The sequence below is a fragment of the Pseudomonas sp. SP16.1 genome, from assembly GCF_052682975.1.
Window position 1 is genome coordinate 1,109,178 of the sequence record NZ_JBQYFZ010000001.1, and the last position, 226,935, is coordinate 1,336,112.

Below are 226,935 nucleotides of genomic sequence, written 5' to 3' on the forward strand. Positions count from 1 at the left end.
GCGGCTGGACCGAGCCGGTGTCGCTGTACCGCCAGCATGCCAACCGCCTGAAGAACAAGGGCGTCTGATCCCCCGAGCGGCGGGCCGCACGGCCCGTCGCAGCGAGTCGTCCATGTCCCGATCCCTGATCCTTTGCCTGGCCGCGGCGTCGTTCGCCGGCGGCCTGACCCTGTTCTGGCGCTGGCCGGCGGCCGCACCCGCGCCGGCAGCACCTGTCGTCTCTGTTGCCGCTACCGTGCAGGCATCGGCGCCGCTCGCCCCTGTGCCGCCGCCGGTGCTGGCCGCAAAATCGCCCATGCCAGCCGCGCTGCGGCTGCCGAGCCTGGCCGGCACCGAGGTCGACGGCCGCCTGCAGACCGATGCCGCCGGCAATCTGGTGCTGGAGCTGGCGCTGCGCGATTACTTCGACTACTTCCTCAGCGCCGTCGACCACTCCGGTCTCGACGCCTCCATCGCGGCGTTGCTGGCCGACGCCGGCGCACGTCTGCAGGAGCCGGCGCTGGGTCAGATGACCAGCCTGCTCGGCGACTACCTCGACTACAAGCGCGCCAGCCTGGCGCTGCTGCAGCAGCCGCTAGACGCGCGCCAGCAGGTCGAGCCGCAGGCCCAGCTGCAAGTGCTGCAGCAGGCCTTCGAGCGTCTCGACGCGCTGCGCCGCACGCATTTCTCGGCGGCGGCGCAGGAGGCGCTGTTCGGCGCCGAGCAGGCCTACGCCCGCTACACGCTGGACCGCCTGGCGCTGCAGCAGCGCGAGGACTTGGGCGAGGCGCAGCGCGCGCAGTTGCACGAGCAGCTGCGCCAGCAGTTGCCGCAGGCACTGCGCGCCAGCGAGCTGCGCCAGCTGCAAGCGCAGGAGCAGCTGGCGCGCAGCGAGCAGCTGTGGCGCGAGGGGGCTGACGAGCAGCAGGTGCGCGAGTTCCTGGCGATGACCTATGATCCGCCCACCGTGCAGCGCCTGTTGCTCGAACAGCGTCGCGAGCGCGACTGGCAGCAGCGCTACCAGGCCTACCGCACCGAGCTGGCGGGGCTGCAGGGCCAGGGGCTGAGCGCGGCGGACGCGGCGCAGGTGCAGCAGCGCCTGCGCGAGCGGTTGTTCGCCGCGGATGATCGACACCGGGTGGAGACCTATGACGCCATTGCCGCCAAACAACCCGAGGCGTCGCCGCAGCCCTGAGCGGCGCCCGTCATGAATTTCGAGGCGCAGGAGCGCCTGCTGCTGGCCCAGCAGCGTCGCGGCTACGCACGCCTGCGTTTCGTCCCGGCGCTGGAGGGCGAGTTCGCCGCGCACCGGTTGCAGCGCATCCGTCGCCGCCTGCCGCTGATCGTTGCGACCGCGGTGCTGTTCCAGCTGGTCTACGCGCTGCTGGATTTCCTCGCCATGCCCCTGGCCGTCAGCCTGTCGGTGCTGCCGCTGCGTCTGCTGGCGCTGGGCGCGGTGCTGCTGGCCTTCGTCTACTGTCGGCGGCCGAGCGCGTCGCCGCAGCGCTCGTTGGTCGCCTACGCCGGCGCCTACCTGTGCACCGGCGCCTGCGTCGCGGCGATCATTCATCTGGCTTGGCGGCAGGGGCTAGCACTGCCTTACGACGGCCTGTTCCTGATCCTGCTGTTCGGTTATCTGCTGCTGGGCCTGCCTTTGCGGGCGATCAGCTTGTGCAGCTGGAGCTTCTGCCTGCTGTTCGTCGGGCTTTGCCTGGGTTTCGGCGAGACAGGCAGCGAGCTGGCCTATCAGGGGTTGTTCCTGCTCTGCGCCAACCTGATCGGCACGGTCGGCGCCTATATGCAGGAGCACGGCCAACGCAGCGCCTGGCTCAACCTGCGTCTGCTCAATCTGGCGCGCCTGCGCGCCGAGGCCGACGATGCGCGCAAGTTGCGCCTGTTGGCGGCGGCCAGCCACGACCTGCGCCAGCCGCTGAACGCCATGGGCCTGTTCGCCCAGCACCTGGTCGAGCAGGGCGACGCCAAGACCCGCCGTATCAGCTCGCGCCTGGCCGCCTCGGTGGAGCAGCTTGGCCGCCTGCTGCAGTCGCTGCTGGACTACAGCCGCCTGACCCTGCCCGGCGGTATCCAGGCCAGCCCCCAGCCATTCGCCCTGCGCCCCTTGCTCGAGCGTCTGCTCGGCGAGATGGCGCCGCAGGCGCGCCAGCAGGGCCTGCAGCTGGTACTGGACTGCGCGGACCTCGGCGTACGCAGCGACCCGCTGCTGCTCGAACGGCTGCTGCGCAATCTGCTGCACAACGCCCTGCGTCATGCCCGGGCGCGGCGCCTGAGCCTGAGTGCGCGGCCCGCGGGCGAGCAGCTGGTGCTGGAGGTGGCCGACGACGGCCGCGGCCTGAGCGAGGCGGAGCAGGCGCTGGTGTTCGAGGAGTTCCGTCAGCTGGACAACCCCGGGCGCAACGCCGAGCGCGGGCTGGGCCTCGGCCTGGCCATCGTGCGGCAGCTCGCCGAGGTGCTCGAGCACCCGCTGCAACTGCACTCGCAGCCCGGCGTCGGGGCGCGTTTCGTCCTGCTCTTGCCGCTGGCCGAGGTGCCGCTGCAGCCGCCATCGCCTGAAGGTGCGCCAGCGCTGCGCGGGCGCATCCTGCTGCTGGAGGACGATGCCACCGGCCGCGAGGCGCTGGCCGGGCTGTTGCGTCGCTGGGGTTGCGAGGTGCAGGCCTGCGCCGATCTGGCCGAGGCGCTGGCGGCGCTGCAGTGCGCGCCGCCGCAACTGCTGATCAGCGATTACCGCCTGGCCGAGCAGGGCGACGGTCTGCAGGCCATCGAGCGGCTGCGCGAGGCCGCCGGGCAGATGCTGCCGGCGCTATTGATCAGCGCGGACCTGAGTCCGGAACTGCAGGAGCGCTGCCTGCCGGCTCACGTCATCCCGCTGGGCAAGCCGCTGTTGCCGGCGCGTTTGCGCCAGGTGCTGGTCGCCCAGCTGCAGCCGCGTCAGCGGCTCAGTCGAGTCGACGAGGCGCCGGCGGACGCCTGATCACAGCCAGCCGCGCTGGCGCGCGGCACTGACACAGGCGGTGCGGGTGTGCACGGCGAAGGTCTCGAACAGGGTCTTGAGGTGGGTCTTCACCGTGTCCTCGGCCAGCCCCAGTTGGCGGCTGATGGCCTTGTTCGGCAGGCCTTCGGCGAGCAGCTGGAGGATCTCCAGCTGGCGGGGCGTCAGCGGCGAGGCGCTGGCCGGCGCCGGCAGGGTCTCGCCCAGCAGCACGCGGGCGACCGCCTGGCGCAGGGCAGCGCCGTCGGCACTCTTGGGGATGAAGCCGAGAGCGCCGGCGGCCAGCACAGCCTGGGCATCGAGTGCCGAGTCGCTGGCGCTGAGCACCGCCACCGGCGTGCTCTCGCCGCGTTCCAGCCAGCGCCGCAGCAGCTCCAGCCCCGGTTTGTCGGGCAGGCGCAGGTCGAGCAGGATCAGGTCATAGGCATGCTGGCGCAGGCACTGTTCGGCTTGCGCGGCGCTGTGTGCGGTATGGATCTGCAGGTTCTCGGCGAGCGGGGCGAGGGCCAGACTCAGGCCGTCGAGGAAGATGCGGTGGTCGTCCACCAGGAGCAGGCGCAGGTCGTCGGGCAGGTTGGTGCGCAGGGTGGTCATGGCGATGCGATCTCACGCGGCTTTTCTTGTTGTTCTGCCGCGCGAGTGTAGCCAATGCCGAGCGCCGATTAGAAGCGGTAGCTGAGCGAGGCGGCCAGGCCGTGGGCGCTGTTGTCGTAGCGGGCCCGGTAGTCGCCGCGCGTGGCGCTCGGATGATTCACCGCCACCGACTCTTCGTGCAGATAGGAGTAGGCCAGGTCGATGGTCATGTCGCGGTTCGGGCTCCAGCCGGCGCCGACGCTGAAGATGGTGCGGTCGCCCGAGGGGATGCGCGGCGAGCGGTCGCCGTTGTTGGTCGGCGTCTGGTCGACGGCAATGCCGCTGCGCAGGGTCCACTGCGGGTTGAGCCGGTAGGACAGGCCGAAGGCATGGGCCCAGGTGTCGTGCCAGTTCTGCTCCTCGACTATGGTGGCGAGGTTGGCTGGCAGGGTGGCGGCGTCGTTCTCCACGCGGATCTCCTGGAAGCGGCTCCAGCGCGTCCAGGTGCTGCCCAGGTACAGCGTCCAGGCGTCGTCCAGCTCATGGGTGATGGACAGGTCCACCGATTCCGGGGTGGTCAGCTCCAGGTTGGCGTCGTACTTGCCGGAGAGCCCCGCCAGCACGCCGCTGGCGGAGACCCGGGTATCGCCTTCGAGCTGGTGTTTGACCCGCGAATGGTAGGTGATGCCGGCGCGGGTGCGCGGGCTGAACTCGTAGAGTACGCCGGCGTTGAAACCGACGGAGTTGTCGTCGCCCTTGACCTTCACCTTGCCATCGTTGCTGCCCGGGCTGAACGGATTGAGCAGGGACGAACTGAGTTCGCCCTCGATATGGTTGAAGGTCGGGCCGAAACCGACCGACAACCGGTCGTTGAAGCGGTAGCTGAGGGTCGGCTGGACGGTGATCACCCGTACGTAGCTCTTGTCGGCGTGATAGCGGCCCTGGAAGCCGCGCTCGTAATCGGTCATCAGGCCGAAGGGCACATAGACCCCGAGGCCGAAGGCGACCTTGTCGTCCAGCGGCTTGACGTAATAGCCCATGGGCACGCCGGTGGCCGGCACCATGTCGCCATCGTTGCTACCGGCCAGCGGCAGCGGGCCGGCATTGGCGCCGGCGTTGTCGATGTCGCTCCTGGCGTGGATGGCCGCGGCACCGACATAGACTTCGGCGCGCTGCAGGCGCGCCATGCCGGCGGGGTTGCCGAACAGGGTGGAAGCGTCCTCGGCGGCCGAAGAGCGGCCGGCGAAGGAGGTGCCCATGGCGCTGACGCTCTGTTCGTTGATGGCGAAGCCGCTGGCCAGGCCGTGGCTCGAAGTGGCGGCGACGGCCAGGGCCAGGCCGGTCTTGAGGAGGCGTTTGCTCACGGGGGAACTCCTGTGGGTGAGGCGGGGGGGCGCACACTACAGTCTTTCCTGACTCCGGCCAAGCCACATAAGTTCAGAGAAAAGGAGGATATTGTCGGACAAATATCGATGATTGTCGGACATTTAGACGATTATGCCTTGGGTGCGATGGGCGCCGGTCGGCCTTTCCCCCGCTTGCCCGGTCCGCGCACCCCTGCAATCAGGCCACCCGACTGAACTGGCCGACCCAGCGCTGCCAGGCGTCGAGGAAATCGCAGAGCTGGCCCTGCGGCTGGAACACCTGGCGCCAGATGCGCGCCAGACCGAGCAGATCGTCGGCGGCCGGCAGTTCGATCCGTTCGGCTTCGATCAGCAGCCAGGCAATCGCCGTGGCGTAGCGCAGGTTCACCGTCAGCTCCAGGTGTGGCGCGGCGAGGAAGGCGTGCTGGCTGGCCAGGCCGCGCACCCGGCTGGCGAGCTCCGGGTCGCGCGCCAGATACCTGTCCCAGAGCTGCAGGTGGCGCTGTTCGGGGATGCGGTACAGGCCCTGGCCGCGGCGGTCGTCCAGCGCGCTGCCGAGTGCCGACTGGCTGGCCGCGGTGCCGAGCAGCAGCGCCTCGGCGACGGCGCAATGGCACCCCAGGTAGAGGAGGGTAGGGCGGATGACGTGTTGGCTGAGGTCGCAGGCGGCTATTCCCATGGCATCCTCGCGAAAGGTGCCGGTGGGGCCGGGCGCTTGGCAGCCTTTGTTCGTCGTTCTGATAAAGGCCCCACCGGGAGCGGAGTTAGCCGCTCATTCTCAAGTCTAGTGCGACCTTTATCTTGTAAAAGGCTGTTTTTAAATTGTTTTAGGCTTTCGGTTATTGCCCATATTCCCTCGGGGCCTATTGACCGCTCTCGTCACCGCTGGCCACCGGTCGCTGCGGGTCGGTGATCCATTCGCTCCAGGAGCCGGCGTAGAGCGGCGCCAGCGGATAGCCGGCGAGGCTCAGGGCGAACAGGTTGTGGCAGGCGGTGACCCCCGAGCCGCAGTAGGCCACCAGGCTCTGCGGCGGACGCTCGCCGCGCAGGGCGTCGAAGCGCGCGCGTAACTGTTCGGCGGGGAGGAAATAGCCGTCGGCGTCGAGGTTGTCGGTGAACGCCGCGCATTGCGCGCCGGGGATATGTCCGGCGACCGGGTCGAGCGGTTCCACCTCGCCGCGAAAGCGCGGCAGGGCGCGGGCGTCGAGCAGGCACAGTTCTGGCGAGCCGAGGCGCTGGGTCAGTTGCTCGGCATCCAGCACCAGTGCGTCGTCGGCCTGGCCGACGAAGTCGCCGGCGGCAGGCGTCGGCACCTCCGTCTCCAGCTCCAGGCCGGCCTCGCGCCAGGCCTTGAGGCCGCCGTCGAGCAGGTACAGGTCGTCGCGCTTGCCCAGCCACAGCAGCAGCCACCAGGCGTGCGCGGCGAACGCGCCGGAGCCGTCGTCGTAGAGCACCACCTGGCTGCCTGCGCGCATGCCCCAGTCGCGCAGGCGCTGGCTCAGTCGCGCCGGGTCGGGCAGCGGATGGCGACCGGTGACGCCTGGCACGATCGGCCCGGACAGGTCCCCGTCGAGGTCGGCGAAGCAGGCGCCGGGGATATGCCCTTGCAGGTAGCTGCGCCGACCGTAGGCCGGATCCTCCAGGGCGAAGCGGCAATCCAGCAGGACCAGGCCGGGTTGCTGCAAGCGTTGCTGGAGCTGGGCGGGGGTGAGCAGTTGGGCGAGCGGCATGCTGGCTCCTGTGTCGTGGACGCGGTGGCGGGCATCATAGCGCCAAGATGCAAGCCCTGGTGTCCTGCGGGTCGCTTTTCGCGACGCGCCGGCGGTCGTCCGGCAGCGTCCGCTGCGATTCGCCGGGGTTTGAAGAGAATCGACGATCTCCCGTGAAGAAGGAGCGCTGCATGCAGAGCCTGCACCCCATCGCCCATGGCACGACCCTGGCCCGCCGTCTCGGCGTAGTGCTCGGCTCGCTGGCTGTGACCCTGTATTTCTGCCTGCTGGTGATCGGCAGCGCCGCCCTCGGCCGGCTCGATCGCGGCCGTGTGGACCGCTACACCTGCAGCTGGTCGCAGCTGCTGCTGCGCCTGGTGCGCATGCGCCTGGCGGTGCACGGCGCCTGCCCGGACTTCGGCGACGGCCGCCGCTACCTGATCCTGTGCAGCCACGCCAGCCACTACGACATCCCGGCCAGCTTCGTCGCCCTGCCCGGCTCGATCCGCATGCTGGCCAAGCGCGAGCTGTTCCGCATGCCCTTTCTCGGCCGCGCCATGCGCGCCGCCGAGTTTCCCTCCATCGCCCGCCAGCAGCATGCGCAGGCGCTGCGCGACCTGGCGCGGGCGCGGCAGATGATGGAGAGCGGCATCGTCCTGTGGGCCGCGCCGGAAGGCACGCGCTCGCCGGATGGCCGCCTGCAGCCGTTCAAGAAGGGCTGCTTCCACCTGGCCCTGGATACCGACGCGATCATCGTGCCGGTGGCCATTCGCGGCATCCAGCACGTGCTGCCGGCGCGCACCTGGCGCTTCAACCTGGACCAGCCGGTGCAGCTGCTGATCGGCGCGCCGATCGACGCCGGCCGCTACGGCCGTGACGAGCTGCCGCGGCTGATGCTCGATACCCGTGCCGGCATGGAGCGCCTGCTCTACGGCGTCGAATCGCAGGCGCCGGCGCCGCGCCCGGATGTCGCGCCGGCCTGCGTGCTCGAAAACTGAGCGCAATGTGAGTCGATCTGGTGCGATGTTCTGCCGTGCGCTCTGGGTTCGGTGTTTTAGATGGATTTTTCCGATAGGTTTGTGTGCACCAAATAGTTTCATAAAGGCGATATATTGATCTGTTTTGGTGCCTTGGCACTCTGATAGAGTGCCGCGCATTCTGTCTGCCTGGCGTCGAGGTGCCGCATGTCGTTGTCCGTTGAAAGCTTCCTGTCGCGCCTGAAGCAGCGCGATCCCGATCAGCCGGAGTTCCACCAGGCGGTGGAGGAAGTGGTGCGCAGCCTGTGGCCTTTCCTGGAGGCCAATCCGCGTTATCGCGAGGCGGGCATCCTCGAGCGCATGGTCGAGCCGGAGCGCGCCATCCTGTTCCGCGTACCCTGGGTCGACGACCGCGGCCAGGTGCAGGTCAACCGCGGCTACCGCATCCAGATGAGCAGTGCCATCGGCCCGTACAAGGGCGGCCTGCGCTTTCATCCCTCGGTGAACCTGGGCGTGCTCAAGTTCCTCGCCTTCGAGCAGGTGTTCAAGAACTCGCTGACCTCGTTGCCCATGGGCGGCGGCAAGGGCGGCGCCGACTTCGATCCCAAGGGCAAGAGCGAGGGCGAAGTGATGCGCTTCTGCCAGTCGTTCATGAACGAGCTGTATCGCCACATCGGCGCGGATCTGGACGTGCCGGCCGGTGATATCGGCGTCGGCGCCCGCGAGATCGGCTACCTGTTCGGCCAGTACAAGCGCCTGTCCAACCAGTTCACCTCGGTGCTGACCGGCAAGGGCCTGAGCTACGGCGGCAGCCTGATCCGCCCCGAGGCCACCGGCTACGGCTGCGTGTACTTCGCCCAGGAGATGCTCAAGCGCATCGGTGAGGGCTTCGAAGACAAGCGCGTGGCCATTTCCGGCTCCGGCAACGTCGCCCAGTACGCGGCGCAGAAGGTCATGGAGCTGGGCGGTCGGGTGATCTCGCTGTCCGACTCCGAAGGTACGCTGTACGCCGAGGGCGGCCTGAGTGACGAGCAGTGGCAGTACCTGATGGAACTGAAGAACCAGCGCCGCGGTCGCCTGCGCGAGATGGCCGAGCATTACGGCCTGCAGTTCCTCGCCGGCCAGCGGCCGTGGCACCTGCCTTGCGATATCGCGCTGCCCTGCGCGACGCAGAACGAGCTGGACGGTGAGGATGCCCGCACCCTGCTGAACAATGGCTGCATCTGCGTGGCCGAAGGCGCCAACATGCCCTCGACCCTGGAAGCGGTGGACCTGTTCGTCGAGGCCGGCATCTGCTACGCGCCGGGCAAGGCCTCCAACGCCGGTGGCGTGGCCACCAGCGGCCTGGAAATGAGCCAGAATGCCATGCGCCTGCACTGGAGTGCCGGCGAGGTGGACGAGCGTCTGCATGGCATCATGCAGAACATCCACCATGCCTGCGTGCACCACGGCGAAGAGAACGGCCGCATCAACTACGTCAAGGGCGCCAATATCGCCGGCTTCGTCAAGGTGGCCGATGCGATGCTGGCGCAGGGCGTGGTCTGAGAACCTGCTCAAAGGCTGACTTTGAAAAGGCTCTGAAAGCGGCGTCGCTGTAGTCACGAGGCCTCGCGTGTCAACGCGGGGCCTCGTCGTTTCTGGCGGGGCTGTGCTGCTCGGCCGATTCAGGCATGCTGCCTGCCCCCACGCTCGCTACACAGGTCTTCGTTCTGCATGAAACGTTTTGTCTTGCTCGACACCGCTCCGATCCCGGGCACCAATGGTGCGCTGAACCTGTTCGAGTACGGGGACGACTTCGTCATCAAGATTGCCGGTGGTGATGGCGGGCAGCTCATGAATACACGCATGCACGGCTCGGAAGATGCCCTGGCGGCAATTCCCTGCAAACAGATCGCTGGCCGTCCACAGGTGCGGGTACTGATCGGAGGTCTGGGCATGGGCTTTACCCTGGCCTCGGCGCTACAGCACCTGGGGGCTGACGCCGAGGTGGCGGTGGCCGAGCTGGTGCCTGGCGTGGTCGAGTGGAACCGTGGCCCGCTCGGGGCGAAGTCCGGTTATCCGTTGAATGACCCGCGTGCAGTGATCATTCAGGAGGACGTCGCCAAGGTGCTGCAGGCCGCCGAGCAGTGCTACGACGCGATCATGCTGGACGTCGACAACGGTCCCGAAGGACTGACTCAGAAGGGCAATGACTGGCTGTACAGCATGGACGGCCTGCGTCAGTGCGCCAAGGCGCTGAGGCCCAGGGGCATGCTGGCAGTGTGGTCGTCCAGCGCCGACCGGGCATTTTCGGAGAAGGTGCGCAAGGCGGGCTTCAAGGGCGAGGCGGTGCAGGTGTATGCCCATGGCAACAGGGGCACGCGGCATACCATCTGGATTGCCCAGAGGGTCTGAGCTGGCTGCCCAGGTCGTGAGTGACCTGGGCAGCTGCATTGCTCAGTGAATCTGCAGTTTGCCGATACGGTCGTTGTCCAGGCTGCCGAAATACAGCTGGTCGCCCACCGGTTTTACCGAGGTGACCATACGCAGGTGCGTGCCGCTGGTGTCGTGCAGGCTGCGCACGATCTCGCCCTGTTCATTGAGGGCGATGGCGAAACCGTAGGGGATCGCCTTCGGCCACAGCGCGCGCGGCAGCTTGGCCAGTTGCGCCTTGAGCCAGGGGTGGCGGTGGAGGAAGTCGGCGTCGGCCTTGCGCGGGGTGGGCAGGGCGACCCAGAAGGTGCCCTGGCGGTCGCCCTGCAGGTTATCCGGCAGGCCTGGCAGGTTGTCGATGAACACCTCGTGCTGGCCGGCCTTGTCGCCCTTGAGCCAGTAGCGGGTGATGCGATAGCGGTAGGTCTCGTTGACCAGCACGAAGTCCTCGTTCGCCGACAGCGCCACACCGTTGGCGAAGTACAGGCCATCAAGCAGTACGCGGGTCTCGCCGCTGGCCGGGTCATAGGCCAGCAGGCGGCCGTGCGGGCGGGCTTCGAGCAGGTCGAGCAGGTAGTCCGGTTGCTGGAAGCGCGAGGAGGCGTCGCTGAAGTAGATGGTGCCGTCGCTGGCGATATCCAGGTCGTCGGTGAAGGCGAAGGGCAGGCCATCGGCCTCGGTAGTCAGTACCTTGATCGCGCCTTGCGGGTCGATGCTCAGCAGGCCCTTGTAGGCGTCGGCGACGATCAGCTGGCCGGCGGCGTCGAAGTCCATGCCCAGCGGACGGCCGCCGGTGTCGGCGAAGGTCTCCACGCTGTCGTCTTCCTGCACGCGGACGATGCGCCCGTCGTGCAGGCCGGCATAGACCCGGCCCTGGCTATCGACTGCGGTATCTTCCGGGCCATGCAGCTGGCCCTGGGCGAGCAGCTCGGCCTTCATCAGGGTGTCGTTGGCCTCCAGCACGCCGGTCATGGCCGGCGCGGCGGGCGCGTCCCAGCCCAGCGGGTCGATGGGACTGGGGGTGATGGCCAGGTAGCCGGCCGCGGCGGCCAGCAGCACGACGAGCAGGGCAAGCAGTTTCTTCATTGTTGTTCTTCCGTGTCGGGGGCAAGCGATGCGCGGCACAGGTTACACAGTTCGCCGGCGCAGTGGCAGGGCGCTGCCCCACCCGGGAGCCGGGGCATATATACTGCGCGGCATTCTTCACGGGAGAGCCGCGTGGCTAACGATATTCACTGGATTCGCGACGACGCCAGCCTGGCCGAGCATTGCGCCGCCTGGCAGGCGTTGCCCTTCGTCGCGCTGGACACCGAGTTCATGCGCGTCGACACCTTCTACCCCATCGCCGGCCTGCTGCAGGTCAGCGAGGGTGCGCGGGCCTATCTGATCGACCCGCTGTGCATCGGCGACTGGGCGCCCTTCGCCGCGCTGTTGCAGGCGCCGCAGGTGGTCAAGGTGCTGCATTCGTGCAGCGAGGACCTGGAGGTCTTCCTGCGCCTGACCGGCAGCCTGCCGGCGCCGCTGTTCGACACCCAACTGGCCGCCGGCTACCTCAACCTGGGCTTCTCCATGGGCTACTCGCGTCTGGTGCAGGCGCTGCTGGACATCGAGCTGCCCAAGGGCGAGACCCGCTCCGACTGGCTGCAGCGGCCGCTGTCGCAGACCCAGGTGAGCTACGCCGCCGAGGACGTGCTGCACCTGGCGGAGGTGTACCTAGCGCTGACCGCGCGCCTGTCGCCGGAGAAGAATGCCTGGGTGCTGGAGGATGGCGCCGAACTGGTCGCCGGCTTCGGCCGCGAGGTCGACCCGGAGCAGGCCTGGCGCGAGGCCAAGCTGGCCTGGAAGCTGTCGCGCCAGCAACTCGCCGTGCTGCGCGCGCTGTGCGCCTGGCGCGAGCGCGAGGCGCGGGCGCGCAACCAGCCGCGCAACCGCATCCTGCGCGAGCATTCGCTGTGGCCGCTGGCGCGCACCCAGCCGGACAACCTGGTGGCCCTGGCGCGCATCGAGGACATGCACCCGAAGACCGTGCGCCAGGACGGCGAGACCCTGCTGGCGCTGATCCGCGAGGCCGCCGCGTTGCCGCCGGGCGAGTGGCCCGAGGCGCTGCCCGAGCCGCTGCCGGTGGAGGCCGCGGCGCTGCTGAAGAAACTGCGCGCCATCGGCCAGCGCGAGGGCGAACGCCTGGAGATCGTGCCCGAGCTGATGCTGCGCAAGAAGACCCTGGAAGCCCTGCTCAAGAGCGGCTACCCCAGCGGTCCCTACCAATTGCCCGAGTCCCTGCGCGGCTGGCGCCGGGAGCTGATGGGCCAGGCGCTGCTCGACTGCCTGGCCGCCGAAGGAGAATCCGCGTGAAACGCATCTGTTCGATCTACAAGAGCCCGCGCAAGAACGAGATGTACCTCTACGTGCTCAAGGCCGACGCCCTGAGCCGGGTACCGGAAGGCCTGCTCGGCGTGTTCGGCCCGCCCGCGCACGCCTTCGACCTGGTGCTGACCCCCGAGCGCCAGCTGGCCCGCGAGGACATCGCCCAGGTGCTGGAGAACCTCGAGAAGCAGGGCTACCACCTGCAGATGCCGCCGCCGGAGGAGGAGTACATCGAGCACCTGCCGGACGAACTGCTGCGCCGCAACGACCCGGTCTGAGCCATGCGCCTGCTGATTGCCGAACAGGATCACGCGCTCTACGCCGAGCTGATTCGCGCTGCGCGGCCCGAGTTGGTGCTGCTGACCGGCGCCGACCCCGTCGAGCTGGCCGCGGCGGCGGGCGACTGCCCGTTGTGGCTAGGCCAGCCCGATCTGCTCGCACCGCTGCTGCGCCAGGGCCTGCGTCCGCAGTGGCTGCAGTCGACCTGGGCGGGGATCACGCCGCTGCTGGCGGCCGACTTGCCACGCGACTATCGCCTCAGCCGCGCCGTCGGAATCTTCGGCCAGGTAATGGCCGAGTACGTGCTCGGCCATCTGCTGGCGCATGAAAGGCGTCTGTTCGCCCGCCTGGCGGCGCAGGTCGAACAGCGCTGGGATCACGGCCTGCCGCGCAGCCTGGCCGGGCGGCGCGCGTTGATCGTCGGCTGCGGCGATATCGGCGAAAGCGTGGCGCGTTTTCTCGTCCCCTTCGGCCTGCAGGTGCGCGGCGTGGCCAGCGCGCCGCGCGAGCAGGCGCCTTTCGCCGAGGTCGCCGGTCTGGACGCGTTGCCGCGCCTGGTCGGCTGGGCTGATTACGTGATCAACCTGTTGCCCGATACCCCGGCCACCCGCGATCTGTACGACGCCAGCCTGCTGGCCCGTTTCCGCGCCGAGGCGCTGCTGATCAATGCCGGGCGCGGCGCCGCGGTGGTCGATGCCGATCTGGTGGCGGCGCTGGAGCAGGGCCGACTGGCCGGCGCGGTGATCGACGTCTGCCGCGAGGAGCCGCTGCCGCCCGGCCATCCATTCTGGACGGCGCCGCGCCTGCTGCTCACCGGGCACAGCGCCGCACCCACCGAGCCGGCGCTGATGGCCGAGCTGTTTCTCGACAACCTGGCGCGCTGGCGGGCCGGCCAGGCGCTGCGCGGCGAGGTGGCGTTCGCCCGGGGTTATTGAGCGGCGAGCTGGTGCGCGCGGCGCACCCTACGAGAAGCGGCTCTGCCGTTCGGCATCCGCCGCTTGGCCGTGACCGGCGCTCGGGCTAGACTGCCGCGCTTTTCTCCTTCGAGCTTCTGCCTGTCGCCATGGCCGCCAAAGTCGAACCCTTCTGGAAACGCAAGACCCTCGCCCAGCTCGATCAGGACGAGTGGGAGTCGCTGTGCGACGGTTGCGGCCTGTGCTGCCTGCAGAAGCTCGAGGACGAGGACGACGGCGCCGTCTACTACACGCGCATCGCCTGCAAGCTGCTGGATCTCAAGACCTGCCGCTGCAGCGACTACGCCAACCGCGCCAAGCACGTGCCGGACTGCATCCAGCTCACCCCGGCGCAGGCCGACCAGTTCCAGTGGCTGCCGCCGACTTGCGCCTACCGCCTGGTCAGCGAGGGCAAGGACCTGCCGCTGTGGCACCACTTGGTGTGCGGCGATCCCGAGGCGGTGCACGTCGAGCGTATCTCGCAGTCCGGGCGCATGCTCAGCGAGAACAGCGTGGCCGAGGACGACTGGGAAGAGCATCTGATCTTCCGCGCGGGTTGATTGCATTCGGGCTTCGTGGCAAATCTGTGCGCCCTGCCATGGAATTGCCCGAAGGCGTCGCGGTCATATCGGATCGCCGCGTCCCCACCGTACCAGGAGCCTTGTGCGATGCCCGCTCGTTACCCCTTGTTGTCCCTGCTGTTGCTGAGCCTGAGCCTGCCGACCTGGGCAGCCACGTACAAGGTCGATCTCGACTACCGGGTGCGCTTTCTGCCCGAAAGCAACCAGGCCGAAGTCAGTCTGACCCTGGAGCAGGGCGAGCGCGTGCTCGGCCTGGATTTCGATCTGGGCGAGGAGGGCCGCTACGGTGACTTCGAGACCGACGGCCAGTGGTCGCAGGAGACGCCCGGACGCGGCGTCTGGCAGCCCGCCAGCGGCAAGAGCCGCCTGAGCTACAAGGTGCGCATCGATCACGAGCGTGAGCCGGGGCGCTTCGATGCGCGGATGACCGAGGACTGGGCGTTGCTGCGCGGCGACGATCTGGTGCCCAGCGCCGTGCTGCGCCAGGAAGACAGGACCGAGCTGGTGGCGCGCCTGCAATTCGACCTGCCCAAGGGCTGGAAGAGCGTGGAAACCGGCTGGCCGCGGATCGGCACGAACCGTTTTCGCATCGACAACCCGCAGCGCAAGTTCGACCGCCCGACCGGCTGGATGATCGCCGGCAAGCTCGGCACCCGCCGAACCCGCCTCGGTGAAACCGATGTCGCCGTAGCCGCGCCGGTGGGCGAGGGCATGCGGCGCATGGACGTGATGACCCTGCTGACCTTCGTCTGGCCGGAGCTGCAGGCGGTGTTCCCGCGCGACCCGGACAAGCTGCTGATCGTCGGCGCCGACGACCCGATGTGGCGCGGCGGCCTGTCGGCGGCCAATTCCTACTACATGCATGCAGAGCGCCCGCTAGTCAGCGAGAACGGCACCAGCTCCCTGGTGCATGAGCTGGTGCACGTGTTCAGCCGCATCCAGTCGCGCGAGCGCAGCGACTGGATCACCGAGGGCCTGGCCGAGTACTACGCCATCGAGCTGGTGCGCCGCGCCGGCGGCCTCGGCGAGGATCGCTACCAGAAGATCCGCGAGCAGCTGCAGCGTTGGAGCAAGCCGGTCGACAGCCTGCGCACCGACCGCGCCAGTGGCCCGGTCACGGCGCGGGCGGTGCTGTTGTTGCAGGAGTTGGACCGGGAAATCCGCCAGAAGACCAGGGATCGCGGCGCGCGCTCGCTGGACGACGTGACCCGCGGCCTGATGCGCCTGGACAAGGCCAGCACCAAGGATTTCATCGAGATCAGCGAGAACGTCATCGGCGGGCCGTCGCGGGTGCTGGATACGCGGTTGCTGCGCTGAGGCGCCTCTGGTCTCGGCGCCGCGTAGGGTGGATCGCGCTTTATTGATCCACCGTTTCGCTGGTTAGGAAAGCGACGCGCTACTTTGCGAGCGCTGTGGTGCGCGCGGCGCACCCTAGGGTATGCGCTCGTGGGTTCACCCAGGCCGCGCGCCGGGTGCTCTAACGCTTGAGCAGCGCCTCCAGCCCGGCCAGTGCCTTGTGTGTCACCTTGCTGCCGGAGCCGGCGCTGGCGGCTTCTTCCTTCTGGTAGTGCAGGTCGACCTGACGCTGGTGCTCGTTGTCGTGACAGTACAGGCACAGCAGCTCCCAGTTGGAGCCGTCCTCCGGGTTGTTGTCGTGGTTGTGGTCGCGGTGATGCACGGTCAGCTCGCTCAGGCGTTTGCCGCTGAACTCGCGGCCGCAGCGGCCACAGATATGCGGATACATCTTCAGCGCTTTTTCGCGGTAGCTGGTTTCGCGGCGGCGCTGGGCTTCGGCGAGGATCTGGTCCAGTTTGCTGGTGCTGCTCATGGCGTGGCTCGTGCTCGGGTGGCGAACGTTGGCGTTCAAGTGCTGCCAGAATAGAACGAAAGTTCGCCGATCAGGAGCCCCGTCATGCGTCTATCTATCCTCGCTGCAGTGATCCTGGCGTACGCCGCTGCTGCGCTGGCCCAGCCCCAGCAGCCGCCACGCATGCCGGCAGTGCCTGCCGCGGGCGCGCCCGGCACTGCCACCCCGCAACCCTACGGCCAGCCGCAGAATGCGCCGATCCAGCGTCAGGGACCGGGAACGGCGCCCTTGTTGCCGCCGCCGCAGGGGCAGCGCGTGCCGGGCATGGCGCCGCTGCAGCCGAAGGACCAGCCGCTACCGCAGCTGGAGCAGCAACTGCAGCGCAATCGCCAGCCGACCGAGCAGGGGAAGACGCAGAACTAGGGAGCGCTGTCTCGGCAGTGCGTGCGCCCTGGAGCCGCTGCGCACCTCGGTGCGCACGGCGCACCCTACAGATCCGCGACGCGGCCTGGATATGGCTTAGATCTGGTTGACCAGTTGCCCGTCGGCCATCCGCAGACGCTTCGACATGCCCACGGCGATGGCGCGGATCAGCTGGGCCGCGGCCTTGGGCGCTTCCACGAGCATCCGCTCCAGGGCGTCTGTGCCCAGGGTCAGCAGCACGCTGTCGCTGGCCGCCACGCAGGTCGCCGAGCGCCGCTCGCCGTCGAGCACCGCCATTTCACCGAAGGCGCGGCCCTTGCGCAGGCAGGTGATCTCCACTTCCTCGCCGCTGACGTTGGTCTTGCGCACCGAGACCGCGCCTTGCTGGAGGATGCACATGAAGGTCCCGGCGTCGCCCTCGCGGAAGATCAGCGTGCCTTCCTCGATCTGGCTCAGGTTGAAGTAGCCGGCCACGGTGAATACGTCGCCGGCAGGCAGTTGGTCGAACAGGCCGCAATCCAGCAGCATGTCGCGGATGGCGTCGATCAGGTGGGAAGTGTCGGGCATGGTTGTGCGCAATGGCGATAGCGGGTAGGCGACCTTAGCCGCTGCGGCAGGCGTTGCCAATCGCTGTTGGTCGCCTGCCGGCAACGTCAGGCGAGCCCCAGCACCTTGAACAGGAAGGCGTACTCCAGGGCCACGTCGCGGATGCCCTGGTAACGGCCGCTCATGCCGCCATGGCCGGCGTCCAGGTCGGTCTTGAGCAGCAGCAGGTTGGCGTCGGTCTTGCGCTCGCGCAGGCGCGCCACCCATTTGGCCGCCTCCCAGTACTGCACGCGGCTGTCGTTGTAGCCGGCCACCGCGAGAATCGCCGGGTAGGCCTGCTCGCGCACGTTCTCGTAGGGCGCGTAGGCCTTGATCCGCGCGAACACCTCCGGCTGGTTGGGGTCGCCCCATTCGTCGTATTCGGTGACGGTCAGCGGCAGCTCGGGATTGAGCATGGTGTTGAGCACGTCGACGAAGGGCACCTCGGCGATGGCCGCAGCGAACAGCTCCGGGCGCTGGTTGAGCACCGTGCCGATCAGCAGGCCGCCGGCGCTGCCGCCGCTGATGGCGAGCCGCTCCGGGCTGGTCAGGCCGGCGCCGATCAGGTGTTCGGCGCAGGCGATGAAGTCGCCGAAGGTGTTGGGCTTGTGTTCCAGCTTGCCGGATCGATACCAGGCCTCGCCCATCTCGCCGCCGCCGCGCACGTGGGCGATGGCGAAGACGAAACCGCGATCGAGCAGCGACAGGCGGGCGTGCGAGAACCAGGGATCCAGACTCGCCCCGTAGGCGCCGTAGCCATAGAGATAGAGCGGTGCCGGCGTGCCAGCAGCGAGCACCTCGCGGCGCGCCACCAGGCTGATCGGTATCTGCGTGCCGTCGGCCGCGGTGGCCCACAAGCGCCGACTTTCGTAGGCCTCGGCATCGAAGGGGCCTTCCACCGGGGTCTGCTTGAGTACCTGCTGCGCGCCGCTGGCCAGCTCCAGCTGGCGGATCTGCGCCGGACGGCCGAGGGCCTCGTAGCGCAGGCGGATCACCGGGCTGTGGAACTCCAGGCCGTCCTGTACGTGCAGGCTGTAGGCGGCGTCCGGCAGCTGCACCCGGTAGGCCGCGGCGCCCCGCGGCTGCACCTCCAGCACCGGCAGGCCACCCTGGCGCAGGCTCAGCACCAGGGCGTCGCGGTTGAGGGTGAGGTCTTCGAGCATCACCGCCGGGTCGTGGGCGCGCAGCTCGCGCCAGTGCGGGCGCTGCGGCGCGGCTTCGTCGGCGGCGTAGAGGGCGAAGTTGATGCCGCTCTGGTTGCTGCGGATCAGCCAGCTCCAGGCGCCACCCTGCATACCGTGGTCGACGTCGTACTCGTGGCCGTCCTCGCGTGGCGCCAGACAGGTGAAGGCATCCTGCGGCCGCTCGGCGTCCAGCACCCAGACTTCGCTGGTGGTCTTGCTGCCCAGTTGCAGGATCAGCTGGCGCTCGGAGCTGGAGCGGTAGCAGTGCAGGAAGAAGCGCCCGTCGCACTCCTCGAACACCAGCTCGGCGCCGGGCGTGCCCAGGCGATGGCGGTAGAGCTTGTGCGGCCGGTGGGTGTCGTCCAGCTCGGTGAAGAACAGGGTCTGGCTGTCATTGGCCCAGGTCATGCTGCCGTCGCAGTCGTCGAAGGGCAGCTCGCTGATCTGCCCGCTGTCGAGCTCCTTGACGAACAGGCGGTAGACCTCGTCGCCGCTGCTGTCCAGGCTGTAGGCCAGGCGGCGCTGGTCCGGGCTGACGCTGAACGCGCCGACGGCCAGATAGCCGCCGTCGGCCAGAGCGTTGGGGTCGAGCAGCAGCTGTTCGCTGGCGGCATCCAGGTTCAGCGAGCCGTCCAGCGGGCGGCGGCAGCGGTAATGGCGCGGGTACTCGTCGCCGGCGGTGGTGCGCTGGAAGTACAGGTAGTCACCCCAAGGCACCGGCAGCGACAGGTCGGTCTCGCGGATGCGCCCCTTGATCTCCTCGAACAATTGCTCGCGCAGCGCCTTCTGCGGCGCCAGTTCGGCCTCCAGGTAAGCATTCTCGGCGCGCAGGTGGGCGAACACCTCGTCGCTGTCTCTATTCTCCAACCAGCGATAGGGATCGGCGCCGGGCTCTTGGCGGGCGAGGGGGGCTGCGCTCATGCATAACTCCAGGTGACGCGGCCAATGGCGGGGGCGCCGGGCCGGGGAAAAGCCGCTATCATAAGCGCCCTTTCGTCAGCCCCGCCAACCTCAGGGCCAGGATCGCCGCCTTATGATGAACGAGAACGACTATCTGCTCGCCTGGGCCGCCTACGGCCTCGCCGCCCTGGGCTGCCTGCTGGTGTGGCTGCGCCTGACCGGCTGGATGTGGCGCTACGTGCGCGAGCCGCTGCGGGTGCTGGTCGCCGTGCTGCTGTTCAGCCCGACCATAGTCGATGCGGAGCGCGAACTGTTCGCCCCGGCCATCGCGATAACCGCCATGGACCTGTTGCTCAAGGTGGGCAACAACGCCTGGCGGGCGGTGGCCGACCTGGCCCTGTACGGCCTGATCGCCTTTGCCCTGTATTTGCTGTTCGTCGCCATCCGCTGGCCCATCGAGCGCTGGTGGCAGGGGCGCCAGACGGATACCGCAGTCGAGGACGAAGACCCGCGTACCCTGCGCGAGCTGATGGAGCAGGACGATGAACGCCTCGACCATCGCTTTGAGCGCGGTGGCCGGCTGGAACCCCGGCTCTGACCCTTGACCCCTGAGCGGTCCGCGACTCGGGCCGCCGGCCAGGAGACACCATGGACTGCGTGTTCTGCGCCATCGCCGCCGGCCGCCTGCCGGCGCATCTGCTGCACCAGGACGAGGACTTCATCGTCCTGCTGGATATCTTTCCCATGCGCCCGGCCCATGTGCTGATCGTCAGCCGCGCCCACGCACCGCTGCTGGCGGACCTGTCGGCGGCGGTGCGTGACCGCCTGCTGGCCTTGGCCGAGCGGATGGCGGCGGCACTGCGTTCGGCGGGTTATGGTCGCGAAGGCATCAACCTGGTGATCAACGATGGTCCCGATTCCAACCAGCACGTGCCGCACCTGCATCTGCACCTGATCCCTCGCCGCCCCGGCGATCTGCCGGCGCTGCTCTGGCGCCTGCTGGTGCGCTTCCTGCCGCTGGGGCGCAGGCGCCTGCAGGTGCGCCTGCAAGCCGAGGCCGAACGACTGCGCCGCGCGCTCGGCGAGGAGAACTGACAGCATGTGCGAACTGCTCGGCATGAGCGCCAACGTGCCCACCGATATCGTTTTCAGCTTCACCGGGCTGATGCAGCGCGGCGGGCGTACCGGTCCGCACCGCGACGGCTGGGGCATCGGTTTCTACGAGGGGCGCGGCCTGCGCCTGTTCCAGGACCCGCAGGCGAGCAGCGAATCGGAAGTGGCGCAGCTGGTGCAGCGCTACCCGATCAAGAGCGAGGTGGTGATCGGCCATATCCGCCAGGCCAACGTCGGCCGGGTCTGCCTGGCCAATACCCATCCCTTCGTCCGCGAGCTGTGGGGGCGCAACTGGTGCTTCGCCCACAACGGCCAGCTGGCGGGCCTCGCGGGCGCCACCAGCTTCTACCGACCAGTGGGCGACACCGACAGCGAGGCGGCCTTCTGCGACCTGCTCAATCGGGTGCGTCGCGCCTTTCCCGAGCCGGTATCGGTGGAGGTGCTGCTGCCGGTGCTGGTGGCGGCCTGCGCCAGTTATCGCCGGCTCGGCGTGTTCAACTGCCTGCTCAGTGACGGCGACTGGCTGTTCAGCTTCTGCTCGAGCAAGTTGGCGCACATCACCCGGCGCGCGCCCTTCGGCCCGGCGCAGCTCAGGGACGCCGACCTGAAGGTGGACTTCCAGGCGGAAACCACGCCCAATGACGTGGTCACGGTAATCGCCACCGAGCCCTTGACCGACAATGAGCACTGGTCGCTGTACCGGCCGGGCGAATGGCGGTTGTGGCGCCGCGGCGAGTGCGTCGCCAATGGTAGAGCCTGAGCGAGGGGGAAGGATGTTGCGAAGCTACTTGCGTCTGGCGCTGTTCGCCGTCGGCCTGCTGCTCGGCGTGCAGGTGCCGGGGTTCGTCGACGACTACGCCAAGCGCGTCGAGGCGCACCGCCTGGAGTCGCAGCAGAGCCTCAAGGGCTTCGCCGAGACCGCGCGGCGCTTTTTCGATGGCGATCTGGACGCACTGGTGGCGCACTACCGGGCCAGCGACGATCCGGTGATGCGCAGCGACGCGCAGAGCGTGGCGCATCTGGTGCAGCGCTCCGCACTGCTCGAGCGCGAATGGCAGGCCATGCAGGGGCCCTGGTACGCCCAGGCCTGGCATCTGGCGACCGCGGCCGATGCCCAACTATTCCAGGAAACCCTGCACGCCTACCGCTACCAGGTGCTGCTAACCCCCGAGGCGATCGTCTGGGGTGTCGCCTGCGCCTTGCTGCTGGCCTGGCTGGCGGAGTCGCTCGTGCTGGCGCTCGGCTGGATGGTCGGCATGGGGCGGACGCGGCGGACCCAGCAACGCCACTGGCGCTGAACGGGAAAGTTGCGGCAGTTCGCTCGCCGTTACGGCGCGGCGTGCTACTGTAATACCGCGTTACATTTCCCAACCCGAGTTAAATGGAGTTTCCATGTCGATCAAGGATTCGATCCTGGCGGCCGCGCTGGCGGCCGTCCTGCCGTTCATTCCTCCCGCCTATGCCAACCCCGCAGCCGAGCCAGAGAGCGCCAGCCTCAGCGAGGAAGTCGAGTTGGCCGATGACGAGGCGCAAGGGGTCAGCCCGGAAGAGTTCGTCGCCAGCCTGGCGTTCCAGCACGGCAAGATCGTGCTGGGCGACGACCTGGCCACCCTCAACCTGCCCGAGTCGCTGGTGTTTCTCGACAGCGACGACGCCCAGCGTCTGCTGGTCGAGGGCTGGGGCAATCCGCCGGACGAGGTGCCGCCGCTGGGCATGATCCTGCCGGCGGACGTCTCGCCGCTGGCCGAGGCTTCCTGGGGCGTCACCGTCGAGTTCGAGCCGAGCGGCTACGTATCCGACGAGGACGCCGCCGATCTCGACTACGCCGACATGCTCGAAGACATGCAGGCCGACATGCGCGAGGCCAACGCCTGGCGCGAAGAAAACGGCTACGAGCCGGTGCAGCTGATCGGCTGGGCCGCGGCGCCGCACTACGACGCGCAGGGCAAGAAGCTGCACTGGGCCAAGGAGCTGAAGTTCGGCGACAGCCAGACCCACACCCTCAACTACAACATCCGCGTGCTCGGTCGTAAGGGCGTGTTGGTGCTGAACTTCATCGCCAACATGGACCAACTGGCCGAGATCGAGCGGAACGTGCCGGCGGTGCTCGCAATGACCGAGTTCAACGCCGGCCAGCGCTACGCCGAGTTCGATCCGGATCTGGACACCGTGGCGGCCTACGGCATCGGCGCGCTGGTCGCCGGCAAGGTGGCGGCCAAGACCGGTCTGCTGGCTGTGTTGCTGGTGCTGCTGAAGAAGTTCTGGTTCATTCCGGTGGTGCTGGGCGGCTGGCTGATCAAGCGTCTGGGGTTTCGCAAGAAGGAGGTCGTGAGCGAGCCGGTGAGTGCGCCGCAGGCCGCGCCCACCGAGGTCAGGCCGCAGCAACCGGCGCAGACGGTGATGGATCTGAACCAGGCGGATGACGGCGACAAGCGCTGAGTTAGATGCCTATGAAAAAGGGCCCCGCGGGGCCCTTTTTGCTGCCTGTCACTTGGACAGGTATTTCATGCCGTCTTCCAGCCCCTGCAGGGTCAGTGGGTACATGCGGTCCTCGATCAGCTCGCGGACGATATTGGTCGAGGCGGTGTAGTTCCAGCTGTCCTTGGGGTAGGGGTTGATCCAGATGAGCTTCTTGAACTTCTCGCTGAAGCGCTTCATCCACACGTAGCCGGCTTCCTCGTTCCAGTGCTCGACGCTGCCGCCGGCCTGGGTGATCTCGTAGGGCGCCATGGCCGCGTCGCCGACGAACACCACCTTGTAGTCGGCGCCGTACTTGTGCAGCAGGTCGAGGGTGGAGGTGCGCTCGCTGGTGCGGCGCAGGTTGTTCTTCCACACGCTCTCGTAGATGAAGTTGTGGAAGTAGAAGTATTCGAGGTGCTTGAACTCGGTCTTGCAGGCCGAGAACAGCTCCTCGCAGACCTTGACGTGGGCGTCCATCGAGCCGCCGATGTCCAGCAGCAGCAACAGCTTGACCGTATTGCGCCGCTCCGGGCGCATCTGGATATTGAGCAGGCCGCCGTCCTTGGCGGTGTGGTCGATGGTGCCGTCGAGGTCGAGTTCCTCGGCGGCGCCCTGGCGGGCGAACTTGCGCAGGCGGCGCAGCGCCACCTTGATGTTGCGCGTGCCCAGTTCGACCTGGTCGTCGAGGTTCTTGTACTCGCGCTGGTCCCATACCTTGGCGGCCTTGCCCTGGCGTTTGCCGGCGTCGCCGACGCGAATGCCCTCGGGGTTGAAACCACCCGAGCCGAAGGGGCTGGTGCCGCCGGTGCCGATCCACTTGTTGCCGCCGGCGTGCCTTTCCTTCTGCTCCTCGAGACGCTTCTTGAACTCCTCGATCAGCTTGTCCAGGCCGCCTAGGCTCTGGATCTGGGCGCGTTCCTCGTCAGTCAACAGGCGCTCGAACTCCTTGCGCAGCCATTCGTCGGGGATCATCGCCTCGATATGCTGGTTAAGGTTTTCCAGGCCCTTGAAGTAGGCGGAAAAGGCGCGGTCGAACTTGTCGAAGTGGCGTTCGTCCTTGACCAGGATGGCGCGCGACAGGTAGTAGAACTCGTCCATGTCGGCGAACACCACGTTGTGCTTGAGCGCGTTGATCAGGTCGAGCAGCTCGCGCACCGACACCGGCACCTTGGCCGCACGCATTTCGTTGAACAGGTTGAGCAGCATGCTGGCGATCTCCCGATTACCCGTAGGGTGGATGACGCTCTTTTCATCCACCATGCCCTTAGGGTGGTGGAAAACGCTTCGCGGTTTTCCACCCTACTGGCTGGCTTATCGCGACGCGCGGCGCGCCATGAAGGCCAGGCGCTCGAGCAACTGCACGTCCTGCTCGTTCTTCACCAGGGCACCGGCCAGCGGCGGGATGGCCTTGGTCGGGTCGCGCTCGCGCAGCACGGCCTCGCCGATACTGTCGGCCATCAAGAGCTTGAGCCAGTCCACCAGTTCGCTGGTCGAGGGCTTCTTCTTCAGGCCCGGGACCTTGCGCACGTCGAAGAACACGTCGAGCGCCTCGGCCACCAGCTCACCGCTGATGTTGGGGTAGTGCACGTCGACGATCTTCTTCAGCGTGTCGCGGTCGGGGAAGGCGATGTAGTGGAAGAAGCAGCGGCGCAGGAAGGCGTCCGGCAGTTCCTTCTCGTTGTTGGAGGTGATGATGATGATCGGGCGCTGCTTGGCCTTGATCGTCTCGTTGGTCTCGTAGACGTAGAACTCCATCTTGTCGAGTTCCTGCAGCAGGTCGTTGGGGAACTCGATATCGGCCTTGTCGATCTCGTCGATCAGGAGGATCACCCGCTCGTCGGCCTCGAAGGCCTCCCACAGCTTGCCCTTCTTGATGTAGTTGCGAACGTCGTGAACCTTGTCGGAATCGAGCTGCGAATCGCGCAGGCGGCTGACTGCGTCGTACTCGTAGAGGCCCTGGTGCGCCTTGGTGGTGGACTTGATGTGCCAGGTTATCAGCTTGGCGCCGAAGGCCTCGGCCAGCTGCTCGGCGAGCATGGTCTTGCCGGTGCCCGGCTCGCCCTTGACCAGCAGCGGACGCTGCAGGGTGATGGCGGCGTTGACCGCGAGCTTGAGGTCGTCGGTGGCGACGTAGGACTGGGTGCCTTCGAACTTCATCGGAAAATCCTCGAACGGTGACGGCCGGCGCTGCCGGGCGTTCGCAATCTGGTGGAGACGCCGACTATAACGTGAGGGCCGGCAAACTGTGAACGCAGACGGGGCATTCAGTCACTGAATGGGCGGTCACGGGATCTTCAGCCAGGCGCCTGCGGCGCACAGCTAGGTGTCGCCCTCTTGCGGCGGCGGACGCTCGAAGCGTGGCGTGAACGCCTCGATGAAACCATTGCGCAGGATCGCCAGTAAGGCCTGGAAGGTGCTGGTCTGCTGGTTGTGTACGCTGCCGCCGAGCTCTACCCGGGTGGCGAACTGGTCGCGGGGCTGGTTCTTCAGCAGCGTTTCCCCGGCGCCGACCAGCGACTCCCAGAGCGAGCGCAGCACGCCCTTGTCTTCGTCCTCGACGTCCTGCTGCCAGTCGAATACCTCCACGTCGTGCAGCAGCGGCTTGATATAGCCGCTGAGCCGGGCATCGTCGGCTCGCGCCTCGATCACCAGGTCGCCGCTGCCGTCCTTGAAGTCGAAACGGCCGTACGCGCGGGAGAAGTCGTTGAGGCGCGGCAACTCGATACCGCGAGCGCGCAGGCGCAGCTCGAAGTCCTCGAAGTTCCCGAACGGATCGAAGCGCGCCTGGGTTTCCAGCGGCGCGTGGTCCAGCAGCAGCGCCTCGCCTTCGAAGCGCGCGACCCGCTTCCCACTTTCATCGGCGACGTTGGTCAGGTTGTAGAAGCTGGCGTCGACCTCGCTCGCGGTCAGGTTCACCTCGGGGCTGGTGGTGAAATTGTGGAAGGCGATGCTGCCGTCGACGATGCGCAATTCGTTCAGGGTGATCGGCAGCAGCTTGTTCAACTGGTCGCGCCAGTCGGTGCCGGCACCACTCTGGCTCGCCCGGCGATCGCCGCCGCCGTCGACGAAGTTCAGCTCGGGCCGTTCGAAGAACACCTCGGCTACCACCTTGTGCTCGTACCAGAGCGCGCGCCAGCTCACCGCGAGGTCGATCAGCGGGGCGTCGAGCAGGGGCACCGGCACGTCGCCGTCGGTCTTGACGATGGTCAGGCCATCGATGCGGTAGGCGCCGCGCCACCAGGCCAGGTCGACATCGACGATATGCCCGCGATAATCGCCCATCTCGGCCAGTCGGTCGTTGAGATGGGCGCGGATCAACCCGGGCAGCATCAGGTGCGCCGCCAGCAAGAGCAGCAGGAGCATGAGCAGGGCGCGAAGCGGCCAACCGTAGCGTCGTTGCATGGAGAGTGCCTGACGAATCACTGGTCTTCGATGGACTGTGCCGGCGGCATTCTGTTCGGCTGGACTGCTGCTGCGGCTGGGCATAGGCTGATGTCTTTCTCAGTCGTCCATCTGCTTAGGAAGGAATCATGAGCCGCATCTTCGCTGACAACGCCCAGGCCATCGGTAACACGCCGCTGGTGATGATCAACCGCCTGGGGCCCAAAGGGGTGACCATCCTGGCCAAGATCGAAGGTCGCAACCCGGCTTACTCGGTCAAGTGCCGCATCGGCGCCAGCATGATCTGGGACGCCGAGGAACGCGGCGTGCTCAAGAAGGGCATGACCATAGTCGAGCCGACCTCGGGCAATACCGGCATCGGCCTGGCCTTCGTCGCCGCCGCGCGCGGCTACAAGCTGCTGCTGACCATGCCGGCGTCGATGAGCCTGGAGCGGCGCAAGGTGCTCAAGGCCCTCGGCGCCGAGCTGGTGCTGACCGAGCCGGCCAAGGGCATGAAGGGCGCCATCGAGAAGGCGGCCGAGATCGCCGCTTCCGATCCTTCCACCTATTACATGCCACAGCAGTTCGACAACCCGGCCAACCCGGCGATCCACGAGAAGACCACCGGCCCGGAAATCTGGCGCGATACCGATGGCGCCATCGACGTGCTGGTCGCCGGGGTCGGCACCGGCGGCACCATCACCGGGGTCTCGCGCTATATCAAGCAGACCCAGGGCAAGCCGATCCTCTCGGTGGCGGTGGAGCCGGTCGGCTCGCCGGTGATCAGCCAGACCCTGGCCGGCGCCGAGGTCAAGCCGGCGCCGCACAAGATCCAGGGCATCGGTGCCGGCTTCGTGCCGAAGAACCTCGACCTGGCCATGGTCGATCAGGTCGAGCAGGTGGCCGATGACGAGGCCAAGGCCATGGCCCTGCGCCTGATGCGCGAGGAGGGCATCCTCTGCGGCATCTCCTGCGGCGCGGCGATGGTGGCTGCGGTGCGCCTGGCGGAGAAACCGGAGATGCAGGGCAAGACCATCGTGGTGATCCTGCCGGATTCCGGCGAGCGCTACCTGTCGTCCATGCTGTTCGACGGGCTGTTCACCGAGCAGGAGCTGCAGCAATAAGCCTAGCGACCAAGCCGCCTTCGGGCGGCTTTTTGTAGGGTGCGCCGTGTGCACCAGCCTCGACAGTTCTGTGGTGCGCGCGGCCTGGGCGGCCCCGCGACACCCTACGCTTTGGCGGCGCTCGGCCTGACTACCAGCCATAGCGCCAGCCCGATCAGCGCGCAGCCCGGCAGGTAGTCCCAACTCAGCGGCTCGCCCAGCAGCAGGGCGCCCCAGAGCACGCCGAACGGCGGAATCAGAAAGGTGGTGGTACTGGCCTTGATCGGCCCGATATCGGCCAGCAGGCGGAAATACAGCACGTAGGCGAACGCCGTGCAAAGCAGGCCGAGGCCGGCCAGCGACAGCCACACCTCTATCCCGCCCCAGCTCGGCGGCGCCTGCAGCGCCAGGCTGCCGGCGAACAACGGGGTGAGGAACAGGCTGGCGCCGAGCAGGCTGGCGAAGGCGGTCAGGCGGTTATCCAGGCCGCCCTGCTGGCCGATCCAGCGGCGGGTCAGGAAGCCGGCGAAGCCGTAGCAGGTGGTGGCCACCAGGCAGGCGGCGGCGCCCAGCAGCAATTCCAGATCGAAGGCCACCGGGCCGGTGCGGGTCAGCACCGCCACGCCGAGCAGGCCGAGAAACACCCCGGCGGCCTTGCTCGTGGTGATGCCCTCGTGGAAGAACAGCGCGCCGATCAATACCCCCATCAAAGGCGTCGTCGCATTGAAGATCGCCGAGTAACCGGCCGGCAGGATCAGCGCGGCCAGGCAGTACATGGCCGAAGGCAGGCCGGCGTTGATCACCCCGAGCATCAGGCAGGCCTTGAGCTTGCCGCGAAAGTCCCAGCTCACCCGCATCAGCAGGAGGAAGGCGAGCAGGCCGAGGGCGCCGAAACTGGCGCGGAAGAAGGCCGTGGGCATGCTGCCCAGCACCGGCGCGGCGACGCGCATGAACAGGAAGCTGGCGCCCCAGATGGCGGCGAGCAGCAGCAGGCGGAGCAGGTCGGCAGTACGCAAGGCGGGGCATCCGGCAGGTCGGGAGCGAGAGTGTTGCCGGCCGCCGCCGTTCTGGCAATCCGCATCGCGCTTTCGAACGTGGCCCGTGCCGGCCCGTGGCCCGGATGAAATCCGGGAATACTTGGGCGATAGTCCCCGGATTGCATCCGGGCTACGTTTGGCCGGCTTTGCGGTTAAGCTCGCCTCACTCATTTCCTTGCGAGGCACTTCCATGGCGCAGCAATGGCCGGCCGGCGAGATAGCCCGGCTGATCCTCGACGGCTTCGACGACTACCGCGAGCATTTTCGCCAGATCACCGACGGCGCCCGTGTGCGTTTCGAACTGGCGCAGTGGCAGGAGGCGCAGCGCGCCTCGGCGGCGCGCATCAACCTGTACGAGGACAAGGTCGGCGAGACCAGCGACCGGCTGTTGCGCCGTATCGGCGAGACGTTGCTCGAGGCGAGCCAGTGGCCGCTGGTCAAAAGCGCCTATATCGCCCTGATCGACCTGCGCTTCGACGACGAGCTGGCGGAAACCTGGTTCAACTCGGTGTTCTGCAGCCTGTTCAGCCATGACCTGATCAGCGACGGCTGCATGTTCATCCATACCACCCGTCCGTCGCTGCGCAGTCATCCCGGCGCCGCGCAGACGCGCAGCTACCGGCCAGCGGGCGAGCTGACCGACATGCTGCGGGCGATCTTCGAGGATTACCGCTTCGACGTGGTCTACGAGGACCTGCCGCGCGATCTGCAGCGGCTGGAAGGGCAGCTGCGCGCCAGCCTGCCGGACTGGGTATGCAAGGATCCCGAGCTGTGCATCGAGCTGTTCTCCTCGGTGCTCTATCGCAACAAGGGCGCCTATCTGGTCGGGCGCATCTACACCCGCGACGAGCAGTGGCCGCTGGCGATCCCGCTGCTGCACCGCGAAGGCCACGGCATCCAGGTCGACGCCCTGATCACCGACGAGGCCGAGGTGTCGATCATCTTCTCCTTCACCCGCAGCTATTTCATGGTCGACGTGGCCATTCCCGCGGAGTTCGTCGCCTTCCTCAAGCGCATCCTGCCGGGCAAGCACATTGCCGAGCTGTACACCTCGATCGGCTTCTACAAGCACGGCAAGTCGGAGTTCTATCGCGCGCTGATCGGCCACCTGGCCAGCACCGACGACCGTTTCGTCATGGCCCCCGGGGTGCGCGGCATGGTGATGAGCGTGTTCACCCTGCCGGGCTTCAATACCGTGTTCAAGATCATCAAGGACCGCTTCGCCCACGCCAAGACGGTGGACCGCAATACGGTGATCGAGAAGTACCGCCTGGTGAAGAGCGTCGATCGCGTGGGGCGCTTGGCCGATACCCAGGAGTTCGCCGATTTTCGCTTCCCCAAGGCCAAGTTCGAGCCCGAATGCCTGGCCGAGCTGCTGGAGGTGGCGCCGTCCACCGTGGTGGTGGAGGGCGACACCGTGCTGATCCGCCACTGCTGGACCGAGCGGCGCATGACGCCGCTCAACCTCTACCTGGAGAACGCCAGCGAGGCACAGGTGCGCGAGGCGCTGGAAGACTACGGCCTGGCCATCAAGCAACTGGCGGCGGCGAATATCTTCCCCGGCGACATGCTGCTGAAGAACTTCGGCGTCACCCGTCACGGCCGCGTGGTGTTCTACGACTACGACGAGATCTGCTTTCTCACCGAGGTGAACTTCCGCCGCATTCCGCCGCCGCGCTTCCCCGAGGACGAGATGAGTTCCGAACCCTGGTATTCGGTGGGGCCGATGGACGTGTTCCCCGAGGAGTTCCCGCCGTTTCTGTTCGCCGATATCAAGCAGCGCCGGCTTTTCAGCCAGCTGCACGGCAACCTGTACGACGCCGACTACTGGAAGGGCCTGCAGGATGCCATTCGCCAGGGCAAGGTGATCGACGTGTTCCCCTACCGGCGCAGGCCCGACCCCGCTTGATCTGGATCAGTTGAAATCATTCGGGGCGGGACTAGGCTTGAATTCAAGAGCCTGCAGTCGCTCTTGTCTTGGAACTCGCGCAGGAGGAGCTTCCATGAACACCAAGTTGCTGAATCTCTTGGAGGATTTGCTGGCAGCCCTGGGCTTACGCGAGCGGCCGCAGGCACAACCGGTCCCCGTGCGCAGCAATCCTCCCCGCGACCCGCGCACACCGGGTCGGCAGCGTTGAACCCGGGTCAGGGGCTGAACTGCCGGTGATGGACAAACCACTGCCCGATCAGCTCGCGCATGCGCTCGCCGGAGAAACTGGGGAAATGCCCGCCATGCACGCTGCGCACTGGCAGCTCGCACAGGCGCGCCAGGCTGCGCGCGTAGTCCTCCAGGTTGGAGTGATAGGCGTCCTCGATCAGCGGACCGTCGTAGAGGATGTCGCCGGAGAACAGCGTCTGCGTCTTCGCTTCCCACAGGCTGATGCCGCCGGGTGAATGGCCCGGGGTGTGCAGCACCTGCAGAATCCGATCGCCCAGATCCAGCACGTCGCCATCCTCGATCAGGCGGGTGGCCGGTGCCGCCCTGACCCGGTATTCGGCGTAGCACAGCGGGCAATCCGGGTGCGCCTCGAACATCTCGTCGCCGACGAAGTCCGCGGCCAGGGTATTGGCACCGTCCGGTTCGGCGAGGATATCGGCCTCGGCCGGGTGCACCAGGCGTTCGCTGAATTCGTGATGGCCGGCGATATGGTCGAAGTGGGTATGGCTGGCCACCGCCAGCAGCGGCTTGTCGGTCAGCCAGGGCAACTGCTCGCGCAGGCTGACCAGGCCTGAGCCGGAGTCGATCAGCGCGTCGCGCTCGCGGCCCTGGATATGCCACATGTTGCAGCGGTAGAAGGGGCGCACATAGGGCTCGTGGATCAGGCAGATGCCGTCGTGGCGATGCTCCACCTCGAACCATTGGTCACGGCTGACGATTTTCATGCTGGGCCTCGCTGCTGCCGTTTGCGTCATTGTAGGAGCCCCGTACCGTTGGGAAAGAGGGCCTGCACGGAGCGGCAGACCTTTCGCCGCGGGGCGCGGCTCCTACAGCTGTTGGCGCCCAGCGGCGCAGCCCGGATGCAATCCGGGCTCAGGCCTGGTTCAGGGGTGGAAGGGCGCCTGCTCCAGCACTTCGATAATCAGCGGGCGGTCGCTCGGCGCAGTGCGCAGCAGCTCGGCCAGGTGCGCGTGGTCGCGCGCGCGCTCGGCGGCGCAGCCGAAGCCGCGGGCGATGGCCAGCAGGTCCGGGGTGTAGATATCCACGCCAAGCGGTTCGATATCGCGGCGCTGCATATAGCGCTTGATCTCGCCGTAGCCCGAGTTGTTCCACAGCAGCACGATGATGCCGATCCTGGCCTCCACCGCGCTGGCCAGCTCCGGCAGGGTGAACTGCAGGCCGCCGTCGCCCATCAGGCTGATCACCGGGCGGCCCGGCTCGGCCAGCTTGGCGCCGATGGCCGCCGGCAGGCCGTAGCCCAGGGTGCCGTAGCCGGTGGAGGCGTTGAACCAGCGCCGCGCGCCGTCCAGCTCCACCAGGTGGTTGCCGCTGTACACCGTCTGCGTCGAGTCGCCGACGAAGCGCGCCTCGGGCAACACCTCCAGCACTGTGTCGAACAGCTGACGGTAATGCCCCCAGCCGGCGAAATCCTCGGCCAGCTGCGCCTGTACGGCGGCCGTGCGGCGGGCGCCGGGGCTGTCGGCGCGGGGCTCGCAGGGGTTGAGCTCGGCCAGCAGCATGCGCATGGCCAGGCGCGCGTCGCCCTGGATCGCCAGCTGCGGGGCGAAGTTGCGTTGCAGCTGCTGGGCGTCGATATCCACGCGGATCAGCGCGCCGCCCAGTTTGAAGTTGCCGTCGAACACCACGTCGTAGTCGGTCTCGCCCAGTTCGGTGCCGATGGCCAGCACCACGTCAGCCTCCAGCGCCAGCTGGCGCACCGGCAGCAGCGACTGGTTGCTGCCCAGCAGCAGCGGATGATTCGGCGGCAGCAGGCCCTTGGCGTTGATGGTCAGTGCGGTCGGCGCGTCCAGGCTGGCGGCCAGGGCGCGGGCCTCGGCCTGCGCGGCCACGCAGCCGCCGCCGAGCAGCAGCAGCGGGCGCTGGGCGTTCTTCAGCAGGGCGGCGGCGTCGCGGATCAGCGTACGATTCGGTGCCGGGCGCTCGACCCGCGGCCTGGCCGCCAGGCGCATATGGCTGGCGTCGGCGGTGATGATGTCCAGTGGCAGCTCGATATGCACCGGCCGCGGACGCTCGCCCTCGAACACGGCGAAGGCGCGGGCCAGCACGCCAGGCAGCTCCTCGACGCTCATCAGGGTATGGCTAAAGGCACTCACGCCCGAAACCATGGCGCGCTGGTTGGGCAGCTCGTGCAGGTAGCCCTTGCCCAGGCCGAGACGCGCGCGCTCGTTGACGCTGGAGATCACCAGCATGGGGATCGAATCGGCATAGGCCTGGCCCATGGCAGTGAGGATATTGGTCATCCCCGGGCCGGTGATGATGAAGCACACCCCCGGCTTGCCGGACACCCGCGCATAGCCGTCGGCCATAAAGCCGGCGCCCTGTTCGTGGCGCGGGGTGATATGGCGAATACCGCTGTGCGGCAGGCCGCGGTACAGCTCCACGGTGTGCACGCCGGGGATGCCGAACACGGTGTCGACGCCCCAGGCTTCCAGTTGCTTGACGAGAAATTCGCCGCAGGTGGTCATGTTGAGAATCCTTCAATGGCGCTGATCGCGCTGTGCAGGGTGGACAGGGCGCGGCCAGGTCCACCGTCACTTGCCCGGAGGCGGACAAGCCTTTGGCATGTCCGCCCTGCGGGACTGTTAACCGACGATCCAGTGCGCCATCAGCGCGATGATCGGCAGGGTGATCAGGGTACGGATGATGAAGATCATGAACAGCTCGAGGATGTTCAGCGGCAGCTTGGCCTTGATGATCAGCACGCCGACTTCGGACATGTAGATCAGCTGGGTCAGCGACACGCAGGCCACCACGAAGCGGGTCAGTTCGCTCTCGATGCCCTTGCCCAGTACCGCCGGCAGGAACATGTCGGCAAAACCCACCAGCATGGCCGGCGCGGCCTTGGCGGCTTCCGGCAGTTGCAGCAGCTCGAGCAGCGGCACTATGGGAGCGGACAGCCAGTTGAAGATCGGGGTGAACTCGGCAATCGCCAGCGACAGCGTGCCGATGGCCATCGCCAGCGGCAGCAGGCCGAGCCAGATGTCCACCACGTTGTGCACGCCGACCTTGACCATCTGCCCCGGCGAGGGGTTGGCATTGGCGCGCTTGACCGCCTGAACCAGGCCCCAGCGCAGCAGCGAGGTGCCGGCCGGTACGTCTTCCTTGATCTGCTTGCCGACGCCGGCGACGTACTCGTCCTTCTTCCACGACAGCGGCGGGATGCGCGGGGTGATGATGGCGGCGGCCAGGCCGGCGACCACCACGGTGAGGTAGAAGGGCACGAACAGGTGGTCGAGCTTCATGAAGCTGGTGATCAGCAGGCTGAAGGCGATCGAGGCGATGGAGAAGTTGGTGGCGATCACTGCCGCTTCCCGCGCGCTGTAGAAGCCCTTCTGGTACTGCTGGGCGGTGATCAGCACGCCGACCGTGCCGGAGCCGAGCCAACTGGCGATGGCGTCGATGGCCGAGCGCCCGGGCAGGCCGAAGATCTTGCGGAACACATTGCGCACCAGGGTGCCGCAGAACTCCATCAGGCCGTAGTCGGTGAGCAGCGGCAGGATCAGCCCGGCCACCAGGAAGAAGGTGATCAGTACCGGGGCCAGGTCCTTGAGCACCACGCCGCCGGTGTTGGCGTTCCAGATCCATTCCGGGCCGAACTGCCAGAAGGTCATGGCCGCGAACAGCGCGCCGAGCACGCGCAGGCCGAGCCATAGCGGGCTGAGGTTGAACATCTCGTTGAGGGCGTGGCGCTCGGTGAGCCACTTGGGTTTGAGCAGGCTGGCGATCAGGCCGCAGGCGGCGGAAAACAGCAGCAGGCCGGTGGCGATGGCCGGCAGCCAGGCGCTCAGGCCGGCCTTCAGCGCATCGGCCATCACGCCCAGGCCGATGGTGACCTTTTCCTCGTAAACGATGGGCGTGAGGAACAGCAGCACGCCGAGCAGCGAGGGGATCAGGAAGATCAGCAGCTGGCGCAGGTTGTAGGCGTGTGCAACGGAGGTATCGGCCGGTGGCTGGTCGTCCAGCAGTGGCATGGCTTCTTCACGATTCATCTGGGCACCCTAGTTGTTGTTGTATGGATGTACCGGGCGCCTCGCGGGGCACCCGGGCGGAGCAATAAAAGCCGGCGGTCAGCGACGCTGAACCCCCGGAAGCACACACAGCATTTCGTAGAGCAGGTTGGCGCCGAGCAGCGAGGTGTTGCCGGTGGTGTCGTAGGGTGGGGAGACCTCCACCAGATCGCCGCCGACCAGGTCCAGACCCTGGCAGCCGCGGATGATCTCCATCGCCTGGATGGTGGTCAGCCCGCCGATTTCCGGGGTGCCGGTGCCGGGCGCCCAGGCCGGGTCGATGCCGTCGATGTCGAAACTCAGGTACACCGGGCCGCCGCCAACCTTCTCGCGCACCTCGGCCATCAAGGGCTCCAGCGACTTGTGCCAGCACTCCTCGGCCTGCACCACGCGAAAGCCCTGCTTGCGGCTCCAGTTGAAGTCCTCGGCGGTGTAGCCCTGGGCGCGCAGGCCGATCTGCACCACGCGGTCGCAGTCCAGCAGGCCTTCCTCGACGGCGCGGCGGAAGGTGGTGCCGTGGGCGATCTTCTCGCCGAACATCTCGTCGTTCACATCCGCGTGGGCGTCGATATGCACCAGGCCGACCTTGCCGTGCTTCTTGTGGATGGCGCGCAGGATCGGCAGGGTGATGGTGTGGTCGCCGCCCAGGGTCAGCGGCTTGATGCCGTACTCGAGGATCTCGTCGTAGGACTCCTCGATGATGCGCACGGCCTCGGCCATGTTGAAGGTGTTGATCGCCACATCGCCGATATCGGCCACGTTCAGCGAATCGAAGGGGGCGGCACCGGTGGCCATGTTGTAGGGGCGGATCATCACCGACTGGGCGCGAATCTCGCGCGGGCCGAAGCGGGTGCCGGAGCGCAGCGAGGTGCCGATATCCAGCGGCACGCCGACGAAGGCGACGTCGAGCTCGCGTTTCTCTTCGATCTTCTGGATATGCGGCAGGCGCATCATGGTGGCGATGCCGCCGAAACGGGGCATTTCGTTGCCGCCCAGGGGCTGATGAAAAACCTTGTCCATGGGAAGGCCTCAGGGTTGTTGTGGTTTTAGGAATCGTTGGGCGGATTCTTGGTCAGCTGCGCTCCGGGAAAAATCGGCAGGGGCAAAAACTTAGTTCAGAGATTTCTAAACTAAGAGGCGACGGGATACAGTGGTGCGCGCGCACCACTGCTCCACCGCCGACGAGAACACCATGACCAGCCAACTGCCCGATCTCAAGCTGCTGCGCATCTTCGCCTGCGTGGTGCGCCACCAGGGCTTTGCTGCCGCGCAGCAGGAGCTGAACCTGTCGACCTCGGCCATCAGCACCTATATGAGTCAGCTGGAGACGCAGCTCGGCCTGGTGCTCTGCCACCGCGGCCGTGGCGGTTTCAGCCTGACCAGCAAGGGCGAGCTGTTCCACCAGGAGACCCTGCGCCTGCTCGGCGAGCTGGAGGGTTTCGAGCGCTATTCGGCGGCGCTCAAGGGCGAGCTGCGCGGCACCCTCAACCTCGGCGTGCTGGATTCCACGGTGAGCGACCCGGCGCTGCCGCTGGCCGAGGTGATCGGCGCCCACAGCCAGGAGCACCCCGGCGTGCACCTGCACCTGTCGGTGATGAGCCCCTACGAGCTGCAGCTGGCGGTGCTCGACAACCGCCTGGACCTGGCCATCGGTGCCTTCTCCACGCGGATGAACGGCCTGGTCTACCAGCCGCTGTACCGCGAGCAACACTGGCTGTACTGCAGCGAGCGGCATTCGCTGTACGAGCAGCGGCGCATCCCGGCCGAGGTGATCACCCAGCAGCGCATGGTCGGCCGCGGTTACTGGAGCCAGGCAGAGCTGGCGCGGCATGGCTTCAAGCACAGCGCGGCGACGGTGGAGTCGATGGAGGCGCAGCTGATCCTGGTGCTGTCCGGCGCCTATATCGGCTACCTGCCGGAGCACTACGCCCAGCATTGGGTCGAGCAGCAGCGGCTCAAGGTGCTGCTGCCCACCACCTTCGGCTACCAGGCGCCGTTCTCGCTGATCCTGCGCCGCGGCCGCTCGCGCGAGCCGCTGATCCAGACCTTCCGCGACCTGCTGAAAACCCAGCTCAATCAGCTGTGACCCGGGTTCGCCATGCGGCTTCCGACTGCGTTACGTACGGCACCTGGCGTCATGATTGCCCTGTGCTAGTACTTAATCAGGTTCGCTCCACCCCCACGACTCGAACAGGGATGCCTCGATGCGCCAGAATCTGCCGGTCACCCAGCGGGAAAGGACCTTTCCCGCCGACGAACGCCTGATCTCCACCACCGATCTCAACAGCAAGATCACCTACTGCAACGATGCCTTCGTCGAGATCAGCGGCTTTACCCGTGAGGAGCTGATCGGCCAGCCGCACAACCTGGTGCGTCACCCGGACATGCCGCCGGCCGTGTTCGGCCATATGTGGGACACCATCAAGCAGGGCAAGCCCTGGATGGGCATCGTCAAGAACCGCTCGAAGAACGGCGATTTCTACTGGGTCAGCGCCTACGTCACGCCGATCTACGAGAACGGCCGCATGGCCGGCTACGAGTCGGTGCGCTCGCTGCCGAGCGAGGCGCAGAAGCGCCGCGCCGAGGCTCTCTACGCGCGGCTGCGCGCCGGCAAGTCACCGGTGCCCAAGCTGGAATCCTGGACTTACGACCTGCTGCGCTCCTGGCCGCTGATCCTCGCCGGCCTGGTGATTCTCGGCGCGCACTGGCTGCTCAGCGGGCCCTGGCTGCTGGGCTTTATCCTCGCCACTCTGTTCGCCCTGGGTTCCTACCAGCTGTACCGCTCCCGGCAGCTGATCCGCCGCACCTTGGACGAGCACCCCAAGGCCTTCACCAGCGCCCTGGTGGCGCTGACCTACAGCGACAACCGCGGCGCCCAGGCCCTGCTGGACATGGCCATGATCAGCGAGGAGGCGCGCCTGCAGACCGCGCTGACGCGCCTGGAGGATGCCGGGGTCAACGTCAAGCAACGCGCCGCGCAGTCCGCCGAGCTGTCGCGCTCCGGCGCCGCGCTGCTCGACCAGCAGCGCGCCGAGACGGACCAGTCGGCCACCGCCATCAATCAGATGGCGGCGACCATCCAGGAGGTGACGCACAACGTGCAGAGCACCTCGCACGCCGCCGAGGAGGCCGAGCGATTGGCCAGGGAAGGACGCGATCTGGCGGTCGGCAGCCTGGACTCCATGCGCCATATGGCCCAGGCGGTGACCGATATCGGCCAGGCGGTCAACGAGCTGGCCAACTCCACCCAGTCCATCGGCAGCGTCGCCGACGTGATCACCTCGATCGCCGAGCAGACCAACCTGCTGGCGCTCAACGCCGCCATCGAGGCCGCGCGTGCCGGCGAGCAGGGCAGGGGCTTCGCCGTGGTCGCCGACGAGGTGCGCTCGCTGGCCTCGCGCACCCGCCAGTCCACCGAGCAGATCCATCAGATCATCGCCGACCTGCGCGCCGGTGCCGAACGCGCGGTGGCCACCGCCGGCAAGGGCGAGGACATCTCCCGCGACAGCATGCAGAGCGTGGAGTCGGTGCGCGATGCGCTGGAGGGCATCAGTTCGGCGGTGACGCGCATCACCGGCATGAGCCAGCAGATGGCGGCGGCCTCCGAGCAGCAGAGTCACGTGGCCGAGGACATCAGCCGGCAGATCACCCGCATTGCCCAGCTCTCCGATCACAGCGCCGGGCAGGCGCACCAGGGCGCGGCGATCAGTCGCGAGCTGGAGCAGATGGCCGACTATCTGCACAGCCTGGCGGAGCGCTTCAACCGCTGAAGCGGGATTGGGCGATGCCCTTGGGTGGAAAACCGCGAAGCGCTGTCCACCCCGGGCCCGCTTGCCGGAGTCGGTGTCTGGTAGTCCGGGTGCAACCCGCCGACTTTTCCCCGAATTGCATCCGGGCTACGCGTCTGTGCTGCCTAGCGCCGCGCTTCATGGCACACTGCGCGGCATGCCTCGTCCGACCTGCCCCCGCTGCCTGCGCCCGCTCGGCCATTGCCTGTGCGCGCTGATCCCCGCACTCGATAGCCGCACCCGCCTGCTGATCCTGCAGCACCCGAGCGAAACGGCGCACGCGCTGAATACCGCACGGCTGGCTGCCCTGGGCCTGCGCAACGCCGAGCTGCGGGTGGGCGAGACCTTCGCCGAGCTGCCACAGCTCTTGGCGCAACCGGGCTATCGCGCCTGCCTGCTGTTTCCCGGCGAGGAAGCCGTCGAGCTGGCCGCGCAAGCGCGAGGCGAGCCGCCGCTGCTGCTGGTGGTGCCCGACGGCACCTGGCGCAAGGCGCGCAAGCTGCTACACCTGAACCCGGTGCTGGCGGCCTTGCCGCGGGTCGCTTTGCCGGCCGGGGCGCCATCGCGTTACCGCCTGCGCAAGGCGCCGGCCGCGGGGGCGCTGTCGACCATCGAGGCGATCACCACGGCGCTGGACGTACTGGAGGCCCCGCGTAGTTTCGCGGCGCTGCTGCGACCCTTCGATGCGCTGATTGAGGGACAGATCGCGGCGATGGGGGTAGAGGTTTTCTCCCGCAATCACCAGCGCTAGGGCGGTGCGCACGGCGCACCCTACGCTTGCGAGCCGGCCGCGTAGCCCGGATGAAATCCGGGACTGATCGTCAGGACGCAGAACCTCCGGGATTGCATCCGGGCTACCAAGTGCAGGCAATTGATTGCCGGGTTCGGCCTGGTCTCACCGCTCGCGCATGGCCTCGGAGCGGGCCTTGAGCACCGGTTTGAGCAGATAGGCCAGCACGCTCTTCTCGCCGGTGATGATGTCCACCGTGGCGACCATGCCGGGGATGATCAGCAGTGGATTGTCCTCGCTGCCCAGGTGGCTTTTCTCCGTGCGCACCTGGATCAGGTAGAAGCTGTTGCCTTCCTCGTCGGTGATGGTGTCGGCGCTGATCAGCTCCAGATCGGCCTTCAGGCCGCCGTAGATGGTGTAGTCGTAGGCGGTGAACTTGACCATGGCCTTTTGCCCTGGATGGAGAAAGGCCACGTCCTGAGGCCTGATCTTGGCCTCGATCAGCAGGCTGTCGTCCAGTGGCACTATTTCCAGCATGTCGCTACCGGGCTGCACCACGCCGCCGATGGTGTTGACCTTGAGTTGCTTGATCACCCCGCGTACCGGGGAGGCCACGGTGGTGCGGCTGACCCTGTCCTGGATGGCGACGCTGGTGGCGGTGATCTTCTTCAGCTCGGTGCGCACCTCGTTGAGCTCTTTGAAGGCCTCGGCGCGAAAGCTCAGCTCGGACTCCTCCATCTTGCTCTTGATCTCGCTCATCGCCGCCTCGGCTCGGGGGATGGCCAGGTTGGTCGCTTCCAGCGAACCGCGTACCTCGACCACGCTGCGGCGCAGGCGCAGCACTTCCACCTCGGAGATGGCCCCGGAGGCCACCAGCGGCTGCGACATGTTCAGTTCCTGCTGCAGCAAGCCGAGGCTGGAGCGGTACTGCTGCGCCTTGGAGCGAAATTCGGCGAGTTCCTGCTCTTTCTGGCGCAACTGCTCGCCGAAGGTGCGCTGCTCGCTTTGCAGACGCTGCTGACGCGAGCGGTACAGGGCCAGTTCATCCTCTGCCAGCTGTGGCGCGACGCGGGCGACCTCCTCGGGCAGCACGGGCTCGCGCCCCTCGGCCTCGGCGCCCAGGCGCGCCAGGCGGGCTACCAGCGCCAGGCGGTCGGCCTCGGTTTCGCCGCGATTGGAGAGGAAACGGGTATCGTCCAGGCGCAGCAGCACGTCGCCCTTGTCCACCACCTGGCCTTCGCGCACGAAGATCTCGCTGACGATGCCACCCTCGAGGTTCTGGATCACCTGCACCTTGCTCGAGGGGATGGCCTTGCCTTCGCCCGTGGTGACCTCTTCAAGCACCGCGAAGTGCGCCCAGACCACTGCCGCGAGCAGGCAGGCGCTGACCGCCCAGACGGTGCTGCGGGTCAGCCAGGGCGAGTCCTCGAGGATGGCGCCCTCCACCTCGGGCATGAACTCGGTGTCCTGGCGCCGCTGGCGCAGGCTGCCGAAATAGTCGCGCAGGCTGTGTTCCATGCTCGCCTCCTAGCTCGGCGAGGGGCCGACGCGGCCCTTGCGCAGTGCTTCGATCACCGCGTCCTTAGGCCCGTCGGCGACCACGTGACCGTTGTCCAGCACGGCCAGACGGTCGACCAGGCTGAGCATGGAGGCGCGGTGGGTGACCAGGATCAGCGTCTTGCCGGCAATCCACTTGTGCAGGCGCTGGCGCAGCAGGTCTTCGCTGGTGTTGTCCATCGCGCTGGTGGGCTCGTCGAAGATCAGGATTGGCGGGTCGAGCAGCATGGCGCGCGCCAGCAGTACGGCCTGACGCTGGCCACTGGAGAGCAGCTGGCCGCGTTCGCCGACGGGGCGATCGAAGCCCTGCGGGTGCTGCCGGGCCAGGTCGATCACGCCGGTCAGCTCGGCCACTTCGAGCATGCGCGCATCGCTGACGTAGCGCGCGCCGAGGGTCAGGTTGTCGCGCAGGCTGCCGGACAGCAGCGGCAGATCGTGGGCCACATAGCCGATCTGGTGACGCAGGTCGGCGACGTCCAGTTGGCGCAGGTCGAGGTTGTCGAGCAGGATCTGTCCCTCGTCGGGGCTGTAGAAGGCCATGAGCAGGCGCGCCAGGGTGCTCTTGCCCGAGCCGCTGCGCCCGATGATGCCGACATGTTCGCCGGGGGCCAGGCGCAGACTGACGTTGTTCAGCGCCGGGGCGCTTTGCCCGGGATAGCGGAAGGTGACCTGGCGGATGTCCAGCGCGCCCTGTAGCTCGGTGCGCTCCAGCGCTCGCCGTTTGTCCTCGCGCTCCTGCGGCAGCGCCATCAGCGCGTCGGTACTGACCATGGTCAGGCGCGCCTGCTGGTAGCGGGTGATCAGCCCGGCGATCTGGCCCAGCGGGGCGAGGATGCGGCTGCCGAGCATGTAGCAGGCGACCAGTGCGCCGACGCTCATGTTGCCGGCGATGATCGAATAGACCCCGGCAATGATCGTGGCCATGCCCGCGAACTGCTGGAGAAACAGCGTGCCGTTGGTGGCCAGCGCCGAGAGGAAGCGCGCGTGGCTGTCGAGGCGGGTGAGGGCGCCATGAGTCTTTTCCCACTGGTGCTGGCGTTCGCTTTCGGCGCCGCAGGCCTTGAGCGTTTCCAGGCCGCCAAGCGTCTCGATCAGCAGCGCCTGGCGCTGCGAACCGAGCTGCAGGCTCTTGTGCACGGTGTCGCGCAGTCGGGTCTGGATGACGAAGGCGAACAGCGCCGTGAGCGGGAACGCCAGCAGCGGGATCAGCACCAGCCAGTCGCCGATCAGCCAGATCACCAGGATCATCAGCAGCGAGAAGGGCAGGTCGATCAGGCTGGTCAGGGTCACCGCGGTGAGGAAATCGCGCAGGCCCTGGAAGTCATGAATGCTCTGGGCGAAGCCGCCGACGCTGGCCGGTCTGGCCTTGAGCGCCATGCCGGTGATGCGCTCGAACAGGGTGGCGGAAAGCACAACGTCGGTTTTCTTGCCGGCGGTATCGAGCAGGTGGGCGCGCAACACCTTGAGCAGGAGCTCGAAAGCGGTGCCGATCAACAGGCCGATCGCCAGTACCCAGAGCGTGGCAGTGGCCTGGTTGGGCACCACCCGGTCGTAGGTCTGCATGACGAACAGCGGCACCATCAGGCCCAGCAGGTTGATCAGCAGGCTGGCCAGCAGGGCATCGGCGTAGAGCCAGCGCGACAGTTTCAGGGTGTCGCGGAACCAGGCCTCGATGCGCGGTACCAGTGGCGTGCGCGCCTCTTCCAGTTCGTGGCGGGGGCGGGCGAAGAAGGCCTGACCGCTGTACTCGGCGGCCAGCTGCTCGCGGTCGACCCACTGGTCGCCGCCATCGGCCTCGCAGGGCAGTATCTGCGCCTGGTCGTTCGCTCCCCACTGGCGCAGCACGGCGCTGCGGCCGTCCTTGAGCAGCAGCAATACCGGCAGGTTGAGAGCCGAGATGCTGCCCAGCTCGCGGCGCAGCAGGCGGCCCTGCAGTCCGGCGCGTGCTGCGGCACGGGGCAGCAGGGCGGCGCTGAGACGTTGCTCGGGCAGTGGCAGGCCGGCGCTCAGGCTGCCGCGGCTGGCGCGGCAGCCGTGCAGCCTGCAGAGAATCAGCAGGCCATCGAGCAGCGGATCGTCATGACTTTGCCGCGGGTCGCTGGCGACAGCCCCTGGCCGCTCCATGGTGGTCAAGTTCTACTGCTCCCAAGCCGGTACTACTTCATTTCCGGCAAGCGTGCCTCGCTCTTCACCTCGGTGAGGGCTACAGCTTCTGCCGGGACTACGATCTGTTGCTGGCGCAGCAGATCACCCATGGCGGCAACCACGCGGTACATCGAGAACTCCTCGTCATAGCGAACCTCGGTGTAGCGGCGGTTGGCGGTGAACAGTTCGTTTTCGCTGTCGAGCAGATCGAGCAGGGTGCGCTGACCCAAGCTGAACTGCTGCTGATAGGCCTCGCGCACGCGCGCCGTGTAGTCCGCGTAGTCACGCGCCTTGGGCGTTTGCAGGCGGGCGTTCTCCATCGCGTTCCAGGCCAGCGACAGGTTCTCGTTGAGCACCCGCAGGGCGTTGTTGCGAATGTCCATCGACTCGTTGATCTGGTGCGCGGCGCCCTGCAGGCGGGCCTTGTCGCGCATGCCGTTGAACAGGTTGTAGTTCATCACCACGGCGGCACGCCAGGAGTTGTAGTGCCCCTCGTCGCCCTGGATGTTGTCGTCGGCACTGGTGGCCAGCTCGAGATCGAAGCGCGGATAGAAGGGCGACTTCGCCACCTCGTACTGCTTCTCCGCAGCCTGTACGTCGGCCTGGGCCGATTTCAGGAAGGGGTTGTTGTCCATCACCGTCTGCCGGGCGCTCATCAGGTCGGCCGGCATGTTGCCCTTGATCGAGGCCGGTGATTCGAGCTGATCGGGCAGGCGGCCGATGGCGCTGAAGAAGTTGGCCTCGGCATCGGCCAGGTTGACTTCTTCGGTATAGAGATTGTTCTGCGCCAGGGCCAGACGGGCTTCGGACTGGTCGAGATCGGCGGTGCTGCCTACGCCCTGGCGGCTGCGCATGCCGATCTGATCGTTGATGCGCTGGTGGGCCTGGAGATTGTTGCGGGCCAGTTCGACCATCTCGCGGCGCATCAGCACATCCAGGTAGACCTCTACCGAACGCAGCGCCAGGCTTTCGGAGGTGCCCAGCAGGCGATAGGCGCGCGAGTTCACCACCGCCTCGGTGCGCGCGACCTCGTTCGGCGTGTTGAAGCCATCGAACAGCATCTGCCGCAGACGCAGTTCTGCGTCCCGGTAGTTCAGGGTTTCCTTGTTGTGGTCGCCCAGGGCGCGGGTGGTCGGGCTGTCGGTCTGCTCACGCCCGTATCCGACCAGCAAATCGACGGTGGGGAGATAGCCTCCTTTGGCGAACTTCACATCCTCATCCGACGAAAGGCGGCTGTTGGCTGCGGCATGTATTTCCGGGTGGTTGTCCAGCGTGCTCTGGATGGCCTCCGAAAGAGTCATGGCTTGCACCTGACTACAGGCTGCCGCCAATAACATGGCGCTAAAAAGTGGATTGTATGTGCGCATCGCCCAATCTCCTTATGCGTGTTCTTATCCTGCCGCCATAAAATTGACTCTGATACGGTGAAAATCGTTTCATGCTTGTAACATCTCAGCTAAGAACAACTTTTCGAGGAGCTAAGAAGATTTTTTCACAAGCCTTATGCGGAAAAAATCTTATGTACTCTGTGAAAAGCAGCACATTGTTTGGCGTTAGAAGCTTCGTGCTCCGTGTTTTTTCCATGGGGTGTGGGGTGAACAGGCGGTCAAGCACAAAAAAGGGCGGGGATGCATCTGATGGAGTAGTTCGACGCATGCTGTAGTGACATTTTTTTGTCGCTGGCGTTTTTGGACTGTTGCGCCGTTCCATTTCAGTCAGCTGTTTTCAGCTTTCCTCACGCTCGAAAGGAGTCTTGACCCTTTTGGCAATACGTGTCGGCGGTGGCCGGCAGCTGTAGTGAGGATGGAATCATGGCTACTCTCATTGGTGTCGTCAGTCAGGTTGTCGGCGAGGTTTTCGCGGTAGCGAGCGACGGATCGCGTCGGCCACTCAGTGAAGGTGATCGGCTCTACGCCGGAGAGCAACTCGTAACCGGAGCCGCTGGCGCCGTCGCGGTCACCATGAGCAACGGTCAGCAACTGACCCTCGGGCGTGACAGCACCCTGATGCTCAGCGAGCAGATGCTCACTTCTGATCCCGACGCCCAGCCTGCAGAGAGCGGCACGGCGGCTGTCTCGCCGAGCGAGCGCGATCTCACCGATGTCGAACAGTTGCAGGCGGCCATCGAGGCCGGCGTCGACCCGACCCTCGAAGGCGAAGCCACCGCGGCTGGCCCGGGTGCCGGTGGCGCAGCGGGCGGCGCCGGTGGTGGGAACTCGTTCGTACTGCTCGGCGAGGTGGGGGGCGCGCTCGATCCCGTGATCGGTTACCCGACGGAGGGACTCTCGTTCGCTCCCGAGTTCCCCGACCCGGAGGTTGAGGTGCCCGCGGATGACGAGCCGGCCTCCAACTCCATCCCCGGTATCGATATCGAGTATCGGAACTTCGCCGGCCAGGTGATCAGCGGGCCGGCACAGGTCGACGAAGCCGCACTGGCTGACGGCAGCAACCCGTCCAGCCCGGCCGAGCAGGCCTCGGGACGTCTGATCATCAGCTCCCCGGACGGCATCTCATCGATGCAGATTCAGGATGTTAACGGCAACTGGATCGACGTCACCAATGGCAATGAGGTGCAGGGTAAGTACGGCATCCTGAGCGTCGATGCTGCGGGCAACTGGGTCTACACCCTGACCGCCAACACCCTGGATCATGACCCCAACGGCACCGGTAGCCCCGACCAGGTCGGCGAGAGCTTCCTGGTGCGGATGTTCGACCTCGACGGCGATGTTTCACCCACGGTGTCGCTGAATGTCCTCGTCATCGACGATGCACCTGGCGTTAGCCTGGGTGATCGCGAGTTGAATGCACTGGTGGTCGACGAGAGCGATTTGTCGCTGAATGATCAAGGCAGTTTTGCCTCGGCCTTCGAGTTCAATCTCGGCGCGGACGGCGGGACGGTGTCCTTCAGCTTGAAGATCCTGAGTCCGGACAGCGGGTTGATCGATACGCTGACCGGGCAGGCAATCGAACTGCACCTGAACGGTAATGTCGTGGAAGGCTGGGTGGGCGGCGATGCCGGTTTGGTCGCTTTCCGCATCTCGGTTGCTGATGACGGTGATGTGGCGTGGGATCAAATTCGGGCTCTGCATCACGACGACCCGAATGACGCGAATGAAGCGGTCGCCTTGGCAGGCGGATTGATTCAGCTGGTCGCCACTGCGACAGATGGTGATGGTGATTCAGCCTCTGCCGCTCTCAATCTGGGTGGGCTTCTGCTTTCACGCGATGACGGTCCGGATGCGCAGGATGACACCGACAGCATCGCGGCCGGCGGTTTCGGCCCGGCGACGGGCAACGTGATCACTGATGCCGCGCCCGGCGATACCGGCGACAGCGACGCGGGTGCCGATACCCGGGGTGCCGACGGTGCGGTGGTGTCGTCGGTGACGGCGACGACGGCGGGCGGCTCTGCGATGGCGGTGGCCGGCGCGACCGTGGTGCAGGGTGCCTATGGCGTGCTGACGTTGAGTCCGGATGGCTCCTACAGCTACGCGCGCGACGAGGGCACGCCGGGTGGTGTGTCGGATGTATTCACCTACACGCTGCAAGACGGTGATGGCGACACGGACACGGCAACCCTGACCATCGCGATCGGCAACACGCCGCCAGAGATCAGCAACCTGACTCCGGCTGCCAGTGGCGGCGACGTGACAGTTGACGAAGACGACTTGCCCGCTGGCTCGGACAGCACGAAGGAGAGCCTGACCCAGTCCGGCGATTTCACTATCTCCTCGCCCGACGGCATCGCTTCGCTGACGATTGGCGGGGTGACCTTCATCAGCAACGGGGTGTTCACTGCGGGCTCATTTACCACGGCGCTGGGCAACACGCTGAGCGTGACCGGCTATAACGCGGTGACCGGCGTGGTGAGCTACAGCTACACGCTGGTCGACAACGAGACCCATGCTGCGGGTAACGGCGAGAACAGCCTGTTCGAAGACTTCGCGGTGGTACTGACCGACCAGGATGGGCAGTTTGCCAGCGACACGCTGTCGGTGAACATCATCGACGACGTGCCGGATGCACAGAACGACACCGACAGCATCGCGGCCGGCGGTTTCGACCCGGCGACGGGCAACGTGATCACCGATGCCGCGCCCGGCGATACCGGCGACAGCGACGCGGGTGCCGATACCCGGGGTGCCGACGGTGCGGTGGTGTCGTCGGTGACGGCGACGACGGCGGGCGGCTCTGCGATGGCGGTGGCCGGCGCGACCGTGGTGCAGGGTGCCTATGGCGTGCTGACGTTGAGTCCGGACGGCTCCTACAGCTACGCGCGCGACGAGGGCACGCCGGGTGGTGTGTCGGATGTATTCACCTACACGCTGCAAGACGGTGATGGCGACACGGACACGGCAACCCTGACCATCGCGATCGGCAACACGCCGCCAGAGATCAGCAACCTGACTCCGGCTGCCAGTGGCGGCGACGTGACGGTTGACGAAGACGACTTGCCCGCTGGCTCGGACAGCACGAAGGAGAGCCTGACCCAGTCCGGCGATTTCACTATCTCCTCGCCCGACGGCATCGCTTCGCTGACGATTGGCGGGGTGACCTTCATCAGCAACGGGGTGTTCACTGCGGGCTCATTTACCACGGCGCTGGGCAACACGCTGAGCGTGACCGGCTATAACGCGGTGACCGGCGTGGTGAGCTACAGCTACACGCTGGTCGACAACGAGACCCATGCTGCGGGTAACGGCGAGAACAGCCTGTTCGAAGACTTCGCGGTGGTACTGACCGACCAGGATGGCCAGTTTGCCAGCGACACGCTGTCGGTGAACATCATCGACGACGTGCCGATGAACTTCTGCCCGGATGGTGCCCACGTTGTTCTCGGGGTCGAATCCCCCCTACCTCAACCTGTGGTCATCGAGCGGTCTATCAACTTCGAAGCCGCAGCGGGTGCGGACGGAGTCGGTGACGTCGCCTTTAATTTGAGCCTGAATGTCGATCTCGACGACGATGGTGTGATGGATGCGCAGTCCTTCATGGATATCGAGGGGGGGCAGCTGTATATGCGCAACGAGGAGCTTTTCCTCACCTATGACGGCGATGGGCAACATATCACGGCAGTGACAGCGGATGGCGACGTGGCTTTCACCGCGGTGATCAACCCCGGCGGCGATGTGTCCATCACCATGTTCAGCGGCTCCTTCATCAGCAACACCGTGATTACCACGGTCACGGATCTGGCGGGTATCGGCGGGGGTGATGTGCCGTTCAAGGGCTTGAATATCGGCACTAAAGTCAACCCGGATCTGGATGGTACTAACGATGTCCTGGTGTCTTCGGAGATTCGTCCATTCGATGATCTGAATACGGGCAGTGTCAACAGCAATGCCAATGTGCTGGGCGTGGGCACCGGCAACGAGGTGTCGAACGGCGAAGTTATCCGCTACGACCTGGTGACCGGGCTCAGTGTCAATGATCAGCAGAACAACGAGAGCTACAGTTTCACGGGTTATCAGCAGACCTTTGCCTTCAGGCAGAAGATCCATATCGAAGGAGGCAGCAAGGATGCCGACTTCAAGCTGAGAGTCTTCAGTGAATCCGGAGCGGGATCGGGCAACACCTCGCTAGTCGGAACCAGTGCCGCGGCAATACAGTTGGCGCTGACCATTGCCGAGATCACTATCTACGATGCCAATGGCAATGCCCTCAGCGACGCCGACAAGTTAAACCATGTGGCATTGGACCCGAGCGATAGCAAAGGCCTGATTCTGTACAACCTGGGCGATGGCTGGACTTTCGAGATCAACAGCGTGGATGGTCTGAATCCGGAGGCCTTCAACGCCATCGAGATCGAGGCGATCGAGTCCACCAACGGTATTGTCAACACCGATGGAACCGTCACGAGCTTCAAACTGGGCGAGTTTTCCTTTGGTCAGTCCACAGATCTCGATCCGGTTTCTTTCGAGCTGCCTGTCATAGGCACGGACGGCGACGGCGACTCAGTGACCAGCTCGATGGGCGTTACCGTCTACCCCGACACCAAGAGCATGGTCGGCACCGCTAACGGTGACCTTATCGTGGGCGATGGCGGCGAGAATTACCTGTTCGGGCTGGCCGGCAACGACACGCTGGTGGGTAATGGCGGTGACGATATCCTGCTCGGTGGCTTGGGCAGCGATAGCCTCGATGGAGGTGCAGGAAAGGATGTCTTTGTCTGGCAGGCTGGTGAGGGTGTTGGAGGTGGTGTCACCGATACGGTGCTGAACTTCGTCAAGGGCTACAACACTGGAGGGGACCAACTCGATTTGTCGGATCTGCTTACCTGCGAGGATGGTTTGGCCAATGATCTTGGAAGCCTGCTGCAGTACATCGACATCTCCACTTCCGGAGCGAGCACAGTGATCAACGTCAGTGCCAGTGGGGCCTTCGATCCGAACGCCGCGACCGGGGTGGCGCCTGACAACGCGCTCGTCGACCACACCATAGTGCTGCAGGACGTCAACCTGTTCACTGCCGGTTCTGGTTACAACACCGGTACTGAAGGCGGCGTGATCCTGGGTATGTTGGGAGACGGCACGCTGAAAGTCGACACCGTCTGAACCAGGCTAATATGGTCAGCCCGCCACCCCTCTCGGGCGGCGGGCTTTTTCATGGGCGTTTGCGGGAGGCACCGATGGTCTATGTACAGCGCGACGCCGCGGGGCGGTTGCTGCGGGTCGAGTACCAGCGCTTCGAGGGAATGACGGAAACCCTGGCGGTCGAGAGCGAGGAGCTGCAGGCCTGGTTGGCGGCAAGGGAAGAGGTCAAGGCACGGCTGGACAGCCTCAAGCAATCCGACCTGGAGCTGGTGCGCGTGCTGGAGGACGTGGTCAGCGTGCTGGTCGAGCGTGGCGTGATCCGCTACACCGACTTGCCCGAAGCGGCGCGGCAGAAGCTTGACCAGCGTGCCAGTACCCGCGCCGAGATCGAGGGCCTGAGCGGCCTGCTCGGCGACGACGAACAGGATCTGCTGTGAGCGTAGTGATCGCCCGCCCAGATTTGTAGACGCCGCGCTCCGCGGCGAATGGTGTCGGGGCGACCACCTCGAGTTCCCAGAAATTCGCCCCGGGGCGGGGCTACTGCGCTCATCCGTCGCCCCAGGGCGCCGGTGCACCGATCAGGCGGCCCATGGCGCCATGCACGCCGAGCTCCTCGAGCACGCGCAATTCCCCCTCGGTTTCCACCATCTCGGCGATCAGCGGCAGATCGATGCTGTTGGTGGCGCGGAAGATCGCCTCGATGAACAGGCGTTTGTCGCTTTCCTGATCGATGGCGCGGATATAGGTGCCGTCGATCTTCAGGTAGGCCAGGCCGAGGTGGGTGAGGTTGCCGATCAGGCTGAAACGCCCGCCGAAATGCTGCAGGCCGAGGCTGAAGCCGGCCTCGCGCACGCTCCGGCTCAAGGTTTCGAGCTCCGCCGGCGGTGGCAGGTGGCGTTCATCCACCTCCAGGGTCAGCAGATGGCCTACCTCGGAGTGGCCGTCGAGCATGGCCAGCAGTCTGGCCAGGCTCGGCCCGTCGCGCAGGGTCGCGGCCGACAGGCTCAGTGCCAACGGTTGCGGGTGCTGGGCCAGGTGGGCGAGGCTGTGTTCGAGCATCGCCAGGTCCAGGCGCGTGGTCCAGCCGAGGCGTTCGATCCAGGGTAGGAAGCGCCCGGCGGCCACGGCTTCGCCCTGCGGATCGAGCAGGCGTGCCAGCACCTTGCGCTGCAGCAGGTGCTCGCGGTTGGCGCATTCGCTCACCGGCTGGAAGTACAGCTGCAGCTTGCCCTGGTTCAGCGCCTCGTCGATCCAGGTGCGCCAGTCATGCAGCCCCTGGCTGGTCGGTGCGGTGAAGTCGTCGAGGCGTTCCCAACATTTATCGGCGTTGCTCTGCGCCTGCGCCAGCGCTTGGTCGGCGCGGCCGATCACCGCGCCGGGTGCCTCGCCCGGGCGGAAGGCGGCAACGCCGATATGGGCCACGGGGTCGCGGTCGCTGGCGCCGGTCTGGCGCAGGCTGTCGAGACCGTCGCTGAGGCTGATGGCCAGCTGCTCGGCATCCTCTGCGCTCAGGCCGGGCACCAGCAGGGTGAACTCACCGCCGCGGCTGCGCGCGGCCAGCCATTCGCTGCGGCGCGGGTCGTCGAGCAGGCGCTTGAGCAGCTCGCCGATGGCGCAGATCAGGGCGTCGGTGCGCTGGCCGCCGATACGCTGGTTGAGGCCGCCGAGGTCGTTGACCCGCAGCAGTAGCAGATAGCCGTCGGTGTGCTGTTCGTTGAGCACCAGCTGGTTGCTCAGGCGGATGTCGAACTGGCGACGATTGGCCAGGCCGGTGAGGCTGTCCTGATAGGCCTCCTCGCGCAGCTTCTCGCTGCGCGCGGCCTCTTCGGCGAACAGGGCCTTGAGCTTGTCGACCATCTGGTTCATCGCCAGCACCACGCGCTTGAGTTCCGGTGTGCGCGGTACGCGCGGCAGGGTGAGGAACTCGCGGCGACTGATGGCTTGCGCCTGCTGCACCATCTTGTCCAGCGGGCGCAGCTGTGTACGCAGCAGCCAGCCACCGAGTATCGCGCTGACCAGGCCGCACAGCAGCAGCCAGAGCAGGCTGCCGATGGCGCTTTCCCAGAGCTTGGCCAGGGCGAACTGCGGATGACTGAGCACCTCCACCCTTGCGGCCTGCTCCCAGCCGCGCATGATCAGCGCATCGCCGCCCTGGGGCTGCAGGTCGACCAGCTCCATGAACCACGCCGGTACGTTCTCCGGCTTGATCTCGGCACGGCGCTCGACTATCGGGCTGTCGTCGGGAATGCGTACCACACGGATGCTGGCGAAGTAGCCGCTGTCGAAGATCGAGCTGACCATCAGCTCGAGCATCGCCGGGTCGTCCACATGCGGCGCCATCGACAGGCCCAGCGCCGTGGCCGCATCCTGGGCGTGCGAGCGCAGCTGGCCGAGCAACTGTTCGCGCGAGTTCTCCACCCCGGCGATGAAGCTGCCGGTGAAGGCCACCACCAGAAACAGGCAAATGGCGAGAAACAACTGCTTTAGTAGGGACATGGATGCTTCCTCCTAGCCTTCGCCGATGGCGAAGCCCTCCGCACGCATTTTTTTCAGGATGTCCTGCCAGCGCGAAAGCTTCTTCGAATCGCTCTTGCGGGTGCTGGACCCCGGCAGGTAGAGACCTTCGGCGTTGAACGCGTAGACCGGCAGCAGGTCCCGGCGCTGCGAGGCGGGACGAATGTCGTTGATCAGGTTGTCCAGCACCAGGGGCTCGGAGACGGGGCTGGAGTAGTAGGTGAGCACCATATGGGCCTGGTTGTAATTGAGGGCCTTGACGTAGGTGATGCGCAGCTTCTCGCTGGGAATGCCGAGGCGGCGCAAGGTGAAGTACTTGGCGATGGAGTAGTCCTCGCAGTCGCCGGCGCCCTTGACCAGCGTTTCCACGGGCGTCGCCCAGTAATCGTTCTGCTGCCACAGGCGGATATCGTCGGTGAAGCGGACGGTGCGGTTGAAGAAGCGATTGACCTCGTTGAGCTTGTCCGCCTCCGTCAGGTCGGCGCTGCCCCTGATCAGGTCATCCCAGGCGAGGATGCGTTGCTTGGCGGCGCCGAGGTTGCCGTAGCGTTTCTCTGCGTTGCCCACGATCAGGGCGAAGTCCCAGCTGGCCAGCGCCAGGCCGGCCAGCAGCCCGCTGCCGACCCACAGGATCAGCAGGCACCGTTGCCATCCCTGAATGCGTTGCCTCGGCCGCATGGGGCTGCATCTCCGCTTTGATCGGCTGAAGTCTAGGCGACGCGGTGGCGATTTGCCCTTTTAGCCCGGATGAAATCCGGGGGCGGTTTCAGCCGCCGATTGCAGCCGGGTTAAATTCCCGGCGCGCAGCGGCACTGCTTCAGGGGTTGGGCAGGGTCTTCTGCTTGAGGATGTACAGGCTGACCAACGCCGCGCTGGTGAGCATGAAGGCGCGGGCCCAGGGCAGGGGCACCAGGTAACAGGACAGGGCGATGCTCGCCCACATCAGCGACAGCGCGTAGACCTTGCCCTTGAGCGGAATGCCCTGGCCGTCCAGGTAATCGCGGATCCAGGGCCCCAGGCGCGGATGGGTGACCAGCCAGATGTAGAAACGCTTCGAGCTGCGCACGAAACAGGCGGCCGCCAGCAGCAGGAAGGGGGTGGTCGGTAGCACCGGCACGAAGATGCCGATCACGCCCAGCACCACGCTCAGCCAGCCGAGTGCCAGCAGCAGGTAGCGGATGCCGCGGTGACGGCTTTCCTGGATCTCGCGCGGCATCGTCGGGCCTGGGCGGACGGCAGCCGGGGCGCCCGGCCCCGGCCCGCTGGATCAGTGCTGGCGGGGCTTGAGCAGCGCCGGCTTCTCTTCCGGCGCCTGGCACAGCAGGAACAGCGCGGTGAGCAGTTCGGGAATCTGGTCGATCATGCTGTCCACCAGGTCGCGGTCGCGGGCGATCTCGGCGAACTCGGGCTGCTCGTCGAACAGGCCGGAGCCGACCATGATCGGCAGCAGCAGCTCGCTGACTTCGTCCTCAGCGTCCTCGAACCACACCGCCTCGCGCAGGAACACGCCTTCCATGAAGCCGATGCACCAGCCACGCAGGTCGGAATCGTCCGGATCCTCGCCCAGGTCCAGCTCGCAGGGCAGTTCGGGCTCTTCCTCACCGGCCAGCTGGCGGGCGATATGCGCCTTGAGGTGGACCAGGGTGTTCTCGATCTCCTCGCGCTCGGCCTCGCTGCGGTAGTGCGGTGGCTCGGCGAACAGGGCATCGATCCATTCGCGCTCGGGCACCTGGTCGGGGCAGATCGACAGGGCGGTCAGGTAGCCATGGGCGGCCACGTAGTCCAGGGCCTCTTCATGCAGCTCATCGGCATCGAGGAAGGCTTGCAGGCGGGACAGTTGCTCGGCGAAGGACATCGTGGGGCTACCTTGAAGGAGTAAACGAGGCTGGATTCTAGTCCACAGCCGCCGCAGCGGCCATAGCGACTGGGCAGGGCGGCGCCAAAACGGCGGCTTCGGACGGGCAGGCGCCCTGTTGCCTGCCATCCTGCGGCATAATGCGCGGCTCGATTCGGAGGCCTTCATGCTCGACCACGCCCAGCGCATTCTCAAAGACGTTTTCGGCTACGACGCCTTCCGCGGCAACCAGGCCGCGATCATCGAGCGCGTGGCCGGCGGCGGCGATGCCCTGGTGCTGATGCCCACCGGCGGCGGCAAGTCGCTGTGCTACCAGGTGCCCGGGCTGTTGCGCGGTGGCCTGGCGGTGATCGTCTCGCCGCTGATCGCGCTGATGGAAGACCAGGTCGCCACCCTCGACGAGCTGGGGGTGGCCGCGGTGGCGCTGAACTCCACCCTGAGTACTGAGGAACAGCGCGAGATCGCCGAGCGCATCCGCCGCGGCGAGATCAAGTTCCTCTATCTGGCCCCCGAGCGTCTGGTGCAGCCGCGCATGCTGAGCTTCCTGCAGGGCCTCGACATCGCCCTGTTCGCCATCGACGAGGCGCACTGCGTCTCGCAGTGGGGCCACGATTTCCGCCCCGAGTATCTGCAGCTCGGCCAGCTCGCCGAGCTGTTCCCGCAGGTGCCGCGCATCGCCCTGACCGCGACGGCGGACAAGCGCACCCGCGAGGAAATCGTCCAGCGCCTGCACCTGGGCGACGCCGAGCGCTTCCTGTCGAGTTTCGACCGGCCCAACATCTTCTACCGCATCCAGCCCAAGGACCAGCCGCGCAAGCAACTGCTGGGCTTTCTCGCCGCCCGCAAGGGCGATGCCGGCATCGTCTACTGCCTGTCGCGCAAGAAGGTCGAGGAGGTCGCCGACTTCCTCAGCAGTCAGGGCTTTCCCGCGCTGCCCTATCATGCCGGGCTGTCCAACGAGCTGCGCGCCTACCACCAGAGGCGCTTTCTCAACGAGGAAGGGCTGATCATGGTGGCAACCATCGCCTTCGGCATGGGCATCGACAAGCCCAACGTGCGCTTCGTCTGCCACCTCGACCTGCCCAAGTCGCTGGAGGCCTACTACCAGGAAACCGGCCGCGCCGGCCGCGACGGTCTGCCCGCCGACGCCTGGATGGCCTACGGCCTGCAGGACGTGATCTTCCTCAAGCAGATGCTCAACAACTCCGAGGGCGACGAGCGGCACAAGCGCATCGAGCAGCACAAGCTCGACGCCATGCTCGCCCTGTGCGAGGAAACCCGCTGCCGCCGTCAGGCCCTGCTGGCCTATTTCGACGAGGAGCTGGCCCAGCCCTGCGGCCATTGCGACAACTGCATCGACGGCGTCGAGACCTGGGACGCCACCGAGCCGGCGCGCCAGGCGCTGTCGGCCATCTACCGCAGCGGCCAGCGCTACGGCGTCGGTCATCTGGTGGACATCCTGCTCGGCCGCGACAACGACAAGATTCGTGCCTCCGGCCACCAGCACCTGGCCGTGTTCGGTATCGGCAAGGCGTTTTCCGAAGGCGAGTGGCGCACCCTGTTCCGCCAGTTGGTGGCGCGTGGCCTGGCCGACGTCGACCTGGACGGCTTCGGTGGTTTGCGCCTGAGCGAAACCTGCCGCCCGCTGCTGCGTGGCGAGATCGGCCTGCAACTGCGTCGCGAGCCGAAACCGGCGCAGGCGGCCAAGGCCTCCAGCAGCGCCGCGAGCCAGCTGGTGCGCGGCCATGAACGGGAAATGTGGGAGGCGCTGCGCAGCCTGCGGCGTAAGCTGGCCGAGGAGCACAGCGTGCCGCCTTACGTGATCTTCCCCGATGCCACCCTGCTGGAAATGCTGCGCAGCCAGCCCGGTTCGCTGAGCGAGATGGCCCAGGTCAGCGGCGTCGGTGCGCGCAAGCTGGAGCGCTATGGCCAGGCGTTTTTGGAAGTGCTCAATGGCAGCGCCGCGGACGAGGCGCCGGCACCGGTGGCCGATCTGCGTCACGAATTGGTCAGCCTGGCCCGCGCCGGCATGACCCCGGCGCAGATCGCCAGCCAGCTCGGCTGCAGCGAGAAGAACGTCTACAGCCTGCTGGCCGAGGCCATTTCTCAGCAGCAACTGACCCTGGAGCAGGCCCTGGATCTGCCGGAGGAGTTGCTGGGCGAGATTCAGGAAAGCTTCCTCGACGGCGAGGGTGAGCTACCGGCGGTGGGCGAGATCGCGCCACTGTTCGCCGGGCGGGTCGACGAGGCGGTGCTGTATTGCGTGCGGGCGGCACTGCAGGTCGAGTTCGAGCTGTGAGTCGCTGGCGGCCGAGCGAGACGTCGAGCTCTCGTGGCGAACGGCCTGCCGCCGCTGCGCCGAACACGACGTACCGACGGCGCACGGTTTCGCCAGTACGCCTTGTCCGGACGTTCGCCGCAGCCTGAATCTGGCGGCGATTCGCTGGCGAGGCTAAGGTGTGGGCAGGCCGCCAACAGACGAGGTAATGGTGCCCAGCTATCACGCCTGGCTCGACGACGTTCGCCCCAGTCCCTACGCCGACCAGCTCAGCCTGGGCTTTCGTGGCTTGCGCTTTTCCCGCCTGCTGGAGCGTGAATATCGCGCTCATTTGTTGGACGACAGCTTCGAGCTCAAGCGCATCGCGCTCAGCGTGGCCGTGGTCATCTGGCTGGCCTTCGCCCTGCTCGACCTGGTGGTGGTGGAGGCGCCGCATCTGTGGTGGATTCTCGCCGTGCGCCTGCTGGTGCTGGCGATCCTGCTGGTCTGCGCCGCACTCATCCTGCATCGCCGCCATACCCACCTGCTGCTGCCCCTGAGCCTGCTGTGCATCCTCGCCCTCGGCGTGGGCGCAGCGAGCATCGTCGGTATCGCCCATGACGCCGATCCCGGCTATCCCTACGAAGGCCTTTTGCTGGTGAGCATGGCTGCGTACTTTCTCGTCGGCCTGCGCCTGAGCGAGGCACTGGCCTGCGCCCTGGCGGTGCTGCTGGTGTACATCTGCGCCGAGTGGTTGGCCGGGTTGCCCGTGCCGCGACTGATCAACAACGTGCTGTTCCTGTCGTTCGGCAACCTGATGGGGGCGGTGGGCTGCTATCTGCTGGAGTACAAGTCGCGGGAGAACTTCCTGGTCAGCCGGCTGATGCGCCTGTTGGCCGATCGCGACAGCCTTACCGGATTGCACAATCGGCGCAGCTTCAACCGCCAGTTCGAGCGGCTGTGGCGCCAGGCGCAGCGTGACGACCAGTCGCTGGCGTTGCTGCTGTGCGATGTCGATCACTTCAAGGCCTACAACGACTGTTACGGCCATCAGGCTGGCGACACCGCGCTGCACCAGGTCGGCGTGCTGATCGAGCAGGCGGCGCGGCGTCCGCTGGACATGGGGGTGCGCCTGGGCGGCGAGGAGTTCGCCCTGCTGCTGTTCGACATCGGCGTCGAGGAGGCCAGGCGCCGGGGCGAAGCGCTACGTCAGGCACTGCAGGACCTGAACATCCCGCACCAGCGTTCCGACAGCGCCAGCGTGCTGACCATGTCCATCGGCGTCGCCTGTCTGAGCCCTGCCATGCAGAGTGAGCCGAGCCAGCTCTACGAGCATGCCGACCGGGCTCTATACGAGGCCAAGGCGCTCGGCCGCAACCAGGTGGTGGCCTGATCAGCGACGCATCCGGCATGTTCGTCGCATTCTGAAACGCTGGGGGCGCAATCCGGGGTTGCTCTATGGACGGGTTATGGCTAGCTTACTAATAATTAGTTTTTGACCTTTGTAAGAGCCCGCTGTCCATGTCCTACCCTGATCAACACCGTTTTGCCATGCAGGTCGCCCAGCTGTCGCGCGCCTGGCGCTCCGAACTCGATCGCCGCCTGGTGGGCCTGGGGCTGTCCCAGGCTCGTTGGCTGGTGCTGCTGCACCTGGCACGCTTCACGGAAATGCCGACCCAGCGCGAGCTGGCGCAAAGTGTCGGCGTGGAGGGCCCCACCCTGGCGCGCCTGCTCGATAGCCTGGAGGCCCAGGAACTGGTGACCCGCATCGCCGTGCCCGAAGACCGCCGCGCCAAGAAGATCGCCCTGCAGCCCAAGGCACAGCCACTGATCGAGAAGATCGAGGCGATCTCCACCCAGCTGCGTCAGGAAGTCTTCGCCGGCATCGACGAGGAAGATTTGCGCCGCTGCCAACAGGTCCATGCACGAGTGCTCGGCAACCTGCTGAAGTGATGCGGATCGATGCCTGCGTCTGTCAATTTCCCGCCCTTTGATCCGGTCTGGATGAATCGATGACTGGTTTTTGACTGAAACCACTTGATGGCGATATGCCTTCGTCGGCAAACTGGCGCCCAGCCGCTACTTTGTGAATTAGTAGCCATACTGCTTACGAGCCAGGACCGACAGGGATGATGTCGGCCTGTCGTTGAGGGCGCCAGCCTCCCGGCCAGGGGATGCTCATACAGGAAGTGGAGGAGGCGGCGTTCGAGCCTGCATAACCTTGGAGGTCACATGGCTCGGGTACGTCAGTTGATGTTGGGTTTGGCCTCGGGTTCGGCCCTCTATTCGGGGATGGCGCCGGCGCTGGGTTTGGGCGAGATCACCCTGCATTCGGCTTTGAATCAGCCGCTGGAGGCGGAAATCGAGCTGCTCGAGGTCGGCGACCTCGGCGCCGAGGACATGCGCATTGCCCTGGCTCCCGCCGAGGTGTTCAGCCGCTCGGGTGTCGAGCGTTTGTATTTTCTCAACGACCTGCGCTTCACTCCGCTGCTGCGCGGCTCGCGCAGCGTGATCAGGGTGGTGTCGAACCGGCCTGTGCGCGAGCCGTACCTGAATTTCATCGTCGAGCTGGCCCGTCCGGGCAGCCAGCTGCTGCGCGAATACACCGTCCTGCTCGACCCGCCGGGCTCCTCCGCCTTCACCCCGGTGGCTGCACCGAGCTATGCGGTGGATGGGGCTGTGCCCCGCGTGGCGCCTGCTCCGGCATCCCCCGCGCGAAGCGTGACGCCGCCGAGCGCCGGGCTGGGCCATCGACAGCAGGTGGCGCGTGGGGACAGCCTGTGGTCGATCGCGGCCGACCTGCGCAGGCAGGGCAGCACGCTGTCGCAGCAGGCGCTGATGGAGGGTATCCACGCCCTCAATCCGGCGGCTTTCGTCGGCGGTGATGCCAACCGGCTGATGGCCGGCGTCGAGCTGCTGCTGCCCGATGCGGCGCGTGCTGCCGAGGCTGCTACCACCGTTGCCAGCGCTCCGGCCGAGGCGTCCGCGACGGCAGATATCGAGGCTTCATCGGAGGAGCTGCTGACGGCGCCGGGACCGGTGCTGGCAGCGTCCAGCGAGCTCCAGCAGCTGGCGGAGAAACAACGCCAGGTCGACCTCGAACTGGCCAGCCAGGCCGCGGAGAACCTGCAGCTGCAGCAGGGCCTGGCGCAACTGCAGTTGCAAGTTCAGCAGTTGCAGGAGCAGCTGGCGCAGAAGGACGCGCAGCTGGCCGGGCTGGCAGAGCAGCGCACGACCGCGCCGGCCGAGCAGACGGCTCCGGCCGACGCCCCGGCAACCCGGGCATCACAGGCGGTCGGCCAGCGCGACTGGTCGCTCTACCTGCTCTCGGCCGGCGTGGTGCTGCTGTTGCTGCTCGGCGCCCTGTTGGCGGCCGCGCGGCGCCGACGTAAAGCCGAGCCGCAGGTGGTACAGGTCGAGCCGCAAGCGCAACGACCGGCTGTGGTGGAGCCTGTGCCGCCGGCCGCGGTGGCCATTCCGGCCGTGCGTCCGGCGCCCGCTCCTGCGCCGATTCCACAGCAGCGCCCGCTGGTGCCGGTCGACCCGCTGGAAGCGGCCAACGTGTATATCGCCTATGGCCGCTTCAGCGAGGCGCGTGGCGAGCTGAGCAAGGCTCTCTCGCAGCATCCGCAGCGTAGCGACCTGCGCTTGCGTCTGCTGGAAGTGCTGGCCGAGCTGGGTGACGCCAGCGCCTTCGCCCGTGAAGAGGCGGTGCTGCTTGCCGAGGGCTTCGAGGCGTCGCGGCTGGAGGCGCTCAAGGCCCGCTACCCGGCGCTGCAGCAACCCGCGCAGGCGATTGCCGACGAGCTGGCGCCGCAGCGAGCGGCCGAACCCGTGGCCGAGCCCGATTTTCAACTCAACCTGGACGACCTCTCGCTGGACGCCGACTGGGAACTGGTCAGCCCCTTCGAGGTTGGCTCGCCGAGCAAGAGCAAGGCGAAGGAGGAGCCTTCCGCCGAGTCCGATGCGGCCTTCTCCAGCAACCTGCGGGAGTTGCCGGAAGTCTTCGAGCTGCACGAGGAGGGCGACGACCTCGGCGCCTTCGGCGAGATGGAAATGACGTTGCCCGATGACGGGCTGCTCGACGAGCATTTCCTCGATGCCTTCGCCGGCGAGGCCGATGCCACCGCCGCGTTGCAGGGCGAGATCGAGCAACTGGCAGGCGATCCGCAGAGCCTGTCCAAGCTCAATCAGGCACTGGCCTATATCGAACAGGGCAACCTGGTCGCCGCCTGCGACATCCTTAACGAGGTGATCGACCATGGCGACGCCCAGCAGAAGCAGGCCGCGCGCCAACTGCTGGCGGAGATCGCCTGAATCGTCTCACGGCCCTGGGCGGCCCGGACTCGTATGCCGATGCCATGCCGGGGGCGCAGGTCGTTAGCGAGGGTGCCTCTGCCGGACGCCGAACCTGAAACGACTGGAGCGCTAGCACAATCTGCCCGGCCTGTGGCCGGCCGGGGCCAGCCCACGCACGGCGAAGGCGGCTATCATAGGCGGCAACTCCCCGTCCCAGAGCCATCGCCATGTCCGAGCAGAAACCGCAGATCGTCATCACCTATTGCACCCAGTGCCAATGGCTGCTGCGCGCCGCCTGGCTGGCCCAGGAGCTGCTCAGCACCTTCGCCGACGAACTTGGCAGGGTCAGCCTTGAGCCGGGCACAGGCGGGGTTTTCCGCATCCTCTGCGACGGCGTGCAGATCTGGGAGCGCAAGGCCGACGGCGGTTTCCCCGAGGCCAAGGTGCTCAAGCAGCGGGTGCGCGACCTGATCGACCCGGCCCGCGACCTGGGCCACAACGACCGCTAATTGTCGGGTGCGCCATGTGCACCATGGCTACGGGTTCAGCGCGCCATCCGCGCCGAGACGAAGATGGCACTGACGATCAGCGTGCCACCGGCCAGCATGCGCAGGGTCGGCTGTTCGCTGAACAGCCACCAGGCGAAGAGGATGCCGTAGACCGGCTCCAGGGCGAAGATCACCGCGGTGGTGCGCGCCTTGAGTACGCGCAGGCTGGCGACGAACAGGCTGTGCGCCAGGCCGGTGCAGAAGATGCCGAGCATCGCCAGCCACAGCCAGTCCATCGGTCGCACGCTGGGCAGCAGCGGCCAGGCCAGCGGCATGAAGCAGACGAACACCGTGATGTTCTGGTACAGCGCCGCCTGCACCGGGTCGAGGCCGCGGGTGCTGGCGCGGTTGAGCAGCGACAGCAGGGCGAACAGCAAGCCGGACAGCACCGCCCACAGCAGGCCGCCGGTCGCGCTGCTGGCGAGGCTGAATTCCGGGGTTACCAGGATCAGCCCGAGGCAGACCACACCGACCATGGCGAACTCCATGGGCCGGGTGCGTTCGCGAAACAGCAGCCCCTCCAGCAACACGGTGAAGGCCGGGAAACTGGCGAAGCCGAGCGTGGCGATGGCCACCCCGGCGACCTTGACCGCCTCGAAGAAGGTCACCCAGTGCGCACCGAGTAGCAGCCCGCCGAGGGCCAGCAGGGCGCTCTGGCGCAGGCTCGGTCGCAGTGCGTCATGGCGACGCCAGAGCAGGGCGGCCAGACCCAGGGCGAGGATGGCGAACAGCGCCCGGCCGCCGGCGATCATGTTCGGCGTGGTCGCCGCCAATTTGCCGAAGATGCCCGACAGGCCGAACAGCAGGGCGCCGAGGTGAATCGCCAGCAAGGCGCTGCGTTGCTTCATGCCAGGCGCGCGCCGTTGGGCAGCGGCTTGTCGAAGCCGGCCAGGACCACGCGGTTGGCGCTGTCGTAGACCCCGGTCACCAACACCTCGGAGCGCATCCCGGCGATGCGCTTGGGGGCGAAATTGCATACGCACAGTACCTGACGGCCGAGCAGTTCGTCGCAGCCATAGTGCGCGGTGATCTGGGCGCTGGAGGTCTTGATACCGAGTTCGCCGAGGTCCACCTCGAGCACGTAGGCGGGTTTGACGGCCTTGTCGTTGGGTCGCGCGGAGCGGATGGTGCCGACGCGCAGCTCCACTTTCTCGAAGTCCTGCCATTCGATCTGTTGCATGGGCTACTCCTGGTTACTGCCGCGCAGTCTAGGTGTCTCGTACATGGCTGTCTGTCGCAGGAGTGGCGAGTTTTGTCGTCGGACTCTCGCGGGCGCCTAACAAGTGTGCGCCGTGCGCACCATGGCTCCCAGCAGGGGTGGATCGAGCGGCGCCTATGGTGGGTTACGCCGCACCGGTCTTGGTGGCTTAGCCAGCCAGCGCGGCAGGGGGCTAACCCACCCTACGAGAGCGCTGTGCCGCTGAGGTTGCTAGCGGCCGCGGCGCAATTGCCGCGGGGTGACGCCCAGATACCGGGAGAGGGCGGCGGTAAAGGCACTCTGCGAGGCGTAGCCGACCCGCGCCGCCACTTCGCCGACGGCCAGGTCGCTGCCGAGCAGCAGGCGCTCGCCCAGGCGCAGGCGCTGGTTGCGCAGGTGCTCCATCGGCGTCAATCCGGTCTCGGCGAGGAAACGGGCATGGAAGCGCGCCACCGACAGCCCGGCCAGGCGCGCCAGGTCGGCGACCTGCAGCGGATGCGCGGCGTGTCGCTCGATGTAGCGATCCAGCGCCGCCAGCGGCAGGCCGTCGCGCCGGGCCCGCTGTTCGCCGCAGGCCAGGCTGCCGAGCAGCAGGGCGGCGCCCTGATTGGCGATCACCGCGTCGTTGATCGGGCTGCTGGCGAGCCAGCCGAGCAGTTGGCCCTGAACCGGATCGAGCTGCAGCGCTCGCGGACTGTCCAGCAGGCGCTGAATGTCGCTCGCATGGTGGCCGAGCTGGCGTTCGAGCCAGTCGTTGGCCGGCAGATCCAGCACCAGGCACTGGCTGCCCTGCGGGCTGCCGCAGGTATGGCGGGCCGTGGCCGGCACCACCGCGAGCTGGTGGCGCCGCACCCGGCTGCCCTGGCCGTCGACTTCGAATTGCAACTCGCCGGCCAGGCCGAACACCAACTGGGCATGCTCGTGGCTGTGACTGAGTGTTTCATGGCTGTAGTGACGCAGGGACAGGATCGGCGACATGGCGGCTTCCTCGGCAACGCCCGGAGTGTACCGCCTGTCCCTGCTTTGCGCTGCGTCATCGAACGGTCTTTTGCCTGTCACACGGCCTTCACTGCCAGGTTCCAAGCTCGTCGAAACCCAGCCGGAGCCCGCCTGTGACCCACGCCCAGCTCGCCAAGCCCAGCCGCAAGCAACGTGTCCGCACCCTGTGGATCTCCGACGTGCACCTCGGCACCCGCGACTGCCAGGCCGAGCACCTGGCGGCCTTCCTCAAGCGCTATCACGCCGACCGCATCTACCTGGTCGGCGATATCATCGACGGCTGGAAGCTGCGCGGCGGCATCTACTGGCCGCAGGCGCACAGCAACGTGATCCGCCGCCTGCTGACCATGAGCAAGCGCGGCACCGAGGTGATCTACGTCACCGGCAACCACGACGAGTTCCTGCGCCGCTACTCCAGCCTGATGCTGGGCAACATCCAGCTGGTCGACGAGGCCGAGCACGTCACCGTCGACGGCCGCCGCCTGCTGGTGATCCATGGCGACCAGTTCGACGTGATCACCCGCTACCACCGCTGGCTGGCCTTTCTCGGCGACTCCGCCTACGAATTCACCCTGACCCTCAACCGCTGGCTCAACCACTGGCGCAGCCGCTGGGGCTACGGCTACTGGTCGCTGTCGGCGTACCTCAAGCACAAGGTCAAGACCGCGGTGAACTTCATCAGCGACTTCGAGGAGGCCATCGCCCACGAATGCGTCAAGCGTGGCCTGCAGGGCGTGGTCTGCGGGCACATTCACCACGCCGAGATCCGCCAGGTCGGTGGCGTGGAGTACATGAACTGCGGCGACTGGGTGGAATCCTGCACCGCGCTGATCGAGCACTGGGACGGGCAGATCGAGCTGTATCGCCTGGCGGAGGCGCAGGCGCGCCTGGTCGGCGAGGAGCAGGCCGCGACCGTGCTCGAGAGCGGGGCATGAGGATACTGATCGTCAGCGACGCCTGGGCGCCACAGGTCAACGGCGTGGTCACCAGCCTGGCGGCCCTGGTGGGCGAGCTGCGTGGCTTGGGCCATCAGGTCAGGCTGCTGTCGCCGGCCGACTTTCGCGCCGTACCCTGTCCGACCTATCCGGAAATTCCGCTGGTGTGGAACCTGTGGCGGGTCGGCGCGGCGATCCGCGACTTTCGTCCCGACTGCGTTCATCTGGCCACCGAAGGCCCGCTGGGCTGGGCGGCGCGGCGCTGGCTGAGCAAACGCGGCCTGGCCTTTTCCACGGCCATCCACACCCGTTTTCCCGAGTACGTCAGCACCCGCTGGCCGTGGATCGCGCCGCGCTGGGGCTATGCCTTCCTGCGCGCCTTCCATCGGCCCAGCCAGGCGGTGCTGGTGAGCACCGAGCGCCTGCGCGAGGAGTTCGCCGGCTGGAACCTGCAGCGGCTACGCCTGTGGCGCAAGGGTGTCGACACCGAGCTGTTTCGCGTCGACGGCGAGCGCCCGCGGTCGCCGCGCCCGGTGTTTCTCTACGTCGGGCGTATCGCCCCGGAAAAGAACCTCGAGGCCTTCCTCGACCTGCAGCTGCCCGGCGAGAAGCGCGTGGTCGGCGACGGCCCGCAGCGCGAGGCATTGCAGGTGCGTTATCCGCAGGTGCGCTTTCTCGGTTACCGCCATGGCCAGGCGCTGGCCAAGGCTTATCAGGACGCATCGGTGCTGGTGTTCCCCTCGCGCACCGACACCTTCGGGCTGGTGATGCTGGAGGCGCTGGCCTGCGGCACGCCGGTGGCCGCCTATCCGGTGGCCGGGCCGCTGGACGTGTTGCAGCAGGGCATCAGCGGGGCGATGGACGAGGACCTCGGCGTCGCCTGCCTGGCGGCGCTGGAGCTGGACCGCGCGCGTTGCGCCACGCTTGCGGCGGCGCAGTCCTGGCGCGCCTCGGCGCTGGAATTTCTGGCCTTGCAACCCTTGGTCGACGGCGAGCCGGCAATGCTGGGCGAGGCGTTGGTGGAAAGTCGCTAGCGGTTTTCCTCGGTGCGCACGGCGCACCCTACATGAGCGTGCGCCACGCACCCACCTAGAGAATGACCTTGTCGCGCAGCTTCTCGGCGGCCTGGCTGAGCGCCTGGATCACCCGCTCCTTGTCGAAGTTCTGGATGCCGTTGGTGTCCAGGTACATGGAGAAGCCTGGCAGCTCGTGCTCGACGTAGCTGGAAGTGGCGCCCAGGTCGCGGCGGAAATCCACCACCTGGTAGATCTGCACCGGACGGGTGAAGCCCTTGACGGCGATCTGGCCCTTGTCGCGGCACATGATCACGTCCTTGACCAGCGAGTAGGTCTCGTGGGAGATGAGGATCTCGCCCGATTCGGCGGCGCTTTCCAGGCGGCTGGCGAGGTTCACGTCGCGGCCGATGATGGTGTAGTCCATGCGTGTGTCGGCGCCGAAGTTGCCCACCGTGCAGTAGCCGGTATTGAGGCCCATGCGGATCTCCAGCGGCTTGGTGATGCCCTGGGCGCGCCACTGCTGGCGCAGCACCTTCATGTGCTTACGCATGGCGATGGCCATGGAAACCGCCGCCACCGCATCCTTCTTCGCGCCCTGGCTGCTGGGGTCGCCGAAGAAGATCATCACCGCATCGCCGATGAACTTGTCGATGGTGCCGCCGTATTTCAGGCAGATCTTCGACATCTCGTTGAGGTAGGTGTTGAGCAGGTCGGTCAGCGCCTCGGCTTCCAGTTCCTCGGACAGCTCAGTAAAGCCCTTGATGTCGGAGAAGAACACCGTGAGCTTCTTGCGCTGGGTTTCCAGGCGCACGCTCTTCTTGCCGGTGAAGATCGACTCCCACACTTGCGGCGACAGGTACTTGGCCAGGTTGCGCGCCAGCCGCGCGGCCTTTTCCTGCTCGCGCTTGATCTCGCTGCGCACCTGGGCCAGGCGCAGGCCCTGCTGGTTGACGAAGTAGGCGGTAATGCAGATGTACAGCGTGGCGAACAGGATGCTGACCAGCGCCACCGGCGTCGGTGTGTCGGTGTTGATGCGGACGTCGAGCAGGGTGGCGCACAGCAGCAGGCTGCTGATCGCCACCAGCACGGCCAGGCCTAGGTAGCGCAAACCGCCGATGACCAGCGCGCTGAAACTCAGGGTCAGCAGGAACATCAGCCCGGGCACGCTGGAAAAACCCAGCAGCACCGAGGCGGCGCCGGCATGCAGGGCGTCGATGAACAGCAGGGCCAGATCGGTCTGCTGCGGATGGTCGCGCTTGAAGCGCCGGCTGAGGTTGTGCGCCAGGTGCGGGTAGAGCAGGGCGTAGGGCACCATCCACAGGATGTCGTAGGCGAAGTGGCCGACCAGGGTGCCGGCGGCGATGCTGGCCGCCGTGGCGATGTAGGCCAGGACGCGCGAATAGTACTCGCGCAGCGGCGGCGTCGGCAGACCATTGGCGCGGCTGGGGGTGACTGACTTCATCTGCTGAAACTGTCCCTGCTGATTATTTGGCGCCTCTTGCTGGACGCCTGGGCTGGTCTGCAAGACCTGAGCCAGGGGCTCGATGGGCGGGGATCATAACCAAGGGGGGGCAGCCCGCCAAGCACGACTGCCGAGTGGCGTCAAAGCAGTGGCAGGCGGTCGCTAGGGTGCGCCGCGTGCACCGCTGGCATTCAATTGCCGGAGCGCGCCGCTGAAAAGGACCGCTGGTGCGCGCGGCGCACCCTGCGAGGACGGCCTGAGGCCGTGCGTCTAGAAGCGAATCCGTCCGGTAAAGGCATCCTTGAGCATCACCCAGTCGCCCATCAAGCTGTACAGCGGGTACTGGAAGGTGGCCGGGCGGTTCTTCTCGAAGACGAAGTGACCGACCCAGGCGAAGCCGTAGCCGACCAGCGGTATGGCCAGCAGCCACAGCCACTGCTGGCTGAGCAGCGCGTAGGCGAGGATCGCCAGCACCAGCAGGCTGCCGACGTAATGCAGGCGGCGGCAGGTCGGGTTGCTGTGTTCCTGCAGGTAGTAGGGATAGAACTCGGCGAAGCTCTGGTAGCGTTCGGTGGTCCGGGCCGTCATGGCGCACCTCCTGTTGGGGTCGGCTCAGGGTAATGCGACCGTCTCCCCGGGCCAGTGACTTAAGGTGCCAGTCTAGTATCCTTGCGCCGCCAAGTCGGTCCCCGTGCGAACCAACAAGAACAAGACAATGAGCGAGAGAACCACATCCTCCAACTGGGCCCTGGCGATCGTCCAGGCGCTGGAAACGGGCGGCGTCGACTGCCGCGCGTTGTTCCTCGAACTGGGCCTGGATTACGCCGCCTTGAGCGATCCCGACGCGCGCTTTGCCCAGGACGCCATGACCCGTCTGTGGCTGCGCGCGGTGGAACGCTCCGGCAATCCGGCGATCGGCCTGAACATGGCCCAGGTGGTGCGTCCGGCCTCCTTCCATGTGGTGGGCTACGCGCTGATGTCCAGCCGCAACCTACGCGATGGCTTTACTCGCCTGGTGCGCTATCAGCGCATCATCGGCGAGGGGGCCGATCTGAGTTTCCTTACCCGGCCCGACGGTTACGCGCTGATCGTGGCGATCCACGGCGATCGCCTGCCATCGGCGCGGCAGAGTGCCGAGGCGTCGCTGGCCTATTGCCTGGCGTTCTGCCGCTGGATGACCGGCAAGCCGCTGCGGCCGCGCGAGATCCGCTTCCAGGGCCCGCCGCCCGCCGACCTGGCGCCCTACCAGGAGGTATTCCAGGCGCCGCTGCGTTTCAACGCCGAGCACTATGGACTGTTCTTCGAGCGCGACGACATCGAGGCGCCGCTGCCCAGCGCCAATGAGGCGCTGGCGCAACTGCACGACCGTTTCGCCGGCGACTACCTGGCGCGTTTCTGCGGCAGCCGGGTGACCCATCAGGCGCGTCAGGTGCTCTGTCGCCTGCTGCCGCAGGGCGAGCCGCGCCGAGAGGCGGTGGCGCAGGCGCTGCACCTGTCGCAGCGCACGCTGCAACGGCGCCTGCAAGAGGAGGGGGTCAGCTACCAGCAGTTGCTCGACGATACCCGGCGCGAGCTCGCCGAACAGTATCTCGGCCAGGTCAACCTGACCCTGCTGGAGGTCTCCTATCTGCTGGGCTTCGCCGATCCGAGCAACTTCTTCCGCGCCTTCCGTCGCTGGTTCGGCGAGACTCCGGGGGAATACCGCGCCCGTCGCGGTTTCGTCCACTAGGGCGCGGCGACGGCCTCAGTGCCGCCAGAAGCTGGCGGTGAACAGCACCAGCACGGTGATGATCTCCAGGCGGCCGAGCAGCATGCCGGCCGCCAGCACCCACTTGGCCGCATCCGGCAGGCTGGCGAAGTTGCCGGCCGGGCCGATGATCGGGCCGAGCCCCGGGCCGACGTTGCACACCGCGGTGGCCGCGCCGGTCAGCGCGGTCATCGGGTCGAGACCGAGCAGCGCCAGGAACAGGGCGATGGCGCCGATGGTCATGGTGATGAAGAAGGAGAAGGTGAGGATCGAACGGACGATCTCCTCGTCCAGATTGTGGCCGTTGTACTGCTGCTTGATCACCGCGCGCGGGTGCACCAGTTGCTTGAGGTTGGCGTGCAGCAGGGTCACCGCGACCTGGAAGCGGAACATCTTCAGTCCCCCGGAGGTCGAGCCCGAGCAGCCGCCGACGAAGGTCAGGTAGAAGAACGCCATCACCGCGAAGCCGCCCCAGGTGCTGTAGTCGCCCAGCGCGTAGCCCGTGGTGGTGACCACCGAGACCACGTTGACGCTGACGATGCGCAGGGCATCCAGGAAGCTGTGGTCCGAGTTGAACCAGAGCCAGACACTGAACGCCAGGCAGGTGATCAGCAGCATGCCGAGGAAGCCGCGGACCTGCTCGTCCTGGATCAACGCCTTGCGATTGCCGCGCAGGCTGGCGACATAGAGGGTGAAGGGCAGGCTGCCGAGCAGCATCAGGACGATCGCCACCCAGTGGCTGGCCGGATCGAACTTGCCCAACGATGCATCCGAGGTGGAATAGCCGCCGGTGGCCACCGAGGTCATCGAATGGTTGATCGCATCGAACCAGCTCATCCCGCTCAGCCAGTAGGCGATGACCCCGAGGAGGGTGAACGCCAGGTACACGGCGACGATGTACTTGGCCGCCATATGCGAGCGCGGCATGACCTTCTCGCCCCAGTCCGAGGACTCGGTCTGGAACAGGCGCATGCCGCCGATGCGCAGCAGCGGCAGGATCGCCACGGCCATGGCGATGAAGCCGATGCCGCCGAGCCACTGCAGCATCGAGCGCCAGATCAGCAGCGCCGGCGAGGCCTCGTCCAGCCCGGTGAGCACGGTGGAACCGGTGGTGGTGACGCCGCTCATGGTCTCGAAAAAGGCGTCGGTGAAGCTGATGTGATGCAGCAGCATCATCGGCATTGCGGCGAACAGGCAGACCCCCAGCCAGCTGGCGGTGGTCAGCAGGTACATGTCGCGCGGGCGCAGATGGACGTGTTCGGGGCGTCCGGGCACCACCAGGGCCAGGCCGGCAACCAGGGTGATCAGGCTCGACCAGAGGAAGGCGTTGAGGTCTTCGGGGTGCTCGAAGATCAGCAGGGTGAGCATGGGAATGGCCATGCTGACCGCCAGGGTGATGAGGAAGATGCCGATGATGAAACCGAGAGTGCGCAGGGTCGGCAAGGCCATGGAGTGGGCTCTGGCGGGTGGGAAAGGGCGCCATTCTACCTGTGCATGGGCGCCTGTAAACCGCCGCGGGCGGGGGCTTTACAAGGTTATGGCGAAGCATAGAATAGCCGCCAGTTGCCGGCGTCCGCCGGTTTCCGAGTCCTCGCAAATGTCCGAAGCTAATCCCTGCCTCACGTGCGGCGCCTGCTGCGCGTTTTTTCGCGTGTCCTTCTTCTGGGGCGAGTGCCAATCCGCAGGCGGTAGCGTGCCGGACGAGCAGGTCGTGCAGGTCAGTCCGCACTACGTCGCCATGCGCGGCACCGAGAGTAAGCCGGCGCGCTGCACCCAACTGCTCGGCGATGTCGGCTGCGGCGTGCGTTGCACCATGTACGAACAGCGTTCGAGCAGTTGCCGTGAGTTCCAGGCGTCCTGGGAGAACGGCGTGCGCAACCCGCGCTGCGACGACGCGCGCCGAGCCCATGGCCTGCCGCCGCTGACCCCGCCGATCCAGCCGGTGGTCACGCCCGATCGGGTGGCCTGAACCGGCGCCCGGCCGCGTGCGCCTGCTAGAATGCCGCCTCTCTATTTTTCGGAGGTGGCCGATGGAGGCTCTCGACGCTCTGCTCAACCGTGTTTCCGTTCCGCGCCTGGTCGACCCGGCGCCGGATGCGGCGCAGCGCCAGGCGCTGTTTCGCGCCGCCCTGCGCGCGCCGGACCATGGCCAGCTGCGTCCCTGGCGTTTCCTCACGGTGGAGGGTGCGGCGCGCGAGCGCATGGGCGAGCTGTTCGCCGAGGCGCTGCAGCATGCCAATCCCGCCGCTGCCAGCGAGGCGCTGGACAAGGCGCGGGCCATGCCCCTGCGCGCTCCGCTGCTGGTGGTGGTGATCGCCCGCGTCCAGGCTCATCCCAAGGTGCCGCAGCAGGAGCAGGTGATCGCCGCCGGCTGCGCCGCCCACGGCATTCTGCTCGCCGCCCATGCCCAGGGCATCGGCGCGGTCTGGCGCACCGGCGATATGGCCTACGACGCGCACGTGGCGCGGGGGCTGGGGCTGGCCGCTGACGAGCAGATCGTCGCTTACCTCTATCTCGGCACCCCGGAGCGCGAGCTGCGCCGTCCGCCGGAGCTGGCGGTCGAGGAGTTCGTCAGCGCCTGGAACGGCTGAGGGCGCCTCGTCCGGGGCGCAAGGCGCCGCTATCTCCCGGGTTGCACTGGGCTAGCTAGGGGCGATCCTGGGGCTGCAGCGGCAGGCTGAGCGTGGCGACGAAGCCCCCCTCGGGATGGTTGGCCAGCAGCAGTTCGCCGCCATGACGCTGCGCGGCGCGGCGGGCGATGGCCAGGCCCAGGCCATGGCCGGCGCCGTTCTGTCCCGGCGCGCGGAAGAAGGGTTCGCCCAGTCGCGCCAGGTGCGCGGCGGCCACTCCCGGGCCATGGTCGCGCACGCCGAGCAGCAGGCGCTCGCCCTGGCGCTGGACGTCGATCTCGATAGGTTGCCCGCTCGGGTTGAAGCGCAGCGCATTGCGCAGCAGGTTGTCCAGCGCCCGTTCCAGCAGGTCCGGCCAACCCTGCAGCCGCACGTCGTCGCCCAGGCGAATCTGCAGGCGCTGCTCGGGAGCGGTGAGGCGTGCGTCTTCCTGCAGCTTGGCCAGCAGCGCGCCGAGGTCGATGGGTTGCGCGGCGCCGAGGTCGGCATCCAGGCGGGCGAGGGCGAGAATCTCGCTGATCAGCGCCTCCAGGCGGTCGCATTCCTGGCTCAGGCGTGGCCACAACCTGTCGCGTTCGCTCGCCTCGGCGCGCTCGGCCAGCGCCAGGGCGATGCGCAGGCGTGCCAGCGGCGAGCGCAGCTCGTGGGAGACGTCGCGCAGCAGCTGGCGCTGGCTGCCGATCAGCCCCTGCAGGCGTTCGCCCATGCGGTTGAAGTCCTTGGCCAGCAGGCCAAGTTCGTCGCGGCGAGTGGCCAGGCGGGCCAGGCTGTTCTGTTGATAGGCGGTCTGCCCGAGATCGTGCACGGCGCCGCGCAGGCGACCCAGTGGGCGGGTGATGGAGAGGGTCAGCAACAGGCTGAACAGGGTCAGCACCACCAGGGCGATGGCCAGCGCGCTGAGCGGCCAGAACAGGCTGCCGCGGTGCCAGGCGGCCAGTTCCGGATGCGGGATGCGGTAGATGAACAGATAGCTGTCGCCGCTTTCCGGGCTGGTGTACTCGGCGGTCAGGCGACGCCAGGGCAGGCGGCGATCATTGCCGTGACGAGCCTCGAAGGCGGCCGCGCGCGAGGGGAAGGTGCCCTCGACCAAGGGCTGGCCGTTATCGCCCAGCACCTGCACGTCGATACGGTAGCGGCGCTTGCGCTGCTCCAGAAAGCGTTGGGCGGCCTGTTCGCCCTCCTGCTCGTAGCGTTGTGCCCATTTGCGGCCCAGATCGTCCAGGCCGGGATGCAGGCTGAGGATCCAGGCGTCCTGGTTCAGCGCGCGGCCGAGCAGCATGGACAGCCCGGCGACCAGGGCGATGGCAAGCCAGAAGCTGGCCAGGATGCGCCAGAACAGTGAACGCACGGCGGTTCCTCATGCAAAAGCCGCCGGGCCCGGAAAGGCGCGGCGGCGGGTGGTTGGGAAAGGCTCAGTTGGCCTGCTTGTCCTTCTCGGCCTTCCAGGCCTTGAACTCGGCCATTTCGGCGCGGCGCGCTTCCATCTTCTTCTGGTGCTCGTCGAACGCCTTCTGCTGCTCCGGGTTGAGCAGCTCGCGCAGGGCCTTGTGCTGCTCGGCGCGGGCCTTCTCGATCTCCTCGTGCATGGCTTGTTTTTCCGCTTCCGGCAGCTTGTCCAGATAGCGCCGGGTGATCTCGTGGCGGCTCTTCATCTGCTCGCCCATCAGCTTGCGAAACTCCTGGCGCTGTTCCTTGCTCAGGTTCAGCTCCTTGAACATGCCGTGGTCGCGCTCATGGCCGCGTGGGCCACCTTCGTGCATGGGCATGGCGATGGCCAGGGTCGGCAGGGCAGCGGCGAGCAGCAGGGCGGTGAGGGTCTTGCGCATGGTGGTTCTCCTTGTCTCGAAACCGGTCGTTACCGGATGGGCTCAGTATGAGGCGGTCAAGGTCAAGGGCCGTCAGGCGTGGGTAAAGCTTGGGTAAAGGCGGCGCCATGCGGGCTTTACCAACCCCGTATCAGGGCGCGTAGTAGTAGCCGCGGCTGCGCAGGGCGAGGATACGCGGGCGGCCGTCGGGGTGCGGGCCGAGCTTCTTGCGCAAGTTGCTGACGTGCATGTCCAGGCTGCGGTCGTACAGGGTCAGCTTGCGGCCCAGGGCCAGCTGCGCCAGTGCCTGCTTGTCCACGGGCTCGCCGGGCTGGCGCAGCAGCGCTTCGAGCAGGCGGCTCTCGGAGAGGGTCAGCGGCACGTCGTGGCTGCCGACGCTGGCCACGCCACGGTTGGGGCTGAAGTTCAGGTCGCCCAGCTCCAGCTGGCTGGCGCCGGGCGCCGGCGTGGTGCGGCGAAGCACGGCGCGCAGGCGCGCGGTCAGCTCGCGCGGATCGCAGGGCTTGGCCAGGTAATCGTCGGCACCCAGTTCCAGGCCGAGAATGCGGTCCAGTGGTTCGCCGCGCGCCGAAAGCATCAGCACCGGCAGTTCGGGGTGTTCGCCACGCAGCTGCTTGAGCAGTTCCAGGCCGCTGCCGTCGGGCAGCATCACGTCGAGCACTACGGCATCCGGCGCCTGCTCGGCGAGCGCCCGCCGGGCGCCGCCGGCTTCATGGCAGGCGGTGACCTGAAAGCCTTCCTGGGTCAGCCAGCTGGCCAGCAGCTCGCACAGCTCCTGGTCGTCGTCGATCAGCAATAAGCGGCTCATGGCGCTCAGTTGATCCATTCGCGGCGGGTTCTGCGCCGCCCGCGCAGCAGGGCGCCGACCAGCACGGAAACCAGGCTGAGCCCGGCGCCGAGGGCGAACCAGGTCTGTTCCTCGCTAAGCAGGCCGCGCCGGGCCTGGCTCTGACTTTCCTTGAGTTGCTGGCGCAGGCGCTGGTTGTCCTGGCGCAGGCGCTGCAGCTGGGCGGCGCCGTTGGCCTGCAGTTCCTCGCGCAACCGCTCGCTCTGCGCCAGCCGCTGCTCCAGGGTATCGACCTGGGTTTCGGCAGAAGTAGCCGCGGCCAGCGGCTGCGGCGGGTCCTGCTCGGCCCGGACCGGGGCGCTGCTCAGCAGCAGGGCGGTCAACAACGTTAGCGGGATCGGTCGCATCGCGACTCCTTGGCTTGAGAGCTAGGGCAGCACTTTCTTGAACGGCTTGACCAGCACGCTGGCATAGACGCCGGCGGCGCGATAAGGATCGGCATCGGCCCAGCTCTGCGCGGTGGCGAGGGAGTCGAACTCGGCGACGATCAGGCTGCCGCTGAAGCCGGCCGGGCCCGGATCGTTGCTGTCGATGGCCGGGTGCGGGCCGGCCAGCACCAGGCGGCCTTGCTGCTTGAGCTCCTCGAGTCGGGCGAGGTGGGCGGGACGGGCGGCGAGGCGGTGGTCCAGGGAATTGTCGACGTCGGTGGCGATGATGGCGTAGAGCATCTCAGTCCTTAGATGGGGGCGAGGGAACCGGGGAGGGGGCTTTTAGCCGATGGTGCAAGCCAGAAACTGCATGTGTCGGCATAATAACAAACATCAATCGCAACGAAAGCGCCGCCATGACTGTCGATCTGCACTGCCACAGCACCGCCTCCGATGGCGTTCTGGCGCCCGCCGCGCTGGTGGCGCGTGCCCGCGAACGCGGCGTGCGGCTGCTGGCGCTGACCGACCACGACACCCTGGAAGGGCTGGAGGAGGCGCACCGTGCGGCGCAAACCCAGGGCGTGCAGCTGGTCAACGGCATTGAGCTGTCCTGTACCTGGGGCGGCGCCACCATCCATGTGCTCGGTTATGCCTTCGCCAGCGACGCCCCGGCCCTGCGCGAGGCGATCGAGGCGCTGCACCACGGACGCTGGCAGCGCGCCGAGGAGATCGGCCGGCGCCTGGCTGCCAAGGGCATGCCCGGCGCGCTCGACGGTGCCCGAGCGGTGCAGCAGGAACTGGGCGACAGCGGCAACGCGCCGGCGCGACCGCATTTCGCCGAGTTTCTGGTGCGCGCAGGGCATGTTCGCGACCGTGCCGAGGCGTTCCGTAAATGGCTGGGCTCGGGCAAGCTGGGCGACGTCAAGCAGCACTGGCCCGCGTTGGATGCGGCGGTTGCCACCCTGCAGGCCGCCAATGCCTGGATCAGCCTGGCGCATCCGTGGCAGTACGACTTTACTCGCAGTAAGCGTCGGCGTCTGGTGGCCGACTTCGCGGCGGCGGGCGGGCATGCCCTGGAAGTGGTCAACGGCATGCAGCCGGCCGAGCAGGTCGGCGGTCTGGCGATCCTGGCGCGTGAATTCGGCTTGATGGCCAGCGTCGGCAGCGACTTCCATGCACCGGGCGACTGGTCCGAACTGGGCCTCTATCGCCCGCTGCCCGACGACCTGACCGCGCTCTGGGAGCGCTTCGAACATGCACAGCCAGCCGCTGCTACTCAATGAACAGGGAGTCAGTGTGAGTCAATTCTTCCAGGTTCATCCGGAGAACCCCCAGGCGCGCCTGATCAAGCAGGCGGTGGAGATCATTCGCGGCGGTGGCGTGGTGGTCTATCCGACCGATTCGTCCTACGCCCTGGGCTGCGCCATCGGCGACAAGAATGCGGTCGAACGCATCCGCCGCCTGCGCCAGCTCGACGACAAGCACAACTTCACCCTGGTCTGCCGCGACCTGTCGCAGATCGGCTTGTTCGCCAAGGTCGACACCACCGCCTTTCGCCTGCTGAAGAACCACACGCCGGGGCCTTACACCTTCATTCTCAACGCCACCCGCGAAGTGCCGCGCATGCTGCTGCATCCCAAGCGCCGCACCATCGGCCTGCGCGTGCCCAGCCATCCTATTGCCCTGGCGTTGCTGGAGCAGCTCGGCGAACCGCTGATGAGTGTCAGCCTGATCCTGCCGGGCGACGAGCTGCCGTTATCCGACCCTTACGAGATGCGCCAGATCCTCGAGCACCAGGTCGAGCTGATCATCGACGGCGGCTTCGGTGGTCTGGAGGCGTCCACGGTGATCAACCTGGCCGACGACACGCCGGAAGTGGTGCGGGTCGGCTGTGGCGATCCCTCGCCCTTCGTCGATCTGTAGCGGCCGGTCCCGCCGGGTAAGGGCGGGAACGGCCTTTGCCGGTCTCAGAGGATCAGCACCACCAGGATCGCCACCAGCAGGATGATGACGAAGTCGGTGCCGCTCAGCGCGCCGGCTGCCGGCAGGCTGTCGATGCGCTGCGACAGCGTGGCGATCTCCGCCGGCGTCATCGCGTCGACCCGCTCGCGCGCCAGGTCCGGCGCCACGTCCATGCTCTGCAGGGCTTGCTGCACGTTGTCGCGGGCGAGGAAGGCGTCGACCTTGGCGCGTTCGGCCGAGACGCTCTGTTCGGCGAGGATTTCCTGAGTACCGATCATTCCGGCCTGGGCGGGCAGGGTAGCCGCTAACAGGCAGGCGAACAGCAGGCCGGTGAACAGGGAGAAGAGGTTCTTGTTCATGGTGTGCTCCCGAGCGATGGTGGTTGCACCGGCACCACGACCCGCGGGGACGTTCGCCGGCATCAATGATTCGACTCGATGGCCGACTCGCCGGTTCCGTCGGCAGTTTTCCGTTCGGTGCCCGGCTGCCCTATACTTCGCGGCCTTGTCTGTTGCTTTAGGTAGAACGGTTTGAGCCTTATCGACTCCGAGCGGCGCGTACTGTCGGGCATGCGCCCCAGCGGTCGTCTGCACCTCGGGCATTACCACGGCGTGCTGAAGAGCTGGGTCAAGCTGCAGCACGAGTACGACTGCTTCTTCTGTATCGTCGACTGGCATGCGCTGACCACCGATTACGCCGATGTCGGCCAACTGCCGCAGCACGTCATGGACATGGCGGTGGACTGGCTGGCGGCGGGCATCAGCCCCAGTTCGGCCACCCTGTTCATCCAGTCGCAGGTGCCCGAGCACGCCGAACTGCACCTGCTGCTGTCGATGATCTGCCCGCTGAGCTGGCTGGAGCGCGTGCCTTCCTACAAGGAGCAACTGGAGCGCCAGGCCGGCAAGGACCTGTCGACCTACGGCTTTCTCGGCTATCCGCTGCTGCAGGCGGCGGACATCCTGCTGTACCGCGCAGGCGTGGTGCCGGTGGGGGCGGACCAGCTGCCGCATATCGAGTTCGCCCGCGAAGTGGCGCGGCGCTTCAACCACCTGTACGGCAGCGAGCCGGATTTCGAGCTCAAGGCCCTGGCCGCCATCGGCAAGCTCGGCAAGAAGGCCGGCAAGCTCTACACCAGCCTGCGCAAGGCCTACCAGGAGCAGGGCGACGCCGAGGCGCTGGAAACCGCGCGGGCGCTGCTCAAGGAACAGAGCAACATCACCCTGGGCGATCAGGAGCGGCTATTCGGTTATCTGGAAGGTGGCGGCAAGATGATCCTCGTCGAGCCGCAGCCGCTGCTGGCCGAGTCGTCGCGCATCCCGGGGCTGGACGGGCAGAAGATGGCCAAGTCCAGCGGCAACGCGATCTTTCTGCGCGACAGCGATGCCGAGCTGGAGGAAAAGCTGCGGCGCATGCCCACCGATCCGGCGCGGGTGCACCGCGACGACCCGGGCGAGCCGCAGCGCTGCCCGGTGTGGTCGCTGCACCAGCTGTATTCCAGCGACGAGCAACTGCACTGGGTGATGGGGGGTTGCCGCAGCGCCTCGATCGGCTGCCTGGATTGCAAGGGCGCGCTGTGCGCGGCGCTGCAGAACGAGCTGACGCCGTTGCAGCAGCGTGCCATCGACTACGAGGACAGCCCCGACCTGGTGCGCAGCATTCTCGCCGAGGGTGCCGAGCGCGCCCGCGACGAGGCCCGTGACACCCTGGCCGAGGTGCGCCTGGCCATGGGCCTGAACTACCGGTGAAGGAGCCGCAGCCGATGAGCGAACCCGCCGCGGATGGCCAGGCCGGCGCCCAGCAGGAGCTGCCCTTCGCCCTGGTCTACGGCGAGGCGGTCACCGAGCTGCCGCTGGACCTGTATATCCCGCCGGACGCCCTGGAGGTGTTTCTCGAAGCCTTCGAGGGCCCGCTGGACCTGCTGCTGTACCTGATCCGCAAGCAGAACATCGACATCCTCGATATTCCCGTGGCGGAAATCACCCGCCAGTACATGGGCTACGTCGAGCTGATGAAGTCGGTGCGTCTGGAGCTGGCCGCCGAATACCTGGTGATGGCCGCGATGCTCGCCGAGATCAAGTCGCGCATGCTGCTGCCCCGTTCGAGCGAGGCCGAGGAGGAAGAGGACGACCCGCGCGCCGAGCTGATCCGTCGGCTGCAGGAGTACGAGCGCTTCAAGGCGGCGGCCGAGGGGCTGGACGAGCTGCCGCGGGTCGGTCGCGACGTCACGGTGCCGCGCCTGGACGCCCCCGAGGCGCGTGCGCGCAAGCTGCTGCCGGAGGTCGGTCTGGAAGAGCTGTTGCTGTCGATGGCCGAGGTGCTGCGCCGCGCCGACATGTTCGAGAGCCATCAGGTCACCCGCGAGGCGCTGTCGACCCGCGAGCGCATGAGCGAGGTACTCGAACGCCTCAAGGGCGGCGCCTTCGTGCCCTTCGTCGAGCTGTTCGCCGCAGAGGAAGGGCGTCTGGGGGTGGTGGTGACCTTCATGGCGGTGCTCGAATTGATCAAGGAATCCCTGGTCGAGCTGGTGCAGAATGAGCCCTTCGCCGCCATCCACGTCCGAGCCCGAGCCGAATGAACCTCTCCGACCCCCGCGAACTGGCCCAGTTGCTCGAGGCCTTTCTTCTGGCTTCCGGCAAGCCGCAGTCGCTGGAGCGCCTATACGAGCTGTTCGAGGAGGGCGAGCGGCCCGAGCCGGCGCAGTTCAGGGAGGCCCTGGAGGTGCTGCGCCATTCCTGCGAGGGGCGCGCGTTCGAACTCCGGGAGGTGGCCTCCGGTTACCGTCTGCAGGTGCGCGAGCGCTTCGCGCCTTGGGTCGGTCGGCTGTGGGAGGAGCGTCCGCAGCGCTACTCACGCGCGCTGCTGGAAACCCTGGCGCTGATCGCCTACCGCCAGCCCATCACCCGCGGTGAGATCGAGGACGTGCGCGGCGTGGCGGTGGGCAGCAACATCACCAAGACCCTGCTCGAACGCGAGTGGATTCGCGTGGTCGGCTACCGCGACGTGCCCGGGCGCCCGGCGATGTTCGCCACCACCAAGGGCTTTCTCGACCACTTCAACCTCAGAAGCCTCGACGAGCTGCCGCCGCTGGCCGCGCTGCGCGAGCTGGAAGCCGAGCCCGAGCTGGCGCTGGACGACGAGGCCGAGGTGCCGCCGGGGCTGCAGGCGCGCGCCGATCTGGCCTTGCAGGACGAGGCCCAGCCCGCCGAGCCGCGCGAGGAAACCAGCTTCCGCAGCCTGCTGGCCGAGCTGGACACCATGGAGCAGGGGCTCAAGACCGATTTCGACGACCTGCGCCTGGCCGAGGAACAGGGCGACGAATCGCTGGCGGACGCCGACGACGAGCAAGCCTCGCGCTGAGACGGTAACGCTCCCGAGGTGCATGGCGCTTGCGTAGGAGCTGCACCCGCGGCGAATCGTGGCCGTGCGGATCCAGGAGCTTCGCCCCGAGGCGGGGCTCCTACAATGTCCCCAGCCATTGTCTGTCCGTGCGATTGCGCCAGCCTCGTCTACCCTAAGAGCTTCGCAGCGCGTATGATTCGCGCCCCTTCGATCATCACCACTACACCGGGAGGTGCCCACGATGACTGAGCACGAACAACCGCGCCCTGCAGGCGAGAAACTGCAGAAAGTTCTGGCCCGCATGGGCCTGGCCTCGCGTCGCGAGATCGAAACCTGGATCGGCGAGGGCCGGGTCAAGGTCAACGGTGCCGCCGCGACCCTCGGTCAGCGCGTCGACAGTCATGACGCCATCGCCCTCGACGGCCGCCTGCTCAAGCGCGAGGAAATCGCCGGCTCGGTGCGCCGCGTGCTGATCTACAACAAGCCGGACGGCGAGATCTGCACCCGCGACGACCCGGAAGGTCGCCCCACCGTGTTCGACCGCCTGCCGCGGCCGAAAGAGGGGCGCTGGATCAATATCGGCCGTCTCGACATCAACACCACCGGCCTGTTGCTGTTCACCACCGACGGCGAGCTGGCCAACCGTCTGATGCACCCCTCCTACCAGATGGACCGCGAGTACGCCGTGCGCGTGCGTGGCGAAGTCACCGAGGAGATGCTCGAGAACCTCAAGACCGGAGTGATGCTCGAGGACGGCCCGGCCAAGTTCACCGACATCAAGGAAGCGCCCGGCGGCGAGGGCTTCAACCACTGGTACCACTGCGTGGTGATGGAGGGTCGCAACCGCGAGGTGCGTCGTTTGTGGGAGTCCCAGGGGCTGGTGGTCAGCCGTCTGAAGCGCGTGCGCTTCGGTCCGGTGTTTCTTACCTCCGAGCTGACCATGGGCCGCTGGCGCGAGATGGATCAGCGTGAGGTGGATATCCTCAGCGCCGAGGTGGGCCTGGCTCCGCAGGCGTTGCCGGCAATGAAGGAGAAGGTGCGCGACAAGCTCGATCGCCTGCAGCGCAAGTCGGCCAAGCCGGTGGAAGTGCGGGCCAAGCGCGTGCTGCGCCCGGCCAGGGACGAGGCGGCTGGCGAGACGGCGCGCCCGGCTCGTGCGCCGCGTTCGCAGGGAGGGGAGCAACGCCCGCAGCGCGCGCCGCGCAAGGACAGCGGCGAGCGTCGCGAGGGTGGTCGCGGCACGCCGGTGGCCGAGCGCCCGAGTGATGTGAAGAAACGTCAGCCGCGTCCGGCGGTGGAGCTGGCTGATCGGCCAGCGCGCAAGCCGCGCCCGGCCACGCCGAACAAGCGCCCGCCGGCCGGCGACGGCCAGCGCCCAGGGTTCGGCCGCAAGCGCTGATCACCAGCCGCGAAAAAGGGGCCTCCGTATGGGGCCCCTTTTTTGTGTCCCGCCATCTGTGGCGACCGCCCTTCGGGTCGGCGCTGGCGGCGTTGGACATCGCTCCTGGCGAGTGATCAATCCGCGGCATCCGCAGATTGCATCCGGGTTACGAAGCAGCGCGCATTAGCTGCACTTGCAGTTTGAGGTGCGCGGCTGCGCTTATCCCGCCATGGTCAGGCGGTTGCGCCCCTCGCGTTTGGCCACGTAGAGGGCGTTGTCGGCGCGATGTAGCAGGCTTTCGCAGGACTCGCCCGGCAGCAGGCTGGCACAGCCGAGGCTGATGGAAACCTCGACGGGTCGCCCGACGATGAGGCATTGCATCTCCATTACCGCATGACGCAGACGCTCGCCGACCAGTGCCGCGGCTTCGCGGCAGGTATTGGACAACAGCACGAGGAACTCCTCGCCGCCGTAGCGAAACACCATGTCGACGTTGCGCAGCTGATTCTTCAGGGTCAGCGCCACGGCCTTGAGCACTTCGTCGCCCTGGACGTGACCGTGGCTGTCGTTGATCTGCTTGAAATGATCGATATCCAGCATCAGCACCGATAGTGGCTGCAGGCTGCGGCGGGCCAGCTCCACCTCGCGCTGCAGCACCTGGTCCATGGCGATGCGATTGCCGGTATCGGTCAACGGATCGCGCAGCGCACTCTGCAGCGCGTTGCGGTAGAGCAGGGCGTTGCGCAGGGGAAACAGCAGGCAGGCCAGCAGCGATTCCAGCTGCACCAGCTCCTCGTCGGCGAAGCGCTGCTGGCGGCGGAACGTCAGCTCGCCCAGGTATTCCCCCTTGTGGCTCAGGCGATAGCCGGCCGAATGCGGCGCGCGCTCCCCCAGCTCCAGGCGCAGGTCATGCGCGCAATGGAGGTAGGTCAGGGCATTGAGCGGCACCAGTCGCTGCACCTCGCGAAAGAACAGGCTGAGGATGCGTTCCGCGTCCAGGCTGGTCTGCAGTTGCAGGTTCAACTGCTGACGCAGCTCGGCCAGGCTGGCAGGCCTGAGCGGCAAACTGCGGCTGCCGGTGAAGCCCAGGCGCCGGAGTTTGGCGGCGTCGAAATCGATGGTGTTGGTCTGGCTGGGGGGAACCATGGAGCTGAACCTCTGGCGCTATGGTGCGACAAGAGGCTTAGAGCGAAATCCATGCCAGAGGGTTCAAATAAGAAGAAAATCTCGTGAAGTCAGTCACTTAGATGCAGTGGCAAACGGCCATCTTGCGCCTTTTGCCGGTTGTCTGGTGCCGAGGGTGGCAATGTGATGCCGTTCACGTCTTGGGGCGGCAAATTTCTGTCGTGGCAGGACCCGGCAATTCGAGGCCGGGTCGCACGCACGCTACTGGGCGTCGAACGCCTGGCCGTTGACGCCCTGGCTGTCCGGCCCCAGCAGGTAGAGGTAGACCGGCATGATCTCTTCCGGCGTCGGGCGGGTGGCGGGGTTCTCGCCCGGGTAGGCCTGGGCACGCATGGCGGTGCGGGTGGCGCCCGGGTTGACGCTGTTGGCGCGTACGTTGCTAATACCGTCCAGTTCGTCGGCCATCACCTGCATCAGGCCCTCGGTGGCGAACTTGGAGACCGCGTAGGCCCCCCAGTAGGCCCGGCCCTTGCGTCCGACGCTGCTGGAGGTGAATACCACCGAGGCGTCCTGGGACAGCTTGAGCAGCGGCAGCAGGGTGCTGCTGAGCATGAACATGGCGTTGACGTTGACCTGCATCACGCGCATGAAGTTGTCGCCGGACAGCTGTTCCAGCGGCGTGCGCGGGCCGAGGATCGAGGCATTGTGCAGCAGGCCGTCGAGGCGGCCGAACTCGTTCTCGATCATCGCCGCCAGCTCGTCGTACTGATGTGGCAGCGCGGTTTCCAGGTTGAAGGGAATCACCGCCGGCTGCGCATGGCCGGCGGCCTCGATCTCGTCGTAGACCTGGTTGAGGTTGGCTTCGGTCTTGCCCAGCAGCAGCACGGTGGCGCCATGGGCGGCGAAGCTCTTGGCGGCGGCCGCGCCGATGCCGCGGCCGGCGCCGGTGACCAGGATCACCCGATCCTTGAGCAGGTCGGGGCGGGCTTGATAGTCGAACATGGATCGCTCTCTTTCTTGGGTAGGGTGGATGCCGCTCTCTGCATCCACCGGCTCTCGGTGGAAAACCCTTCGCGGTGCTCCACCCTACGACGGCTTCAGCAGCTGCACAGGGCGCGGTCGAGGACGGTGCGCAGCTCCAGCGGGTGGTCCACCACCACGTCGGCGCCCCAGTTGCGCGGGTTGTCCTGCGGGTGGATATAGCCGTAGGTGACCGCTGCGGTCCTGCAGCCGGCGGCACGACCGGACTCGATGTCGCGCTCGTCGTCGCCGATGAACAGCACCTCGCCCGGCGCCACGCCGAGGCGCTCGCAGGCCAGCAGCAGCATGTCCGGCGCCGGCTTGCTCAGCGCCACGTGGTCCGGGCAGACCAGCACCGCCGAGCGCTCGGCCAGGCCCAGGCGCTGCATGATCGGCTCGGCGTAGCGCAGCGGCTTGTTGGTCGCCACGCCCCACTGCAGGCGCGCCTGCTCGATGTCGCCGAGCAACGCCTCGATGCCGTCGAACGGACGGGTCAGTACCGCGCAATGCTCCTGGTAGCGCTCGAGGAACTCCTGGCGCAGGGCTTCGAAGGCGGCCGAGTCGGGCGCTTCGTCGAAGGCGCAGGCGACCATGGCGCGGGCGCCGCCGGAGACCTGGTCGCGGATGCTCTTGTCCGCCAGCGGCGGCAGCCCGCGCACGGCGCGCATGGCCTGGGTGATGGCGATGAAATCCGGCGCCGAGTCGAGCAGGGTGCCGTCCATGTCGAAGAGAACCGCGCGCAGGCGCATCAGTCGTCCCTCAGCGTCTGGATCATGTAGTTGACGTCGACATCGGCCGCCAGTTTGTAGTGCTTGGTCAGCGGGTTGTAGGTCAGGCCGATGATGTCCTTGACCTCCAGGCCGGCTGCGCGGCTCCAGGCGCCGAGTTCGGAGGGTCGGATGAACTTCTTGAAATCGTGGGTGCCGCGTGGCAGCAGGCGCAGCAGGTATTCGGCGCCGATCACGGCGAACAGGTAGGCCTTGGGGTTGCGGTTGATGGTGGAGAAGAACACCTGGCCGCCGGGCTTGACCAGTTTGTGGCAGGCGCGGATCACCGATGACGGATCGGGCACGTGTTCGAGCATCTCCAGGCAGGTGACCACGTCGAACTGCTCGGGCATTTCCTCGGCCAGGGCTTCGGCGGTGATCTGCCGGTAGTCGACCTCGACGCCGGATTCGAGCTGATGCAGCTGGGCGACCGACAGCGGCGCCTCGCCCATGTCGATGCCCGTCACCGTCGCGCCGCGCTGGGCCATGGCCTCGCTGAGAATGCCGCCGCCGCAGCCGACGTCCAGCACGCGCTTGCCGGCCAGGCCGACGCGCTCGTCGATCCAGTTCACCCGCAGCGGGTTGATGTCGTGCAGGGGTTTGAATTCGCTCTCGCGGTCCCACCAGCGGTGGGCCAGGGCCTCGAATTTGGCGATTTCTGCGCGGTCGACGTTGCTCATAGGGTTCTCTGCAAAAGCCTTGAATTCGGTGTGCCGCCCATGTTGCCAGTTTCGGCGGCGGCGTTGGGCGGCGCGGGGACTCTCAATGTATGTCAGTTTGTCGCAGTGATCGTGCCCTTGCAGCCCGGATGCAACCCGGGCGGGCTGGTATCGTCGCGGATTTCATCCGGGCTACTTCTTGGCGATCTTCGCGCCCCAGGCCCTGGCCCGCGCGATCAACTCGTCTTCGTCCATGCGCGTCAGGCGGCGCTCGTCGAGCAGTTGCTTGCCGCCGACCCACAGGTGCTTCACGCAATCGCGGCCGCTGGCATAGATCAGTTGCGACACCGGGTCGTACACCGGCTGCTGGGCGAGGCCGGAAAGATCGAAGGCCACCAGGTCGGCCAGCTTGCCGACCTCCAGCGAGCCGATCTGACCCTCCAGACCGAGCGCGCGGGCGCCGTTGAGGGTTGCCATGCGCAGCGCTCCGTGGGCATTCAGGGCGGTGGCCGAGCCCGCCACGGCCTTGGCCAGCAGGGCGGCGGTACGGGTTTCGCCGAGCAGGTCGAGGTCGTTGTTGCTCGCCGCGCCGTCGGTGCCGACGGCGACGTTGACGCCGGCCTGCCACAGGCGTTCGACCGGGCAGAAACCGCTGGCCAGCTTGAGATTGGATTCCGGGCAGTGGATCACGCTGCTGTTGCTCTCCACCAGCAGCTCGAGGTCGCTCTCGTCGATCTGGGTCATGTGCACGGCCTGGAAGCGCGGGCCGAGCAGGCCGAGACGGGCTAGGCGCGCCAGCGGCCGCTCGCCGTGCTTGGCGAGGGCGTCGGCCACTTCCTGAGCGGTCTCGTGCACGTGCACATGGATGCCGGCGTCCAGCTCGTCGGCCAGCACGCGGATCTGCTCGAACTTGTCGTCGCTCACTGTGTAGGGCGCGTGCGGGCCGAAGGCGATGCGGATGCGTGGGTGCTGCTTGAGGTCGTCGAACAGCTGCAGGCCCCGGCGCAGTGCCTCGGCGGCGTCGCGGGCGCCGGGAACGGCGAAATCCAGCACCGGAATGCTGATCTGCGCGCGGATGCCGGCCCGGTGGACGCAGTCGGCGGCGGTCTGCGGATAGAAGTACATGTCGGAGAAGCAGCTGACGCCGCCCTTGAGCTGTTCGGCGATGGCCAGGTCGGTGCCGTCGCGGACGAACGCCTCGTCGACCCATTTGCCCTCGGCTGGCCAGATGTGCTCGTGCAGCCAGGTCATCAGCGGCAGGTCGTCGGCGATGCCGCGCAGCAGGGTCATGGCCGCATGGCAATGGGTGTTGACCAGGCCGGGAGCGAGCAGGCAATCGGCCAGTTCGCGCACTTCCAGGGCAGCGTGGCGCAGGGCCTCGGCGCGCGGGGCGAGCAGGGCGATGCGGCCGTCGCGGATACCCAGGGCATGATCGCGCAGCACCACGCCAGCCGGTTCGACGGGCACCAGCCAGGTGGGCAGGAGCAGGAGGTCGAGAGGGGCTTCGGGCATGGTGGGCTGTCCGTCTGGCGTGAAGGCTGCAAGAAAGTTCGCCAGTGTATAGAGGAACGCCTGCTGCTTGAAGCCGGTCGGGCGCGCGGCACCTGTATCCAGGGCTCGTGCGAAGCTGAAAGACCGATATGCATTGCGATGAGGCTCGCTGCGCAGGGGTGAATGGCGCCTGGCGCTTGTTCGCGAATCGCTCGCTCCAGCAGGGTTCAGGCGCTTGCGCTGGATTCTTCGGCCGGCGCCTGCTTGTCTGCGTATAATCCGCGACTTTTTTGATTGCGAAGGGCGAGGTGTGCGATGCGCGAGCAACTGCTGGCGGCGGAGAAGGTTCAGGCGATCGACTGGCGCGATGGGGCCCTGTACCTGCTCGATCAGCGCCTGTTGCCGCAGCGCCAGAACTGGCTGCGCTTCGAGTCGGCGGCGGCGGTGGCCGCGGCGATTCGCGACATGGTAGTGCGCGGCGCGCCAGCCATCGGTATTGCCGCGGCCTACGGCCTGGTGCTGGCCGCCGGGGCCCGGCTGCAGGCCGGCGGCGACTGGCGTGAGGCGCTGGAGGCCGACTTTGCCCGCCTGGCCGAGTCACGGCCGACCGCGGTCAATCTGTTCTGGGCGTTGCAGCGCATGCGCGAGCGCCTGCAACGGATTCGCAACGACGAGGACGCGCTGGGGCAGCTGGAGGCCGAAGCCGTCGCCATCCATGTCAGCGATCGCGAGGCCAACCTGACCATGGCCCAGCTGGGCATGGAGCTGATCCGCAAGCATCAGGGCAACCCGCAGGTGCTGCTGACCCACTGCAACGCGGGCGCTCTGGCCACTGGGGGTTTCGGTACGGCGCTGGGGGTGATCCGCGCGGCTCATCTGGAGGGTCTGGTCGAGCAGGTGCAGGTCGGCGAGACCCGGCCCTGGCTGCAAGGTGCGCGCCTGACCGCCTGGGAGCTGGCCGGCGATGGCGTGCCGGTGAGCCTGAATGCCGACGCGGCGGCGGCGCACCTGATGAAGACCAAGGGCATTACCTGGGTCATAGTCGGTGCCGACCGCATCGCCGCCAATGGCGATGTGGCCAACAAGATCGGCACCTACCAGCTGGCGGTCAACGCCATGCACCACGGCGTGCGCTTCATGGTGGTGGCGCCCAGTTCGACCATCGACATGGCGCTGGAAAGCGGCGAGGACATCCATCTGGAAGAGCGCGGCGGTGCCGAGCTGCTGGAGCTCGCCGGGCAGCGGGTGGCGGCGGATGTGCCAGTGGTCAATCCGGTGTTCGATGTGACGCCGGCCGATCTTATCGACTACATCGTGACCGAGAAGGGTGTGGTCGAGCGCCCGGATAGCGCCAAGATGGCCCGGTTGATGTGTCGCAAGCGACTGCACTGATCGCCGGGAGCCTGTGTCCGCCTGTCGCGGGGCGGGGCGATGAGTGTGGGGACCTGCCCCGGGCGAAGTTGTGCTGGTCGTCCGTTGTTGTGAGGGCGCGATTCGCCGCGGGGGCGCGGCTCTTTCGGGCGGTCCGGCCCCGGCGAGGCTCCTGCGTGCGCCTGCCCTGCTGGGGTGGCGACGCCGGTTGCGGGGTAGGTGCACGGCACGCTTTGTGGTAATCTCCGGCAGTTTTCAAAGGGGCTGCTCGCGGCCACCTCCACTGCATCGAATCGTGGCATAAATCGTTGATTTATCGTGAGTCGCCGATGGCCTGAGGCCATGGCGGCGTACTCCATGGCGTTCAGGAAGAATGGCGCGGAGTTTCACCAGAAAAAGGAACCAGGCTTCTCATGGGCGAACTGGCCAAAGAAATCCTCCCGGTCAATATCGAAGACGAGCTGAAACAGTCCTACCTCGACTACGCGATGAGCGTGATCGTCGGGCGGGCGCTGCCGGACGCGCGTGATGGCTTGAAGCCGGTGCACCGTCGCGTGCTGTTCGCCATGAGCGAACTGGGCAACGACTGGAACAAGCCCTACAAGAAGTCCGCCCGTGTGGTCGGTGACGTGATCGGTAAGTACCACCCGCACGGCGACACCGCGGTGTACGACACCATCGTGCGCATGGCCCAGGATTTCTCTCTGCGCTACATGCTGGTGGACGGCCAGGGCAACTTCGGCTCGGTGGACGGCGACAACGCCGCGGCCATGCGTTACACCGAGGTGCGCATGGCCAAGCTGGCGCACGAGCTGCTGGCCGACCTGGACAAGGAAACCGTCGACTGGGTGCCCAACTACGACGGCACCGAACAGATCCCGGCGGTCATGCCGACCAAGGTGCCCAACCTGCTGGTCAACGGCTCGTCCGGTATCGCCGTGGGCATGGCCACCAACATCCCGCCGCATAACCTCGGTGAAGTGATCGACGGCTGCCTGGCGCTGATCGACAACGCCGACCTCACCGTCGACGACCTGATGCAGTACATCCCCGGTCCGGATTTCCCCACCGCCGGCATCATCAACGGTCGCGCCGGCATCATCGAGGCCTATCGCACCGGCCGCGGGCGCATCTATATCCGCGCCCGCGTCGAGGTCGAGGACATCGACAAGGTCGGCGGTCGCCAGCAGCTGGTGATCACCGAGCTGCCGTACCAGCTGAACAAGGCGCGGCTGATCGAGAAGATCGCCGAGCTGGTCAAGGAAAAGAAGATCGAGGGCATCACCGAGCTGCGCGACGAGTCCGACAAGGATGGCATGCGCGTGGTGATCGAGCTGCGTCGTGGCGAAGTGCCGGACGTGGTACTCAACAACCTCTACGCCCAGACCCAGATGCAGAGCGTGTTCGGCATCAACGTCGTGGCGCTGGTCGATGGCCAGCCGAAGACCCTGAACCTCAAGGACATGCTCGAGGTGTTCGTCCGTCACCGCCGCGAAGTGGTGACCCGGCGTACCGTCTACGAGCTGCGCAAGGCGCGCGAGCGCGGCCATATCCTCGAAGGCCAGGCGGTCGCGCTGTCCAACATCGATCCGGTGATCGAGCTGATCAAGGCCTCGCCGACCCCGGCCGAAGCCAAGGAGCGCCTGATCGCCACCGCCTGGGAGTCCTCCGCCGTGGAGGCCATGGTCGAGCGCGCCGGCGCCGACTCCTGCCGCCCGGAAGGCCTGGATGCGCAATACGGCCTGCGCGACGGCAAGTACTACCTGTCGCCCGAGCAGGCCCAGGCCATCCTCGAGCTGCGCCTGCACCGCCTGACCGGTCTGGAGCACGAGAAGCTGCTGGCCGAGTACCAGGAAATCCTCCAGCTGATCGGCGAGCTGATCCATATCCTGACCAGCCCCGAGCGGCTGATGGAAGTGATCCGCGAGGAGCTGGAGAAGGTCAAGGCCGAGTTCGGCGACGCCCGCCGTACCGAAATCGTCGCCTCGCGCATGGACCTGACCATCGCCGACCTGATCACTGAGGAAGAGCGCGTGGTCACCATCTCCCACGGCGGCTACGCCAAGAGCCAGCCGCTGGCCGCCTACGAGGCGCAGCGCCGCGGTGGCAAAGGCAAGTCGGCCACCGGGGTGAAGGACGAGGACTACGTCGAGCACCTGCTGGTGGCCAACAGCCATGCGACCCTGCTGCTGTTCTCCAGCAAGGGCAAGGTCTACTGGCTGCGCACCTTCGAGATTCCCGAGGCGTCGCGCACCGCGCGCGGCCGTCCGCTGGTCAACCTGTTGCCGCTGGACGAGGGCGAGCGCATCACCGCGATGCTGCAGATCGACCTCGAAGCCCTGCAGCAGAGCGCCGGCGCCGACGAAGAACTGGACGACGAAGGCGTGGTGATCGAAGGCGAAACCGTCGAAGTGGTGGAGGCCGAGGAAGTCGAAGAAGTCGAGGGCGAAACCCCTGAGCTGATCGCCGAACCGACCGGCGCCTTCATCTTCATGGCCACCGCCTTCGGTACCGTGAAGAAGACCCCGCTGGTGCAGTTCAGCCGTCCGCGCAGCGCCGGTCTGATCGCCCTGAAGCTGGAGGAGGGCGACACCCTGATCGCCGCCGCGATCACCGACGGTGCCAAGGAGGTCATGCTGTTCTCCGATGCTGGCAAGGTACTGCGCTTCGCCGAAAGCAAGGTGCGCACCATGGGCCGTACCGCCCGCGGTGTGCGCGGCATGCGCCTGGGCAAGGAGCAGCGCCTGATCTCCATGCTGATTCCCGAGTCCGGCGCGCAGATTCTGACCGCCTCCGAGCGCGGCTTCGGCAAGCGCACGGGGTTGGGCAAGTTCCCGCGTCGCGGTCGTGGCGGCCAGGGCGTGATCGCCATGGTCACCAGCGAACGCAACGGCAAGCTGGTCGGCGCCATTCAGGTGCAGGACGGCGAGGAGATCATGCTGATCTCCGACCAGGGCACGCTGGTGCGTACCCGCGTCGACGAGGTGTCCAGCTCCGGCCGCAACACCCAGGGCGTGACCCTGATCAAGCTGGCCAAGGACGAGATACTGGTTGGCCTGGAGCGTGTGCAGGAGCCGACTCCGGTCGAAGAGGACGAGCTGGTCGAAGGCGAGGAGGGCGTTGCCGAGAGCGCCGAAGCGCCGCTCGCCGACGCCGAGGAAGGCAGCGAGGAGTAACGGCCTCGAGGAGTAGGAGCCCGCTTGCGGACGATCATCGGAAATCGCCGGCAAGCCGGCTCCTACGTAACGTTGCAGTGGCCGACAAGGGTCGTGCCGTCATCAGGTAACGAGAGAGACAGACGTGAGCAAGCGAGCTTTTAACTTCTGCGCCGGCCCGGCCGCGCTGCCGACCGCCGTACTGGAACGCGCCCAGGCCGAGATGCTCGACTGGCAAGGCAAGGGCCTGTCGGTGATGGAGATGAGCCATCGCAGCGACGAGTACGTGGCCATCGCGTCCCAGGCCGAGCAGGACCTGCGCGATCTGCTCGCCGTGCCCAACGACTACAAGGTGCTGTTTCTCCAAGGCGGCGCCAGCCAGCAGTTCGCCGAGATTCCCCTCAACCTGCTGCCGGAAGACGGCGTGGCCGATTACGTCGAAACCGGCATCTGGTCGAAGAAGGCCATCGAAGAGGCGCGTCGCTACGGTGCCATCAACGTCGCCGCCAGCGCCAAGGCGCACGACTACTTCGCCATTCCCGGGCAGAACGACTGGCAGCTGTCGAAGAACGCCGCCTATGTGCACTACTGCAGCAACGAGACCATCGGCGGTCTGCAGTTCGACTGGGTGCCGCAGGTCGGCGATACCCCGTTGGTGGCGGATATGTCCTCGGACATTCTCTCGCGTCCGCTCGACGTCTCGCAGTTCGGCCTGATCTACGCCGGCGCACAGAAGAACATCGGCCCCAGCGGCCTGGTGGTGGTGATAGTGCGCGAGGACCTGCTCGGCCGCGCCCGCTCCAGCTGCCCGACCATGCTCGACTACAAGGTCTCGGCCGACAACGGCTCGATGTACAACACCCCGGCGACCTATTCCTGGTACCTGTCCGGCCTGGTATTCCAGTGGCTCAAGGAGCAGGGTGGCGTCGAGGCCATGGAGCGCATCAATCGCGCCAAGAAGGACCTGCTGTACAAGGCCATCGACGGCAGCGATTTCTACAGCAACCCCATCGCCCACAACGCCCGCTCCTGGATGAACGTACCGTTCCGCCTGGCCGACGAGAAGCTGGACAAGGCCTTCCTCGCCGGCGCCGATGCGCGCGGCCTGCTCAACCTGAAAGGGCACCGTTCGGTGGGTGGCATGCGCGCCTCCATCTACAATGCGGTCGGCCTGGACGCCGTCGAGGCGCTGGTGGCCTACATGGCCGAGTTCGAGAAGGAGCATGGCTGATATGTCGGAACAAGAGCTGCAGGCGCTGCGTCTGCGCATCGACAGTCTCGACGAACGCATCCTCGAGCTGATCAGCGACCGCGCGCGCTGCGCCGAGGAAGTGGCGCGGGTGAAGATGAAGGAGCTCAAGGAGGGCGAGTCGCCGGTGTTCTACCGGCCCGAGCGCGAGGCCCAGGTGCTCAAGCGCATCATGGAGCGCAACCAGGGCCCGCTGGGCAACGAGGAGATGGCGCGGCTGTTCCGCGAGATCATGTCCTCCTGCCTGGCCCTGGAGAACCCGCTCAAGGTCGCCTACCTCGGCCCGGAAGGCACCTTCAGCCAGGCCGCGGCGATGAAGCATTTCGGTCATGCGGTGATCAGCGTGCCGATGGCGGCCATCGACGAGGTATTCCGCGAAGTGGCCGCCGGCGCGGTGAACTTCGGCGTGGTGCCGGTGGAGAACTCCACCGAGGGCGCGATCAACCACACCCTGGACAGCTTCCTCGAGCACGACATGGTGATCTGCGGCGAGGTGGAGTTGCGCATCCACCATCACCTGCTGGTCGGCGAGACCACCAAGACCGACAAGATCACCCGCATCTACTCCCACGCCCAGTCCCTGGCGCAGTGCCGCAAGTGGCTCGACGCGCACTACCCGAACGTCGAGCGCGTGGCGGTCTCCAGCAACGCCGACGCCGCCAAGCGGGTCAAGAGCGAGTGGAACAGCGCGGCCATCGCCGGCGACATGGCCGCCAGCCTCTACGGCCTGACCAAGCTGGCGGAGAAGATCGAGGATCGCCCGGACAACTCCACGCGCTTTCTCATCATCGGCAGCCAGGAAGTACCGCCGACCGGCGACGACAAGACCTCGATCATCGTCTCCATGCGCAACAAACCGGGCGCGCTGCACGAACTGCTGGTGCCGTTCCACAACAACGGTATCGACCTGACCCGCATCGAAACCCGCCCGTCGCGCAGCGGCAAGTGGACCTACGTGTTCTTCATCGATTTCGTCGGCCACCACCGCGACCCGCTGATCAAGGACGTGTTGGAGAAGATCGGCCAGGAGGCCGTGGCGCTCAAGGTGCTGGGTTCCTATCCGAAGGCGGTGCTCTGAGTGGAGCCCGATCATCGGCTGCCGCCCGGTCGCCGGCGCGTGGATTGCGCCGGGCGATCCCTTGCCAAGCGGCAGGAGCCATGCGTGGTCTGGTTCACCGGCCTCAGCGGTGCGGGTAAGTCGACCCTGGCCGAGGCGCTCGATCGCCGGCTGCATGCGGCCGGCCATCATACCTACCTGCTCGATGGCGACATCCTGCGACGCGGGCTCAACCGGGATCTCGGTTTCTCCGCGTCGGACCGTCGGGAAAACATCCGTCGCGCCGGCGAGGTGGCGGCGCTGATGGTCGACGCCGGTCTAATCGTCATGGCTGCCTTCATCTCGCCATTTCGAGTGGATCGCGATGCCATTCGCCAACTCTTGCCTGGTCGGTTCATCGAGGTGTTCGTCGATACGCCGCTGCAGGTGTGCGAGCGACGTGATCCAAAGGGGCTTTATCGCCAGGCGCGTGCGGGGCTGATCAGGGATTTCACCGGCCTGGACTCACCCTTCGAGGCGCCGCTGGCGGCCGAGTTGCGTATCGACACCAGCGAGCTGGAGGTCGAGGAGGCCGTTGAGCGGATTCATGACTATCTGCGGAATCGAGGTGCACTGCGGCGTGGTGCCGATGCCGACGGTTTCGCCAACAGTGTCGCATTAGAGAAGAGCATCGGTTCATGACTTGCGATTTCCTTGCCCTGGCCCAGCCAGGCGTGCAGAAGCTGTCCCCCTACGTGCCGGGCAAGCCGGTCGACGAACTGGCCCGCGAGCTGGGGCTCGATCCGGCTGGCATCGTCAAGCTGGCCAGCAACGAGAACCCGCTCGGCCCCAGCGCCAAGGTGCTGGAAGCGGTCCGCGCGGCACTGGACGAGCTGACCCGCTACCCCGACGGCAACGGTTTCGCCCTCAAGACCGCTCTGGCCGCGCGTTATGGCGTGAACGTGGCGCAGGTCACCCTGGGCAACGGCTCCAACGACATCCTCGAACTGGTTGCCCGCGCCTACCTGGCGCCCGGTCTCAACGCGGTGTTCAGCGACTACGCCTTCGCCGTCTACCCCATCGCCACCCAGGCGGTCGGCGCGCAGGGCAAGGTGGTACCGGCCAGGGACTACGGCCACGACCTGGACGCCATGCTCGCGGCCATCGACGCCAATACCCGCGTGGTGTTCATTGCCAACCCCAACAACCCCACCGGCACCTGGTTCGGCCCGGCGGCGCTGGAGGCCTTCCTGGCCAGGGTGCCGGAGTCGGTGCTGGTGGTGCTGGACGAGGCCTATATCGAATACGCCGAGGGCGATGAGCTGCCGGATGGCCTCGACTACCTGGCCCGCTACCCCAACCTGCTGGTTTCGCGCACCTTCTCCAAGGCCTATGGCCTGGCCGCGCTGCGCGTGGGTTACGCGATCAGCTCGTCGGCCATCGCCGATGTGCTCAACCGCGTGCGCCAGCCGTTCAACGTCAACAGCCTGGCCCTGGCCGCCGCTTGCGCCGCGCTGGCCGACGCCGAATACCTGGCCGAGAGCCGTCGGCTCAACGATGCCGGCATGCAGCAGTTGCAGGACGGCCTGCGTGCGCTGGGCCTGAGCTGGATTGCCTCCAAGGGCAACTTTATCGCCGTCGACTTCGGCCGCGACACCGCGGCCATCAACCAGGCGCTGCTGCGTGAGGGCGTGATAGTGCGGCCAATGGCCGGCTACCGCATGCCCAACTTCCTGCGCGTGTCCATCGGTCTGCCGCAGGAGAACGCGCGCTTCCTCGAGGCCCTGGCCAAGGTGTTGTCCGCGTGACTGTCACCGCAGTGCAATCGAACGTCCCTAGGATCGGCCGCCTGGTGGTGGTCGGTCTCGGCCTGATCGGCGGTTCCTTCGCCAAGGGCCTGCGCGAACGCGGCCTGTGCCGCGAGGTGGTGGGCGTCGACCTGGATGCCGAGTCGCGCCGCCTGGCGGTGCAGCTCGGCGTGGTCGATCGCTGCGAGACCGACCTGGCCGCCGCCTGTCAGGGCGCCGAGGTGATCCAGCTGGCGGTGCCTATCCTGGCCATGGAGAAACTGCTGGCCGAGCTGGCCAAGCTCGATCTGGGCGGCGCGGTGCTGACCGACGTCGGCAGCGCCAAGGGCAACGTGGTGCGCGCCGCGCGGCTGGCCTTCGCCGGCAAGAATGTGCGGCTGGTGCCGGGCCATCCCATCGCCGGCTCCGAGCAGAGCGGGGTGGAGGCGGCCAAGGCGACGCTGTTCCGTCGCCACAAGGTGATTCTCACGCCCTGCGAGCACAGCGACGAGGCGGCCCTGGCGCTGGTGCAGGGTTTGTGGCGCGAGCTGGGCGCGGATGTCGAGCTGATGGAGGTGGAGCACCACGACCAGGTGCTCGCTGCCACCAGCCACCTGCCGCACCTGCTGGCCTTCACCCTGGTCGACTCGCTGGCCAAGCGCAGCGAGAACCTGGAGATTTTCCGCTATGCCGCCGGCGGCTTCCGCGATTTCACGCGGATCGCCGGCAGCGATCCGGTGATGTGGCACGATATCTTCCTCGCCAACCGCGAGGCCGTGCTGCGCACCCTGGATACCTTTCGCGACGACCTCGACGCCCTGCGCGACGCGGTCGACGCCGGGGATGGGCATCAACTGCTGGGCGTGTTCACCCGCGCCCGCGTGGCCCGCGAACATTTCAGCAAAATTCTGGCCCGCAGGGCCTATGTGGACGCTATGCACTCGACCGATCTGATTTTCCTGGCAAAACCCGGTAGCAGCCTGTCCGGACGCATTCGCGTCCCCGGCGACAAGTCCATCTCGCACCGCTCGATCATGCTCGGCTCGCTGGCCGAGGGCACGACCGAGGTCGAGGGCTTCCTCGAGGGCGAGGACGCCCTGGCCACCCTGCAGGCCTTCCGCGACATGGGTGTGGTGATCGAAGGTCCGCACCACGGCCGGGTGACCATTCATGGTGTCGGCCTCAAGGGCCTGAAGGCGCCGGCCGGCCCGCTGTACATGGGCAACTCCGGCACCTCCATGCGCCTGCTGTCCGGCCTGCTCGCCGCGCAGCCGTTCGACACCACGCTGACCGGTGATCCCTCGCTGTCCAAGCGCCCGATGAACCGCGTGGCCAAGCCCCTGCGCGAGATGGGCGCGGTGATCGAGACCGGCCCGGAAGGGCGTCCACCGCTGACCATCAAGGGCGGCCAGCGCCTGACCGGCATGGAGTACGAGATGCCGATGGCCAGCGCCCAGGTCAAGTCCTGCCTGCTGCTGGCCGGCCTGTATGCTGCAGGCCGCACCTCGGTGACCGAGCCGGCGCCGACCCGCGACCATACCGAGCGCATGTTGCGCGGCTTCGGCTACCCGGTGAGCGTGGAGGGCAGCACCGCCAGCGTCGAATCCGGGCACAAGCTCACGGCTACCCGCATCGAGGTGCCGGCCGACATTTCCTCGGCAGCCTTCTTCCTGGTCGCAGCGAGCATTGCCGAAGGCTCCGAGCTGGTGCTCGAGCACGTCGGCATCAACCCGACCCGCACCGGGGTGATCGACATCCTCAAGCTGATGGGCGGCGATATCAGCCTGGAGAACCAGCGCGAGGTGGGCGGCGAGCCGGTGGCCGATATTCGCGTGCGTAGCGCCAAGCTGAAAGGCATCGATATTCCCGAGGACCTGGTGCCGCTGGCCATCGACGAATTCCCGGTGCTGTTCGTCGCCGCCGCCTGTGCCGAGGGCCGCACCGTGCTGCGTGGCGCCGAGGAGTTGCGGGTCAAGGAGTCCGACCGTATCCAGGTGATGGCCGATGGGCTGGTCGCCCTCGGCGTGAAGGCCGAGCCGACCCCGGACGGCATCGTCATCGAAGGCGGCCCTATCGGCGGTGGCGAGGTATGGGCCCATGGCGACCACCGTATCGCCATGTCCTTCAGCGTCGCCTCGCTGCGTGCCAGCGCGCCGATCCGTATCCACGACTGCGCCAACGTCGCCACTTCCTTCCCCAACTTCCTCGCCCTGGCGGCTGAAGTGGGCATCCAGGTCGCCGAAGAGGGCAAGGCATGAACGCTCCGGTCATTACGGTCGACGGGCCGAGCGGCTCCGGCAAGGGCACCCTCTGTGCCCTGCTGGCCAAGCAGCTGGGCTGGAACCTGCTCGACTCCGGCGCGCTGTATCGCCTGCTGGCCTTCGCTGCCGGCAACCACGGCATCGACCTGACCAACGAGGAGGCGCTGAAGCAACTGGCAGCGCACCTCGATGTGCAGTTCATCGACAAGCGCATCGTGCTCGAAGGCGAGGAGGTGACCGACGCCATCCGCAACGAGCAGATCGGTGCCGGCGCGTCCATGGTCGCTTCGTTGCCGGCGGTGCGCGATGCGCTGCTGCAGCGCCAGCGCGCCTTTCAGGAGGCGCCGGGTCTGGTCGCCGATGGCCGCGACATGGGTACCGTGGTGTTTCCCGAGGCGCCGCTGAAGGTATTCCTCACCGCCAGCGCCGAGGAACGCGCGCGTCGCCGTTACCTGCAGTTGAAGGCCAAGGGCGATGATGTTAATCTCGCGAGTCTTCTCGACGAGATTCGGGCGCGCGACGAGCGCGATACCCAGCGCGCGGTGGCGCCGCTCAAGCCGGCAGCCGACGCAATCCTGCTGGATTCCACCGAGCTGTCCATCGAGCAAGTGTTAGAGCGCATTCTGCGCGAGGTCGCCGATCGCGATCTCGCCGGGTAAAGAGTCGCAGCTGCTATAAGCTGATGGACTCGCAAGGAGGCATGCGGGAGACCAGTCCTAGTCCCGCAGGCCTCTTTTTACATGAACGAACCCACATTGTCTGGAGTGTGGTTTGGGCGAATCCCCGCCCTTGATCAACAGGAATCAACATGAGCGAAAGCTTTGCAGAACTTTTTGAAGAAAGCCTGAAATCCCTCGACATGCAGCCGGGCGCCATCATCACCGGCATCGTGGTCGACATCGACGGTGACTGGGTTACCGTCCACGCCGGCCTGAAGTCCGAGGGCGTCATCCCGCTCGACCAGTTCTTCAACGAACAAGGCGAGCTGACCATCAAGGTCGGTGACGAAGTCCACGTCGCGCTGGACGCGGTTGAAGATGGCTTCGGTGAAACCAAGCTGTCCCGCGAGAAAGCCAAGCGCGCTGAATCCTGGCTGGTTCTGGAAGCTGCGTTCAACGCTGAAGAAGTGGTCAAGGGCGTTATCAACGGCAAGGTCAAGGGCGGCTTCACCGTCGACGTCAACGGCATCCGCGCGTTCCTGCCGGGTTCCCTGGTCGACGTCCGTCCGGTGCGTGACACTACCCACTTGGAAGGCAAAGAGCTCGAGTTCAAGGTCATCAAGCTGGACCAGAAGCGCAACAACGTTGTCGTTTCCCGCCGCAGCGTGCTGGAAGCCGAGAACAGCGCCGAGCGCGAAGCCCTGCTGGAATCCCTGCAGGAAGGCCAGCAGGTCAAGGGTATCGTCAAGAACCTCACCGACTACGGCGCCTTCGTGGACCTGGGCGGCGTAGACGGCCTGCTGCACATCACCGACATGGCCTGGAAGCGCATCAAGCATCCGTCCGAGATCGTCAACGTTGGCGACGAGATCGACGTCAAGGTCCTGAAGTACGACCGCGAGCGCAACCGCGTCTCCCTGGGTCTGAAGCAGCTGGGCGAAGATCCGTGGGTTGCCATCAAGGCCCGTTACCCGGAAAACACCCGCGTTGTTGCCCGCGTCACCAACCTCACCGACTACGGCTGCTTCGCCGAGCTGGAAGAGGGCGTGGAAGGCCTGGTACACGTTTCCGAAATGGACTGGACCAACAAGAACATCCACCCGTCGAAGGTCGTCAACGTCGGCGACGAAGTGGAAGTCATGGTTCTGGACATCGACGAAGAGCGTCGTCGTATCTCCCTGGGTATCAAGCAGTGCAAGACCAACCCGTGGGAAGACTTCTCCGGCCAGTTCAACAAGGGTGACAAGATCTCCGGCACCATCAAGTCGATCACCGATTTCGGTATCTTCATTGGTCTGGACGGCGGCATCGACGGCCTGGTTCACCTGTCCGACATCTCCTGGAACGAAGCCGGCGAAGAAGCCGTGCGTCGCTTCAAGAAGGGCGACGAGCTGGAAACCGTCATCCTGTCGGTCGACCCGGAGCGCGAGCGCATCTCCCTGGGCATCAAGCAGCTGGAAGACGATCCGTTCAGCAACTACGTTTCCCTCAACGACAAGGGCACCATCGTCCGTGGCGTCGTGAAGGAAGTGGATGCCAAGGGCGCCATCATCGACCTGGGCAACGAGATCGAAGCTACCCTGAAAGCCTCCGAAATCAGCCGTGACCGCGTCGAAGACGCGCGTAACGTCCTGAAGGAAGGCGACGAAGTAGAAGCCAAGATCATCAGCGTCGACCGCAAGTCCCGCGTTATCAGCCTGTCCATCAAGTCGAAAGACGTCGAGGACGAGAAGGACGCGATGAAGGAACTGCGTAACAAGCAAGACGTTGAAAGCACCGGCCCGACCACCATCGGTGATCTGATCCGTGCTCAGATGGAAAACCAGAACTAAGTTCGGGTAATTCATCGAAGAAAAAAGGGCGGCCCTCGGGCCGCCCTTTTTCGTTTCTGTATCCACCAAATACCCTTGTAGGAGCCGCGCCCCGCGGCGAATCGCGGCCGGCCAGCAATATCAGCTCCTGCCCAAAAAGCCTCGCCCCGAGTCGGGGCTCCTACACCAAGCCGCAAACAACGCCTCCCTGTAGGAGCCGCGCCCCGCGGCGAATCGCGGCCAGCCAGCAATACCAGGCTCATGACCAAAAGCTTCGCCTCGAGGCATACCTCCTACACAAAGCTCCCGTTACCACAGCTAACCCCATAACTCGCTAACACCTTGTTTTTTAGGCTGTTCAAAAGCTGACCAGCATGCTAAAACCATTCTATCGAGTGATCTAGCCGCTTGAAAAAGAAGGGAAAACCATGACCAAGTCGGAGTTGATCGAAAGGATTGTCACCCATCAAGGTCAGCTGTCCTCCAAGGATGTCGAGCTGGCCATCAAGACCATGCTGGAACAAATGTCCCAGGCATTGGCCACTGGCGACCGCATCGAAATCCGCGGCTTCGGCAGTTTCTCCCTGCACTACCGCGCCCCGCGCGTGGGTCGCAATCCGAAAACCGGTCAGTCGGTGCGCCTGGACGGCAAGTTCGTGCCGCATTTCAAGCCAGGCAAGGAGCTGCGCGATCGGGTGAACGAAGAGGAATAGCGCCGCTCGGCGGCCTGATTGCGAAGGTCGTTCGTTGCCTGGCTGGTCTCGTGGCGTCAAACCTTTGTCTTGCTTGCGCAAAAATAAAAAGCATGCAAAATGTGCGGGCTATCACATTGCCAGTTGACTGGTCTCATTCCTGATTCGTCGGCGTCTTTCGTCTGCCGAACCTAGTGATCCGCACCTGGGGCTGAGTCCCCGTAGTTTTCGTCTGCGTTAAGGGATTGACTCGTGCGGTACCCCTCCATTGTTCATCACGGCGCCGTTTCCGGCGTGACCGGCTCCTGCCATCAGCTACGGATGGACGCCGAACACTCGCTGCTTGTCGACTGCGGATTATTCCAGGGAACCGAGACCTCGCCAGGGGGCGGGGCGGGGGCGAACCGCCTCGAGATCGAGTTTTCCCTTGCCGGTATCCTCGCATTGGTCGCCACTCACGTGCATATCGATCACGTCGGGCGCATTCCTTACCTGCTGGCCGCAGGTTTCAAGGGCCCAATCCTCTGCAGCGAGCCATCCGCCAAGCTGCTGCCCATCGTGCTGGAGGATGCCTTCAAGCTCGGCTTCAGTCGCGATCAGGACAAGGTTGCGCGCTACCTCAAGTTGATCGAACAACGCATCGTCGCCTTGCCCTACAAGACCTGGTTCAGCCTGGTCGACAGCGCGCAGCTGCAGGCGCGCATCCGCCTGCAGCGCGCCGGCCATATCCTCGGCTCGGCCTACGTGGAGGTGGATCTGCACTACCCGGCAACGGGCGTGCGCAAGCGCGTGGTGTTCTCCGGCGATCTCGGCGCGCCCCATGCGCCGATCCTGCCTGCGCCCAAGGCACTGCATCGCGCCGATATCCTGGTGATCGAGAGCACCTACGGCGATCGCCTGCACGAAGATCGGCGCAATCGCCGCAAGCGCCTCGAGGCGGTGCTGGAGCAAGCCCTGGCCGACCAGGGTACGGTATTGATCCCGGCCTTCAGCATCGGCCGCACCCAGGAGTTGCTCTACGAGCTGGAAGATATCCTGCATCGCCGAGCACGGCGTAACCAGCTCCCTCTCCCCGCTGGGGAGAGGGTTGGGGTGAGGGGTAGTGCCTCGGCCATCGACTGGCACAACCTGCCGATCATCCTGGATTCACCGCTCGCCAGTCGTTTTACTCGTGTCTACCGGGAACTTGAGCCGTTTTGGGATGTCGAAGCACTCGCCCGAGTCAGAGGTGGGCGCAAGCCGCTGACCTTCGACAACCTGCTGACGGTGGACAGCCACCAGGCGCACCTGGCCATGGTCAACCGCCTGGCCCAAACCGGCCAGCCGGCTATCGTGATCGCCGGCAACGGTATGTGTTCCAGTGGCCGGATTGTCAACTACCTCAAGGCCATGCTCGGGGATGTCCGGCATAACGTGTTGTTCGTTGGCTACCAGGCCGAAGGCACGATCGGCAGGCAGATCAAGCGCTTCGGGCCGAAGGGCGGATTCGTGGAAATGGACGGGCAGCGCTATGACATACGCGCGCAAGTCCATACCATGGGCGGTTATTCCGCACATGCCGACCAGAAGGGATTGCTCGGATTCGTTACCCGGATGCGCCATTGGCCGTCAGAGGTGCGGATTGTGCATGGGGAGCGAACGGTCAAGGAGCGTTTCGCTCGGACATTAGTTCAGTGCCTAGCGAAGAAGGGGCATGTCGTGGAGGTCGTGATAGCGGAGTGAATGGAGTGCGACTGTGTGCAACTCATCTAGCTGACCCTTACACCCTCCTTTCGGTGTGCGGAAGGGCATCGTAACTACCCAGGAAGAAGTTTTTAATCGTGACCAGCCTGACCTGCTTCAAAGCCTATGACATCCGTGGCCAACTCGGCGCCGAACTCAACGAAGACATCGCCTACCGCGTCGGCCGCGCCTACGCCCAGTTCCTCGATGCCAAGAAAGTGGTTATCGGTGGCGACATGCGCCTGTCCAGCGAGCCGCTCAAGCAGGCCCTGGCCAACGGCCTGATGGACGCCGGCTGCGATGTCATCGATCTGGGCATGACCGGCACCGAAGAAGTCTACTTCGCCGCCTTCCACCTGGATGTCGACGGTGGCATCGAAGTCACCGCCAGCCACAACCCCATCGACTTCAACGGCATGAAGCTAGTGCGCCGCGGCGCCCAGCCGATCAGCGGTGACACCGGCCTCAAGGACATCCAGGGCTTCGCCGAAGCCAACGCCTTCCCAGCGGTTGCCCAGCGCGGCCAGCTCACCCGCCAGACCTGCCTAGATGCCTATATTGAGCACCTGCTCGGCTACCTCGATGCCGCACAGCTCAAGCCGCTGAAACTGGTGGTCAACGCCGGTAACGGCGCCGCCGGCCACGTCATCGACGCCCTGGAGCAACGCTTCCAGGCCATGGGTGCCAAGGTCGAATTCATCAAGGTGCACCACCAGCCGGACGGCAGCTTCCCCAACGGCATTCCCAACCCGCTGCTGCCGGAAAACCGCGCCGCCACCGCCGATGCCGTCAAGGCCCATAACGCCGACATGGGCATCGCCTGGGATGGCGATTTCGACCGCTGCTTCCTGTTCGACGAAAACGGCCGCTTCATCGAGGGCTACTACATCGTCGGCCTGCTCGCCGAAGCCTTCCTCAAGAAGGAGCCAGGCGCCAAGATCATCCACGACCCACGCCTGACCTGGAACACCATCGACATCGTGGCAAGGGCAGGGGGCCAGGCCATCCAGAGCAAGACCGGCCACGCCTTCATCAAGGAACGCATGCGCAAGGAAAACGCCATCTATGGCGGCGAAATGAGCGCCCACCACTACTTCCGCGACTTCGCCTACTGCGACAGCGGCATGATCCCCTGGCTGCTGGTGGCCGAACTGATCAGCACCCGGGGCCAATCGCTCGCGCAACTGCTCGACGAACGTATGGCCGCCTACCCCTGCAGCGGCGAGATCAACTACCGCGTCAACGACGCCAAGGCCGTGATCCAGGCTGTGCTGGACCACTATGCCGAGCAGAGCCCGACGCTGGACACCACCGATGGCATCAGCCTGGAGTTTGCCGGCTGGCGCATGAGCCTGCGTTCGTCGAATACCGAGCCGTTGTTGCGGTTGAACATTGAGGCTCGGGCTGATTCGGTGTTGGTTGCCGAGCAGGTTCGCACGATAGAGGCCGTTATTCGGGATGTGAGCGAGGCGGCTCAGGTTCGAGCGATGTGACGATGAAAAAGCAGGAGATCATTCAGCCGGCTAAGTGTGAATTAGAAGTCGCTTCAAGCTCACATCCCGTAGCGGCAACCGCCAAGGTGGCCATTCTTCTCTGCACCTATAACGGTGCAGACTTCCTTGCCCCGCAGCTGGATTCTTTTGTTCAGCAGACCCATAAAGATTGGGTGATTTATGCATCGGATGATGGTTCAAACGATGCAACGCTGAGCATCCTGCAGCGCTACCAGAAAATGCTCGGCGCGGAGCGACTGATCATCCAGCAGGGGCCGCGTCAGGGGTTCGCCAAGAACTTCATGTCACTGGTCAAGAACCCCACGATCAGCGCCGATTATTACGCCTTCAGCGATCAGGACGATCTCTGGTTCGTGGATAAGCTGGAAAGGGGGCTGGCCAAGTTGTCGGGCACCCCGCCGACGCTACCGGCTTTATTCTGCTCCCGAACACGTCTGATCGATGCTTCAGGGCAGGTGATTGGCTATTCGCCCCTGTTCGCTAAAGCGCCCAGCTTCTGCAACGCTCTGGTGCAAAGCCTGGCGGGGGCCAACACCATGCTGCTGAATGCAGCGGCAAGAGATCTCCTGGCCAAAACGCCAGGCGATGCCTATATCGTTTCCCATGACTGGCTAACGTACTTACTGGTCAGCGGTTGTGGTGGAAAAGTCATTTATGATCCAGCGCCAACTCTCGACTACCGCCAGCATGGATCCAATCTGATCGGTGCGAATTCAGGCTTTACGGATCGCCTGGTGCGCATCCGCAAAATGTTTGCCGGTACTTTTCGCGAATGGAATCGCCACAATCTTTATCTGCTCAGCAGTTGCACCAAGCACCTGACCAGCGAGAGTCGCGCAACCCTCGAACGTTTTGAGCGGGCGCGAGCAAGCAGCCTTGTAAAGCGCATGTATTTGTTGAAACAAGCCGGCCTATACCGGCAGACATCTTTAGGCAATATCGGCCTTGTGTTGGCCGCTAGTATCGGGAGAGTTTGAAGGACATGACCATTTTGGTAACGGGTAGTGCCGGTTTTATCGGGGCGAATTTTGTCCTCGACTGGTTGGCGCATCATGACGAAGCGGTTGTCAGCCTCGATAAGCTGACCTATGCCGGTAACCTGGCAAATCTGCAAAGCCTGGAGGCTGATGCGCGGCACACCTTCGTGCAAGGGGACATCGGTGATCAGGCTTTGGTAGCAGAGTTGCTGGAAAAATATCAGCCGCGCGCCGTGGTCAATTTCGCGGCCGAGTCGCATGTGGATCGCTCGATTCATGGCCCGGAAGACTTCATCCAGACCAACATCGTCGGCACCTTCCGCATGCTGGAAGCGGTGCGCGCCTACTGGAAGGGCCTGAGCGGCGAAGCAGCAGGAACATTCCGTTTTCTGCATGTATCCACCGATGAGGTATACGGCTCCTTAAGCCCGACTGATCCAGCCTTCACGGAAACCAACCAGTACGAGCCGAATAGCCCCTATTCGGCTTCGAAGGCGGCCTCCGACCATCTGGTGCGCGCCTACCATCACACTTACGGCTTGCCGGTTCTCACCACCAACTGCTCCAACAATTACGGCCCTTACCACTTCCCCGAGAAGCTGATCCCGCTGGTGATCCACAACGCCCTGGCGGGCAAAGACCTGCCCATCTACGGCGATGGCCAGCAGATCCGTGACTGGCTGTACGTGAAGGATCACTGCAGCGCCATCCGCCGCGTGCTGGAGGGGGGCAAGCTGGGCGAGACCTACAACGTCGGTGGCTGGAACGAAAAGGCCAACCTCGATGTCGTCCACACCCTCTGCGATATCCTCGACCAGGAGCAGCCGCGCGCCGACGGGCTCAGCTACCGTGAGCAACTCACCTTCGTCAAAGACCGTCCCGGCCATGACCGGCGTTACGCCATCGATGCCAGCAAGCTCGAGCGCGAACTGGGCTGGAAACCGGCGGAAACCTTTGAAACCGGTATTCGCAAGACCGTGCGCTGGTACCTGGACAACCAGGAGTGGGTCAACAACATCACCAGCGGCAACTATCGGGATTGGGTGAGCAAGCAATACCAATGAAAATTCTACTGCTGGGCGCCAACGGACAGGTTGGCTGGGAACTGCAAAGGTCGCTTGCACCGCTAGGCCAGTTGGTGATTTGCGACCGCCACTCGGCCGACCTGGAAAATCCCCAGGCCTTGAGCGAGCTGGTTGACCGCGAGCAGCCAGCCGTCATCGTCAATGCCGCCGCCTATACCGCGGTAGACAAGGCCGAGTCGGATGTCGAACGCGCAAGAAAGGTCAATGCCGAATCCGTAGCCGCACTTGCGGTTGCCGCGCACAAGCTGGATGCCTGGCTGGTGCATTACTCGACCGACTATGTGTTCGCGGGTAACAAGCCCGGCGCCTATGTCGAGGATGACCCGACGGCGCCGCTGAGCGTTTACGGGCAAACCAAGCTGGAGGGGGAACAAGCCATCCGGGCAAGTGGTTGCCGGCACCTGATTCTGCGTACCAGCTGGGTGTATGCCGCGCGGGGCGGTAACTTCGCCAAAACCATGCTGCGCCTCGCGGCAGAGAGGGAACAGCTGCGTGTTGTCGCCGACCAGATTGGCGCGCCCACCAGCGCCGAACTGATTGCCGACGTAACGGCGCTGCTGCTGCAGCGCATAGCCACCGATGTGGCGTTGGGCAAAACCGCCAGCGGCACCTACCACCTAGTCTCCAGTGGTGCAACCAGTTGGCATGGCTATGCGCAGTTCGTCATTGCCGAGGCGGCTCGCCTGGGCATGCCCCTGCGCGCCACGGCGGAAAATATTCACCCGATCACCACCGCGGAATACCCCGTACCCGCCCAGCGCCCGGCCAACTCCAGGCTGGATAATCAGAAATTGCAACAGACGTTTGGCCTGCAACTCCCCGCGTGGGAGTTCCACGTCAAACGCATGCTGATTGAACTGAACAATTAAGGACCGATATGAAACGCAAAGGCATTATTCTCGCGGGCGGTTCCGGCACCCGTCTGCACCCGGCCACCCTGGCTATTTCCAAGCAACTGCTGCCGGTGTTCGACAAACCGATGATCTACTACCCGCTCAGTACCCTGATGCTGGCCGGTATTTGCGACATCCTGATCATTTCGACGCCGCAAGACACGCCGCGTTTCGAGCAACTGCTGGGTGACGGCAGCCAGTGGGGGCTCAATCTGTCCTACGCCGTGCAGGCTTCCCCGGATGGGCTGGCGCAGGCCTTCCTGATTGGCGAAGATTTTATCGGCAACGATTTGTCCGCCCTGGTGCTGGGCGACAACATTTACCATGGTCACCACTTTCAGGAACTGCTGCACAGCGCCATGGCGCGTGAGCAGGGTGCCAGCGTATTCGCCTACCACGTGCATGACCCCGAGCGTTACGGCGTGGTCGAGTTCGATGCCGTTGGCAAGGCCATCAGCCTGGAAGAAAAGCCCGCCGCACCCAAATCCAACTATGCAGTGACCGGCCTGTACTTCTACGACAACCAAGTCGTCGAAATCGCCAAGAGCATCAAGCCCTCGCCCCGCGGTGAGCTGGAAATCACCGATCTCAACCGGGTCTACTTGGAGCAAGGCAACCTGTCAGTGGAGATCATGGGGCGCGGCTATGCCTGGCTGGATACCGGCACCCATGAATCCCTGTTGGAAGCCAGCCACTTCATCGCCACCCTGGAAAATCGCCAGGGCCTGAAGGTCGCCTGCCCGGAAGAGATCGCTTTCCGCCAAAAGTGGATCACCCCCGAGCAGCTCGACAAACTGGCCGCGCCACTGGCCAAAAACGGCTACGGCAAATACCTCAAGCGCATTCTTGTAGAGACGGTTTACTGATGAAAGCAACACGCCTTGAAATACCCGATCTGGTGCTGTTTGAGCCCAAAGTGTTTGGTGATGATCGGGGGTTCTTTTTTGAAAGTTTTAACCAGAAGAGCTTCGAGGATGCAGTCGGGTATCCAGTGAGTTTTGTTCAGGACAATCACTCTCGCTCTTCACAAGGGGTGTTGCGAGGCCTGCATTACCAACTGCCACCCCATGCTCAAGGCAAGCTGGTGCGGGTAGTCCAAGGCGAGGTATTCGATGTTGCAGTCGATATTCGCAAGTCATCCCCGACTTTCGGTCAATGGAGCGGGGTTCTATTGTCCGCGGAAAACAAGCGCCAGTTCTGGATTCCTGCAGGGTTTGCCCATGGTTTTGTAACGCTCTCGGATAGTGCCGAATTTTTGTATAAAACGACCAATTACTACGCCCCGCAAAGTGAGCGCAGCATTCTCTGGAACGACCCGGCACTCGCGATCGACTGGCACTGCCTCACTGCACCGCTGCTTTCCGGCAAAGACCAGCAGGCACAGCTGTTGGCGAATGCCGAGGTGTTCGCATGAACCCACACGCGGCACAGCCGAGTTCGTTACTGGCTGTTGGGCGTAGCCTGTGGAAGCACCGCCAATTGATAGGACAGATGACCAAGCGCGAGGTGGTTGGACGCTATAAAGGTTCTTTCCTCGGGTTGGGTTGGTCTTTTCTCAATCCGCTGCTGATGCTTTGCGTTTATACCTTCGTATTTTCGGTGGTGTTCAAGGCGCGTTGGGGCGTTACCCCCGAAGGGGGAGAGGAAAGCAAGGCGATGTTCGCCATCGTGCTATTTGTCGGCATGATCGTGCATGGACTGTTCGCGGAGATTCTCAACCGTGCGCCTGGCTTGATCATCGGTAATATCAATTACGTCAAGAAGGTAGTATTTCCCTTGGAGATATTGCCGGTGGTCACGGCGGGCGCAGCCTTGTTTCATGCCTTGGTCAGCTTGTCGGTTTGGCTGTTGGCTTATGTGGTTTTTATCGACGTGCCACACTGGCATGCACTGCTCTTACCGGTCGTCATGTTGCCGCTACTTTTGCTGGCGCTGGGGCTTGCCTGGTTCCTTGCATCATTAGGGGTTTTTCTGCGAGACGTGGGACAGACCATTGCGATCATCACCACCATGATGATGTTTCTCGCTCCGGTTTTCTTTCCGGTGAAGAGTCTGCCGGAAGAGGTTCAGCCGCTGATCATGGCCAATCCGCTCACCTTCATTATTGAGCAAGCACGCGAGGTGCTGATCTGGGGGCGGCTCCCGGATTTTCTGGGGCTGCTGCTTTATATGGCGTCGGCCATCGTAGTGTTATGGGCTGGCTTTGCCTGGTTCCAGAAAACCCGCAAAGGATTCTCCGATGTGCTCTGATGTTGCGATCAAGGTCGAGAGCCTGAGCAAATGCTTTCATATCTACGACAAGCCCCGTGATCGCCTGCTGCAAATGCTTAGCCGTGGGCATAAACAGTATTTTCGTGAATTCTGGGCTTTGCGGGATGTATCGTTCACTGTAAGAAAGGGCGAAACAGTAGGAATCGTAGGGCGTAATGGCAGCGGCAAGTCCACCTTGCTGCAGATCATTTGTGGCACATTGACCCCTACCTCGGGCCAAGTGCAAACCACCGGTCGTGTCGCTGCATTATTGGAGCTGGGCTCAGGTTTCAATCCGGAGTTCAGTGGGCGTGAGAACGTCTATATGAATGCTGCAGTGCTGGGGTTATCGACAGAGGAAACAGACGCCCGTTTTGCCGAGATTGAGGCATTCGCTGAAATTGGCGACTTCATTGATCAACCAGTCAAGACCTATTCCAGCGGCATGATGGTTCGCCTCGCGTTTGCGGTGGCAATCAATGTGGATCCACAGATTCTGATCGTCGATGAGGCATTGTCCGTTGGTGATGAACTGTTCCAGCGCAAATGTTTTGCGCGGATCGAGGCGATCAAGGCCAGTGGCGCAACCATTCTCTTTGTGGCGCACTCTGGCAGTACGGTGGTCGATCTTTGTGATCGGGCCATTCTGCTGGACAGTGGCGATAAACTCACAGAGGGGGCGCCCAAGGCTATCATCGGCAAGTACCAGAAATTGCTTTATGCGCCAGCAGACAAGGTCGAGGCGATTCGCGCTGCAATCAGCGGGAGAAGTCAGATCGAGTCTATGTCCGTAGCCTTTGATCCGTCCACCGGGTCACCGGAAAACACGGCGAAAAGACAGACGACGCATGAGTTGGACGAGTTCTTCGATCCTAACTTGCGCTCGCAGAGCGTGTTGTCCTACGAGTCGCATGGCGTGGTCATCGAGCTTCCGCAAATTCTCAATCTGGCGGGTGAACCCGTGAACTGCCTCAAGCGTGGGAAGACGTACCGCTATACCTACCAGGCAGATTTTTCCGTTGCCGCTACCGGTGTACGCTTTGGCATGATGATCAAGACCTTGGCCGGGGTTGAGCTCGGTGGAGCGGCGAGCGCAGTGAACCTGCAGGATGCCATTACTTACGTGGCACAAGGATCAGTCGTGCGGGTCGAGTTCAGTTTCCAATGCAATCTCAACCCAGGCACCTATTTCCTCAATGCAGGTGTGCTCGGCGCAACTGGCGAAAGCGAGACGTACCTGCACCGCCTGCTGGACGCATGTCTGTTCCGCGTACTGCCTGTGACGGATAACACGGCTACCGGTCTGGTGGATTTCAAGTGTGCCCCAGACTTCACTATTTCGAGTGGCAAGAAAGATTAAGCATATGGATCAGAAACACATAGTGGTTGTATTGGGTATGCATCGCAGTGGTACCAGTGCACTTACGCGCGGCTTGCAAGTTTTAGGGGTTAACCTAGGTGATCATTTGATGCCTGCGGCATCAGGGAATAACGAAAAAGGTTTTTGGGAAGATATAGATATTAATGAACTCAATAATGAGTTGCTTCGTGCGCTTGGGTATGACTGGCAGACCTTGACTCCGCTTCTTTCCAGCGATTTGGAACAGCCGATTGTTAATGCGTTCAGGCTTCGAGCCGTGCAGCTCTTGCGAAATAAATTATCTGGTGTGGATTGCTTTGGATTGAAAGATCCGCGTATAGCTAGATTGTTGCCATTTTGGATGAGTGTTTTTACCCATCTCAATACTCGAGTCAGTTATATAATTTCTTGTCGTAATCCAATGAGCGTGGCGCGCTCATTGGCTAAGCGAGATTTTTTGGCTCTGGAAAAAGCTTATCAGTTGTGGTTGGAGCATATGCTGATGAGTTTGTCTGGTTTAGGCGTTCAGCCAAAGATTGTTGTCGATTATGATCTCCTTATGGAGGAGCCGGCCAAGCAACTGCAGAGAATCGCCCAAAGCTTTGGTTTTAAATTTGAAGTTAACAGCAAAGCATTTGCAGAATATAAAGATGAGTTTCTTGAGGAGGGACTTAGGCACACTCGATACTCTCCTTCTGACCTCGCACTGGATGGGGCGGCGGGACCGCAAGTGGATGAGCTTTATAGCGCTTTGCTGGGTATGGCCACAGATCGCTTGGAGCATGATTCACCGGCGCTAAATGTAATGCTGGAAAGGATGATGGAAGTTCTTCGGCAGAACCGCCCCATATTGCATTACGCCAGCTGTTGTGAACAACGCATCAGTGAGATGGCCAGCCGAAATCTGACTCAAGAGGCTCTGCTTATCGAGCAAGAAGAGCAAGTCTCCGAATTGAATGCGTTGATAGCGGAGCGCGACTGTCAGCTTGCCAGCCTGGCTCAAGCGGTGGCGGTATATGAGGGGCAGATCGCTGCCCTGAATGAGGGTGTAGCCGAGCGCGATAGTCAGATCGCCAGCCTGTACCAGGTGGGAGGGGAGCGAGAAGGGCAGAGCGTTGGCCTGAATGGAATTTTAGCTGAACGTGACGACCAACTTGTTGCTCTGAACCACGCCGTTGCGCTACGTGACAATCAGATTGCAGTCCTTCAGGAAACAATAAAGGCGCTACGCCAATCTACCAGTTGGCGAGTGACCGCCCCTTTGCGTTGGCCGAAAATCCAACTACTACGCGCGCGACAGATAGCGAAACTTACCCCGCGGGCCTTGCAGCTAGGGGGAGGGCTCAAGCCGACCTTACGCAAGGCGCTCAACTTGTATCGCCGCGAGGGGGTATCGGGGTTGCGCCGTGCGGCTCGCTTCGTGAACTCAGGAGCAAACAGTCAGCCGGTGTTACTAGACGTTGAGGGCAGTGCCGGCACAGGTATGGTCGCCGTCGATCGTAACGACTACTCAGAGTGGGTACGCCGCTACGATACGTTGGATGATGCAGCGCGTGAGGCTATCCGTATCCGCATTGCCGCTATGGAAAAGCCGCCTCTGATCTCCGTAGTAATGCCGACTTACAACCCCAACCCGAAGTGGCTGGCCGAAGCAATTGAATCGGTTCGGGGACAACTGTATCCGCATTGGGAGTTGTGCATCGCCGACGATGCCTCGCCTGATCCGGCCATTCGCCCGCTGTTGGAAAAGTTTGCCCGGGAGGACGCGCGTATCAAGGTCGTATTCCGGGAGCAGAACGGGCATATCTCCGCTGCCTCCAATAGCGCCTTGCAGTTGGCGACTGGCGACTGGGTAGCGTTGCTTGATCACGATGATCTATTAGCTGAACATGCCTTGTATTGCGTGGCGGATAGCATTATCGCCAAGCCGTCGATTCGGATGATTTACTCCGATGAAGACAAGATAAACGAGGCCGGTCGCAGACATGGCCCCTATTTCAAGTGTGACTGGAATCCGGAGTTGTTCTATTCGCACAATATGATTTGTCACCTGGGTGTTTACCACAGGCCCTTGCTGGAGCAGATTGGCGGTTTTCGTCTCGGGTTTGAAGGCTCCCAAGATTACGATCTGGCTTTGCGCTGTATCGAAGAGATTGAACCGGCGGCGATTCATCATATTCCTCGTGTGCTCTACCACTGGCGCGTACACGCCGAAAGCACCGCCGGTGGCGCCGATGCCAAACCTTACGCTCTGCTGGCAGGTGAGCGTGCCATCAATGAACATTTCCAGCGTAGGGGCATTGCAGGCAAGGTCAAGCTAATCAGTCATGGTTACCGTGCGCATTACGACTTACCGGAAAAACCGCCATTGGTCAGCCTCATCATTCCGACGCGAAATGGCTTGCAGCTGATCCGCCAGTGCATAGACAGCATTATCGAAAAAACAACCTATGCAAATTACGAAATCATCGTGGTGGATAATGGTTCCGACGATCCGGCGGCGCTGGAGTATTTCACAGCCTTGGCCGAACTGGACAATGTCCGAGTGTTGCGTGACGAACGACCATTCAACTATTCGGCACTCAACAATGCGGCGGTTGCCGAGGCGAAAGGTGAAATAGTCGGCCTGGTCAATAACGATATCGAAGTTATTTCACCTGATTGGCTATCTGAAATGGTGGGTCTTGCACTGCAGTCGGATGTCGGGGCTGTCGGGGCGAAGCTACTTTATCCTAATGACACCTTGCAGCATGGTGGGGTTGTCATCGGTTTAGGGGGGGTGGCAGGACATTCTCATAAACATCTTGGGCGACATGATGCAGGCTATTGCCTTAGAACCAATATTATAAGCGCCTATTCGGCAGTAACTGCTGCCTGTCTGATAGTGAAAAAATCCATCTATCAGGAAGTTAATGGTTTGAATGAGGAAGATTTGACAGTCGCATTCAATGATGTCGATTTTTGCCTCCGCGTGCGCGAAGCCGGTTATCGCAATGTCTGGACACCCTACGCCGAGCTTTACCATCACGAATCAGCGACCCGAGGGTATGAAGATAACCCGATAAAGCAGGCGCGTTTCGCTGCCGAAGTGGCCTATATGAAAAAGCGTTGGGGCAATCAGTTGCTAAATGATCCTGCCTACAGTCCAAACCTGACGCTGGATCATGAGGACTTCAGTCTGGCTTGGCCGCCGCGTGTTGAAGTTCTTGCATAATGTATTTATCAAATAGCGTTCCACTATGCATTGATCTCGACGGTGCCCGGCACAATAGGCTAAAAATACGCGAGCCTCTTGCGCCGGTTAAGAGCGGATGTCTAGCACTGTAGCCGCGTGAATGATGTTCCCGAGATGGGGAGTGTTTGACGGCTAAATCTGGCCAACGTCTGGAGCTGCTTTTGAATAGGTGGCTTTCAGTGGAAAGCTTATTTATGGAAGTGTGCCTGTTGAATATCAGGCGTCTTGGAGTGATCAGTGGTTTCTTTCCCGATTTTCCTATCTGTTGTAATGGTGGTTCGAAATCAGTCTGGAGACATCGAAAGCATGCTCGCCGAAGCGGTGGAGACGCTTTCGAGTCAGGTAAGTGATTTTGAGTTGATCGTAGTCGACAACGCATCGGAAGATGATTCTGTTTCTATCCTCAAGAAGCTGACGGGGGAACAAGGGCTACCCAATGTTCAGGTTTACGCGTTGACAAAGGCGGTTGATGCGGATACGGCGTCTTGGGTGGGATTGGAAAATGCACTGGGTGATTTCGTCGCCGTGCTCGACCCGCTTATAGATGACATCGGCTTCCTGAGTAAAATGTTGGATAAGGCGCTGGAAGGGGCCGATGTTGTTTTTGCCAATAATCAGCGAAAACCTGTGCAAGGGGCTACCTATCGCGCGGCCTACTCGGTGTTCAACAGGTTGTACAAGTGGTTCAACGGCATACATCTGGCTAATGAAGCCCCCCAATATCGAGTCTTGAGCAAGCGGGTGGTCAACTTCATCCTGCAGCATCCGCAACCGGCAATGACCTATCGCCACCTGCCTGCAACCGGCGGGTTTGCACGGGCCAATCTGGACTACAGTGCTTCGCCGAAGCTGGCACAAAGCAAGCGGCTCGGGGAAAGCATCGATCGTGGGATGCGCATGTTGGTATCGACCACGCGCGCGCCCATGCGCCTGGTCACTTCGCTTTCGTTGTTTGGTGCAGTGGCCAACCTCATTTACTCCTTTTATGTCGTGGCCATCGGTCTGTTCAAATCCGATGTGGCGCCGGGTTGGGTCAGCCTTTCTCTGCAACAGTCCGGCATGTTCTTCCTGATCTCGCTGGTGCTGCTGGTGTTGGGGGAGTACATCCTGCATATGGCCAGCCTGTCCAACGAGGGGCCGCTCTACCATGTCGGCCAGGAGTTCACCAGCGCCCGCATGACCCGCCGGGAAAAGCTGAATATCGAGGACGTCAACCAATCTTCCGTTAAAAGTGTCGGTGCTGCACAAGAACGAGTTTTGTGATGAGCGAGGCCAATACGGACTTCGATGCGATCATCATCGGAGGTGGCTTCTACGGCGCCGCCGTTGCCACTTATTTGGTGAGCCAGCGAGGGCTCAAGCGAGTTCTGTTGCTTGAGCGGGAGTCGGCGTTGATGACGCGTGCCTCGTATAATAATCAAGCGCGCGTGCACAACGGTTATCACTACCCCCGCAGTTTCACCACGGCTTATCGCAGTCGGGTGAATTTGCCTCGTTTTGTCAAGGACTGGCCGCAAGTAGTGAGACAAGACTTCACTAAGCTGTATGCAATTGCTCGGCGTAATTCGAAAGTCACAGCCAAGCAGTTCGAACGCTTTTGCCACGAGATAGGGGCGGCGATAAGGCCAGCAGAGGCAGCGCTGCATGAACTGTTTGAGCCTCACCTGATCGAAGCTGTCTACCTAGTAGAGGAGTATGCCTTTGATTCAAGCGAGCTGGCGCTCTGGGCTACTGCCGAACTGGCTGGCTGTGGCGTTGAGGTTCGTCTACAGGCACGGGTTACGCACATCGCCAAGGCGGTGGATGGTCCGTTGCGTGTAACTGCGTGCTCGGCCTCTGGCAATGCCGCAGTGATGACCAGTCGCTATGTATTCAACTGCACCTACAGTGGTCTGAACCAGTTTGCAGGTGATTTCCCGGGGACCCGCATGGGGCTCAAGCAGGAAATTACCGAGATGGCCTTGATGCAGATGCCGCCCGAGTTGGAGGGGCTCGGCGTCACGGTGATGGACGGCCCATTCTTCTCGATGATGCCCTTCCCCTCTCGGGGGCTGCACACCTTGTCTCATGTGCGCTACACCCCGCATACGCATTGGAATGACCAGCGCGGCATTGACCCTTACCAACGGCTGAACAGCTACGAGAAATCGACTCGGGTGGATCGAATGATCCGCGATGTAGGGCGCTACATGCCGGCCGCCCTCAATGCAGGTTATGTCGAGTCATTGTTCGAAGTGAAAACAGTACTGGTAAAGAACGAGGGGGACGATGGGCGTCCCATCTTGTTTGAGCGGCATGAGGCCTTGCCAGGGTGCTTTTCGATTCTAGGCGGCAAGATTGACAATATTTACGACGTGCTTGAAAAATTAGATGCTGAGGCTCTTTAGTTTGTTGTTTTTGAAGCAGAAGGAGAACTTTATACTTTTGCTGCTATTGATTCCGGTTTCTTTTTTGCCGCTCTCAGGCATCTATTTGGTACTCGCTCCTAGTGGGTAAGTGTTAAGTCCAGACGTTGATGTTTATCTTAACAAGTTTAAGGTGATTGAATGACTGATGCGCTAATTGGTTATACGGGGTTCGTTGGTTCAACCCTGCTAAAGCAGTCTAAATTCGATGCGCTCTACCGTTCGACAACGATAGGCGAAATCGCTGGTAGATCGTTCGATACCATCGTCTGCGCCGGCGCGCCGGCGCAGAAGTGGATCGCTAACCGCGAGCCTGAGCAGGATCGCGGAAAGATCGAGGGATTGATCGCGCACCTGAAAACGGTGAAGTGCAAAACATTTATTCTGATCAGCACCGTGGATGTCTTCGGCAGCCCGACAAGTGTCGATGAGTCGACTCCAGTTGTCGAGGCCGGACTCCATGCGTATGGCATGCATCGCCGTCTGCTGGAAAAGTTCGTCGAGGAGCATTTCGACAACTTTCTGATCGTTCGCCTGCCGGGCCTGGTGGGGCCTGGACTGCGCAAGAACGTGATTTTCGACTTTCTGAACGATAACAACCTGCAGGCAATCGATAGCCGCGGGGCTTTTCAGTTCTATCCGATGGTTAATCTCTGGTACGACATCCAGATCGCGTTGCGCGCGGGGCTGCGTCTGGTGCACCTCACTGCGCAGCCGGTGAGTGTGGCGGATGTGTCATCGCAGGGCTTTGGTCGCATATTCGACCATCCGTTGGCCGGCCCAGCCGCTCGCTACGATATGCGCACCCAGCATGCCGGGCTCTTTGGCGGGATAGATGGTTACCAATACAGTGCGCGTGAAACGCTGCAGGCCGTGCGCACTTATGCACAATCAGAGCCGGTGGCCTTGAAGCCTGCGAGTGGGGTGGGCTTATGAGGCTGGCGATTTCCAACATCGCCTGGGAGCCTGGGCAGGATGAATTGATTGCAGGAGTGCTCAAGCGTTACGGTCTGGACGCCATCGATGTAGCACCGGGCAAGTATTTCCCCGATCCGGCTAATGCATCCTCTGCCGATATAGCGCGGGTGCGCCAATGCTGGGCTGATCTAGGTATTGAGATCACCGGCATGCAGGCTCTGCTGTTCGGTACTAATGGGCTGAATTTGTTTGGTTCGCCGAGCGTACAGCGGGCCATGCTGGAGCATCTGGCGGCGGTCTGCCGGATCGGGGCCGGACTGGGGGCTACGCGGTTGGTCTTCGGTTCCCCGCGCAATCGTGATCGGGGGGAGCTGAATGAGGAGCAGGCGCTACAGGAGGCCGTCCCCTTTTTCCTCAAGCTAGGTGATATTGCGCAGTCGCACGGGGTCATTGTGTGTCTCGAACCCAATCCACCCTGCTACGGCGCCAACTTCATGACCACCAGTTTGGCAACAGCAACCGTGGTGGAAGCCGTAGCGCACCCGTCGATCAAGATGCAACTGGATACCGGAGCCCTGACGATCAATGGTGAAGACCCTGTCGACGTGTTGCACAGGGCGGCCGGACTGATTGGGCATGTGCATGCCAGTGAGCCGGATTTGGTGACCTTGGGGGATGGTGGAACCGATCATCAACGAGTCGCGGATGCCCTGCGCGTGTCGTTGCCGGGCCAGGTCGTTTCCATTGAAATGTTGGCCAGTAAACAGGAAGCGCACGAGGTTGCCATCGAACGTGCGCTGCAGTTAGCGATCCGGCATTACCGTCCTGCTATCCATGCCAGTGCATGCGAGGACTCGTTATGAAGTGGTTGATTCTTTTTCTGGGCATCGCTTCGAATGCCTCGGCCAGCGTTCTGGTGAAGATGGCGATGATGCCGCCACGTAAATTCCCTTCGCCGAGCGACCCGATGTCTGCCCTGAGCAACTGGCCGTTCTGGCTTGGGCTGGTTCTGTATGGGGCGGCTTTTTTGCTGTACGCCGCTGCGTTGGCGCGACTGCCGTTGAACGTGGCTCATCCAGTGCTGACCTCAGGGGCGGTTGCGACCGTTGCGTTGTGTTCGGTACTGATCTTTCGCGAATCTTTCCACTGGACCACCGGGGCTGGAGTCGCGCTGGTGATCGTCGGTGTAGCCCTTATCACGGCCCGCGCGGCTTGAACTCTCTAAAGAAGTCAAAGATGAATACAGATATTGCGCCACAAGTACGTGCGGCCTGGCAGGTTCCGGCGTTTGAAACGCCTCTTTGGCAGGGGCGTGTGCATCCTTACTGCGTGATCATTCCGGTGATTAATGAGGGGGAGCGGATCCGCAATTTATTGAGCCGTATGGCCGGCCTGAAGATCGCGGATATCGCGGACATCATCATCGTTGATGGTGGTAGCTCCGATGGTTCGTTGGCGCTCGATATGCTCAAGGCAGTCGAGGTGCGCGGGCTTTTGGTGAAAACCGCGGCTGGTAGGCTGAGCGCTCAATTGCGTTGTGCCTATGCATTCGCTCTCGATCAGGGGTATGAGGGCATCGTTACCATCGATGGCAACGATAAGGATGACCCCGTAGCCATTCCCCAGTTCATCGAGGCACTTCGGCAAGGTTTCGACTTTGTTCAGGCGTCGCGCTTCATCAGTGGCGGCGTGGCGGAGAACACGCCGAAGTCACGCGACTTCGCGATCCGCCTCATCCATGCGCCGATGCTGAGTCTATGTTCAGGGTTCCACTGGACCGATACCACCCAGGGGTTCAGGGCATACAGCCGGAAAATGTTGCTGGATACCGAGATTTCGCTATTTCGCGATGTGTTCAACACCTATGAGCTGCTTGCCTACCTTTCATATCGTGCGCCCAAGCTGGGCTATCGCTGTGTCGAGTTACCGACCAGTCGACGTTATCCCAAAGGTGAAGTGCCCACCAAAATCAGCAGTTTTAAAGGCAATCTTTCAGTGCTTGAGGTGCTGTTCCGTGCTTGTGCGGGCCACTACAACCCCGTGAGTAAATAGCCCAGGAAAAGCTCCAATGTTCCAGCAACTGTCTCCCATTGAAAAAATCGCTGTATTGGTCGTCTCCAGTTGCATGGCGGTATTTGCGCTGTTGGTGTGCCTGTCCCTGACGCTCGCGCCCGCTTACTCGGATTTTATCGTTGGCAATACTGCCTGGTATGCCAGCACGAAGGCCCAGGACCTGCTGGCAGCTCCAGTGTTCATACTCATGTTGTTATCTGGCCTGTGGTTTTTTACCGGGCAGATAAGTCGCGCCAAGGCGAAGTGTGGGGATGAGACTGCAGATGCGCTGGTTAGCCAGTTACTCTGGTGGTCGGTCCCGGTGGTGGCGACATTGGGTGGGAGTTTGATTGGACTACCGCTTGACAAGAAGCTTTTCTACATTTCCGCCGTAGGCTTGGTGTACCTGACTTTGGTCAGTGCTGCAATTGTCTATGGTGGGCGACGGATCAACCCAACGGTGGCAGGGTTGGGGCTGCTCAGTGTTCTGCTGATTGCGCTGCTGCCTCTGGAAGTCGCGCTGGTCAAGGGGCGGCTCCCGGCGGATTGGGTTTATGAATTCGAACTCGGCCGGTATTTGAAGACCACTTACATGTTGATTGGGCTGGGCTTCGTTCTCATGCTGATCGGCATTGTGGTTTATGCAGAGCGTTTTGAGCGGGTGTTGCCGCGCTTGCTGTTGGTCGGCCAGCTTGGCCTCCCGCTTTTGTTCTTATGTTTCTATCCTGCCAGGCTGCTGACCCCTGAAGGGGCGCTGACCAAGTACAGCACCACGCCAGCGTTGAAGATACTGCTGGCGGCGATGGTGGTCTGGGGGCTTATCGATGTTGCACGGCGTTACTTCACGTTTATGCGCTGCCCGCAGGCGAATTGGAGCGCGTTGCTCTCGCCGGTTGCTCTGTTCGCGCTGTTGATGGCGGTGAAGGCGGGCGCGACTGTAGCACCGCAAGTGAACCCCGACGACTATCACTTCGGCGAGCACCTATTGGGCTGGTGGTCGTATTTGCAAGGGGTGATCCCTTACGTCGGTTATATGCCGGCGCATGGGATAATCGGCGATGACTTGCCGGGCATGCTGGCCTACTTCTTCTACGACGGTAAAGCTTCCAGCGTTGTCGAGGCGAGCCGTTTGGCCACGTTACTGCTAGCCTTGTTCGCCTTTCTGGCGCTTCACCGTTACAGCGGTAGTGTCGGGCTGGCTTTTGTCTCCATTTCTTTTCTTGGTGGGTTCTCCCAATCCACCAACCTGAACTGGTTGTTTCTCGCGCCGTTCATTTGCCTGTGGCTGTATCCCGGGCTATTGGCCAAGCCAGCCAAGTGGCTAGGCATTTGGATCGTCACGGTCCCTCTGGTCATTCTGGGGGTTCCGCCTCAGGGCCTCCTGTTGGTTGCAGCGTCGGGACTGGCGGCGCTCTATATGGTCTGGCGCTATTGGCAGGTCGGCGATATCTGGCATGGCCGCAAGGAAATTGGTTTGGCGCTGGCGGTTCTGCTGTTGATGGCGATAGTCAGTCCATTGGTGCCGATGCTCTTCAATGCGATCCGTTATGTGCTCGAGAATGGGCCAATCAACCAAGTGGCCTATGGCATCCCCTGGAAGCTGAGTTGGAATGCGGGAGCTCGTTCAGGTTTTATCTTCGAGCTTGTTAGGATGTCGTGGATCATGGTTCCCGTGCTCTGCGCGGTACTGCTGTATACCCAGCGTAACAACCCGGCGATCAGCCGCTCCCTGCTTTTGCCTGCGCTTATCGTGCTGGTTTTCTCCTTGTTGCTGATCCCTTACTCCATGGGTCGTATCGACCCGGGGGCAGGATCGCGGCCGGCAGTTGTTGGCATATTGGGGTGGGCGATCCTCTTACCAATTGCGCTGTGGGGGCTGCTTAAACAGCGGGATAAAGCCGCCTGGGTGCTGCTCGTTGTTGGGATGAGCGCCAGTCTCAACGCTTTTCCGCCATCCCTGTCTGTGTTCGTCTCGAGTCTGTCGGCTCGAATCCCGGTGGGGCCGTTGCGCGATGGCGCATCCGTAGGGCTGCCCAACCTGGGGGTGGGAACTGTCCAGGATGAGCATTGGGGCCGGCTGACACGCCTGAATGCCTTGCTGAGCCGTAAGTTGGCGCCGGGGGAGAACTATCTCGATCTGACGTCGCGCAATGCACAGTACTTCTATCTGGACCGCATGCCCGAGCAAGTGGTGACCGCGCCCTATAACATGGTGCCACTGGCTCAACAGCGTCGTGCGATCGAGCGCCTGGCCCAGGAGTTGCCGCGCATCGCGCTGCTTGAAGGCAACAACATCACCCATGATGGTGGCGGTCTGGCCCTACGCAACCCGCTGTTATACCGATTTGTGCTGCAGAACTACGTCCCAAGCCTGGAGGACGGTTTTATTATCGGCTACCGGAAGACGGATATCTCGGCGCAAGACAATACCCTCAGCATGCCGCTGATGAACCTGACCGACGACAACTGGAACCAAGGGGTTAATCGTCGCGACAGTGCCTTGGTGCTGGCCGATTCGGCCTTGGCTTCGCTGTTGGTGCCGGGCCAGTCAGTGCGCTTGGCCAGCGGTGAGTTTCGCACAGTGGCTCGGGTATGGGAGCAAGGGAGCGCTATCTGGCTGGACGGTAGTGTGCTTGATCCTGCGACAGTAGGGGCGCCCAAGACCATTGAGGCCAGCATTAATCCGCAAGGGTTATCAACTTACCGAGCCGCGTTGCTGCAAAGGGCATTTGCCGTTATTGATTATGAGAAGATTCCGGTCGCTTGGGGCCGCTCGGAAAAATTGCTTTTACACAAAATGGAGCGGGTGGCCGCTTTGTCTTCTCGCACGCCGCTGATCAGAGATTTAAGCCTGGAGGACAATGTTTACAAAGTCGTCGGGCCAGACCCGCAGATTAACTTCGATCTGTCCGATCTAAAGCTATCTGGGCATGACGCGGGATTGCTGCGATTCAAGTTCTCTTGCCTTGACCGGAGCCAGGACTCGAAAATGCAGGTGTTTTGGTGGGGCGATTCTGAGAGTGGGCCGAGCGAGGCCTCTAGTGTGAGGTTCGCACTTGAGGATGGCGTGCTGATCGTTCCGTTGGACGCAGCCCCGCGCTGGTTGACTTTGGGCCAGGTTCACGGCTTGCGCCTTGATCTCGACGATGCAGCAGCATGCTCTGGTATTCGCTTTGAGGAGGCCGCTTTGTACCAGAGGACGGCCATCAAGTGAGCCTAAAAAAGAGTGCCTTGGTTCTTCTGGGGATCAGGGAGAATTTTCGCCTAGATGGCAGCGCCTGGAGTGCTTCCGCGTCCAGGAACTTTTCCTGGCTGGATAGCGCCGAGGGTACTGCCACCAGCTCAGAATTCGGCGGCAGTTGCTTTTGGGGTCGACACAATACGTGACGTGGACAATTGTGACCTTGAGCCGCAGGCGTGTGATAGGTGCCGCTGGAGCCCGTGTTGCGCCGCACGTCACGACTGATCGTGGAGAGCTTCGATCAAGCGTCCGGGCAAACGCTTTCAGCTTATAACATCTAACAGACCCATCTGGGTCGCCTGGTGCGTTCTTCAATGCTGAGTTCGTGATATGACGTGGCTGCTCTTATTCGTTGTTTATTTCAGGTTATGAGTGATGACTGACAATCTAGTTTGGCACCCTGTGACTATTGATGCAGCATGGCGTGCTCGCATCAAAGGCCAGCGGCCTTGTGTGTTGTGGTTTACCGGGTTGAGCGGTACCGGTAAATCAACGATTGCCAATGCCTTGGAGTTGGCTCTGGCTGAGTGCGGCAAGCACACCTATTTGCTGGATGGCGATAATTTGCGCCTAGGGCTGTGTCGTGATCTAGGCTTTAGCGACGCTGACCGCCAGGAAAATATCCGTCGGGTAGCTGAGGTAGCGCGTTTGTTTGTCGATGCCGGCATGTTGGTGATCACGGCGTTTATTTCCCCATTTCAGCGTGACCGGGAGATGGCGCGGGAATTGATCGGTGAGGGGGCCTTTATCGAGGTGTTTATTGACACTCCACTCGATGAGTGTGAGCGGCGTGACCCTAAAGGGCTGTATCGCAAGGCGCGCTCCGGCCTGATTGCCAATTTTACCGGCGTTAGCTCGGCTTATGAGCCGCCGTTGAACCCGCAGGTACACATTCGTACTATGGGGCACGATCTGCCTGCCATAGTGGCGCAGTTGCTGGATTATCTCGTGGAAAAAGGCTTTCTGAGTTGAGGGGTTGAAACCTGAATTGCCGCCGCCAGGGTTATACCTGAGCTAGCTCTTGCAGCTTGCGTACGAAATCCAAGAGCCTTGTAGGAGCAGCCCAAGAATGCTGCATACGAATCGCTATTGTAGTGGTCAACCCATCCCGGACAGTGGGTTAAGTTTTTCTTCGGCAACGGCGGGCGGCAGCCCGTCGTTGAATTGATGCGGCCTGACCCAGTTGTAGCGATGCATCAGGTAGTGGCTGATGTCCCGTTGTGCCTCCTGGGCTGTTAGGTAACCGGTCGGCGGAACCCACTCCGACTTCAGACTCCGGAACAACCGTTCCATCGGTGAGTTGCCCCAGCAGTTACCTCGACGACTCATGCTCTGTTCCATACGATATCGCCACAACCGTTGCCGGAACAGGCGACTGGCGTACTGGGCGGATTCAACCGGTTCGGGATATCCGGGCGCTCTACCGTGGCCTGCTTGTAGGCGTGTGACCCCGGCTGCTTGCTGACCAGCCCCAACTCCCGCATCAACCGACGCACGCGGAAGCGCGCCGATTGTCACGCCGTCTTCGCGCAGCATGCCGAGGATGCTGCGGCTGCCGGCCGAGCCTCGACTCTGGCTGAACAACTGGTTGACCTGGCTGCGTAGCGCAACGCGGCGAGCATCGACATGGCGTCGTCGAAGACGGTGGGCGTAGTAGCAAGACCGCGCCACATCGAAGGCTGAACAGACCACTTCCACTGGCTCCTGCTCACTCAACTGGTCTATCAGCGCGTACGATCGAGTTCGTCCGACATCAAGAGAGCGGTAGCCTTTTTTAATATCGCTTTCTCCCGCTCCAGCCGGTTGATCCGGGCTTCCAGCTCCTGGATCTTCTGCTGCTCGGGCGTCAGCGCCTTGCTCTTCGGGGTCACGCCTTGGCGTTCCGCCTCGAGCTGCTTCACCCAACGGCGCAATGCCGAGTCCACCACTCCCAGTGAGCGGCAGGCCTCGATATGGCTGTAACCCTGATCCAACACCAAGGCAACAGCCTCTCGCTTGAATTCGGCGGAAAATGTACGTCGTTGCTTGCTCATCAGACACCTCTCTATGGCGAGGATTTTCGCCTAAATCGGTGTCCGGGATCAGTAGACCACTACATATCGACCTGTTGTACAAGTTGGGAAAAGGCTTGGCCAAGTTGTTTTAAGTTATTACAATTATTATTCTGTTCCGGGGGGCTGGAGGCGAGTCGGACAATTTAATCGGAAAGCTTGCGTCGCCTGCTTACTTAGCTTATGGCGTCGTAGCCAGCGGCACAACCTGACGTGGGAATACTTTAAACTCATGGTCAAGTAGCTTTTTTCCTACTCGAGTAAAGTCCCCACGCATCGTCCCCAACTTATCGTTTTGACGTCACAATCCGAGGCAGGAACCGCATGCGGTAGTTCCGCACGTACAGATCTTTGCGGGGAGGGCGCCGGCTAACCGGTGTCTCTACCGTGACTGACAGACTGCCCGGGCATTTGCCAACCGTTTAAGGAGTCCCATGATCAAGAAATGCTTGTTCCCGGCAGCCGGTTACGGCACCCGCTTTCTACCTGCAACCAAGGCCATGCCCAAGGAAATGTTGCCGGTGGTGAACAAGCCGCTGATCCAGTACGGCGTCGAAGAGGCGCTCGAAGCTGGATTGACGGAGATCGCCATGGTCACCGGTCGTGGTAAGCGTTCGCTGGAGGATCACTTCGACATCAGCTACGAGCTGGAACATCAGATCCGCGATACCGACAAGGAGAAATACCTGACCGGCATCCGCCGCCTGATCGACGAGTGCACCTTCTCCTACACCCGCCAGGTCGAGATGAAAGGCCTCGGCCATGCGATACTTTCGGGCCGCCCGCTGATCGGTGACGAAGCTTTCGCCGTGGTCCTGGCCGACGACCTGTGCCTGAACCTCAAGGGCGATGGGGTCCTCAGCCAGATGATCAGGTTGTATAACCAGTTCCGCTGTTCGATCGTCGCCATCCAGGAGGTCCCGCCGGAGGAAACCCACAAGTACGGGGTGATTGCCGGGGAGATGATCCGCGACGACATCTACCGGGTGAACAGCATGGTCGAGAAGCCCAAGCCCGAGGACGCGCCGTCAAACCTGGCGATCATCGGTCGCTACATCCTCACTCCGGATATCTTCAAGCTCATCCAGGACACCCCACCGGGCAAGGGGGGCGAGATCCAAATCACCGATGCGCTGATGCAGCAGGCCCAGAATGGCTGCGTACTTGCTTACAAGTTCAAGGGCAAGCGTTTCGATTGCGGCGGTGCCGAAGGCTACATCGAGGCCACCAACTTCTGTTTCGAGCACTTCTACAAGTCCGGCAAGGCTCATTGAGTCAGCCCGACTGGAGCTGAAGCCACCTTCGGGTGGCTTTCTGCCTTCAAAAAATAGGAGTCCCCCCAGCCTGACTGCTACGTCTGACGAGGGAAAATCGAATTACCGCACCGTCGGGAGTTGTTCTGGTGCGGTTGCGAAGGCAGATGCTCAAGCCTCTGCAAGAAAAGCTAAGCAATGCGCGGTCTGGACTTGCAGTTCCAAAATCCTTTTACCTAAGCCATAAGAGCTCGTTGTACATGAAGGTTTTGTTGACAGGCTCCACCGGTTTTATTGGCCAAGCGCTGCTGGCGCGGCTATCTGTCCAGTCGGCTCTTGACTTGGTTGCGATATCGCGCCGCCCGGCTTCCGGTTTGCCCGCTGGTGTCGCGCATGCCCAGATCGCAGGTATAGACGCGGATACTTCCTGGCAATCGATACTGCAGGACGTGGAGGTGGTCATCCATGCTGCCGCCCGCGTTCACGTGATGAACGACAAGGTTGCCGACCCGCTGGCGGAGTTTCGCAAGGTCAATGTCGATGGCACGCTGAACCTCGCTCGCCAGGCTGTGGTTGCCGGAGCTAAACGCTTCATCTTCATCAGTTCGATCAAGGTCAATGGCGAGAGCACCGCGCCTGGCAAGCCTTACAGTGCTGAGACGCAACCTGCACCGGTCGATCCATACGGCATCTCCAAGCTTGAGGCGGAACTGGCGCTGCAGGCGCTGGCGGCGGAAACCGGGCTTGAGGTGGTGATCATCCGCCCGCCGCTGGTCTATGGGCCGGGCGTCAAGGCCAACTTCTTGAGCATGATGCGCTGGCTGAGCAAGGGCATTCCGCTGCCCTTGGGAGCCATTCATAACCGGCGTAGTCTGGTGGCTCTGGATAATCTGGTGGATCTGATTGCAACCTGTATCGAGCATCCGGCAGCGGCTAATCAGACCTTTCTGGTCAGCGATGGCGAGGATCTTTCGACCAGCGAGTTGCTGCGCAGAATGGGCGCCGCTCTGGGCCGGCCGGCCCGTTTGTTGCCGGTGCCTAGTCGGCTGCTGGAGGCCGGGGCGGCAATGCTCGGCAGGAAAGCGCTGTCCCAGCGTTTGTGCGGCTCGTTGCAGGTCGATATCGGCAAGGCGCGTGAACTACTCAACTGGTCTCCGCCGCTCAGTGTCGATAATGCGCTGCGCAAGACGGCCGAGCATTTCCTGGAACATCAAACCGAATGACCCTCTGGTGGTTGCTGCCGGCCGTGGCCGGCTTGTCGCTGTTAATGACCGGCGTGTTGCGCCGTTATGCCCTGGCCCGCAGCCTGATGGATGTCCCCAACGCCCGCAGCTCGCACTCGGTGCCGACGCCGCGTGGGGGCGGGGTGGCGATCGTGGTGAGCTTTCTACTGGCCTTGCCGTTGCTGGCCGGCATGAACCTGATCGCTTGGCCGTTGGCTTGGGCGTTGCTGGGCGCCGGTGCAAGCATCGCCGTGCTGGGCTTTCTCGATGATCACGGCCATATCGCTGCTCGTTGGCGTTTGCTTGGGCACTTTGCCGCAGCTTTCTGGGCGCAGTTCTGGCTCGGTGGCTTGCCGCCTGTGGCTATGTTCGGTTTCACCGTTGATTTGGGCTGGTTCGGCCATGCGCTGGCGGCGGTCTATCTGGTTTGGTTGTTGAATCTGTATAACTTTATGGATGGCATCGATGGCATCGCCAGTGTCGAGGCGATTTGCGTGTGTTTGGGCGGCGCCTTGTTGGGTATCGCGGGCTCAACCCAACCTACGGAATTCGTTGTGCCTTTGCTATTGGCTGCGGCGGTTGCGGGGTTTCTGTTCTGGAATTTTCCGCCGGCACGGATCTTCATGGGGGATGCGGGCAGTGGCTTCCTGGGCATCACCCTGGGCGTGCTGTCGCTGCAGGCGGCCTGGGTGGCGCCGCAACTGCTGTGGAGCTGGTTGATCCTGCTCGGGGTGTTCATCGTCGATGCCACCTTTACCTTGCTGCGCCGACTGTTACGAGGCGACAAGGTCTATGAGGCGCATCGCAGCCACGCCTATCAGTACGCGTCGCGGCGGTTTGGTCGGCATCTGCCGGTGACTCTTATAGTCGGGGGCATCAATCTTCTCTGGCTGTTGCCCATTGCGCTTTGGGTGGGGCTTGGCGGGGTGGATGGGCTGCTGGGCTTGCTGCTTGCCTACCTGCCGTTGGTGGTGCTGGCGGTGAAGTTCAAGGCGGGGGCGCGGGAGTAAGAGTTACCTCGGTAGTTTTTTATTTTGGCAGCCCTGCGGGCTGCATTCGCCGCGGGGCGCGCCTCCTACAAAGGCGTGGTGGTACGGGCTGCTTTGGTGGGAGGGACCGGGCGGCGTTCCGTGACTTCGCGGCGATGTTCATGAGGGGCTGGGGTAGCTGTGCCGGCTGCGTTTGCAGCTGGCACGACTATTACTTTGTGGTCTTGGCCTTGTAGACCCTGTGTTTGTTGTGCGGCAGCACGCCCGATGATGTACATTGATTTTCGATATGACTAGAGTGTGGTGACCATAGTCTTTTGGTGCGCATGGTATGGAATCAGAAATTTCAAAATCAAAATTCAAGGCACAAGCCCTGGAAATTTTCCGTCGGGTCGAGCTGACCGGGGAGCCCGTTATCATCACGGATCACGGTAACCCTACGCTGATCGTCAAGAAGTACACACCGAGCCAGCAGTCGCCTCGAGAACGGCTGAAGGGGGCGCTGCTGCGCTATGACGAGCCATTTGCCCCGGTCGGCGAAGAGGATTGGGAGGCGTTGGCGTGATTGTTCTCGATACCCACGCACTGATCTGGTGGGTTAGCGATGATGAGCGCCTGTCGTCGCCGGCTGCTGAGGCCATTGAGCGCGAGCTCGGCAATGATGGGCAGATACTGGTTTCCGCCATTACCCCCTGGGAAATCGCCATGCTGCTGGAGAAGGGCCGCATGGCCTTGGCCATGGATCTGGATGAATGGCTGAGTGCGGTTGAGAGCATTGAGGGTGTTTCCGTGGTGCCGATCAGTCCACGGGTGGCCGTGCAATCTGTGCGGCTACCGGGTGAGTTTCATAAAGACCCAGCAGATCGACTGATTGTCGCCTTGGCGCGGGAGCTCAACGCGCCCCTGCTCACTGCTGACGAGAAAATTCAGGGCTATCCCCATATCAAGTGGATTTGGTGAGTGTGTTGCTTCTGATGTGAGGGGGAGGGCTGGCGATCTTTGCAGGTCAAAAGCATCGCCAGCAAGCTGGCTCCTACAGAGTTTGCTGCGCGACAGCGCTCCGTCGAAGTCGGCGAGGCCCCTCCTGCAGATGCAGAGATGCGGATTTTGTTTGTTGGGCGTCAGTGCTTCGCTGAAGGTCGGGGCGTGGGTCGTTTTTTGTGCTGTTGTGCAGTGTTACTTGCGGCAGTTGATTCAGAGATGGCTTGAGAAAAAGTTGAGGGATCATTGTGTTAAGACTTGCCGAGAAGTTGCGTAGCCGTCTGGTCAAGCTGCCAAGGCGCGATAAGCGACTGATGCAGGTCGCAGTGGATGTGCTGCTGGTCTGGGCGGCGCTGTGGCTGGCATTTGTCGTGCGCCTGGGGGATTCGAAAAATATCGAACCCTTCGCCGGGCATGCCTGGCTGTTCGCCGTAGCGCCGCTGATAGCGATTCCCTTGTTTGTTCGCTGCGGTATGTACCGGGCGGTGATGCGTTATTTCGGCAACGATGCGCTACTTGCTATCGGGAAGGCGGTTACGCTGTCGGCGTTGCTGCTGGCGCTGGCGGTGTACTGGTATCAGGATGCGCCCAAGCTCATTCCCCGCTCTATGGTGTTCAACTACTGGTGGTTGAGCCTGGTGATGATCGGCGGGCTGCGCTTGCTAATGCGTCAGTACTTTATGGGGGATTGGTACTCGTCGGATCAGCCTAGCCGGCTCAACGGGCGTGATGCTGGTTTGCCGAAGGTGGCGGTGTATGGCGCTGGCGCGGCAGGCAATCAGTTGGTGGCTGCACTGCGGCTGGGGCGAGGGATGCGGCCGGTGGCCTTCATCGACGATGACCCCGGCATCGCCAATCGGGTGATCGCTGGGCTGCGGGTCTATAAGTCCAGGCATATCCAGCAGATGATCGATGAAACCGGCGCCGACGAGATTCTGCTGGCGATTCCTTCGGCCAGCCGCGGTCGCCGACGCGAGATCTTGGAGCTGCTCGAGCAGTATCCACTGCACGTGCGCAGCGTGCCCGGCTTCATGGATCTGGCCAGCGGCCGGGTTCGGGTCGAGGATGTGCAGGAGGTGGACATCGCCGATCTGCTCGGCCGCGATTGCGTGCCACCACAGCAGTTCTTATTCGAGCGTTGTATCCGTGGCCAGGTGGTGATGGTGACGGGGGCCGGAGGTTCTATCGGTTCGGAGTTGTGCCGGCAGATAGTGGCGACCGGGCCGACCACCTTGCTGTTGTTCGAGCACAGCGAATTCAACCTCTACAGCATCCATTACGAACTGGAACAGCGTATTCTCCGCGAGTCATTGTCTGTGAACCTGGTGCCGATCCTAGGCTCCATTCGTAACCCCGGGCGCGTTCTGGATGTGATGCGTACCTGGAAGGTCAGCACGGTTTATCACGCGGCGGCGTACAAGCATGTGCCTATGGTCGAGCACAATATCGCCGAGGGCGTGCTGAACAATGTGCTGGGATCCACCTTCACCGCGCAGGCGGCGATCAAGGCCGGTGTAGAGCACTTCGTGCTGATTTCCACGGACAAGGCTGTGCGCCCGACCAATGTGATGGGCAGCACCAAGCGCCTTGCCGAGATGCTACTGCAGGCTCTGAGCCAGGAGGCGGCCCCCGTGCTGTTCAAGGATGATGAGCAGGTGCATCGAGTCAACAAAACTCGCTTCACCATGGTGCGCTTCGGCAATGTGCTGGGGTCGTCGGGTTCCGTTATCCCGCTGTTTCGTGAACAGATCAAACGAGGGGGGCCGGTTACCGTCACCCATCCGAATATCACCCGGTACTTCATGACTATTCCGGAGGCGGCGCAGTTGGTCATTCAGGCGGGTTCGATGGGGGAGGGGGGCGATGTGTTCGTCTTAGACATGGGGCAGCCGGTGAAGATCGCCGATCTGGCAGAGAAGATGATTCATCTATCGGGGCTGAGCGTGCGTTCCAAGGCCAACCCCAAAGGTGATATCGCCATCGAGTTTTCCGGCCTGAGGCCGGGCGAGAAGCTTTATGAGGAGTTGCTGATTGGCGATAACGTGCAGCCGACCGATCATTCGATGATCATGCGCGCCAGTGAGGAGTACCTGCCCTGGGAGGTTTTCAAGGAGCGCCTAGCCCAGTTGCTCGCAGCCGTGGAGGCTGACGATTACGCCAGGGTACGCACGTTGCTGCGCGAGACCGTCAACGGCTATATCCCGGAGGGCGAAATCGTGGATCACATCTATATGCAACGGCGATCGGACCTGTGAGGGCCGTATGGCTTTGAGCTTTTGGACGCCAGTCCGATTTCGATGAGGTGGGCACTCTGCGGCCAGCTGCGGATCGGGGGCTTGTCCCCGTCTGCCTCAGGCCACGCGATAACTCAACACACTGTCCTGCTCCTTGAGCATCTTGCGCAGGTCGGCGGGGATGTTGCCGGCGCGTACTGCCAGTTCCAGGCGGATTTCTTCGAGGCTCTGGGCGAAGGCGTCGCGGTTTTCCAGCTGCAGCTTGGCCAGGACGCGGCTATAGACGGTGCTGTCGCTCGCATCCAGCAGGGCGAGGACGATGCTGCCATCGGGGCGCGGCGGGCTGAAACTGGCGCGCAGCGGGTTGAAGAGGTGCTCGACGAGTTGCGCGTTGGTGAGTTCCACGAAACTTGCTCCATCCAGGGGTGAGCCCGTTCGACCCTAGGATGATCAACAAGTTCAAGCGGTTAGCGATTGCCGGGTGCGCTCGATCACCTGCTGCAGGGATTCGCCGTTGTACTGGCCGGGGTACAGGCGCTGGCTGTACTGGGCGATGCCGGCCTGGTTGACCAGGGTGAAGCTGAAGCTGCCCTTGCGGGCGGCCTGGATGCGGCAATCGAAGGGGGCGAAGGCGCGGCGCAGGGTGCCGATGGCTTCTTGGATCTGATGTTGAGTATTCATTGTTTGGGTATTTCCTAGAGACATGTGCGCATCAGTGCGCGGAAAGTTGCTCCATGAGGTCGGCCTGACAGGGCCTATGGCATGTACCTGATCGGAGCTTGGCTAGCACGATAAAGTTCCGATGTTACGGTTCTTCAACGGGTCGGTACGTCGGAGGCAGGCGAAGCACTGCGCCGGGTGGCGAGTCGGCCTGATCAGTCAGCAGGTGGGATCGGGGAGGGCGGCAGCACGGGCGTGCTACGCGTTGAACCGGGAAACCAGCGAGAGGGCGCGAGGCCCGAATGACTTGCAGCGTGGTACTAACGGCGCGCAGCATAAGGCCTTGTTCAGGAAATGACCAGCGCTATTTCGCAGATCGCTGCGCGTGCCTCGCCAGGCATGCCGGCGGCGGATGCAATTTGCCGGTCGCTCCGCTAGGATTAGCCCACATTTGCTTTCCTCATATGACGGTTTTCCATGAGTTATCAGGTTCTTGCACGTAAATGGCGTCCGCGCTCGTTCCGCGAAATGGTCGGCCAGACCCATGTGCTCAAGGCCCTGATCAACGCCCTGGACAGCCAGCGCCTACACCACGCCTACCTGTTCACCGGCACCCGCGGGGTGGGCAAGACCACTATCGCGCGGATCATCGCCAAGTGCCTGAACTGCGAGACCGGCATCAGCTCGACGCCCTGCGGCACCTGTTCGGTGTGCCGGGAGATCGACGAGGGGCGCTTCGTCGACCTGATCGAAGTGGACGCCGCCAGCCGCACCAAGGTCGAGGACACCCGCGAGCTGCTCGACAACGTGCAGTACTCGCCGAGCCGCGGGCGCTTCAAGGTCTACCTGATCGACGAAGTGCACATGCTCTCCACCAGCTCCTTCAACGCCCTGTTGAAGACCCTGGAGGAGCCGCCGCCCCATGTGAAGTTCCTGCTCGCCACCACCGACCCGCAGAAGCTGCCGGTCACCGTGTTGTCACGCTGCCTGCAGTTCTCCCTGAAGAACATGCCGCCGGAGCGGGTGGTCGAGCATCTTTCCCACGTATTGACCGCCGAGAACGTGCCGTTCGAGGACGACGCGCTGTGGCTGCTCGGCCGCGCCGCCGACGGCTCGATGCGCGATGCCATGAGCCTGACCGACCAGGCGATCGCCTTCGGCGAGGGCAAGGTGCTGGCCGCCGACGTGCGCGCCATGCTCGGCACCCTGGATCACGGCCAGGTCTACGGCGTGCTGCATGCGCTGATCGAGGGCGATGCGCGGGGCGTGATCGAGGCGGTGCGTCACCTGGCCGAGCAGGGGCCAGACTGGAATGGCGTGCTGGCCGAGATGCTCAACGTGCTGCACCGCGTGGCCATCGCCCAGGCGCTGCCGGATGCGGTGGACAACGGCCAGGGCGACCGCGAACGGGTGCTGCAGCTGGCGCAGGCGCTGCCGGCCGAGGACGTGCAGTTCTATTACCAGATGGGCCTGATCGGCCGCCGCGACCTGCCGCTGGCGCCGGATTCGCGCGGCGGCTTCGAGATGGTGCTGCTGCGCATGCTGGCGTTCCGTCCGGCCGATGCCGACGATGCGCCGAGGGTGACGCTAAAGCCCTTGGGGATCAGCCAGGCCACTGCTGATTCCCGACAAGCTCCAGTGGCCGGCCCCGCCATGGCGGCGCCGGCTGCCGTCGTTCCGGCTTCGTCGCCGGCCGCAGCTGCGGCAGCGCCCGTCGAGCCGCCTCCCGTGGCCGCGCCTCCCGCGCCGCAGGCCGAGCCCCCGGCACCCGCCATGGTCGAGCTGCCGCAGAGCGAGAGTACGCCGCCTGCGCCAGTCGCCAGCCTTGCGCCAGAGCCAGAGCCGGAGCCAGTAGCTGCCGCTGCGGTGGTCGACCTGCCGTGGGAGGCGCCTGCCGTGGCGGAGTCGCCTCAGCCGGCAAGCGAAACCGCGCCGCCAGCGAATGCCGTGGTCGCCGAGCCGGTGCAGGCGCCTGCTGTCGCGCCGGCCGCGGTCCCCTCTGCCCCGCAGGAGTCGCTTCCGGCGGCGCCGGTTGCCGATGGCGACGAAGACGAGCCGCCACCCGGCGACTACGACTACGTGGAAATGGGCGCCGAGACGCTGGATTACGACTTCGGCCAGGCCGAGGCTGAGACGCCGACGGTCGTCGAGCCCCTGCCGGCGGTGGCGCCTGCCACCGGTCTGGCGGCCGAGTGGCTGAGTCTGTTCCCGCAGCTTGGTCTGGGTGGCATGACCGGCAGCATCGCTGCCAACTGCACCCTGATCGAGGCCAACGGCGACGACTGGCTGCTGCACCTGGACCCGGCGCATAGCGTACTGTTCAACCCGACCCAGCAGCGCCGCCTCAACGACGCGCTGAACCAGCAGCAGGGGCGCAGCATCAAGTTGCGCATCGAACTGTGCAAGCCCGAGCAGGAAACCCCGGCGCAGGCCGCCGCGCGTCGTCGCGCCGAGCGCCAGCGCAGCGCCGAGGCTTCGATCCAGGCCGATCCGCTGGTGCAGCAGATGATCCAGCAGTTCGCTGCCCGGGTGCGCGAGGACAGCATCGAACCTATCGATACCCCCAGTTAACCCCCGAATACCGAGGATAGCGACATGATGAAAGGTGGCATGGCCGGCCTGATGAAGCAGGCCCAGCAGATGCAGGAAAAGATGCAGAAGATGCAGGAAGAGCTGGCCAACGCCGAGGTTACCGGTCAGTCCGGCGCCGGCCTGGTCAGCGTGGTGATGACCGGTCGCCACGACGTCAAGCGCATCAGCCTGGACGACAGCCTGATGCAGGAAGACAAGGAAGTGCTCGAAGACCTGATCGCCGCCGCGGTCAACGATGCGGTGCGCAAGGTCGAGCAGAACAGCCAGGAGAAGATGGCCGGCATGACCGCCGGGATGCAACTGCCCCCCGGCTTCAAGATGCCTTTCTGATTGGCTTCGTGCCGTCCAGTCGATGCACCTGGCTGCGGACTCGGAATCCTCATGTGCTAGAGCACACTGCGGTTCCTCGTCCGTCGGCGCCTTGCCCTGCGCGCCGCCTGATCGCCACTCTTGCGGCGGTGACTGAACGGCTAAAGCGCGTAGCCCGGATGCAATCCGGGAATGCCCCATGACATCTTTCCCGGATTGCATCCGGGCTACGACCCTGTAGGAACGCCATGAGCTTCAGCCCCCTGATCCGCCAACTGATCGACTCCCTGCGCATCCTCCCCGGGGTGGGACAGAAAACCGCCCAGCGCATGGCCCTGCAGCTGCTCGAGCGCGACCGCAGTGGTGGCCTGCGTCTGGCGCAGGCGCTGAGTGCGGCGATGGAGGGGGTCGGACACTGCAAGCGCTGCCGCAGCCTGAGCGAGGACGAGCTCTGCCAGCTGTGCCTCGACGAGCGCCGCGACGACAGCCTGCTGTGCGTGGTGGAGGGGCCGATGGACGTGCATGCGGTGGAGCACACCGGCTATCGCGGCCGCTACTTCGTGCTCAAGGGCCATCTGTCGCCGCTGGATGGCCTGGGGCCGGAGGCCATCGGCATCCCCGAACTGCTCGAGCGCATCGCCGCCGGCAGCTTCAGCGAGGTGATCCTGGCCACCAACCCCACGGTGGAAGGCGAGGCCACGGCCCACTACATCGCGCAGCTCCTCGCCGGCAAGGGCCTGGTCGCCTCGCGCATCGCCCATGGCATGCCGCTGGGCGGCGAACTGGAACTGGTCGACGGCGGTACCCTGGCCCATGCGCTGGCCGGGCGGCGACCGATCAGCCTCTGATCCCGAAGGCCCCGGCGCCAGGCCGATCGCCCGCGGCCGGAGTCTTTCCCGGTATCTGCCCCGAGTGCGCTGTCACCATGGCGCCTTGCCTTGCGGATATCGAATGCCCCAGATCGCCCCTTACTTTCGCCGCGCCTTGCTCTCGCTGCTGCTCGGCCTGCCTGCCGCCGCGCTCGCCCAGTGTCCGAGCGGGCAGGTGCAGGTCTGCCTGGGCGGCTCCTGCCTGTGCATGCCCGATCCGGTGCGGGTGCGCGAGGATGCTCTGGATCTGGCCGCGTCGCGATTGGAGGCCTGGCTGCTGCAATCGCGGCAGGTGGCCCTTGGGGCCGGCACGGAGCCGATGCCGCTGATGATCCGCGCGCAGCTGGCCCCTTACTACGATGCCGAGTTGCTGGACGAGGTGCGTTTTCGCGCGGGCATGACCGACCAGCTGGATGCTGCCAGCGCCATGCTGCAGAACCCCGATGTGCAGGCCGTTACCCTGGTCGATGTGGTGGTGTTCCGTCATCGCGAGGACGCCGAGCGGGACGTCGCGCTCTGGGCCCACGAGCTGTGGCACGTGCAGCAGTACCGCGACTGGGGCACGGCCGGGTTCGCGCGGCGCTACACCCGCGATTTCCAGGCCGTGGAGGCGCCTGCCTACGAGATGCAGGCGCGGGTGAGAAGGGCGCTGCGCGAGCAGGAATGAAACGCTCGCTTGAAAACCAAGCAAGCGCTCGGTTAGGGTGGTCGAAAACAAAACGGGAGCCACCCGCATGACCGCCCTCCAGGATTACTTCGAGCCGTCCCACCAGTTGATCCGCGATTCCGTGCGCCGCTTCGTCGCGCGCGAGATCCTGCCCCAGGTGGCGGACTGGGAGGAGGCCGAGGAATTTCCCCGCGAGCTGTACCTCAAGGCCGGCGCCGCCGGCATCCTCGGCATCGGCTATCCTGAACGCTACGGCGGCAGCCACGAAGGCGACATCTTCGCCAAGGTGGCGGCCAGCGAGGAGCTGATGCGCTGCGGCTCCGGCGGCCTGGTAGCGGGGCTCGGCTCGCTGGATATCGGCCTGCCGCCAGTGCTCAAGTGGGGCCGGCCGGCGTTGCGCGAGCGGGTGGTGCCGCAGGTATTGAGCGGCGAGAAAATCATGGCGCTGGCGGTGACCGAACCCTCCGGCGGCTCCGACGTGGCCAACCTCAAGACCCGCGCGGTGCGCGATGGCGACAGCTACCGCGTGAGCGGCAGCAAGACCTTCATCACCAGTGGCGTGCGCGCGGACTACTACACGGTGGCGGTGCGCACCGGCGGTGAGGGCTTCGGCGGCATCAGCCTGCTGCTGATCGAGAAGGGCACGCCAGGGTTTTCCGTCGGCCGTCAGCTGAAGAAGATGGGCTGGTGGGCCTCGGACACCGCCGAGCTGTTCTTCGACGACTGCCGGGTGCCGGCGGACAACCTGATCGGCGCGGAGAACGCCGGCTTCGCCTGCATCATGGCCAACTTCCAGAGCGAGCGCCTGAGCCTGGCGATCATGGCCAATATGACCGCGCAGCTGGCGCTGGAGGAGGCCATGGCCTGGGCGCGCGAGCGCGAGGCCTTCGGCAAGCCGATCGGCAAGTTCCAGGTGCTCAAGCACCGCTTGGCGGAGATGGCCACCCAGCTCGAGGTCTCGCGCGAGTTCACCTATCGCCAGGCCGCCAAGATGGCCGCCGGAAAGAGCGTGATCAGGGAGATCTCCATGGCCAAGAACTTCGCCACCGACGTCGCCGACCGCCTCACCTACGACGCAGTGCAGATGCTTGGCGGCATGGGTTATATGCGCGAGTCGCTGGTCGAGCGGCTGTACCGCGACAACCGCATCCTCTCCATCGGCGGCGGCTCGCGAGAGATCATGAACGAGATCATCGCCAAGCAGCTGGGGCTGTAGAGGTGCGGCATCTGGGCCTCAATGGCGCGAGTCGCTGGTCGAGCGGCTGTACCGCGACAACCGCATCCTCTCCATCGGCGGCGGCTCGCGGGAAATCATGAACGAGATCATCGCCAAGCAGCTGGGGCTGTAGAGGTGCGGCATCTGGGCCTCAATGGCGCGAGTCGCTGGTCGAGCGGCTGTACCGCGACAACCGCATCCTTTCCATCGGCGGCGGCTCGCGAGAGATCATGAACGAGATCATCGCCAAGCAGCTGGGGCTGTAGGGTTCGCAGCCCTGTAGGAGTGGCGCCTCGCGGCGAAAGCGGTCGAACTGGCAATGCAGAACCGCAACGCTTCGCCCCGGGACGGGGCTCCTACCTAGTCGCCTTGCGGCTCCGACTATCAGGAGGCCACCTGGCCCTGAGCCGGCGGTCGCATCCTGGCGATATCGCGCAGCGGCGGGGCGCCGAACAGGCGGCTGTACTCACGGCTGAACTGCGACGGGCTCTCGTAGCCGACCCGGTAGCCCGCCGCCGCGGCCTCCAGCCCTTCGCAGAGCATCAAGCGGCGCGCCTCCTGCAGGCGCAGCTGCTTCTGGTACTGCAGCGGGCTGAGTGCGGTCACCGCCTTGAACCTGTGGTGCAGGGTGGACGGGCTGAGGTTGACCGCGCGGGCCAGTTCCTCGATGCGTAGCGGTTGGTCGTAGCGTGCGTTCAGCCATTCGATGGCGCGGACGATGCGCTGGCCCTGGCTGTCGACCACGGCGATCTCGTGCAGGCGTTGGCCCTGCGGGCTGTGCAGCAGGCGATAGAAGATCTCGCGCATCGCCAGCGGCGCCAGCATGGCGATGTCGCGCGGGGTTTCCAGCAGCTGCAGCAGGCGGATCACCGCATCGAGCAGCGGCAGCTCCAGGCGGTCCAGGTAGAGCGCGCGCTTCGGCCCCGGGCTGGGCACGCCGACCGGGCCGATATCGGCGATCAGGCTGGTGATCAGTGCCGGGTCTATGTCCAGGCGCAGGCTGAGATAGGGCTGTTGCGGCGTCGCCTCCATCACTTGCCCGGCGACCGGCAGGGTGACCGAGGCCACCAGGTAGTTCAGCGGGTCGTAGACGTACTGCTCGCCGGCCAGGTGAATGGTCTTGCGACCCTGGGCGATGATGCACAGGCTGGGCTTGTACAGCGTCTGCATCGGCGGGCTGGGCTCGCTCAGGCGGGCCAGGTCGAGCTCGGCGATGGCCGTGGGCTGCAGGCCCTCGCCGCTGGTGAAGCGCTGGATCAGGCTGGCCAGTTCCGCCTGGCGTTCGGCCAGGCGGGCGTCGAGGGATGCGGTCATGGGGGTTCTCCAGATAACGGCTTGCAGCCTAGCCCGTTTTTTCAGGCAAGTCTGCGCGGTGAAACAGGCGTTGCAGGATCAGGCAAGTATTCGCCAGCAATAGGCAAAACCCCCGTCCTTTGAACCTCCATGCATCGCCGGAAGCCTCTCGCGGCGTTTTGCTCGACTCCCGTTGAGGCCAAAAGATCCGCAGCTTTAGGCAAGAATCGACCAGTAATGAACTAACGCCCCTCGCGGGCCAGCCCTAATCTTTGCAGTCATCGCGGTTCGCCGGTGTCGTTCGAGACCGGTGGGCCGGTGATTCCTGTTCGAGACATTGCAGGCCGGAGCCGAAACCGGCGCGCATTCCAAGGAGGTGGTCATGGACGTCCTTCACTGCATCAGCCTGCGCGCCAGCCGCGGGCAGGCGGCGTGCCTGGTCCGTTGCCTGGCGCAACTGGAGCGGGACGCCGCCGCGCTCGATGGCTGCCTGGCGTTGCGCCTACGCGCGGTGCCGGGCGATCCCGCCGCCTGGCGACTCGAGAGTCGCTGGCGTTCGGGTGCCGCGCGCGATGCCTTTCTCGATGGCGAGCCGCTGCGCCGGGTGCTGGCCGAGGCGCTGAGCCACGGGCTGCTGGCCTCGCTGGACTGTGGCCAGGAGCTCCTGCAGCGGGTGGCCTGATCGCTCGCGCTTGCGTGTGTGAATTTTATTGGTTAGATTTTCATGAAATTAAACATAAATAATTTCATGAGTCGCCCATGTTTCGTCACGCCAACCAGCACGTCGACAGTTACTACGCCCACAGTTGCGCGGATCGCCTGAACAGCTACCCGCCGCTGCGGGGCGAGCTGCGTTGTGACGTGGCGGTGGTCGGCGGCGGTTTCAGCGGCCTGCACACGGCGCTGCGCCTGGCCGAGGCGGGCAAGCGGGTGATCCTGCTGGAAGCCAGCCGGGTGGCCTGGGCCGCCTCGGGCCGCAACGGCGGCCAGGCGATTCTCGGCTGGTCCTGCGATATGCCGCCACTGGAGAAGGCCCTCGGCCTCGAACGTGCCCGCCGCCTGTGGGACGGCATGGCCTGGGCCGCGCAGGAGCTGCGCCAGCTGCCGCAGCGCCACGGCTTCGACTGCGACTACCGCCCCGGTCACCTGTGGACCGCGGTGCTGCCGCGCCGGGTGGCGCTGCTGCACGAATGGCAGCAGGAGGCCGCGCACAAGTGGGGCCACCGCACGCTGCAGTTCGTCTCCCGCGAGCAGATGCCGGCATGGGTCGCCAGCGAGCGCTATCAGGCCGGGCTCTACGACCCCGAGGCCGGCCACCTCAACCCGCTCAAGCTGGCCCAGGGGCTGGCCGCCGCCTTCATCCGCGCCGGCGGGCAGGTCTTCGAGCAGAGCCGCGCGGTGAGCCAGCATGCGCACGCCGGCGGCTACCGGGTGCGGACCGAACAGGGCAGCGTGCAGGCAGAGCAGCTGGTGCTGGCCTGCAACAGCTATGTCGACAGCCTGGAGCCGCGCCTGGCCCGGCGCATCCTGCCGGTGGGCACCTATCAGGTGGCCACCGCGCCACTCGGCGCCGAGCGCGCCGAGGCGCTGCTGCCGCGCAACGCCTGCGTCACCGACAACCAGTTCGTCCTCGACTATTTCCGCCGCACCCCGGACCACCGGCTGTTGTTCGGCGGTGGCTGCACCTACCTGGGCGGCCTGCCGCAGGACATGGCGGCGGCGACCCGGCCGTTCCTCGAGCGGGTGTTCCCGCAGCTGGCCGGGGTGGCCATCGACTTCGCCTGGGGCGGGCATATCGACGTGACCCGCGCGCGCACCCCGGATGTCGGCGGCGAGGACGGGCGCTACTGGTTGCAGGGCTACTCCGGCCACGGCGTGCTGCCGACCCTGGCGGCGGCGCGCGCGGTGAGCGAGGCGATCCTCGGCAATCGCGACGAGCTGGCGCTGTACCAGCAGCTGCGCAATCCGGATTTTCCCTTCGGCGAACGCCTGGCCGCGCCGCTGGAGGCCATCGGCAAGGCCTGGTATCGACTGCGAGACTATTTCTGATGGACAAGCACGAAGAAATGGCCGCGCTGGCCATCCTCATCCACGACCTGCGCAAGCACAAGAAGATCACCCTGGGCGAGCTGGCCGAGCGCATCGGCCGTTCGGTGGGCTTCCTGTCCCAGGTCGAACGCGGCCTGTCGCGGCCGACGGTGGCGGATCTGACCGCCATCAGCGAGGCGCTCGATGTGCCCACCACCTATTTCTACAACCTGCCCAAACCCAAGGCGCTGAGCTGGGTGACCCGCCCGGACGAGCGCCGCACCCTGTACCTGGCCGGAGGCATCACCGACATCATGGCTTCGCCGACCCTGCAGGGCGCCTTCATGGTGGTCGACAGCCTGCTAGAGCCTGGCGCCAGCAGCGGCGAGCGGCAGATGAGCGACCGTTCGGAGCAGGCAGGCTATGTGCTCGAAGGCCAGCTGACGCTGTGGCTGGGCGAGGACGAAGAGAGCGCCACCCTGCACGCCGGTGATGTTTTCCAGGTGCCGAGTTATGCGCGCCTGCGCTATGCCAACCAGGGTGACAGCCCCGCGCGGGTGCTGTGGATCTATACCTGAACCTCCCCGTGAACCGGAAATAACCACAATGAACGCCACCCGAGTCGAGTTGCTCGACGAAGTCCGCCAGTTCCGCCAGGCCCACCCCGAGGTGCGCTTCGTCGACCTGATCTGCCTGGATATCCCCGGGCACTTCTACGGCAAGCGCTACCCCATCGAGATGCTGGAGAAGGTCGCCGCCGGCAGCGCCCTCAAGCTGCCGCAGAACTGCGTGCTGCTCGGCGCCCAGGGCGGGCTCTACGAGATCGGCGACTACTGCTTCCACGACGGCGACCCGGATGCGCCGCGGCGGCTGATCCCCGGCACGCTGAAACCGGTGAACTGGGAGCGCCAGCCGCTGGGGCAGATGCTGATCAGCTCCGACGGCACCGCGGCGCCCATCGAATTCGAGCCGCGCGAGGTGCTGGCGCGCGTGGTGCAGCGCCTGGCCGCGCGCGGCATCCGCCCGGTGGTGGCCTTCGAGCTGGAGTTCTACCTGTTCGACAAGGCGCTCAGGGACGGCCTGCCGCAGTTCCCGCGCGACGACCTGAGCGGCGATGCCGACGATCAGCCGAACATGCATATCGAGCGCCTCTCGCGCTTCGCCGAGGTGCTCGACGACATCACCGAGACCGCGCGCCTGCAGGGCATCGACGCCACGGTGATCACCGCCGAGCTGGGCCCGGGGCAGTTCGAGATCAACTTCGGCCACAACGCCGACGCGCTGCAGGCCGCCGACTGGTCGGCGCTGTTCTGCCGCCTGACCCGCGGCGTGGCGCTCAAGCACGGTCATCGCGCCAGCTTCATGGCCAAGCCCTATCTGCAGCATCCGGGCAGCGGCATGCACGTGCACGTCAGCCTGTACGACGAGGCCGGCGACAACCTGCTGGCGCGCGACGAGCAGCGTCCGCTGCGCCATGCCGTGGCCGGCTGCCTGCAACTGCTGCCGCAGCTGATGCCGATCTACGCGCCGAACCACAACAGCTACCGCCGCTTCGGCGCCATGGTCAATTCGGCCAGTAAGGCCAGCTGGGGTTTCGAGGACCGCGACGCCTGCGTGCGCATCCCCGAATCGGATGCGCGCAACCTGCGCCTGGAGTTCCGCCTGCCGGGCGCCGACGCCAACCCCTATCTGGTGCTGGCGGCGCTGCTCACCAGCATCGAACAGGGCCTCGATGCCAAGGCCGAGCCAATCGCACCGCTCAACGACGACCGCGCAAGCGGCGTGGATTTTCCCAAGGACATGCTCGAGGCGGTGCGCCGCATGCGCGCCAGTGAGCAGGTGAATGCCGGCCTCGGCGATGAGTTCGTCATGGTCTATTGCGAGAACAAACGCCAGGATCACCTGGCCTTCATGCACGACATCAACCCGCGCGAATACCGCTGGTACCTGTGATGTCACGGATAGAAGGAGGCGCCATGAACAACGCCGTAAACAACCCCAAGACCGCCCAGTGGCAGGCCCTGAGCCGCGCCCATCACCTGGCGCCGTTCAGCGACTACAGGCAGCTGGCCGAGAAGGGCCCGCGGATCATCACCGAGGCAAAGGGCGTGCACCTGTGGGACAGCGAGGGCAACAAGATCCTCGATGGCATGGCCGGGCTGTGGTGCGTGGCGGTGGGCTATGGCCGCGAGGAGCTGATCGAGGCGGCCAGCCGGCAGATGCGCCAGCTGCCGTTCTACAACACCTTCTTCCAGACCGCCCACCCGCCGGTGCTGGAGCTGGCCCAGGCCATCGCCGCGCTGGCCCCGGCCGGCATGAACCATGTGTTCTTCACCGGTTCGGGTTCCGAGGGCAACGACACCATGCTGCGCCTGGTGCGCCATTACTGGGCATGCCAGGGCAAGCCGGGCAAGAAGATCATCATCGGCCGCGACAACGGCTACCACGGCTCCACCGTGGCCGGCGCCAGCCTCGGCGGGATGAAGTTCATGCACGAGCAGGGCGACCTGCCGATCCCGGGCATCGCCCATATCCCGCAGCCGTACTGGTTCGGCGAGGGTGGCGACAAGTCGCCGGAAGAATTCGGCATCTGGGCCGCCGACCAGCTGGAGCAGAAGATTCTCGAGTTGGGCGAGGACAAGGTCGCCGCGTTCATCGCCGAGCCGATCCAGGGCGCCGGCGGCGTGATCATCCCGCCGGATTCCTACTGGCCGCGGATCAAAGAGATCCTGGCCAAGCACGACATCCTCTTCGTCGCCGACGAGGTGATCTGCGGCTTCGGCCGCACCGGGCAGTGGTTCGGCAGCCAGTACTACGACCTCAAGCCCGACCTGATGACCATCGCCAAGGGCCTGACCAGCGGCTACGTGCCGATGGGCGGGCTGATCGTCAGCGACAAGGTGTTCGACGTCATCGAGGCGCACGGCGACTTCAACCACGGCTTCACCTATTCCGGCCACCCGGTGGCGGCGGCGGTGGGCCTGGAGAACCTGCGCATTCTCAAGGAGGAGGGCATCGTCGAGCGGGTTCGGACGGAAACGGCACCCTATTTGCAAAGTCGTCTGCGCGAGCTGGCCGACCATCCGCTGGTGGGCGAGGTGCGCGGCCTGGGCATGCTCGGCGCGATCGAGCTGGTGCAGGACAAGGCCACGCGCAAGCGCTACCCGAATGAGGTGGGCGCGGGCATGGTCTGTCGCGGACACTGCTTTAATAACGGTCTGATCATGCGCGCCGTGGGCGACACCATGATCATCGCGCCGACTCTGGTGATCAGCCGCGCGGAAATCGACGAACTGGTGGAGAAAGCACGCAAGTGCCTGGACCTGACCTTGGAGCAGTTGCGTAGTCAGGCGTAAGGGCGGGCATCCTGTCGTTTGTGGTGCGACACCCTACGGGCCGCGATCTGGGCGCCGTAGGGTGCGCCGTGCGCACCAGCTATCCCCTCTGCATGCACCAGGCAACCTGCGCGCTGGTTGCTCGTGGTGCACCCTCAATCAAAGCTCTTCGTCATCGCGGATCAGCACGTAGTGACGGCCGCCTTCGTCGTCCCGGTGGTCGTAGACGTAATACATCAGCACCTCGCCCGGGCGTGGCTGGACAGCCAGGTAATCGCCGCTTTCGGCATTGAAGAACCCCTTGCTGCCCGGCTCGGCCAGGCATTCGATACGGGCGGTGACGAAGTTTTGCGGGTCTTCCTCGTCGAAGTAGTCCTCGCGCTGGCGCGCGTCCCATTCCTGCGGCGGCTCGAAGGCGCCGGTGAAGAGGACCTTGCCGTCGCCCAGGTCCAGCTCCTCGGCATCCGGGTCGCGCTCGTCCGGGCGGTACAGGCTGCAATCCTGGGCATCGGGGTGGGTCAGTACGTCCTGGCGCACGGGTATCTCCGGTCAAGTGTCGAGGCAGGGCGGCCAGTGTCGGGCAAAGCCCAGTCCGCCGCAATCGTCGCTAGAACCTGTTCAAAGTCTCGCGAGCTAGAGCCAGGCAATACCGATGGCGGCCCCGCAAAAACAGGCGAGGAACGATCGGAGTCGCGGGCGACTTTACGAGCTGCAAATGAGCATAACTCGCTTCGCTCGCCCCTCCGGGGCCGCACTGAAGTGCGTTGGCCGCAAGTAGCCTGCCGAGCCTGTTTTGACTCGCGTTGCTCGCCCTTCGGGCCAGCCTGCGGCTGTTACTCCCGCTGGTCGTTACAACGCAGGATGGCCGACGCGCAGCAGGCTTTGGGCAGGTTCTCACTGCAGGCTAAGGACCTCGCCCCTCTCCTGAATCCACTCGTCATGACTGGGCGCGGCCTGCTCGCCGCTCATGCGATGGATGATCTCGAAGTAGTGCTGCTTGAACGGATCGCGCATGATCTGCTCGCGCTTGCGCACCCGCACGGCGTAGATGCTCTGCAGGTTCTGGTGGTCGAAGGCGCGCCACTGCTGTGGGTCCTTGAGCAGCTGGTAGCGATGGTCCTCGAGCGCGGCGATCAGCTTCTCGCTGTCGGTGCTGGCGCTGCGCCGCACCGCATCGGCCCACTGGCGCACCACGGTATAGGCCGAGGCCGCGGTGCCGCCCGGGTATTCCTGGTGCGCCGCCAGGTAGCGCTCGACGAAGCGCAGGCCCTCGCCGCTGTTCTCCAGCTTGGGCACGTCCCAGGTCCAGGTCTCGGTGCCGATCACGTCTTCCATCACCAGCGGGCCGACCTGCTGCACCAGGCTCTTGGTCAGATTCGGCACTATCACCTGCACGCGCTGCTTCAGGCCCATGCTGTGCACCAGGCGCATGCTGCGCTGCAGGTTCTCGCCGAGCAGGGCCAGGACCAGGATGTCCGCCTCGCTGGCCGCGGCCTTGTCCAGCGCCGCCCGGTACTGCTCGCGACGCAGCGGGCCGCTGGGCAGGGCGCTGCGGCCGTGGCGCGCGCGGTCGCTGCTGCCGGTGGCCAGGCGCAGGGCCTGTTCGATGCTGCGCCCCCAGGCGTCGTCGATCAGGATGTAGTGGTAGCGCTGGCGCGGCAGGTGCCAGGCCAGGTACTCGCCGAGCACCCGTGCGCTCATCCAGGCGCTGCTCGATTCGCGAAACAGATAGCGCTGACCGGCCTGGCCGGTGACTTCGTTGGCGTAGCCCAGGGTGGCGAAATACAGCAGACCCAGCTCGCGGGCACGCTTGCCGGCGGCGATGGCCTCTTCGCTGGTGGCGCCGCCGAACACCATGCGTGCGCCCTGGCGGGCGAAGTGAGTGACGTTGGCGGCGGCCTGGCGCGCCTGCGAGTTGGTGTTCTCGCTGAGCAGTTCCAGGCGCTGGCCGAGCAGGCCGCCGCCGCGGTTGACTTGCTCCACTGCCAGCAAGGCGCCGCGACGCAGTTCCAGGCCTTCGTCCTTGTAGTTGCCGGTGCGCGGATAGTTCAGGCCGATCTTCAAGCTTTCGCCCTGTGCCTGGCCCAGCAGCCCGGTCAGTAGCAGTGCGATCAGAACGCGTCCCATGGACATTCTCCTTGCAGGTGGGGAGGTGCCTTTCTACGGTGCGTGCTGGCCGCTCGCCATGGGCTTTTGGTGGCGTCTGCCTGCTACTTGCGGTGGCCTGCGCGGGGCCGTCGAGGCCTGCGCCGAACGGCAGGTATTGCTACCAAGGAATGAGGAAAATCGGCTGGGGGTGCAATTGTTGGGGGGCGGGTGGCGGCGAAGAATTTGCGCCAGACCGGGAAAAATTCCCGGCAATAACAATGAACCCGCAGAGGTAGCCGCAATGAAACACTCCGGTCTTCGCCAGCCCTTGATCCTCACCGCGTTGTGCGCGGCGATGCTGATGCCATCCGCCGCCGCCCTGGCGGTCACCGACGCCGAGATTCTCAAGGACGCCACCACCACCGACCAGATCGTCACCAACGGCATTGGCCTGCAGGGCCAGCGCTACAGCCCGCTGAGCATCCTCAACGACAAGAACGTGAAAGAGCTGCGCCCGGTCTGGACCATGTCGTTCGGCGGCGAGAAGCAGCGCGGCCAGCAGGCTCAGCCGCTGATCAAGGACGGCGTGATGTACGTCACCGCCTCCTACTCGCGGGTATTCGCCGTCGATGCGCGCACCGGCCGCGAGCTGTGGCAGTACGAGGCGCGCCTGCCGGATGACATCCGTCCCTGCTGCGACGTGATCAACCGTGGCGTGGCGCTGTACGACGATCTGGTGATCTTCGGCACCCTCGACGCCAAGCTGGTGGCGCTGAACAAGGACACCGGCAAGGTGGTCTGGCGCAAGAGCGTGGCCGACCACAAGGCCGGCTACTCCATCACCGCGGCGCCGTTGGTGGTGGGCGGCAAGCTGATCACCGGGGTGTCCGGCGGCGAGTTCGGCGTGGTCGGCAAGATCGAGGCCTATAACCCGAAGAACGGCGAGCTGCTGTGGAGCCGCCCGACCGTGGAGGGCCACATGGGCTACGTCTACAAGGACGGTAAGGCCATCGAGAACGGCATCAGCGGCGGCGAAGCCGGCAAGACCTGGCCGGGCGACCTGTGGAAGACCGGCGGCGCCGCGCCCTGGCTGGGCGGCTACTACGATGCCGACACCAACCTGCTGTTCTTCGGCACCGGCAACCCGGCGCCGTGGAACTCGCACCTGCGCCCCGGCGACAACCTGTATTCCTCCTCGCGCCTGGCGCTCAACCCGGACGACGGCAGCATCAAGTGGCACTTCCAGACCACCCCGCACGACGGCTGGGACTTCGACGGCGTCAACGAGCTGATCTCCTTCGACTACCAGGAGGGTGGCAAGACCATCAAGGCCGCGGCCACCGCCGACCGTAACGGCTTCTTCTACGTGCTCGACCGCACCAACGGCAAGTTCATCCGCGGCTTCCCCTTCGTCGACAAGATCACCTGGGCCAAGGGCCTGGACAAGAACGGCCGGCCGATCTACGACGACAGCAACCGTCCGGGTTCGCCGAGTGCGGCCGAGAAGGGCAAGAGCGTGTTCGCCGCGCCGGCCTTCCTCGGCGCCAAGAACTGGATGCCCATGGCCTACAGCCAGGACACCGGCCTGTTCTACGTGCCCTCCAACGAGTGGGGCATGGACATCTGGAACGAAGACATCGCCTACAAGAAGGGCGCGGCCTACCTGGGCGCCGGCTTCACCATCAAGCCGCTCAACGAGGAATACATTGGCGTGCTGCGCGCCATCGATCCGAAGACCGGCAAGGAAGTCTGGCGCCACAAGAACTACGCGCCGCTGTGGGGCGGTGTGCTGACCACCAAGGGCAACCTGGTGTTCACCGGCAACCCGGAAGGCTTCCTGCAGGCGTTCAATGCCAAGACCGGTGAGAAGGTCTGGGAATTCCAGACCGGCTCGGGCGTGATCGGCTCGCCGGTGACCTGGGAGATGGACGGCGAGCAGTACGTCTCGGTGTTGTCCGGCTGGGGTGGCGCGGTACCGCTGTGGGGCGGCGAGGTGGCCAAGCGCGTCAAGCACCTGAACCAGGGCGGCATGCTGTGGACCTTCAAGCTGCCGAAGGAGCTGGTCGCCAAGCGCTGATCGGATAGTGCGTCGCACCATGGCCGGACTCTGTCCGGCCATGGTCGTTTCTACGCCCGGACGATTTTTCTTCTCGGCAGCGCAAGACCAGGCGAGCGGGTCTAGCCTTTAGTTTCCACGGCCCTGCCGCCCCGCTGCCAAAGGCCCGAAGCAGACCGCTCGCCGCTCTACTACCAAATGACGAGACGATCTGTGCCATGGGTGCATACCGCGGTCGCAAGGCCCTTCCTAAGATCGAACCATGACTCGCTTCCCCGATTGGCAGCGGGCTCCGACAACAAGAGAGGTCAGCATCATGATTTACGCGAAACCGGGTACTCCAGGCGCCGTCGTCACCCTCAAACCGCGCTACGGCAACTACATCAACGGCGAGTTCGTCGCCCCGCTCAGCGGCCAGTACTTCAGCAACACCAGCCCGGTCGATGCCTCGGTGATCGCTGAATTCCCCCGCTCCAACGCCGCTGACATCGACAGGGCGCTGGACGCCGCGCATGCCGCCGCCGACGCCTGGGGCCGCACCAGCGTGCAGGAGCGCTCGCACATCCTGCTGAAGATCGCCGACCGTATCGAAGCCAACCTCGAACTGCTCGCCGTGGCCGAGACCTGGGACAACGGCAAGGCCGTGCGCGAGACGCTGAACGCCGACGTGCCGCTGGCCGCCGACCACTTCCGCTACTTCGCCGGCTGCATCCGTGCCCAGGAAGGCAGCACCGCCGAGATCAACGACGGCACCGTGGCCTATCACTTCCATGAGCCGCTGGGCGTGGTCGGGCAGATCATCCCGTGGAACTTCCCGCTGCTGATGGCCGCCTGGAAGCTGGCTCCGGCGCTGGCCGCCGGCAACTGCATCGTGCTCAAGCCGGCCGAGCAGACCCCGCTGTCGATCACCCTGCTGATGGAAATCATCGGCGACCTGCTGCCGGCAGGCGTGCTCAACGTGGTCCAGGGCTTCGGCCGCGAGGCCGGTGAGGCGCTGGCCACCAGCAAGCGCATCGCCAAGATCGCCTTCACCGGCTCCACCCCGGTGGGCTCGCATATCCTCAAGTGCGCCGCCGAGAACATCATCCCGTCCACCGTCGAGCTGGGCGGCAAGTCGCCGAATATCTTCTTCGAAGACATCATGAACGCCGAGCCGGCCTTTATCGAGAAGGCCGCCGAAGGCCTGGTGCTGGGCTTCTTCAACCAGGGCGAGGTGTGCACCTGCCCGTCGCGCGCGCTGGTGCAGGAGACCATCTACGAGCCGTTCATGGTCGAGGTGATGAAGAAGATCAAGCAGATCAAGCGCGGCAACCCGCTGGACACCGAGACCATGGTCGGCGCCCAGGCCTCGCAGCAGCAATTCGACAAGATCCTTTCCTACCTGGAGATCGCCCAGCAGGAAGGCGCCCAGGTGCTGACCGGCGGCGCGGCGGAGAAGCTGGAGGGCGACCTTGCCAGCGGCTACTACATCCAGCCGACCCTACTCAAGGGCACCAACCAGATGCGCGTGTTCCAGGAGGAGATCTTCGGCCCGGTGATCGGCGTGACCACCTTCAAGGACGAGGCCGAGGCGCTGTCCATTGCCAACGACACCGAGTTCGGCCTCGGCGCCGGGGTGTGGAGCCGCGACATGAACGTCGCCTACCGCATGGGCCGGGCGATCAAGGCCGGCCGCGTCTGGACCAACTGCTACCACCTGTACCCGGCGCATGCCGCCTTCGGTGGCTACAAGAAATCCGGCGTCGGCCGCGAAACCCACAAGATGATGCTCGACCACTACCAGCAGACCAAGAACCTGCTGGTCAGCTACGACATCAATCCGCTGGGCTTCTTCTGAGTTCTGATGCATCCACAAAGCGGCGCGCTCGCTCCGGCGCGCCGCCCTTTGCACGGCGAGGAACCCTACCCGGGTGGACCTGCGGGCAGCCATGAGCCTGTACGGCAGCAGGCCCTTATCGCGACGCGGCTTCGGCCGCGTTTTTTATATTCGGCACAACCCAGTGCCGGCAGCGCTGCGCTGAAATCGCCGTCGAACCTTTTCCATCGACCATGCCCCAATATTGAAGGAATAGCCGGTACCTGGAGGGTGTCGCGGGTCTGCCTAGGCTGCGCGCAGCGCGACCGGGGACGGCCTCATGGCCATCCGCATGCATTTGGAAGGGAATCTGGGGCGCACGGCGCACCCCGCGGGCCGCGATCCGCTGGCCGTCGGGGGTTGTCCTGCGCTACCTACCAATGCCAGCCCGGTCTACTCCCAAAGTACCATTTGGCCACCTGCCCGGCGGGGGCTTAATGGAGTTGCCGGAATGCCCCGGCGCAATAACAAGAGGACCGCACCATGTGGACTAAACCCGCCTACACCGACCTGCGCATTGGCTTCGAAGTGACCATGTACTTCGCCAACCGCTGATCGACCTTGGCCCCGGTCCGTCCGGGGCATCCCATCGGTGACCTGCCATGCATATCCAGATTCTCGGCTCCGCCGCCGGCGGCGGCTTTCCCCAGTGGAACTGCAACTGTCGCAACTGCCGCGGCGTGCGCACCGGCAGCCTGCGCGCGCAGCCGCGTACGCAGTCGTCCATCGCCCTGTCCGACGACGGGCTGAACTGGCTCCTGTGCAACGCCTCGCCCGACATCCGCGCCCAGCTCGAGGCCTTCCCGGCCCTGCAGCCGGCGCGCAAGGTGCGTGACACGGCGATCGCCGGCATCGTCCTGCTCGACAGCCAGATCGACCACTGCACGGGCCTGTTGACCCTGCGCGAAGGCTGCCCGCACCAGGTCTGGTGCACCGAGATGGTCCATCAGGACCTGACCACGGGCTTTCCCCTGTTCAATATGCTCGGCCATTGGAACGGCGGCCTGCAGCACCGGCTGATCGAGCTGGATGCCGAACCCTTCGCCATCCCGGCCTGCCCGGGGCTGCGCCTCACCGCCATCGCCCTGCGCAGCAGCGCGCCGCCTTACTCGCCGCACCGTGGCAATCCGCATCCGGGCGACAACATTGGCCTGTTCGTCGAGGACCTGCGCACGGGCGGCACGCTGTTCTATGCCCCCGGCCTGGGTCAGGTGGACGAGCAACTGCTTAGCTGGATGCGCCGCGCCGATTGCCTGCTGGTGGACGGCACGCTGTGGCGCGACGACGAGATGCGCCAGTGCGAGGTCGGCGACAAGCTCGGCAGCGAGATGGGCCATCTGCCGCAGAGCGGTCCCGGTGGCATGCTCGAGGTGCTGGACGGCCTGCCGGCGCCGCGCAAGATCCTCATTCATATCAACAACACCAACCCGATTCTCGACCTGGACTCGCCCGAGCGCGCCGAGCTGGACCGCCGCGGAATCGAGGTCGCCTTCGACGGCATGAGCATCGCTTTGTAAGGTGCCCTGCGTGCGCCTTAAAGAACGCGGGTGCGCGCGGCGCACCCTACGCAACGCGTATCGGAGACCCTGATGAGCCAATCCGCCATGAGCCCCGCCGAGTTCGAGCAGGCGCTGCGCGCCAAGGGCGCCTACTACCATATCCACCACCCCTACCACCGGGCCATGTACGAAGGCCGCGCGACGCGCGAGCAGATCCAGGGCTGGGTGGCCAACCGCTTCTACTACCAGATCTGCATCCCGCTCAAGGACGCCGCGATCATGGCCAACTGCCCGGACCGGGAAACCCGTCGTGGCTGGATCCAGCGCATCCTCGACCACGACGGCGCACCCGGCGAGGAGGGCGGCATCGAGGCCTGGCTGCGCCTGGCCGAGGCGGTCGGCCTGGACCGCGAGCAGGTGCTGTCGCAGGAGCTGGTGCTGCCGGGGGTGCGCTTCGCCGTCGACGCCTACGTCAACTTCGCCCGCAGAGCGTGCTGGCAGGAGGCGGCCAGCAGTTCGCTGACCGAGCTGTTCGCCCCGACCATCCACCAGTCGCGCCTGGACGCCTGGCCGCAGCACTATCCCTGGATCGATGCGGCCGGCTACGACTACTTCCGCAATCGCCTGAGCCAGGCGCGCCGCGACGTCGAGCACGGCCTGCGCATCACCCTCGAGCACTACCGCACGGTCGAGGCTCAGCAGCGCATGCTGGATATCCTGCAGTTCAAGCTCGACGTGCTATGGAGCATGCTCGACGCCATGAGCATGGCCTACGAACTGCAGCGCCCGCCGTATCACACGGTGACCGCCGAGCGCGTCTGGCATCGGGGGATCGCGCTATGAGCATCAGTATGTCGGTGCGCACCGCGCACCCTATGGCTGCTGCGTCCCAGGTAGGGTGCGCCGCGCGCACCGTGACGGAGCCCAAATCATGACCTCACCCATCCTGCCCAATGTCCCCGCCATCCGCCGCGGCTTCCGCCTGCAGTTCGAGCCGGCGCAGGGCTGCCACGTGTTGCTCTACCCGGAAGGCATGATCAAACTCAATGACAGCGCCGGCGAGATTCTCCAGCAGGTCGACGGCAAGCGCTCGGTGGCCGAGATCATCGACAGTCTGCACCAGCGCTTCCCCGATGTACCCGGCATCGACGAGGACATCCTGGCCTTTATCGAGGTGGCCCATGCCCAGTTCTGGATCGAGCTTCGCTAAACCGGGCGTGCAGGTCGGCCCGCCCTTGTGGCTGTTGGCCGAGCTGACCTACCGCTGTCCGCTGCAGTGTCCTTACTGTTCCAACCCGCTGGATTTCTCCCAGCAGGGGGCGGAGCTCAGCACCGGCGAATGGATCGAGGTGTTTCGCCAGGCGCGCGAGCTGGGCGCGGCGCAGCTGGGCTTCTCCGGCGGCGAGCCGCTGGTGCGCCAGGACCTGGCCGAGCTGATCGCGGCGGCGCGCGGCCTGGGCTACTACACCAACCTGATCACTTCCGGCATCGGCCTGACCGAAGCGCGCATCGCCGAGTTCGCCGAGGCAGGGCTGGACCATATCCAGATCAGCTTCCAGGCCGCCGACGAGGAGGTGAACAACCTGTTGGCCGGCTCGAAGAAGGCCTTCGCCCAGAAGCTGGCCATGGCCCGCGCGGTCAAGGCGCATGGCTATCCGATGGTGCTCAACTTCGTCACCCACCGGCACAACATCGACAATATCGAGCGCATCATCGAGCTGTGCCTGGAACTGGAGGCGGACTTCGTCGAGCTCGCCACCTGCCAGTTCTACGGCTGGGCCGAACTCAACCGTGCCGGCCTGTTGCCGACCCGCGCCCAGCTCGAGCACGCCGAGCGCATCACCAACCTCTGGCGCGACAAGCTGGCCGCCGAGAACCACCCGTGCAAGCTGATCTTCGTCACCCCCGACTACTACGAGGAGCGCCCCAAGGCCTGCATGAACGGCTGGGGCAACCTGTTCCTCGACATCACCCCGGACGGTACCGCGTTGCCTTGCCACAGCGCGCGGCAGTTGCCGGTGCAGTTTCCCAGCGTGCGCGAACACAGCATCGAGCACATCTGGCGGCACTCCTTCGGTTTCAACCGCTTTCGCGGCGACGACTGGATGCCCGAACCCTGCCGCTCGTGTGACGAGAAGGCGCGCGACTTCGGCGGCTGCCGCTGCCAGGCCTTTATGCTCACAGGGGACGCCAGCAACGCCGACCCGGTGTGCAGCAAGTCGGCGCATCACGACGTGATACTCGCAGCCCGCCGGCAGGCCGAGGACGCGCCGCTGGCGCTGGACGAGCTGCAGTACCGCAACGAGAAAGCCTCGCGAATCATATGCAAGGCCTGACCGACCCGGATTCGATCTGGAGCGCTGAACAGGCTGCGGCCGCTAGCGTCGACTTCGCCGAGCTTCACGCCGTCCATGGCGGCCTGCTGTGGGTGGCTTTCGATCCGCTGCGGGCGCGCTGCGGGCTGTTCTTCTGGCGTGACGGCGTCGCCATCGAGCTGACCCCGCCGGGGTTTTCCGTGGGCAGTCGCGTCTACGAATACGGCGGCGGCGCCTGCTGCGCCACCGAGCAGGGCGTGGCCTTCGTCAATGACAGCGATCAGCAGGTCTATCTCATCGATATCGGGGGGGGCGGTGGTGCGCATGGCCTGGGCGGCCCCGCGTCACCCTACGTCATCACCGATGAGCCTCACTGCCGTTATGGCGATCTGTCCTTCGTCCCCGCCTGGCAGGCGCTGCTGGCGGTGGAGGAGAGCCATGCAGCCGGCGCGGTGGTGCATCGCCTGGTGCGTATCGGTCTCGATGGCCAGCGCCAGGTACTGGTCGAGGGCGCGGACTTCTATGCCGCGCCGGTGGCCTGCGCCGACGGCCGGCGCCTGGCCTGGATCGAGTGGGATCGCCCCGACCAGCCCTGGGTCGCTACGCGCCTGTGCCAGCGCGAGTCGGGCAAGCCTACCCGGGTGTTGGCCGGGCAGGGGCGCGATCAGGCCCTGCAGCAGCCGCGCTTCGATCCCCAGGGCAGGCTGTGGGTACTGAGCGACGAGGCCGGGTGGTGGCAGCCCTGGTGTGTCGATAGCGCCGCGCAACCCCAGGGCGCGCCCCATGATCATGCAGCCGCGCCCTGGCAGCTGGGTGGCCGTACCTATCTGCCACTCGGGGATGGCGAGATGCTGCTGACCCGTTTCGAGCAGGGCGTCGGCGTGCTGGTAGGGTGTCGCGAGGCCGCCCAGGCCGCGCGCTCCAATTCTTTGGATGCCGATACTGCTGGTGCGCACGGCGCACCCTACGGAACAGCAAGCACGGCGCGGCGTCTCGCGGAGCACTTCACCCGCTTCCGCTCCCTGACCGCCGATGCCGGGCACTTCTACTGCATCGCCGCCGCGCCGGATCGTTTGCCGGCTGTGCTGGCGATCGGTAGGGACGATGGCGCGGTCAAGGTGCTGGCCGGCGGCGAGGCGCCGCTGAGCGAGAAGCATCTGGCCCGGCCGCAGCCATTTACCTGCGCGGTGGGCGAGGGCGAGCGCTGCCATGGTTTTTTCTATGCGCCGATTGATGACTCCGAGCGTCCGCCGCTGGTGATCTTCCTGCATGGCGGCCCCACCTCGGCCTGCTATCCCGTGTTCGATCCGCGCATCGCCTTCTGGACGCTGCGCGGCTACGCCGTGCTCGATCTAAACTACCGCGGCAGCAGCGGCTATGGTCGTGCCTACCGGCTGCGTCTAGAAGGACAGTGGGGCGAGCTGGAGGTGGCGGATATCCGCGTCGCCATTGAGGCCCTGGCCGGCGAGGGGCGGATCGATCCGCAGCGGGTTTTCGTCCGCGGCGCCAGCGCCGGCGGCTACAGCGCCCTGCGCGCCCTGGCCGAGATTCCGGAGCTGCGCGGCGGCGCCAGTCTCTATGGCGTCAGCGACCCGCTGGCGCTGCGCCGGGTCACCCACAAGTTCGAGGCCGACTACCTGGACTGGCTGATCGGCGACCCAGGGCGCGACGCCGAACGCTACCGGGCGCGCACGCCCGTGCTGCAGGCCGGGCGTATCGCCGCGCCGGTGATCTTCTTCCAGGGCGCGCTGGATGCGGTGGTGGTGCCGAGCCAGACCGAGGCCATGGTGGCGGCGCTGCGCGCGCGTGGCGTGCCGGTCGAGTACCGCCTGTTCGCCGGCGAACGCCATGGATTTCGCCAGGCGGCGAATCTGGCGCAGGCGCTGCGCGGCGAATGGAACTTCTACCAGCGTCTACGCTAGCCACAGGTTGCATTGCATTGGCCGAGCAATGCAGTAGGCTGGACGCCATCCCATAACAACAAGATCAGGCCGTTGTATGAGCCACGATTTGAGTCAACTGCGTAAATTCGTCTCCCCGGAGATCATCTTCGGCGCCGGCTCCCGGCATAACGTCGGCAACTACGCCAAGACCTTCGGCGCGCGCAAGGTGCTGGTGGTGTCCGATCCCGGCGTGGTCGCCGCCGGCTGGACCGCCGATGTCGAGGCGAGCCTGCAGGCCCAGGGCATCGCCTACAGCCTGTACACCCGGGTCTCGCCGAACCCGCGGGCCGAGGAGGTGATGCAGGGCGCCGAGGTCTATCGCAGCGAGGGCTGCAACGTGATAGTCGCGGTCGGCGGCGGCAGCCCGATGGACTGCGCCAAGGGCATCGGCATCGTCGTCGCCCACGGTCGCAGCATCCTCGAATTCGAGGGGGTGGACACCATCCGCGTGCCCAGCCCGCCGCTGATCCTGATCCCGACCACCGCCGGCACCTCGGCCGATGTGTCGCAGTTCGTGATCATCTCCAACCAGCAGGAACGGATGAAGTTCTCCATCGTCAGCAAGGCGGTGGTGCCGGACGTGTCGCTGATCGACCCGGAAACCACCCTGAGCATGGACCCGTTCCTCAGTGCCTGTACCGGCATCGACGCGCTGGTGCACGCCATCGAGGCGTTCGTCTCCACCGGCCACGGCCCGCTCACCGACCCCCATGCGTTGGAGGCCATGCGCCTGATCAACGGCAACCTGGTGCAGATGATCGCCAACCCGGCCGATATTGCCCTGCGCGAGAAGATCATGCTCGGCAGCATGCAGGCCGGCCTGGCTTTCTCCAACGCCATCCTCGGCGCGGTGCACGCCATGAGCCACAGTCTCGGTGGCTTCCTCGACCTGCCGCACGGCCTGTGCAATGCGGTGCTGGTCGAGCACGTGGTGGCGTTCAACTACAGCGCCGCGCCGGAGCGTTTCAAGGTGATCGCCGAGACCCTCGGTATCGACTGCCGCGGCCTGAACCACGCACAGATCCGCCAGCGTCTGGTCGAGCACCTGATCGCCTTCAAACGGGCTGTGGGGTTCCACGAAACGCTGGGCCTGCACGGTGTCGGCAGCTCCGACATTCCCTTCCTGTCGAGCCATGCGATGGACGATCCGTGCATCCTCACCAATCCGCGCGAGTCGACCCAGCGCGATGTCGAGGTGGTCTATGGCGAGGCGCTCTGACGAGGCCCTGACCGGACTGCTGGGGCTCGGCAGCCAGTCGGCGCGCAAGAGTCACTATCCCGAGCTGCTGGCGCGCCTGGAGGAGCTGGAAACCGAGCGTAACCGCTACAAATGGCTGTTCGAACACGCCGTGCACGGCATCTTCCAGGCCAGCCTGACCCAGGGCGTGCTGGCGGCCAACCCGGCCATGGCGCGCATGCTCGGCTACGACGATCCGCAGCAGGTGCTCTGGTCGCTGGGCGATCTGGCGCGTCAGCTGTTCGTCGGCGGCTTCGACGAACTGGCGCGGATTCGCGAGCAGCTGGGCCGCGGCGCTGGTCTGGTCGGCTACGAGACCCAGTTGCGCCGGCGGGACGGTAGTGTCATCGACGTACTGATGAACCTGTTGCTCAAGCCCGAAGGCGAGGGGCTGTTCGAGGGCTTCGTCGCCGACATCACCGAGCGCAAGCAGGCCCAGCAGCGCCTGCAACAGCTCAACGACGAGCTGGAGCGGCGAGTGGCCGCGCGCACCTACGAACTGCTCGAGTCCAACCGCAACCTGCAGCGCCAGATCGTCGAGCGCGAGCGCATCGAGCAGGCCCTGCGCGAGGCGCGCGACGCCGCCGAGGCCGCCAACCGCAGCAAGGACAAGTACCTCGCGGCCGCCAGCCACGACCTGCTGCAGCCGCTCAACGCCGCGCGGCTGCTGATCTCCACCCTACGCGAGCGGCAGTTGCCGAGCGCTGAGCACAACCTGGTCGAGCGCAGCCACCTGGCGCTGGAGGGCGCCGAAGACCTGCTCACCGACCTGCTGGACATCTCCAAGCTGGACCAGGCGGCGATCAAGCCGGATCTCGACGTCTATCGCCTGGAGGAGCTGCTGGCGCCACTGGCCTCGGAATTCGACGGCGTCGCCGTGGCCCGCGGCCTGCGCCTGCGCGTGCGCATCGTCGACTGCGCGGTGCACACCGATTTTCGTCTGCTCACGCGCATCCTGCGCAATTTCCTCAGCAATGCCTGCCGTTACACCGAGACCGGCGGTGTGCTGCTCGGCGCGCGACGGCGCGGCCAGTATCTGGACTTGCAGGTATGGGACAGCGGGCGCGGCATCGCCGCCGACCAGCTGGACAAGATCTTTCTCGAGTTCAATCAACTGGACGTGGGTCGCGCCACCGAGCGCAAGGGCGTCGGTCTCGGCCTGGCCATAGTCGAGCGTATCGCCCGCATGCTCGGCTATCCGGTGCGGGTCAGTTCGCAGCCCGGGCGCGGTTCGCTGTTCAGCATCCGCGTGCCGCTCGCCGCACAACAGCCCCGGCGCCTGGCGCAACCGACGCCGCTGCAGGCGCTCGGCGACCCGCTGCCGGGGCGGCGCCTGCTGGTGATCGACAACGAAGAGGCGATCCTGCACAGCATGGCCGCGCTGCTCGGTCAGTGGGGCTGCGAGGTGGTTACCGCGCTGGATCTGCCCGAAGCGCTGCAGCGCCTGCAGGGCCGGGCACCGGAGGTGATACTGGCGGATTTCCACCTCGACGACGGCGTGCTCGGCTGCCAGGTGATCCAGCAATTGCGCGAGGCGTTCGCCAGGCCGATTCCGGCGTTGATCATCAGCGCCGATCGTAGCGACGCCTGTCGCCGCGAGCTGCAGGCCCTGGGCGCGCCGCTGCTGAACAAGCCGGTCAAGCCGGGCAAGCTGCGCGCTGTGCTGAGCCAGTTGCTGCAGGATTCGTGAACGAGCTCACGAGCGCATTGTGAACCTGAGCGGCGACTATGCTGTCTACTGGCTACCTTGTCGTCTCAGGAGATAACCACAATGACAATGTCCATGCATCCCACCATGCGCCGCCTGGCGGCTATCACCGCGCTATTCCACCTGCTGCTGGTGGTGCAGATACCCGCTGCCAACGCGGCGATGATCGGCACCCCGGAGATACTCGCTGAACGGCAGCACCAGGTCGATCAGGAGCAATTGATGGCCATGCTCGACGATGAGCAGGTCAAGGAAAAGCTGGTGGCCATGGGCGTCGACCGTGAGCAGGTCGAGTCGCGTATCGCCAGCCTGACCCCGGCCGAACTGGCGCAGTTCAACCAGCAGCTCGATCAGGCCCCGGCCGGTGCCGGTGTGGTCGGCATCATCGTGCTGTTCCTGGTGATCTTCATCATCACTGATATGCTGTGCGCCACCAACATCTTCAGTTTCATCAAATGCATCAATCGCTGATTCGTCTTTGCTGTATCGCCGTTATCGCTCTACTCGCTGCATGTGCTCGCTCTCCGGTGCTTTCGCCGGAGGCCGAGCGCTTGCCTGAACGGGTGGAGCTGAGCGACGTTCCCTTCTTCGCCCAGGATGCTTACCAGTGCGGCCCGGCCGCGCTGGCGACGCTGCTCAACCAGCGCGGGCTGTCGACCACCCCCGGCACCCTCAAGGACAAGGTCTACATCCCCGGCCGCGAAGGCAGCCTGCAGGTGGAGATGGTCGCGGCGGCGCGCGCGCAGGACATGCTGGTGTATCCGCTGCAACCGCGTCTCGAGGCGGTGCTGGCCGAGGTCGCCGCCGGCAATCCGGTGCTGGTGCTGCAGAACCTGGCATTCGACTGGTATCCGCAGTGGCACTTCGCGGTGGTGGTCGGCTACGACCGGCGCGAACGCACCCTGATTCTGCGCTCCGGGACCACGCGGCGTCTGCTTGATGACTTCGCCAGTTTCGACCAGAGCTGGGCGCGGGGCGGTCGTTGGGCCGTAGTGACGTTGCCGCCGGACAAGCTGCCGGCGCAGGCCGACACGCGCACCTGGCTCAAGGCCGCCAGCGATCTGGAGCAGACCGGACGCAAGACGGCGGCGCAGCGCGCCTATCGCCGCGCCACCCAGACCTGGCCGGAGCAGGCCCTGACTTGGTTCGCCCTGGCCAACAGTCGTTATGCCGATGGTGACCTTGGAGGCGCCGAGCAGGCGCTGCGGGCCAGCGTCCAGCGTGAGCCGGATTTCGCCGCCGGCTGGTTCAACCTGGCGCAACTGCTCGGCGAGCAGGGCTGCGCGCAGACGGCGGAGCAGGCGCAGGCCTGCGCCCGGCGCCTGGCGCCGGAGGATGCGCGCTTCGCCACTCCGCTGAAGGCGAGCGCCGCGGCGGGGCAGTGCCAGGCCTTGCCCGTCTGTCCCTGAGGCAAACGAAAAAACGGCGCCCGAGGTCGCCGTTCTTCGTTTCTGGTATGGGTTACACGCCGAGTCTGTCACGCAGCGTGTAGTACCAGGCGCCTATGGCGCTGAAGGGTACCTGAAACATCCGCCCGCCGGGGAAGGGGTAGTGCGGCAGGTCGGCGAAGGCATCGAAGCGTTCGGCCTGGCCCCGTAGCGCCTCGGCCAGCACCTTGCCGGCCAGGTGGGTGTAGGTCACGCCATGGCCGCTGCAGCCCTGGGAGTAGTAGATGTTATCGCCGAGGCGGCCGACCTGCGGCAGACGCGACAGGGTCAGCAGGAAGTTGCCGGTCCAGGCGAAGTCGATCTTCACATCCTTGAGCTGCGGGAAGGTCTTGAGCATCTTCGGCCGGATGATCGCCTCGATATTGGCCGGGTCGCGCGCGCCATAGACCACGCCGCCGCCGAAGATCAGGCGTTTGTCACCGGAGAGACGGTAGTAGTCGAGCAGGTAGTTGCAGTCCTCGACGCAGTAATCCTGCGGCAGCAGGCTGGCGGCCAGTTCGTCGGACAGCGGCTCGGTGGTGATCACCTGGGTGCCGCAAGGCATCGACTTGGCCGACAGCTCCGGCATCAGGTTGCCGAGGTAGGCGTTGCCGGCGACCACCACGAACTTGGCCTTGATCCGCCCCTCGGGGGTGTGCACCACCGGGCTCGCACCGCGGTCGATGCGGGTGGCCGGGGACTGCTCATAGATCACCCCGCCGAGCGACTCCACCGCGGCGGCCTCGCCCAGGGCCAGGTTCAGCGGATGGATATGGCCGCCGCTCATGTCGAGCATGCCGCCGACATAGTTGTCGGTGGCCACCACCTCGCGAATGCGCCCCGCGTCCATCAGTTCCAGCTGGGTATGGCCGTAGCGCTCCCACAGCTTCTTCTGCGCTTCCAGGTGACCCATCTGCTTGTCGGTGAGCGCGGCGAACACGCCGCCGTCCTTCAGGTCGCACTGGATGTCGTACTTCTTGATGCGTTCACGGATGATGCGGCCGCCCTCGAAGGCCATCTGCCCGAGCAGTTGCGCCTGCTTGGGGCCGACGCTGCGCTCGATCACGTCGATGTCGCGGCTGTAGCTGTTGACGATCTGCCCGCCGTTGCGCCCGGAGGCACCGAAGCCGACCTTGGCCGCCTCGACGATGCTCACCTTGAAGCCGTTCTCCAGCAGGAACAGGGCGGTGGACAGACCGGTGTAACCGGCGCCGACGATGCAGACATCCGTCTCCACCTCGCCCTGCAGGGCAGGGCGCTGGGGGACGGGGTTGGCAGAAGCGGCGTAGTAGGATTGTGGGTATGCCGTGTGCGCCATTTTGAACCTCTGTTCTTTATTTTTTACGAATGAGCCGATCCTACCCGAGTTGAAAATGCCCGGCTAGTGCCTGTGCAAAATATTCAACGAGCCTGGGTGAAATAAAAAATTTGGCCTATTTCAGTGAGTTAGCGAAAAAACCTGTTGACGGCCAAAAACTTATGCGTAGAATGCGCACCCATCGAAGGCACATAGCTCAGTTGGTTAGAGCACCACCTTGACATGGTGGGGGTCGTTGGTTCGAGTCCAATTGTGCCTACCAAATCGATAAAAAGGGGTCGTTGATACGACCCCTTTTTTGTTGTCCGTCATTCGTGGCGGCAAGCTTTCGGGAATTCCGCCCGGATATTGTCGGTGGCTGCTTGTCAGGGTTCAGGCTTTCTGAAAGCATCCGCACTCTTTACTTCCAGTGACTCTGGTTCGGTTCTGGTTGGCCCTTGGGGCTCCTGCCATCGTTCGGCAGGTATACCGCCGGATCGCTTCCTGGCTCATCCCAACCCACGTGACCTTTGGTAGGGGTCACCACTAGGAGAGGAGGCGCCATGCCCATCATTACTCTTCCCGACGGCAGTCAGCGTTCGTTCGATCATCCGGTTTCCGTGCTGGAGGTCGCCCAGTCCATTGGTGCGGGCCTGGCCAAGGCCACCCTGGCCGGTAAGGTCAATGGTCGCCAGGTCGATGCTTGCGACCTGATCGAGGCCGACGCGACCCTGCAGATCATCACGCCGAAGGACGAAGAGGGGCTGGAGATCATCCGCCACTCCTGTGCTCACCTGGTTGGGCATGCGGTCAAGCAGCTCTATCCGAGCGCCAAGATGGTGATCGGTCCGGTCATCGACGAAGGCTTCTATTACGACATCGCCATCGATCGCCCCTTTACTCCTGAAGACATGGCGGCCATCGAGAAGCGCATGGCCGAGTTGATCGATAAGGACTACGACGTCATCAAGAAGATGACTCCGCGTGCCGGGGTGATCGAGCTGTTCAAGGCGCGCGGCGAGGAATACAAGCTGCGCCTGATCGACGACATGCCGGACGAGCAGGCCATGGGGCTGTACTTCCATGAGGAGTACGTCGACATGTGCCGCGGGCCGCACGTACCCAATACCCGCTTCCTCAAGGCGTTCAAGCTCACCCGTATCTCCGGCGCCTACTGGCGCGGCGACTCGAAGAACGAGCAGCTGCAGCGCATCTACGGCACCGCCTGGGCGGACAAGAAGCAGCTGGCGGCCTATATCCAGCGCATCGAGGAAGCCGAGAAGCGCGATCACCGCAAGATCGGCAAGCGCCTGGACCTGTTCCATACCCAGGAAGAAGCGCCGGGCATGGTGTTCTGGCACCCCAATGGCTGGACCCTGTACCAGGTGCTCGAGCAGTACATGCGGCAGGTGCAGCGTGATAGCGGCTATCTGGAGATCAAGACGCCGCAGGTGGTCGATCGCAGTCTGTGGGAGAAGTCCGGGCACTGGGCCAACTACGCCGAGAACATGTTCACCACCGAATCGGAAAGCCGCGATTATGCGATCAAGCCGATGAACTGCCCGTGCCATGTGCAGGTGTTCAATCAGGGCTTGAAGAGCTACCGCGAGCTGCCGATGCGCCTGGCCGAGTTCGGCGCCTGCCATCGCAACGAGCCGTCCGGTGCGCTGCACGGCATCATGCGCGTGCGCGGCTTCACCCAGGACGATGCGCATATCTTCTGCACCGAAGAGCAGATGCAGGCCGAGTCTGCCGACTTCATCAAGCTGACCCAGGCGGTCTACGCCGACTTCGGCTTCACCGACATCCAGCTCAAGCTGTCCACTCGTCCGGAAAAGCGCGTAGGCTCCGACGAGCTGTGGGATCGTGCCGAGGCGGCGCTGGCGGCGGCGCTCGACAGTGCTGGGCTGGCTTATGACCTGCAGCCGGGCGAAGGCGCCTTCTACGGACCGAAGATCGAGTTCTCGCTGAAGGATTGCCTGGGTCGCGTGTGGCAGTGCGGCACCCTGCAGCTGGACTTCAACCTGCCGGTGCGCCTGGGCGCGGAGTACGTTTCCGAGGACAACAACCGCAAGCATCCGGTCATGCTGCACCGGGCGATCCTCGGTTCCTTCGAGCGCTTCATCGGCATTCTCATCGAGCACTACGAAGGGGCGTTCCCGGCCTGGCTGGCGCCGACCCAGGCGGTGATCATGAATATCACCGACAAGCAGGCCGATTTTGCCCGCGAAGCAGAGAAAACTCTCAACCAAAGCGGTTTTCGTGCCAAGGCTGACTTGAGAAACGAAAAGATCGGCTTTAAAATCCGCGAGCATACTTTGCTCAAGGTTCCCTATCTGTTGGTTATTGGAGATCGGGAAGTTGAGACACGATCCGTTGCTGTGCGTACCCGTGAAGGCGTCGATCTGGGCTCCATGCCCCTCGAGCAATTCGCCGCGCAGTTGCAGCAAGCGGTTTCCCGGCGTGGTCGCCAAGATTCGGAGTAAGAACTATTAAGCGTGATATGAGACAGGACAAGCGGGCCGCCCCCAAGGCGCCGATCAACGAGAACATTACCGCACGCGAAGTGCGCCTGATTGGCGCAGACGGCGAGCAGATTGGTATTGTTTCGATCGATGAGGCATTGCGCGTGGCTGAAGAAGCCAAGCTGGATCTGGTAGAGATCTCGGCTGATGCAGTACCGCCGGTTTGCCGCATCATGGACTACGGCAAGCACCTGTTCGAGAAGAAAAAGCAGGCTGCTATCGCCAAGAAGAACCAGCACCAGCAGCAGATCAAAGAGATCAAGTTTCGTCCAGGGACGGAAGAAGGGGATTACCAGGTAAAACTACGCAACCTGGTACGTTTCCTTGAAGATGGGGACAAGGCCAAGGTATCGCTTCGATTCCGTGGCCGTGAGATGGCCCACCAGGAGCTGGGTATGGAGCTGCTCAAGCGGGTCGAAGCCGACCTCGCCGAACTCGGCACCGTCGAACAGCATCCTAAGCTGGAAGGACGCCAGCTGATGATGGTCATCGCTCCCAAGAAGCGTAAATAACCTCCCGGGCACTGGCAGGCCTGATGGTTATCAGTTGTTAATGAATGCGGAGTACCAAACATGCCAAAGATGAAAACCAAGAGCGGCGCTGCAAAGCGCTTCCTGAAGACTGCTTCGGGCTTCAAGCACAAGCACGCTTTCAAGAGCCACATCCTGACCAAAATGTCCACCAAGCGTAAGCGCCAGCTGCGTGGCAGCTCGCTGATCGGCCCGTCGGACAAAGCTAAAGTCGAGCGCATGCTGCGCGTTCGTTAATCGGTCAAGATACTTAGAGGTAATTACTCATGGCTCGTGTTAAGCGTGGCGTTATCGCTCGTGCTCGTCACAAAAAAATCCTGAAGCTCGCCAAGGGCTACTACGGCGCACGTTCGCGCGTGTTCCGCGTTGCCAAGCAGGCGGTAATCAAGGCAGGCCAATACGCCTACCGCGACCGCCGTCAGCGCAAGCGTCAGTTCCGTGCTCTGTGGATCGCCCGTATCAACGCCGGTGCCCGCGTCAACGGTCTGTCCTACAGCCGTCTGATCGCTGGCCTGAAAAAGGCGTCGATCGAAATCGACCGTAAGGTCCTGGCCGATCTGGCAGTGAACGAAAAAGCGGCGTTTGCTGCGATTGTCGAGAAAGCTAAGGCCGTTCTGGCTTAAGTCCCCCGACAATCACCGGGCTCGCCCGGTGGCAACGTCAAAGATAGGGGAAGAGCCTTCAAGCTCTTCCCCTATTTCGTATCTGGAGCCCGTACATGGAAAACCTGGATGCATTGGTCTCGCAAGCGCTAGAGGCCGTGCAAAACACCGCAGACGTCAACGCCCTGGAACAACTCCGGGTTCAGTATCTCGGCAAGAAGGGCGAACTGACCGCTCTGATGCAGACCCTGGGCAAGCTGTCGGCCGAAGAGCGTCCGCAGGCTGGCGCCCTGATCAACGCCGCCAAGAACCAGGTTCAGGACGCCCTGAATGCCCGCAAATCCGTGCTTGAGCAGGCCCTGCTCGCCGAGAAGCTGGCGTCCGAGCGTATCGACGTGACCCTGCCGGGCCGCGGCCAGGCCTCCGGTGGCCTGCACCCGGTCACCCGTACCCTCGAGCGTGTCGAGCAGTTCTTCACCCATATCGGCTACAACGTTGCCGAGGGCCCGGAAGTCGAAGACGACTATCACAACTTCGAGGCGCTCAACATCCCCGGCCACCACCCGGCACGGGCGATGCACGACACCTTCTATTTCAACGCCAACATGCTGCTGCGCACCCACACCTCGCCGGTACAGGTGCGCACCATGGAATCGCAGCAGCCGCCGATCCGCATCGTCTGCCCCGGCCGCGTTTATCGCTGCGACTCCGATATCACCCACTCGCCGATGTTCCATCAGGTCGAAGGCCTGCTGGTCGACGAGGGCATCAGCTTCGCCGACCTCAAGGGCACCATCGAGGAATTCCTCCGGGTGTTCTTCGAGAAGCCGCTGGGCGTGCGTTTCCGCCCCTCCTTTTTCCCCTTCACCGAGCCCTCGGCAGAGGTCGACATGCAGTGCGTGATGTGCTCGGGCAAGGGCTGCCGCGTGTGCAAGCAGACCGGCTGGCTGGAAGTGATGGGTTGCGGCATGGTCCATCCGAACGTGCTGCGCATGAGCGGCATCGACCCGGAGAAATACTCCGGCTTCGCCTTCGGCATGGGTGTCGAGCGCCTTGCCATGCTGCGTTATGGCGTCAATGACTTGCGCCTGTTCTTCGATAACGACCTACGGTTCCTGGCGCAATTTCGCTAGCACCGCCTTCGTCATCGAATTCGTTTAAGGAGAACAGACAGTATGAAATTCAGTGAACAGTGGCTGCGCAGCTGGGTGAACCCGGACGTGTCGCGCGACGAGCTGGTGGCCCGCCTGTCGATGGTCGGCCTGGAGGTGGACGCGGTGATCCCGGTCGCCGGTCAGTTCAGCGGTGTGGTGGTGGGCGAGATTCTCAGCGCCGAGCAACACCCGGACGCCGACAAGCTGCGCGTGTGCCAGGTCAGCAACGGCAGCGAGACCTTCCAGGTAGTCTGCGGCGCGCCCAACGCCCGCGCCGGCATCAAGATTCCCTTCGCCATGACCGGCGCCGAGCTGCCGGGCGACTTCAAGATCAAAAAGGCCAAGCTGCGCGGTGTGGAGTCCCAGGGCATGCTCTGCTCGGCCTCCGAGCTGCAGGTCAGCGAGGACAACAGCGGCCTGATGGAATTGGCGGCGGACGCTCCGGTCGGTCAGGACATCCGCACCTACCTGGGTCTGGGCGACGTCAGCATCGAGATCGGTCTGACCCCCAACCGCGGCGACTGCCTGTCGCTGGCTGGCCTGGCCCGCGAAGTCGGCGCCATCTACGGTGCGCCGGTATCGGCGGTATCCGCTGACCCGGTTGCCAGTGCCCATGATGAAGTGCGCCCGGTGGAGGTGCTGGCGCCCAAGGCCTGCCCACGTTACCTGGGTCGCGTCATCCGCAACGTCGACCTGTCCAGGCCGACCCCGCTGTGGATGGTCGAGCGCCTGCGTCGTTCCGATATCCGTAGCATCGACGCTGCCGTCGACGTCACCAACTACGTGATGCTCGAACTTGGCCAGCCGATGCACGCCTTCGACCTCGCCGAGATCAATGGCGGCATCCGCGTGCGCATGGCGGAAGAGGGCGAGAAGCTGGTACTGCTCGATGGTCAGGAAGTCAGCCTGCGTGCCGACACCCTGGTCATCGCCGACCACAACCGCGCCCTGGCCATCGCCGGCGTGATGGGGGGCGAGCACAGTGGTGTGAGCGGCAAGACCCGCGACCTGTTCCTCGAAAGCGCTTTCTTCGACAGCATCGCCGTGGCCGGCAAAGCCCGTTCCTATGGCCTGCACACCGACTCCTCGCACCGCTTCGAGCGCGGCGTCGACTCGCAGTTGGCGCGCAGCGCCATGGAGCGCGCCACCGCGCTGCTGCTGGAGATCGTCGGCGGCGAAGCCGGTCCGATCATCGAAGTGGCCAGCGCCGCCGACCTGCCGAACGTTGCACCGATCACCCTGCGTGCCGAGCGTATCAGCCAGATGTTGAGCATGGACATGGACGGCGCCGAAGTCGAGCGCCTGCTCACCGCGCTGGGCCTGGGCGTGACCGCCGAGGGCGCCGGCCAGTGGCAGGTCAGCGTGCCGAGCCATCGCTTCGATATCAGTCTGGAAGTCGACCTGATCGAAGAGTTGGGTCGTCTGTACGGTTACAACCGCCTGCCGGTGCGTTACCCGCAGGCGCGCCTGGCCCCGCAGGCCAAGGCCGAAGCCCGTGCCGAGCTGCCGGCTCTGCGTCGCCTGCTGGTGGCGCGTGGTTACCAGGAGGCCATCACCTACAGCTTCATCGACCCCAAGCTGTTCGAACTGTTCAGCCCGGGCGTCGCCCCGCTGCAGTTGGCCAACCCGATTTCCGCTGACATGGCTGCCATGCGTTCCTCGCTGTGGCCGGGCCTGGTCAAAGCGCTGGAGCACAACCTCAATCGCCAGCAGTCGCGCGTGCGCCTGTTCGAGAGCGGCCTGCGCTTCGTTGGTCAACTGGAAGGCTTGCAGCAGGAAGCCATGCTGGCTGGCGTGATCAGCGGCAGCCGTCTGCCGGAAGGCTGGGCCAATGGTCGCGAGAGCGTCGACTTCTACGATCTCAAGGCGGATGTCGAGGCGCTCTTGGGGTATGCCGGTGCGGCCGATGCCTTCAGTTTTGTGCCGGGCGAGCATCCTGCGTTGCACCCGGGTCAGACCGCTCGCATCGAGCGGGAAGGGCGCCTGGTCGGTTTCATGGGGGCTCTGCATCCGGAACTGAGCAAGACCCTCGGCCTGGATCAGCCGGTATTCCTCTTCGAGCTGCTGCTGGCTGAAGTCGCTGCCGGGCGTATGCCGGCTTTCAGCGAGTTGTCGCGCTTCCCCGAGGTGCGCCGGGACCTGGCGTTGCTGGTCGATCGCGAGCAGCCGGCCGAGGCCGTACTCGCTGCCATCCGCGAGGCGGCGGGCGAGTGGCTGACGGACCTCAAGCTATTTGACGTCTATCACGGTAAAGGTATTGATCCGCATAGAAAAAGCCTGGCTGTCGGCTTGACCTGGCAACATCCATCGCGCACTCTTAATGACGATGAGGTGAGTACTACTACGCAAAACATCCTCACCTGCCTCGAACAAAGGTTCAACGCCACGTTAAGGAAGTAGCGTATGGGGGCTCTGACGAAAGCTGAAATGGCGGAACGTCTGTACGAAGAGCTCGGCCTGAACAAACGGGAAGCCAAGGAACTGGTGGAGCTGTTTTTTGAAGAGATCCGCCAGGCTCTTGAGCTGAACGAACAGGTCAAGCTTTCCGGGTTCGGTAACTTCGACTTGCGCGACAAGCGCCAGCGACCCGGCCGCAACCCGAAAACAGGAGAGGAGATCCCGATCACGGCTCGCCGTGTGGTCACCTTTCGTCCAGGGCAAAAACTGAAGGCCAGGGTCGAGGCATATGCTGGAACCAAGTCATAACGACGAGCTACCGGCGATACCCGGCAAGCGCTACTTCACCATTGGCGAAGTCAGCGAGCTCTGCGCGGTCAAACCCCATGTCCTGCGTTATTGGGAACAAGAGTTCCCGCAGCTCAATCCGGTCAAGCGGCGGGGCAACCGCCGCTACTATCAGCGCCAGGACGTGCTGATGATTCGGCAGATCCGAGCGTTGCTTTACGATCAGGGTTTCACCATCGGTGGGGCGCGCCAGCGTCTCTCTGGCGACGAGGCCAAGGACGACACCACCCAGTATCGTCAACTGATCAAGCAGGTGATCGTCGAGCTCGAGGACGTGCTGCACGTCCTACGGAAATAGGACAAAAGAAAAAGTTGCCTTAATTCAAAAGCTTAATGTATAGTTCTTCCCGCTTTCGGTAACACGTAAGCATCGTCGGGGCGTAGCGCAGCCCGGTAGCGCACTTGCATGGGGTGCAAGGGGTCGAGTGTTCGAATCACTCCGTCCCGACCAAAAAACCCTAAAAAATCCAGTCACTTAGCGGTGGCTGGATTTTTTTATGGGCGCTTCACACGTAGAAGCGTAGGGACTTTTGCGGGACTTTTTTTCATCCTGCCATTCTCCTCAAAATTGTCAGGGCCGGCCCGCGCGAGTCGGTGGCCGAAATCCTGTTGGCTTCATCGATCAGTTTGCCCAGCTCGGCGGCCGAGTAGTGACTGGTGATGCTGCCGTTCTTGTGGCCCAGCGGAGCCTTCCTGTCTTCCTCCGTTACCCCAGCTGCCCGAAGTCTTCGGCCGAAGGTGTGCTTCAGGTCGTGAACGCGGATCGAAGCAAATCCAGGGCAGCGGAGAGGATCACGAGCAAGCTCGCTGGCGGGATAGCAAAGAAGGCGCAGCGGTAGTCTCGCTGCGCCTTTTTCGTTCTAGCGGTTGAAGCGTTCGACCAGGGCGTACTGGCCCTGGGCGGTTTCGGTTAGGGCTTCGCTGAGTCTGGCGGTGTTCTGCGCTTCGCCAGAGGTCTGGTCGGCCAGTTGGGCGATGGTGGTGATGTTCTGGTTGATCTCGTCGGCCACCGCACTCTGCTCCTCTGCGGCGGCGGCGATCTGGTTGGCCATGTCGGCGATATTGGCCACGGCGTCGCTGATGCCGGCCAGGGCCTGGTCGGCCTTGAGCACGCGCTCGACCCCTTCGTCGGCCTGCTTGCGGCCGATTTCCATGGTCATCACCGCTTCTTCGGCGGTGCGCTGCAGCTTGGCGATCAGGCTGTGGATCTGTTCGGTGGATTCGGCGGTGCGCTGGGCCAGCGAGCGCACTTCGTCGGCCACCACGGCGAAGCCGCGGCCCATTTCGCCGGCGCGGGCGGCCTCGATGGCGGCGTTGAGGGCGAGCAGGTTGGTCTGGTCGGCGATGCCCTTGATCACGTCGACCACGCCGCCGATCTCGTTGCTGTCCTGGGCCAGGCGGGTGACGGTCTCGCCGGTGTCGCCCACCGATTGCGACAGGCGCTGGATGGCCTCACGGGTCTCCGCGGCAACCCCGCGACCTTCGCCGGTAAGGCGGTTGGCTTCCTGGGTGGCGATGGCGGTGCGCGCCACGTTGCTGGCCACTTCCAGCGTAGTGGCGGCCATTTCGTTGACGGCAGTGGCGACCTGTTCGGTTTCCTGGCGCTGACGTTCCAGGCCGGCGGAGCTGTTATGCGCCAGCTTGTCGGCCTCGCGGGCCTGCTGGGTGAGCTGTTCGGCGGTGTCCTGCAGGCGGGTCAGGCAGGTTTTCAGGCGCGCGTCCTGGCTGAGCATGGCCATCTCCAGGCGCGCTTCGGCGCCGCGGCTGTCGGTGTACATCTGCGCGATCAGCGGGTCGGAGGTGGTCTGTTCGGCCAGGCGCAGCAGGCGCTTGATGCCGCGGGTCTGCCAGGCGATACCGGCCAGGCCCAGGGGGACGGAGAGCAAGGCGGCGAGGGCGAAGCCCCAGCTGCTGCCCATCCAGTGACCGATCAAAAAACCGATCTGGCTGACCAGGATGAACGGCAGCCAGGCCTGCGCCACCGGCAGCCAGGCGTTGCGCTTGGGAATGGCCGACTTGCCGGCGTTGACCCGGCCATACAGGGTTTCGGCGCGGCGTACTTGTTCGGCGGTGGGCTTGACCCGTACCGATTCATAGCCGACCACCTGGCCGTTCTCGGTCATCGGCGTGACGTAGGCGTTGACCCAGTAGTGGTCGCCGTTCTTGCTGCGGTTCTTGACGATGCCCATCCATGGGCGGCCCTGCTTGAGGGTGCGCCACATATGATCGAACACGGCCGACGGCACGTCGGGATGGCGCACGATATTGTGCGGCGCGCGCAGCAGCTCCTCGCGGGAGAAGCCGCTGATCTCGACGAAGGCGTCGTTGCAGTAGGTGATCTGGCCCTTGAGGTCGGTGGTGGAAATCAGGCGCTGCTGCGCCGGGAAAGTTCGCTCGCGCTGGGTGACCGGCTGGTTGTTACGCATGGCAGGTATCCGTCGTTGTAATGCCCTCTGCATCGGCCGCAAAGCGGCGAAGTTGAGGGAAAATCCATGGCGCGAAGTGTAAACGGATTTTGATCGGCGTCACATTTTCATCGCCGACAGGCGCCATCCCTGGCCCGCCATCGTCAGCGGCCGATCATCTGCCGTAGTACGTAATGCAGGATGCCGCCGGCCTTGAAGTACTCGACCTCGTTCAGCGTGTCGATCCGGCACAGCAGCTCGATCTCTTCGCGCTGGCCGTTCTCGCGGACGATGGCCAGCGACAGCGGCATATGCGGATGCAGTTCGACGCCGTCGAGGCCATGGATGCCGAGCAGTTCGCGGCCGGTGAGGCCCAGGCTCTTGCGGTCGCAGCCGGGTTTGAATTGCAGAGGCAGCACGCCCATGCCGACCAGGTTGGAACGGTGGATGCGCTCGAAGCTCTCGGCGATCACCGCCTTGACCCCGAGCAGGTTGGTGCCCTTGGCCGCCCAGTCGCGGCTCGAGCCGGTGCCGTATTCCTTGCCGGCGATCACCACCAGCGGCGTGCCCGCTTCCTGGTAGCGCATGGCCGCGTCATAGATCGACAGTTTGTCGCCGCTGGGAATATGCAGGGTGTTGCCGCCTTCCTCGCCGCCGAGCATCTCGTTCTTGATGCGGATGTTGGCGAAGGTGCCGCGCATCATCACTTCATGGTTGCCGCGACGCGAGCCGTAGGAGTTGAAGTCCGCAGGCGTCACGCCCTGTTCGCGCAGGTAGCGCCCGGCCGGGCTGTCGGCCTTGATGTTGCCGGCCGGCGAGATGTGGTCGGTGGTCACCGAGTCGCCGAGCAGGGCGAGGATGCGCGCCTCATGGATGTCGCCGATATGCGGCGGGTCGCCGGCGATGCCCTCGAAGAACGGCGGATGCTGGATATAGGTGGAGTCCGCCTGCCAGGCATAGGTATCGGCCTTGGGCACTTCGATGGCCCGCCACTGCGCGTTGCCGGCGAACACCTCGGCGTATTCCTTGCGGAACATGGCGGTGTCGACCTTGGCGATGGCCGCGGCGATTTCCGCCTGGCTCGGCCAGATGTCCTTGAGATGCACCGGCTGACCGTCCTTGCCGATGCCCAGCGGTTCGCGGGTCAGGTCGATACGTACGCTGCCGGCCAGGGCGTAGGCCACCACCAGCGGCGGAGAGGCCAGCCAGTTGGTCTTCACCAGCGGGTGCACGCGGCCCTCGAAGTTGCGGTTGCCGGACAGCACCGAGGCGACGCTCAGGTCGGCCTGGGTGATGGCCTGTTCGATGGGCTCGCGCAGCGGCCCGGAGTTGCCGATACAGGTGGTGCAGCCATAGCCCACCAGGTCGAAACCGAGCTTCTCCAGGTAGGGCGTCAGGCCGGCGGCGTTGAAGTACTCGGTGACCACCTTGGAGCCGGGCGCCAGCGAGCTCTTGACCCAGGGCTGGCGCTGCAGGCCTTTGTCCACGGCCTTCTTGGCCAGCAGGCCAGCGGCCATCATCACGCTGGGGTTGGAGGTGTTGGTGCAGGAGGTGATGGCGGCGATCACCACCGCGCCGTGCTTCAGGCGATAGGTCTGGCCCTCGTCCTGATAGTCCACCCCGCCACTTGGCTGGCCGCCGCCGACGGCTGTGCCGCCACCCCCTTCGTTGAGCAGGCGACCGTCTTCCTTGGCCGTGGGTTTGAGCTGCAGGCCGAGGAAATCGTTGAAGGCCTGGGCGACCTGACCGAGGGCGACGCGGTCCTGCGGGCGCTTCGGCCCGGCCAGGCTGGCTTCGACGCTGGCCAGATCCAGGCTCAGGCTATCGCTGAACAGCGGCTCGGCGCCGGGCTCGCGCCACAGGCCCTGGGCCTTGCAGTAGGCCTCGACCAGTTGCACTGTGGCTTCCGGGCGGCCGGACAGGCGCAGGTAGCCGAGGGTGATGGCGTCGACCGGGAAGAAGCCGCAAGTGGCGCCGTATTCCGGGGCCATATTGGCGATGGTGGCGCGGTCGGCCAGCGGCAGGTCGGCCAGGCCGTCGCCGTAGAATTCGACGAACTTGCCCACCACGCCCTTGCTGCGCAGCATCTGGGTGACGGTGAGCACCAGGTCGGTGGCGGTGATGCCTTCCTTGAGCCTGCCGCTGAGCTTGAAGCCGATCACCTCGGGGATCAGCATCGACACCGGCTGGCCGAGCATGGCCGCTTCCGCCTCGATGCCGCCGACGCCCCAGCCGAGCACGCCGAGGCCGTTGATCATGGTGGTGTGCGAGTCGGTGCCGACCAGGGTGTCAGGGTAGGCGAGGGTGGCGCCGTCCTCCTCCTTGGTCCACACGGTGCGCGCCAGGTACTCCAAGTTGACCTGGTGGCAGATGCCGGTGCCCGGCGGCACCACGCTGAAGTTGGCGAAGGCGTGCTGGCCCCAGCGCAGGAAGGCGTAGCGCTCGCCGTTGCGTTGCATTTCCAGCTCGACGTTGTCGTGGAAGGCGCTGGAGGAGGCGTAGCGGTCGACCATCACCGAGTGGTCGATGACCAGGTCCACCGGTGACAGCGGGTTGATCCGCTGCGGGTCGCCGCCGGCCTTGGCCATGGCGTCGCGCATGGCGGCGAGGTCGACCACCGCCGGCACCCCGGTGAAGTCCTGCATCAAGACCCGCGCCGGGCGGAACTGGATCTCCCGCTCGGAGCCGCGCTTGTCCAGCCAGTCGGCCATGGCCTGCAGGTCGGCGGCGCTGACGGTGTGGCCGTCTTCGCAGCGCAGCAGGTTTTCCAGCAGCACCTTGAGCGACTTGGGCAGGCGGTCGATGTTGCCGAGGCGCTGGGCCGCCTCGGGCAGGCTGAAGTAGTGGTAGGTGGCGTCGCCGATCTTCAGTTCGCGGCGGCAGTTCAGGCTATCGAGGGAGGGCATTGCACTTCTCCTTGAGGCCCGTACGGTCGGGCCGTTTCTGATGACTGCAGAGCGTTCAAGCTAGTTGCCTATGAGCGGTCTGGCCAGCGTTCATTCGGGATTCGCTGCTGGCAATCTGCCTAGCACTGGACAGGAAGGTGGCGTCCGCGGTTCCCGCCTCGGGTATCATGCGCGACCCAAGGAGACGTCCCGATGAATACCCTGTTTTTCCATTGCCGCCCCGGTTTCGAAGGCGAGGTCTGCGCCGAGATCGCCGAGCTGGCCGCGCGTCTGGACGTGGCCGGCTACTCCAAGGCCAAGCCCGGCGGCGCTTGCGCCGAGTTCATCTGCAGCGAGGCCGGCGATAGCGCGCGGCTGATGCGCGGCGTGCGGTTCAACAGCCTGATCTTCCCGCGCCAGTGGGCGCGCGGCGCCTTCGTCAGCCTGCCGGAGAGCGAGCGCATCGGCGTGCTGCTCGAAGCGCTGGCCGACTACCCGCAGTGCGGCAGCCTGTGGCTGGAAGTGGTGGACACCAACGAGGGCAAGGAGCTGTCGACCTTCTGCAAGAAGTTCGAGGCGCTGCTGCGCAAGGCCCTGATCAAGGCCGGCAAGCTGGTGGACGACGCCAGCAAGCCGCGCCTGCTGCTGACCTTCAAGAGCGGTCGCGAGGTGTTCGCCGGCATCGCCGAGGCGGACAACCAGGCGATGTGGCCGATGGGTATTCCCCGCCTGAAATTCCCCCGCGAGGCGCCGAGCCGCTCGACGCTCAAGCTGGAGGAGGCCTGGCACCACTTCATCCCGCGCCAGCAGTGGGATCAGCGCCTCGCCCCGGGCATGACCGCGGTGGACCTGGGCGCCGCGCCCGGCGGCTGGACCTGGCAGCTGGTCAATCGGGAAATCCGCGTTACCGCGGTGGACAACGGGCCGATGGCCGAGAGCCTGATGTATTCGGGGTTCGTCGTGCACCAGCGCGCCGATGGTTTCCTGTTCCGCCCGCGCCATCCGGTGCACTGGATGGTCTGCGACATAGTCGAGAAGCCGGCGCGCACCGCCGCGCTGATCGAGACCTGGCTGGGCGAGGGGCTGTGCCGCGAGGCGGTGGTCAATCTCAAGCTGCCGATGAAGCAGCGCTACGCCGAGGTGCGCCGCCTGCTCGATCGCATCGAGAGCGGCTTCGCCGCGCGCGGGGTGAAGGTGGCGCTGGCCTGCAAGCAGCTCTATCACGATCGCGAGGAAGTCACCTGCCATCTGCGCCGGTTGGGCAAGTAAGGCCGGGATCTGGCGCCATGCCGTTCAGTCAAGCTTCACTCGGGTGTGATCAGTCCCCTCACCCCTCTGGGAGGCATGGATGCAGAGAGTGGGGCGACGCAGGATGTCAAAGCCGAGGATCGGGGCGAGGGCCTCATTCGACTTTCGGGTCTTTCTCGACGGCCGGCCCTTGTGCCCTGATCCAGTAGCTCTGCTTGTGCCCGCGTGCCTCGAAGGTGCGCGCCAGTGCTTCGGCGGCGTCGCGCTCGAGGCCGTCGCGGACGACGAACTCGTTGCCGTTGTCGTCCAGGCGGACCAGGCACCAGAGTTGCTGCGGTTGGCGATGGGACATGGGCGGGCCTCGGCTGCTTGCCTACAGCTTAGGCGGTTCATCTACCGTCACCCCCGCGAAGGTGGGAGCTCAGGTGCTACGGAGGTTCCGGATTATTCCCCGTTGGCAGTGCAAGCGCTGTTCAGCGAAAAAGCTGCTGTCCCGCCTGCGCGGGTATGACGACTATTTCGGCGTTTCCCCCAGTCCGCCTCTGCGCTCAACCGAGCCCGGGCAAACGCCCGGCCCGGGCTCCCGTGGCGCTCCGGGCTCCGCCCGGAACTGACGTGCGGGCTGTCCCTGGCCCGCTGGAGCGCAGGCACTGTGCCGCAGATCGCGAGCCGCTGCCGCCCATCCAAGGTTGTGCGGGCAAGGTGACCTGGAGGTCAGCTTTGCGCGACAATGCGCGCCTGCCAGTGGAGCCCCCTTATGTCCGATGCCCTGACCCTTTCCCACGACGATCTGCTCGACGCCAGCGGCCTGAACTGCCCCGAGCCGGTGATGATGCTGCACAACAAGGTGCGCGACCTACAGCCGGGCGGCCTGCTCAAGGTGATCGCTACCGACCCCTCGACCCGCCGCGACATTCCCAAGTTCTGCGTGTTTCTCGGTCACGAGCTGCTCGGCCAGGCCGAGGAGGACGGCACCTATCTGTACTGGATTCGCAAGAAGGCGGAGTAGGCGGCGCCGACCCGGTCTGTCCATGAGCTTGCGCTTCGTAGGGGCGGCCTGCTCGTTTCGAGCGGCCGGCGTCCCGCTGCGACCCTAGGTATCGGTGTTCCACCCGGCCTGCCCCGGCGCCAATCCGCAACTATTCAGCAATGTCTGCCAGGCCTCGACGTGACGCGCCGTGGCGACGCGAAATTCCTGCCATAACGAATCCTTCTCGCCGGCCAGGCGCTGCAGGTGCGTGCGGGTCGCCGGCGGTATGCCTTCGATCTGCTGCAGCTGCTGGAGCACCGCCTGCCAGCGCCGGCCGCGCTGGTCCACCTGCGCCAGGTAGGGCTGCAGACCGCCGGCATAGAACTTGACGAAGATGTTCTGCAGGATGCGCCCGCGCGGCGTCGCCTGGCCCAGCGGGCACGGCGGCCGGCGTTGCTGGCGTTGCTCCAGCAGCTCGCTGGCGGCGTCGAGGCTGTGGCGCAGGCTGGCCAGGCTGGTGATCAGCTGGCCGCCCTGGTCGCTGGCGTAGAGCGCGAAGAACAGCGGCTCCAGCCGTTCGGCAGGTGGCGGCAGGCGCTGCGGCAGGCCGGCGCCGATGACCGCCAGTTGCTCCAGGGCGTCCAGCGCGGCGCCGTCCTCGGCGAAGGCGACGGGCAGCGCCTGGTCGGCGAAGCGCAGGTAGCGTTCGATCTCGCGGCTGCCGTTGAGGGCATTCCAGAACACCGCTGGCAGTTGGTCGCGCTTGTCGGCGGCCAGGCGCTGCAGGGTGGTCTTCAGGCCGGCGTCGTCCTGCAGGTGCGGCAGGCAGTCGTCGATGGCGCGCAGCAGGTCACCCTCGTAACCCAGGCGCTGGCTGGGCACCAGCTGCTTGCCCAGGCTGCTGTTGCGCTGGCTGATCAGCTGCTGCAGGTGCGGGCAGCGCCGCGCGTCGAGCACCAGATCGAGCAGGCCGATACGCAGCTCGGGCAGTGCCAGCAGGCGTTCGCGTCGCGGCGGCAGGCGGTACTGGCTGGCGCTGCGGCTGTCGAAGGCGACGAAACCGTCGCTCTCCAGCGCCCGATCCAGGCGCTGGAGGTAGTCGGCCTGCAGCGCCAGGCCGTTATCGGCCGGGCCGCAGGCGGCGAGCAGCAGTGGGCAGAGGAGCAGGGCGAGTCGCTTCATGCCGCCAGTGTATGGCCTCGGCGCGCCGGGTTCGACTCAGGCCGTCGCACGAATCCGCTTGCGCGCGCTGCGTGCCAGGCGCACCGCCAGCATCAGCGCGGCGCAGGTCAGGCCGACCACCAGGCCCTGCCACAGCCCGCTGGGACCGCTGGGCTCGCCCAGCCAGTCGGAGAGCCCCAGCGCATAGCCCACCGGCAGGCCGATGCCCCAGTAGGCGAACAGCGTCAGCAGCATGGTCATGCGGGTGTCCTGGTAGCCGCGCAGGGCGCCGGCGGCGGTGACCTGGATGGCGTCGGAGAACTGGAACAGCGCCGAATAGACGATCAGCGTCGCCGCCACCGCGATCACCGCCGCATCCGGGGTGTAGATCTGCGCGATCTGCTCGCGCAGCAGGAGCATCAGGCTGGCCGACAGGCAGGCGTAGGCCAGCGCCGCGCCCATGCTCACCCCGGCGGCGAAGCGCGCCTCGCGCGGCTGGCCACGGCCCAGCGCCTGGCCGACCCGCACCGTGGCGGCCATGCCCAGCGAGTAGGGGATCATGAACACCATGGAGCTGAAGTTCAGGGCGATCTGGTGCCCGGCGACCACGGTGGCGCCGAGGCCGCCGATCAGCAGGGCGATCACCGCGAAGATGCTCGATTCGGCGAACACCGCCACGCCGATCGGCACGCCGATGCCCAGCAGGCGCTTGATCACCGCCCACTGCGGCCACTCGAAACGGGCGAACAGCGCGCTGGGGCGGTAGTAGGGCGCCCACTTCACCCAGACCAGCATGCCGATCAGCATGAAGCCCATCACCAGCGCCGTGGCCCAGCCGCAGCCGACGCCGCCCATGGCCGGCAGGCCGAACTTGCCGTAGATGAAGATGTAGTTAGCCGGGATGTTCAGCAACAGGCCGAGTATGCCCAGCACCATGCTCGGCCGGGTGTGGCCGAGGCCATCGCTGAAACAGCGCAGCACGTGGTACAGCGCCACCGCCGGGAAGCCGCAGGCCACCGCGCGCAGGTAGCCCATGGCCGGGGTGATCAGCGCCGGTTCGATGCCCATGTAGCGCAGGATGAACTCGGCGTTCCACAGCAGCGCCGCGGCGCCGCCACCGACCGCCAGGGCCAGCCACAGCGCCTGGCGCACCAGCGGGCCGATGGCCGCCTCCTCGCCGGCGCCGAAGCGCTGCGCCACCTTGGGCGTGGTGGCCAGGAGGATGCCGGTCATCAGCAAGAACACCGGCACCCAGATGGAGTTGCCCAGCGCCACGGCGGCAAGGTCCTGCGGGCTGACCCGACCGGCCATCAGGGTGTCGACGAAGCCCATGGCGGTGTGCGCCAGCTGGGCGATGATGATCGGTGTGGCCAGGACGAGCAGGCTGCGCAGTTCCGTGCGCACGCGCCCCAGGCGGTTTTCGGCAGGCATGTCGATTCTTCGGCAGGCGGAAAACCGCGTAGTCTACGCCCTGACGCCTTGGTCAGGAAAGCGCGCCGTGCCGCTCTGCGCGGCGGCATGCGGGGCGACGCTGGTGCCGCGCTGGCATAGAATGGCGGCCTGGTCCCTGGAGCCCGCCATGCATATAGTCGCCGACGAAAACATTCCCCTGCTCGACGAGTTCTTCGCCGCCTTCGGCAGCATCCGCCGGTTGCCCGGCCGCGCCATCAGCGCGGCCGACGTGCGCGACGCCGATCTCCTGCTGGTGCGCTCGGTGACCCGCGTCGACCGCGCGTTGCTGGAAGGCAGCTGCGTGCGTTTCGTCGGCACCTGCACCATCGGCACCGATCACCTGGATCTCGACTACTTCGCCGAGGCCGGCATCGCCTGGAGCAGCGCGCCGGGCTGCAACGCCCGCGGCGTGGTGGACTACGTGCTGGGCAGCGTGCTGTGCCTGGCCGAGCGCGAAGGCTTCGACCCGGCCGCGCGGATCTATGGCGTGGTCGGGGCGGGGCAGGTCGGCGGGCGCCTGGTCGAGCTGCTGCGCGGTCTGGGCTGGCAGGTGTTGGTGTGCGACCCGCCGCGGCAGGCCGCCGAGGGCAGCGATTTCGTCGATCTCGAACGGATCGTCGCCGATTGCGACGTGATCAGCCTGCATACGCCGCTGGATGCCGGCACCCGTCACCTGTTCGATGCCGCGCGCCTGGCGGCGCTCAAGCCCGGCGCCTGGCTGATCAACGCCAGCCGCGGCGCGGTGCTGGACAACGCCGCGCTGCGTCAGCTGCTGCCGCAACGGCCGGATCTCAAGGCGGTGCTCGACGTCTGGGAAGGCGAGCCGCAGGCCGACGTCGAACTGGCCGCGCTGTGCCAGCTGGCCACCCCGCATATCGCCGGCTACAGCCTGGACGGCAAGCTGCGCGGCACGGCGCAGATCTACCGGGCCTGCTGCCGCGCCCTGGGCCTGCCCGAACAGGTGCGCCTGGCCGACTTGCTGCCGGCGCCCTGGCTGAGCGAGGTGACGCTGGACGGCACTGCCGACCCGGCCTGGGCGCTGGCTGCCCTGTGCCGCGCGGTGTACGACCCGCGCCGCGACGATGCGGATTTTCGTCGCAGCCTGATCGGCGACGCCGAGGCGCGCCGCGCCGGCTTCGACCGCCTGCGCAAACACTACCCGATGCGCCGCGAGCTCGACGGCCTGCGCGTGCGCCTGCAGGGCGAGGCGCCCGAGCTGGCGACGCTGGTACGGGCGTTGGGGGCTACCCTCGCTTAGGGGACCGCCGGGCCGCCCAGACCGCGCGCACCGATTGTCGAGGGTAAACGCAGGTGGGGCCGCATGACGCACTATCCATGCGCCTTATCGTTGAGCAATTAAATTGCACACAATCCTATTGCTCGCTATTTTGTTCGGCACATCCAGCCCACTTCAGGACGATCCGCATGAGCAACGCACTCTTCGATATCCCGGTCACCACCATCAAGGGCGAGCGCAAGACCCTCGCCGATTTCGGCGGCAAGGCCGTGCTGGTGGTCAACACCGCCAGCAAGTGCGGCTTCACCCCGCAGTACAAGGGCCTGGAAAGCATCTGGCAGCAGTACAAGGACCAGGGCCTGGTGGTGCTGGGTTTTCCCTGCAACCAGTTCGGCAAGCAGGAGCCGGGCGACGAGGGGGCGATTTCCGAGTTCTGCGAGCTGAACTTCGGCGTCAGCTTCCCGCTGTTCAAGAAGGTCGACGTCAATGGCGCCGATGCCCATCCGCTGTTCGTCCAGCTGAAGAAGCGCGCCCCCGGCCTGCTCGGCAGCCAGGGCATCAAGTGGAACTTCACCAAGTTCCTCATCGGCCGGGACGGTCAGGTGGTCAAGCGCTTCGCCCCGGCCACCAAGCCGGAGGATCTGGGCAGCGAGATCGAAGCCCTGCTCAAATGACCGCCCTCGATACCGCCCAACTGCAGCTGGACAACCAGCTGTGCTTCAAGCTCTACGCCGCCTCGCGTGCCGTGATCCGCGCCTACAAGCCGATGCTCGACGCGCTGGGCCTGACCTATCCGCAGTACCTGGCGATGCTGGTGCTCTGGGAATGGCAGGCGCAGGCGCCCGAGCAGCCGACGCTGAAGGCCCTGGGCCAGCGCCTGCAGCTGGACTCCGGCACCCTCACGCCGCTGCTCAAGCGCCTGGAGCAGATGGGCCTGGTGCAACGCCGCCGCGCCGCCCACGACGAGCGCGAGATGCACCTAGCGTTGAGCGAGGCGGGCAGGGCATTGCAGGCAAAGGTGGCACCGCTCAAGGCGCAGCTGCTATGCCAGTTCGACGGCGAGGAGCTGGCCGGGCTGGAAGGCTTGCGTCAGCGCCTGGATCGCCTGCTGGCCCGGCTCGGCGCGTAGGGGCGCGTGCGTACCGGAACTGCCTCTGTGCCGGTGGTGCGCTTAGCGATTGACCGTCGTCGGCAGCCAGGTATCGAGCAGGGCGGCCAGCTCTTCGCGCCGGAACGGCTTGGCCAGGTAGTCGCTCATGCCGGCGGCGCGGCAGCGCTCGCGTTCGTCGGACAGCGCGTTGGCGGTCAGGGCGATGATCGGCAGATCGGGCCAGCGCGCGTTGTCGCGGATGCGCCGACTGGTCTCGTAGCCGTCCATCACCGGCATGTTGCAATCCATCAGCACCAGGTCCACGTCCTCGCGCTCCAGCACCTCGAGCGCCTCGCCGCCATGTCCGGCGACCAGTACCCGGCAGCCCAGCTTGGCCAGCATGCCCTTGGCCACCAGCTGGTTGACCGGGTTGTCCTCCACCAGCAGCACCCGTGCCGAGCGCTCGCCCGGCGACTGCAGCGACGGCGTTTCCCGGGCGCTCGGCTGATCGCTGTGGAGCAGGTGGCGGAGCATCTGCAACAGGCCGGCGCGCGCCAGCGGACGGGCGATCTGCTGCAGCGGGGCGAGGCGCTGGGCCTGATCCTGCGGCAGGAAATTGCCGTAGGCGGTGACCAGTAGCACTGGCGTGCTCAGCGCCGGACGCAGGCCGAGCAGGCATTCCGGGCAGTCGCTGATCAGTAGGTCGGCCTTCACGCCATGCAGGCTGGCGTCGGTGTCCAGGCGCTGGTAGTGCAGGCCACAGGCCGGTAGCCACTGGCCGAGCATCTGCTGCAGGCCGCTGCTGGCCGGGGTCAGGGCGACGATGCGGCCATGCAGGGTCGGTTGCGCCGCCGCCTCGGCGTGCGCCGCCAGCGGCAGCTCGGCGCAGAACTCGCTGCCGAAGCCTTCCTTCGATTGCAGGCCGAGACTGCCGTGCATGGCCTCGCACAGGCGGCGGGTCAGGGCCAGGCCGAGGCCGGTGCCGCCGTATTCGCGGGTGATGCCCACCCCGGCCTGGGCGAAGGGCTGGAAGATGCGCGCCTGGGCGTCTTCGGCGATGCCGATGCCGGTGTCGCGCACGCGGATGCGCACGCCGTTCGCGCAGCGCGTCACCTGCAGGTCGACGCGGCCGAAGCGGGTGAACTTCAGCGCATTGGACAACAGGTTGCTGACGATCTGTCGCACCCGAGTCGGATCGCCCATGACCTGCGCGGGCAGGTCGGGGTCGATCAGGCAGGTCAGCTCCACCGCGCCGGCGGCGTTCTGCGACAGCAGGCTGGCGGTTTCCTCGGCCAGCACGCCGAGGTCGAAGGGAATCTGCTCCAACTCCAGCTGGCCGGCCTCGAACTTGGACAGGTCGAGGATATCGTTGAGCAGTTCCACCAGCACCTTGCCGGAATCGTGGGCGATGCCCAGTTGCTGGCGCTGTTCGGCGCTGAGCGGGCCGTCGAGGGCCAGGGCGAGCATGCCCAGCAGGCCGTTGAGCGGGGTACGGATTTCGTGGCTCATGTTGGCGAGGAACACCGAGCGGGCCTGCGCCATGTTCAATGCGGTGGTGCGCGCCACCTCCAGCTCGCGGTTGGACTGGCTGAGCCGGGCGTTGGTGGCCTTGAGCTCGGCGGTGCGGGCCGAGACGATGTTTTCCAGCTCGCTCAGGTACTGGGTCAGTCGGTCCTCGGCGTTGCGCCGCTGCTCGATCTCCTGGGCGATGCTCGACAGCTGGCGGTTGGTGACCTGCACCAGGGTGCCGATCTCGTCGCGCTCGTGGCCCTTGGGGCAGGGTACCGGGCGGTGCTGCGGATCCTGCGGGTTGCGCTCGCTCAGCGCGCGGATCACCCCGACCAGCGGCTTGGTCAGCATGAAGTAGAACAGCACCAGGAGGATCAGCGACAGCAGCAGGCTGCGGGCGAAACCGGTCAGCAGGGTCAGCAGCGAGCGGCGCAGGAAGTGGCTGCCGAAGGCATAGGTGTCCACTTCCAGGCGCAGCACGCCGAGCGCCTCGTTGGGCGCGTGGGCGACGTGGAGCGGGTCCTGGAACAGCCGCTGGGCGCCGAACAGGCTGTCGCTGAATACCCGGTAGCGGCTCTCGCTGCGCGGACGGCTGACACTGGCCAGCACCAGGCCACTGTTGTCGATCAGCTCGGCACGGGTCACCGCTGGCGAGCGCAGCAGGCCGAGCACCAGCTCCTGGGCCAGTTCGGCGTCGATGTTGTAGGCGATACGGGCGGCGGGGTTGTGGCTGATTTCCAGCAGCGCGCGAATCTCGCGGTTGATGGAGGCGTCTTCGCTGGCATAATCGACCGCCACCTGGGTGACGCTGAGCAGCGTGCCGAGGATGAACGCCACCAGCACGGTCAGGCCGGCCTGTTTGAACGACAGGCGATGGGTGAGCGAGATATCCATTGGCGGGGCGTGGTCTCTGATCCGTGGCGCCTGCCAAGCATAGCCGATAGCGACACCGCATCGGCAGGGCCCGCAGCGTGCGGCCCTGCGCAAAAGGAGCAGAGCGTGGACCCCCGATTGCAGAACTTTCTGGCGCGCGCCGAGCAGGTGCTGGCGCGTCTCGAACCGCTGTTGCCGGCGCCGCGGGCGGAGCTGGACTGGAACCAGAGCCTGGCCGCGCGCTGGCAGCGCGACGGCCGCAGCGGTTGCCTGCAACCCTTGACGGTCAGTCTGGACTTGAACCTGAGCGACCTGATCGGCATCGACGCCCAGCGCGAGCAACTGGCGCGCAACACCCGCCAGTTCGTCGCCGGTCTGCCGGCGAACCACGCGCTGCTGTGGGGCGCGCGCGGTACCGGCAAGTCGTCGCTGGTGCGCGCGTTGCTGGCCGAGCACGCGGCGGCCGGCCTGCGCCTGATCGAGATCGAGCGCGATCACCTGGCCGACCTGCCGCGCGTGGTGGAGCAACTGGCGCGGCTGCCGCAGCGCTTCGTGCTGTTCTGCGACGATCTCTCGTTCGAATCCGGCGAGGGCAACTACCGGGTGCTCAAGAGCGTGCTCGACGGCTCGCTGGAGCGGGCGCCGGACAACGTGCTGCTGTACGCCACCTCCAACCGTCGCCACCTGATGCCGGAGAAGCAGAGCGACAATGAGAACTGGCAGAGGGTCGATGGCGAGCTGCACCCCAACGAGGCGGTGGAGGACAAGATCGCCCTGTCCGACCGTTTCGGCCTGTGGCTGTCGTTCTACCCCTTCAGCCAGGAACACTACCTCGAAGTGGTGCGCCACAGGATCGAGGTGCAGGCGGCGTCGGCCGGCCTGCGTTGGCAATGGAGCGAGGCGTTGGAGAAGGCCGCGCTCCGCTGGGCCCTGGGCCGCGGCAATCGCAACGGCCGCTGCGCCTTTCAATTCGCCCGGCATTGGGTCGGGCTGCAACTCTTGGAGCAAGACGCATGATCGACCTTTCCCAGACCGGCTCCGGGCTGGACGGCTACCCGCTGCTGGCGGCGCAGCTCGAAGCGTTGCTGGCCGGCGAGCGCGACTTCATCGCCAACGCCGCGCAGTTTTCCGCCTTCCTGTTCCACGAACTGGCCGACCTGAACTGGGCCGGTTTCTACCTGGCGAAAGACGGCGAGCTGGTGCTCGGCCCGTTCCAGGGCAAGGTGGCCTGCGTGCGCATTGCCTTTGGCCGCGGCGTGTGCGGCGCGGCGGCGGCGAGCCGGCAGACCCAGCGGGTGGAGGACGTGCACGCCTTCGCCGGGCATATCGCCTGCGACAGCGCCTCCAATAGCGAGCTGGTGGTGCCGCTGCTCAAGGATGATCGGCTGATCGGCGTGCTGGATCTGGACAGCCCGTCGGTCGGGCGTTTCACTGAGGCGGATCAGGCTGGGATCGAGGCGCTGACGGCTATTTTTCTGGCCGCCAGCGACTGCTGAGCGGCCCGCAGCGCACTCTACGCCGTTCGGCCACGCCGGGCATTCCCCCTTGATATCCGCGAAACCCAAGGGTGCGCCGTGCACACCGGCGATGCCCAAGGCGCACGCGACGCGTCTCTATGGGATCTTAGGGGGAACAACGCGAAGCTTGTCCACCGATCAGCGAGCGCCGATCTTCTCTAGGGTGCGCAGTTCGCGCGGCAGCAGCTGCTGCACCGAGGCGCGCGCCTTGATTCGCGCATAGTGGCCGGCCAGGCGCGGCCAGCGTGTCGCATCCAGCGTCTCGCCGCCGTGCTGCATATTGATCAGCTGGCAGGCGAGGGCGAGGTCGGCCATGCTCAGGCGCTCGCCGACCAGATACTCGGCATGCCCCAGCACGTTTTCGAGGTAGTCGAAATGCCCCGCTAGTTTCTCCAGCGCGGCCTGTACCTTGGCCTCGTCGCAGGGTAGGCCCTGGCTCGGTTTCAGTATGCGGTTGCGGAACACGCCAAAGGTGCACAGTGGGGCGAGCTCGTAGTCGGCGTACTTTTCCAGCCAGCGGACCTGGGCGCGCCGAGCGGCGTCATCGCCATAGAGCGACGGGCATTCGGGGTAGCGTTCTTCCAGGTACTGGCAGATGACGCTGGAATCGGCCAGGGTCAGGTCGCCGTCGCGAAACGCCGGGATGCGCCCCAGCGGATTGAGCTCGCGATACCACTCGGGCTGGCCGAACGGGGTGATGACTTCCAGCTGGTAGTCCAGGCCTTTTTCCAGCAGGCACAGGCAGAGTTTGCGGACGAAGGGGGAGAGCGGTGCTCCATAGACGGTCAGGTTCATCGAAACTCCCGTTGTGGACGTCGGGTTGCAGTGCGTGCCGAACGCAGGCGCACTAGTCGTAGAGGTTCTTCTTCTTCCAGTCGTCGTCATCCAGGTTCTTCAGGCCTTCGGTGAGTTCGCTGGGTGCCTCGGTCGACGGCTGTCCCTGTTCCAGCACCAGGGCATTGGCGCGGGCCAACTGCTCCTCGAAGCGTTTCAGCTGGGTCTGGTAAAGCCCCGGTTGCGGCTGCTTGCGCAGGTACTGCACGCCGCGCTCGAAGGCCAGGCGGGCCTGGCCGGGCTGTTTCTGCTGCAGGGCCTGCTGGCCGAGGTTGCCGAAGAATTCGATATGCAGCTGCACCAGCATCTGGCGGATCTGCTGCAGCCAGTGCTTGCCCTCATTGGCGGGCAGCAGGCCGATCTGTGCCGAGCCGGTGATCAGTGCGTGCAGGTTCTCCAGGGTGAAGCGCACTTCCTTGGCCTTGGCCTCGCTGAGAATGGGTTGTGGGGCGTTGCTCACCGGAATCGATTCGCCCTGCGCCACCAGCGTTCTGAGCTCCTCGATGCGGCCCTTGAGCTCGGTATTCTGCTTGTCCAGTGGCAGCAGGCGCTCGCTCAGTTGCAACTGCAGTCGGCTGAGCAACAGCTTCAGCGGGGCGCTCATCAGTTGGCCGGGCATCGTGGTGGAGATGTCCAGGCAGCGGCGGATGCGATCATTGAGGTCGGCCTTTTGCCGGGCTCTTTCCAGCTTGTTGTTCTCGACCAGATGATTGACGTAGGCGATCACGATCAGCAAGGCGATGCCGCCGACTATCAGCAAGGTAATCACGAGTGGGGACACTGCTTGAGCCTCTCGAGTGCTGGATTTTCCGCCGAGTGTAGTGGCTTGGTCGCGAGGCTCCTAGTGCAACGTCAGCTTGTGGCCTGAAGTCTTTGATTTTAAAAATTTTTTAGAGAGTGGTTGACGGCCTTGAAAAGGCTCCATAGAATGCGCGCCACTTCCAGCGCAATGCTTGAAACAGAGCGAGGGAAGCCGGAAAAGTCGTTATGGATTCCGGGCTGCGTCCCCTTCGTCTAGTGGCCTAGGACACCGCCCTTTCACGGCGGTAACAGGGGTTCGAGTCCCCTAGGGGACGCCACTTTCCAACGTGGAAAAGTGGGTTTTAAAGCGGGAATAGCTCAGTTGGTAGAGCACGACCTTGCCAAGGTCGGGGTCGCGAGTTCGAGTCTCGTTTCCCGCTCCAAATTACGATCCTCAGGCATACCTGTCTGTGATCCTCAGAAGAAAGGAGCGAAAGCTCCTTTTTTCGTTTTCGGCGGGCCTGGTTTCCGGCCCATGTTCGGGTCGCCGCATCCGGCGAACTCTTTTCTTCGTCACGCTCCCTGGTCGACCACCCTGCTCGCGGGTCGGTTTCGGCCGGTCGCAGGTGGATCGTCATTCGCTGTGGATTAGCGATAGCGCGCCAGGATCGCCTCGAGCTCGCCGTTCTGCTTCATCTGCACCAAGGCGCGCAGCAGCGCCCGCGTCGGCACGTCCGCTGCGTCGCGGATCAGGCAGGAGATGGGGTCGGCGGCGATCTGCTGCAGGGCCTTAAGTCGCTGGCCGGCCGGTTGCTGGCGATTGAACCAGTCCAGCGCCAGGTGGCTGCTGACCGCGTAGCGATAGCGCCCGGCGTCGAGCTTCTCCAGCGCCAGCTGCTGGGTGCGGGCGTCTTCGCGTTGCACCTGGCCGCTGGCGAACAGTCGCTCCAGGCGCGGATAGCGAAAGCCCAGCACCGTACCCAGGCGCTCGCCTTCGAGATGCTCTGGCCGCAGTTCGGGTGCATTCCAGCGGCCGACGATCAGGTCCTGCTGGACCATGAACGGTACGCTCCAGACATAGCCTCGTTGCGGTTCGGCGAGCCAGGCGGGATGGACGTAGCAGCGCACGTCGATCTCGCCGCGTGCCAGCAGGCGCTGCACGCGCAGGCGCGGCAGGACCAGTTGCTCGGCGCGCCGGCCGACCTTTTGCGCCAGGCGCGCTTGCAGGTCGTAGAGAATGCCGGCGGTGGCGCGGCCATCGTCGATCTGCATCATCGGCATGCCCCAGCTATCGCTCACCGAGAAGCGCAGCGGTGGTTCGCCGGCGTGCGCGGCGGCACTCAGTAGCCAGGCGATGAACAGCAAGCGCATGGGGTCACCGCGGGGGAACAAGGGCAGGGAAGTCATCGGTCGTCACAGCTTAGCCAGGAACGCCGTGCTGGGCTCATGCTTCGGGGCGCCATAGCGGATCCTCCGCCATCAGCGCGCAGGCCCAGTCGGTGAAGGCGCGCACCCGCGCCGAGAGATGACGTGAATGGGGGTAGACCAGGCTCAGCGGCATGCCGTCCGCCTGCCAGTCCGGCAGGGGCTGTACCAGGCGTCCTTCGGCCAGGGCCTGGCGCGAGGCGGCCATGGGCAGGACGGCGAAGCCCAGGCCGGCTTCGGCGGCGGCCAGGTAGGCTTCGCCGCTGTTGAAGCGCATCGTCGGCTCCTGCTCGATGACGAACTGCTCGGCGCCGCGGCGCAGGACATTGGTTTTCTGGCGCCCGCTGGCGGGGTAGACGAAAGCCAGGTAGCGATGGGCGGGCAGTTCCTGTGGATGCGTCAGCGGCGCGCTGGCGGCCAGGTAGGCGGGCGCCGCGCACAGGCTGAAGCGCATGCGACCGATGGGCCGGCAGACCAGGTCCGGGTCGTGTACCTGGCCGCCGCGGATCGCACAGTCCACGCCCTCCTGCACCAGATCGACGACGCGCTCGCTGCTGCCGAGATCCAGGCGAATCTGCGGATAGCGGGCGACGAAGTCGGGCAGGGCCGGAATCAGCAGGAAGCGGCTGACCGGCGAGGGCATTTCCACCCGCACTCGGCCGCGGGCCAGGCTGCGGCTCTGCGACACCTGGGCCTCCAGTTCGTCGAGATCGTCGAGCACGGCGCGGGCGCGCTCGTAGTAGGCGCTGCCGTCGGTAGTCGGCGAAACCCGTCGCGTGGTGCGGTGCAGCAGCTTGATGCCGAGCTGGCTTTCGAGCGCCTGCAACTGTCCCGACACCGTGGTCTTGGCCAGGCCGAGGGCGTCGGCGGCGCGGGTGAAGCTGCCCAGTTCGACGATGCGGCAGAAGGCGCGCATCGCTTCGAGGCGATCGAATGCCATTATTGTCCGTAACTCCGTACAAAGTTTGCCTCGTAGGGTAATTTATCTCGGATCTCCTGGGTAATACAGTGCCGAACAATCCCGGCAGCTGGTCGGGCCTTACCGGAGAACGCTCATGCACAGCCATCGACTCAACTATCACCAGGCCGCCCCGCGGGTATTCGAGGCCATGCTCGGACTGGAGCGGGCCCAGGTCGACAGCTCGCTGGAGAGATCGCTGCGCGAGTTGGTCAAGGTTCGCGCCTCGCAGCTCAACGGCTGCGCCCTGTGCCTCGACATGCATGGCAGCGACGCGCTCAAGGCGCGTGAATCGGCTCGCCGCCTGCTCGCCGTCGGCACCTGGGAAGATTCGCCACTGTTCAGCGAGCGCGAGCGTGCCGCCCTGCTGTGGACCGATCACCTGAGTCTTCTGGCCCAGCGTGGTGTTCCCGAGGCGATCTACCGGGAGGTGGCCGGGCAGTTCGATGACCAGCAACTGGCCGAGCTGACCCTGTGCATCGCCACCATCAACGCCTGGAACCGCTTCGGCGTCGCCTTCGCCATGCAGCCTTGAGACGGGAGCCGCGTCATGCCCCACTGCCTGCTACACACCCGACCGCTCAGCCAGCGGCAACTCGAGGCCTTGCTGCCGCAGCAGTGGGGCGGACGTCTGCGTGCCCTGGCACCTGCAGGTGAGCGCTGGTTGCTGAGGCTGGACGAAAGCGAGGCGCAAGGTCTCGCTGCGCTGCTGACCAGCGCCTGGCTGCGACGCTTGGTCTGTGCTGCTTGCTGAAGCGCCGTGCCGGGTCGAGTTCGCGCCGTTCGCCTGGTGCCCCGCGCCGGCTCATCGGGGCCGTGGGCGAGACCCGCAGCGGCCCGGCGCGGACGGATGCGTGGCGCGTCACATGCGCATCGCTACTGCGGCTGTCCGCGTAGCGGACGAACCCCCCATGCCTGTGGCACACTCTGCCGACCGCGACGGCGGCCGCCCCGCCCGGCATCCGAGGCCGCCGTCGCCAACCGGATTCCGCCCGCGGCCCTGCCGGGGCGTACTGCCCAAATTGGCCGCTCGGCGCGGCGCAGAAGAAGAGGAATGACCGTGCATAACGTCGTGATCAGTGGTACCGGCCTGTATACCCCGGCCAACAGCATTTCCAACGACGAACTGGTGGCATCCTTCAATGCCTATGTGCAGCAATTCAACGACGCCAACGCCGAGGCCATCGCCCGTGGCGAGACCGAAGCGCTGACCGAGTCGAGCAGCGCGTTCATCGAGAAGGCCTCGGGTATCAAGAGTCGCTTCGTCATCGACAAGGCTGGCATCCTCGATCCGCAGCGCATGGTGCCGCGCATCCCCGAGCGCTCCAACGATCAGTGGGGCATCCTCTGCGAGATGTCCGTGGCGGCGGCCAGGCAGGCCCTGGAGCGCGCCGGTCGCAGCGTCGCCGATATCGACGGGGTGATAGTCGCCTGTTCCAACCTGCAGCGCGCCTACCCGGCGGTGGCCATCGAGGTACAGGCCGCGCTCGGCATCGATGGCTGGGGCTACGACATGAACGTGGCCTGCTCCTCGGCCACCTTCGGCATCCAGGCAGCCACCAATGCGGTGAAGACCGGCCAGGCGCGTGCGATCCTGATGGTCAACCCGGAAATCTGCACCGGCCACCTGAACTTCCGTGACCGTGACAGCCACTTCATCTTCGGCGATGCGGCCACCGCGGTGATCATCGAGCGCGCCGACCAGGCCACCTCCAAGCACCAGTTCGACGTCGTCGGCACCAAGCTGCTGACCCAGTTCTCCAACAACATCCGCAACAACTTCGGCTTTCTCAACCGGGCCGCGGAAGAGGGCGTGGGTGCGCGCGACAAATTGTTCGTCCAGGAAGGCCGCAAGGTGTTCAAGGACGTCTGCCCGATGGTGGCCGAGCTGATCGCCGCGCACCTGGCAGAGAACCAGCTGAACGTCGGTGACGTCAAGCGCTTCTGGCTGCACCAGGCCAACCTCAACATGAACCTGCTGATCGCACGCAAGCTGCTCGGTCGCGATGCCGAGCCGCACGAGGCGCCGGTGATCCTCGACACCTATGCCAACACCAGTTCGGCCGGCTCGGTGATCGCCCTGCACAAGCATCAGGACGACCTGGCGGCGGGCAGCCTCGGTGTGCTCAGCTCGTTCGGCGCCGGTTATTCCATCGGCAGCGTGATCCTGCGCAAGCGCTGAGCGCCGTGGCGGTTGTGGTGCGCGTAGCGCAGCCTGCGGGGGAGGCATGAGCGATTCCGATCTGCTGGGACGTCTGCTCGCCGGCGAGCAGCAGGCCTACCGCGAGCTGGTCGCCCGCTATCAGGGGGCGATGCGTGCGGTGGCCTACGCCATAGTCGGCAGCCGCCACGCCGATGAGGTGGTGCAGGACGCCTGGCTCGCGGTGGTGCGGGGGCTGGATGGTTTCCAGGGGCGCGCCAGCCTGAAGACCTGGCTGCTGACCATCACCGCCAATGCCGCCAAGACCCGCCTCAAGCACAACCGTCGCGAGGTGTTGCTGGACGACCTGCCGGGCCCGCACGGCAGCGTCGGCGAGGAGCGTTTCGCCGAGGATGGCCACTGGCTGCTGGCACCGCACGCCTGGCACCAGGACAGCCCCGAAGCCCTGCTGAGCGAGGACGAACTGCGCCAGTGCCTGGAAAAGACCCTGGCCAGCCTGTCCGAGCTGCAGGCCAGCGTGCTGGTGCTGCGCGAGCGCCAGGGACTGGAGCTGGAGGCGATCTGTAATCTTCTGGAAATCTCGCTCTCCAATGTGCGGGTGCTGTTGCACCGGGCGCGTCTGAAAGTCTTCGCCACCCTGGAGCATTTCGAGGAGACCGGGCAATGCTGAACTGCAAGGACCTGGTGGCCCAGTCCAGCGATTTTCTCGATGGGCAACTGAGCCTGCGTCAGCGTCTGGCGGTGCGCGCTCACCTGGCCATGTGCGTGCATTGCCGGCGCTTCATCCGTCAGTTGCGCCTGAGTCAGGCCGTGTTGCGTCATTTGCCGGAGGAGCAGGTGCCCGAACTCGATGCCCTGGCCGAGCGCCTGGCCGAGGCGCGGCGCAACGCCCGCTGAGCGCGACTGCGCCGTTGCAGGCGGGCTTCAGTCGTCGCGCAAGGCCTCGAGCCACTCCTGCGGCACGTCGCGCTTGAGCGCCAGCTGGCACTGCTGACTGTCCGCATCGAAGACGATCACCGCCTCGCCCTTGTCGAGGGCGCGGCGCACCCGTTGCACGCGGGTTGGTAGCGGGGTTTCGTCGCCGTTGTCGGTACCCTCGCGGGTGACGAAGTCCTCGATCAGGGCGGTGAGGGTGTCGGCTTGCAGCAGGTGGGCGGGGATCAGCACGGCGGGTCGGCTCCAGTCAGGCGGCGCCTATGCTAGTGGGCCTGGCGCCAATAAGCCATGGCCCGGCCATGGTGATCAGCGCTCGTCGGGTGCGCCGTGCGCCGCGCATGATGCGTGCGGTAGCCAGCGCCGATCAGACGCTGTGCACGCTGAGAAAGCGCTCCAGGGTGCTGTAGAGCAGGGCGCTGTCCAGTGGTTTGCCGAGGAAATCGTCCATCCCGGCCTCCAGGCCGTGCTGGCGGTGTTCGTCGAGAATATGCGCGGTGAGAGCGACGATGGGCACCGCCGCCAGCTGCCGGTCGCGCTCAAGCTTGCGGATCTGCCGGGTGGCCTCGAAACCGTCCATCTCCGGCATCTCGCAGTCCATCAGGATCAGGTGAACGGCGTTGGGGTCGCGGCTGTATTCCTCCACCGCGGCCTGGCCGTGGGTCACCAGGCGTACGCTGTAGCCGCGCTTCTTGAGAAAGCCCTGAACCACCAGCTGATTCACCGGATTGTCCTCGGCGACCAGGATGCAGGGCGTGCCATCGCGGTGGTTGCGCACCTCGCGCACCAGTTGATGGACCTGGGCCCGCGGTTCCTCGTACAGCTCGCCGAGGGCATGGCGCAGGGTGTTGATAGCCATCGGCTGGGCCAGGTGCTGCAGGCGCAGGCCATGGCCGCCGGGTAACTGCTGGCAGGCTTCCGGCGGGCAGACCAGCAGCACGCGCTGTTGCGGTTGCAGCCTGGGCCTGAGCGATTCGAGCCAGTGCTTGACGCTGCCCGGCCAGGGTGCCATCAGCACCAGCAGCGGCGGCGTGGTGAAGTCCTGCAAATAGTCCAGCAGGCGCTCCGGCGTCTGGCAGCGCTCGGTGCGCATGCCCCAGCGGCCGAGCAGGCGGCTGGCGGCGTCGAGGCCGAGGCCGTCGAGCGAGGCGAGCAAAACGGTGCGCCCGGCGACCAGTTGAGTGAGCGGGTCGGGCTGGTCGGTTTCGTCGAGCAGCGGGATGTCGAAGGCGAAGCGGGTACCCTGGCCAGGGGTGCTCTGCACCTCGATGCGTCCGCCCATCATCTCCACCAGCTCCTTGCTGATGGCCAGGCCGAGGCCGCTGCCGCCATAGCGGCGGGTGGTGCTGGAATCGCCCTGGGCGAAGGATTCGAACAACTGGGCCAGCGCCTGCTCGTTGATGCCGATGCCGCTGTCGCTCACGGCGAACACCAGATGCGGCCGGCCGTGGCTGTCGCTGCGGCGGCTGACGCCGATCGCCACATGGCCTTCGGCGGTGAACTTCAGGGCGTTGCTCAGAAGGTTCATCAGCACCTGCTTGAGCCGCGTCGGGTCGCCCTGGATGCGCCGCGGCACGCCGCCTTCGAGGCTGACGTAGAGGCGCAGGCGCTTGTCCAGAGCCTGGCCGGTGAACAGGCTGAGGGTCTCGGAAATCAGCTCCTCGAGGTCGAACTCGATCTGCTCCAGGCTGAGCTTGCCGGACTCGATGCGAGCGTAGTCGAGGATGTCGTTGATCACCGCCATCAGCGAACTGCCGGAGCTGGAGATGGTGTCGACGTAGAAGCGCTGGCTGCGGTCCAGCGGGGTTTCCCGGAGCAACTGCAGCATGCCCAGCACGCCGTTGAGCGGGGTGCGGATCTCATGGCTCATCTTGGCCAGGAAACGGCTCTTGGCCTGGCTGTCGAACTCGGCCTGCTCGGCGGCGCGGCGCGAGCGGAAGCCTTCCTCCTTGAGCAGGTTGATGCGATCGGCCAGGCCGATCGACAGAGTGATCAGCTCGATGGTGACGCCGATCTTCACCACCGTGGCGCCGAACACGCCGAGCATCTCCAGCCCCAGCGAACCGGTGGTGGCCTGGATGAAGGCGAACAGCAGGATGGCCCAGGCCAGCGTGTAGTAGGAGCCGTAGCGCACGCCGCGGCGCCAGACATAGAGGCCGGTGAGCAGCAACGCCAGCGAGACCAGCGAGACGGTGACGCTGGCCAGGATGTTCCAGGCGCCTAGGCCGACCAGTGGCACCGACAGGAGGATGCCGGCGCAGACCAGCATCAGCAGGCGCAGGCCGGTGTCCAGGCGCGGGAAATACTGGCGCGCATGCAGGAAATGGCGGCTGAACTGGATGGCGGTGAGGCAGTGCAGGTACATCAGCAGGTAGATGCTCACCGACTGGAACGTCACGTGTTCGGGCATCAGCTTGAACAGCATGCCGTCGAAGGAAGCGGCGAGCAGGCCGACGTTGAGGTTGTAGGCCAGGTACCAGAAGTAGGCCGCTTCGCGCAGCGACAGGTAGAGGAACAGGTTGTAGCAGAACATGGCGAACAGCACGCCGTAGAAGGCGCCGTTGAAGCCCATGAGATTTTCCTGGGCGGCGGCGCTGGCGCCGTAGGTGCTGAAGAACAGCGGCACGAACACCGTGCTGGTAGTCTCCACCCGCACCAGCAGGGTGCTGACGCCGGGCTCGAGCTGCAGCGGAAACCAGAAGTTGCGCACCTGCACCGGCCGTTGCGAGAAGGCGTAGCGGTCGCCGCTCTCCTGCTCCTGCAGCGTGCCGTCGGGGCCGGCGAGGAAGATCTGCAGATGGTCGAGCAGCGGGTAGTTGACCTCCAGGTAGCCGCCCAGGCCCTGTTGCAGGGCATTGTCCAGGCGCACCCGGAACCACCAGACGGAAGCGTTCTTGCCCTTGTTGGCGTGTTCGCCCTCGATGCGGCGAAACGCCTCGTCGCCCAGCGCCAATACCTGTTCGGCGCTCAGCTCGCCGCTGGCATCCTCGTGATAGCCGGCATAGGGCGCCAGCGACAGGCGCAGATCATCACTGGCCAGCGGCGCGGGTTGCGCTGCCCAGGTCGGGCAGGCCAGCCAGAACAGAAGCAGAGCCAGACAGAGACGAGGCATCCGAGAACCTCAATGGGCCACACCAAGGGGGCACGTGCGGCCCCCTGTCCTTTGGCGTCACTTTGCCCTTATGCGCGGGCCCCATCAAGCGTCCCGATCATGCTGGCCGAGCAGGCTGTCCACGGGCGGGACGCGCGTCTCGCTTTCCATCTGCGCATCGTGCTCCAGCTGATGGCTGAAGCGTTCCAGTGAACTCTGCGCCGGCTGCGCGTCGCTGGCGAATACCGGTGGGCTGAGCACGTAGGCGGTGAGCAGGCGGGTGAGCGACTTGAGGCTGTCGAGGTGGGTGCGTTCGTAGCCGTGAGTGGCGTCGCAGCCGAAGGCCAGCAGGGCAGTGCGAATGTCGTGGCCGGCGGTGATCGCCGACTGCGCGTCGCTGTGGTAGTAGCGGAACAGGTCGCGGCGCACCGGGATCTCGTGTTCGGCGCTCAGGCGCAGCAGCTGGCGCGACAGGTGATAGTCGTAGGGGCCGCCGGAATCCTGCATGGCCACGCTGACGGCGTGCTCGCTGGATTGCTGGCCGGGTGCGACCGGAGCGATGTCGATGCCGACGAACTCGCTGACGTCCCAGGGCAGGGCGGCGGCGGCGCCGGAGCCGACCTCCTCGGTGATGGTGAACAGCGGGTGGCAGTCGATCAGCGGCTGCTGGCCGCTGTCGCGGATGGCCTTGAGCGAGGTGAGCAGGGCGGCGACGCCGGCCTTGTCGTCGAGATGGCGAGCGCTGATATGGCCGCTCTCGGAGAACTCCGGCAGGGGATCGAAGGCGACGAAGTCGCCCACCGCGATACCCAGCGACTCGCAATCGGCGCGGGTGGTGGCGTAGGCGTCGAGGCGCAGCTCGATGTGGTCCCAGCTGATCGGCAGCTTGTCCACCTCGGTATTGAAGGCGTGCCCGGACGCCATCAGCGGCAGCACGCTGCCGCGCAGCACGCCCTGGTCGGTGAACACGCTCACCCGGCTGCCCTCGGCGAAGCGGCTCGACCAGCAGCCCACCGGCGCCAGGCCGAGGCGGCCGTTGTCCTGTATCTCGCGGACGATGGCGCCAATGGTGTCCAGATGCGCCGAGACCGCGCGGTCGAATCGCTCGTACTCGCTCTGGCGCCCGCGCAGGGTGGCGCGGATGGTGCCGCGACGGGTCAGCTCGAAGGGAATCTGCAGCTCGTCGAGCCGCTCGGCGACGTAGCGCACGATGGTGTCGGTGAAGCCGGTCGGGCTGGGGATGGCGAGCATCTCCAGCAGCACCTTCTGCAGGTAGTCGAGGTCGGGTTCGGGTAGTTGCGGCATTAAGGACTCCTCGGCGTTGCCATTGCCCCTCGCCCGTTTACGGGAGGGGGGAGGGAGAGGGCTACCGATCAGCGCTCAGCTGATCACCTGGCTCAGCGGGAACAGCAGATCGACGAAGCGCTCGGCGGTCGGCTGTGGTTCGTGGTTGGCCAGCCCGGCGCGCTCGTTGGCCTCGATGAACACATGCTGCGGCTGGTCGGCGGCCGGCACCAGCAGGTCGAGGCCGACCACCGGGATCTCCAGGGCGCGCGCGGCCTTGATCGCCGCCTCACGCAGGCTCGGGTGGAGGATCGCGGTGACGTCCTCCAGGGTACCGCCGGTGTGCAGGTTGGCGGTCTTGCGCACGGTCAGGCGCTGGCCCGCGGGCAGAACGCTGGCGTAATCGAGGCCGGCGCCGTGCAGGGTGCGCAGGGTTTCGGCGTCCTTGGGAATGCGGCTTTCGCCGCCGGTGGCGGCCTGGCGTCGGCGGCTCTGCGCGTCGATCAGCGCGCCGACGCTGTGGCGGCCGTCGCCGATGATCTCGGCCGGGCGGCGGATGGCCGCGGCGACCACCTGGTAGCCGATCACCAGCACGCGCAGGTCGTGGCCCTGGTGGAAGCTTTCCAGCAGCACGCGCTGGTCGAACACGCGGGCGCGCTCGATGGCGTCCTGCACCTCGCCCGGCGTGCGCAGGTCGACCGCCACGCCCTGGCCCTGCTCGCCATCGACCGGCTTGACCACCACGGCGCCGTGTTCGGCGAGGAAGGCGGCATTATCCTCCGCGCTGCCGGCCAGGCGCTGCGCCGGTACGGCGAGGCCGGCGCGGCTGAGGGCGCGGTGGGTCAGGCGCTTGTCCTGGCACAGGGTCATGCTCACCGCGCTGGTCAGGTCGGTCAGCGACTCGCGGCAGCGGATGCGCCGGCCGCCGTGGCTGAGGGTGAACAGGCCGGCCTCGGCGTCGTCGACCTGTACCTCGATGCCGCGGCGCAGGGCTTCGTCGACGATGATGCGGGCATAGGGGTTGAGCTCGGCCCGCGGGCCGGGGCCGAGGAACAGCGGCTGGTTGATGCCGTTCTTGCGCTTGAGGCTGAAGGTCTGCAGCTCGCGAAAGCCCAGCTTGGCGTAGAGCTTCTTGGCCTGGCGGTTGTCGTGCAAGACGGAAAGGTCAAGATAACTGAGCCCACGGCTCATAAAGTGTTCGACGAGATGGCGCACCAGCACCTCGCCGACCCCGGGACGGCTGCACTGCGGGTTCACCGCCAGGCACCAGAGGCTGCTGCCGTTCTCCGGATCGTGGAAGGCGCGCTGGTGGTTCAGGCCCATGACGCTGCCGATCACCGCGCCGCTGTCCTCGTCCTCGGCCAGCCAGTAGGTCGGGCCGCCTTGGTTATAGGGGGTGAGCTTGGCTGGGTCGATCGGCAGCATGCCGCGCATCTGGTACAGGCAGTTGATCGCCTGCCAGTCCGCCTCGTTCTGCGCGCGGCGGATGCGGAAGCCGCGGAAGCCGCGGCGCGCCGGTCGGTAGTCGGTGAACCACAGGCGCAGGGTGTCGGAGGGGTCGAGGAACAGCTGCTGCGGCGCCTGGGCCAGCACCTGGTGGGGGGCGGCGACGTACAGCGCGATGTCGCGCTCGCCGGGCCGTTCGTCGAGCAGGGCGGCGGCCAGCTCGCCGGCATCGGGATAGGTATGGCCGATCAGCAGGCGGCCCCAGCCGCAATGCACCGCGATGGGCTGGCTGGGATTGGCGCTGTGCTCCTCGGCCAGGCGTGCCTGCAGGCGTTCGTAGGAGGGGGTCTGGCCGCGCAGCAGGCGCTGATTGTAGGCAGTGGCGCGCATGGAAATTGTCCTTTTGTCCTCGTTCGCTACGTCCGGTCTGTGCCGGGGCGTGAGTTCGTGCCGCGGCCGGCCCGGATCGCATCCGGGCGACGCGGCGTCGCTACAGTCCCTGTTCGCTCAGCCACAGGTTGAGCGCCGCCAGTTGCCACAGCTTGGAGCCGCGTAGCGGCGTCAGGTGCTTGTGCGGGTCGGTCAGCAGCTGGTCGAGCATGGCCGGGTTGAACAGGCCGCGATCCTGGCTGGGGTCGAGCAGCAGGTCGCGCACCCAGCCGAGGGTGGCGCCTTCCAGGTGCTTGAGTCCGGGTACCGGGAAATAGCCCTTGGGCCGGTCGATCACCTCGCCGGGGATCACCTGGCGCGCCGCCTCCTTGAGCACGTGCTTGCCACCGTCCGGTAGCTTGAAGCGCGCCGGAATACGCGCCGACAGTTCCACCAGGCGGTAGTCGAGGAACGGTGTGCGTGCCTCCAGGCCCCAGGCCATGGTCATGTTGTCGACGCGCTTGACCGGGTCGTCGACCAGCATCACGGTGCTGTCCAGGCGCAACGCCTTGTCCACGGCGGCGGTCGCGCCGGGGGCGGCGAAATGTTCACGGACGAAGTCGCCGGCCATGTCGCCGGTCAGCCACTGCGGCTGCACGCAGGCGGCGTACTCGTCGTAGTCGCGGTCGAAGAAGGCCGCGCGGTAGGCGGCGAAGGCGTCGTCGGCGCCGTCCACCTGCGGGTACCAGTGGTAGCCGGCGAACAGCTCGTCGGCGCCCTGGCCGCTCTGCACCACCTTGCAGTGCTTGGCCACCTCGCGCGACAGCAGGTAGAAGGCGATGCAGTCGTGGCTGACCATCGGCTCGCTCATGGCGCGGAACGCCGCCGGCAACTGCTCGATGATCTCGTGCTCGTCGATGCGCAGTTGGTGGTGGCGGGTGGCGAAGCGTTCGGCGATCAGGTCCGAGTACTGGAACTCGTCGCCACGCTCGCCGCCGGCATCCTGGAAGCCGATGGAGAAGGTCAGCAGATTCTCTACCCCGGCCTCGCGCAGCAGGCCGACCAGCAGGCTCGAGTCGACGCCGCCGGACAGCAGCACGCCGACATCCACCGCGGCGCGCTGGCGGATCGACACCGCCTCGCGCATGCCGTCCAGCACCTGCTCGCGCCAGTCGTCCAGGGTGAAGGGGATTTCCTCGCGCTGCGGGCCGAACTCCAGCTGCCACCAGCTCTGCTGCTGGCAGTTGCCGTCGGCATCGATGCGCAGCCAGGTGGCCGGCGGCAGCTTCTCCACGCCGGCGAGGATGGTGCGCGGCGCCGGCACCACGGCGTGGAAGTTCAGGTAATGGTTGAGCGCGACGGGATCGAGGGTCCTGGCGATATCGCCGCCGGCGAGCAGGGCGGGCAACGAGGAGGCGAAGCGCAGGCGCTCGCCGGTGCGCGACAGGTACAGCGGCTTGACGCCGAGACGGTCGCGGGCGATGAACAGTTGCTGGCGGTCGCGCTCCCACACGGCGAAGGCGAACATGCCGTTGAGCTTGGGCAGCAGTTTTTCGCCCCAGGCGTGGTAGCCCTTGAGCAGCACCTCGGTGTCGCCGCCGGAGAAGAAGCGGTAGCCCAGCGCCTGCAGTTCGGCACGCAGCTCCGGGTAGTTGTAGATGGCGCCGTTGAATACCATCGACAGGCCCAGCTCGCTATCGATCATCGGCTGGCCGGAGGCTTCGGCCAGGTCCATGATCTTCAGACGGCGATGGCCGAGGGCGACGGGGCCCTGGCTATGAAAGCCGTGGGCGTCGGGGCCGCGAGGGGCCAGGTGGTGGGTGATGCGTTCGACTGCCGCCAGGTCCGCGGGGCGTCGATCAAAACGTAGTTCTCCAGCTATTCCGCACATATTTTCCTTACCGGTATTGCCGTTGGGGAGTGGCTCGGCGCTGGCCGAGCCTTTTACACCAAAACAAATAAATGCTTTTATGTCAAAGTTTTGCTGGCTATAAATTGGTGTTTATGAGTGATAAAAAAGTTCCTGTTGAAATAGATTTGTCATCTGTCATGGCTTTCGAAATGCCCCTGTTCCAGGCCCTGCGTCGCTTGCAGCAGGCGGGGGAGGTGCATGCCAAACGTCTGGCTCGTTTCGGTGGCCTGACCCCGATGCAACTGATGATCCTGCAGGTGCTGGCCAGCGAGACGCGCCTGACCGCCAGTGCTCTCAGCGGACGGGTCAGCCTCACCGCGGCCACGCTCTCCGGCATGCTCGATCGCCTCGAGGAGCGCGGTCTGTTGCAGCGTCAACGCGACGACCAGGACCGTCGCCGCCAGTGGCTGCTGATCAGCGATGCCGGCCGCGAGCTGATTCGCCAGGCGCCCTCGCTGATGCCGCCTGAGTTCAACCGTCGTTTCGCCGCGTTGGCCGAGTGGGAGCGCCATGCCCTGACCGCCGCGCTGCTGCGCGCCGCCGAGCTGTGCGGGGAGATGGACTGAACCCTGGCGATGGCTTCGTGGGGAGGACGCGGCAAAACCGCTTTTTTCAGAAAAAATTCAAGCAGGGTGTTGACTTAGCTTAGCCGCCTGCATAAAGTGCGCGCCTCGCTAAGGCACATGGGTGGTTAGCTCAGCCGGGAGAGCATCTGCCTTACAAGCAGAGGGTCGGCGGTTCGATCCCGTCACCACCCACCATAGCGAATTCGGACGCAAGTCCGGCCGACGCGCAGCGGTAGTTCAGTCGGTTAGAATACCGGCCTGTCACGCCGGGGGTCGCGGGTTCGAGTCCCGTCCGCTGCGCCATTATTCTCCAGTGCGAGTTCGCTCGGGCTGAGATGGCAAACCTCTAGAGGTGCCATCAGACGTGCAACAGAGTTCCTTGGACGCAAGTCCAGCCGACACGCAGCGGTAGTTCAGTCGGTTAGAATACCGGCCTGTCACGCCGGGGGTCGCGGGTTCGAGTCCCGTCCGCTGCGCCATATGAAAACCCGTTGATCGCAAGATCAACGGGTTTTTTCTTGTCTGCGACTTTTCGTCATCTTGTCTTCATCCGCCCGTCGTAGCCTGCTAGGGGCCGAACGACTGGAAATGCAGGAGATAGACGATGGACGACTACCAGGAAGAATTGCTCGAACTTGGCGCGTTCGATCAGGACGCGGACGACGACGCCACCGAACTCTGAGCGTCGTTGCCTGCACGACGCTGCGTGCGGCGATAGTCGCCCGGTGTCTGCCCCAGCCAGCGCTTGAAGGCGCGCTGGAAGGCCTCGGCCGAGGCGAAGCCGAGCAGATAGGCGATCTCGCCGAAGGCCAGCTCGGTGTCGCGGATATAGGCCGTGGCCAGGTCGCGGCGGGTGTCGTTGAGGATGGCGCGAAACTGCGTGCCTTCCTCGGCCAGCTTGCGTCGCAGCGTCCAGCTCGGCAGCTGCAGGGACCGGGCCACCTCTTGCAGATCCGGCTCGCGGCCATGCAGCAGCGGGCCGAGTAGCTGGATCACCCGCTCGCGCAGGCTGCGGGTGCGGGTCAGCTGCTCCAGTTCGCGTTCGCACAGCTCCAGCAACTGCTGCCAGGTCCCCGGGCAATGTTCCGGATTGATCAGCGCCAGGCTCTCGGCGCTCAGGCGCAGGCGATTGGCGCCGGCCTCGAATTCCACCGGGCAACCGAACAAATCCTGATAGCGCTCGGCATAGGCCGGCGCTGGAAATTCGATCTCGACCTTTTCCAGGCTCAGCGGGCGGCCGACCACCTGCGCCAGGTTGCTCTGCCAGCCGGCCAGCACCGAGTCGACCACGAAGCGGTTGTAGGCGTTGTACGGGCTGATGGAATAAAAATGCAGCCAGGCGCCGCGGCCATCCTCGACGAACCCCGAACTGCCGCGATAGTTGGCCGCGTACAGCGCCTCGAAGCGGGTCAGGGCGCGTGCCGCCTCGCGCAGGGTCGGCGCCTGGGTCGCGCAGATGCCGGCCAGGCCGATCTGCCCGAGTCGGCTCAGGCGGCCCATCGCCAGGCCCAGCGCCGGATCGCCGCAGAGTTCGATGGCGCTGTGGCCCAGGCGCATGAAGCGCGGAATCGACAGGCGCGCGCGCGGCTCGCTCAGGCGCGCGGCGTCCAGGCCGAACTGCTCGAGCAGCGGTCGTGGATCCTGGCCGCGTTCGCGCAGGGCCGCGGCCAGCGCCTGGGTGAAGCCGACCGAAAGATCGCCGAGGCGGACGCGGGACGCCTTCATAGCCACAGGTTGAGCAATTGCGCGCCGCGGTCGCTGGCGCCGGCCTGTGGCCGCCCGGCGTCGAACGCCAGCCCCAGTGGCTGGCCGCTGCGCTGCCACAGGCGGCCGCGCAGATGGACCGCCAGGCCCGCGCGCACACCGGCGCTGCGCAGGCGTTCGGCCAGTGCCGACGGATCCTCGATCTGGCCGTACAGGTCGCCGGGCATGGCCAGCAGCTCGACCTGCTGCTCGGCCAGCGCGGCGTGGCTGGCCGCCTGCCGGACGTCGGCGCCGAGCAGCACGCCGAGGCGTCCGGCCGGCGTGTCCAGTACCTGCAAGGCGGTCGTCGGCGCGGCGACGACGGGGGGCGCCGGGAAGGCCTGGCGCTGCGGCTGGCCCAGCGGATTGCCGGCGCGGTCGAACACCAGGCTGACGTTGTACAGCGGGCCGTGGCCGACTTCGAGGCGACCCAGCTCGACGCGTGGCTCGGGCAGGACGATGGAGCCGGCGACCAGGGTGACACCGTAGTCGCGGGCCAGATCGCCGAACAGCCGCTGATAATCACGTGCCATGGCGTCGGCCTTGGTGCGCAGCAGGGCGTCGTCCAGGCGGGCGCTGCCCTCGGCGGCGAGCAGGGCACGCAGGAACGCCAGCGGATTGCTCGCCGCCAGCCAGTGCAGCGCCTGACGCTGCTCGGCGGCGCGGTACAGCTCGTCCTTCTCGCCCACCGCCAGCAGCCAGGTGCCGATATGTTCCGGCAGCACGACGATGGTGCGCTCGCTGAGCAGGCCCAGGTCGCGCGCCCGGTCCAGGTAGGCGGCCAGCTTCAGGCGCAGGCGGTCGAGGCTGCGGTAGTCGGCGGCGAACAGCTCCGGCTGGATACCCAGCAGATTACCGCGCGGGCCAGGTTGGCCGAGGTCGAGGGCCACCTGGCTGCGCAGGTCGGACAGGTAGTGGCCGGCGGGGCGCTGCTCGCACCAGTAGGCGTAGCTGCCAAGGCCTCCGAGCAGGGCGAGAAAGACGAGGGAAACGATGAATAAACGCATGAGGGGACTTTCGCTTGAATTGCCGTGCAGGTTAGGTGGATTGGGCGGGCATGCCAAGGCGCGCTGCTGGTTTTGATCATTATCTTGTCATTTTCGATCATTGAGACTGGCCGGCGGCCTCTTTATCGTCTCGCTGCATAACCGACCGCGTGACCATGGGACCGCGGCAATCCGTGAACTGCACCGCGATGTGGAGAATTCCATGACTGCTCGTTACCCGCACCTGCTGGCCCCGCTCGATCTGGGCTTCACCACGCTGAAGAACCGCACCCTGATGGGGTCCATGCATACCGGCCTGGAGGAGAAGCCGGGCGGCTTCGAGCGCATGGCGGCCTACTTCGCCGAGCGCGCCCGTGGCGGCGTCGGTCTGATGGTCACCGGCGGCATCGGCCCGAACGAGGAAGGCGGTGTGTACGCCGGCGCGGCCAAGCTGAGCACGCTCGAGGAGGCGGAAAAGCACAAGGTCGTCACCCAGGCGGTGCACGAGGCCGGTGGCAAGATCTGCATGCAGATCCTGCATGCCGGGCGCTACGCCTACAGCCCGAAGTCGGTGGCACCGAGCGCCATCCAGGCGCCGATCAACCCGTTCAAGCCGCGCGAGTTGGACGAGGAGGGCATCGAGAAGCAGATCCAGGACTTCGTCAACTGCTCGTCCCTGGCCCAGCAGGCCGGCTACGACGGCGTCGAGATCATGGGCTCGGAAGGCTACTTCATCAACCAGTTCCTGGTCGCCCACACCAACCACCGTACCGACCGCTGGGGCGGCAGCTATGAGAACCGCATGCGCCTGCCGGTGGAGATCGTGCGCCGCGTGCGCGAGGCGGTGGGGCCGAACTTCATCATCATCTATCGCCTGTCGATGCTCGACCTGGTCGAGGGCGGCAGCACCTGGGACGAGATCGTGCTGCTGGCCAGGGCCATCGAGGCCGCCGGCGCCACCCTGATCAACACGGGCATCGGCTGGCACGAGGCGCGCATCCCGACCATCGCCACCAAGGTGCCGCGCGCGGCCTTCACCAAGGTCACCGCCAAGCTGCGCGGCGAAGTGGGGATCCCGCTGATCACCACCAACCGCATCAACACCCCGGAAGTCGCCGAGCAGGTGCTGGCCGAGGGCGACGCCGACATGGTGTCGATGGCCCGTCCCTTCCTCGCCGATCCGGACTTCGTCAACAAGGCCGCCGAGGGGCGCGCGGACGAGATCAACACCTGCATCGGCTGCAACCAGGCCTGCCTCGATCACACCTTCGGCGGCAAGCTGACCAGCTGCCTGGTCAACCCGCGCGCCTGCCACGAGACCGAGCTGAACTACATTCCCACCCAGCAGATCAAGAAGATCGCCGTGGTCGGTGCCGGCCCGGCCGGCCTGGCGGCTTCCACCGTCGCCGCCGAACGCGGCCATGCCGTCACCCTGTTCGACTCCGCCAGCGAGATCGGTGGCCAGTTCAACGTGGCCAAGCGCGTGCCGGGCAAAGAAGAGTTCTACGAGACCCTGCGCTACTTCAAGCGCAAACTGGAGACCACCGGCGTCGACGTGCGTCTCAATACCCGGGTGTCGGTGGATGATCTGGCGGGCGGCGGCTTCGACGAGATCATCCTGGCCACCGGCATCGCCCCGCGTACCCCGGAGATTCCGGGTATCGAGCATGCCAAGGTGATCGGCTACCTGGACGCGATCCTCGAGCGCAAGCCGGTCGGCCAGAAGGTAGCGGTGATCGGTGCCGGCGGTATCGGCTTCGACGTGTCCGAGTTCATCACCCACCAGGGTAAGGCCACCAGCCTTGACCGTGACGAGTTCTGGAAGGAGTGGGGTATCGACACCGCGCTGCAGGCCCGTGGCGGCGTCGCGGGCGTCGAGGCGCAGCCGCATCCGGCGGCGCGTCAGGTGTTCCTGCTGCAGCGCAAGAAGTCCAAGGTCGGCGATGGCCTGGGCAAGACCACCGGCTGGATCCATCGCACCGGCCTGAAGAACAAGAACGTGCAGATGCTCAACTCGGTCGAGTACCTCAAGGTCGACGATGCCGGCCTGCATATCCGCATTGCCGGTGGCGAGCCGCAGGTACTGCCGGTCGACACGGTGATCGTCTGCGCCGGCCAGGACCCGCTGCGCGAGCTGCAGCAGGGCCTGGAAGTCGCCGGCCAGCGCGTGCATCTGATCGGCGGCGCCGACGTCGCCGCCGAGCTCGACGCCAAGCGGGCGATCAACCAGGGCTCGCGCCTGGCCGCCGAGCTATAAGCGGCAAGCGCCCCGCCTAGTGCGGGGCTTTTTATATATGGCCCATAACAATAAAGAGAAGCCGATGTCTCTCGACGCTCAACTGCAACCCGCCGCTGCCGCCAGCCTGCAACGTTGGCACCAATTCATCGCCGCCAAGGACCTGAGCGCCCTGCCCGAGCTGCTGCACCCCGATGCGGTGTTTCGCTCGCCGATGGCGTTCAAACCCTACGAAGGCGCGCCGGCGGTCAACCTGATCCTCAATACCGTGCTCGAGGTGTTCGAGGATTTCGCCTATCACCGCGAGTTGGCCACGGCCGATGGCCTGAGCGTGGTGCTGGAGTTCTCCGCGCGGGTTGGCGAGCGCCAGCTCAAGGGCATCGACATGATCCGTTTCGACGAGACGGGCAGAATCGTCGAGTTCGAGGTGATGATCCGTCCCATGAGTGGCCTGCAGGCGCTCGGCGAGCAGATGGCGCAGCGTCTGGCACCCTTTCTCGCCGCCGCCAGGCGCTGAGCGCCGGGCGCTGGCACCAACCCCATCACAGTTTTGTTTTGCTGCCGATCTCACTTCGTACGGCGGCGGGGCGACTGCCAAGCCCGTCACATTGCTGCGGCGGGTTTTTCCCCTAGACTTGGCTGAACAATGGACGGCGCCCGCCGCCAGGCCCGACAAGGCCCCGCGGGTCGCCGCCATGCGCGCAGATTCCACCCGCGTTGGTCCAGAGGGAACCCGATGAGCATGCAGAACAAGCCGCAGATGGTGGAAGCCGTGATGTTCTTCAGTGAACGCGGTATCTGCAAGCAAATGATGTTCCCCGAATTCGAGGCCCTGCTCGACGGAGTGGTCAACATGCCCGAATTCGCCGACCAGCAGATGCGCGTGGCCTTCGTGGTGATCAACCCGCGGCTGCTGCTCAAGGCGGCGGTGTTCTTCTATCTGGACTTCAACGAGGACGGCAGCCCTGACAAGGGCTGGAACATCCCGCTGCAGCACCTGGCCGAGCGTGCCGGCCGTGGCCCCGACCTCGGCGCCGGGCCGATCCGTCTGGCCTGCCGCAGCCAGTGCCCGGTGTCCTGGCATCAGATGCACCTGTGGGACCCCAGCCTGGCCCCGGGGCAGAACGATCTGGTGTTGCTGCGCGATGCGGTCAAGAGCAACAAGCTCGGCCTGCTGGTGGAGGAGGAGAGCGTCCCGGTGGTTGCCCCCGAGCGCTTGCAGATGGCTTCGGAAGACAAGTGGTACGCCCCCGATCCGGCCAAGGAGGTGGCCGAGCATCTGGCGCAGAAGATGGATCAGGAACACCGTCTGAAGACCGCGCAGCTGATCAAGCAGCAGCGCCTGCGCATCAGCAGCCTGAGCCAGCAGCACGAAGAAGAGCTGGCCAAACTGAAACTTGCCAGCGAGCAGCAGGGCAACAGCCTGCAGGCGCAGATCCAGGGGTTGCAGCAGGCGCTGCAGCAGCAGGAACAGCTCAATGCCAGCCTCAAGGCGCAACTGGCGGCGCAGGCCGAGAGCATGCAGAGCAGTCGCGAGGAAATGACCCGGCAATTGCGCGCCCTCGAGCTCCACGGGCGTACCGAGGGCGACATCCTGCGCGCCCAGTTCGACAGCGAGCTCAAGGCCAAGATCGCCGCCGCGGTGGCGGAATACAAGGAGCAGGTCGCCATTCGTGACGTCGAGCTGGCCTACCGCAACGAGCTCGAGGCCCGGCTGCAACAGGACAACGAGCGGCTCAAGCGCGAGCGCGACGAGTTCGCCGGCCAGGGTAGCGGTCAGGTGCTCGAGCGCCTGGCCAAGCTTGGCGTGGTATTCGTGGTCTATCACCCCGGCGCCGGCCACCTGACCATCCCGCTGCAGGACATCGCCTCGTACCAGGACAACCCCATGGCCTACGCCGCGGCCAAGTGCTTCGTGAGCGAGGAACAGTATCGTCGCTGGTTGGCGCATTATCAGCAGCCTACCTGCGATGCCGCCTTGCCCAGCGGCGAGCGCTGCGCCATCCCCATCGACCGCATCGATTCGCCCAGCCGCTTCACCATCGGCGAATCCAACTGCTGTGCCCGGCATCGGGCGGGTAGTCGCCTGCGTACCGTCAGCTGACCTTGGCCTTGCACCTTCCCGACTGGCGTCCCCGGGCTCCGCTGCAACCCGTGCGACTGGACTGGCTGGCGGCGGCCGGTGTCGAACTGGCCTGCCTGCGCCTGGATCTGATCGACCCGCTGGTCTCCGGCAACAAGTGGTTCAAGCTCGCGCCCCACCTGGCCGCCGCGGCCGAGGCGGGGGCCGAGGGGCTGATCAGCCTGGGCGGCGCCCATTCCAATCATCTGCACGCGCTGGCCGCGGCCGGCAAGCGCTTCGGCTTCGCCACGGTCGGCCTGCTGCGCGGCGAGCCGCAGCAAACCCCCACGGTCATCGATCTGCAGGCCTGCGGCATGCAGCTGCACTGGCTGGGCTACGGCGGCTATCGGGCGCGGCATCAGGCGGAGTTCTGGCAACCCTGGCGGCAGCGCTACCCGACCTTCCACCCGGTGGCCGAGGGCGGCCTCGGCTTGCTCGCAGCCGAAGGCTGCAGCGATCTGGTGGAAATGGCCCAGGTGCAACTGGCGGGGCTTGGCTGGGACGACTTCGACGGCTGGTGGCTGGCCGCCGGCACCGGTACTACCCTGGCAGGCCTGGTGCTGGGCGAACAGGGCCGGCGGCCGGTGCATGGCGCCCTGGCGGTGCCGGCCGGGCATGGTGTCGCCGAGCAGGTGCGCGCGCTGTTGCAGCAGGCCGGGCGCGACGACGACGGCTATCGACTGGTGGAGGCGGCGCGCGGCGGCTTCGCTCGCCTGGACGATGAGCTGTGCGAGTTCATCGTCCAGGCCGAGCGCGCCAGCGGAATGCCCCTGGAGCCGGTCTACACCGGCAAGGCATTAATGGCGTTGCGCCAGTGTCTGGAGGCCGGTTACCTTGCTCGCGGCTGCCGCCTGATCTTCGTGCACACGGGTGGCTTGCAGGGGCGGCGCGCGTCGATGGCGCCGTCAAGCACTTTGCCGAACCCCGGTCCGCGCTGTCTGGAAACTGGCCATGACTGAACCCCTTCATCCCGAACAGCTGCGCAGCCTGACGCCGCTCAATGCGCTGTCCGAGCAGCAGTGGCGAGAACTGCGCCTTCAGCTGGTGCCGCAACCTCTGCTGGCCGGGCAGGTGCTGTTCCGTCGTGGCGACCAGGCGCGCCTGACCTATTACCTGCTGGCTGGCGAACTCGAGCTGCTTGCCGCCGACGGCCGCAGCCAGCGCCTGCTGGCCGGCAGCGAGGCCAGCTGTCATCCGCTGTCACCCGGCCTGCCGCGTCTGCACGAGGCGCGCGCCTTGACCGACGCCAGCGTGCTGGCCGTCGACAGCGCCACCCTCGACCGCCTGCTAACCTGGCGCCTGGCCTACCAGGACCTGTTGCTGGGGCTGCAGCAGGGCGGCGAGGACATCGAGTGGCTGGAGCGCCTGCTGGAAAACCCGCTTCTGGCCAAGGTGCCGCCGGCCAACGTGCAGAACATGCTCGGCCGTCTGCAGCTCGTCGAACTCGTCGCCGGCAGTCGGGCGCTGGAAGAGGGCGAGGTAGGTGACTGCTGCTATTTTCTGCGCAGCGGCCGGGCCGAGGTGGTGCGTGGCGCGGGCGGCGAACGCCAGCTGCTGGCCGAGCTGGAGGTGGGGGCCTGTTTCGGCGAGGAGGCGCTGCTGGCCGACCGCCCGCGCAACGCCACGGTAACCATGATCGAGGACGGCAGCGTGCTGCGCCTCGATCGCCAGGACTTCTTCGCCTTGCTCAAGGCGCCGGTGGTGGCCGAGGTGTCGCTCGGCGAGGCGGCTCGCCTGCTGGCGCAGGGCGCCCAATGGCTGGATGTACGCCTGCTCGAAGAGTACCAGCAGGCCCATGCGCCGCAGGCCCTGCACATGCCGCTGCCGCTGTTGCGGCTAAAGGCGCGCCTGTTGGACAAGGCGCGTACTTACCTGTGCTACTGCGACAGCGGCAAGCGCAGCGCCAGCGCGGTGTTTCTGCTCACCCAGCTCGGCTACAGCGTCTATGCCCTGCGCGACGGGCTCGACGGCCTGCCGGCGGTGCAGCGCGACGCCCTGCTGTGCGAAAGCGGCGCCGGCTACCTGGCGCGCTCGGGCGGGCGTACCGAGCGCAGCCGTTGAGCTGACGGCGGCGCGGTTGCGGCTCGCATGCAAGCCGCAGGTGGCTGCAGCCTGTCCCGGATTGCATCCGCGCTAGGGGCAGTCGAGCGCATGGGGCTCGGCCTGGCCTGGCCAGTGGTCGCCGACCAGAAAGATCCGCTGCACTTCCTGCCTGCTGCCGTCAGCGGCTTCTTCCAAACCTACCAGTAACTGCGCGCCGGCCTGCGCGGGCAGGGCATCCAGCCATTGCTGCAGGCGTTCGCCCGACCACAGCTGCTCGGCGTCCACCCGCGCCGGGGCCAGCCAGGCCTGGCGCGGCAGCGGCTGCCAGACGCTCGGCGGCTGCTCGCGGAGGAAGGCCGGCCAGTCGTGGCGGTGCAGCCAGCTTCCACGCAGGTGCTGCGGCGAGGCTCCGCGCGGCGCGGCGCACGTCTGCGCCCAGGGGTAGAACAGGTAGCCGCCGAGCCAGAAGGCGGCCCGCGCCCCGGCCACCTGCAACTCGTTGAGCTGGCTGCTGGCTTCGCGTCGCGACGACAGCGGCAGTTGATGCTGGCGCAGGTGCGCCAGCTTGAGGTCCAGGCGGTCGTGACTGCCCGGTCCCAGCCACTGTGCGGCATCCTCGCCGTCTCCCGCGGCGGGACCGAGGTAGAACTTCACCGCCAGCTCCAGATGATGCTCGCCCTCGGCGTCGCGCAGCAGCAGGTCCAGTTCGCCCAAGGTCCGGCCGCTCTGGCGGATCGGCAGGTTGGCGGCGAGCACCTCGACGTCCGGTGCGCCGTGCAGGGCGAACTGCCACAGGCGTTCGTAGTACAGACCCAGGCGTCGCACCGGCGGCTGCGCCAGCCAGGCGTTCAGCGCGCCATCGTCGCGGTCCAGCTGCCGTAGCCAGTCGGCCAGCAGCGCCGGCTGGGTGCGCCAGCGACTGGCCTGCAGCGGATGGCGCTGCGGCCCGGGCGGCTGCCCGAGCAGGGGCGGCGACAGCAGCACCCAGGCCAGGTCGCGCACGGCGGGGCTGTGCAACTGGCGGGGAAGCTCGTGCAGGACGTCGAGTGGGTTCATGCCAGCGAGCATAGCCCAGCGCGGCAGTCGGTTTGCTGCGGCCCCGGCCTTTGGCCGATAATCGCGGCTCTACCTACTTCAGCCTGGCGGGAATCCCATGGAGCAATTTCGCAATATCGGCATCATCGGGCGCCTTGGCAGCACACGGGCGCTGGAGACCGTGCGCCGGCTGAAGCGTTTTCTCATCGATCGTCACCTGCACGTGATCCTCGAGGACACCATCGCCGAGGTGCTGCCCGGCCACGGCCTGCAGACTTCCTCGCGCAAGATGCTCGGCGAGGTTTGCGACCTGGTGATAGTGGTCGGCGGTGACGGCAGCATGCTTGGCGCGGCACGCGCCCTGGCCCGGCACAAGGTCCCGGTGCTGGGGATCAACCGTGGCAGCCTGGGCTTTCTCACCGACATCCGCCCCGACGAGCTGGAGCTCAAGGTGGCCCAGGTGCTGGAAGGTCAGTACCTGACCGAGAACCGCTTTTTGCTCGAGGCCGAGGTGCGTCGCCACGGTGAGGCCATCGGCCAGGGCGATGCGCTCAACGACGTGGTGCTGCACCCGGGCAAGTCGACGCGGATGATCGAGTTCGAGCTGTTCATCGACGGCCAGTTCGTCTGCAGCCAGAAGGCCGACGGCCTGATCGTCGCCACCCCGACCGGCTCCACCGCCTATGCGCTGTCGGCCGGCGGACCGATCATGCATCCCAAGCTCGACGCCATCGTGGTGGTGCCGATGTACCCGCATACCCTGTCCAGCCGGCCCATCGTGGTCGACGGCCACAGCGAGCTGAAGATAGTGGTGTCGCAGGACATGACCATCTACCCGCAGGTGTCCTGCGATGGCCAGAACCACTTCACCTGCGCGCCGGGCGACACCCTGCACGTGGCCAAGAAGGCGCAGAAGCTGCGCCTGATCCACCCGCTGGATCACAACTACTACGAGGTCTGTCGCACCAAGCTCGGCTGGGGCAGCCGTCTCGGAGGGCATGGCTGAATGCCCCTCGACCCCGCCCGCGGTTACGACCTGATCGGCGACATCCACGGCTGTGCGCACACCCTGGTGCGCCTGTTGGAACGGCTTGGCTATCGCCTGCAGGGCGGTGTCTGGCGCCACCCCTCGCGTCTGGCGATCTTCCTCGGCGATCTGGTCGATCGTGGCCCCGGCATTCGCGAGACCTTGCATCTGGTACGCGCCATGGTCGAGGCCGGCCAGGCCCTGTGCATCATGGGCAACCACGAATTCAACGCCCTGGGCTGGAGCACGCCGGCGCCGCCGGGCAGCGGCCGGCAGTTCGTCCGCGAGCACAGCCCTCGCCACCAGCGTCTGATACGCGAGACCCTGGCGCAGTTCGAGGCCTATCCGCAGGAGTGGCGCGAGTTTCTCGACTGGTTCTACCAACTGCCGCTGTTTCTCGATGCCGGGCGTTTTCGCGTGGTGCACGCCTGCTGGGACGCCGGCCTGATCGAGCCGCTGCGCGCGCAGTTCGCCGACGGCTGCATCGACGAGCACTTCGTCCAGGCTGCGGCGGTACCCGGCAGCTTCGCCAACCTGGCCCTGGATCGCCTGCTGCGCGGCACCGACATGCGCCTGCCGCACGGCCTGACCCTGACCAGCGACGACGGCTTCACCCGCTCCTATTTCCGCACCAAGTTCTGGGAAGAAAACCCCGAGACCTACGGCGATATCGTCTTCCAGCCCGACGCGCTACCGGAGCTGGCGGCGCAGACGCCTTTGACCGAACTGCAGAAGGACGAGCTGCTGCGCTACGGCGCGCATGAGCCGCTGCTGTTCGTCGGCCACTACTGGCGCCGCGGCAGGCCGGCGCCGATCCGCGCCAACCTGGCCTGCCTGGACTACAGCGCGGTGGTCGGCGGCAAGCTGGTGGCCTATCGCCTGGATCAGGAACAGCACCTGGAGGCGGGCAAGTTCGTCTGGGTCGACGTCGACCCGCAGGAGGCGCCGCGATGACGGCCGTGGCCGTGCTGCGCCTGCCGCTCGGCGTCGATCTGAGCGGATTCGTCGCCTTGCTGCGGCGTTTGCAGGTGCCGCATCGGGTGATCGAAGAGGGCGGCCAGCAGGTGCTCTGGGTGCCGGGCGAGGCGCTGGCCGAGCAGGTGCGCGAACTCTATGCGCGCTACCCGGATGGCGCGGCGGCGGATCTGCTGGCCACGCCCAGCGCGCCGCCGCGCGAAAGCCTGCTGACGCAACTGCGTCGCAGTCCGCTGACCGCCGTGATGCTGCTGCTGACCTTCGTCGTCTTCGCCGTGACCGCGGCCGGGGAGAACTTCGCCACCATTCGCTGGCTGAGCTTCGTCGACTTCCGTATCGACGGCGAGCACCTCTATCTGACCTATCTGGACGCCACGCTCGCCAGCGGCCAGTGGTGGCGCCTGATCACGCCCATGCTGATCCACTTCGGCTGGCTGCATCTGGCGATGAACAGCCTGTGGTACTGGGAGCTGGGCCGGCGTATCGAATCGCGCCAGGGCGCCATCGCTCTGCTCGGGCTGACCCTGCTGTTCGCCCTGGCATCGAACTTCGCCCAGTACGGGTGGGCCGGGCCGTCGCTGTTCGGTGGCCTGTCCGGCGTGCTCTACGGCCTGCTCGGGCATTGCTGGATCTACCAGCGCCTGGCACCGAACGCTGCCTATCGGCTGCCGCCAGGCGTGCTGGTGATGATGCTGGCCTGGCTGCTGATCTGCATGACCGGCATCTTCGAGTTGTTGCAGTTCGGTGCCATTGCCAACGCCGCGCATCTCGGCGGTCTGCTGACCGGCTGCCTGACCGGGCTGCTTGGCGGTATGCTGGCCAGGCGCGCAGCATGACAATTGCTCGTATGGACCAGTTTGTAGGAGCCGGCTTGCCGGCGATCCCGTGGCAATCGCCAGCAAGCCGACTCCTGCGAATCGCGCATTAAACACATTTACCTGGAGACACCGATGTCGTCCTTTCTCGAAGCCATAGAAAACATCACCCCGGAAATCTACCGGAGCCTCAAGCTGGCGGTGGAGATCGGCAAGTGGCCGGACGGCCGCAAGCTGACCCAGGAGCAGAAGGAACTGAGCCTGCAGGCGATGATCGCCTGGGAGATGCAGAACCTGCCGGAGGAGCAGCGCACCGGCTACATGGGCTCGCAGGAGTGCGGCAGCAAATCCGAGCCGGTGCCCAACCTGCTGTTCAAGTCCTCGGAAACCCTGCACTGATGAGCGAACTGGGACGAGGCTCGCTGAGCAAGATGAAGGCGCGTCTGGACGCGCCGGTGCAATACGTCTTCCGCCTGGACGACCAGGAGGTGCCGGTCAACCCGCTGCTGGGCAAGACGCTGCGCCTGGAGTACCTCGGTGCGATCCACTGCACGCATTGCGGACGCAAGACCAAGACCAGCTTCAGCCAGGGCTACTGCTACCCCTGCATGCAGAAACTGGCGCAATGCGACGTCTGCATCATGAGCCCGGAGAGGTGCCATTACGACTCTGGCACCTGCCGCGAGCCGAGCTGGGGCGAGCAGTTCTGCATGACCGACCATATCGTCTACCTGGCCAATTCCAGCGGCGTGAAGGTGGGCATCACCCGCGCCAGCCAGGTGCCGACGCGCTGGATCGACCAGGGCGCGACCCAGGCGCTGCCCATCCTGCGCGTGGCCACCCGCCAGCAGTCCGGCTTCGTCGAAGACCTCTTGCGCAGCCAGGTGGCGGACAAGACCAACTGGCGCGCGCTGCTCAAGGGCGATGCCGCGCCGGTCGACCTGCCGGCCATTCGCGAGCAGCTGTTCGCCAGCTGTGGCGCGGGCATCGCCGAGCTGCAGCAGCGCTTCGGCCTGCAGGCCGTCCAGCCGCTAGCCGGCGCCGAGGTCGTGGAAATCTGCTACCCGATCGAGGCCTACCCGGCCAAGATCGCCAGTTTCAACCTGGACAAGCAGCCGCTGGCCGAGGGTACCCTGCTCGGGATCAAGGGCCAGTACCTGATGTTCGACACCGGCGTGATCAATATCCGCAAGTACACCGCTTACCAGCTGGCCGTCCACGAGATCGCCGCCTGACACCCGATTGCCACCCGGCGCCCGGCGCGCCGCAGACGAGAGGCCAAGAGCCATGCGCACCGAACAACCGAAGATGATCTATCTCAAGGACTATCAGGTACCGGATTACCTGATCGACGAGACCCACCTGACCTTCGAGCTGTTCGAGGACCATAGCCTGGTGCATGCGCAGCTGGTGATGCGGCGCAACCCCGAGGCCGGCGCCGGCCTGCCCAAGCTTGTGTTGGACGGCCAGCAACTGGAACTGCTCGAGCTCAAGCTCGACGACCGCGAGCTGGGCGAGGACGACTACAGCCTGACCGACAGCCACCTGAGTCTGCAGCCGACCCAGGAGCGCTTCGTGGTCGACAGCACGGTGCGTATCCACCCGGAAAGCAACACCGCGCTGGAGGGCCTGTACAAGTCCGGCAGCATGTTCTGCACCCAGTGCGAGGCCGAGGGATTCCGCAAGATCACCTTCTATCTCGATCGTCCGGACGTGATGAGCAAGTTCACCACCACGGTCAGTGCCGAGCAGCACGCCTACCCGGTGCTGCTGTCCAACGGCAACCCGATCGCCAGCGGCAACGAAGAGGGCGGTCGGCACTGGGCCACCTGGGAGGATCCGTTCAAGAAGCCGGCCTACCTGTTCGCCCTGGTCGCCGGCGACCTCTGGTGCGTGGAAGACAGCTTCACCACCATGAGCCAGCGCGAGGTGGCGCTGCGCATCTACGTCGAGCCGGAGAACATCGACAAGGTGCAGCACGCCATGGACAGCCTCAAGCGCTCGATGAAGTGGGACGAGGAAGTCTACGGACGGGAATATGATCTCGACATCTTTATGATCGTCGCGGTCAACGACTTCAATATGGGCGCCATGGAGAACAAGGGGCTCAACATCTTCAACTCCAGCTGCGTGCTGGCCAAGGCCGAGACCGCCACCGACGCCGCCCACCAGCGGGTCGAAGCGGTGGTGGCGCACGAGTACTTCCACAACTGGTCGGGCAACCGCGTGACCTGCCGCGACTGGTTCCAGCTGTCGCTCAAGGAAGGCTTCACCGTGTTCCGTGACAGTGAGTTCAGCGCCGACACCCACTCGCGCACGGTCAAGCGCATCGAGGACGTGGCCTACCTGCGCACCCACCAGTTCGCCGAGGACGCCGGCCCGATGGCCCACCCGGTGCGCCCGGACGCGTACATGGAAATCTCCAACTTCTACACCCTGACCATCTACGAGAAGGGCTCGGAAGTGCTGCGCATGATCCACACCCTGCTCGGCCCGGAGCTGTTCCGCAAGGGCTCGGACCTGTACTTCCAACGCCACGACGGCCAGGCCGTGACCTGCGATGACTTCGTCAAGGCGATGGAGGATGCCAGCGGTATCGACCTGACCCAGTTCAAGCGCTGGTACACCCAGGCCGGCACGCCGCGTCTGGAGGTCAGCGAGGCGTATGACGCCGCTGCCCAGACCTACAGCCTGACCTTGCGCCAGAGCTGCCCGGCCACCCCGGGGCAGAAGGAGAAACAGCCTTTCGTCATCCCGGTGGCGCTCGGCTTGCTCGATGCGCAGGGCAACGAATTGCCGCTGCGCCTGCAGGGCGAAGGTGCCGCGCAGGGCACCAGCCGCGTGCTGTCGGTGACCGAGGCCGAGCAGAGCTTCACCTTCGAGGGTATCGCCGAGAAGCCGCTACCGTCGCTGCTGCGCGGCTTCAGCGCGCCGGTCAAGCTGCATTTCCCCTACGATCGCGACCAGCTGATGTTCCTCATGCAGCACGACAGCGACGGCTTCAATCGCTGGGAGGCGGGGCAGCAGTTGTCGGTACAGGTGTTGCAGGAGCTGATCGGCCAGCACCAGCGTGGCGAGGCCCTGGTGCTGGACCGGCGCCTGGTCACGGCACTGCGCACGCTGCTTGAGGACGAGTCGCTGGATCAGGCCATGGTCGCCGAGATGCTCTCGCTGCCGGGCGAGGCCTATCTGACCGAGATCAGCGAGGTGGCCGACGTCGAGGCCATCCATGTCGCCCGCGAGTTCGCCCGCAAGGAACTGGCCAGCGCGCTGTTCGAGCCACTGTGGGCGCGCTACCAGGCCAACCGCGAGGTGTCCAAGGTCACCCCCTATGTCGCCGAGGCCGCCCACTTCGCCCGCCGCAGCCTGCAGAACATCGCGTTGTCCTACCTGATGCTCAGCGAGAAGCCCGAGGTGCTGGCGGTCTGCGTCGATCAGTTCGAGAACGCCGACAACATGACCGAGCGCCTGGCGGCGCTGGCCGTGCTGGTCAACTCGCCGTTCCAGGAGCAGCAGGGCAAGGCCCTGGCGATGTTCGCCGACTACTTCAAGGACGATGCGCTGGTCATGGACCAGTGGTTCAGCGTGCAGGCCGGTTGCCCGCTGCCCGGTGGTCTGGAACGCGTGCATGCGTTGATGCAGCACGAGGCCTTCACCCTGAAGAACCCGAACAAGGTGCGCGCCCTGATCGGTGCCTTCGCCAACCAGAACCTGATCAACTTTCACCGCGCCGACGGGGCCGGCTACGGCTTTCTCGCCGACCAGGTGATCACCCTCAATGCCCTCAATCCGCAGATCGCCTCGCGCCTGCTGGCACCGCTGACCCGCTGGCGCAAGTACGGCGACGCTCGCCAGGCGCTGATGAAGGCCGAGCTGGAACGCATCCTGGCGTCCGGCGAGCTGTCCAGCGATGTCTATGAGGTAGTGAGCAAGAGCCTGGCCTAAGACCGGTTCTGCTCCCAAAAAAAGTGTTACCGGTCCTTGATCGGTAACACTTTTTTGTTACTCAAGGAAATATAACGGCTCCACGTTATTCGTTTGCACACTTTAAGTTAGGCCTATGGTGCTTGACGAAGTGCTTTCCTTGCTCCCTCGAAACCCCCTTCAACCGCTCTAGCGTGCGACATAAAGCGTCGGATCGTAGGACAAGATCGGCCATTTCACCGGGCGGATGCTGACGCTCTGGTCAATGAATGATCAGTCACCGAAAGAAACCCTGCCGATTGTCTAACCGGCGCCTTTGCGCTGATACGCTCGTTTGAATTGGCATCATGGTTGCAATGCTGCGTGGGGTCCAGCCCCGCGCCGGGTCGCCGGAAAGCATTGCCGCAAGCCGTCGTCAGTACGGTATCTCGCGCCCCGTACCCGGGACGCCCAAAAGAATGATCTGCCACGGAGTAAAGTGTCGATGGAAATCAAATCCCGCATGCCAGTTCTGCGTTTCGCACCGGCCAAGGCCGGCTTCGCGTTCGCTGGCGTCCTGCCGTTGCTGGTTGCCGTTCAGGTGCAGGCGGTGGAGTTCAGCTTCGCCGACAACGAAATCACCGGCTCCATCGATACCACCGTCTCCTATGGTCAGCTGTGGCGCGTGCAGGGGCGCGACAAGAGCAACGACGATATCAACACCAACGACGGCAATCGCAACTTCGATACCGGTCTGGTTTCCGAAGTGTTCAAGGTCACCACCGATCTCGAGGCCTCGTACCAGAACTATGGTGTATTCGTCCGCGGCACCGCGTTCTATGACACCCAGATCATGGACAAGCGCAACGACTACCTGGACAACAACGACCCGGCCCAGCCGAGCCAGAGTTTTCCGCGCGACAACAGCTTCACCTACCAGACCCGGCACAAGGCCGGTCGCGACGCGCAGATCCTCGACGCCTATGTCTACGGCAACTGGGACGTGGGCGATATGCCGGTCTCCGGCCGCCTGGGCAAGCAGGTGTTCAACTGGGGCGAGGGCCTGTTCTACCGCGGTGGGGTGAATACCACCAACCCGGTCGACGCCGCCAAGTTCCGCCTGCCGGGTTCGGAAGTGAAGGAAGTGCTGGTGCCGGTCGAGGCACTGAGCTTCAACCTCGGCCTTACCGACAACCTGTCGATGGAAGCCTTCTACCAGTGGAACTGGAAGGAAACCGCGATCGATCCGGTGGGCACCTACTTCTCCGAGACCGATCTGTTCGCCGATGGCGGCAATACGGCCTATTCCACTCAGCAAGCTCTGATTCCGCTGGGCGGGCTTTACTCCGGCCTGAGTGGCTTTGGTGTCGGTGGATTACAGGGCGGCCGCACGGTCGATGCCAACGGCAACATCAAGGTGGCCAGCGTCGGTCCGGATATCAATGCCAAGAACGACGGTCAGTTCGGCGTCGCGTTCCGCTATATCGCCGAAGAGCTGAATTCCACCGAGTTCGGCTTCTACTTCGTCAACTATCACGCGAAGGAGCCGACCATCTACGCCGATCTCGGCGCCTACGCCGGGCTCGATCTCGCCGCTATCGGGACGGCAGCCGCTACCCAGCTGGACCCTCTGGTTCGCCAGGGGGTAGTCGCCGACGTCCAGCAGAACGTCAACCCGGCCTTCACCGAGGCAATGCTGAACAACATCATCGCGACCAGCGGCAACGGCACCACCCTGGGCAATGCGCTGGTGGAGCAAGCCATCCTGGGCGGCTATCAAGGCGCTCTGGTCGACGCCTCGACCACGGCGGCGGGTGGTTTGGCCACGATGGATGTAGCCAATCAGGTCAATGCCCGCCGCGAATACGCCGAAGATATCCGCATGTACGGCATGAGCTTCAACACCACGGTCGGCGAGGCCTCGGTGTTCGGTGAGCTGTCCTATCGGCCCAATCTGCCGATCGGTATCGCCACCACCAACGACCTGCTCGGCGATCTGCTGACCCAGGCTCCGCAGCTGGCCAGCGGTGGCGTGGTCAACATCGGCGGGCAGAATGTTCAGCTGGGCGACCAGATCCATAACTACAAGCGCGTGGAGGCGTTCAACGCTTCCCTGGGCACCATCTACAACTTCGGTCCTTCGCTGGGCTTCGACTCGCTGTTCGGCGTCGCCGAGCTGGCCTCCGAGCACGTGCGCGGCGACAGCCTCCAGTATCAGTCGCGCAACGGTAATCGCTACTACGCCGGCCGCCCGAACAACTCCTACGTCTCCGGCTACGATCGCGACGACCAGATCAACAAGAACGCCTATGGCTACACCCTGCTGCTGTCCGGTACCTGGAACGACGTCTACGCCGGGGTCAACCTGTCGCCCTTCGCCGTGTTCAAACACGATTTCGAAGGCAACTCGCACCAGACCGGTAACTTCGTCGAGGGTCGCATGGCCTACACCGTCGGCATGCGCGCCAGTTATCTGAACAGCCTGGAAGCCGAGATCCAGTACACCGAGTTCTACGGTGCCGGCCAGAACAACGCTGCGCGCGACCGCGACAACGTCGGCGTCAACGTCAAGTACTCCTTCTAAGCATCCATAACCAGAAAAGATGCCGGGCGCCGTCGGGCGCCCGGTCAGACTCTTCACGGAGAAAAACCATGCTGAACAAGCACAGGCTGATGGCCGTAGCCGTCGCACTGGCGTTTTCCGCCGGCAATGCGCTGGCTGCCGTTTCCCCGCAGGAAGCCGCCAAGCTCGGCGATACCCTGACCCCCTTCGGCGCCGAGAAGTCCGGCAACGCGGCCGGCACCATCCCGGCCTGGACCGGAGGCATCACCCAGGCGCCGGCGGGCTACACCCGTTCGGGCCAGCACCACGTCAATCCGTTCCCGGACGACAAGCCGCTGTTCACCATCACCGCGGCCAACCTGAGCCAGTACCAGGCCAACCTGACCCCAGGTCAGATCGCCATGTTCAAGGCCTATCCGGAAACCTATCAGATGCCCGTTTACCAGACCCGTCGCTCCGGCTCCGCGCCGCAATGGGTCTACGACAACAGCGTCAAGAACGCCACCAGCGCCAAGCTGGTCGATGGCGGCAACGGTTTCTCCGAAGCCTACGGCGGCATCCCGTTCCCGATCCCGCAGAACGGCGTCGAGGCGCTGTGGAACCATGTGGCCCGTTATCGCGGCACCTATATCGTGCGCCGCGCCTCGGAAGTGGCGGTACAGCGCAACGGCGCCTACTCGCTGGTGACCTCGCAGCAGGAGGCGATGTTCAAGTACTACATGCAGAACGGCTCCTTCGCCGAACTGAACAACATCATGTTCTATTACCTGTCGTTCACCACCAGCCCGGCGCGTCTGGCCGGTGGCGCGACCCTGGTGCACGAGACCCTCGACCAGGTCAAGGAGCCGCGCCAGGCCTGGGGCTACAACGCCGGCCAGCGCCGCGTGCGGCGTGCGCCGAACCTGGCCTACGACACCCCGATCGCCGCCGCCGACGGTCTGCGTACCGCCGACGACACCGACATGTTCAACGGCGCTCCGGATCGCTACGAGTGGAAACTGCTGGGCAAGAAGGAAATCTACATTCCCTACAACAACTACCAGGTCACCAGTCCGGACGTTAAGTACGAGGACCTGCTGCAGATCGGCCACCTCAACCCGGCGCTGACGCGCAACGAACTGCACCGCGTCTGGGTGGTGGAAGGCACGCTGAAGAAGGGCGCCCGCCACATCTATTCCAAGCGCACCCTGTTCCTCGACGAGGACAGCTGGCAGGCCGCCGTGGTCGATCAGTACGACGGTCGCGGCGAGCTGTGGCGCGTATCGATCGCCTACCTGAAGAACTACTACGACCTGCCGACCACCTGGTCCGCGCTGGATGTGTTCCACGACCTGCAGGCGCGCCGCTACCACGTGCAGAACCTGGACAACGAAGAGGCCAACACCATCGACTTCAGCCAGGCCATTCCGGACGACGGCTACTTCAAGCCGGCTGCCTTGCGTCGCCGTGGCACCCGTTGATCGGCCTGTAGTTTCCGCAGAAGGCCGCTACAGTAGTAGCGGCCTTTTCGTATCGGATCGGCGAATGGGCCGTGTTCAAGCGGTTGCGGCCTTAACAAAACATAACGTCACGCCGATTGTCAGGGCTTTCCGAAGCTCGCTAGGATGGGCGGCCTGCTAAAAGGCAGTACCGCTATAACAAGAAAGGGAGAAGGTATATGAGTGAGCCCGTCATGCGGCGCACCCAGTCCGGTCTGGCGTCGATCCTGGCGCGCAAGTCGGCGCTCCGTGTCCACTCGCCGCTGGCCAAAGTGCTCTCGCTGTGCAGTGTGCTGTCCGTTCTGAGTTTCGCCGCTGCACCCGTGCAGGCCGAGACTGCGGCCGCGGCAGATGCCGGCTATGCCATCGAGTCGCCCCTGGCGGTGCACGGCCTGCTGCTCGATGTGGTCAACACCGGCAAGCGGCTGGTCGCCGTCGGCGATCGCGGCCATATCCTTTATTCCGACGACCAGGGACAGAGCTGGGTGCAGGCCAAGGTGCCGACCCGGCAGATGCTCACCTCGGTCTTCTTCGTCGACGCACAGCATGGCTGGGCGGTGGGCCATGATGCGCAGATCCTTGCCAGCGCAGACGGCGGCCTGACCTGGCGCAAGCAGTTCGAGGATCTCGAGCGAGAAGCGCCGCTGCTGGATATCTGGTTCCGCGACCTGAATCATGGCCTGGCCGTCGGTGCCTATGGCGCGCTGCTGGAAACCAGCGACGGCGGCCAGAGCTGGGAAGACGTCAGCGATCGTCTGGACAACGAAGATGCCTACCACCTCAATGCCATCACCGCGGTGAAGGACTCGGGGCTGTTCGTCGTCGGCGAACTCGGCCAGATGTTCCGTTCCGCCGACTGGGGGCAGAGCTGGGAACGCATCGAGGAGCAGCCCTACGATGGCTCGCTGTTCGGCGTGCTCGGCACCGACCAGGCCGGCACCCTGCTGGCCTACGGCCTGCGCGGCCATCTGTTCCGCTCCGCCGACTTCGGCAGCAGCTGGCAGCAGATCGTCCTCAATACGCCGAACAACGGCCCGCTGGAGTTCGGCCTGGCCGACGGCACCCTGCTCGCCGACGGCAGCGTCGCCGTGGTCGGCCATGGCGGCACCGTGCTGCGCAGCACCGACCATGGACAGAGCTTCAGCCTGATCAACCGTCCCGACCGCCTCTCGCTGGCCGGGGTAACTGCACTGGATAACGGCAACCTGATCCTGGTGGGGCAGGGCGGCGTTCACCTCGCCGCCGCGACCGGCGCCGATCTGGGCCAACAATAAGCAAGCCGGGAGCCTTTGCATGACCAAGCACCAACAAATGCCTGCCTCTTTCCTCGAGCGGCTGATTTTCAACAATCGCCCGGCGGTGATCCTGCTCTGCCTGCTGATCAGCCTCTTCCTGTTCTACCAGGCCGCCCAGGTGCGTCCGCAGACCAGCTTCGAGAAGATGATCCCGCTGGGCCATCCCTACATCCAGAAGATGCTCGAGCACCGTAACGACCTGGCCAACCTGGGCAACACGGTGCGCATCTCGGTGGAGGCCACCGAGGGCGACATCTTCAGCAAGGACTACATGGAGACCCTGCGGCAGATCCACGACGAGGTGTTCTACATCCCCGGCGTCGATCGTTCCGGCCTCAAGTCGCTGTGGAGTCCCAGCGTGCGCTGGACCGAGGTGACAGAAGAAGGCTTCGCCGGTGGCGAGGTGATCCCGCAGACCTACGATGGCTCCGAAGACAGCCTGGAAGATCTGCGCAGCAACATCCTCAAGTCCGGGCAGGTCGGCCGCCTGGTGGCGAACAACTTCAAATCGACCATCGTCGACGTGCCGCTGCTGGAGTCCTATCCGGACCCGGAAGACCAGAGCAAGCTGGTCAAGCTCGATTACCAGGCGTTCTCCCACGAGCTGGAGGAGAAGATCCGCGACAAGTACCAGGCGCAGAATCCCAAGGTTAAGGTGCACATCATCGGCTTCGCCAAGAAGGTCGGCGACCTGATCGACGGCCTGGTCGGCGTGGCGCTGTTCTTCGCCGTGGCCATCGGCATCACCTTCGTCCTGCTGCTGTGGTTCACCCACTGCTTCAAGAGCACCCTGGCGGTGGTGATCACCACGCTGATCGCGGTGGTCTGGCAGCTCGGCCTGTTGCACACCCTGGGCTTCGGTCTCGACCCCTATTCGATGCTGGTGCCGTTCCTGGTGTTCGCCATCGGCATCTCCCACGGCGTGCAGAAGATCAACGGCATCGCCATGGCCTCGGGCGAGGCGACCGACGCCCTGTCCGCCGCGCGCATGGCCTTCCGCCAGCTGTTCATCCCCGGCCTGGTGGCCCTGCTGTCCGACGCCGTGGGTTTCGTCACCCTGCTGCTGATCGACATCGGCGTGATCCGCGAACTGGCCATCGGCGCCTCGATGGGCGTGGCGGTGATCATCCTGACCAACCTGATCCTGCTGCCGGTGCTGATCTCCTACATCGGCATCGGCAAGCGCGCGGTGAAAAAGAGCCGCGAGGAAGCCGCCAAGGATCATCCGCTGTGGCGCGCCATCTCCAACTTCGCCCATCCGCTGGTCGCGCCGATCTCCGTGGTGGTCGCCGTGGTGGCCCTGGCCGGCGGCGTCTGGTACGGGCAGAACCTGAAGATCGGCGACCTCGACCAGGGCGCGCCGGAACTGCATCCGGACTCGCGCTACAACCTGGACAACGACTTCGTCATCCGCAACTACTCGACCAGCTCCGACGTGCTGGTGGTGATGATCAAGACCGCCACCGAGGGTTGTTCCACCCACGAAGCATTGGTCGCCATGGACGAGCTGATGTGGAAGATGGAGAACACCCAGGGCGTGCAGTCGGCCATCTCCATGGTCACCGTGTCCAAGCAGGTGATCAAGGGTATGAACGAGGGCAACCTGAAATGGGAGACCCTGTCGCGCAACCAGGACGTGCTGAACAATTCCATCGCCCGCGCCGAAGGCCTGTACAACGCCGACTGCTCGGTGGCGCCGGTGCTGGTGTTCCTCGAGGACCACAAGGCCGAGACCCTGTCGCGCGCCGTGGCCGCCGCCGAGGAATTCGCCAAGCAGCACAGCAGCGATGATCTGCAGGTGGTGCTGGCCGCCGGTAACGCCGGTATCGAGGCGGCCACCAACGAGGTGATCGCGGCGTCCGAGACCACCATGCTGATCGCGGTCTACGCGGCGGTGAGCATCATGTGCCTGCTGACCTTCCGCTCGCTGGCCGCTACGCTGTGCGTGATCCTGCCACTGGTGCTGACCTCGATCCTCGGCAACGCCTTGATGGCCTGGATGGGCATCGGCGTCAAGGTCGCCACCCTGCCGGTGATCGCCCTCGGCGTGGGCATCGGCGTGGACTATGGCATCTACATCTACAGCCGGATGGAGACCTACCTGCGTCAGGGCCTGTCGCTGCAGGAGGCCTACTACGAGACCCTCAAGTCCACCGGCAAGGCGGTGCTGTTCACTGGCGTGTGCCTGGCCATCGGCGTGGCGACCTGGATCTTCTCGGCGATCAAGTTCCAGGCCGACATGGGCCTGATGCTGACCTTCATGTTCCTCTGGAACATGATCGGCGCGATCTGGCTGCTGCCGGCCCTGGCGCGCTTCCTGATCAACCCGGAGAAGCTGCGCGCCAAGGGCTGATGCCTGGGCTGTAGAGAAGAACCGCGGCCCTCGGGTCGCGGTTTTTGTTTGTTCGGCAAAAGGGGTGTTTTGTTCAATACGCCGGACTCGCCGCTGCTTACCGTTGCAGCCGTTCATTTCTGTGACGGAGCGGTTATCGATGAGTCTTTTCCTATCCATGGCGGCCTTCGCCCTGGCCATGTCCATTTCCCCGGGGCCGGTCAATATCGTTGCCCTGAGCGCCGGCGCGCGCTACGGCGTACGTGCGAGCCTGCGCCACGTCAGCGGGGCGACCATCGGCTTCACGGCGCTGTTGATCCTGGTCGGTTTGGGTCTGCACGAGATGCTGGTGCGCTGGCAGGGGCTGACCCTGGCCATCCAGCTGGGTGGCGTCGCCTTCCTGCTGTTCATGGCCTTCAAGCTGGCGCGGGACGATGGGCGGCTGTCGGCCGCGGAAAGTGGCCAGGGGCCGTCGTTCCTGCAGGGCGCGGCGATGCAGTGGCTCAACCCCAAGGCCTGGCTGGCGTCGGTGGCCGGCATGGGGGCCTTCGTCGCCAACGGGGACGTGCAACTGCTCCTGCAGTTCGCCCTGATCTACTTCGTGATCTGCTACCTGTCGGTGGGCAGTTGGGCCTTTGCCGGCGGCTTTCTGCGTCGGCATCTGAGCGAGCCGGGCAAGATGCGCCTGTTCAATCGCGGTATGGCCGTGCTGCTGGCTGCGAGTGCGTTCTACCTGTTGTGGAGCGCCTAGCCTCGGTATTGCCCCGGGGTGGCCGCCAGCAGTTGCTTGAAGGCGCGCTGGAAGTGCGCCTGATCGGCGAAGCCGGCGGCCAGCGCGACTTCGGCCAGCGGCTCGCCGCGCTTGAGCAGCAGGCGGGCGAGCTGAACCCGCTGGTTGAGCAAAAACGCGTGCGGGGTCATCCCGTACAACTTCTTGAAGGCGCGGATCAGGTAGGACGGCGACAGCTCGGCCGCCGTGCAGATATCCTCGATCTTCAGCGCCTGCGCGCAATGCGCCTGGATGAACGCCGCCGCGCGCAGCAGCTTGTCATGGGCCTCGGAGCGGGGTGGGGGCGCGGTCTCGAGCGTGCGCAGAAGCCGGGTGAAAAATGCGCTGGCCGCGTCCTGCTTGGTCGGCGCGGACAGGCGGCCATCGACGAGCACGCCATACAGTTCCACCACACCCTCATACAGCGCCCGGTCGCGACTCATGATGCTGCTCAGCGGCTGAAACCCGGGAGGCGCCGACATCTCCAGCGAGCGCTGCAGGGCGCCCAGCCAGGCCGTGTCGACGTACAGCATCACATAGGACCATGGCAGACCGTCGATCGGGTTGCAGGCGTGCACATCCCCCGGGTTCATCAACACCACGGTGCCCTCGCACACTCGCAGCTGAACCTCGCGGTTGATGTAGGTGCTTTCCCCCCGCGTGATTGCCCCGATGGAAAAGGTCTCGTGGGAATGCCGCGCGTAACACAGATCGCGCCCATCCTCGACGCCGCGGGCCTCGATGAATGGCAAGGCGTCGTCACGCCAGAACTGGGCGACGGCGGAGGACTTCCGTGTTCGGGCGAGGCGGGTCATTGGCAGGTACTCGTCAACGCGGATACAGCGGCGGCAGCGCGCCGTTGTCCTGTGTCGCGTCGCTCGGTGCTTGGGTCGCCGGCAGGTTGCGGATCGCCTTCCACAGCTCCTCGCCTTGCCACTGCTGGCCGGTCTCGCTGTACAACGCGCCGTTCAGGCCGTCGAGGGCGTCGGACAGCGGCACGTAGCGCGCCGCCATGTCGGCCAGGGTTTCCGGTTGCTGGCGCGCCCAGGCGTCGAGAGCGTGGCGGGTGGCCTGGGCATCGCCGGCCAGGCAGGCGCGCTTGAGGTCATCGAGCAGGGTGCGCGGGCTGGGGCCGCTTTGCGCGGCGCGCTGGATCGCCGGTTGGCGACGGGCGCGCCACCACAGGCCGAAGCCGAGCAGGCTGGTGCCGGCGAGCAGGGCGCAGGCCAGTTGCCAGGGCCACAGCGGCGGGCCTTCGACTACCTGCGGGGCGACCACGCTGGGGCTGGCCGGTTCGTCGCTCTGCAACTGCGGGTTTTCCGCCACCTGCAGGGTGCGGGCGGGCAGGGCGGTGCGCTCCAGGCTGTCGGTCTGGGTATTCCACCACAGCACCTCCAGTGCCGGAAGCTCGAAGCTGCCACTGCGACTGGGCACCAGCGCCTCGCGTTCTTCGCGGCTGCCGATGATGCCGGCCTCGCTGCGCTGGTCGCCGAGCTGCGGCTGATCCGGATAGCGCCGCAGGCCGTCGACCTGGGTGGCCGGCAGCGGCGGCAGCTGGGCGCTGGACAGACCGTCGACCTTGAGTACCAGGCGGCGGGTCAGCGACTCGCCGACCTGGCTCTGCTCCGGCTGCGGGTTCCAGGTTTCCGCCAGGCCCAGGGCGCGTGCCGGCAGCCAGGGCGCATCGGCGGGGAAGGCCGCCGGTTTGGGCTTGACCTGCAGTGGAATGTCCGGCGACTTGACCCGCGACACCCGCCCGGCGCGCGGGCCGAAGGGCAGGAAGTCGTCGCCACGCGAGCGATCGACCAGGGTGG

200 protein-coding genes, 7 tRNA genes and 4 pseudogenes (2 of these 211 running past the window's edge) are annotated in these 226,935 nt (G+C 65.2%); 143 read left to right on the forward strand and 68 right to left on the reverse strand.

The annotated features are described in order from the left end of the window. The 3 genes in view from ACUTAF_RS05480 to ACUTAF_RS05490 are tightly spaced (at most 44 nt apart) and all read left to right on the forward strand, a layout consistent with a single transcriptional unit that may run on beyond the window. On the forward strand, positions 1-68 hold the final stretch of the coding sequence (locus tag ACUTAF_RS05480; RefSeq protein ID WP_445579021.1) for an esterase/lipase family protein. Its footprint begins 859 nt before the window's first position; 68 of the gene's 927 nt are visible here — the last part of the coding sequence; its start codon lies beyond the left edge, outside the window; it ends in the stop codon at positions 66-68. A gap of 44 nt (positions 69-112) precedes the next feature. Next, on the forward strand, positions 113-1,174 hold the full coding sequence (locus ACUTAF_RS05485) for a lipase secretion chaperone (RefSeq protein WP_445579022.1): 1,062 nt from the start codon (positions 113-115) through the stop codon (positions 1,172-1,174). 12 nt (positions 1,175-1,186) lie between these two features. Next, the gene (locus ACUTAF_RS05490) at positions 1,187-2,971 is read left to right on the forward strand and encodes an ATP-binding response regulator (RefSeq protein WP_445579023.1); all 1,785 of its coding nucleotides are present in this window, start codon (positions 1,187-1,189) and stop codon (positions 2,969-2,971) included. On the opposite strand, the gene ACUTAF_RS05495 is transcribed toward ACUTAF_RS05490, so the two are convergent. From ACUTAF_RS05495 to ACUTAF_RS05510, 4 genes are all read right to left on the reverse strand, one after another. Further along, positions 2,972-3,583: a response regulator gene (locus ACUTAF_RS05495; protein WP_445579024.1), complete on the reverse strand. Its 612-nt coding sequence runs from the start codon at positions 3,581-3,583 to the stop codon at positions 2,972-2,974. Positions 3,584-3,651: 68 nt separating this feature from the next. Next, positions 3,652-4,926, reverse strand: a complete 1,275-nt coding sequence (locus tag ACUTAF_RS05500) for an OmpP1/FadL family transporter (protein WP_445579025.1) — start codon at positions 4,924-4,926, stop codon at positions 3,652-3,654. A gap of 199 nt (positions 4,927-5,125) precedes the next feature. After that, positions 5,126-5,605: a hypothetical protein gene (locus ACUTAF_RS05505; RefSeq protein ID WP_445579026.1), complete on the reverse strand. Its 480-nt coding sequence runs from the start codon at positions 5,603-5,605 to the stop codon at positions 5,126-5,128. A 184-nt stretch (positions 5,606-5,789) separates the two neighbouring features. After that, positions 5,790-6,656: a sulfurtransferase gene (locus tag ACUTAF_RS05510; RefSeq protein WP_445579027.1), complete on the reverse strand. Its 867-nt coding sequence runs from the start codon at positions 6,654-6,656 to the stop codon at positions 5,790-5,792. Between the two features lie 170 nt (positions 6,657-6,826). On the opposite strand from ACUTAF_RS05510, the gene ACUTAF_RS05515 reads away from it, so the two are divergent. The 3 genes from ACUTAF_RS05515 (at position 6,827) to ACUTAF_RS05525 (ending at position 10,006) form a co-directional block, all read left to right on the forward strand. Further along, positions 6,827-7,633 (forward strand): lysophospholipid acyltransferase family protein, encoded by an 807-nt coding sequence (locus tag ACUTAF_RS05515; protein WP_445579028.1) that lies wholly within the window; start codon positions 6,827-6,829, stop codon positions 7,631-7,633. A gap of 186 nt (positions 7,634-7,819) precedes the next feature. After that, positions 7,820-9,157: an NADP-specific glutamate dehydrogenase gene (gene gdhA / locus ACUTAF_RS05520; protein WP_445579029.1), complete on the forward strand. Its 1,338-nt coding sequence runs from the start codon at positions 7,820-7,822 to the stop codon at positions 9,155-9,157. Between the two features lie 168 nt (positions 9,158-9,325). Then, positions 9,326-10,006 carry a spermidine synthase gene (locus ACUTAF_RS05525; RefSeq protein WP_445579030.1) on the forward strand — a complete coding sequence of 227 codons (681 nt, stop codon included), beginning with the start codon at positions 9,326-9,328 and terminating at the stop codon, positions 10,004-10,006. 42 nt (positions 10,007-10,048) lie between these two features. Here the strand turns inward: ACUTAF_RS05525 and ACUTAF_RS05530 are convergent, their stop codons facing one another. Continuing rightward, positions 10,049-11,110, reverse strand: coding sequence for an SMP-30/gluconolactonase/LRE family protein (locus tag ACUTAF_RS05530; protein WP_445579031.1), 1,062 nt, complete (start codon positions 11,108-11,110; stop codon positions 10,049-10,051). Positions 11,111-11,242: 132 nt separating this feature from the next. Between ACUTAF_RS05530 and rnd the strand changes: the two genes are divergently transcribed. The 5 genes from rnd to ACUTAF_RS05555 all read left to right on the forward strand — a co-directional run bounded on the left by rnd (position 11,243) and on the right by ACUTAF_RS05555 (position 15,518). Further along, positions 11,243-12,376 (forward strand): ribonuclease D, encoded by a 1,134-nt coding sequence (gene rnd, locus ACUTAF_RS05535; RefSeq protein WP_445579032.1) that lies wholly within the window; start codon positions 11,243-11,245, stop codon positions 12,374-12,376. Next, complete coding sequence (locus ACUTAF_RS05540; protein WP_445579033.1) at positions 12,373-12,666, forward strand: YcgL domain-containing protein; 294 nt, start codon at positions 12,373-12,375, stop codon at positions 12,664-12,666. Before rnd ends, ACUTAF_RS05540 begins: the two co-directional genes overlap by 4 nt. A gap of 3 nt (positions 12,667-12,669) precedes the next feature. Continuing rightward, positions 12,670-13,602, forward strand: coding sequence for a D-2-hydroxyacid dehydrogenase (locus ACUTAF_RS05545; RefSeq protein ID WP_445579034.1), 933 nt, complete (start codon positions 12,670-12,672; stop codon positions 13,600-13,602). Positions 13,603-13,730: 128 nt separating this feature from the next. Beyond that, positions 13,731-14,180: a YcgN family cysteine cluster protein gene (locus tag ACUTAF_RS05550; protein ID WP_445579035.1), complete on the forward strand. Its 450-nt coding sequence runs from the start codon at positions 13,731-13,733 to the stop codon at positions 14,178-14,180. 108 nt (positions 14,181-14,288) lie between these two features. Further along, complete coding sequence (locus ACUTAF_RS05555; RefSeq protein WP_445579036.1) at positions 14,289-15,518, forward strand: hypothetical protein; 1,230 nt, start codon at positions 14,289-14,291, stop codon at positions 15,516-15,518. A gap of 160 nt (positions 15,519-15,678) precedes the next feature. On the opposite strand, the gene ACUTAF_RS05560 is transcribed toward ACUTAF_RS05555, so the two are convergent. Further along, positions 15,679-16,029: a YajD family HNH nuclease gene (locus ACUTAF_RS05560; RefSeq protein ID WP_397488558.1), complete on the reverse strand. Its 351-nt coding sequence runs from the start codon at positions 16,027-16,029 to the stop codon at positions 15,679-15,681. An 84-nt stretch (positions 16,030-16,113) separates the two neighbouring features. Here ACUTAF_RS05560 and ACUTAF_RS05565 point away from each other — a divergent pair, with 84 nt between their 5' ends. Beyond that, positions 16,114-16,431 carry a hypothetical protein gene (locus ACUTAF_RS05565; RefSeq protein ID WP_445579037.1) on the forward strand — a complete coding sequence of 106 codons (318 nt, stop codon included), beginning with the start codon at positions 16,114-16,116 and terminating at the stop codon, positions 16,429-16,431. Between the two features lie 96 nt (positions 16,432-16,527). On the opposite strand, the gene ACUTAF_RS05570 is transcribed toward ACUTAF_RS05565, so the two are convergent. Then, positions 16,528-16,998: a cyclic nucleotide-binding domain-containing protein gene (locus ACUTAF_RS05570; protein ID WP_445579038.1), complete on the reverse strand. Its 471-nt coding sequence runs from the start codon at positions 16,996-16,998 to the stop codon at positions 16,528-16,530. Positions 16,999-17,084: 86 nt separating this feature from the next. Next, positions 17,085-19,121: a S9 family peptidase gene (locus tag ACUTAF_RS05575; RefSeq protein WP_445579039.1), complete on the reverse strand. Its 2,037-nt coding sequence runs from the start codon at positions 19,119-19,121 to the stop codon at positions 17,085-17,087. 112 nt (positions 19,122-19,233) lie between these two features. On the opposite strand from ACUTAF_RS05575, the gene ACUTAF_RS05580 reads away from it, so the two are divergent. The 5 genes from ACUTAF_RS05580 (at position 19,234) to ACUTAF_RS05600 (ending at position 22,652) form a co-directional block, all read left to right on the forward strand. Next, positions 19,234-19,698 carry an MFS transporter gene (locus tag ACUTAF_RS05580; protein ID WP_445579040.1) on the forward strand — a complete coding sequence of 155 codons (465 nt, stop codon included), beginning with the start codon at positions 19,234-19,236 and terminating at the stop codon, positions 19,696-19,698. 50 nt (positions 19,699-19,748) lie between these two features. Further along, on the forward strand, positions 19,749-20,195 hold the full coding sequence (locus tag ACUTAF_RS05585; protein WP_445579041.1) for an HIT family protein: 447 nt from the start codon (positions 19,749-19,751) through the stop codon (positions 20,193-20,195). Between the two features lie 4 nt (positions 20,196-20,199). After that, on the forward strand, positions 20,200-20,973 hold the full coding sequence (locus ACUTAF_RS05590) for a class II glutamine amidotransferase (RefSeq protein WP_445579042.1): 774 nt from the start codon (positions 20,200-20,202) through the stop codon (positions 20,971-20,973). 13 nt (positions 20,974-20,986) lie between these two features. After that, positions 20,987-21,511, forward strand: coding sequence for a DUF2937 family protein (locus ACUTAF_RS05595; protein ID WP_445579043.1), 525 nt, complete (start codon positions 20,987-20,989; stop codon positions 21,509-21,511). Between the two features lie 94 nt (positions 21,512-21,605). Further along, positions 21,606-22,652, forward strand: a complete 1,047-nt coding sequence (locus ACUTAF_RS05600; protein WP_445579044.1) for a DUF2167 domain-containing protein — start codon at positions 21,606-21,608, stop codon at positions 22,650-22,652. Between the two features lie 48 nt (positions 22,653-22,700). Here ACUTAF_RS05600 and ACUTAF_RS05605 read toward each other — a convergent pair whose 3' ends face one another. From ACUTAF_RS05605 to ACUTAF_RS05615, 3 genes are all read right to left on the reverse strand, one after another. Then, positions 22,701-23,879 (reverse strand): vWA domain-containing protein, encoded by a 1,179-nt coding sequence (locus tag ACUTAF_RS05605; protein ID WP_445579045.1) that lies wholly within the window; start codon positions 23,877-23,879, stop codon positions 22,701-22,703. Positions 23,880-23,984: 105 nt separating this feature from the next. Further along, on the reverse strand, positions 23,985-24,830 hold the full coding sequence (locus ACUTAF_RS05610) for an AAA family ATPase (protein WP_445579046.1): 846 nt from the start codon (positions 24,828-24,830) through the stop codon (positions 23,985-23,987). 162 nt (positions 24,831-24,992) lie between these two features. Beyond that, complete coding sequence (locus ACUTAF_RS05615; protein WP_445579047.1) at positions 24,993-26,075, reverse strand: DUF748 domain-containing protein; 1,083 nt, start codon at positions 26,073-26,075, stop codon at positions 24,993-24,995. 128 nt (positions 26,076-26,203) lie between these two features. On the opposite strand from ACUTAF_RS05615, the gene cysK reads away from it, so the two are divergent. Further along, on the forward strand, positions 26,204-27,178 hold the full coding sequence (cysK, locus tag ACUTAF_RS05620; protein ID WP_445579048.1) for a cysteine synthase A: 975 nt from the start codon (positions 26,204-26,206) through the stop codon (positions 27,176-27,178). Positions 27,179-27,282: 104 nt separating this feature from the next. Here cysK and ACUTAF_RS05625 read toward each other — a convergent pair whose 3' ends face one another. Continuing rightward, positions 27,283-28,173, reverse strand: a complete 891-nt coding sequence (locus tag ACUTAF_RS05625) for a DMT family transporter (protein ID WP_445579049.1) — start codon at positions 28,171-28,173, stop codon at positions 27,283-27,285. Between the two features lie 211 nt (positions 28,174-28,384). Here ACUTAF_RS05625 and aceK point away from each other — a divergent pair, with 211 nt between their 5' ends. Together aceK and ACUTAF_RS05635 are read left to right on the forward strand one after the other, a co-directional pair. Continuing rightward, positions 28,385-30,103 (forward strand): bifunctional isocitrate dehydrogenase kinase/phosphatase, encoded by a 1,719-nt coding sequence (gene aceK, locus ACUTAF_RS05630; protein WP_445579050.1) that lies wholly within the window; start codon positions 28,385-28,387, stop codon positions 30,101-30,103. 94 nt (positions 30,104-30,197) lie between these two features. Continuing rightward, positions 30,198-30,332: a PA1414 family protein gene (locus ACUTAF_RS05635; RefSeq protein WP_445579051.1), complete on the forward strand. Its 135-nt coding sequence runs from the start codon at positions 30,198-30,200 to the stop codon at positions 30,330-30,332. 7 nt (positions 30,333-30,339) lie between these two features. Here ACUTAF_RS05635 and ACUTAF_RS05640 read toward each other — a convergent pair whose 3' ends face one another. The 4 genes from ACUTAF_RS05640 to speB all read right to left on the reverse strand — a co-directional run bounded on the left by ACUTAF_RS05640 (position 30,340) and on the right by speB (position 35,400). Beyond that, complete coding sequence (locus ACUTAF_RS05640; protein ID WP_445579052.1) at positions 30,340-31,077, reverse strand: MBL fold metallo-hydrolase; 738 nt, start codon at positions 31,075-31,077, stop codon at positions 30,340-30,342. 159 nt (positions 31,078-31,236) lie between these two features. Continuing rightward, positions 31,237-32,838: a 5-guanidino-2-oxopentanoate decarboxylase gene (locus ACUTAF_RS05645; protein WP_445579053.1), complete on the reverse strand. Its 1,602-nt coding sequence runs from the start codon at positions 32,836-32,838 to the stop codon at positions 31,237-31,239. 117 nt (positions 32,839-32,955) lie between these two features. Further along, the gene (locus tag ACUTAF_RS05650; RefSeq protein ID WP_445579054.1) at positions 32,956-34,362 is read right to left on the reverse strand and encodes a YjiH family protein; all 1,407 of its coding nucleotides are present in this window, start codon (positions 34,360-34,362) and stop codon (positions 32,956-32,958) included. 78 nt (positions 34,363-34,440) lie between these two features. Continuing rightward, positions 34,441-35,400 (reverse strand): agmatinase, encoded by a 960-nt coding sequence (gene speB, locus ACUTAF_RS05655; protein WP_021442114.1) that lies wholly within the window; start codon positions 35,398-35,400, stop codon positions 34,441-34,443. Between the two features lie 172 nt (positions 35,401-35,572). Between speB and ACUTAF_RS05660 the strand changes: the two genes are divergently transcribed. The 3 genes from ACUTAF_RS05660 to ACUTAF_RS05670 all read left to right on the forward strand — a co-directional run bounded on the left by ACUTAF_RS05660 (position 35,573) and on the right by ACUTAF_RS05670 (position 38,919). After that, positions 35,573-36,466 (forward strand): LysR family transcriptional regulator, encoded by an 894-nt coding sequence (locus ACUTAF_RS05660; RefSeq protein WP_445579055.1) that lies wholly within the window; start codon positions 35,573-35,575, stop codon positions 36,464-36,466. Between the two features lie 118 nt (positions 36,467-36,584). Then, a complete protein-coding gene (locus ACUTAF_RS05665; RefSeq protein WP_445579056.1) occupies positions 36,585-38,150 on the forward strand; it encodes a methyl-accepting chemotaxis protein in 1,566 nt (521 codons plus the stop codon). Positions 38,151-38,325: 175 nt separating this feature from the next. Continuing rightward, positions 38,326-38,919 (forward strand): tRNA-uridine aminocarboxypropyltransferase, encoded by a 594-nt coding sequence (locus tag ACUTAF_RS05670; protein WP_445579057.1) that lies wholly within the window; start codon positions 38,326-38,328, stop codon positions 38,917-38,919. A 144-nt stretch (positions 38,920-39,063) separates the two neighbouring features. Here ACUTAF_RS05670 and ACUTAF_RS05675 read toward each other — a convergent pair whose 3' ends face one another. Genes ACUTAF_RS05675 through ACUTAF_RS05685 form a run of 3 tightly spaced genes read right to left on the reverse strand, consistent with a single transcriptional unit; the run spans position 39,064 to position 43,967 of the window. Further along, positions 39,064-40,416: an HlyD family type I secretion periplasmic adaptor subunit gene (locus ACUTAF_RS05675; protein WP_445579058.1), complete on the reverse strand. Its 1,353-nt coding sequence runs from the start codon at positions 40,414-40,416 to the stop codon at positions 39,064-39,066. Between the two features lie 9 nt (positions 40,417-40,425). Continuing rightward, positions 40,426-42,588: a type I secretion system permease/ATPase gene (locus ACUTAF_RS05680; protein ID WP_445579059.1), complete on the reverse strand. Its 2,163-nt coding sequence runs from the start codon at positions 42,586-42,588 to the stop codon at positions 40,426-40,428. A 23-nt stretch (positions 42,589-42,611) separates the two neighbouring features. Next, complete coding sequence (locus ACUTAF_RS05685) at positions 42,612-43,967, reverse strand: TolC family outer membrane protein (protein ID WP_445579060.1); 1,356 nt, start codon at positions 43,965-43,967, stop codon at positions 42,612-42,614. 444 nt (positions 43,968-44,411) lie between these two features. Between ACUTAF_RS05685 and ACUTAF_RS05690 the strand changes: the two genes are divergently transcribed. Continuing rightward, positions 44,412-49,154: a retention module-containing protein gene (locus ACUTAF_RS05690; RefSeq protein WP_445579061.1), complete on the forward strand. Its 4,743-nt coding sequence runs from the start codon at positions 44,412-44,414 to the stop codon at positions 49,152-49,154. A 74-nt stretch (positions 49,155-49,228) separates the two neighbouring features. After that, positions 49,229-49,570, forward strand: coding sequence for a tryptophan synthase subunit beta (locus ACUTAF_RS05695; protein WP_445579062.1), 342 nt, complete (start codon positions 49,229-49,231; stop codon positions 49,568-49,570). A gap of 109 nt (positions 49,571-49,679) precedes the next feature. Here the strand turns inward: ACUTAF_RS05695 and lapD are convergent, their stop codons facing one another. The 4 genes from lapD to ACUTAF_RS05715 all read right to left on the reverse strand — a co-directional run bounded on the left by lapD (position 49,680) and on the right by ACUTAF_RS05715 (position 53,502). Beyond that, positions 49,680-51,629: a cyclic di-GMP receptor LapD gene (gene lapD / locus ACUTAF_RS05700; RefSeq protein ID WP_445579063.1), complete on the reverse strand. Its 1,950-nt coding sequence runs from the start codon at positions 51,627-51,629 to the stop codon at positions 49,680-49,682. 12 nt (positions 51,630-51,641) lie between these two features. Further along, positions 51,642-52,325, reverse strand: coding sequence for a cysteine protease LapG (lapG, locus tag ACUTAF_RS05705; protein ID WP_445579064.1), 684 nt, complete (start codon positions 52,323-52,325; stop codon positions 51,642-51,644). 139 nt (positions 52,326-52,464) lie between these two features. Beyond that, positions 52,465-52,863, reverse strand: a complete 399-nt coding sequence (locus ACUTAF_RS05710) for a YbaN family protein (protein WP_445579065.1) — start codon at positions 52,861-52,863, stop codon at positions 52,465-52,467. 51 nt (positions 52,864-52,914) lie between these two features. Beyond that, positions 52,915-53,502, reverse strand: coding sequence for a UPF0149 family protein (locus tag ACUTAF_RS05715; protein ID WP_445579066.1), 588 nt, complete (start codon positions 53,500-53,502; stop codon positions 52,915-52,917). A gap of 166 nt (positions 53,503-53,668) precedes the next feature. Here ACUTAF_RS05715 and recQ point away from each other — a divergent pair, with 166 nt between their 5' ends. The 5 genes from recQ to ACUTAF_RS05740 all read left to right on the forward strand — a co-directional run bounded on the left by recQ (position 53,669) and on the right by ACUTAF_RS05740 (position 60,567). After that, positions 53,669-55,801 carry a DNA helicase RecQ gene (gene recQ, locus ACUTAF_RS05720; RefSeq protein ID WP_445579067.1) on the forward strand — a complete coding sequence of 711 codons (2,133 nt, stop codon included), beginning with the start codon at positions 53,669-53,671 and terminating at the stop codon, positions 55,799-55,801. A gap of 187 nt (positions 55,802-55,988) precedes the next feature. Continuing rightward, the gene (locus ACUTAF_RS05725; RefSeq protein WP_445579068.1) at positions 55,989-57,152 is read left to right on the forward strand and encodes a GGDEF domain-containing protein; all 1,164 of its coding nucleotides are present in this window, start codon (positions 55,989-55,991) and stop codon (positions 57,150-57,152) included. A gap of 128 nt (positions 57,153-57,280) precedes the next feature. After that, positions 57,281-57,712 (forward strand): MarR family transcriptional regulator, encoded by a 432-nt coding sequence (locus ACUTAF_RS05730; protein ID WP_445579069.1) that lies wholly within the window; start codon positions 57,281-57,283, stop codon positions 57,710-57,712. 279 nt (positions 57,713-57,991) lie between these two features. After that, positions 57,992-60,076 (forward strand): FimV/HubP family polar landmark protein, encoded by a 2,085-nt coding sequence (locus ACUTAF_RS05735; protein ID WP_445579070.1) that lies wholly within the window; start codon positions 57,992-57,994, stop codon positions 60,074-60,076. A 209-nt stretch (positions 60,077-60,285) separates the two neighbouring features. After that, positions 60,286-60,567, forward strand: coding sequence for an Rdx family protein (locus ACUTAF_RS05740; protein ID WP_445579071.1), 282 nt, complete (start codon positions 60,286-60,288; stop codon positions 60,565-60,567). 35 nt (positions 60,568-60,602) lie between these two features. On the opposite strand, the gene ACUTAF_RS05745 is transcribed toward ACUTAF_RS05740, so the two are convergent. From ACUTAF_RS05745 to ACUTAF_RS05755, 3 genes are all read right to left on the reverse strand, one after another. Then, on the reverse strand, positions 60,603-61,454 hold the full coding sequence (locus ACUTAF_RS05745) for a DMT family transporter (protein ID WP_445579072.1): 852 nt from the start codon (positions 61,452-61,454) through the stop codon (positions 60,603-60,605). Beyond that, complete coding sequence (locus ACUTAF_RS05750; protein WP_445579073.1) at positions 61,451-61,786, reverse strand: tRNA-binding protein; 336 nt, start codon at positions 61,784-61,786, stop codon at positions 61,451-61,453. Before ACUTAF_RS05750 ends, ACUTAF_RS05745 begins: the two co-directional genes overlap by 4 nt. Before the next feature lie 249 nt (positions 61,787-62,035). Next, the gene (locus tag ACUTAF_RS05755; RefSeq protein ID WP_445579074.1) at positions 62,036-62,782 is read right to left on the reverse strand and encodes an AraC family transcriptional regulator; all 747 of its coding nucleotides are present in this window, start codon (positions 62,780-62,782) and stop codon (positions 62,036-62,038) included. Positions 62,783-62,916: 134 nt separating this feature from the next. Here ACUTAF_RS05755 and ACUTAF_RS05760 point away from each other — a divergent pair, with 134 nt between their 5' ends. After that, positions 62,917-63,738: a UDP-2,3-diacylglucosamine diphosphatase gene (locus ACUTAF_RS05760; RefSeq protein WP_445579075.1), complete on the forward strand. Its 822-nt coding sequence runs from the start codon at positions 62,917-62,919 to the stop codon at positions 63,736-63,738. Continuing rightward, positions 63,735-64,772, forward strand: a complete 1,038-nt coding sequence (locus ACUTAF_RS05765; protein WP_445579076.1) for a glycosyltransferase family 4 protein — start codon at positions 63,735-63,737, stop codon at positions 64,770-64,772. Before ACUTAF_RS05760 ends, ACUTAF_RS05765 begins: the two co-directional genes overlap by 4 nt. A 55-nt stretch (positions 64,773-64,827) precedes the next feature. Here ACUTAF_RS05765 and ACUTAF_RS05770 read toward each other — a convergent pair whose 3' ends face one another. Next, positions 64,828-66,216 (reverse strand): adenylate/guanylate cyclase domain-containing protein, encoded by a 1,389-nt coding sequence (locus ACUTAF_RS05770; RefSeq protein ID WP_445579077.1) that lies wholly within the window; start codon positions 66,214-66,216, stop codon positions 64,828-64,830. A 270-nt stretch (positions 66,217-66,486) separates the two neighbouring features. Next, a complete protein-coding gene (locus ACUTAF_RS05775; protein WP_445579078.1) occupies positions 66,487-66,804 on the reverse strand; it encodes an Mpo1-like protein in 318 nt (105 codons plus the stop codon). A gap of 127 nt (positions 66,805-66,931) precedes the next feature. Here ACUTAF_RS05775 and ACUTAF_RS05780 point away from each other — a divergent pair, with 127 nt between their 5' ends. Next, complete coding sequence (locus tag ACUTAF_RS05780; RefSeq protein ID WP_445579079.1) at positions 66,932-67,945, forward strand: AraC family transcriptional regulator; 1,014 nt, start codon at positions 66,932-66,934, stop codon at positions 67,943-67,945. A gap of 15 nt (positions 67,946-67,960) precedes the next feature. Here ACUTAF_RS05780 and ACUTAF_RS05785 read toward each other — a convergent pair whose 3' ends face one another. Beyond that, a complete protein-coding gene (locus tag ACUTAF_RS05785) occupies positions 67,961-69,412 on the reverse strand; it encodes a TrkH family potassium uptake protein (RefSeq protein WP_445579080.1) in 1,452 nt (483 codons plus the stop codon). Between the two features lie 148 nt (positions 69,413-69,560). Here ACUTAF_RS05785 and ACUTAF_RS05790 point away from each other — a divergent pair, with 148 nt between their 5' ends. After that, positions 69,561-69,932 carry a YkgJ family cysteine cluster protein gene (locus ACUTAF_RS05790; RefSeq protein ID WP_445579081.1) on the forward strand — a complete coding sequence of 124 codons (372 nt, stop codon included), beginning with the start codon at positions 69,561-69,563 and terminating at the stop codon, positions 69,930-69,932. 61 nt (positions 69,933-69,993) lie between these two features. Next, positions 69,994-70,554, forward strand: coding sequence for a nitroreductase family protein (locus ACUTAF_RS05795; RefSeq protein ID WP_445579082.1), 561 nt, complete (start codon positions 69,994-69,996; stop codon positions 70,552-70,554). A 55-nt stretch (positions 70,555-70,609) separates the two neighbouring features. Here the strand turns inward: ACUTAF_RS05795 and ACUTAF_RS05800 are convergent, their stop codons facing one another. The 5 genes from ACUTAF_RS05800 to ACUTAF_RS05820 form a co-directional block, all read right to left on the reverse strand. Continuing rightward, a complete protein-coding gene (locus ACUTAF_RS05800) occupies positions 70,610-71,941 on the reverse strand; it encodes a sensor histidine kinase (protein WP_445579083.1) in 1,332 nt (443 codons plus the stop codon). Positions 71,942-72,005: 64 nt separating this feature from the next. After that, complete coding sequence (locus tag ACUTAF_RS05805; RefSeq protein WP_445579084.1) at positions 72,006-72,419, reverse strand: Spy/CpxP family protein refolding chaperone; 414 nt, start codon at positions 72,417-72,419, stop codon at positions 72,006-72,008. Between the two features lie 130 nt (positions 72,420-72,549). Beyond that, the gene (locus ACUTAF_RS05810; protein WP_445579085.1) at positions 72,550-73,227 is read right to left on the reverse strand and encodes a response regulator transcription factor; all 678 of its coding nucleotides are present in this window, start codon (positions 73,225-73,227) and stop codon (positions 72,550-72,552) included. A 5-nt stretch (positions 73,228-73,232) separates the two neighbouring features. Next, positions 73,233-73,613, reverse strand: coding sequence for a translation initiation factor 2 (IF-2, GTPase) (locus ACUTAF_RS05815; RefSeq protein ID WP_445579086.1), 381 nt, complete (start codon positions 73,611-73,613; stop codon positions 73,233-73,235). Positions 73,614-73,634: 21 nt separating this feature from the next. Beyond that, the gene (locus tag ACUTAF_RS05820; RefSeq protein ID WP_445579087.1) at positions 73,635-73,934 is read right to left on the reverse strand and encodes a YciI family protein; all 300 of its coding nucleotides are present in this window, start codon (positions 73,932-73,934) and stop codon (positions 73,635-73,637) included. Positions 73,935-74,050: 116 nt separating this feature from the next. Between ACUTAF_RS05820 and ACUTAF_RS05825 the strand changes: the two genes are divergently transcribed. Further along, positions 74,051-74,917 (forward strand): PHP domain-containing protein, encoded by an 867-nt coding sequence (locus ACUTAF_RS05825; RefSeq protein ID WP_445579088.1) that lies wholly within the window; start codon positions 74,051-74,053, stop codon positions 74,915-74,917. A gap of 13 nt (positions 74,918-74,930) precedes the next feature. Further along, the gene (locus ACUTAF_RS05830) at positions 74,931-75,557 is read left to right on the forward strand and encodes an L-threonylcarbamoyladenylate synthase (RefSeq protein WP_445579089.1); all 627 of its coding nucleotides are present in this window, start codon (positions 74,931-74,933) and stop codon (positions 75,555-75,557) included. Between the two features lie 44 nt (positions 75,558-75,601). Here ACUTAF_RS05830 and ACUTAF_RS05835 read toward each other — a convergent pair whose 3' ends face one another. After that, complete coding sequence (locus ACUTAF_RS05835) at positions 75,602-75,955, reverse strand: PA2779 family protein (protein WP_445579090.1); 354 nt, start codon at positions 75,953-75,955, stop codon at positions 75,602-75,604. A 171-nt stretch (positions 75,956-76,126) separates the two neighbouring features. On the opposite strand from ACUTAF_RS05835, the gene ACUTAF_RS05840 reads away from it, so the two are divergent. The 4 genes from ACUTAF_RS05840 to rluB all read left to right on the forward strand — a co-directional run bounded on the left by ACUTAF_RS05840 (position 76,127) and on the right by rluB (position 80,334). Continuing rightward, positions 76,127-77,341, forward strand: coding sequence for a tryptophan--tRNA ligase (locus ACUTAF_RS05840; protein WP_445579091.1), 1,215 nt, complete (start codon positions 76,127-76,129; stop codon positions 77,339-77,341). Positions 77,342-77,472: 131 nt separating this feature from the next. Next, the gene (locus tag ACUTAF_RS05845; RefSeq protein WP_445582407.1) at positions 77,473-78,171 is read left to right on the forward strand and encodes a segregation and condensation protein A; all 699 of its coding nucleotides are present in this window, start codon (positions 77,473-77,475) and stop codon (positions 78,169-78,171) included. Next, positions 78,168-78,953, forward strand: coding sequence for an SMC-Scp complex subunit ScpB (scpB, locus tag ACUTAF_RS05850; protein ID WP_445579092.1), 786 nt, complete (start codon positions 78,168-78,170; stop codon positions 78,951-78,953). Before ACUTAF_RS05845 ends, scpB begins: the two co-directional genes overlap by 4 nt. Before the next feature lie 223 nt (positions 78,954-79,176). After that, positions 79,177-80,334, forward strand: a complete 1,158-nt coding sequence (gene rluB, locus ACUTAF_RS05855) for a 23S rRNA pseudouridine(2605) synthase RluB (RefSeq protein WP_445579093.1) — start codon at positions 79,177-79,179, stop codon at positions 80,332-80,334. Between the two features lie 201 nt (positions 80,335-80,535). On the opposite strand, the gene ACUTAF_RS05860 is transcribed toward rluB, so the two are convergent. The 5 genes from ACUTAF_RS05860 to ACUTAF_RS05880 form a co-directional block, all read right to left on the reverse strand. Then, entirely contained in the window at positions 80,536-81,462 is a 927-nt protein-coding gene (locus ACUTAF_RS05860; RefSeq protein ID WP_445579094.1) for a GGDEF domain-containing protein, read from the reverse strand. A 240-nt stretch (positions 81,463-81,702) separates the two neighbouring features. After that, positions 81,703-82,443: a YciK family oxidoreductase gene (locus tag ACUTAF_RS05865; protein ID WP_445579095.1), complete on the reverse strand. Its 741-nt coding sequence runs from the start codon at positions 82,441-82,443 to the stop codon at positions 81,703-81,705. A 95-nt stretch (positions 82,444-82,538) separates the two neighbouring features. Continuing rightward, entirely contained in the window at positions 82,539-83,210 is a 672-nt protein-coding gene (mupP, locus tag ACUTAF_RS05870) for an N-acetylmuramic acid 6-phosphate phosphatase MupP (RefSeq protein ID WP_445579096.1), read from the reverse strand. Beyond that, positions 83,210-83,908 carry a bifunctional 2-polyprenyl-6-hydroxyphenol methylase/3-demethylubiquinol 3-O-methyltransferase UbiG gene (gene ubiG, locus ACUTAF_RS05875; protein WP_445579097.1) on the reverse strand — a complete coding sequence of 233 codons (699 nt, stop codon included), beginning with the start codon at positions 83,906-83,908 and terminating at the stop codon, positions 83,210-83,212. Before ubiG ends, mupP begins: the two co-directional genes overlap by 1 nt. A gap of 171 nt (positions 83,909-84,079) precedes the next feature. Next, a complete protein-coding gene (locus ACUTAF_RS05880) occupies positions 84,080-85,399 on the reverse strand; it encodes a TRZ/ATZ family hydrolase (protein ID WP_445579098.1) in 1,320 nt (439 codons plus the stop codon). Positions 85,400-85,693: 294 nt separating this feature from the next. Between ACUTAF_RS05880 and mtnA the strand changes: the two genes are divergently transcribed. The 28 genes from mtnA (at position 85,694) to cysC (ACUTAF_RS06020) (ending at position 122,023) form a co-directional block, all read left to right on the forward strand. After that, a complete protein-coding gene (gene mtnA, locus ACUTAF_RS05885) occupies positions 85,694-86,770 on the forward strand; it encodes an S-methyl-5-thioribose-1-phosphate isomerase (RefSeq protein WP_445579099.1) in 1,077 nt (358 codons plus the stop codon). Between the two features lie 392 nt (positions 86,771-87,162). After that, positions 87,163-89,925 (forward strand): DNA gyrase subunit A, encoded by a 2,763-nt coding sequence (gene gyrA, locus ACUTAF_RS05890; protein ID WP_445579100.1) that lies wholly within the window; start codon positions 87,163-87,165, stop codon positions 89,923-89,925. 124 nt (positions 89,926-90,049) lie between these two features. Continuing rightward, on the forward strand, positions 90,050-91,135 hold the full coding sequence (gene serC / locus ACUTAF_RS05895; protein ID WP_445579101.1) for a 3-phosphoserine/phosphohydroxythreonine transaminase: 1,086 nt from the start codon (positions 90,050-90,052) through the stop codon (positions 91,133-91,135). Position 91,136: 1 nt separating this feature from the next. Continuing rightward, on the forward strand, positions 91,137-92,231 hold the full coding sequence (pheA, locus tag ACUTAF_RS05900; protein WP_445579102.1) for a prephenate dehydratase: 1,095 nt from the start codon (positions 91,137-91,139) through the stop codon (positions 92,229-92,231). A gap of 39 nt (positions 92,232-92,270) precedes the next feature. Continuing rightward, complete coding sequence (gene cysC, locus ACUTAF_RS05905; RefSeq protein ID WP_445582408.1) at positions 92,271-92,891, forward strand: adenylyl-sulfate kinase; 621 nt, start codon at positions 92,271-92,273, stop codon at positions 92,889-92,891. Next, positions 92,888-93,997: a histidinol-phosphate transaminase gene (gene hisC / locus ACUTAF_RS05910; protein ID WP_445579103.1), complete on the forward strand. Its 1,110-nt coding sequence runs from the start codon at positions 92,888-92,890 to the stop codon at positions 93,995-93,997. The genes cysC (ACUTAF_RS05905) and hisC overlap by 4 nt, the downstream gene beginning before the upstream one ends. Further along, positions 93,994-96,234, forward strand: coding sequence for a bifunctional prephenate dehydrogenase/3-phosphoshikimate 1-carboxyvinyltransferase (locus ACUTAF_RS05915; RefSeq protein ID WP_445579104.1), 2,241 nt, complete (start codon positions 93,994-93,996; stop codon positions 96,232-96,234). Before hisC ends, ACUTAF_RS05915 begins: the two co-directional genes overlap by 4 nt. After that, a complete protein-coding gene (gene cmk / locus ACUTAF_RS05920) occupies positions 96,231-96,896 on the forward strand; it encodes a (d)CMP kinase (protein WP_445579105.1) in 666 nt (221 codons plus the stop codon). The genes ACUTAF_RS05915 and cmk overlap by 4 nt, the downstream gene beginning before the upstream one ends. Positions 96,897-97,045: 149 nt before the next feature. Further along, a complete protein-coding gene (rpsA, locus tag ACUTAF_RS05925) occupies positions 97,046-98,728 on the forward strand; it encodes a 30S ribosomal protein S1 (protein ID WP_445579106.1) in 1,683 nt (560 codons plus the stop codon). A gap of 407 nt (positions 98,729-99,135) precedes the next feature. Continuing rightward, entirely contained in the window at positions 99,136-99,420 is a 285-nt protein-coding gene (ihfB, locus tag ACUTAF_RS05930) for an integration host factor subunit beta (RefSeq protein WP_129483565.1), read from the forward strand. A 231-nt stretch (positions 99,421-99,651) separates the two neighbouring features. Beyond that, the gene (locus ACUTAF_RS05935; protein ID WP_445579107.1) at positions 99,652-101,121 is read left to right on the forward strand and encodes an MBL fold metallo-hydrolase RNA specificity domain-containing protein; all 1,470 of its coding nucleotides are present in this window, start codon (positions 99,652-99,654) and stop codon (positions 101,119-101,121) included. 98 nt (positions 101,122-101,219) lie between these two features. Then, positions 101,220-102,614 (forward strand): phosphohexomutase domain-containing protein, encoded by a 1,395-nt coding sequence (locus ACUTAF_RS05940; protein ID WP_445579108.1) that lies wholly within the window; start codon positions 101,220-101,222, stop codon positions 102,612-102,614. A gap of 2 nt (positions 102,615-102,616) precedes the next feature. After that, positions 102,617-103,612, forward strand: a complete 996-nt coding sequence (locus tag ACUTAF_RS05945) for a glycosyltransferase family 2 protein (protein ID WP_445579109.1) — start codon at positions 102,617-102,619, stop codon at positions 103,610-103,612. 5 nt (positions 103,613-103,617) lie between these two features. Then, positions 103,618-104,676 (forward strand): dTDP-glucose 4,6-dehydratase, encoded by a 1,059-nt coding sequence (rfbB, locus tag ACUTAF_RS05950; RefSeq protein ID WP_445579110.1) that lies wholly within the window; start codon positions 103,618-103,620, stop codon positions 104,674-104,676. After that, positions 104,673-105,566, forward strand: a complete 894-nt coding sequence (rfbD, locus tag ACUTAF_RS05955; protein ID WP_445579111.1) for a dTDP-4-dehydrorhamnose reductase — start codon at positions 104,673-104,675, stop codon at positions 105,564-105,566. The genes rfbB and rfbD overlap by 4 nt, the downstream gene beginning before the upstream one ends. 8 nt (positions 105,567-105,574) lie before the next feature. Beyond that, complete coding sequence (rfbA, locus tag ACUTAF_RS05960; RefSeq protein ID WP_445579112.1) at positions 105,575-106,456, forward strand: glucose-1-phosphate thymidylyltransferase RfbA; 882 nt, start codon at positions 105,575-105,577, stop codon at positions 106,454-106,456. After that, positions 106,456-107,004 (forward strand): dTDP-4-dehydrorhamnose 3,5-epimerase, encoded by a 549-nt coding sequence (rfbC, locus tag ACUTAF_RS05965; protein WP_445579113.1) that lies wholly within the window; start codon positions 106,456-106,458, stop codon positions 107,002-107,004. The genes rfbA and rfbC overlap by 1 nt, the downstream gene beginning before the upstream one ends. After that, a complete protein-coding gene (locus ACUTAF_RS05970; RefSeq protein ID WP_445579114.1) occupies positions 107,001-107,840 on the forward strand; it encodes an ABC transporter permease in 840 nt (279 codons plus the stop codon). The genes rfbC and ACUTAF_RS05970 overlap by 4 nt, the downstream gene beginning before the upstream one ends. Continuing rightward, positions 107,830-109,200, forward strand: a complete 1,371-nt coding sequence (locus ACUTAF_RS05975; protein WP_445579115.1) for an ABC transporter ATP-binding protein — start codon at positions 107,830-107,832, stop codon at positions 109,198-109,200. The genes ACUTAF_RS05970 and ACUTAF_RS05975 overlap by 11 nt, the downstream gene beginning before the upstream one ends. Before the next feature lie 4 nt (positions 109,201-109,204). Next, positions 109,205-112,414 carry a glycosyltransferase gene (locus ACUTAF_RS05980; RefSeq protein WP_445579116.1) on the forward strand — a complete coding sequence of 1,070 codons (3,210 nt, stop codon included), beginning with the start codon at positions 109,205-109,207 and terminating at the stop codon, positions 112,412-112,414. Between the two features lie 258 nt (positions 112,415-112,672). Beyond that, on the forward strand, positions 112,673-113,698 hold the full coding sequence (locus ACUTAF_RS05985) for a glycosyltransferase (protein ID WP_445579117.1): 1,026 nt from the start codon (positions 112,673-112,675) through the stop codon (positions 113,696-113,698). Then, entirely contained in the window at positions 113,698-114,822 is a 1,125-nt protein-coding gene (locus tag ACUTAF_RS05990) for an FAD-dependent oxidoreductase (protein ID WP_445579118.1), read from the forward strand. Before ACUTAF_RS05985 ends, ACUTAF_RS05990 begins: the two co-directional genes overlap by 1 nt. Positions 114,823-114,981: 159 nt before the next feature. Further along, entirely contained in the window at positions 114,982-115,776 is a 795-nt protein-coding gene (locus ACUTAF_RS05995; RefSeq protein WP_445579119.1) for an NAD-dependent epimerase/dehydratase family protein, read from the forward strand. After that, positions 115,773-116,621, forward strand: a complete 849-nt coding sequence (locus tag ACUTAF_RS06000; protein ID WP_445579120.1) for a sugar phosphate isomerase/epimerase family protein — start codon at positions 115,773-115,775, stop codon at positions 116,619-116,621. The genes ACUTAF_RS05995 and ACUTAF_RS06000 overlap by 4 nt, the downstream gene beginning before the upstream one ends. Next, positions 116,618-116,974, forward strand: coding sequence for an SMR family transporter (locus ACUTAF_RS06005; protein ID WP_445579121.1), 357 nt, complete (start codon positions 116,618-116,620; stop codon positions 116,972-116,974). The genes ACUTAF_RS06000 and ACUTAF_RS06005 overlap by 4 nt, the downstream gene beginning before the upstream one ends. 20 nt (positions 116,975-116,994) lie before the next feature. Beyond that, complete coding sequence (locus ACUTAF_RS06010) at positions 116,995-117,810, forward strand: glycosyltransferase family 2 protein (RefSeq protein ID WP_445579122.1); 816 nt, start codon at positions 116,995-116,997, stop codon at positions 117,808-117,810. 16 nt (positions 117,811-117,826) lie between these two features. After that, positions 117,827-121,024, forward strand: coding sequence for a hypothetical protein (locus ACUTAF_RS06015; protein WP_445579123.1), 3,198 nt, complete (start codon positions 117,827-117,829; stop codon positions 121,022-121,024). Between the two features lie 402 nt (positions 121,025-121,426). Then, the gene (gene cysC / locus ACUTAF_RS06020) at positions 121,427-122,023 is read left to right on the forward strand and encodes an adenylyl-sulfate kinase (RefSeq protein ID WP_445579124.1); all 597 of its coding nucleotides are present in this window, start codon (positions 121,427-121,429) and stop codon (positions 122,021-122,023) included. A gap of 126 nt (positions 122,024-122,149) precedes the next feature. Here the strand turns inward: cysC (ACUTAF_RS06020) and ACUTAF_RS06025 are convergent. Beyond that, a pseudogene (locus tag ACUTAF_RS06025) lies at positions 122,150-123,084 on the reverse strand (IS3 family transposase). 452 nt (positions 123,085-123,536) lie between these two features. Here ACUTAF_RS06025 and galU point away from each other — a divergent pair. From galU to ACUTAF_RS06055, 6 genes are all read left to right on the forward strand, one after another. After that, positions 123,537-124,376: a UTP--glucose-1-phosphate uridylyltransferase GalU gene (gene galU / locus ACUTAF_RS06030; RefSeq protein ID WP_445579125.1), complete on the forward strand. Its 840-nt coding sequence runs from the start codon at positions 123,537-123,539 to the stop codon at positions 124,374-124,376. A 239-nt stretch (positions 124,377-124,615) separates the two neighbouring features. Further along, positions 124,616-125,578 (forward strand): UDP-glucose 4-epimerase family protein, encoded by a 963-nt coding sequence (locus ACUTAF_RS06035; RefSeq protein WP_445579126.1) that lies wholly within the window; start codon positions 124,616-124,618, stop codon positions 125,576-125,578. Next, the gene (locus tag ACUTAF_RS06040) at positions 125,575-126,588 is read left to right on the forward strand and encodes an MraY family glycosyltransferase (RefSeq protein ID WP_445579127.1); all 1,014 of its coding nucleotides are present in this window, start codon (positions 125,575-125,577) and stop codon (positions 126,586-126,588) included. The genes ACUTAF_RS06035 and ACUTAF_RS06040 overlap by 4 nt, the downstream gene beginning before the upstream one ends. Before the next feature lie 310 nt (positions 126,589-126,898). After that, the gene (locus tag ACUTAF_RS06045; RefSeq protein WP_445579128.1) at positions 126,899-127,132 is read left to right on the forward strand and encodes a type II toxin-antitoxin system Phd/YefM family antitoxin; all 234 of its coding nucleotides are present in this window, start codon (positions 126,899-126,901) and stop codon (positions 127,130-127,132) included. Next, the gene (locus ACUTAF_RS06050) at positions 127,129-127,527 is read left to right on the forward strand and encodes a type II toxin-antitoxin system VapC family toxin (RefSeq protein ID WP_445579129.1); all 399 of its coding nucleotides are present in this window, start codon (positions 127,129-127,131) and stop codon (positions 127,525-127,527) included. The genes ACUTAF_RS06045 and ACUTAF_RS06050 overlap by 4 nt, the downstream gene beginning before the upstream one ends. Positions 127,528-127,862: 335 nt before the next feature. Further along, entirely contained in the window at positions 127,863-129,803 is a 1,941-nt protein-coding gene (locus tag ACUTAF_RS06055) for a polysaccharide biosynthesis protein (RefSeq protein WP_445579130.1), read from the forward strand. A gap of 96 nt (positions 129,804-129,899) precedes the next feature. Here ACUTAF_RS06055 and ACUTAF_RS06060 read toward each other — a convergent pair whose 3' ends face one another. Then, positions 129,900-130,187 carry a DUF3509 domain-containing protein gene (locus ACUTAF_RS06060; RefSeq protein ID WP_445579131.1) on the reverse strand — a complete coding sequence of 96 codons (288 nt, stop codon included), beginning with the start codon at positions 130,185-130,187 and terminating at the stop codon, positions 129,900-129,902. 54 nt (positions 130,188-130,241) lie between these two features. Further along, positions 130,242-130,463 carry a hypothetical protein gene (locus ACUTAF_RS06065; RefSeq protein ID WP_445579132.1) on the reverse strand — a complete coding sequence of 74 codons (222 nt, stop codon included), beginning with the start codon at positions 130,461-130,463 and terminating at the stop codon, positions 130,242-130,244. A 456-nt stretch (positions 130,464-130,919) separates the two neighbouring features. Between ACUTAF_RS06065 and dnaX the strand changes: the two genes are divergently transcribed. From dnaX to ACUTAF_RS06100, 7 genes and pseudogenes are all read left to right on the forward strand, one after another. Next, a complete protein-coding gene (gene dnaX, locus ACUTAF_RS06070; protein ID WP_445579133.1) occupies positions 130,920-133,013 on the forward strand; it encodes a DNA polymerase III subunit gamma/tau in 2,094 nt (697 codons plus the stop codon). Between the two features lie 24 nt (positions 133,014-133,037). Beyond that, positions 133,038-133,364 carry a YbaB/EbfC family nucleoid-associated protein gene (locus ACUTAF_RS06075; RefSeq protein WP_445579134.1) on the forward strand — a complete coding sequence of 109 codons (327 nt, stop codon included), beginning with the start codon at positions 133,038-133,040 and terminating at the stop codon, positions 133,362-133,364. Between the two features lie 227 nt (positions 133,365-133,591). Beyond that, on the forward strand, positions 133,592-134,191 hold the full coding sequence (gene recR / locus ACUTAF_RS06080; RefSeq protein ID WP_445579135.1) for a recombination mediator RecR: 600 nt from the start codon (positions 133,592-133,594) through the stop codon (positions 134,189-134,191). A 103-nt stretch (positions 134,192-134,294) separates the two neighbouring features. After that, on the forward strand, positions 134,295-134,879 hold the full coding sequence (locus ACUTAF_RS06085; protein ID WP_445579136.1) for an eCIS core domain-containing protein: 585 nt from the start codon (positions 134,295-134,297) through the stop codon (positions 134,877-134,879). Between the two features lie 67 nt (positions 134,880-134,946). Beyond that, a complete protein-coding gene (locus ACUTAF_RS06090) occupies positions 134,947-136,095 on the forward strand; it encodes an acyl-CoA dehydrogenase family protein (protein WP_445579137.1) in 1,149 nt (382 codons plus the stop codon). Positions 136,096-136,126: 31 nt separating this feature from the next. Further along, positions 136,127-136,228, forward strand: a pseudogene (locus tag ACUTAF_RS06095) (acyl-CoA dehydrogenase family protein); the annotation flags it as partial. 25 nt (positions 136,229-136,253) lie between these two features. Further along, a pseudogene (locus ACUTAF_RS06100) lies at positions 136,254-136,361 on the forward strand (acyl-CoA dehydrogenase family protein); the annotation flags it as partial. A gap of 118 nt (positions 136,362-136,479) precedes the next feature. Here the strand turns inward: ACUTAF_RS06100 and ACUTAF_RS06105 are convergent. Beyond that, complete coding sequence (locus ACUTAF_RS06105; RefSeq protein WP_445579138.1) at positions 136,480-137,409, reverse strand: AraC family transcriptional regulator; 930 nt, start codon at positions 137,407-137,409, stop codon at positions 136,480-136,482. 361 nt (positions 137,410-137,770) lie between these two features. Here ACUTAF_RS06105 and ACUTAF_RS06110 point away from each other — a divergent pair, with 361 nt between their 5' ends. From ACUTAF_RS06110 to ACUTAF_RS06130, 5 genes are all read left to right on the forward strand, one after another. Further along, a complete protein-coding gene (locus ACUTAF_RS06110) occupies positions 137,771-138,070 on the forward strand; it encodes a putative quinol monooxygenase (RefSeq protein ID WP_445579139.1) in 300 nt (99 codons plus the stop codon). A 77-nt stretch (positions 138,071-138,147) separates the two neighbouring features. Beyond that, positions 138,148-139,437 (forward strand): NAD(P)/FAD-dependent oxidoreductase, encoded by a 1,290-nt coding sequence (locus ACUTAF_RS06115; protein WP_445579140.1) that lies wholly within the window; start codon positions 138,148-138,150, stop codon positions 139,435-139,437. After that, positions 139,437-139,994, forward strand: coding sequence for an XRE family transcriptional regulator (locus ACUTAF_RS06120; protein ID WP_445579141.1), 558 nt, complete (start codon positions 139,437-139,439; stop codon positions 139,992-139,994). Before ACUTAF_RS06115 ends, ACUTAF_RS06120 begins: the two co-directional genes overlap by 1 nt. Positions 139,995-140,022: 28 nt before the next feature. Continuing rightward, positions 140,023-141,369, forward strand: a complete 1,347-nt coding sequence (locus ACUTAF_RS06125) for a glutamine synthetase family protein (protein WP_445579142.1) — start codon at positions 140,023-140,025, stop codon at positions 141,367-141,369. A gap of 23 nt (positions 141,370-141,392) precedes the next feature. After that, positions 141,393-142,772: an aspartate aminotransferase family protein gene (locus ACUTAF_RS06130; protein ID WP_445579143.1), complete on the forward strand. Its 1,380-nt coding sequence runs from the start codon at positions 141,393-141,395 to the stop codon at positions 142,770-142,772. Positions 142,773-142,910: 138 nt separating this feature from the next. Here the strand turns inward: ACUTAF_RS06130 and ACUTAF_RS06135 are convergent, their stop codons facing one another. Both ACUTAF_RS06135 and ACUTAF_RS06140 read right to left on the reverse strand, forming a co-directional pair. Further along, positions 142,911-143,288, reverse strand: a complete 378-nt coding sequence (locus tag ACUTAF_RS06135; protein ID WP_445579144.1) for a hypothetical protein — start codon at positions 143,286-143,288, stop codon at positions 142,911-142,913. 357 nt (positions 143,289-143,645) lie between these two features. Next, positions 143,646-144,878: an ABC transporter substrate-binding protein gene (locus ACUTAF_RS06140; protein WP_445579145.1), complete on the reverse strand. Its 1,233-nt coding sequence runs from the start codon at positions 144,876-144,878 to the stop codon at positions 143,646-143,648. A 262-nt stretch (positions 144,879-145,140) separates the two neighbouring features. Here ACUTAF_RS06140 and ACUTAF_RS06145 point away from each other — a divergent pair, with 262 nt between their 5' ends. From ACUTAF_RS06145 to ACUTAF_RS06200, 12 genes are all read left to right on the forward strand, one after another. Further along, positions 145,141-146,916: a methanol/ethanol family PQQ-dependent dehydrogenase gene (locus ACUTAF_RS06145; RefSeq protein ID WP_445579146.1), complete on the forward strand. Its 1,776-nt coding sequence runs from the start codon at positions 145,141-145,143 to the stop codon at positions 146,914-146,916. Positions 146,917-147,211: 295 nt separating this feature from the next. Then, on the forward strand, positions 147,212-148,732 hold the full coding sequence (gene exaC, locus ACUTAF_RS06150; protein ID WP_445579147.1) for an acetaldehyde dehydrogenase ExaC: 1,521 nt from the start codon (positions 147,212-147,214) through the stop codon (positions 148,730-148,732). Between the two features lie 501 nt (positions 148,733-149,233). Continuing rightward, complete coding sequence (gene pqqA, locus ACUTAF_RS06155; RefSeq protein ID WP_003243383.1) at positions 149,234-149,305, forward strand: pyrroloquinoline quinone precursor peptide PqqA; 72 nt, start codon at positions 149,234-149,236, stop codon at positions 149,303-149,305. Between the two features lie 47 nt (positions 149,306-149,352). Then, positions 149,353-150,267: a pyrroloquinoline quinone biosynthesis protein PqqB gene (gene pqqB, locus ACUTAF_RS06160; RefSeq protein WP_445579148.1), complete on the forward strand. Its 915-nt coding sequence runs from the start codon at positions 149,353-149,355 to the stop codon at positions 150,265-150,267. Between the two features lie 72 nt (positions 150,268-150,339). Beyond that, positions 150,340-151,092: a pyrroloquinoline-quinone synthase PqqC gene (pqqC, locus tag ACUTAF_RS06165; RefSeq protein WP_445579149.1), complete on the forward strand. Its 753-nt coding sequence runs from the start codon at positions 150,340-150,342 to the stop codon at positions 151,090-151,092. Positions 151,093-151,180: 88 nt separating this feature from the next. Continuing rightward, positions 151,181-151,459, forward strand: coding sequence for a pyrroloquinoline quinone biosynthesis peptide chaperone PqqD (pqqD, locus tag ACUTAF_RS06170; protein ID WP_445579150.1), 279 nt, complete (start codon positions 151,181-151,183; stop codon positions 151,457-151,459). Next, positions 151,431-152,585 carry a pyrroloquinoline quinone biosynthesis protein PqqE gene (gene pqqE / locus ACUTAF_RS06175; RefSeq protein ID WP_445579151.1) on the forward strand — a complete coding sequence of 385 codons (1,155 nt, stop codon included), beginning with the start codon at positions 151,431-151,433 and terminating at the stop codon, positions 152,583-152,585. Before pqqD ends, pqqE begins: the two co-directional genes overlap by 29 nt. After that, the gene (locus ACUTAF_RS06180; protein ID WP_445579152.1) at positions 152,573-154,486 is read left to right on the forward strand and encodes an alpha/beta hydrolase family protein; all 1,914 of its coding nucleotides are present in this window, start codon (positions 152,573-152,575) and stop codon (positions 154,484-154,486) included. Before pqqE ends, ACUTAF_RS06180 begins: the two co-directional genes overlap by 13 nt. A gap of 76 nt (positions 154,487-154,562) precedes the next feature. After that, the gene (gene ercA, locus ACUTAF_RS06185) at positions 154,563-155,726 is read left to right on the forward strand and encodes an alcohol dehydrogenase-like regulatory protein ErcA (protein WP_445579153.1); all 1,164 of its coding nucleotides are present in this window, start codon (positions 154,563-154,565) and stop codon (positions 155,724-155,726) included. Beyond that, the gene (locus ACUTAF_RS06190; RefSeq protein ID WP_445579154.1) at positions 155,710-157,434 is read left to right on the forward strand and encodes a hybrid sensor histidine kinase/response regulator; all 1,725 of its coding nucleotides are present in this window, start codon (positions 155,710-155,712) and stop codon (positions 157,432-157,434) included. The genes ercA and ACUTAF_RS06190 overlap by 17 nt, the downstream gene beginning before the upstream one ends. 81 nt (positions 157,435-157,515) lie before the next feature. Continuing rightward, positions 157,516-157,923, forward strand: coding sequence for a PA2779 family protein (locus ACUTAF_RS06195; protein WP_445579155.1), 408 nt, complete (start codon positions 157,516-157,518; stop codon positions 157,921-157,923). Continuing rightward, positions 157,908-158,861, forward strand: coding sequence for a PA2778 family cysteine peptidase (locus ACUTAF_RS06200; RefSeq protein ID WP_445579156.1), 954 nt, complete (start codon positions 157,908-157,910; stop codon positions 158,859-158,861). The genes ACUTAF_RS06195 and ACUTAF_RS06200 overlap by 16 nt, the downstream gene beginning before the upstream one ends. Before the next feature lie 52 nt (positions 158,862-158,913). Here the strand turns inward: ACUTAF_RS06200 and ACUTAF_RS06205 are convergent, their stop codons facing one another. Next, entirely contained in the window at positions 158,914-160,197 is a 1,284-nt protein-coding gene (locus tag ACUTAF_RS06205) for an NAD(P)/FAD-dependent oxidoreductase (RefSeq protein ID WP_445579157.1), read from the reverse strand. 185 nt (positions 160,198-160,382) lie between these two features. Here ACUTAF_RS06205 and ACUTAF_RS06210 point away from each other — a divergent pair. From ACUTAF_RS06210 to ACUTAF_RS06255, 10 genes are all read left to right on the forward strand, one after another. Then, positions 160,383-160,459 (forward strand) — tRNA-Val (locus ACUTAF_RS06210). Between the two features lie 280 nt (positions 160,460-160,739). Further along, on the forward strand, positions 160,740-162,662 hold the full coding sequence (gene thrS, locus ACUTAF_RS06215; RefSeq protein ID WP_445579158.1) for a threonine--tRNA ligase: 1,923 nt from the start codon (positions 160,740-160,742) through the stop codon (positions 162,660-162,662). Between the two features lie 17 nt (positions 162,663-162,679). Continuing rightward, positions 162,680-163,213, forward strand: a complete 534-nt coding sequence (gene infC / locus ACUTAF_RS06220) for a translation initiation factor IF-3 (RefSeq protein WP_445579159.1) — start codon at positions 162,680-162,682, stop codon at positions 163,211-163,213. 60 nt (positions 163,214-163,273) lie between these two features. Next, positions 163,274-163,468: a 50S ribosomal protein L35 gene (rpmI, locus tag ACUTAF_RS06225; RefSeq protein ID WP_031302581.1), complete on the forward strand. Its 195-nt coding sequence runs from the start codon at positions 163,274-163,276 to the stop codon at positions 163,466-163,468. Between the two features lie 29 nt (positions 163,469-163,497). Beyond that, the gene (gene rplT / locus ACUTAF_RS06230) at positions 163,498-163,854 is read left to right on the forward strand and encodes a 50S ribosomal protein L20 (protein ID WP_003243409.1); all 357 of its coding nucleotides are present in this window, start codon (positions 163,498-163,500) and stop codon (positions 163,852-163,854) included. 95 nt (positions 163,855-163,949) lie between these two features. Continuing rightward, positions 163,950-164,966, forward strand: a complete 1,017-nt coding sequence (pheS, locus tag ACUTAF_RS06235) for a phenylalanine--tRNA ligase subunit alpha (RefSeq protein ID WP_445579160.1) — start codon at positions 163,950-163,952, stop codon at positions 164,964-164,966. A gap of 42 nt (positions 164,967-165,008) precedes the next feature. Further along, a complete protein-coding gene (pheT, locus tag ACUTAF_RS06240) occupies positions 165,009-167,387 on the forward strand; it encodes a phenylalanine--tRNA ligase subunit beta (RefSeq protein WP_445579161.1) in 2,379 nt (792 codons plus the stop codon). A 3-nt stretch (positions 167,388-167,390) separates the two neighbouring features. Then, the gene (gene ihfA / locus ACUTAF_RS06245; protein WP_003243414.1) at positions 167,391-167,693 is read left to right on the forward strand and encodes an integration host factor subunit alpha; all 303 of its coding nucleotides are present in this window, start codon (positions 167,391-167,393) and stop codon (positions 167,691-167,693) included. After that, positions 167,674-168,030, forward strand: a complete 357-nt coding sequence (locus tag ACUTAF_RS06250; protein WP_445579162.1) for a MerR family transcriptional regulator — start codon at positions 167,674-167,676, stop codon at positions 168,028-168,030. Before ihfA ends, ACUTAF_RS06250 begins: the two co-directional genes overlap by 20 nt. A 76-nt stretch (positions 168,031-168,106) precedes the next feature. Continuing rightward, positions 168,107-168,183: transfer RNA gene (locus ACUTAF_RS06255), tRNA-Pro, on the forward strand. Positions 168,184-168,277: 94 nt separating this feature from the next. On the opposite strand, the pseudogene ACUTAF_RS06260 reads toward ACUTAF_RS06255, so the two are convergent. The 3 genes and pseudogenes from ACUTAF_RS06260 to acnA form a co-directional block, all read right to left on the reverse strand. After that, positions 168,278-168,511: pseudogene (locus tag ACUTAF_RS06260) on the reverse strand (tyrosine-type recombinase/integrase); the annotation flags it as partial. 81 nt (positions 168,512-168,592) lie between these two features. Next, a complete protein-coding gene (locus ACUTAF_RS06265; protein WP_445579163.1) occupies positions 168,593-170,158 on the reverse strand; it encodes a methyl-accepting chemotaxis protein in 1,566 nt (521 codons plus the stop codon). A gap of 143 nt (positions 170,159-170,301) precedes the next feature. After that, entirely contained in the window at positions 170,302-173,043 is a 2,742-nt protein-coding gene (gene acnA, locus ACUTAF_RS06270) for an aconitate hydratase AcnA (RefSeq protein WP_445579164.1), read from the reverse strand. Between the two features lie 192 nt (positions 173,044-173,235). On the opposite strand from acnA, the gene rlmM reads away from it, so the two are divergent. Next, on the forward strand, positions 173,236-174,291 hold the full coding sequence (gene rlmM, locus ACUTAF_RS06275; protein ID WP_445579165.1) for a 23S rRNA (cytidine(2498)-2'-O)-methyltransferase RlmM: 1,056 nt from the start codon (positions 173,236-173,238) through the stop codon (positions 174,289-174,291). Between the two features lie 133 nt (positions 174,292-174,424). Here the strand turns inward: rlmM and ACUTAF_RS06280 are convergent, their stop codons facing one another. After that, positions 174,425-174,622, reverse strand: coding sequence for a hypothetical protein (locus ACUTAF_RS06280; protein ID WP_445579166.1), 198 nt, complete (start codon positions 174,620-174,622; stop codon positions 174,425-174,427). 417 nt (positions 174,623-175,039) lie between these two features. On the opposite strand from ACUTAF_RS06280, the gene tusA reads away from it, so the two are divergent. After that, positions 175,040-175,279 (forward strand): sulfurtransferase TusA, encoded by a 240-nt coding sequence (tusA, locus tag ACUTAF_RS06285; protein ID WP_445582409.1) that lies wholly within the window; start codon positions 175,040-175,042, stop codon positions 175,277-175,279. Positions 175,280-175,363: 84 nt separating this feature from the next. Here the strand turns inward: tusA and ACUTAF_RS06290 are convergent, their stop codons facing one another. Continuing rightward, positions 175,364-176,422 carry a DUF3080 domain-containing protein gene (locus tag ACUTAF_RS06290; protein ID WP_445579167.1) on the reverse strand — a complete coding sequence of 353 codons (1,059 nt, stop codon included), beginning with the start codon at positions 176,420-176,422 and terminating at the stop codon, positions 175,364-175,366. A 36-nt stretch (positions 176,423-176,458) separates the two neighbouring features. Beyond that, entirely contained in the window at positions 176,459-177,832 is a 1,374-nt protein-coding gene (locus ACUTAF_RS06295; RefSeq protein WP_445579168.1) for an MATE family efflux transporter, read from the reverse strand. Between the two features lie 148 nt (positions 177,833-177,980). Here ACUTAF_RS06295 and pdxB point away from each other — a divergent pair, with 148 nt between their 5' ends. The 3 genes from pdxB to ACUTAF_RS06310 all read left to right on the forward strand — a co-directional run bounded on the left by pdxB (position 177,981) and on the right by ACUTAF_RS06310 (position 180,219). Further along, positions 177,981-179,111, forward strand: a complete 1,131-nt coding sequence (gene pdxB, locus ACUTAF_RS06300) for a 4-phosphoerythronate dehydrogenase PdxB (protein WP_445579169.1) — start codon at positions 177,981-177,983, stop codon at positions 179,109-179,111. Between the two features lie 167 nt (positions 179,112-179,278). Further along, positions 179,279-179,764, forward strand: a complete 486-nt coding sequence (locus ACUTAF_RS06305; RefSeq protein ID WP_445579170.1) for a glutathione peroxidase — start codon at positions 179,279-179,281, stop codon at positions 179,762-179,764. Next, positions 179,761-180,219, forward strand: coding sequence for a MarR family winged helix-turn-helix transcriptional regulator (locus tag ACUTAF_RS06310; protein ID WP_445579171.1), 459 nt, complete (start codon positions 179,761-179,763; stop codon positions 180,217-180,219). The genes ACUTAF_RS06305 and ACUTAF_RS06310 overlap by 4 nt, the downstream gene beginning before the upstream one ends. A 42-nt stretch (positions 180,220-180,261) precedes the next feature. Here ACUTAF_RS06310 and ACUTAF_RS06315 read toward each other — a convergent pair whose 3' ends face one another. Further along, positions 180,262-182,583, reverse strand: coding sequence for a response regulator (locus ACUTAF_RS06315; protein ID WP_445579172.1), 2,322 nt, complete (start codon positions 182,581-182,583; stop codon positions 180,262-180,264). A gap of 105 nt (positions 182,584-182,688) precedes the next feature. Here ACUTAF_RS06315 and ACUTAF_RS06320 point away from each other — a divergent pair, with 105 nt between their 5' ends. Further along, positions 182,689-183,579, forward strand: coding sequence for an ATP-binding protein (locus ACUTAF_RS06320; protein WP_445579173.1), 891 nt, complete (start codon positions 182,689-182,691; stop codon positions 183,577-183,579). After that, positions 183,576-184,058, forward strand: coding sequence for a GAF domain-containing protein (locus tag ACUTAF_RS06325; protein WP_445579174.1), 483 nt, complete (start codon positions 183,576-183,578; stop codon positions 184,056-184,058). Before ACUTAF_RS06320 ends, ACUTAF_RS06325 begins: the two co-directional genes overlap by 4 nt. A 159-nt stretch (positions 184,059-184,217) precedes the next feature. Here ACUTAF_RS06325 and ACUTAF_RS06330 read toward each other — a convergent pair whose 3' ends face one another. Both ACUTAF_RS06330 and ACUTAF_RS06335 read right to left on the reverse strand, forming a co-directional pair. Beyond that, a complete protein-coding gene (locus ACUTAF_RS06330) occupies positions 184,218-184,874 on the reverse strand; it encodes a glutathione S-transferase family protein (protein ID WP_445579175.1) in 657 nt (218 codons plus the stop codon). Positions 184,875-184,926: 52 nt separating this feature from the next. Continuing rightward, entirely contained in the window at positions 184,927-185,694 is a 768-nt protein-coding gene (locus ACUTAF_RS06335; protein ID WP_445579176.1) for a hypothetical protein, read from the reverse strand. A 222-nt stretch (positions 185,695-185,916) separates the two neighbouring features. Here ACUTAF_RS06335 and ACUTAF_RS06340 point away from each other — a divergent pair. Next, positions 185,917-185,992: transfer RNA gene (locus tag ACUTAF_RS06340), tRNA-Glu, on the forward strand. Positions 185,993-186,021: 29 nt separating this feature from the next. After that, positions 186,022-186,097 (forward strand) — tRNA-Gly (locus tag ACUTAF_RS06345). Between the two features lie 205 nt (positions 186,098-186,302). Here ACUTAF_RS06345 and ACUTAF_RS06350 read toward each other — a convergent pair. Further along, positions 186,303-187,025, reverse strand: a complete 723-nt coding sequence (locus ACUTAF_RS06350) for a substrate-binding periplasmic protein (RefSeq protein WP_445579177.1) — start codon at positions 187,023-187,025, stop codon at positions 186,303-186,305. 73 nt (positions 187,026-187,098) lie between these two features. Next, a complete protein-coding gene (locus ACUTAF_RS06355; RefSeq protein ID WP_445579178.1) occupies positions 187,099-188,019 on the reverse strand; it encodes a LysR substrate-binding domain-containing protein in 921 nt (306 codons plus the stop codon). Between the two features lie 115 nt (positions 188,020-188,134). Between ACUTAF_RS06355 and ACUTAF_RS06360 the strand changes: the two genes are divergently transcribed. The 5 genes from ACUTAF_RS06360 (at position 188,135) to ACUTAF_RS06380 (ending at position 191,095) form a co-directional block, all read left to right on the forward strand. Continuing rightward, positions 188,135-188,572 (forward strand): carboxymuconolactone decarboxylase family protein, encoded by a 438-nt coding sequence (locus tag ACUTAF_RS06360; RefSeq protein WP_445579179.1) that lies wholly within the window; start codon positions 188,135-188,137, stop codon positions 188,570-188,572. A gap of 15 nt (positions 188,573-188,587) precedes the next feature. Next, on the forward strand, positions 188,588-188,791 hold the full coding sequence (locus tag ACUTAF_RS06365) for a hypothetical protein (protein WP_445579180.1): 204 nt from the start codon (positions 188,588-188,590) through the stop codon (positions 188,789-188,791). A gap of 306 nt (positions 188,792-189,097) precedes the next feature. Continuing rightward, complete coding sequence (locus tag ACUTAF_RS06370) at positions 189,098-190,219, forward strand: beta-ketoacyl-ACP synthase III (protein ID WP_445582410.1); 1,122 nt, start codon at positions 189,098-189,100, stop codon at positions 190,217-190,219. Between the two features lie 46 nt (positions 190,220-190,265). Continuing rightward, a complete protein-coding gene (locus ACUTAF_RS06375) occupies positions 190,266-190,868 on the forward strand; it encodes an RNA polymerase sigma factor (protein WP_445579181.1) in 603 nt (200 codons plus the stop codon). Further along, the gene (locus tag ACUTAF_RS06380) at positions 190,862-191,095 is read left to right on the forward strand and encodes an anti-sigma factor family protein (protein WP_445579182.1); all 234 of its coding nucleotides are present in this window, start codon (positions 190,862-190,864) and stop codon (positions 191,093-191,095) included. The genes ACUTAF_RS06375 and ACUTAF_RS06380 overlap by 7 nt, the downstream gene beginning before the upstream one ends. A 27-nt stretch (positions 191,096-191,122) precedes the next feature. On the opposite strand, the gene ACUTAF_RS06385 is transcribed toward ACUTAF_RS06380, so the two are convergent. From ACUTAF_RS06385 to ACUTAF_RS06405, 5 genes are all read right to left on the reverse strand, one after another. Then, the gene (locus ACUTAF_RS06385; protein WP_445579183.1) at positions 191,123-191,365 is read right to left on the reverse strand and encodes a YheU family protein; all 243 of its coding nucleotides are present in this window, start codon (positions 191,363-191,365) and stop codon (positions 191,123-191,125) included. Between the two features lie 133 nt (positions 191,366-191,498). After that, complete coding sequence (locus ACUTAF_RS06390; protein WP_445579184.1) at positions 191,499-194,243, reverse strand: hybrid sensor histidine kinase/response regulator; 2,745 nt, start codon at positions 194,241-194,243, stop codon at positions 191,499-191,501. 84 nt (positions 194,244-194,327) lie between these two features. Further along, positions 194,328-195,527, reverse strand: a complete 1,200-nt coding sequence (locus tag ACUTAF_RS06395; protein ID WP_445579185.1) for an osmoprotectant NAGGN system M42 family peptidase — start codon at positions 195,525-195,527, stop codon at positions 194,328-194,330. A gap of 75 nt (positions 195,528-195,602) precedes the next feature. After that, positions 195,603-197,342: an N-acetylglutaminylglutamine synthetase gene (gene ngg / locus ACUTAF_RS06400; RefSeq protein WP_445579186.1), complete on the reverse strand. Its 1,740-nt coding sequence runs from the start codon at positions 197,340-197,342 to the stop codon at positions 195,603-195,605. A 100-nt stretch (positions 197,343-197,442) separates the two neighbouring features. Then, positions 197,443-199,212 carry an N-acetylglutaminylglutamine amidotransferase gene (locus tag ACUTAF_RS06405; protein WP_445579187.1) on the reverse strand — a complete coding sequence of 590 codons (1,770 nt, stop codon included), beginning with the start codon at positions 199,210-199,212 and terminating at the stop codon, positions 197,443-197,445. A gap of 113 nt (positions 199,213-199,325) precedes the next feature. Here ACUTAF_RS06405 and ACUTAF_RS06410 point away from each other — a divergent pair, with 113 nt between their 5' ends. From ACUTAF_RS06410 to ACUTAF_RS06425, 4 genes are all read left to right on the forward strand, one after another. Continuing rightward, the gene (locus ACUTAF_RS06410; protein ID WP_445579188.1) at positions 199,326-199,799 is read left to right on the forward strand and encodes a MarR family winged helix-turn-helix transcriptional regulator; all 474 of its coding nucleotides are present in this window, start codon (positions 199,326-199,328) and stop codon (positions 199,797-199,799) included. Between the two features lie 119 nt (positions 199,800-199,918). Then, positions 199,919-199,994: transfer RNA gene (locus tag ACUTAF_RS06415), tRNA-Val, on the forward strand. A 31-nt stretch (positions 199,995-200,025) separates the two neighbouring features. After that, positions 200,026-200,102, forward strand: a tRNA-Asp gene (locus ACUTAF_RS06420). A 99-nt stretch (positions 200,103-200,201) separates the two neighbouring features. Then, positions 200,202-200,278, forward strand: a tRNA-Asp gene (locus tag ACUTAF_RS06425). A gap of 169 nt (positions 200,279-200,447) precedes the next feature. Here ACUTAF_RS06425 and ACUTAF_RS06430 read toward each other — a convergent pair. Further along, positions 200,448-201,524, reverse strand: a complete 1,077-nt coding sequence (locus tag ACUTAF_RS06430; protein WP_445579189.1) for an AraC family transcriptional regulator — start codon at positions 201,522-201,524, stop codon at positions 200,448-200,450. Next, the gene (locus tag ACUTAF_RS06435) at positions 201,521-202,549 is read right to left on the reverse strand and encodes a carbon-nitrogen hydrolase family protein (protein ID WP_445579190.1); all 1,029 of its coding nucleotides are present in this window, start codon (positions 202,547-202,549) and stop codon (positions 201,521-201,523) included. The genes ACUTAF_RS06430 and ACUTAF_RS06435 overlap by 4 nt, the downstream gene beginning before the upstream one ends. A gap of 202 nt (positions 202,550-202,751) precedes the next feature. Between ACUTAF_RS06435 and ACUTAF_RS06440 the strand changes: the two genes are divergently transcribed. The 5 genes from ACUTAF_RS06440 to ACUTAF_RS06460 all read left to right on the forward strand — a co-directional run bounded on the left by ACUTAF_RS06440 (position 202,752) and on the right by ACUTAF_RS06460 (position 208,947). Then, the gene (locus ACUTAF_RS06440; protein ID WP_445579191.1) at positions 202,752-204,785 is read left to right on the forward strand and encodes an oxidoreductase; all 2,034 of its coding nucleotides are present in this window, start codon (positions 202,752-202,754) and stop codon (positions 204,783-204,785) included. 64 nt (positions 204,786-204,849) lie between these two features. Then, a complete protein-coding gene (locus ACUTAF_RS06445) occupies positions 204,850-205,281 on the forward strand; it encodes a nuclear transport factor 2 family protein (RefSeq protein WP_445579192.1) in 432 nt (143 codons plus the stop codon). Positions 205,282-205,500: 219 nt separating this feature from the next. Next, on the forward strand, positions 205,501-206,868 hold the full coding sequence (locus ACUTAF_RS06450) for a chromosome partitioning protein ParA (protein ID WP_445579193.1): 1,368 nt from the start codon (positions 205,501-205,503) through the stop codon (positions 206,866-206,868). A gap of 2 nt (positions 206,869-206,870) precedes the next feature. Beyond that, complete coding sequence (locus ACUTAF_RS06455) at positions 206,871-207,845, forward strand: 1-aminocyclopropane-1-carboxylate deaminase/D-cysteine desulfhydrase (RefSeq protein ID WP_445579194.1); 975 nt, start codon at positions 206,871-206,873, stop codon at positions 207,843-207,845. Further along, complete coding sequence (locus ACUTAF_RS06460; RefSeq protein ID WP_445579195.1) at positions 207,838-208,947, forward strand: cyclic nucleotide-binding domain-containing protein; 1,110 nt, start codon at positions 207,838-207,840, stop codon at positions 208,945-208,947. The genes ACUTAF_RS06455 and ACUTAF_RS06460 overlap by 8 nt, the downstream gene beginning before the upstream one ends. Positions 208,948-209,019: 72 nt before the next feature. Here the strand turns inward: ACUTAF_RS06460 and ACUTAF_RS06465 are convergent, their stop codons facing one another. Next, on the reverse strand, positions 209,020-209,985 hold the full coding sequence (locus ACUTAF_RS06465; protein ID WP_445579196.1) for a DUF1853 family protein: 966 nt from the start codon (positions 209,983-209,985) through the stop codon (positions 209,020-209,022). A gap of 97 nt (positions 209,986-210,082) precedes the next feature. Between ACUTAF_RS06465 and ACUTAF_RS06470 the strand changes: the two genes are divergently transcribed. From ACUTAF_RS06470 to ACUTAF_RS06520, 11 genes are all read left to right on the forward strand, one after another. Next, positions 210,083-210,970, forward strand: coding sequence for an NAD(+) kinase (locus tag ACUTAF_RS06470; protein WP_445579197.1), 888 nt, complete (start codon positions 210,083-210,085; stop codon positions 210,968-210,970). Further along, on the forward strand, positions 210,971-211,945 hold the full coding sequence (locus ACUTAF_RS06475; RefSeq protein WP_445579198.1) for a metallophosphoesterase: 975 nt from the start codon (positions 210,971-210,973) through the stop codon (positions 211,943-211,945). Then, positions 211,942-212,802 carry a rhomboid family intramembrane serine protease gene (locus ACUTAF_RS06480; protein ID WP_445579199.1) on the forward strand — a complete coding sequence of 287 codons (861 nt, stop codon included), beginning with the start codon at positions 211,942-211,944 and terminating at the stop codon, positions 212,800-212,802. The genes ACUTAF_RS06475 and ACUTAF_RS06480 overlap by 4 nt, the downstream gene beginning before the upstream one ends. A gap of 114 nt (positions 212,803-212,916) precedes the next feature. Next, positions 212,917-213,180, forward strand: coding sequence for a YeaC family protein (locus ACUTAF_RS06485; protein WP_445579200.1), 264 nt, complete (start codon positions 212,917-212,919; stop codon positions 213,178-213,180). Next, entirely contained in the window at positions 213,180-214,016 is an 837-nt protein-coding gene (locus ACUTAF_RS06490; RefSeq protein WP_445579201.1) for a DUF2797 domain-containing protein, read from the forward strand. Before ACUTAF_RS06485 ends, ACUTAF_RS06490 begins: the two co-directional genes overlap by 1 nt. Positions 214,017-214,068: 52 nt before the next feature. After that, positions 214,069-216,726, forward strand: coding sequence for an aminopeptidase N (gene pepN, locus ACUTAF_RS06495; protein WP_445579202.1), 2,658 nt, complete (start codon positions 214,069-214,071; stop codon positions 216,724-216,726). A 463-nt stretch (positions 216,727-217,189) separates the two neighbouring features. Continuing rightward, complete coding sequence (locus ACUTAF_RS06500; protein WP_445579203.1) at positions 217,190-219,268, forward strand: DUF1302 domain-containing protein; 2,079 nt, start codon at positions 217,190-217,192, stop codon at positions 219,266-219,268. 68 nt (positions 219,269-219,336) lie between these two features. Then, the gene (locus ACUTAF_RS06505) at positions 219,337-220,707 is read left to right on the forward strand and encodes a DUF1329 domain-containing protein (RefSeq protein WP_445579204.1); all 1,371 of its coding nucleotides are present in this window, start codon (positions 219,337-219,339) and stop codon (positions 220,705-220,707) included. Between the two features lie 197 nt (positions 220,708-220,904). Further along, complete coding sequence (locus ACUTAF_RS06510; protein ID WP_445579205.1) at positions 220,905-221,999, forward strand: WD40/YVTN/BNR-like repeat-containing protein; 1,095 nt, start codon at positions 220,905-220,907, stop codon at positions 221,997-221,999. 19 nt (positions 222,000-222,018) lie between these two features. Then, the gene (locus ACUTAF_RS06515) at positions 222,019-224,373 is read left to right on the forward strand and encodes an efflux RND transporter permease subunit (RefSeq protein WP_445579206.1); all 2,355 of its coding nucleotides are present in this window, start codon (positions 222,019-222,021) and stop codon (positions 224,371-224,373) included. A gap of 139 nt (positions 224,374-224,512) precedes the next feature. Further along, entirely contained in the window at positions 224,513-225,103 is a 591-nt protein-coding gene (locus ACUTAF_RS06520) for a LysE family translocator (RefSeq protein WP_445579207.1), read from the forward strand. Here the strand turns inward: ACUTAF_RS06520 and ACUTAF_RS06525 are convergent. Together ACUTAF_RS06525 and ACUTAF_RS06530 are read right to left on the reverse strand one after the other, a co-directional pair. Beyond that, entirely contained in the window at positions 225,100-225,936 is an 837-nt protein-coding gene (locus tag ACUTAF_RS06525) for an AraC family ligand binding domain-containing protein (RefSeq protein ID WP_445579208.1), read from the reverse strand. The two genes, ACUTAF_RS06520 and ACUTAF_RS06525, sit on opposite strands and share 4 nt — an antisense overlap. 13 nt (positions 225,937-225,949) lie before the next feature. Beyond that, positions 225,950-226,935, reverse strand: partial view of a BatD family protein gene (locus ACUTAF_RS06530; RefSeq protein ID WP_445579209.1) — the 3' portion only. The gene runs 655 nt beyond the window's last position; 986 of the gene's 1,641 nt are visible here — the last part of the coding sequence; its start codon lies beyond the right edge, outside the window — the gene reads right to left on this strand; its stop codon occupies positions 225,950-225,952.

Coding starts and splice junctions, on each gene's coding strand:
- ACUTAF_RS05485 (WP_445579022.1), top strand. CDS start 113: ATGTCCCGATCCCTGATCCTTTGCCTGGCCGCGGCGTCGTTCGCCGGC.
- ACUTAF_RS05490 (WP_445579023.1), top strand. CDS start 1,187: ATGAATTTCGAGGCGCAGGAGCGCCTGCTGCTGGCCCAGCAGCGTCGC.
- ACUTAF_RS05495 (WP_445579024.1), bottom strand. CDS start 3,583: ATGACCACCCTGCGCACCAACCTGCCCGACGACCTGCGCCTGCTCCTG.
- ACUTAF_RS05505 (WP_445579026.1), bottom strand. CDS start 5,605: ATGGGAATAGCCGCCTGCGACCTCAGCCAACACGTCATCCGCCCTACC.
- ACUTAF_RS05510 (WP_445579027.1), bottom strand. CDS start 6,656: ATGCCGCTCGCCCAACTGCTCACCCCCGCCCAGCTCCAGCAACGCTTG.
- ACUTAF_RS05515 (WP_445579028.1), top strand. CDS start 6,827: ATGCAGAGCCTGCACCCCATCGCCCATGGCACGACCCTGGCCCGCCGT.
- gdhA (WP_445579029.1), top strand. CDS start 7,820: ATGTCGTTGTCCGTTGAAAGCTTCCTGTCGCGCCTGAAGCAGCGCGAT.
- ACUTAF_RS05525 (WP_445579030.1), top strand. CDS start 9,326: ATGAAACGTTTTGTCTTGCTCGACACCGCTCCGATCCCGGGCACCAAT.
- ACUTAF_RS05530 (WP_445579031.1), bottom strand. CDS start 11,110: ATGAAGAAACTGCTTGCCCTGCTCGTCGTGCTGCTGGCCGCCGCGGCC.
- ACUTAF_RS05545 (WP_445579034.1), top strand. CDS start 12,670: ATGCGCCTGCTGATTGCCGAACAGGATCACGCGCTCTACGCCGAGCTG.
- ACUTAF_RS05550 (WP_445579035.1), top strand. CDS start 13,731: ATGGCCGCCAAAGTCGAACCCTTCTGGAAACGCAAGACCCTCGCCCAG.
- ACUTAF_RS05555 (WP_445579036.1), top strand. CDS start 14,289: ATGCCCGCTCGTTACCCCTTGTTGTCCCTGCTGTTGCTGAGCCTGAGC.
- ACUTAF_RS05560 (WP_397488558.1), bottom strand. CDS start 16,029: ATGAGCAGCACCAGCAAACTGGACCAGATCCTCGCCGAAGCCCAGCGC.
- ACUTAF_RS05565 (WP_445579037.1), top strand. CDS start 16,114: ATGCGTCTATCTATCCTCGCTGCAGTGATCCTGGCGTACGCCGCTGCT.
- ACUTAF_RS05570 (WP_445579038.1), bottom strand. CDS start 16,998: ATGCCCGACACTTCCCACCTGATCGACGCCATCCGCGACATGCTGCTG.
- ACUTAF_RS05575 (WP_445579039.1), bottom strand. CDS start 19,121: ATGAGCGCAGCCCCCCTCGCCCGCCAAGAGCCCGGCGCCGATCCCTAT.
- ACUTAF_RS05580 (WP_445579040.1), top strand. CDS start 19,234: ATGATGAACGAGAACGACTATCTGCTCGCCTGGGCCGCCTACGGCCTC.
- ACUTAF_RS05585 (WP_445579041.1), top strand. CDS start 19,749: ATGGACTGCGTGTTCTGCGCCATCGCCGCCGGCCGCCTGCCGGCGCAT.
- ACUTAF_RS05590 (WP_445579042.1), top strand. CDS start 20,200: ATGTGCGAACTGCTCGGCATGAGCGCCAACGTGCCCACCGATATCGTT.
- ACUTAF_RS05595 (WP_445579043.1), top strand. CDS start 20,987: ATGTTGCGAAGCTACTTGCGTCTGGCGCTGTTCGCCGTCGGCCTGCTG.
- ACUTAF_RS05600 (WP_445579044.1), top strand. CDS start 21,606: ATGTCGATCAAGGATTCGATCCTGGCGGCCGCGCTGGCGGCCGTCCTG.
- ACUTAF_RS05605 (WP_445579045.1), bottom strand. CDS start 23,879: ATGCTGCTCAACCTGTTCAACGAAATGCGTGCGGCCAAGGTGCCGGTG.
- ACUTAF_RS05610 (WP_445579046.1), bottom strand. CDS start 24,830: ATGAAGTTCGAAGGCACCCAGTCCTACGTCGCCACCGACGACCTCAAG.
- ACUTAF_RS05615 (WP_445579047.1), bottom strand. CDS start 26,075: ATGCAACGACGCTACGGTTGGCCGCTTCGCGCCCTGCTCATGCTCCTG.
- cysK (WP_445579048.1), top strand. CDS start 26,204: ATGAGCCGCATCTTCGCTGACAACGCCCAGGCCATCGGTAACACGCCG.
- aceK (WP_445579050.1), top strand. CDS start 28,385: ATGGCGCAGCAATGGCCGGCCGGCGAGATAGCCCGGCTGATCCTCGAC.
- ACUTAF_RS05635 (WP_445579051.1), top strand. CDS start 30,198: ATGAACACCAAGTTGCTGAATCTCTTGGAGGATTTGCTGGCAGCCCTG.
- ACUTAF_RS05640 (WP_445579052.1), bottom strand. CDS start 31,077: ATGAAAATCGTCAGCCGTGACCAATGGTTCGAGGTGGAGCATCGCCAC.
- ACUTAF_RS05645 (WP_445579053.1), bottom strand. CDS start 32,838: ATGACCACCTGCGGCGAATTTCTCGTCAAGCAACTGGAAGCCTGGGGC.
- ACUTAF_RS05650 (WP_445579054.1), bottom strand. CDS start 34,362: ATGAATCGTGAAGAAGCCATGCCACTGCTGGACGACCAGCCACCGGCC.
- speB (WP_021442114.1), bottom strand. CDS start 35,400: ATGGACAAGGTTTTTCATCAGCCCCTGGGCGGCAACGAAATGCCCCGT.
- ACUTAF_RS05660 (WP_445579055.1), top strand. CDS start 35,573: ATGACCAGCCAACTGCCCGATCTCAAGCTGCTGCGCATCTTCGCCTGC.
- ACUTAF_RS05665 (WP_445579056.1), top strand. CDS start 36,585: ATGCGCCAGAATCTGCCGGTCACCCAGCGGGAAAGGACCTTTCCCGCC.
- ACUTAF_RS05670 (WP_445579057.1), top strand. CDS start 38,326: ATGCCTCGTCCGACCTGCCCCCGCTGCCTGCGCCCGCTCGGCCATTGC.
- ACUTAF_RS05675 (WP_445579058.1), bottom strand. CDS start 40,416: ATGGAACACAGCCTGCGCGACTATTTCGGCAGCCTGCGCCAGCGGCGC.
- ACUTAF_RS05685 (WP_445579060.1), bottom strand. CDS start 43,967: ATGCGCACATACAATCCACTTTTTAGCGCCATGTTATTGGCGGCAGCC.
- ACUTAF_RS05690 (WP_445579061.1), top strand. CDS start 44,412: ATGGCTACTCTCATTGGTGTCGTCAGTCAGGTTGTCGGCGAGGTTTTC.
- ACUTAF_RS05695 (WP_445579062.1), top strand. CDS start 49,229: ATGGTCTATGTACAGCGCGACGCCGCGGGGCGGTTGCTGCGGGTCGAG.
- lapD (WP_445579063.1), bottom strand. CDS start 51,629: ATGTCCCTACTAAAGCAGTTGTTTCTCGCCATTTGCCTGTTTCTGGTG.
- lapG (WP_445579064.1), bottom strand. CDS start 52,325: ATGCGGCCGAGGCAACGCATTCAGGGATGGCAACGGTGCCTGCTGATC.
- ACUTAF_RS05710 (WP_445579065.1), bottom strand. CDS start 52,863: ATGCCGCGCGAGATCCAGGAAAGCCGTCACCGCGGCATCCGCTACCTG.
- ACUTAF_RS05715 (WP_445579066.1), bottom strand. CDS start 53,502: ATGTCCTTCGCCGAGCAACTGTCCCGCCTGCAAGCCTTCCTCGATGCC.
- recQ (WP_445579067.1), top strand. CDS start 53,669: ATGCTCGACCACGCCCAGCGCATTCTCAAAGACGTTTTCGGCTACGAC.
- ACUTAF_RS05725 (WP_445579068.1), top strand. CDS start 55,989: ATGGTGCCCAGCTATCACGCCTGGCTCGACGACGTTCGCCCCAGTCCC.
- ACUTAF_RS05730 (WP_445579069.1), top strand. CDS start 57,281: ATGTCCTACCCTGATCAACACCGTTTTGCCATGCAGGTCGCCCAGCTG.
- ACUTAF_RS05735 (WP_445579070.1), top strand. CDS start 57,992: ATGGCTCGGGTACGTCAGTTGATGTTGGGTTTGGCCTCGGGTTCGGCC.
- ACUTAF_RS05740 (WP_445579071.1), top strand. CDS start 60,286: ATGTCCGAGCAGAAACCGCAGATCGTCATCACCTATTGCACCCAGTGC.
- ACUTAF_RS05745 (WP_445579072.1), bottom strand. CDS start 61,454: ATGAAGCAACGCAGCGCCTTGCTGGCGATTCACCTCGGCGCCCTGCTG.
- ACUTAF_RS05750 (WP_445579073.1), bottom strand. CDS start 61,786: ATGCAACAGATCGAATGGCAGGACTTCGAGAAAGTGGAGCTGCGCGTC.
- ACUTAF_RS05755 (WP_445579074.1), bottom strand. CDS start 62,782: ATGTCGCCGATCCTGTCCCTGCGTCACTACAGCCATGAAACACTCAGT.
- ACUTAF_RS05765 (WP_445579076.1), top strand. CDS start 63,735: ATGAGGATACTGATCGTCAGCGACGCCTGGGCGCCACAGGTCAACGGC.
- ACUTAF_RS05770 (WP_445579077.1), bottom strand. CDS start 66,216: ATGAAGTCAGTCACCCCCAGCCGCGCCAATGGTCTGCCGACGCCGCCG.
- ACUTAF_RS05775 (WP_445579078.1), bottom strand. CDS start 66,804: ATGACGGCCCGGACCACCGAACGCTACCAGAGCTTCGCCGAGTTCTAT.
- ACUTAF_RS05780 (WP_445579079.1), top strand. CDS start 66,932: ATGAGCGAGAGAACCACATCCTCCAACTGGGCCCTGGCGATCGTCCAG.
- ACUTAF_RS05785 (WP_445579080.1), bottom strand. CDS start 69,412: ATGGCCTTGCCGACCCTGCGCACTCTCGGTTTCATCATCGGCATCTTC.
- ACUTAF_RS05790 (WP_445579081.1), top strand. CDS start 69,561: ATGTCCGAAGCTAATCCCTGCCTCACGTGCGGCGCCTGCTGCGCGTTT.
- ACUTAF_RS05795 (WP_445579082.1), top strand. CDS start 69,994: ATGGAGGCTCTCGACGCTCTGCTCAACCGTGTTTCCGTTCCGCGCCTG.
- ACUTAF_RS05805 (WP_445579084.1), bottom strand. CDS start 72,419: ATGCGCAAGACCCTCACCGCCCTGCTGCTCGCCGCTGCCCTGCCGACC.
- ACUTAF_RS05810 (WP_445579085.1), bottom strand. CDS start 73,227: ATGAGCCGCTTATTGCTGATCGACGACGACCAGGAGCTGTGCGAGCTG.
- ACUTAF_RS05815 (WP_445579086.1), bottom strand. CDS start 73,613: ATGCGACCGATCCCGCTAACGTTGTTGACCGCCCTGCTGCTGAGCAGC.
- ACUTAF_RS05820 (WP_445579087.1), bottom strand. CDS start 73,934: ATGCTCTACGCCATCATCGCCACCGACGTCGACAATTCCCTGGACCAC.
- ACUTAF_RS05825 (WP_445579088.1), top strand. CDS start 74,051: ATGACTGTCGATCTGCACTGCCACAGCACCGCCTCCGATGGCGTTCTG.
- ACUTAF_RS05835 (WP_445579090.1), bottom strand. CDS start 75,955: ATGAACAAGAACCTCTTCTCCCTGTTCACCGGCCTGCTGTTCGCCTGC.
- scpB (WP_445579092.1), top strand. CDS start 78,168: ATGAACCTCTCCGACCCCCGCGAACTGGCCCAGTTGCTCGAGGCCTTT.
- rluB (WP_445579093.1), top strand. CDS start 79,177: ATGACTGAGCACGAACAACCGCGCCCTGCAGGCGAGAAACTGCAGAAA.
- ACUTAF_RS05860 (WP_445579094.1), bottom strand. CDS start 81,462: ATGGTTCCCCCCAGCCAGACCAACACCATCGATTTCGACGCCGCCAAA.
- ACUTAF_RS05865 (WP_445579095.1), bottom strand. CDS start 82,443: ATGTTCGACTATCAAGCCCGCCCCGACCTGCTCAAGGATCGGGTGATC.
- mupP (WP_445579096.1), bottom strand. CDS start 83,210: ATGCGCCTGCGCGCGGTTCTCTTCGACATGGACGGCACCCTGCTCGAC.
- ubiG (WP_445579097.1), bottom strand. CDS start 83,908: ATGAGCAACGTCGACCGCGCAGAAATCGCCAAATTCGAGGCCCTGGCC.
- ACUTAF_RS05880 (WP_445579098.1), bottom strand. CDS start 85,399: ATGCCCGAAGCCCCTCTCGACCTCCTGCTCCTGCCCACCTGGCTGGTG.
- mtnA (WP_445579099.1), top strand. CDS start 85,694: ATGCGCGAGCAACTGCTGGCGGCGGAGAAGGTTCAGGCGATCGACTGG.
- gyrA (WP_445579100.1), top strand. CDS start 87,163: ATGGGCGAACTGGCCAAAGAAATCCTCCCGGTCAATATCGAAGACGAG.
- pheA (WP_445579102.1), top strand. CDS start 91,137: ATGTCGGAACAAGAGCTGCAGGCGCTGCGTCTGCGCATCGACAGTCTC.
- hisC (WP_445579103.1), top strand. CDS start 92,888: ATGACTTGCGATTTCCTTGCCCTGGCCCAGCCAGGCGTGCAGAAGCTG.
- cmk (WP_445579105.1), top strand. CDS start 96,231: ATGAACGCTCCGGTCATTACGGTCGACGGGCCGAGCGGCTCCGGCAAG.
- rpsA (WP_445579106.1), top strand. CDS start 97,046: ATGAGCGAAAGCTTTGCAGAACTTTTTGAAGAAAGCCTGAAATCCCTC.
- ihfB (WP_129483565.1), top strand. CDS start 99,136: ATGACCAAGTCGGAGTTGATCGAAAGGATTGTCACCCATCAAGGTCAG.
- ACUTAF_RS05945 (WP_445579109.1), top strand. CDS start 102,617: ATGAAAAAGCAGGAGATCATTCAGCCGGCTAAGTGTGAATTAGAAGTC.
- rfbB (WP_445579110.1), top strand. CDS start 103,618: ATGACCATTTTGGTAACGGGTAGTGCCGGTTTTATCGGGGCGAATTTT.
- rfbD (WP_445579111.1), top strand. CDS start 104,673: ATGAAAATTCTACTGCTGGGCGCCAACGGACAGGTTGGCTGGGAACTG.
- rfbA (WP_445579112.1), top strand. CDS start 105,575: ATGAAACGCAAAGGCATTATTCTCGCGGGCGGTTCCGGCACCCGTCTG.
- rfbC (WP_445579113.1), top strand. CDS start 106,456: ATGAAAGCAACACGCCTTGAAATACCCGATCTGGTGCTGTTTGAGCCC.
- ACUTAF_RS05970 (WP_445579114.1), top strand. CDS start 107,001: ATGAACCCACACGCGGCACAGCCGAGTTCGTTACTGGCTGTTGGGCGT.
- ACUTAF_RS05975 (WP_445579115.1), top strand. CDS start 107,830: ATGTGCTCTGATGTTGCGATCAAGGTCGAGAGCCTGAGCAAATGCTTT.
- ACUTAF_RS05980 (WP_445579116.1), top strand. CDS start 109,205: ATGGATCAGAAACACATAGTGGTTGTATTGGGTATGCATCGCAGTGGT.
- ACUTAF_RS05990 (WP_445579118.1), top strand. CDS start 113,698: ATGAGCGAGGCCAATACGGACTTCGATGCGATCATCATCGGAGGTGGC.
- ACUTAF_RS05995 (WP_445579119.1), top strand. CDS start 114,982: ATGACTGATGCGCTAATTGGTTATACGGGGTTCGTTGGTTCAACCCTG.
- ACUTAF_RS06000 (WP_445579120.1), top strand. CDS start 115,773: ATGAGGCTGGCGATTTCCAACATCGCCTGGGAGCCTGGGCAGGATGAA.
- ACUTAF_RS06005 (WP_445579121.1), top strand. CDS start 116,618: ATGAAGTGGTTGATTCTTTTTCTGGGCATCGCTTCGAATGCCTCGGCC.
- ACUTAF_RS06010 (WP_445579122.1), top strand. CDS start 116,995: ATGAATACAGATATTGCGCCACAAGTACGTGCGGCCTGGCAGGTTCCG.
- ACUTAF_RS06015 (WP_445579123.1), top strand. CDS start 117,827: ATGTTCCAGCAACTGTCTCCCATTGAAAAAATCGCTGTATTGGTCGTC.
- cysC (WP_445579124.1), top strand. CDS start 121,427: ATGACTGACAATCTAGTTTGGCACCCTGTGACTATTGATGCAGCATGG.
- galU (WP_445579125.1), top strand. CDS start 123,537: ATGATCAAGAAATGCTTGTTCCCGGCAGCCGGTTACGGCACCCGCTTT.
- ACUTAF_RS06035 (WP_445579126.1), top strand. CDS start 124,616: ATGAAGGTTTTGTTGACAGGCTCCACCGGTTTTATTGGCCAAGCGCTG.
- ACUTAF_RS06040 (WP_445579127.1), top strand. CDS start 125,575: ATGACCCTCTGGTGGTTGCTGCCGGCCGTGGCCGGCTTGTCGCTGTTA.
- ACUTAF_RS06045 (WP_445579128.1), top strand. CDS start 126,899: ATGGAATCAGAAATTTCAAAATCAAAATTCAAGGCACAAGCCCTGGAA.
- ACUTAF_RS06055 (WP_445579130.1), top strand. CDS start 127,863: ATGCAGGTCGCAGTGGATGTGCTGCTGGTCTGGGCGGCGCTGTGGCTG.
- ACUTAF_RS06065 (WP_445579132.1), bottom strand. CDS start 130,463: ATGAATACTCAACATCAGATCCAAGAAGCCATCGGCACCCTGCGCCGC.
- dnaX (WP_445579133.1), top strand. CDS start 130,920: ATGAGTTATCAGGTTCTTGCACGTAAATGGCGTCCGCGCTCGTTCCGC.
- ACUTAF_RS06075 (WP_445579134.1), top strand. CDS start 133,038: ATGATGAAAGGTGGCATGGCCGGCCTGATGAAGCAGGCCCAGCAGATG.
- recR (WP_445579135.1), top strand. CDS start 133,592: ATGAGCTTCAGCCCCCTGATCCGCCAACTGATCGACTCCCTGCGCATC.
- ACUTAF_RS06085 (WP_445579136.1), top strand. CDS start 134,295: ATGCCCCAGATCGCCCCTTACTTTCGCCGCGCCTTGCTCTCGCTGCTG.
- ACUTAF_RS06090 (WP_445579137.1), top strand. CDS start 134,947: ATGACCGCCCTCCAGGATTACTTCGAGCCGTCCCACCAGTTGATCCGC.
- ACUTAF_RS06105 (WP_445579138.1), bottom strand. CDS start 137,409: ATGACCGCATCCCTCGACGCCCGCCTGGCCGAACGCCAGGCGGAACTG.
- ACUTAF_RS06110 (WP_445579139.1), top strand. CDS start 137,771: ATGGACGTCCTTCACTGCATCAGCCTGCGCGCCAGCCGCGGGCAGGCG.
- ACUTAF_RS06115 (WP_445579140.1), top strand. CDS start 138,148: ATGTTTCGTCACGCCAACCAGCACGTCGACAGTTACTACGCCCACAGT.
- ACUTAF_RS06120 (WP_445579141.1), top strand. CDS start 139,437: ATGGACAAGCACGAAGAAATGGCCGCGCTGGCCATCCTCATCCACGAC.
- ACUTAF_RS06125 (WP_445579142.1), top strand. CDS start 140,023: ATGAACGCCACCCGAGTCGAGTTGCTCGACGAAGTCCGCCAGTTCCGC.
- ACUTAF_RS06130 (WP_445579143.1), top strand. CDS start 141,393: ATGAACAACGCCGTAAACAACCCCAAGACCGCCCAGTGGCAGGCCCTG.
- ACUTAF_RS06140 (WP_445579145.1), bottom strand. CDS start 144,878: ATGGGACGCGTTCTGATCGCACTGCTACTGACCGGGCTGCTGGGCCAG.
- ACUTAF_RS06145 (WP_445579146.1), top strand. CDS start 145,141: ATGAAACACTCCGGTCTTCGCCAGCCCTTGATCCTCACCGCGTTGTGC.
- exaC (WP_445579147.1), top strand. CDS start 147,212: ATGATTTACGCGAAACCGGGTACTCCAGGCGCCGTCGTCACCCTCAAA.
- pqqB (WP_445579148.1), top strand. CDS start 149,353: ATGCATATCCAGATTCTCGGCTCCGCCGCCGGCGGCGGCTTTCCCCAG.
- pqqC (WP_445579149.1), top strand. CDS start 150,340: ATGAGCCAATCCGCCATGAGCCCCGCCGAGTTCGAGCAGGCGCTGCGC.
- pqqD (WP_445579150.1), top strand. CDS start 151,181: ATGACCTCACCCATCCTGCCCAATGTCCCCGCCATCCGCCGCGGCTTC.
- pqqE (WP_445579151.1), top strand. CDS start 151,431: ATGCCCAGTTCTGGATCGAGCTTCGCTAAACCGGGCGTGCAGGTCGGC.
- ACUTAF_RS06180 (WP_445579152.1), top strand. CDS start 152,573: ATGCAAGGCCTGACCGACCCGGATTCGATCTGGAGCGCTGAACAGGCT.
- ercA (WP_445579153.1), top strand. CDS start 154,563: ATGAGCCACGATTTGAGTCAACTGCGTAAATTCGTCTCCCCGGAGATC.
- ACUTAF_RS06190 (WP_445579154.1), top strand. CDS start 155,710: ATGGCGAGGCGCTCTGACGAGGCCCTGACCGGACTGCTGGGGCTCGGC.
- ACUTAF_RS06195 (WP_445579155.1), top strand. CDS start 157,516: ATGACAATGTCCATGCATCCCACCATGCGCCGCCTGGCGGCTATCACC.
- ACUTAF_RS06200 (WP_445579156.1), top strand. CDS start 157,908: ATGCATCAATCGCTGATTCGTCTTTGCTGTATCGCCGTTATCGCTCTA.
- ACUTAF_RS06205 (WP_445579157.1), bottom strand. CDS start 160,197: ATGGCGCACACGGCATACCCACAATCCTACTACGCCGCTTCTGCCAAC.
- thrS (WP_445579158.1), top strand. CDS start 160,740: ATGCCCATCATTACTCTTCCCGACGGCAGTCAGCGTTCGTTCGATCAT.
- infC (WP_445579159.1), top strand. CDS start 162,680: ATGAGACAGGACAAGCGGGCCGCCCCCAAGGCGCCGATCAACGAGAAC.
- rpmI (WP_031302581.1), top strand. CDS start 163,274: ATGCCAAAGATGAAAACCAAGAGCGGCGCTGCAAAGCGCTTCCTGAAG.
- rplT (WP_003243409.1), top strand. CDS start 163,498: ATGGCTCGTGTTAAGCGTGGCGTTATCGCTCGTGCTCGTCACAAAAAA.
- pheS (WP_445579160.1), top strand. CDS start 163,950: ATGGAAAACCTGGATGCATTGGTCTCGCAAGCGCTAGAGGCCGTGCAA.
- pheT (WP_445579161.1), top strand. CDS start 165,009: ATGAAATTCAGTGAACAGTGGCTGCGCAGCTGGGTGAACCCGGACGTG.
- ihfA (WP_003243414.1), top strand. CDS start 167,391: ATGGGGGCTCTGACGAAAGCTGAAATGGCGGAACGTCTGTACGAAGAG.
- ACUTAF_RS06250 (WP_445579162.1), top strand. CDS start 167,674: ATGCTGGAACCAAGTCATAACGACGAGCTACCGGCGATACCCGGCAAG.
- ACUTAF_RS06265 (WP_445579163.1), bottom strand. CDS start 170,158: ATGCGTAACAACCAGCCGGTCACCCAGCGCGAGCGAACTTTCCCGGCG.
- acnA (WP_445579164.1), bottom strand. CDS start 173,043: ATGCCCTCCCTCGATAGCCTGAACTGCCGCCGCGAACTGAAGATCGGC.
- rlmM (WP_445579165.1), top strand. CDS start 173,236: ATGAATACCCTGTTTTTCCATTGCCGCCCCGGTTTCGAAGGCGAGGTC.
- ACUTAF_RS06280 (WP_445579166.1), bottom strand. CDS start 174,622: ATGTCCCATCGCCAACCGCAGCAACTCTGGTGCCTGGTCCGCCTGGAC.
- ACUTAF_RS06290 (WP_445579167.1), bottom strand. CDS start 176,422: ATGAAGCGACTCGCCCTGCTCCTCTGCCCACTGCTGCTCGCCGCCTGC.
- ACUTAF_RS06295 (WP_445579168.1), bottom strand. CDS start 177,832: ATGCCTGCCGAAAACCGCCTGGGGCGCGTGCGCACGGAACTGCGCAGC.
- pdxB (WP_445579169.1), top strand. CDS start 177,981: ATGCATATAGTCGCCGACGAAAACATTCCCCTGCTCGACGAGTTCTTC.
- ACUTAF_RS06305 (WP_445579170.1), top strand. CDS start 179,279: ATGAGCAACGCACTCTTCGATATCCCGGTCACCACCATCAAGGGCGAG.
- ACUTAF_RS06310 (WP_445579171.1), top strand. CDS start 179,761: ATGACCGCCCTCGATACCGCCCAACTGCAGCTGGACAACCAGCTGTGC.
- ACUTAF_RS06315 (WP_445579172.1), bottom strand. CDS start 182,583: ATGGATATCTCGCTCACCCATCGCCTGTCGTTCAAACAGGCCGGCCTG.
- ACUTAF_RS06325 (WP_445579174.1), top strand. CDS start 183,576: ATGATCGACCTTTCCCAGACCGGCTCCGGGCTGGACGGCTACCCGCTG.
- ACUTAF_RS06330 (WP_445579175.1), bottom strand. CDS start 184,874: ATGAACCTGACCGTCTATGGAGCACCGCTCTCCCCCTTCGTCCGCAAA.
- ACUTAF_RS06350 (WP_445579177.1), bottom strand. CDS start 187,025: ATGCGCTTGCTGTTCATCGCCTGGCTACTGAGTGCCGCCGCGCACGCC.
- ACUTAF_RS06355 (WP_445579178.1), bottom strand. CDS start 188,019: ATGGCATTCGATCGCCTCGAAGCGATGCGCGCCTTCTGCCGCATCGTC.
- ACUTAF_RS06360 (WP_445579179.1), top strand. CDS start 188,135: ATGCACAGCCATCGACTCAACTATCACCAGGCCGCCCCGCGGGTATTC.
- ACUTAF_RS06365 (WP_445579180.1), top strand. CDS start 188,588: ATGCCCCACTGCCTGCTACACACCCGACCGCTCAGCCAGCGGCAACTC.
- ACUTAF_RS06375 (WP_445579181.1), top strand. CDS start 190,266: ATGAGCGATTCCGATCTGCTGGGACGTCTGCTCGCCGGCGAGCAGCAG.
- ACUTAF_RS06380 (WP_445579182.1), top strand. CDS start 190,862: ATGCTGAACTGCAAGGACCTGGTGGCCCAGTCCAGCGATTTTCTCGAT.
- ACUTAF_RS06390 (WP_445579184.1), bottom strand. CDS start 194,243: ATGCCTCGTCTCTGTCTGGCTCTGCTTCTGTTCTGGCTGGCCTGCCCG.
- ACUTAF_RS06395 (WP_445579185.1), bottom strand. CDS start 195,527: ATGCCGCAACTACCCGAACCCGACCTCGACTACCTGCAGAAGGTGCTG.
- ngg (WP_445579186.1), bottom strand. CDS start 197,342: ATGCGCGCCACTGCCTACAATCAGCGCCTGCTGCGCGGCCAGACCCCC.
- ACUTAF_RS06405 (WP_445579187.1), bottom strand. CDS start 199,212: ATGTGCGGAATAGCTGGAGAACTACGTTTTGATCGACGCCCCGCGGAC.
- ACUTAF_RS06410 (WP_445579188.1), top strand. CDS start 199,326: ATGAGTGATAAAAAAGTTCCTGTTGAAATAGATTTGTCATCTGTCATG.
- ACUTAF_RS06430 (WP_445579189.1), bottom strand. CDS start 201,524: ATGAAGGCGTCCCGCGTCCGCCTCGGCGATCTTTCGGTCGGCTTCACC.
- ACUTAF_RS06435 (WP_445579190.1), bottom strand. CDS start 202,549: ATGCGTTTATTCATCGTTTCCCTCGTCTTTCTCGCCCTGCTCGGAGGC.
- ACUTAF_RS06440 (WP_445579191.1), top strand. CDS start 202,752: ATGACTGCTCGTTACCCGCACCTGCTGGCCCCGCTCGATCTGGGCTTC.
- ACUTAF_RS06445 (WP_445579192.1), top strand. CDS start 204,850: ATGTCTCTCGACGCTCAACTGCAACCCGCCGCTGCCGCCAGCCTGCAA.
- ACUTAF_RS06450 (WP_445579193.1), top strand. CDS start 205,501: ATGAGCATGCAGAACAAGCCGCAGATGGTGGAAGCCGTGATGTTCTTC.
- ACUTAF_RS06460 (WP_445579195.1), top strand. CDS start 207,838: ATGACTGAACCCCTTCATCCCGAACAGCTGCGCAGCCTGACGCCGCTC.
- ACUTAF_RS06465 (WP_445579196.1), bottom strand. CDS start 209,985: ATGAACCCACTCGACGTCCTGCACGAGCTTCCCCGCCAGTTGCACAGC.
- ACUTAF_RS06470 (WP_445579197.1), top strand. CDS start 210,083: ATGGAGCAATTTCGCAATATCGGCATCATCGGGCGCCTTGGCAGCACA.
- ACUTAF_RS06475 (WP_445579198.1), top strand. CDS start 210,971: ATGCCCCTCGACCCCGCCCGCGGTTACGACCTGATCGGCGACATCCAC.
- ACUTAF_RS06480 (WP_445579199.1), top strand. CDS start 211,942: ATGACGGCCGTGGCCGTGCTGCGCCTGCCGCTCGGCGTCGATCTGAGC.
- ACUTAF_RS06485 (WP_445579200.1), top strand. CDS start 212,917: ATGTCGTCCTTTCTCGAAGCCATAGAAAACATCACCCCGGAAATCTAC.
- ACUTAF_RS06490 (WP_445579201.1), top strand. CDS start 213,180: ATGAGCGAACTGGGACGAGGCTCGCTGAGCAAGATGAAGGCGCGTCTG.
- pepN (WP_445579202.1), top strand. CDS start 214,069: ATGCGCACCGAACAACCGAAGATGATCTATCTCAAGGACTATCAGGTA.
- ACUTAF_RS06500 (WP_445579203.1), top strand. CDS start 217,190: ATGGAAATCAAATCCCGCATGCCAGTTCTGCGTTTCGCACCGGCCAAG.
- ACUTAF_RS06505 (WP_445579204.1), top strand. CDS start 219,337: ATGCTGAACAAGCACAGGCTGATGGCCGTAGCCGTCGCACTGGCGTTT.
- ACUTAF_RS06510 (WP_445579205.1), top strand. CDS start 220,905: ATGAGTGAGCCCGTCATGCGGCGCACCCAGTCCGGTCTGGCGTCGATC.
- ACUTAF_RS06515 (WP_445579206.1), top strand. CDS start 222,019: ATGACCAAGCACCAACAAATGCCTGCCTCTTTCCTCGAGCGGCTGATT.
- ACUTAF_RS06520 (WP_445579207.1), top strand. CDS start 224,513: ATGAGTCTTTTCCTATCCATGGCGGCCTTCGCCCTGGCCATGTCCATT.
- ACUTAF_RS06525 (WP_445579208.1), bottom strand. CDS start 225,936: ATGACCCGCCTCGCCCGAACACGGAAGTCCTCCGCCGTCGCCCAGTTC.